Origin of the sequence: Shewanella frigidimarina, from assembly GCF_003797125.1 — a bacterium.
Classification (GTDB): Bacteria; Pseudomonadota; Gammaproteobacteria; order Enterobacterales; family Shewanellaceae; genus Shewanella; species Shewanella frigidimarina.
This window is the reverse complement of the sequence record NZ_RKKE01000001.1, coordinates 807,398-1,038,083: the sequence shown is the minus strand read 5'-3', so window position 1 is coordinate 1,038,083 and position 230,686 is coordinate 807,398. Positions and strand designations below refer to the sequence as shown.

Sequence of the window (230,686 nt, the reverse complement as noted above, 5' to 3'; positions counted from 1 at the left end):
TTCTATACTAGGGAAGTTAGGATAATAATTCAGCTGTCTGCCAGCCGTATTCTTATGCTCCAAATTTCACTGTGGCAGTTTTGAGATATAAAATGTTTATTCGATTAAAGCTGAGTATTCATCAAGTGACTTATGACCTCTCGCCGTCAAAAAGCTCAACAACGCTTCGGGGCTACGGTTCAGTAAGCGTTCAATTGGAAATTCCACTGTTTCAATGACCTCAATGGCTTTTTCAAACTCTCCTAAGCTAAAAGCAACGTGTGAGTCAGAACCCATAACGAGCAATCCATCTGCTGCTTTTACTGCATTGGCGATTTCAATACAGTTACATGTACTGCCTTTTCTGGACGTCAAAAAAGAGGAGTTATTTATCTCTAGCGCCACGTTATGTTTGGCAGCGGCACAGGCGACGCGCTTAATATCGATTGGATAAGCAGGGTTGCCTGGGTGAGTAATAATGTCGACATTACCACTTTCAATACAGTTAATAAGTGCTGTAGTGTGAGCCTCTTTAGTCGATGGTGGGAAAACGGGTTCATGAAAACCTGCCAACACAATATCGAGTTCTTTTAAATAATCACCAAAAAAATCAATCTCGCCATGTTCATTTTTGATATTCGCTTCAATGCCGCGCAGCACGCCGACACCGTCAACAATTCTAGGTAACACTCTCATATTTACAAAGTGCCAAAAATGGGGCGCATCAGCCATATCTGGGCCATGATCGGTAATGGCGAATAACTTAATACCTTTGGCTTTCGCAACACAAAGGTAATCATGGAAGGTACTATAAGCGTGAGTTGACGCTATAGTATGCGCGTGAATATCAACAAGGAATTTCATGGCAAGTCTCGTTCTCTGAATCAAAAACAGTAGGCATCAAGTCTACTCCGTTACTAGAGTGTTCTCTATGATCTCTCCAACTAAAATAGTAAAGCTCTTCACTAAGTGACACGTTATTTTAATGTTTAGCTGACAAGTATAACGATGCTTTAACGGTTTTTTATTGTTCAGAGGCGATGACTTTTTAGCATAGTATTTATGGTTAGTATTTATGGCTAGTGTTTTGGTTGTTATTGAATGATGTGTTAAACGTAACGCTATCTACACATCAAAAAACTAACAAGATGCAGGCCATTTTAAGTAAATTAATTTCGAGTGATTGAGGATATAATGAGAGCGGAACTAAGATCGAAAATTATTGAAGTGTGTGACAAAAAAATCGCGGCTAAAGGTGATAACGTCGGTTTGTCATTTTATGCATTTTTTGCCAACAAAAATGATAATCCTCAATTATTGATGGAAGCAGCGACATGGTGGATTCAAACACATCAATTGGATCATTTTGTGAAGGCTCACAAAATTAAACAAATGATTCAAAATGGCTTGTAACAGCCGGATGAAATTATTCGCAACAGAGCAATTTTGACCAATATTCAATAAGTAACCGATACATAGGTTAAACGATTCCTAGCGATATAAAATAGTCCATTTGGTCGATGGAGTGATGGTATAATTCATTTTTGAACGATCAATCAAAGTTGTGCTAATAGTTTTGACCGTTTTAATGTTATATTTTCACTCTTGAGTGATGTTAACGATACTAAATGTCGTGTTTAATACCGATATTTTTAGCATATATTTTTTGAAAAAAGCCGGAGGAATGAGTGGGAATAATTGGTCGATTGTTAGTTATTGGTGCCACTTTATTATTTTTTAGCGGCTGTGCTAGCACCTCAACACCGGGTGATCCATTCGAAGCGGTTAATCGAAAAAGCTGGGATTTTAATTACCAGGTTATGGACAAATATGCTTTAAAACCAGCAGCAGAAGGCTATGAAACCATCCCTCAGCCGATCCGACAAGGTGTGACAAATCTGCTATCCAACCTAAGTGAACCTCTTTACGCAGTAAATAACCTCTTACAATGGAAAGTTACCGACAGCGGTAGCAGTGTTTTACGTTTTGTGGTCAACACGACAATCGGCCTTGTGGGGCTTTTTGATCCAGCTACCGATATGGGATTAATGAAAAAAGAAGAAACATTTGCGCAAACCTTTGGTGTTTGGGGTATTGGCAACGGACCTTTTATTATGTGGCCTGTTTATGGTGCCAGTACTGCACGTAATACCGTCGGTGATTTTGTTGATGTGTTTGTTTATCCCTTATCTATTCTGTCGTTTGAACAAAGGGCCGGAAAGTTTGTGCTGGAAGGTTTAGACAGTCGGATTGAATTTAAGCAATATGAACCCATATTAGACGGATCGTTAGATCCTTATGGCTATGTTAAAGATGTCTATTTGCAGCGAGATGCTCACTTGGTTAATGACGGTAAAGTCGATGAGACTGAATCTGACGAATTTGATCTAGAGTTTGATGATGAACTATTAGATGATGAGCTATTAAATGACGCACCTGCAGACGACAAATTAGACCACAACACTGATTTGGAGATAACGGACTAGCCAATGTCAAACATCAAAACGTTTTCATCTTGTACGAGTGAATTAAAAAATATTCGCGAATTTGTGGTAGATGCATGCCGCGATTTTCCTTTTAGCGAAGGTAAAGTCAATGAAATCGTATTAGCCGTTGATGAGGCTTGCGCCAATGTTATTCGTCATGGTTATCACATGTCGAAAAAGGGCTGTATAGAAATAGTGGTCAGCAGTGATGATGAGCATGCGCTATTTGTGATTAAAGATGTGTGTTCGCAGATTACTGACAAGCAATTAACACCGGCAGAAAACAATTTATGTAAACCAGGTGGGTTAGGCCTTTGTCTTATTCATTATGTGGCTGAAAAAGTAAGACTTATCCCACATAAAGGCAAAGGTAACTGGCTAGAACTGACGGTTAAATTTGAGTGATATTAAATGAATATTGAAATTGAGACACATAACAATTACCAAGTAGTTAAGCTTTATGGCGAGGTCGATCTGAGCAACTCTCGCAGTATCAAACTCGACATCATAAAATTAATTAAGAGTAAAAATAATATCATTGTCGACTTCACCCACCTGCAATATATCGATAGTTCAGGCATGGCTTCACTGGTTGAAGCCTTCAATGAAGCCAGAGAAAATGACACTGAATTTCATATCGTTGGTGCCAACGGTTCACCGCTTCAAGTACTGCAACTAACCCGTTTAAACACGGTGTTTAACTTAGCTGATTCAGTAAGTGCTGTGAGTAACAATGGTTAAGCCTATTATTACAGTAGAGCATTTGTTTGCCCAATATGGCGACACTCATGTACTCAAAGACGTCAATTTAGAGGTCAACCCCGGCGAAATTTTGGTTGTGATGGGCGGTTCTGGTTCTGGCAAAAGTACCTTGCTTAACCATATGCTTGGGCTTAAAACCCCTACATCAGGCACTATCATGATTGATGGTGTGAATATTTTTACGGCCAAAAATAAGCAATTACGTAACTTACGCAAAAAAATGGGCGTGGCTTTTCAAGGTGGCGCACTACTGAGTTCACTGACGGTGGCAGACAATGTCAGGCTACCTTTAGAACACAACACTTCGTTGGATACCCAAACCATTGATATTATGGTGCGGATGAAGCTTGAATTAATGAACATGGCAGGTACAGGCCATCTTATGCCTTCGGAATTATCAGGTGGTATGCTCAAACGAGCTGGACTGGCTAGGGCCGTTATTATGGACCCTAAATTACTGTTTTTTGATGAACCTTCAGCAGGGCTTGATCCCACTACCGCCGTTGAACTTGATGAGCTTATTCTCACCTTAAGAGATGCCATGAACATGACCATAGTGGTGGTGACTCATGAGCTTGAAAGTGTATTTAAAATTGCCGATCGCGTGGTGGTATTGTTTGCTGGTGAAGTGGTAGCTAATGGCACCGTAGATGAGATTAGAAACTCGCCAGATGAACGGATTCAAAACATGATCAACCGTCAACCTAATACACAAAGAGACGATGGTGAGGTTTATTTAAATCGTTTATTAAATAAGGATAAAAACTAATGAATGCCTTATTTAATTCAGTCAGTAATTTGGGCGCTGCAACGCGTAAAAATATTGATAGTATCGGTTTAGCTACATTGTTTTTACTGCGTATCGTCAGCAGCTTATTCACTGGGCTGGTGTCATTTAAGCAAGTGATTAAGCAGATATACTTTATTGGTAATCGGTCTTTAATTGTCATTATTGTTGCCGCACTTTTTACCGGTATGGTCGTAGCACTGCAGTTTTACGATACCTTAGTGCGCTTCGGTTCAGTGGATTTATTGGGTTCGGCAGTAGCCTTGAGCCTGATTAAAGAATTGGGCCCGGTAATGACGGCATTAATGGTGATTGCACGAGTTGGCTCTGCCACCTGTTCAGAAATTGGTATTATGCGTAACGAGCAACAATTTGATGCGCTTGATTGCATGGCGATTAACAGTTACCGCTATGTGATGTTGCCAAGGCTATTAGCGGCGTTGTTTTGTGTGCCTATGCTAACGGCCGTGTTTGACTTGGTGGGCATTGGCGGTGGTTATATCGTTGGAGTACACATTCAAGGTGAAAGTCCTGGTGCGTATATTCAAGGTGTAATGGATACGATTAGCTTTAAAGATGTGCTGGTTGGTCAAATAAAGTCACTGGTATTTGGTTTGTTTATTATGTGGATACCTTTGTATTACGGCTTTTATTTACACCTAAATCAAAAAAACATGGGCGCTGAAGGCGTCAGCAATGGCACCACTCAGGCGGTGGTAATGAGTGCAATTATTATGTTGTTTAGTGACTATATCGTTAGCTCGTTAGCGCTATAACTAGAGGTATCAATGAAAAACAATTACGTCAATTTTCTCGTCGGCCTGTTTGTGTTATTCGGGATTGGGGCCTTGGTATTTATGTCAATTACCATTGGTGGAGCATCGGTTTCTAATAGTGGTAACTACACCTTAGTCGCCAAATTTGAAAATTCTTCAGGTTTAAAAGAAGGTGCTTTTGTCGAAATGTCCGGTGTACGCGTCGGATTAATTCAATCGATTAATTACGACCCTCAAGCGTATGAATCAGTGGTTAAAATATCATTAGATAATGAGATTACTGTGCCTGATGATTCGATAGCCTCCATTCGTACATCTGGTATTATAGGCGACAGATTTGTTAAAATATCTACCGGTGGCTCAGAAGTAAACATGGCAGATGGTGAAGAGTTTATAGAAACAGAATCATCAATCAGCATAGAAGAGTTAATAAGCAAATATATGTTTAGTCAGGATAAATAATGAAATCAATAATTTTTTTAATCATGATGTTAGTGATGCCGTCTGTAGCTTTTGCGGTACAAGAACCGACAGAACGCGTTAAATTAGGTGTGACAGATATCATTAGTATCGCATCAGATAGTACCTTGTCAGTTGAACAGAAAAAGCAATCACTCAGTGATGTGATTGAAAAGCATGTTGACATACAAGCCTCTGCACAACGGGTGTTAGGTAAGTATTGGAGACAGGCAAGTGATACCGAAAAACGCCAATTTATGGTGTTATTAAAAGGCGTATTAGTTGATACCTATATTGTGCTACTAGAACAATATGATAATCAAACGGTTGATTACACCAATGAAACCATTAAGAAAAAGGTTTATGCATCGGTAGATACCGAAATTCATACCAAAGAAAATATTATTCCGGTTTCGTATCAGCTTTATCAGCGTAATAATGAGTGGAAAATTTACGATTTTGTTGCTGAAGGTTTATCGATGATCCGTACATTTAGTAACGACTATAAAAGTACTTTGAAAAAAAGCGGTGTCTCTGGTTTGAATGAAGCCCTTGCTGCTAAATTAGCCCAAACGTAAGGTTTTCCCTTGAACATAGACAGAGCGCTAGCTAACAGCATTATTGATGAAACATTATGGTTTAAAACCAATTTGGCGGTCACATTAAGTGAGTTCCATTATTACTTAATTAAAAAAAACGGCCAAGTTAGTTGTAATTTTTCATCCTTGTGCGATGAGCATTACAGTAGGCTCTATCAACAATTTCAAGCATTGTCGTTTCAACACAGTATTGCAGAAATTTTGCCATTAAATGACGATGGTAAAGTGTGTTGGGCATTGCCATTTTGTAAAGAATCGAGCTTATTTGACTGTATCATTCTGCTCGATTTACCTGAAGGAACTGAATCTCAGCATGTTAGCTCGTTGTATTTTAAGCTTTTGTATCAGTTAAAAAGTTTTCAGTTTTCCGAAGCCTCATCGCAACTTAATGCTGCCCAAGTGTGGATCCGCGACGAGATAGAGGAAATTTCACGCTTACAACAGTTGATGTTGCCAGACAAAAATATCGAACTCAGTTCTGTCAAAATGGCTTATACCTATAAAGCGATGAAAGGTGCTGGCGGCGATTATTTAGACATTGTCGATCTTGGCAAAACTCGCCCTGAAGCCCAAGGCGATATCGGAATGATTATTGCCGACGTATCGGGCCATGGCCCTGCTGCTGCTGTAGAAACGGCAATGATAGATGCTATCTTACGCACCTTTGAACCGAAAGATTTAAGCAGTAGTTCTTCTGAAGTACTTAATTATATCAATCAGCATTTCTTCACTAAAAAGCCACGCGGCAGTTTTTTAACCGCCACAGTATTACGTTATAATTTCAACGAAAAAGAACTGATTTATGCTAATGCAGGTCATCCTCATGCTTATTTGAAAAAAGCCAACAGGCTGGTTGCCCTAGATCAAGGCGGCATTCCTATTGGGGTGCTGCGTGAGCAAAATTGGGATACTTACCGAGTCAGTGTTGATGTGGGTGATATCTTGTTTGTGTATACCGATGTGGTCATTGAAACGCAAAATGCTCACAAAGAATTATTTGGTTTCGATCGCTTAGAAAAAGCCATCAGCGCAGCACCCGACGAACCCGAGGCGATGCTAGAATATCTTGAGCAGAAAATGAAAAAGTTTTGTGGTTTTTCTGAATTTCAGGATGATTTGACCATGTGCGCAATCCAGTTTATTTAAGCTGAACTCGGGATAAGGGATGAACTTAGCTATTTAAAATCAGCATGTTAACCAAGCTCACTTTCAAGCTTGTCATTTGTTATGCTAACAAGGCGAATTGACGCGTCAATAGCTAGCCTATTGTAAGTCGATTCAACACAGTTAGCAGGACAAAGGGTTGTTTGAAAGGCGTTTATTATCCCGAGCTCAGGTTATTTAAGCTCATTCACTCGACATTGTTAACGAATGCAATCGCCAGCTGAATAACGGGTGGGATGATGATATTCCGTTCTAATTCACATTATATTTAAATTTGTAGATTAAAACTCTACAGTTTAAAAAAAGCCCTGACTTTATGGTCAGGGCTTTTGTTTGTTGGCCTATTAAGCGGTTAATGCTTCAGCTGGACCAAAGAATTCATAATGAATTTGGCTTGCTGGTACGCCTAAGCTGGTGGCAATGGCCAATGCTGCTTTCATAAAACCAGTAGGGCCAAGCAGATAGAATTCTACATCGCGGTCTGCTGGTAACTGCTCTGCAATCAATGATGCGTCAATGAATCCAGTGGCATGAGGCTGGCAATGTTGTTCTGGCTGGCTGTAAACATACAAAGGCTTGATGTGGTCATATGTTGAGGCAAGTTGATCTACATGGTGTTTAAACGCATGGACATCACTATTAATGGCCGCATGAATAAAGCGAATATCGCGTCCTGAACCTGCTTCAGTATTGAGCATACTAATCGCAGGAGTAATCCCCACACCGCCAGTGAGTAAAATTAACGGTTTGGTGTTTTTGCGTAAGGTGAAATCGCCACTAGGGGCACGTAGTTTCACTTTATCACCTAGCTGAATGTTGTTATGTAAGTGATTTGATACCACACCATTAGGTTCACGCTTTACACTAATTCTTAAATAATCTTTGCCTGTAGAGTCAGATAAGCTGTAATTACGGCGCATTGATACACCGTCAATATCATCAAATACCAAGGTCAAAAATTGGCCTGCTTCAAAGTTTGGCAACCCTTGGTTATCAAATGGCTGAAAGTAGAATGAGGTAATTACTGAGCTTTCATCCACACGATTCACCAAAATAAACTCACGTTCGCCACGCCAGCCACCTTGTTGTTGCTCTTTAGCTGTATAAATTGATTCTTCCGCCGCAATCAATATGTTGGCTAATTGGCCGTAAGCTTTGGTCCAAGCGTCAATCACTTCGTCTGTTGCAGCATCACCGAGTACGGCTTTAATGGCTTGTATTAAACAACTGCCAACAGCGTCATATTGTTCAGGTAAAATGCCCAATGCAACATGCTTTTGAACGATTTTACTGACGGCTTCGCTTAGGTTACCGAGCGCATCAATATTGGCACCATAAGCAATCACAGCGTTAGCAAGTGCTTTAGGTTGAGTACCTTTACCTTGGTTAGTTTGATTGAAATAAGGCAATACTTCAGGATGCTGTGCAAACAGTAATGGATAGAAATGGCTGGTAATGTCATTGGCGTACAGTTGTAACGCGGGAACAGTGGCCTTAATAATTTGAACAGTTGCAGTGTCTAACATTCGTGATTCCTCTTAGGGAGTAAAATAGCGATAAGCTTCAATCAATTACCTTGTATATGCAGACATTACACATAACGTGCCAACATTTATCCAGCTGATTTTAAGCATAAAAATTATATAAAGGTTAAATTGACCTAGATCAATAAATGTGTTAAATTAACCTAAATTAGGTTTATTTGACTTGTTATGAATATTGTTCCCTTTATCGACATTGTAGAAGACTTAAATCGTGACCTGATAAAATCGGAGCGTTACTTACGGCTGATTTTAGCGATTCAGCGCGCTATCCCATGCGACGTAGTGGCCTTGTTGAAACTTAAACATGATCATTTAGTGCCAGTAGCCGTTGTAGGGCTAAAGCAGCAAGCCCTCGCCAGACAGTTTTCGATTAACCACCATCCACGCTTACAGCAAATTTTAGCTAACCCACATATTACCCGCTTTGATGCCGACTCAACGCTGCCCGATCCCTACGACGGTTTAGTCGATGATGGCAGTGAACAATTGCACGTGCATGACTGTATGGGCAGTACTATTTATATCGATGGTAAAGCGTGGGGCGTTTTAACCTTAGACGCCATGAAAGCCGGTAGCTTTGATTCGCTTAACCCAACCGAAACCCGTGCTTATATTGCAGCTGTGGCCGCTGCGATTAGTACCAGTGAACATATTGAAGCGTTAGAAGCTCAAGTGGAACGTAATCATCAAGTGGCGCAGTGCATGTTAGCGACTGCTGGCCCGTCGAGTATTATTGGTAACAGTGTCGCAATTACGGATTTATTGTCAGAGATAAATACCGTTGCTGCCAGTGATCTATCAGTATTAATCACTGGCGAAACTGGTGTGGGTAAAGAGCTGGTTGCCAAAAGTATTCATCAGCAATCACGTCGCAGTGAGCAACCGCTAGTGCAAATTAACTGTGCTGCATTGCCAGAAAGCATTGTTGAAAGTGAACTCTTTGGCCATGTAAAAGGCGCGTATTCTGGTGCGGTAAGTGATCGTCGTGGCCGCTTTGAATTAGCCGATGGTGGGACGTTATTTTTAGACGAAGTGGGTGAGTTGCCGCTTGCCGTGCAAGCTAAGTTGTTGCGCGCGCTGCAAAATGGTGAAATTCAACGTGTCGGCAGCGATAACATCATCGTAGTGGATGTCAGAATTGTTGCCGCAACTAACCGTAATTTACAGTTAGAAGTCAAAGAAGGTCGCTTTAGGGCTGACTTATATCATCGCTTGAGTGTGTATCCTTTACCTGTGCCACCATTACGCGAGCGTGGTAAAGACGTTATTTTACTGGCAGGCTATTTTTTAGAAAAAAGCCAACATCAGCTTGGCGTCGCGAAACTAAGATTGCAACAAACAGCGATTGATCAGTTAACCCAATACCATTGGCCAGGCAATGTGCGCGAGTTAGAACACTTACTCAGCCGTGCTGCGTTAAGGGCTATTAGCGAGCAAGGGCGTCATGCCAGCATTATTAGCATTAGCCGTGTTCATCTCGGTTCCGAGTTTGTTGTGAACCATTCTGTCGCACCAGCAATAGCCGAGGTTGATATTATCAACGATAGTAATGCCGCAGCCGCATTATCGCAGGTGTTAACCCTTGGACTACGCGATTCTACCGATGAGTACCAACGACAAATAATACAGACGGTATTAGTGACAGAACGAGGTAATTTAGCCGCTGTCGCCAGACGTTTACAGCTGGATAGAAGCAACTTAATTCGCACAATGCGTCGTTTAGGACTTGATCCAAATGCGGCATATTAATCGTAAGGTATAAACCTAAAATAGGTTGTGTGAATAGCCTGTGAGCGAAAATATATTATCGATGAACAGAAATTTATTCCGACAAAAACAGGTCAATATAAGTTGGGTTAATTAGGGTCTTCTAAAGGATGGATGTTATGCAAAAACGTAATATAGGCAATATCGCATTGATCGTTGCCATCGTCTCTGTCGCGATTGCGGCTTTGATGGTGCTTGGCTCGTCATTGGGATTGTGGGACCCAATTGTCGGCTTTATGGCCAGCCGTAATTACAATAACCTGTTAGGTTATTTAGTGGTGGTGGTTGCGGTGCTCGCATTAGGTACCAGCTTTACTATTAAGCAAGACAGCAACGCTAAAGGCAAAGGTATATTAACCTCTACAATAGCACTATTACTGGGCTTAGCTATATTGTCGCCAAGCATTATGGCGTTGGTTATCAAACCAGTGAAATATCCACCTATTCACGATATTACTACCAACACTCAATCACCACCGCAGTTTGAGTTTTTAACTGACAGCCGCATTGGCGCTAAAAATAGTTTGGTTTATGGCGGAGAAGAGATTGCCGCACAACAACGACAAGCTTTTCCCAATATTCAGCCTATAGCGTCAGACTTATCGGTAGAAGCGGCTTATCAAAAAGCATTAAATGTCGCTAAAACCATGGGCTGGACCATTGTAGCTCAAGACCCAAAATCACTGCGCTTTGAAAGTACGGCAACAACGCCTTTTTTCAATTTTGCAGATGATGTCGTTATCGTTGTTTCTTCGCTAGAGCAGGGCAGTCGTATTGATTTACGCAGCGTCTCGCGGATTGGCATTGGTGATGCGGGAGTGAATGCAAAGCGTATTCAAGAATTTAGTCAGCGGTTCTTTGAGTCTTGAATAAATTAAGTGGTAGGTTTTAACCAATAAAAAGGAGCATAAAATGCTCCTTTTTTGTTTACCTCTAAATGAAGCTGTGCCCAAAACGCATTCCAGTGATGGACATCTAGCGCCACAATCTAGCTCAACAATCTAGGTGCGCCATGATGTGGCCCTGTTGTCATTATTACTTCGGGGTTTATTACTCAGCTGCTCATTATTTAGGCGTTACGCAGGTAAAGTTAGTAGCCTCTTCCATGTCGCCTGTGCCGCTATAGGTTGCCACTTTTGGGAAAGGGCATAACGGTCTGGAGCGAGTTTTGGACCAGTTAGCAGGCAACTCAGTATTTTCAGAACGAACAGCAGCATTTATACTCTCAGGTGCTTGGCCTTTTTCAACCCATTTAACAAGCGAGTCAAGCATGTCAAAGCGGTCTGTAGCGAGTCCGTTACCGCAATGGTTCATACCAGGGACTAAATATAAGCGAGCAAACTCGTCGGCTTGATTTTCATTAACGTCCTGTAACCCTTTGTACCAATTAACCGTATCGTTAGGCGAAAATACCGCGTCAGAAGTCCCATGAACGACCATCATTTTTGCACCACGATCTCGTAATATCGTCAGATCTGTTGGGTTTGGTGGCGTCATGAACGCCATGCCAGACTCGGTGTAAGTGTCATCAATGGCATAAATACGCTCAACATCGGTATCCATATCGAGACTCATCACATATTCATATGAGCCGAGCTCCGATGAATCGTAAGGGGTGGGGGCGGTTGAAAATATAAATGCCACAGCGCCAGGATCTCTCATCATTGCCATGAAAAATTCCCAGTTATAATAGTCGTTGGTTCCCATGCCAGCGTCATAGGGGAAGTCTGAATAAATGGCTGCATCTGTATTGCTATTTCGTGGCCCAGACATAATGTTGGTCATGACCGTTTTTTGCGCGGCAGTTAAACATGTGCCATCTCGGTCTGCAGGGCAAGTTGGTACATCTCGCGCTAAATCAAATGCATCTTGGCAACCGTAAGTATCTTGTACCATTCCGTCGCTTGCACCATCTAATGCGTCACATTGTTGTGCAACTTTACTTGAAACGAGTGCAAATTCTGCTTGGGTGAAGCTACTTTGTAAAGAGGTAAGTACATTTTCGGCATCAACATTCACTAGGCTTGAATATTGCTGAATGCCATAAAGTTGCGAAACAGCAGGTTGGGGAGGTTGAACCCTGGGTTACCCACTAAGAAGCCATCGTATAAATCGGCATAGCGTGTCGCGGCAACCATGGTGTGGCGTCCACCGTTTGAACAGCCACCAAAGTAGGAGCGGTCAGGCTGTTTACCATAGGCTGTTTCAATCAGAGATTTAGCCATTGGCGTGAGTTCTGCGACCGCATTGTAGCCATAATCTAAGCGTGCCTGAGGATCCATCCCGAATAAGGGCGCAGGTGATGCGTGCCCAGTGTCGGAACTAATGACTGCAAAGCCTTTTTTTAGGGCGCCAGAATCTTTGCTTGCAGATTTAAGGAAGCGACCCACCGCTTTTTGCACTGAACCATCTAAGCCGCCATTGGCTTGAAAATAAAAACGGCCATTCCAATCAGACGGTAAACGCATTTCAAAACCAATAGCATAGTCGGCATCGCCACCCATACCTATACCAGTTCTTTCGTTCATTAACCCTTTGATTAAACAATGTGACGGAGATGGGTAGATTTCGCCTGCGGCATATTCCACGTCACCCGCAGGGATAAGTTCTGCACTAGTGATTGTAGTATCGGCATAATTAAACTCAGTTGTTAGTGTGGCACAGCTAATAATACTCGCAGGTGTTGCGGCCTCAAGCAGTGGAACCGTTTTAGTGGATGAGTCCTATTGCAGCCGTAAAGAGCAATACACAAAGGTGCCAAAGCTAAGGGAATCCATAGATTTTCCGTTTTCATATTAATCCTTATTGCCATATCTATTGGTAGTATGTCAAACGTATAACATATGCTTTATTAGGTAAATACTGATAAGAAATTAATGACGAAGAGGTCTCAGTTTCGAAATTGTTGGGAAATGGATCGCAGTTGGTGTGACAAAACAGAAAATTACGCGGTTTGTGGTGAGGATAAATAGGCTGTTAGTAATGTGATAAGGTCATTTGGCTGGCTTAGCTGTTGTGTACATGGGTTGAGTAATCATGCTGCAAATCTTGGTGGAATTTTGTTTGACTATGGCTGTAAAAACAGGCTCGTGAATAGACATGAACCTGCGTATAATCAAGACTGTATGGTATAAAAAAAGCTATTTTTCAGTGTATCTATATTCTTTTTCTACAGCATCTAGCATTAGGGTAAATTCCTGTAGGTGTTTGCGCATCTCTGCTTCAGCTTGTGATCCGTTCTGCGCGATAACCGCAGCAATTATTGCGTCATGAAGCCCTGCTGGATGGACTTTTTCATGGCTAGGTTCAAATTTTGCTGTAGCTTTACTTATGACTTGTAACAGAGATTTGACGATAGCAGCTAAAAAACGATTCCCTGACATGTCAGCTAAAATATAATGCACTTTTTGACGTAAATAAACGGTATCAGGGTAGTCTAATATGTGTTCTTCATTGCGTGATGCTTCACGCAATTTTTCTGCCATTTCTGGTGTGCAGTTTTGCGCTGCTAATTTCGCGACCATAGGCTCAATTTGTAATCGTGCCTCGCAGACTTCGGCGAATGACATTTTTTCCATGGTGAACAATTCCTGACACACATTAGTCAGTCGCTCAAATGTCATCAGTTTTACGAAAGCACCACCCATCGCACCTTGTTTAATTTCTACAAGGCCACTCGCTTCAAGTCCTTTAATTGCTTCTCGCACAACGGTGCGACTTATTTGAAACAATTCAATGAGTTCTCGTTCAGACGGCAGTTTATCACCAGCTAAATACTTGCCTTCAAAAATAGCATTTCTTAACTGGTTTCCAATTTCATCGGAAGCTTTGATTTGTTTGACGGGGGTAAAGTTAACCAAGTTCATTGTCCTACGTTTGTTCTTGCCTATATTCTATCATGCTCATACATATGCTTAATAGTTTTACTGATGAAATATCCATGTTTCTACGCCCCTATTTATGCGTTACGACGACTTATAAGTGTGTGACTTAACTCCAATTATTCGCTTTTCTGTTGATATTCATCCTGGATTTACGTCACCGTCGATGCGATTTGTAATTTTTTTGTTAGAAAGTCACAAAATTCATTTTTTTGAGATCTACTCCATAGATGCAATAACTACCCCTTTATGAGTAATATCATATGTCATACATTTAACGTATCGAATTTGGGGTTAATATTTAACCATTATCATATTAAGACTTTTCCCCACTTTCTGAGCGAGCCCTACTTTTGATGCAAGTAGAACACAGTAGCTCTATACGGTTATGAGCGGGTCCAATATCGCAGTAAATGATGTTGTATCCATTGTGACGGTGGGGGCAAAAGGAGTATGACAATGAGTAATAATGATTCAAACAAGCCGGAAGCAATCGGTCAATACACCGCGAATGTCCTGCAAAATGGTATTTCACGACGTAGCTTTTTAACTCGTGCTGCAGTGGGTACTGGCGCAGTTGCATTTACCGGCCTAAGTGGCGGAATGGCTTCTGCTGCAACAGATGAAGCCTGCCAAAACGCAGCTAAAAGTTCAGATGGCGGCGCAACGTTAGAGTTTATGCCTAAGCCGAAACCGATTTCTGACAGACTGATCGCATCGACACAAACGTTCGATGTGGTTGTGGTTGGTGCTGGTGCTTCTGGTGTTCCTGCTGCGTTATCTGCGGCAGAAAACGGCGCTAAAGTTGCAGTATTGCAAAAACAAGCGATTGTCGTGTCTCAAGGTAACACGGGTTCTGGTATTGATTTGGCCAACAGCGACAAGGCTGCCGTAGAAGCAATGGTAAACCGTCTTATGGGTGACAGCGCTCACCGTTGCCACCCAGAACTTGTAAGAGAATGGGCGTATAACTCTGGTGAGGCGGTTTCTTGGGTGATTGATCGTGCTAAAAAAGGTGGCGCGCAAATCGTAGACCAAGGCACAAAAGTGCAACATGGTATTCATGGTGTCACTGAACATAAACTCAACTTTGTTACCTCATTTTGTGGCCCTAAGCCATATACCACCGGTGACGGCATGCGTGATTTGGCTAAAGTGGCTGAAAAAGCGGGTGTTAAATTCTTCTTCAATATGCCTGCACAGCAACTTATCCAAGATGTATCAGGCAAAGTTATCGGTGTTATTGCCAAAGACCGTGATGGTAAGTATCACAAATACCTAGCCAAAAAAGGTGTGATTTTATCGTCTGGTGATTACCAGAATAACGAAGCGATGTGTAATTTTTTCATTCCTGATTTAAAGCATTTCGAACGCAAGCAAATGGATCGTACTGGCGATGGTTTCTCTATGGCGTACTGGGCGGGTGGCGTAATTGAACCTATTGGCCATACCAAAATGTTGCACGATTTTGATGCAGGTCCTGCTTCAATGTGTGATATGCCATTCCTTGCTGTTAACCGTAAAGGTAATCGTTTTGTCAATGAAACGGTAGAAATGTCATTGATGAATAACTACCTACGTGATGCAGAAAATGCGGGTAATTACTCTCAGGTCTTCGATTCAAATTACATGACTCAAGCTAAAGACTGGCCTGGAAAACTCTACTCACCTGAAGAAATGAAAATCTATATGCCTGAAGATCCAGCGCCTAAGATCGGCGTGTATGCATCTCAGACAAATACCTACTCAGCCAATACTTTGGAAGAGCTTGCAGTAAAACTTGAATGTGACCCTAAAACCTTCGTTGCCAATATTAAGCGTTATAACGAGCTTTGCAAAACAGGTAAAGATGACGATTTTGGTAAGCCTTCAGCAAAAATGCTTCCCATTGTTAAAGCTCCTTTCTATGGCATTCATCGCCGCATGCGTATCTCAACCCTTTGTTCAGGAATGCTAGTCGATAAAAATCATCAAGCACTTGATGCTGATGGCAAAAAAATTGGCGGTTTATTCGTTATCGGTAACTTAGGTGGCGGCTTCTATGGTGGCGTTGATTACCCACTGACTGTATTCGGATTGTCACTAGGGCGTTGTTATACGTTTGGCTATTTAGCCGGTAAGTACGTGGCCAAGCTATAGGGCGTAAAGACAGTTAAATGGATGCCTGATGTTTGGCACCTTCCCCAATGAATAATGGAATAACACAATGAAGAAATTAACACTGCGCAACACCTTGCTTTGTCTTGCATTGAGCTTTTTCGCAAGTACTGCAATGGCTGACAATACTACCTTATTGGATCAAACTCATGCGGCTAAAGGACTTAAATGTGCTAGCTGCCATGGTAAAGCTGAAACGCGTGAGCCTGTGACTATGTCTAAGTGCGTGACATGCCACAACACTAAAAAGCTAGCAGCTAAAACCAAGGATGTTAAGCCAACAAACCCACATGAAAATCGCCATTTTGGCACCGAAACCGACTGCGTTAAATGTCACAATGTACACCAAAAGTCAGAAAACTACTGTGGTAGCTGCCACCTTCGCTTTGACTTTGTTGTGCCATAAGTCGGCTATTTGGCACCTTAATATCTCGACCACAAGAAAAGTTAACAATAATTAGGATGAGAAAAATGATGATGAAAACAAAACTACTGCCTTTGGTTGTTGCATGTCTCGCTGCAAGTCCGGCTTTTGCGGCTGACCCAATGGGCAATTTATTTAATGATGGTACTGTAAATGGTCAATTTCAATTATTTGACTTCCAACGTAATTTTGATGGAGATAGCACAGACAGACGCGATACCTCATTCGGTGGACTTTTTTACCTGCGCTCTGGTGAGGCTAACGGCATAAGCTTTGGCAGTTCATTTGCTTCAGCTAACCCAATTTGGGATGCAAACGATGATGGTCTGTACGGACTTGTTGGCGGAGGAACACCAGGCTCTGTGGTAGAACGTACATCAGTTAACCGTTTACAAGAATACTTTGTTAGCGGCAATTGGTATGACACCAAAATAGTCGTTGGTGCTCAAGAGTTACGCACTCCTATGATGAACCCGTTCCCATTAAGATCAATCCCGTTCACTTACCGTGGTGCCAGTATTAAAAATACCTCAATTGAGAACTTGGGCGTATCAGCACTGTATATCACTGACTACATGGGTTGGACTAACGAAGAGTTTGCTAGTGTGGCTGATGGTATCCGAGGTGAATTTGCACGTAAGGGCGTTTTCATCGATGTTGAAGACAACCCTATTTACGCTTTAGGTTTAGATTACAATCTACCGTTAGAGTCGGTAAAAGCTAAAACTAGCTTGTGGTACTACTCAATGGAAGATGTGTACAACCAGTATCATGTTAAATTAGATATGAGCGGTGAAATGGGTGCCGCCAACTGGTATTTCATTCCGTCTTATTTAAAACAAGAATCTACAGGTCTGCTAGACCAAAGCGCTGCACAATTCGACACTTACCAAGCAGGCTTCCATTTAGGGATGAAATGGAACGGATTTGATGCCACATTTAAGTATGTGACCACTGGCGATGGCGACGTAGTGGCTCCATTTGGCGATGAAAAAGTGATCATTCAACAAGTGGTTCAGTCATCACGTGCTAACGAAGACGGCTACGGTGCTCAACTCGCTTATAATTTTTCACCCGACTCAGCACTAAGCGGCGTTAGCACATATCTTAACTGGGCTAGCTATGAAATTGATGGCGACTCAAGCAAAGACATCGACGAAACCGACTTTTCAGTGGTGTACGACCTGGCTAAATATGTCGACGGCCTGAGTGTACGCGCGCGTCACGCCATAGTTAACTACTCAACTGGCGACGACTTAACTGACACTCGTTTTTACGTCTATTATAAATTTGCTTTGTAATAGTGCTAAAGCACATATACCGGCTCTGAAATAGAGTGACGGTTTTGATTAAGCCAGTTGGAATATCCAACTGGCTTTTTTATGTTAGTTAGCTTGCAGTATGTGTGGTTTAGTTAGTCAGCATAAAATGAAAAACGCTTGTTCCCTATGTGTCGGAATCAAATGTTTGGTTAGGATTTGGCTAGTTTTGTGGATTAATTATCTATATTGGCAGCTTATCATTTAACTGCAGTAAGTCCCAAAGATTGCCATACAGATCTTCAAAAACCGCCACTGTGCCGTAGTCTTGTTCTTGAGGCGGACGCACAAACTTAATCCCGTCGAGTTGCATGCGGTTATAGTCGCGCCAAAAATCGTCGGTATTCAAAAAAAGAAAAACCCGTCCGCCGGCTTGGTTACCAATAAAATCATGCTGTTCTGGTTTAGATGCCCTTGCTAGCAGCAACGACACTCCGTTTGACCCCGGAGGCGACACCACAACCCAGCGTTTGTCTTGTTCTGCTTGATAGGTGTCTTCAATCAAATCAAACTTCAATTTATTGACATAAAAATCGATGGCTTCATCGTAATCATTCACCACTAGCGCGATGTGAACTATAGACTGTTTCATTATTATCCTTTGATAGCTTTGTAAATTAGCCAGTGAATGAGCGTTGTAAATCAACTAGTGAGTTAATGCAAGATTATCTGTGCCGTCGATTATGCATTAATTAACCAGAACTCGGGATAACAAACGCCTCGAAAACTGCCTTTTGCCTTGCTAACTGTGTTATTTTTTACATGAGAAGACTTGCAATAGACCAGCTATTGACGTGTTAATTCGCCTTGTTAGTAAAACAAATGACAAGTTTGAGAGCGGTTAATGGCTAAGCTTAATATCTTTATCATTCTATTCTCATCTCTACCTCTAGTTGAGGTTAATTCGATAGGTATGGAGATATAGACGTATAAAAAAAGCCACAGCAATGAACTGTGGCTTACTGATACTAGCGAGTCAGTGAATTCTAAATCGATTAGTTCTTTTTAGAATATTTTGCAGCTTCTTCACCCGCTAAGCGACCGAAGGTGATGATGTCTGAAATAGCATTACCACCTAAGCGGTTAGCACCATGAACACCGCCAGTAACCTCACCAGCACCATACAAGCCAGGGATAACCTGCTTCTTAGCATTCATTACTTCAGCTTTAGTGTCGATCATCACGCCACCCATAGTGTGGTGAACACCAGGTGTAACTTCAATTGCATAGTAGTTACCTTCGTTAAGTGCGCGCGGTAGGTTTGGACGCTCAAAATCAGTGTCTTTACCGCTACTCACTAAGCTGTTGTAACGCGCGACAGTTTCAGTCAGTGCTTTGCCGTCAATACCTTCCATTTTACCTAATTTAACTAGGCTATCTGCGGTTGGTGCAACACCTAAACCAATATACTTATCAATTTTTGACAGTGACTTACGCACAGAATCATCAAAAATCAAATAAGCTGATTTACCGGTTTGCGCTAAGATAGCGGCAGATGCTTTATCACGAGTAGTAATTTCGTTAACGAAACGCTTACCTTCACGGTTAACCAAAATCGCACCATTACCACGTACCGCTTCAGTGACCATTACGCCACCTTTAACAGATAGTGTTGGATGAGCTTGGATATACTGCATGTCTTTCAATGCGCCACCCGCATTTTCAGCTACATCCAGTCCATCACCTACTGCACCAGGTTGGTTAGTAGAGATAAAGCCTTTTAGTGAAGGATCAAGCTTTGCGACACGCTCGTTATTTTTAGCGAAACCACCCGTTGCTAAGATTACCGCATCGGCTTTCACCCAGTAGTAACCTTTGTACATCCCCTTAACCAGAATACCTTTAACAGTGCCTTTATCATCTTTAAGCACTTCAATGCCGCGAGTGTTCATGCGTAAGTCGATATTGCGTTTCACTGCATTATCATAAAGTACTTGAACAACATGAGCACCAACACCAGCACCACCGGTTGGACGATGCGCACGATTAACAGATGCGCCACCCATCATGCCAACATCAGTTAAATCGGCACCCATAGCGGTCATCCAATCAACAGAGTCTTTAGAGTGTGAGCTTAATACTTTAACTAATGCAGGGTCATTTATGTTTTGGCCACCTTTCATGGTGTCTTCGAACATTAACTCTGGGCTGTCAGTAATTTTTTTGGCTTTTTGTTGATCAGTCCAAGCAGCGTTCATGCCACCCGCAGCTAACTTAGCATTACCGCCAATAACAGGCTCTTTTTCAATAAGAATGACTTTAGCACCACTGTCTGTTGCAGATATTGCTGCTGAGAAACCTGCGCCGCCAGAACCGACAACCACTACGTCAACAGTATCGTGAGGTGCGCTAGCAAGAGCAGCCTGACGTTCTGATTTATCTTTGGCCAGTTCAGCAATAGTAGGTTCGTCACGTTGCCATTTTTTAGCATAAGGCATGTTGAAATCGAAGCTATGGCAAGAGTCACAATACACCATCGATTTTTCGTGTGCGCTGTGGCATGAGGTACAAGCTACTTCGCCTGGGAAGTGGGAAGCATGCGCATTATAGTGTTCATGTTTTGTCGTTTCAGCGACTTCCTCTAGTGTGCCATGGCAAGATACACATTGGGTATTTTCATAGGTTAAGCTGTCATTTGACAGTTCACCGTCTGGTGTATGGCAACTATCACACTCTTGGTTTTGTACATGGAAATCAGCTAAGTTATCAGCGGCAACAGCATTGCCCATTAGGCCTGCTGTGCCCATTAATGTAGCAATACAGACTGCAAGATTCATCTTTTTCATTTTTGCTCCCCCTTCTATACGTAATGACGGTTTATTCATTAACTATAGAAGCCTCTTATTGTTTTAGTTAGGCTGAAGTGAAACTGACTTCACTTCACTTTAAAAATACGGTCCAAATTAGCATCGAGTTGATCAGCTATTATTTTCGCTCAATGTAATCTTTGCCTAAGGGGGCGCAATCAACAACCAGATAACCAGAATAGAGGGTAGAAATGACAACTCAATCACAAGCCTAAAAATGCGCTATGCAAACATGCATAGTTATAAAGAGGTATATGCAATTTTGCATAGTGTATGTGGAGATAGATCACATCGAGTTAACATCATAAGAAAACGTACATAATGATTTGCTAATTCGGGTAATGCTGCACAGTTTCAAGTGGAAAAAATGGGTAATATCGCGGCATGAAAACTCTATTGTTATTACTTATCATCATCACTATGCCGGTGCTCGCGCAAGACAGCATTGTCTTTGGCGTACACTCAAAAACAGCGCCATTAGAATGGCGGAATAACGGCGTTGATCAAGGCTTTAATATCGAGTTGATGGATAGAATTGGCCAGCTGACCAATAAGCGCATTATTGTACGTCGAAAGAGTTTTCAGCAATTGGTAAAAGATGTTCATGATCCTGACAGCGATATCGATGTGATTACTGTGGTTAGCCCGGTGAACATGGATCGCAAGTTAGCTCAATCTGATCCTATATATGCAACCCATGCTAAAGCTTATACCTTGCAGGGTAAGGCGTTAATAAACAATTGGGCAGATCTTGTTGGTAAGCGGGTTGCTATTAAAAATGGTGCCTTTGTTGATGTGTTTTTATCTGACCATCTGCAAAATTTCGACCGCGTGGATGTTGATTTGTATGAAACCGGTTTTCAATTACTGATAAAAAACCAAGTCGACGTGGTTATTGCCGAGAGCTTTGTTGCGCGGCGCTTACTTCCGCTATATCCATCGGTGCGAAGTTCCAGTGATGCGTTAATTTACGGGGCATTTAATTTTGTCGCTAATGAGACAAAAACCGAACTGATGTACCAAATTAACGAGGCGCTTAGGCAGTTAAAATTATCAGGCGAATACGACAAACTGGTTAATAAATGGTTTGGTACCGGGCGTGAAAAAGTTGATTTAACTTCTTCCGAAAAGCGCATGTTTGCCCTCGCAATTTTAGTAGCGATTATGTCTGCTATTGGGATGATTTTCACCGGGTTTATAAGCGCTAGTTTACGCCGCCATACTAAAGCGCTCGATGCCGAATTAATTCAACGAAAGCGGATTGAAGTTGAAATATCTGAGTTGTCACAACAGTTCCAATCCGTTCTTGATGGGCTTCCTAATGGCGTGACCATAGTAAACCAGGAACTCCAGCATTTATGGAGTAACGATAACAATATTCACCTGTTAGATTCAGATGAATTTTACTATGTCGACAACAATGTTTTTAAGCTTAAAGCCGCAGTATTGGAGGTGTTGTCGACTCAAAAGTCGTTTACTGCCGATATGCGGTATCAGCAGCAATTTTGGCAATTACAAATTCATCCCATTGCCAACAATCAGGTGGTGATTCTACTTGAAGAATCAACCGAGCAGCATCGATTACGCCAAGCTAATGAAGAAGCCAGTCGTTTAGCTTCATTGGGAGAGTTGTCTGCGGGAATTGCCCATGAAATCAATAATCCAACCGGCCTTATTGTACATGCAGTATCACTATTTACCGCAGCCATGAAAGACTTAACGCCTGCCGCTAAGCACTATCAGAAACAAAATCCTTTCTGGCTTATTGCAGGGCTAAACCCAGACATTGCTATTGAAGAGTTACAGTATAGTTGTGGCTCTATAGAAGAGGGTGCTAAACGTATCAGTCGAATTGTTAATGACCTAAAGCGTTACGCCATGCCGCATATTGCCGACCAATATACCCGAGTGAGCTTAAATGATGTGGTTCAAGTGGCCCAGCGTCTCACCGCGAATCAAACAAAATCTCACCAGATCAGCACCATGTTATGTGATCCTAGCCCTTGCATTACAGGCGATGCTCAACAGTTACATCAGGTGTTAATTAACCTCATTCAAAATGCGTGTAATGCTTGCTCAACCCAGCCAGGGATAATAGTGATAGACACACATGTTGCAAACAACATGGCCATACTCAGTATCAAAGACAATGGCTGCGGGATGGACAGTGCCACATTAAAGCGTATTACCGAACCCTTTTTCACCACGAGGCGCAACGAAGGTGGTAGCGGCTTAGGGTTATCGGTGTGCAGTAAAATAATTAAAGAACATCAAGGCGAAATGCAGATTCAGTCTACCTTAGGCAAAGGCACGCAAATTCGACTTATTTTTGCATTAGCACAACAGGATTAGCCCATGAAACTAGCCAGAAATATTCTGTTAATCGACGACGAAGCTGCATGGTTACGAACACTCGCGATAACCCTGAACCGCCTAGTTCCCGAAGCTGAAATTGACACTTGTGTCGACAGTCGCCAGGTGAGTAGTCGCTTACAGGTTGGCGACTATGCGCTAGTGTTAGTCGATCTCACTATGCCATTTCACTCTGGTGAAGAATTATTAGCGATGATCCGCAGCGATTTCCCTAACACTCGAGTCATTATAGTGACTGGGGTAAATGAGGTTGATACTGCAGTTCGTTGTATTAAGAATGGTGCTTATGACTACTTTATTAAAACAGACAATGTCGATGAACTTGCACGAACAGTTCGCCGTGCACTTGAAGTGGTCGGACTTGAAAGAAACTACCTTTATATCAAAGAGAAATTTTTAAGCCGAACCTTAGATAACCCGCAAGCATTCAATAACATGTTAACTTGCGAGCCACAGCTATTAGATCAGTTTCGTTATCTTGAAGCCGTATCATGTAGCCCTGAGCCCTTGTTAATTTATGGCGCTAGCGGAACTGGTAAAAGCGAGTTCGCTAAATCTTGCCATGCACTTTATAGCCCAAATGAACCCTTCGTTAGCATTAATCTTGCTGGTATTAGTTGTGAGTCATTTGAGCAAAAAATGTGTGGTCAACTGTATCATCACAATAATGGCGAGCTAGAAGCAGTTGCAGGTTTATTGCATCAAGTGGGCAGTGGGGTACTCTATCTGAATGAAATTGGCACGCTACCATTGGATGCCCAAGTTAAGTTATTAGCGCTGTTAGAAAGCAAACAATATTACCCTTTAGGTAGCGACACTGCCTATCCGGTAAAATGTAAGTTTGTGGTATCAACTCAAGATGATTTACTCAAACTTCATCAAGCAGGTAAGTTTAGGAGCGATCTACTCTACCGTTTACGGGCACATAAAATTAAATTACCGCCATTAGCTGAAAGGCAGTTAGATATTGCTATGTTGATCAATCATTTCATCGCCCTAGCCGCAGCAGAAATGAATTTACCAGCGCCGATTCAACCTGCAGATTTAGCCTCTAGACTAGCCAGTTATGATTTCCCCGGTAATCTACACGAGCTCAAAGGCATGGTATTTGATGCCGTTAGTCGCAGTGATGGCATAGCGCTTAACACCTCTGCTTTTATGGAAGCCATTAATGAACACAAATCATTAACGGCAGTACCGCAAGACCGAATTATCTTTCCTAAACAACTGCCCACCATTGCCCAAATGAACCAAGCGTTAATGGACGAAGCCATGAGCCGTACAGCTAACAACCAAACAGCGGCAGCGCAAATATTGGGAATTAGCCAAAGTGCATTAAGCAGGCGGTTGAAGGGACATTAGAGCTGAATATTATGTAGTTTAGTTAACATATAGCGGCGACTGAGTGCAGGTCTTGTTAATGTGTTTCTAGCAGTGACTTTTGTGTAACGCTGCATTAGACGTTTCGAATCTCTAAGCACTGAATACTAGCTTCTAGTTACTGGCTTCCTGCTATTGATTATTGATTTCAATCATATTTTTGGGTTTAAATTTTAACATGTTATTCGATTTGCATCCTTGCGCATCTTCTCGACCTAAAGGACATGGAGAAAGTTCATTAAATAATGCCGTATTAATACTAAACATTCCTTTTTCTTTGGTTAGCATGCCTTGTTTTTTGAGGCTCCCCAGCATTAAGTCTAACTTTATGACGCTAATATGAAGTATGTCAGCAATTTCTTCTCGCGTTAGTTTGATATCAATAGTAAGCCACATTGATGAAAACTCAGTTTTAAAAGCGACCAAAATATCGAATAAAAACTTAATGAGTTTATCCTCTGGTGAAGATGTTAGTAAGAAAATTGCCAGTGCAGTTTGCCTTTCTGTAAAATAGTTTGCTTTAAACATAAAGTGAGTAAAAAGTTCGATATCTTTTTTTATTAAATTTTTTATAAACGACTTGTCGATAATAGTTATCTGGCTATCTCTTGCCACTTTAATACTTTTGCAGCAAGTACAATTATTATCTAATAGTAAATGATAATCAGTTAATCTATTGGGGATGATTACATTAACAAACTTAGGTTTGGTAAAGTTGTTAGTTCTTTTTATATAAAATAATAGTCCAGAATTTAAGTAGATGAAGTTATTAAGTAAAATACTTTTAGGTATTAGTTCACCTTTTTTTAAGGTTTTTAATACACCATTTTTTTTTATGAAATCCATTATTTCGGATGTGGCTGCGTCAGGAAAGAAAATAGTAGATTTCGCTTTCATTTCAGAGTTTAAAGACATAACTAGAGCCATATCAACACTCCTTAGTGTTAATTTTTATTACATAAATCACCAACCGAATATTCCACAGTATAAAGCCAAATAGTAATTAAATAATTTCAATTCCATACATATTTATATTGTGCGGTATTCGTCACGCATTTTTTCAAGTTGTGATGGATAGTTAATAACTTTAATTGATGTTGTTTTCTGTTAAGTCAATCACATGTTATTTACGATTGTTTATACCCATATATAGGTATTTGCAAAGATGGTTTGATTAAATGAGCTCAAGTGATTTGTAGATGTTAACAGAGTTTTAAATAGAGTCTCCTACTAGTTAGTCTTGTTTGGCATAGAAACGATAGCGCTACATAAGTTTATGATTTTATTTTATAAAATGGATATAGACACTTGTTTCAATAAAGTAATTATTTTACGGGCAATGAAATGAAAGTAAAAAATTCAGATTTAAGGAGGTATTCAACAATGAGAACTCTCTATCAACTAGCCATACTCATTGGTTGCGGATTATTAGTAATACAAAGTGCTCATGCATTACCGTGGGACGATTTAACCACAGATCAATTAGACACCACACTGCAACAAAAATTTACTGACGGGAATTATTCTCCTAAAGGGGCCGATTCTTGCCTTATGTGTCATAACAAAAATGAACAGGTGATGGACTTATTTAAGGGGACGCACGGCAAAGTTATTTCAGAGGCTTCTCCAATGGCAGGTTTGCAATGTGAAGCATGCCATGGTCCACAAGGTAATCATAATCGCGGCGGTAAAGAGCCCATGATTGCTTTTGGTGCAAAAAGTAAGTTGCCGGTAAGTTCTCAAAACAGTGTTTGTGAAGGGTGTCATAACGATGCACAGCAGATGAGCTGGCACAACAGTACCCATAATCTTGAAGAAGTTGCCTGTGTAGATTGTCACAAGATCCATGCAGCCAAAGATCCTGTTATGGATAAGCTCACAGTTAATGACACTTGTGTTAGCTGTCATACCAGCCAAAAAGGCGACATGAATAAGCGCTCTTCACACCCGTTAAAGTGGAACAGCATGACATGTGTTGATTGCCACTCAGCTCATGGTTCTATGAGTGAAAATGCGTTAGTTAAACCCACAGTTAATGACACTTGTTATAGCTGTCATGCCGAGAAACGTGGGCCTTTCTTATGGGAGCATGCGCCAGTAACAGAGAATTGCGTTACTTGTCATAACCCTCATGGCAGTGTCAATGAATCTCTCGTTAAGCAACGTGCTCCTCAATTGTGTCAGCAATGTCATGCCAATGATGGACACGCTAGTCGAGTAGTCGCGGAGTCAGGTATTGATGCTTTTGGCGGCGGTAAAAGTTGCTTGAATTGCCACAGCCAAATACATGGTTCAAATCATCCCTCAGGCAGCTTGCTGCAACGCTAATGGAGAGCAAGATTATGTCATTTAGAATCAATCTTATTACTGTATCGATATTGGTGGCGGTATCTGGACACAGTTTTGCAGCGAATTTTGGTGTTAGTAATGCTAATACCAGTAATGTAAAGACCAGAAATTATGAATGTAACCGTTGTAGTGATAATGCAGGTTATAGCGGTAATCTCGATGTGGCTCTTGGCTATAACGACATTGATGATATGCATGCTGGCAACACATTAGGCACTTCAGAAGATGGTGCTATTGGTTCGTTAAGCAGTGATATTTTGTTCCAAAATAAATCTGGCTATCAAGCCAAAATAACGGCACATCAATTGGGTTTTGACAATAGCTTTGCTAGTTTGCAAATCGGTGATTCAGGCTTATATGAGGTGGTATTAGATTACGCTGCAATTAAAACGATTAAAGCTGGTGATGTAAATAGCCAGTTGTGGCATAACGATGGAATGCTGACTCCAAGTACTGATGTTAATACGTTTAACTTAGCGCTAGAAAGAGAGAAATTAGGCGTCGGAGTGGTATTTAACCAGGACGTTTACAATAGCTTTATCAGTTACAGCCAAGAAGAGAAAACCGGTCACAGCTCAAGCAGTATCGTTGCGCCTAGCCCTATCAATATTGGCTTACCGATAAATGCGACGACTTCGCAATGGGATGCAGGGATAGGTCTTAATGGCGATAACTGGATGAGCGAATTGAGTTACTCAGGAAGCATTTACAATAATAAAATAAGCGACTTAAGTTTGCCTTATTTAAACGATGTTTATGCTGCTTCACCAGACAGCCAAGCGCATCAAATATCTCTTTCTGGCAATTACCGCTTTGACCAGACTGTGATGAGTGGACGTGTCGCAACGGGTCGCATGATCCAAGATGAAAACTTAATTCAAATGAGTGGTAATCCACTGCAAAGCTGGGACGGTCAGGTTAATACTACTGATGGCCGTTTTGCAGTGACATCAATGATGAATCATCGACTTCGCTTAGGTGGCAACATCGATTATAACAAGCGAGATAATCAGAGTTCGACCGCAGAGTTTGCTCAATATAACTTCAATAGTTTAACGGGTGCATTTAAACAAAATACACCTTTAGATTACGAACGTAAAAATTATGGCATAAATGCGAGTTATCGAATTGCCAGTGGTTATCGTTTGCAGGCAGGTTATGACAGTAAAGAAATAACTCGCAATTATAGTGAACGTGAAACAACTCAAGACGACACCTTATGGGCGAAATTAAATATCCGTAAGTTTGAAATGTTTAATATTAATGTAAAGTCTGAGTATGCTAGTAGAGATGGATCTAAATATGAATCAGATATATTAACAGCCTCAGAAGAAAACGCTGTGTTAAGAAAGTATTATTTGGCTGACCGAATTCGTAATGCCTATGAATTAAAATTAACTCATACACCTAATGATTGGATGAATGTCGATATTACTTCTCGATATGCCAAGGATGAATATAAAGATACGGATGTCGGTTTATTAGATTCAGAAGATTATGGTTATGACATAAACATAAGTATCCATATAAATGACCATGTTGATACTTATGGGTTTATTGGGCAGCAATGGATTAATTCATCGCAAGCCGGTAGTCAAGTCAGCAATTCATATTGGTACTCAGATATAGAAGATGAGTTTATTAATATTGGTGCTGGGATTAATTATAGTGGCTTAATGCAAGATAAATTAATAATAGGTATGGATTATCTATTTGCTAATTCAACTAGTAATACCAATGTGAGTGTTGATGATAGTCGTCCATATGGTGACTATTACAGTTATAACCACAGTGCCAGTGTCTATGCTGATTATGCATTAAACCCACAAATGGCACTAAAACTCAGTTATCAATACGAGCGTTATTACGATACCGATGCTGCATCTATTGGGATTGTAAGTATACCCGGACTAATAACACTTCAAGATATAAACCATGACTATAACGCACACCAAGTGATGTTGTCATTTAGCTACAAATTGCATTAAACGTATCGTAAATACTACGCGAGGATATAGAAATGGAACGTAGAAATTTCTTAAAAATGAGTGCAGCACTTGGCGCTGCAGCAACTATCACTGGGTGTGAAGATAGTGCGAAAGAAATCAATGTAGTGCCACCAGAAGTACCAGAAAGTTCGCTTGAACAGCTTAACTGGTCTGCGTGCTTAGTAAACTGTGGTTCAAATTGCCCTATTAAAGTATTCAGTAAAGACGGTGTTATCACCCGAATTGAAACTGACCATGAGACGACTGATGAATATGGTGTAAACCATCAAGCTCGAGCCTGTCCTCGTGGACGCTCACTTCGTCAAAGAACCTATGCAACAGACCGACTACGTTCTCCAATGAAACGTGTTGGTAAAAGAGGTGAAGCAAAATTTGTCCCTATCAGTTGGGAACAAGCCTATTCAGAAATAGGCACAAAATTACAAGCCATTAAAGATAACTACGGGCCTGAATCAATTTACATGCATTACGGTACAGGCGCTTATTATGGCTTCTCATCGAATACTGCTACTTGGGGTCGATTATTGAATTTAAATGGCGGTTTTCTAGACCACCATTGGGATTATTCATGGGCTGGAGTGTATCCAGCGTGTATGGCTACTTATGGCGATCAATGGGATAGCATTGGTGGTAGTTCGTTAAGCGAAATAGTTAACTCTGATTTATTTGTTGGTTTTGGATTTAATCCAAATGAGATACGCATGAGTGGTAGTGGCGAAGGCTATGACTTTGTTAAATCTTTAGAAAGTAATAAAAAGAACATCAAAGTTTGGATGGTTGAACCCAGATACACAGATTCAATGCGTGGTAATGAAGATGAGTGGCTTGCTATTCGCCCTGGCACTGATGCAGCGTTAATTGAAGCGGTTATTTATCAGATGATAAGTAGTGGTTGGGTTGATCAACATGCCAAACCGTTTTTAGATAAATATGCAGTAGGTTATGACGAAGCATCGTTAGTGAACACTAAGGCGTCTGTTACGCTAAATGCCGATCCGTTCATTGCTTCACACGCTGAATATATCGACCCAGCACAAAACTACCATGACTATATTATGGGCCAGGGTATATTTGTATCAGAAGGAGCGAAAACACCAGCTTGGGCTGCCGTAGTCTGCGGCGTTCCAGCAAATAAAATTGAACAACTAGCTACCGCTATTATGGCCGCTGAAGCGCCCTATATTTCTGCTGGTGCAGGTATTAGCCGTCATGCAAACGGCGACCAAGCTACTCGAGCCGTGTATACCCTAGCCATTATGACCGGAAAAATAGGCCGTGCGGGTGTAAATAGCGGTGCCATGCCGTCAAGTTATAGTTTTGGTGTTTCGGGAATGCCTACTGGGAGCAACCCTGTAGACGTGACTATCCCTGTTTTCACATGGTCAGATGCCGTTGTGCGTGGTGAAGAGTTTAGTGGAACAACAGACGGTGTTCGTTTTGCTTCTAGTGGCAGTCAAGAACGAGTCGATAATAATCCTGCAACATTAGGCACAAACATTAAGGCAATTATCAACTGTGCTGGTAATGCTTTAGTGAATCAACATTCAGACAGTAACGGCACAGCCCAAATCCTCGAAGATGACAGCATGTGTGAACTGATTATTGTGAGTGATTGCTGGATGACGCCTTCAGCTAAATTTGCTGATTACTTATTGCCAGATAGCACTTGGCTAGAGTCGGTGGATTATGCCAATGATTCATATGCATCGGGTCAAATGGCCTATGCAACATTTATGAGCACCTCATTGAAGCCGTTAGGTGAATCACAATCTATGTATGAGATTTGTGCTGGTATTGCTAACGCGATGGGCAATGGCGCTGAATACACTGAAGGGCTAACGGGTCAACAATGGTGTGAAAAGCTTTATCAACAAACCAAGGCGATGAATGCCGATGTTGATATGCCAGATACCTATGAAGAAGCTCAGAAAGTCGGGGTTTTCCGTAAATATATGTCTTCATCAGTGGTTGCATTTGAGTCTTATATTCAAGATCCAGTTGCGAATCCTAGACCGACAATTTCTGGGAAATTTGAGATTTTCTCATTATCACTTGCACGCAAAGCGGCCACTTGGTCTTTGCCTACAGGAGACCAAATTACTCCATTACCTCAATATGTGGTGACTTGGGACGGCTATCAAGATCAAGACACTATTGATGCAGGCTATCCATTACAGTTATGTGGTTATCACACTAAAGGTCGAACTCATTCAAGTTACCATAATGTCCCATGGTTACGGGAAGCCGTAGAAGATGCGGTATGGATGAACCCGAAAGATGCATCAGCTCGAGGATTATCTGATGGCGATACGGTTTATGTTTATAACGGTAGAGGAACAATAGAACTGCCTGTAAAACTGACTCCTAGAGTGACTCCTGGTGTGTGCTCTTTAGGACAAGGTGCTTGGTATAAACCAGATGCGAGTGGAAAAGTGGGGCCATCTGGTCATATTGTGGATATTGGAGGCTGTATTAATACACTGACAAAATATCATCCTTCCCCTGTATCAAAGGGAAATCCGCAGCACACCAATCGTGTTCAGGTAGTTAAGGCTTGAGGGGTAAATTAAAATGACACAAGAAACTCAATTAGGATTTTATTTCGATAGCAGCAAATGCACCGGCTGTAAAACTTGCCATATTGCCTGTAAAGACCGAATGGTTGGCAAAACGCGTAGCAAGGATGATGTTGCTAATCAAGGCGTATCGGCAATGCCTGGTATGTTATGGCGCCGTGTTTATGAATACGGTGGTGGTTCATGGGATCAAAATGGCGATGAAAGTTACGAGCAAAATGTATTTGCTTACTACGCATCTGTAGGTTGTAACCATTGTAACGAACCTGTGTGTGTAAAAGCCTGCCCGACTGGTGCTATGCATAAAAGAAAGGAAGACGGGCTGGTACTGGTTCAAGAGTCGTTATGTATTGGCTGTGAAAGCTGTTCAAGAGCTTGCCCATACGATGCGCCGCAGATTGATATTGAACGCAAAGTCATGACCAAATGTGATGGTTGTTTCGATAGATTAGCAGAAGGTAAAAAACCGATTTGTGTTGAGTCATGCCCTTTACGAGCACTGGACTTCGATACTATGGAAAACCTACGAGCTAAATACGGTAACGGCGATGGCCACTTTGCGCCATTACCTTCTGAATCGATTACCTCACCTAACTTAATTGTTAAGGCATCAAAGAAGGCCCAACCTGTTGGTGCAAGCACGGGTCGGATCCTAAACGTTCGAGAAGTATAATTAGTCAATACAGGGTGTAATAAGCTTATTACACCCTTTCATCCTACTTAAATTTATAAGTAAATGTGAACGATATGAATATTGAAAATACTCAAGATTTACAAGCAGTTGCTAATGTATTGCATTCTGTACTGACTATTTATCCAGAGTCGGATGTAATCAATACCTTTAAACATCAAGAGATTGTCGAGAACTGGCCTCAGCTATTATCAACCGATACCAACCATAAAGGATTAACGCACCTAAAAACTTATCTTGCTCAATGGGAAGGTGAGGAGGAAGAGTTAATTAAGCTTAAGCTCGACTATGGCATGCTATTTTACGGCCCAGGTACACCTTTAGCTGCACCTTGGGGGTCTGCTTATACCAGTTCTTCACAGTTACTTAATGACTTTAGCACCGTTACGTTAAAACAGTTTTATGCTGCTAACGACATTAATATCGGCATGAGAACCAATGAACCTCTGGATCATATTGGGTTAATTTTTGCTGTGCTGTCATTCTTGTTGAACAAAGCGATGGAAGAACCTCAAAATCCGTACTTTCAAAAAGCGATAGATGAGTTACTGGAGCAACATTTGCTACCTTGGGCTTACCGATGTTTAGATCTAGCCTATTCCCATGCTGAAACAGATTATTACAAAGCGTTCTCTATTTTGGCCAAAGAATACCTTTTGTATCTTGAAAAAACATTCGAACTTAAACCAAAACGAATAGCTATTTATCGATAGGTTAATATATATGGCATTTCTTCAAGCAATAGTACAGCAGTGGCATAAGGCCGATCTGGGTTATAGCTTATTATTAAGTTTTCAGCGCTCAGAGGAAATCATGCAGTTGTTTAATGGTGCCACTGATATAAAGACGGTGGCTAACTTAATTGCTGCGTTAGTGTATATTGAGGGTGAACCTCAATGGTTAACAAAAGAAAGCCAAGATACAGAAAGCCCACTAAAAAATGAGCTGGTTTTTAAATGCTTAATTATCAGTTGCCAACTTTTATTTATAAAATTATCTCAAACAATCAATTTAAACCAAGCGGAAAGACTCATTCTGACCTTGTCTAATGTATGGGTAAGCCAAAAACGTGATGATAAAAGTAGTGGTGATTTGGTTGATCTAATTAAAAAAATTTATAGTCAGGTGTATTCAATAGATCTAGAAAGTAGAAATATAATTAAAAATATGAAATAGAAAGCAAACAAATAGCACCGTTATTTATATTGGTTGCTATGACAATGAAGATACATCTTTCAATTGCCTGTTTGGTTTTATTTATCTACTTTACAGGTTATACCCAAGTTCTATCCCCCCATCTTAACCTCTCCTTAACCCGTACATGGGTATGCTTGTTCCATTATTGTGTAATACACAAGTTGGGAGAAGCAGTTGATGATGGTAAAACCGGCGCGACGACACGCAATGTTGGCACTGATTATAGTGAGCTTGTTGGGCTGCAGTACTGTCGAGAATGTCAATTACGCTGACCGAGCCAGTCAAGCTGAGGCGGATACTAGCCAACGTTTAATTGAGCAGTTGCTGCTGGCCTCAAAGACACAAGATGTGCCGACACAATCGATAGCGCGTTTAACTGACTTGGTTAATGTGCCTGAGTTGCAGAGCTTTATATTTGCTGCTCTGCAGAATAACCCTAGTTTGCAACAAAGCGTAGTGGCATTGAAAATGGCCTATGCCCAACACGGTATTACTTCTGCTAGCCGTTTGCCGTCAGTAGAGGCCAGCTTTAGCGGCACTTCAACCGAAGACAGCGATGACAGTTATACCACTGATATTACCGTGAGTTGGGAGCTGGATTTATGGCAAAAAATTGCTGACAGCAGCAACGCTGCATTAAAAGACATTGCCAGCACGCAAGCCAGTCTTCAAAGCGCGCAAGACTTAGTCGCCGCCAACGTGATGCGCAGTTGGTTAGACATTAGCCTTAAACAACAACTTGTGGCGATTGAAACCCAGCGTTTAACGGTATTAGACAACAATAAAGCACTTATTTTAGCGCGTTATCGTGTTGGCTTAGGCAGTTTAGAAAATCTCGATAATGCCAATACTAGTGTCGCCAGTACACAAGCTACCTTAGCCGATTATCAACAACAGCTTGCCCAAAGCAAGCGTGATTTGACCTTGCTTACAGGGCAATGGACCGGCAACGATTTAGCGGTAAACATTGCTGCTGCATTTCCTGCAGTGTTGAATCCTATTAGTTCACTGGGGCAACAAAATCTAAGTCAACGTCCTGATATTAAAACTGCATTTTACAATATTGAAGCCGAAGCATTACGTACCGATGCCGCCTATAAGGCTATGTTGCCGTCGATCAGTTTATCAGCCAGTTTAACCGACATGGCGCAGTCGCCAACAGATGCATTACTCACCGGACCGTTATGGAGTGTGCTGGGGCAATTATCTGCGCCCTTGTTCCAAGGTGGCAAATTATCATCACAAGCTGAGTTAGCGAAGTTAACTACTGAGCAGCGTTATTGGGTATACCAAGAAACCTTATTAAATGCGGTCAACGAGGTCGAAAATAGCGTTGGCCAAGAGTATTCCCTCGCCAAACAACAACAGCACTTAACCGACGCGCAGCTTAGTGTTCAGCGCAGCTTTGTCAGTTATGAGCAAAAGTACCGCCAAGGCTTAGTCGATATTTTTGATTTACTGACCGTGCAACAGCAAACCTTTGATGTTGAAGCGCAACTTGTTACTACCATTTACAACCGTCTCATAAACCGAATTGATTTAGGCTTAGCGCTAGGTCTAGGAGTCTCGCATGAAGCTTAACCGTGTAAACGTCATCGTCACTGTATTGTCACTGGGCAGTATTGCCGTTGCGTTAGGCTATACCGCGTCGCAGTTAGCGCCGCCAGCGAATAAAAAAGCGCCTGCTGCTGAACTGTCTGTCAAACCTGTCACGACTAGCGCGGCGGTATCACTATTGCCGCAAGTGGGCGTTGTTGTGGTTAATGGCCAAGAATATCAAGCAGAAGTAGTTGGATTTGGTGAAGCAAGGCCGCGTTATGAGCTAACACTTAGCGCCGAAGTCAGTGGCAAAATCAGACAGGTTAATCGTCAATTTGAGTCAGGACAGGTGATCAAAAAAGGGGCTTTGTTAGGCAAAATTAACGACACCAGTTATCAACAAGCGTTAACCCAAGCACAAACCGATGTTGCTCAAGCGGAACTCGATTTATTAGAAGAACAACGCCAAGGTGAGCAAGCTAAAGCAGAATGGCTTCGTTCAGGTTTGTCTGGCGAGCCAGCTTCTCCACTAGTATTAAGAACTCCGCAACTGGCTCAAGCCACCGCAGCATTAGAAAATGCCAAACAAGCGCTTAAAAAAGCGCAACAAGATCTAAGTTATACCAACATTACCGCACCGTTTGATGCGCTGGTGGTGAGCCGCGATATTCAGCCTGGCAGTTACGTGCAAACAGGCAGCCAACTTGGCACTTTATACAGCGTAGCCGAAGTTGAAATTAGCGTACCGCTGTCTGAACTGCAATGGCAAAACCTACCTGAGTTTGATAATGCACAGCTGGTTAAAGCGCCGTGGGATGTGACTTTGTTCAGCGCCGATGGTCTTCATCAATGGCAAGGTTACATTGAACGTGTCGAGCAACATTTAACTCAAACTAGCCGCCAACGTTCATTAATTGTGGTGGTCGACAACCCACTGGCACAAACAACGGATCTGTATCCTGGCACCTTTGTTAAAGCACATATTAACGGTAAATCATTAAGCAATTTATGGCAGTTACCTTCATCTGCTATTTCACAACAAGGTGATATTTGGTTTATCAATGATAGCAGTCAATTGGCTAAATCAGCTGCCAATATCGCCTTTGAAAAAGACGGTTTTGTGTATGTATTGCCTATTGTTAGTGAGCAAAGAGGTCGACCGAGCTTAATCCAAATTGTTAAGCGCCCTTTAAGCAGCTTTAAAGTGGGCACTAAGGTGCTTGCTAAGTTAGAGGTTTAAGCCATGTCGGGATCTCAATCTACACACTCAGGGGCGATAGCCTGGTTTGCTAGAAATTCAGTAGCGGCTAACTTGCTGTTAATTGCCATGATAATCGTGGGTCTTTTCTCCTTAGGCAGCTTACGCAAAGAGGCATTTCCGAGTTTAGAACCCGACAGGGTGACAGTGTCGGTGACTTACGACAGTGGCGACCCAGTGCTGGCTGAAGAAGGCATAGCAATTAAAATTGAAGATGCATTAGAAACCGTGCCGGGCATAAAACGGATAACGTCAACATCCAACGCCAATGGCAGTAGTGTGATAATTGAGAAAACCAGCGCTTATGATTTAGACACTTTACTCACTGATATTAAAACCAATGTCGATGCGATTTATAACTTTCCTAGTGAAGCTGAAAAACCCGTTATTGATAAAATGCGCATGCAAGATCATGCCTTGTGGATTGAGATATACGGCGATGCCGACCGCGCGACGTTGCAGGCATTAGCCGAACAACTTAAATCGGATTTATTAAGTCAGTCAGCCATTCACGATCTCGAGATTAAAGCCAAAGCCGAACCGATGATTTCTATAGAAATTGATGAAGCTAAGTTGCAAGCCTATGGACTGACGTTTGCCTCAGTGGCCAGTGCTGTGAATGCCGAATCGTCAGCATCCATTTCGACTAGCTTATATAACGACGACAAAACCGTACGGCTAAAAGTATCACAGCAAGCTTACCAATTAGACGATTTTATGGCGATTCCGGTGATCACCAACAGTCAAGGTTCGCTGATAACCTTAGGTGATATTGCGACTATTAAAGACGGTTTTGCCGACAATACCTTTGTGTTGTCGCGTTATAACCAAGCTAACTCAAGCGCGATTGAAATTGTGATGGACGAAAATGGCGATATTGTTGATATTGTCGAGCAAGCTAAGCAAGTCGTCGAAAAATGGCGCCGTTCTAATGTATTACCCGACAACGTCAGTATTGCTACTTGGCATGACAAAAGCACGCTGATTATCGAACGCTTAAGCTTATTGGTTAAAAATGCTTTGAGTGGTATCGCTTTGGTATTCATTATTTTAGCGTTATTTTTAAATTTGCGAGTGGCGTTTTGGGTTGCTGCAGGGTTACCGTTTGTGTTCTTCGGCACCTTGTTTTTTATGAGCAATACTTTTGCTGGCTTAAGCCTAAATGAAATGACCACTTTTGGATTTATTATGGCGCTGGGGATTGTCGTCGATGACGCAGTGGTGGTGGGCGAGAGTGTTTATAGCACTCGGCAAAAATACGGCGACAACATCGACAACACTATCAAAGGTACTTTAAAAGTGGCAACCCCAACGATATTTGGTGTGTTAACCACAGTAGTCGCTTTTGTTGCCTTAGCTAATGTTGAAGGTAATTTAGGGCAGATTTATGCCCAGTTTGGTACTGTCGTCGCCATTTGTTTGATGTTGTCGTTGGTTGAATCTAAATTTATTCTACCGTCGCATTTAGCGCATATTAATACTCAAAAAAGTGCTAAAAAGTCATGGTTTAATCATATCCAACATGCTGCCGATAGTGGTTTGCAGTGGTTTAGTCGAGTGATTTATCAGCCACTTATTGAGTTTGCATTACGGTTTCGTTATGCGGTGGTATTGCTGTTTATCGCACTGTTTATTGTGGTTGCAGGTATGCCAATAACGGGCAGCGTGCGAGTGGCATTTTTTCCTGATATTGCTGGCGACACTGTAGTTGCCGACTTTTCGATGCAAAATGACGCCAGTTTTGGCCAGACCTATAAAAATTTAATGACCTTAGAAACTGCTGCAAAACAAGTCGATGCTCAGCTGGTGGCCGAACAGCAGCATAATAAGGACAGCTATTTAACCAGTTTGCATGTTATGGCAAGCAGCAGTGACTCGGGCCAAGTTCAGGTTGAGTTAGCGACAGACAGTCCTTATAGCCTCAAAGAATTTAGCCAAAAATGGCTTGAGCTTGTTGGCCAAATGGAGGGCATAAAAAAGCTGAAAATATTATCGAAACAAGAAATGCTCGATAATTTTAAAGTGGAAATTAAAGCCAGCGATACCGATTCCGTCTTTGCTGCCGGCCAAGCGATAAAAGCGCAGCTAGAAACCATGGATGGCGTCAGTGGTATCGATAACAATTTAGACATAGGCGAGCCGCAATATCGTTTTGAATTAACTCAGCAAGGTCGTGCCCTAGGATTTGATACCGAAACCTTATCGAGCCAGATATTGCAGTCATTTGGCGGTGGTGTAGTACAGCGTTTTCAACGTGGCAAAGATGAGGTAAAAGTACGAGTACGTTACCCTGATGAAGATCGTCAAACCATCGAAGATATTAAGCTTGCCAATGTTCGAACTAGCGACGGTACTATTGTGCCATTAAGCCACGTGGCGCAGATTTTTAATGATTACCAACCGTCGAACATTACCCGTATCGACAGTCAACGGGCGGTATACATCAGTGCTGTGCTAGATAAAGATAAAATTGCCTCAAACGAGCTTGTTAGTCAGCTAAAGCAGACGTTAGTGCCGCAGTTAGCAGTGCAATACCCCGGTGTGAGTTTCAATTTTGCCGGTGAAGCTGAGCAACAAGCTGAAACCACAAGTTCGATAGGGTCGATGTTTGTGCTGGCGTTAATTGCCATTTATGCCTTGCTAGCCATCCCGTTAAAATCATACATACAACCGGTGATTATCATGACCGCGATTCCGTTTGGTATTGTTGGCGCCATTTTAGGCCATTGGTGGAATGACTTAACCATTAGTATTTTATCGTTAAATGGTATTTTGGCTTTAAGTGGCGTGGTGGTAAACGACAGTCTATTGCTCGTATCGCGCTATAACGAGTTGATTAAAGAAGAGGGTTTGTCGGTACACGATGCTATTGTTGAGTCATGTACCAGCCGGCTTCGTGCGGTATTGCTCACCTCAGTGACGACCTTTGCTGGTTTAGCTCCTTTGTTAGGCGAAACCTCATCGCAAGCACAGTTTTTAATACCTGCTGCGGCAGCGCTGGGTTATGGTATTTTATTTGCTACCGTCATCACCTTGATTTTGACGCCATCTTTGTTGCTCATTCAATGTGAGTCGAAAGCATTTATCAATCACGTTATTGCTAAACTGCGCCCAAATCACCATACGACAAGCTCAGTGGCGTCGTAAACCGAGGAGTATATTCGATGTTCACCGACAAGTTGCAGTTGTTATTGGTTGAAGACGATCTTGATTTAGCTACGGCGGTGATCGAGTACCTAGAGCTAGAAGGTATTCTTTGTGACCATTCTGCGAATGGCAGTGCAGGACTGAATCTGATTTTACTCAATCGCTATGATGCAGTGATATTGGATTTGAACTTACCTAAAATGAACGGTTTGCAAGTGTGTGAATCTTTGCGGCTGCAAGGCCTCGATGTACCAGTACTCATGCTTACCGCGCGCGACACGCTTAACGATAAGCTCGACGGCTTTGCCAAAGGTGCTGATGATTACCTCATTAAGCCGTTTGCAATGGAAGAGCTCATTGTCCGCATTCGAGTATTATCCCGTCGCCGAAGTGGTCAAGCTATGCGCCTAACCGTGGCCGATTTAATCCTCGATTTGCAGCAGAAACAGGCGTTTCGTAATGGGGTAGGCTTAAAGCTATCGCCGACAGCGTTTAAAATTTTAGACGTGTTAATACGAGCGAGCCCTAACCCTGTGTCGCGTGAAAAACTGATGCAAAGTGTGTGGGGAGATGACCAACCAGACAGTAATAGTTTAAAAGTACACATGTTTAATTTACGTAAACACCTTGATGGCAACCAGGAACTCAAGTTGCTGCATACCGTTAGTGGTCATGGCTTTGCCATTAAAGATAACCAGTAGGATAGCCATTACATGAAATTAACCCCGAGCCTGCGAATTTTTGTACTACTGGTCATGTTGTTTACTGGTATTAGTACTATTTTAATTTTATCGATGCTCAGTGTGCACTATTTTATTTCTGGTATGGACCAAATCTTACAATCTACCATGTACGCTCAAGCACAAGATCAACAGGTTATCGATGGTCAGCCGAAAACATCACATTTTTTTACGGTGGCTTCACGTTGGCAAGACCTACCCGAAGAGATCCAACAAAATATTAAGTCTGAGCCTAGAGAGTTTAACGTGTTGTATAAAAACATTATTGGCGGCTCGCCCATTACGCCCCCTGTAAAAGGCTTTTTTGTTATAAAAGTGCTTAAAGGTAACGAGGTGCGATATGTCTCCAGTACCTTTGACAGTCAAGCTGGCACTATGTCTCCTCCTAAAGGCATTCCCTTTTTTGTGGTGATATTAGCGACTGCAATTTTAGGTATTGTGATGTTTACTATCGTGTTGATGTTAATGATGCGAAAAGTGGCGCGGCCAATGAAGCGTTTAAGAACTTGGGCGAAAGGATTAAATAGCCAACAATTAGCTCAGCCAATACCCGACTTTCATTTTAGCGAATTAAATACCCTAGCCGATATTGTTAAAACCAGTTTAGGTACTGTGCAGGAAAGCTTAGATCGCGAGCAGCAATTCTTAGGCTATGCCAGCCATGAATTACGCACCCCAATAGCGGTGATCCGTACCAATACTGAATTACTGCAAAAGCTGATAAGCAAAGGCGGTAGCGCTGAAAAACAAGCTCAAGTCGTTCACCGCATCGAACGTGCTGGGCTCACCATGACCGATCTCACCGAAACCTTATTGTGGTTAACACGACGTGAAGGTAAAAGTTTGCCGTTAAAAGAGGTTAATTTAGGTCAGCTTATTCGCCAGCTAGTGCAAGATTTAACGTATTTAATCCACGGCAAAAATATTGAAATCAGTATTGAAACCGATGACTCTGCTCACCAACTCCCTGACACGCTATGCCGAATAATTATAAACAATCTTATCCGCAACGCTTTACAGCATACGGTTGAAGGTAGTGTGACTATTCGCCAGTCAGCCACATCGGTAAGCATCGCTAATCAGTGTAAGTCTTATGCTAATAGCTTTGAAGAGTTAGGCTTTGGCTTAGGGCTTGAGTTAACGACCAGACTTATTTCGCAATACGACTGGGATTATCAAAATATAGATACTAATCGCGGCCGCAAAGTGTCTATCGATTTTAGCCGTTAACGTTTAAGCCGTTTGGCCTTTGATTAGCGACTAAGATTAGGCAGCCAACTGTTGTGTGCATTCTTAATAAACACCACCGAAGCCACCGAAATAATCGGTGGCTTTTTTGCGCGAGTCATCAGAGCCAGTGGATCTTATTACCTCTATTTAGATAAATTTTATATTATAATGTGATGATAATTATATTATCATCAGGTGTTAACTTAATTCGATTGTACTGTAAGGTAATCGGCCTATAATGAGGGGTATCTTGACGCCGTACTAGGTTATGGGATCGCCGCAATGAAATACCGCACACATTTATTTTCTCTTCGTATCGGGCATGCACTCCGAGAGTCTTTAAAAGACGCTCCCTACAATGCCAATGCATTCACTAAAGATCTATTAGCTGGCTTAACCGTTGGCATTATTGCTATTCCATTAGCCATGGCGCTTGCGATTGCCATTGGGGTCGCGCCGCAATACGGGTTATATACTGCCATTATTGGTGGGTTTATTATTCCGCTCACCGGTGGCTCGCGTTACAGTGTGTCTGGCCCTACCGCCGCTTTTGTGGTGATCCTCTATCCCATAGTGCATCAATATGGTCTGTCAGGTTTATTGCTGGCCAGCATGTTATCCGGACTAATGTTGATTATCATGGCGTTGTTTCGCTTAGGGCGTTATATCCAATATATTCCCGAATCAGTCACGTTAGGGTTTACGGGTGGTATTGCCGTGGTGATTGCAGTGCTGCAAGTTAAGGACTTTTTTGGTCTAACTATTACCGAGATGCCAGAAAGTTTTGTCGGTAAAGTAGCTACCTTAGTTCAAGAAATTCCTAGTTTTTCGGGGCCGACATTACTGGTGGGATTAAGCACATTAGTGGTGTTTATTTTGTGGCCAAAACTCAAGTTGGCTGTGCCAGCGCATCTGCCTGCTGTGGTGGCCGCAAGTATTGTGGCGTTGATGTTGAACCTCCAAGGTTTCGATGTGGCCACGATTGGATCTACGTTCAGTTTCACCCTAGCCGATGGCTCAATCGGTGCAGGTATTCCCTCTATGTTGCCCGATTTTGAATGGCCTTGGCTTCGCGCGCAAACGGGTGAAGTGCCATTGGTACTCACTTGGCAATTAGCCAGTGACCTATTGTCTGCCGCCTTTGCTATCGCCATGTTAGGTGCCATTGAATCGTTACTGTGCGCAGTGGTGCTAGACGGCATGTCAGGTAAAAAGCACAGCGCCAATAGCGAGTTACTTGGTCAAGGTATCGGTAATATTATCGCGCCATTTTTTGGCGGTATTACCGCGACTGCTGCCATCGCTCGTTCGGCGGCTAACTATAAGTCGGGGGCGGTAAGCCCAATCGCGGCCATGATCCATGCGCTGGTGGTGTTAGTGTCTTTATTATCGCTCAGCACTGTTTTAGCTTATATCCCCATGGCGGGCATGTCGGCGCTGCTTATTATGGTGGCTTGGAACATGAGTGAAGCGCCTAAGATTGTCCATCTTGTTAAAAAAGCCCCTGCCAGTGAAATACTGGTGTTGATGGTGTGCTTGTTACTGACCATATTTTTTGACATGGTGATTGCGATTAGTGCTGGGATCATTTTGGCGTCGTTATTATTCATGAAACAAGTGGCCGACATGACCAAGGTGCAAGACATTAGCGAGCAGAAAAAGCACATTCATGTTGAGTTACCGCCACGCTGGAAAGTGTTTAAAATTAATGGGCCATTGTTTTTTGCTGCTGCCGACAGTGTGTTTGGTGAGTTGGCGCATTTGAGTGGCGACCAGGATGGGGTGGTGTTGTATTTTGACGGGGTGTCTATTTTAGACTCTGGTGGCGTTTCGGCGCTGTATAAGTTTATTGATAAATGTAAGCGTGATAATACTCGAGTCTTGTTGGCCGATTTTCAATTTCAGCCACTTAAAACCTTAGCCAAAGCAGGGTTTAAGCCAGATGGTGTGCAATGTGTGACATATTCTACGCTGGCAGATGCACTTGATGATGTGGTGGCTGGAGCTTAAACACACCATAAAAGGCTGACAAACCAGTATGGTGTTTTCGATAAACTCGCTACGATAACGCTTTGTGAGTTATAGGGCTGGTTTAGCAACTTCGATATAGTGCCAAATGTCTGCAATGTGCAGCCTTGTTGATGCCAATTCCGTATGGCATCACTACAGCAAGCGAGATTAATTAAAGATAGGCAGGAATTTTTGCAGGTTTTTATGACGGGCCTCGTCAGATGTCAGAGCAGGTAATATTTTGTACTTACTCATAATCTGTTGATATTCGCCATTGGCTTTTAGCATCTCGATGCCATTAGTAAAGGTCACCGCGTAAGCTTTATTGTGTGGATTAAAGCCAACATACAAAGGCACCGGTTTGCCTATAGTGCCAGCATAGCGAAGTTGTTGAGTTAAGTTTAATTGACTTGCGGTGTACTCAATGACATTTTTGTTGTCGATGATGACCGAATGACGTCCTTTTACTAGCCGAATAATATTCATAGCCAATGGATCTCTGCCAGAGGCAAAGTACGTATTAGGATGTGCACCAAACCAAGCGTCGAGCTCAACACCATAGTGGTAACCAGTGACTATCGCAGCCTGTTGAGTGTTATTGAGATCGGTAATCTGCTCAAATGTTTCATTACTATCAACAAGAGTATAAAAGTCGTTGCTGTTATAGCCGACAATCACATCAGCATTAATCAATTTATTTTCGACAATGGCGCTAGACGTCAATGCCAGTACAGCGTCGATGTTATTTCTTTGCAGTTCAATCAGTGCGCGTTTATAAGGAAAAATCTGAAATTCAACCGGTTGACCCTGGATCTCAAAAGCGCGACGTGTGAGTTCTACAACGTAGCCGGTTTGGTTGTCGCAGATATAAGGGCACCAAATATCAGAGGCGATACGGATAGGTGCAGCATGGGCGTGAATACTGAAAATAGACAGTAAAACGAACAGGTACTTTAACAAGTATTTTGCTCCATGTTTTGAACGGGCGGGTATAGTAATGGTTTAAAGTGTATAGGCAATCATTTTTGATTAAAAAAGATACTACTTTATGTTTTGCTAACAAACCTGCTGAATTTGTGAACAGGTGATCGGCGCCTGTAACAGATTATTAATCCAAGTTACTTTTTGGTAACAATTAACCAAGGTGATATTTTTATGGCGACAGTAAATAGACAATTTACCCATGTAGTGGTTGAACAGCCTGGCGAACCCAGTGTGATGACCATGACTCAATCAACGCTTGCGATGCCAACAGAAGGCCAAGTGACGATTAAGGTGTATGCTGCTGGAGTCAATGGCCCAGACATTAAACAGAGAGTTGGTGCTTATCCACCGCCAGCAGATGCCAGCCCGATTATTGGGTTAGAAGTCGCCGGTGAAATTGTTGCCGTGGCAGACGATGTTACTCAGTGGCAAGTTGGCGATAAAGTGTGTGCCTTAGTGCCTGGTGGCGGCTATGCCGAGTTAGTGAATACTTACGCAGCACATTGTTTACCTATTCCTACTGGTTACAGTTTTGTGCAAGCTGCCGCGTTGCCAGAAACCTTTTTTACCGTGTGGGGTAACTTGTTTATTCGCGGTGGACTTAACGCGGGTGAAACAGTGCTTATTCATGGGGGCTCTGGTGGCATCGGTACAACTGCGATCCAAATGGCGAGTCGTTTAGGTGCAACGGTATTTGCAACCTCTGGCAGTGCAGAGAAATGCCAATACTGTCTTGATCAAGGCGCTAGCGTAGCGATTAACTATAACGAGCAGCATTTTGTTGAGCCGATCTTAGAAGCGACAAATGGATTAGGCGTTAACGTGATTATGGATATTGCTGGTGGCGACTTCATTAACGAAAATCTTAAAGCTATCGCAACCGACGGACGTATGGTGTCGGTTGCCATGCAACGTGGTCCACAAGCAAACGTGGATATTTTCCGCATTATGGCTAAACGAGTCATTTGGACTGGGTCAACGTTACGACCACAAAGCGTGGCGAATAAAGCCCTGATTGCTCAAGGTTTGGCTGAGTTCGTATGGCCGCTATTAAATAGTGGCAAAATGAGTATTCCAATCGATAGTGTGTTCCCATTCTCGCAAGTGGTACAGGCACATGAACTAATGGAGTCGGGTACACACAAAGGTAAGATAGTGTTGGATCTGCAAGCCGATCCTCGTTAAGTGTATTAATCCCTTACCAATACACTTATTTATAATGTGGTTTTAATCAGCGATAAATTTTGATAAAAAACTTGAAGCTTGATGTTTTTAAGCTAAAGTCGTGATCACAAAGTGATTGGTCATAAGGTGGCTAATCACTTGGTGAGGCGTTTATTTTGTGAGAAAAATGACAGAAAAGTGTTAAAAATTGACTACAACCGACATTTTTATGCGATTACGCGAAAAATTCATCGTTTTAGGCATTGATTCTCAGAAATATTCTGTTTAAATACCCACACAAATACAGAACAGATAATCGTGGCGCAGTATGAAGATATTATCTTCAATAATCCTGCACCATTTTTAGAATATGTGTTGATTAAGGGCGTTAGCATATATGTATAACACTGCAAAAAAACAACTTTGGTTTGGTGAATTAAGAACATCGAAAGGTAACACTATCGTCGTTCATGATAATCAATTGCCAGAAGCGTCACCAGGGCGCATTTTCATGTACAACACTATCCGTAATACGATTGTGGAGTACGTAGAAGACATCGTTAAAGTAAACTTACACGACTTAGATGAACAACAAACAAAAGCTGCTATGGCTGAGTTTGGCGATGCATGGAAAGCGGCGCGTAGTGAGTTTATGGCAAAGCATCAGTTACGAATTGATTTGTCAAAAGTACCCGATACAGCGCCACCGCGTAAGGCTAAACCGGCTCCAGAGCCAGATGAAGCGATTAACGCAGATGATGACATTCCAGAATTTGATGATTCAGATGATGACAATGATAGCTTTGATGATATGGGTGATAGTGTAGACGATTAACCCTGCAGATAACATTGAGTCTCTGGCTCAGAGTGTTGTTGGTTCATCGTATGATTCTGCTTATATCTGCTAAAGATTACTGACCATATAAGGAATAATTCATTATTCCTTATATGGTTTATTCTTTGTCGAAACTGTCGACAATAATCGCACCCATTGATGCGGGCATCGCGATTAAAATAATCCGCTTTAACGCTAAGATTGGATCGGTTATTAATGGCAATTTATTTAACGCCAACAGTACGATACTCACCACCAGTAACGTCAATATATACGCCGCAATTACCCGCAAAAAAAATGCTCGTCTGCGCTTAACAATATTTGCCTGAAACACACTCTGATAAGCAAATAAGGTAATAAATGCCAGCGACAATACCACCACCAATACCAAATTTAATGTTGGCAAACTGGCCGACAATCGCCACGCTTCTTCAGAAAATGCAATCGGCACCGACAGCGCAAAAGCCCCAACGGCAATTTGACCAATATCTTCGGCATTGAAATTGGGTTTAACAGGCTGATTATTCGGCATCAAACTGATATCGAGTTATGTGGTGATATAGCTTACCAGGTGTTATCCATACATCGCCGGGTAAGTCTGGCTGATTAGGCGAGTCGGGTAGCATTTGTGGTTCAATACACACAGCTTGATGATCGCTTAATACTCGCTGCTTTTTACCTATCGTACCTTGCAAAAAGTTTGCTCCATAAACCTGCACCCCAGGCTGATTAGTATAAACCGTCATATTGCGGCCACTATTAGGGCTGGCTAAGCAACCAAAGCGCTGTAAATCCGCACCGGGATTATCTAACACATAACAATGGTCAAAGCCCTTAGTAGCGGCTAATGCTGGGCGTTCGGTTTGTACTGACATTGGTGTGGGTTTTGCCATGTCTACATCGCTACCTGCGGTAGGTTGTATTGAGGTAGGCACACCAACATCATTCATTGTGAGGTACTTTGTGGCATCCACTTGCAGAGTATGTTGCTCATTAGTGTCGCTGCGATTACCGTCTAAATTAAAGTAGCTGTGCTGGGTTAAACTAATAGGACAGGCTTTATCGGTACTAGCTAGCATTTCAATGTACAAGTTATTACCCACTAAACGGTAATCTAGTTGCACAGTACAATTGCCCGGAAATCCCATGTCGCCGTCTGGGCTTGTTAAGGTTAAGCGGACGCCATCACTTAAGGTACCGAGTTGCCACAATTTCCGATTAAAGCCTTCAACGCCACCGTGTAAACAATTGCTCGCTTGGTTAACGCTAAGTTGGTATTCATGGCCATTATATTGGGTTTTACCATTGGCAATACGATTGCTGTAACGTCCTGCTATCGCGCCTAAATGGGCTTGTTGAGCCAGATAATCTTCGACACTGTCGCAACCTAACACGATATTTTTACGTTCACCGTTGCGATCTGGAGTCCATAATGATCGAATAATGCCGCCTAAACTTAATACTTCAAGTGCGATGATGCCATTATCAATTCTAACCCGCTCAATCTCACCACCACGGGGATCTTGCCAAGGTTCCAGCACACTAAAACGTACCATTTATGCCTCTCTAATCTGTAAATTATTAGCCGATGCGTCCTGCACCGCCACTCGCTGAACATAAGTATATTGTTGCTTCGATACCTGTTTGCTTAAAATATTGGTTTTCAACTAGGTTAATCACCTCATCGGTAAGGTCATGATTGACCAATGCCAATACGCAGCCATCGCTCATACGTACGCCGCCCTTTTCACCGATTAAATTCGCAATCATGCTCACTAAGGTGTCAATGTCGGCAGTGATAATGTCAAAGTCATCGCGCATTGATGCTTGAGACTGTGCCATTAACTGACTAAAACGGGCAATATTGTTTTGTTGCAAAGCTCTGGCAGCATTACTAGTACGTTGATTTTCGGTAATGACATGGCGTGCTCGACGAAACTGAACATCACTGAGTGATTCTTTATCTGCCGTGAGTAGGCTCAATGATAAATCACGCAAAGAATCGAGGCCAAGTAACTTGGTTATCTGATTACACTCTTGCTTACGTTGTTCAAATTGTTGGGTAAAACCATGACGGTCTTGCTTTAAGTCGATTACGATTAAGCTAAGTTCTTCTGGTAATAGCACCGATTCGCTTTCTAATTCTAAACAATCAATCAATAAGGCATGATCAGGCTCTGCCATCGCGCTAATGATTTGGTCCATCATGCCGCAATCTAACAGCATAAATTGACTTTCGCCGCGTTGAGCTAATTGGGCAATAGCGATAGGAGATAAGTTTAATTGGCTGGCATAACTGATGGCGGTACCAAAAGCGATTTCCAGTGCTGCCGACGATGATAAACCGGCTCCCAGTGGTACGTCACCCACAATGGCTAAGTCTAAGCCCTTAGCTCGTAAACCCGATTGGTTCATAGCAGCGGTTACACTTTTGAGATAATGGCTCCAGTCATCGCCTGCAGCGACTGGGCCTTCTTCACCAAAGTGCCATTGCTTAATTTCCCCAGGGAAAGCGGTTGTCACCGCGCGAAATAAATTATCATCGCGATGCTTTACCGCTATAACAGTATGAAAGTTAATTGCAGCGGGTAATGCGAGGCCTTCGTTATAGTCGGTATGCTCGCCCATAATGTTAACTCGCCCGGGCGCTTGGTATAAATCATCTGGCTTGGTGCCAAATGTACGAACAAATAATTTAGTGGCGCGTTGAGCAGGGTTTGACATACTTCAAAAAATCCGACAAAGGGTGACATGGAAAGACTGGTTACTTGAGTTATAGCATGTCTTTACCGTGTCTGTAACTGAGATTTTTTTATCCGAAGCAAAATTGAAAATACTCTGTAGTAAACAAAAACGCCTAGAGAGTTATCTAGGCGTTTGCAATTGGTGATTAGTTTTATGATGGCGACTCAGATGTCGTATCGTTTATTGCCGATTGGTTTGGCTGATCACTACTAGCCACAACTGAACCAGGTACCAGTTCTGGTGGTGAATCGAGTAGCTCTTTAATCACATGGTCAACAAAACCGGCGCCTGCAGCTTCATACAAGTTATACACAGTATGAACACCAGACTCTTTTAATGACTCAGCATCTTCAGCGTATTGCACAATCGCGCTGATTTTCCCCTCGTAATTAAGCTTTTGCAATTGTTGCACTGCAAACAAATTACCCGCGTGATGTGGCATTGCCAGTAGGACTAACTCTAAGTGTGGCGCACGTTCAAGCTTGACCCAAAAGTCAGTATCGCTAGCGTCACCTTGTACAACATTACGGCCTTCATTTCGATGAAAATCAACCAGTTCTTGTTTGTGTTCAATCCCTAAAATTTCGCCGGTGTATTTGGCGCGTAATTCATCATATGCCCCAGAACCAATACGGCCCATCCCTAAGATCAAAAAGCGTGGATTACCAATACGGATTTGTCTGTCTTCTGGGTGTAATGGGTGGCGTTCGAGTTTGGTTAATTTTGATTGGAAACGCTGATAAATATTACTGACGTTATTATTAAACGGCGCTGCAAATAAGAAACTTATGCTTAACGCTACCGCAATAATGATCAGCCATTCTGGTGGTAACCAACCCTTGTGTGCCGCTACTGCCGCTACGATTAAACCAAACTCACTGTAGTTACCTAAGTTAAACGAGGCTAATAACGATGTGCGTGAGCGCAATTTAAAGCGGGTTAGCAGATAAACAAACATCAAAATTTTCACTGGAATTAGCGCAACTAAAATCGCCGCTAAACCAATATCGGCCAATGTGGGTAATCCGTTTAACCCAATGGTTAAGAAGAAGGCGACTAAGAATAACTCTTTAAAGAAGTAAATCGACTTGGCTAATTCGGATGATTTAGCATGCCCAGCTAATAAAATACCCACAATCAATGCGCCTAAATCGGGTTTTAAACCGACGGCTTCAAATAACCATGCGCCCACCACTAATGCCATCACAAGGCCAAACAATACCAGCATTTCACCGTGGCCGACGCGATCGAACACTTTATAAATAAGCGGTCTTGCAAGCGGCAGTAATAACAATGCAAACGCCCAAACTGACGGGATGTTACCTTTAGAAATGGTTAAAAAGATCACAGCGAAGATGTCTTGCATAATCAAGATACCAATCGCTACTCGGCCATAAAGTGACTGCATGTCACCGCTGTCTTCAAGCACCTTTACCGCAAATACGGTACTGGAAAAACTTAATGCAAAGGAAATTAGCATTAGTTGATTGAAACTGAACCCGTCGAGCTGCTCAATGCCTAAAAAGCCTAACAGCTTTAGCACTGGCACAAAAAATAGAATCGAACCAATTAAATGTAAGCTTGAACCGGCCCAAACTTCGGCTTTAAACAGGCTCTTAAGATCAAGTTTAAGGCCAATGGAAAATAGCAGTAAGGTGACACCTAGGTCAGCAAGTTGCTGCAAAATAGGTAAGCTAGTGTCTTCAATGCCTAAGGTGAACAATACAAAACCAGCAGCAAGATAACCAATCAGTGGCGGTAAACCCACTCGGCTGACCAGCATTCCGCAAAGTAGGGTGATAATCAGGATAGCGGGTTCCATAAAGCGCCTTGATTGAGGGGTATGAAATCTTATTGTATAAGAAAAAAGTTAACTTTCGATGACTTTAATGCGTTAAATGCAAAAAACAGCATCTTTAGTAACTAAAGATGCTGTTTTGCATAATGTTTATTGGGTGAGGTTTACATAGCGCTTTAGCTAGGGTCTGTTGAACTTTGCTGGTTGAATTTTGTTCGAGTTAAAAACGTTTTAATCGAGGCGAATGGATTGATGCCTAATCATCTAAGCAAAATTCATTCAACAAAGAGTAAAACATTTTTAGCTGAACCTTTCGGGCAGAGTTTGTTGGTCATTTTTACTGCGTTATCAACTTTTTATGTAGAATAACTACACATCAAAGTCTCTGCCTTGTACAAATGGCCAACAATTCGCTGCAAAAATAACCTTGAAAGATCAACAGACCCTAATGAACCCGCTAAATTCCTTTCGCTAATTTACTTTGCTAGCAGGATATCTAAATGAGCGGCAAATTCTTTTGGTCCCATAAAGCCAGTAACTCGTAAATCTTCACGCTGTTTGCCATCGCTATTAAACATTAACAAGGTAGGTAAACCTAACACGCCATAATGTTCTAAAAGGGTGATATCAATATCATCGCTGGCCGTTACGTCAGCTTGCAATAGCACCATTTGGCTCATGCGCGTGGCGACATCTTTATTTTTAAAGGTAATCGCTTCAAACTCTTTACAGGCCACACACCAGTCGGCGTATAAATCTAACATCACCGTTTTACCGCTAATGCTGGCTTTATCCAATTCAACTTCTAAGTCTTCAAGCGACTTAATACGAATAAAATGATTCTCTTTATTTTGGGCTTTTCCTTCAACACCCGCTTGAGTAATATCTGGGGTTTTATGACCAAAACCTGTCATGATTGCTTGGAAACCATACGAAAAGCTTGCCATCAAAGCCAGTAGTAAAAATACCCCACGAGTGCTTTGTTTCCAGTTAAATTCTGACAACCTGTTTTGATGCATTAAGTAAGCGACTAAGCATATTGCCCATAATGACCAGAGTAAATCGGACACTAAACCAGGCCAAATACGGCCAATCATTACTATCGAGACTGAAATTAGTAAGAAACCAAAGATGGTTTTAATAATGTCCATCCACGCTCCTGCGCGTGGTAAGATTTTGCCACCCGAAGTACCAATCACTAATAACGGTAAACCCATACCCATGCTGAGTACATACAGCGCTAAAAAGCCTTGCAGTAAATCACCAGACTGCGCCACGTAAATCAGCACGCCAGATAACGGCGCCGTGGTACAAGGCGAAGCGACTAAACCTGAAATCACCCCCATCATAAACACACCAATAAGGTTGCCACCTTTTTGGTTGTTCGACATCGAGTTCATTTTTTCTTGCCACTTCGATGGCAGTTTTAAATCGTACATGCCAAACATTGATAAGCTCAGCAGCACAAACATCACCGCTAAGAAAATCAAAATGGCTGGGTGTTGCAAGGCTGCTTGAAACTTAAGTCCGGCAGAGGCAACCACTAATCCTAATAAAGAGTAGGTAATCGCCATGCCTTGTACGTAGGCCATTGATAGAGTGAAGGCTTTAGCGGTAGATAACTTCTTACCTTGGCCAACAATAATGCCCGACAAAATAGGGTACATCGGAAACACACATGGTGTTAATGCTAAGCCAATACCTAAACCAAAGAAAATCACCAAGGTCCATAATAGGCTATCGTTTTGGAGCATTTGGTTTAACGTGTCTTGCTGAGTAATGGGTGCTGCAGGAGCATCGGTTGCCGTTGTCGATGCTTGCGCGTCATCAGGTGCACCAATCACTTTTTTACTGCTTAATGTGCCGTCATTTGCTTCAATCGCTGTTAACGTTACATCGTGTTTGGTGGGCGGGTAACACAAAGTACCTTCTGCACAACCCATAAAGGTGACATGAAATACCGCATCGGCTTGGGCTTCTTTAAATGCGATAGGGATTTCAACAAACGAGTAAAACACCTCTTGGTCGCCAAAGTATTCGTCGTGATGGTTTTTACCATGAGGTAATTCAATATCGCCAATCACTGCACCGTCGACCGAAAACTGCAGCTTGTCGCGATATAAATAATAGCCTTCAGCAATGACAAAATTGATTTTGAGTTGATTACCTTGTTGTTGGTAGTCAAACACAAAAGCATCGTTAACCTTCATTAACTCAGGTTCGCTGCTTAAAAAGCTGAATTTATTACTCAACACATTAGCACTGTGTGCTGTTGGCGCGAGTAAAATTGATGACATCATTAACAATGATGTAAGGCATATGGCAACGAGTTTTTTCATGATGGTGAGTTGTCTTTTATCCATTGTAAATAAGGGCCAAAACCACCGATAATCGGAGTGGCAATGAATTCTGGTACTTCATAAGGATGCATTGTGATCACCAGTTGTTCAATTGCAGGGTAATCAGTTGTCATGCATTTTATCTGCATCGGCACTTCGTGTGACTGACAAATGTTATTGTCCCACTGATAAATTGACTCAACGGCTTGGCCTATTTGTACGCACGCCGCCAACTTTGCCTCTACCAATGCCGTCGCAATGCGACAAGCAATGTCAGCGTCTGGGCAAGTGGTAAAAACAAGTAGCTGTTCAGGTTTATACATAAGTTGTCTTAAAGTTTACTTAAGTTAATGCTGTTATCATGCGCAAGGTCATCACAGTACGCTTTTTTAAACGCATTTTCATTAAACTGAGGTGATATTCGTGACGCGTCTTGAAAAGAGACCCGCTCACCCCCATTTAAGTTTCATCGGCAACGGTTATTTTACAGGTCGCCACTCTGTTATCTTATAAGTCGTCACTCTATCAAAAAGCGATCCTTAGAGGCCAATATGTTTTTTATTTTATTGTTAATATTTGTTTTAATACCGGTTATTGAGCTCAATGTACTCATTGAAGTAGCCAGCTCAATCGGTTCATGGACCACAGTCGCGCTAGTGTTATTTACCGCGGTTGTAGGTGTGTCATTAGTACGCAGCCAAGGCTTAAGTACTTTAATGAGCGTGCAACAAAAATTAGCCCGAGGCGAAGCACCAGGGCAAGAAATTGTTGAAGGTATGATGTTGGCTGCCGCTGGGGTGTTATTGCTTATTCCTGGTTTTGTTACCGACTTTATTGGCTTAATTTTATTAACCCCATTTACCCGCGCTCCTATTGCGGCATTTTTATATAAACGCATGCAACTTCGTGTTGTGGCTAATGGTGGTATTCCCCCTGGTTTTGGCGGCGGACAAAGTCCTTTTGGTCAATCAGGCCCATTTGCAGGGCAAAAGCCATTTGATCAACAGGGCAACACTTTCGACGGTGATTTTGAACATAAAAATGATCACCCACGTAGCCATCAAATTGAGGTTGTTGATCTTGATAAAGACATTAACAATGATCGTGATGATGACATTAAAGATAAGCGCCATGACGACAATCGTGACGATATTATAGATGTAGAGCCCATTAAGCCTAAAGATGACGACAAGCCGTCTTAATACGCACCACTTATGACACACCATCTTAATACACATTATGGTAATACCAGCTTATTTAACAAGACCAAGTTTGATTTGTGATTTGCTGTGATGTGTAGAGCTGGTTTTATTGAGCGCCGCATTTAGCGCGTGATAAAAAACAAGGTAAAACAGCCGACTAGTGCAGATGCATTGCTCGGCTGTTTTTGTTTATGCTTCTGTCTTGGAATCGGCTTGCAGCTGGAGTTGCTTATCTTGCTGAGCACCAAACCAAAATGCACTGGCGACACTTAATCCCCAGTTGGCTATAAATATCCAAGTGAGTGCTGGCATGGTTGAGTTACTGGCGTCGAGGGCTACGTTAGATACCGCGGCATAAATGGAGGTTAAATCGTTACTGATATTACCCGCTAAAATTTGCTCCGCAATCACTTGTGCACGGCTAATAATTTGATCCATTATCACCAAAATACAGACCACACTGACACTGATAAACCCCCAGCCGAGTAGCTTTTTACCCAGCCAGATCTGGCCACTGCCAGGGCAAACAATGCCAGAAAGCATGGCGGCGTAAATGGATTTTTTCATGTTAAACCAAGATTGTTTACCAGTAATATAGTGTTATTAATCCACCGACACAGTTTAAAAAGCAAGTGTGGCTGCCATTATTAACACAGTTTAATATTCGCCAAGGCGAGAGGCTGATTTATTGGTATCGTCTTGTTCGCCGTCTGTAGCTATTGAATTATCTGAACAAGGCACTGTGTGCTTAATCTCTTTTGGTTCGCTAATTTGAGTAGCCAGGTAATAGCAAGCTATCCCCATCAATGTATTCGCAATGGGTAACGCCAATAAAATCCCTTTCACCCCGCCAACGTACGAGCCTAGGGCCGCCAGCGGTAGCATTAATAACATTAAGCGGCATAAGTTAATCACCAGTGAACTCAACGGCCTATGGTAAGCATTTAAGCTAGTGGCAACCATAATAACAATGGCAAGTGGCCCATAAGAGGCAGGCAACACCATAATATAAAAACTCAGCCACTCAATAACCAGTGGGTCGTGAGTAAACAATCTTGCGATAGGTTCGGCATAAAAATACAGCGGAATAAACAAGATTGTTTGAAATACAAAAGCAAATCGCAACGACATCAATAAGGCTTTTTTGGCGCGATCAGGTTGGCTGGCACCTAGGTTTTGAGCAATAAACGGCATTAAACTCGACGACAGCGCCATCACCACAATCAACAATACCGACTCAAGCCTAATTCCGGCACCAAAGGCAGCCACACCAGCATGATCAATTCGTGCCAACATCGCCATTATAATGCCGTTGGCAATAGGATTAATTACATTCATTAATGCTGCAGGGCGAGCAATATGGGATAAGACTTTCCAATGTAAAATTAATCGACCTACATCAAACTCAGTAAACTGAACCAGTTTACGTTTTACAATAATTAAGTGGCCCGCTAATGACATTGCCACTAACCAGGATAGTGTGGTCGCAATCGCTGCGCCTTGAATTTCTAAACGCGGAAAAGGGCCAATGCCGAAGATAAGTAACGGGTCGAGGATCAAGTTTACTATCGCGGCTAACATCATAATTTTAGCCGGTGAGTGGGTGTCACCCGTGGCGCGTAATGCTTGATTACCCACCATTAACAACACCAATGCCGGAGCGCCTAAATACCAGTACCACATGTAGTCGTTAATTAATGGCAAACTGGCACTGTTGGCCCCTAGTAAACTGAAAATAGGTTCAATAAACACACAGCCGAGTATCGACAAACCCCAAATAATAAGCAGTGTCATGCACAAGGCATCAAATAAAAACACTCTGGATTCGGGCGCATGGCCAGACCCTATCAAGCGGCCAAGATTGGTAGACACACCCGCGCCAATACCAATGCCGATGCTCGTAATCACTAAGGTTACCGGAAACGTAAAGCTCACTGCTGCCAGTGCATCTGTACCCAACTGGCTAATAAAAAAAATGTCCACCAGACTGCCACCTAGAATGGTCATAATCCCAATCAGGTTAGGCAAAGTCATGTTAAGCAGTACACGACCAATAGGTGCGCTGAGCAACCCGTGTCTGTCTTTCATCTATTCTCAAACGTTTGGTGTTTCAAAGGAGCCGAATTCTATCAGGATTAGCATTGCTTTAATAAAACAGACGTAAAAAAAGTGCAATTTTTTTTAAAATTCCCCTTGGATCTGTGACCAGTCACCCCCATATCACATGCATCAAGGGGGAAACCCTTATTTGTTAGTCAATAGCCTCGCTTTTTGGGCATCAAATCATTAGGAGAGTTCATAGATGAATATTCGTCCATTACATGACCGCGTTATCGTTAAACGCTTAGAAGTTGAATCTAAATCTGCAGGCGGTATCGTGCTTACAGGCAGCGCAGCAGAAAAATCAACTCGCGGTAAAATCCTTGCAGTAGGCAACGGTCGTATTTCAGAAAATGGCACAGTTACACCACTTGACGTTAAAGTGGGCGACGTGGTGATCTTCAATGAAGGTTACGGCGTGAAGAAAGAAAAAATTGACGGTGAAGAAGTGTTAATCCTGTCAGAAGCTGACCTGATGGCAGTAGTAGGCTAAGCCTCACGCATCAATCGACTTTCCAATTAATCATTAAATTTAAAGGAACATCAAAAAATGGCAGCAAAAGAAGTCTTATTTGGTAACGACGCACGCGTAAAAATGCTTGCAGGCGTTAACATCCTAGCCAACGCAGTTAAAGTAACCTTAGGCCCTAAAGGTCGTAACGTTGTTTTAGATAAAAGCTTTGGTTCGCCAATGATCACCAAAGATGGTGTGTCAGTTGCTAAAGAAATCGAACTAACAGACAAGTTCGAAAACATGGGCGCACAAATGGTTAAAGAAGTTGCTTCTAAAGCCAATGATGCTGCCGGTGACGGTACCACTACTGCAACAGTATTAGCACAAGCTATTGTTGTTGAAGGCCTAAAAGCAGTTGCAGCGGGTATGAACCCAATGGACCTTAAGCGCGGTATCGACAAAGCGGTTATCGCAGCCGTTGCTGAACTTAAACTACTTTCTCAAGAATGTTCAGACACTAAAGCGATTGCTCAAGTAGGTACAATTTCTGCTAACTCTGACGAGTCAATCGGTGACATCATTGCAACCGCAATGGAAAAAGTTGGTAAAGAAGGCGTTATCACCGTTGAAGAAGGCCAAGCGCTTGAAAACGAATTAGACGTTGTTGAAGGTATGCAGTTTGACCGTGGTTACTTATCACCATACTTCATCAACAAGCCAGAAACTGGCAGCATTGAATTAGACAGCCCATTCATTTTATTAGTAGACAAAAAAGTTTCTAATATCCGTGAATTGTTGCCAATCCTTGAAGGTCTAGCTAAAACAGGTAAGCCATTGCTTATCGTTGCAGAAGACGTTGAAGGCGAAGCTTTAGCTACACTCGTTGTGAACAACATGCGTGGCATCGTTAAAGTTGCTGCTGTTAAAGCTCCTGGTTTTGGCGACCGTCGTAAAGCAATGCTTCAAGACGTTGCTATCCTAACTGGCGGTACTGTTATCGCTGAAGAAATCGGTCTAGAACTTGAAAAAGCCACTCTAGAAGATTTAGGTACAGCTAAGCGCGTAATCATCACTAAAGATAACACTACAATCATCGATGGTAGTGGCGACCAAGTGCAAATTTCTGCACGTGTTTCGCAAATCAAACAACAAGTTGAAGATTCAACTTCAGACTACGACAAAGAAAAGCTTCAAGAGCGTATGGCTAAGTTAGCTGGCGGTGTTGCAGTAATCAAAGTTGGCGCAGCAACAGAAGTTGAAATGAAAGAGAAAAAAGCTCGCGTAGAAGATGCATTGCATGCAACTCGCGCAGCGGTTGAAGAAGGTGTGGTCGCCGGTGGTGGTGTTGCCCTTGTTCGCGTAGCAAGCAAAATTAAAGATGTTGAAGTATTGAACGAAGACCAAAAGCACGGTGTAGTAATCGCACTACGTGCTATGGAAGCGCCTTTACGTCAAATCGCAACTAACGCAGGTCAAGAAGCATCAGTTGTCGCTAACACTGTTAAAAACGGCGAAGATAACTTCGGTTACAACGCTGGTAACGACACTTACGGTGACATGTTAGAAATGGGTATCCTAGACCCAACTAAAGTGACTCGTAGTGCACTTCAGTTTGCAGCGTCTATTGCTGGTCTTATGATCACAACAGAAGCGATGATTGCTGAAGTACCACAAGATTCTGCGCCAGATATGGGCGGAATGGGTGGTATGGGCGGAATGGGCGGCATGATGTAAACGTATTGCCCAAATACTAGCACTTCCTAGAAAAGCCCGTAAGCTCATAGTTTGCGGGCTTTTTTGTTGACTTAACTTCCTATAAGTCCCCATAATATCCCACTAGTTCTTAGAATTATTAGGTGTTAATGAGGGGTATCGTGATTTTCTTTAACCCTATTTGTAGGAATTAAAAACCCTATACCCCTCATGTTATACCCCTCCTTAGGAGTTGTTGATGCCCTTAACAGCACAAGAAGTTAAAAATACATCTTGCCCTGACGGTCAATCTCAGGTTAAGAGGTCTGATGGTAATAACTTATTTTTATTGATTAAAAATAATGGGTCAAAGCTCTGGCGGCTTAGATTTAGGCATGCTGGTAAGTACCAAGAGATGGCTTTAGGAAAGTACCCCTCTATATCCCTAAGTGAAGCTCGAAGGTTGGCAGAAGAAGCAAGAGCTTCCTTAATTCATGGTATTAACCCCATGGACGAGCGCAGAGAAAGAAAGCGCGCCAAAACAACCTCCAAAGATAAGCTGTTTTCAACTATTGCTATGAAGTGGTGGGAGCAGCAAAGAGATTCTTGGTCTGAAGATCATGCATCTAGAATTAAGCGTTGGCTGCTGGTGGACTCTGAATCTATCAGTGGTCTTCATATTGAGGAGATAGATGCAGGCCATATCACCGAATTAATGCTTGCTATCGAAGCCGCAGGAACATCTAAGAAAGCCCCTAACATTTTGGCAGTCATAAACCGAGTATTTGGCTATGCACTGGCACATCGGCTCACACGGAATAACCCTGCTCAAGGTTTATCTCTGAGGGATATATTAAAGCCTTTACCGCCTGTTAAGCATAGAGCAGCAATTGTTAAGCCTAACGAGCTTGCCGAATTGATGAAAGACATTGATACAAATCAATCTGGCAAATACTGCGTTATTGAAGCCTTAAAGTTGATCCCACGGATTTTTTTAAGACCAACTGAAATCAGACACCTTAAATGGGAATACATCGATTTTGATGATTGTTTGATTAGGATCCCCGCCGAAGAGATGAAGCGAAGTCGAGAACATTTAGTCCCTATGTCTAAGCAAGTGGTTAGCCATTTGAAAGAGATTAAGGCTGTAACTGGTTACTCAAAACTGGTATTTCCAAATCAACGGGATAGCAGTAAACCTATGAGTAAAAATATCTTAACTAATCGTCTTCGAGAGCTGGGCTACCCAGCAGATGTTATGTCGGCTCATGGGTTTAGAAGCACTGCATCAACAATTTTGCATGAAAAAGGTTGGAACCATGAAGTGATTGAAGTGCAGCTTGCTCATTTGACAGGAACTGCTACATCAAGGGCTTATAACCGTTCGCTTTATTTGGCCGAAAGAACAAAGCTAATGCAGGAATGGGCGGATTATTTAGATGAATTAGTAAGTAAAGAATCACAGGAATTAAGCTAAATATGAGCAAATTGTTCAAATTAAAGAAGTGGCTAACACTGGAAGAGACAACTACTCATATTTCTAATCTACTTGATGAGCCTATTTCACGATCAGATTTATATAAGCTGGCACTGGACGGCTATTTAAAGTTGTCAGTTATGTTTGTTAATGGTGCAAAAGCTAAAAGGGTTGGCCTAGTTAAGACTGAAGACGTGGAATATAAACAGGTTGTACCTAATATCCCTGATTTTCCTAATGGGAAAGGCTTTCATGTCCCACAAAATGCTGAAAAGCCAATATCAAAAGATTATTGGATTCAAAAAGTTGAACCGAAATTAATATGTATTGGTGGGGTATGGGATTTAGCCATGATAGGTGCAGAGGTAGCGGAAATAACCAACAAATATCATCAAGAAATTTCTAGTCACACAGTCACAATACCATGCTCCACAGGCCATTACCTTCAGAAAGGTGATGAAATATATCAATTACAGGTTAGACAAGAAGTTGTGGCTGAAAGTGATGAAGATAATGCTCCTACAGTACCTTATGAGCACAACGACAATGAGGCATTGAGTCTTCAAAAAATGAGGTTGAGGCTGGAGCAGGGACCTCGCAGGCTTCCACAGTATATGGTAGCAAGTCAATTAGCTGATTATGACTATATACTAGTGATAAGAACATCTGAGATCAGTCGGTTTATTCAATCGCTGAAAGAGACTTCACAAGACGATAAGGCAATAAGCACTAATGAAAAAAACTCACTACTAGTTTTAATCGCTGCGTTATGTAAGGAAGCTAATGTCGACTGGAGTCAAAGAGGGATTTCCACATCATTAGTAGCTATGACCGATCTGATTGGTGCTTCATTAACAGATGACACAGTACGTAAAATATTGAAGCAAGTTCCACCAGCTATTGAGTCTCGAAGTAAATAACCTCTCTTAACGAAAAACCGAATTCGGAATCCTAAAACCGAATTCGGTTTTTCGTCAGATCAAATCCAATAACCTCTAAAGCGAATTAATTAACGTTTAGAGGTTCTTATCGTGTCAAACAAAATAATCCGCTTACCTGAAGTTAAAGACAAAACAGGCTTATCTACCAGTACCATCTATCTACATATGACTAAAGGTATCTTTCCCAAGGCTATCTCTTTAGGTGAGCGTGCAGTTGGTTGGCTTGAGGCTGACATCGAGCAATGGCTTGATGATCGTATTGCAGCATCTAAGGTGGCTAACAATGAGTAGTCGCAATAACACTAATCGAATCAAAATCCATCGCAGTTATACAGCTATGGATGTTAGTGAAACTTTAGGTGTTCATCCTAAAACTGTTCGTAATTGGATTCGTGCTGGCTTGCCAGTTATCGATGAAGCCCGACCTTTACTAATTCAAGGTGCTGACTTGAAGCTGTATTTACAGCAGAAGCGCAAAACATATCTGCATCGATGTGAGCTTAATGAGATGTTTTGCTTTAAATGCAAAAGACCAAAAGAGCCAAGCATCGATTCAGTTGAATTTATAGCAAAGCCTGGAGGCATGGCACAAATGACAGGCCGTTGTTATGAGTGTGGTCAGTGGGCAAATAAGTATGTTTCTTGGCGTGACGTTAACCAAATTTGGACGGAACTAGGGGGGAAATTACCGATAGCTGAAAAGCACTTAATCCTAAGAGGTCAAAAGCCCTTAAATTATCCTTTAGCTAAGGTTTTTAATGATGAAAAAAAATAGTGCGAAAAATACCCGAATTATATATGAGTATGCAAAGTATTTGAGGGAAGCAAAGCAGTTAGATGATTCAACGATTGATGGTGTACTGAGATCGATAAATCGGTTTGACGAGTCTACAAATTACCAAGACTTTAAGAAGTTTCGGGCTAAGAATGCTATCGCTTTTAAGAAACATCTTCTTTCTAAAAAGTCAGTCGCTACAGGTGATAAATTGAGCAAGGCGACAGTGCTTACGACCATGCGACACTTGAAAAGCTTCTTCCAATTTCTAGTAACGCAAAAAGGCTATCGAGCAAAAATTAACTATAGCGATATCGAGTACTTCAATCTCTCAGAAAAAGATACGCGTATTGCCAATACCAAGCGTAAAAGAAACGTAGCTTCGGTCGAGCAAGTAATGAAGACGTTGGAAGCTATGCCTTGTTCAACAATGATTGAAATGCGTGATAGGGCATTACTTGCATTTGTTTTATTAACTGGTGCAAGAGATGGTGCGGTTGCTTCGGTTAAGATTAAGCATGTTGATCTTGTTGAACAGAGTTTTTATCAGGATGCTAGGGATGTAAACACGAAATTTAGTAAAACTTTCACCACCTATTTTTTCCCAGTGGGTGAATTGCCATCAAAGGTGTTAAATGAATGGGTTGAATATCTGACTAGGGAGTTGGGATATCGCAAAAATGATCCTTTATTTCCTAAAACAAAGCTGGCACACAACAAAAATCAGCAATTTGAAGCTGTTGGTTTACTCAAAGAGCATTGGAGTAATGCAACCCCAATTCGTAAGCTTTTCAAACAAGCCTTTGAAGCTGTAGGTTTGCCTTATTTTAATCCTCACAGTTTCCGTAATACGTTGGTAAGACTTGGTGAGAATCTGTGTCGTACACCTGAAGAGTTTAAAGCATGGAGCCAAAACTTAGGGCACGAAAGTGTATTAACCAGCTTTTATAGCTACGGTGATGTACCTGACTACAAACAAGCCGAGCTGTTGCGCAAGTTATCGAAGCCTGCTGAAAAGACTTCGCCAGATATGGAAGCATTGATCCAACAAACAATGATGAAAATGCTGAATAAGTAAATCTCATTACCTTTTAAACTGGTATCAATAAACATTCGTATATTGATACCAGCTTTTTCTATCTATTATCGGTATCATAAAATTAGGGTGTAGCTTTAATGGTACTTTAATTATATGATACCCCTATATTTGATACCTTCCACAAAAGTGAGTGACCAATGCGTATCTTTTCCTATTGTCGCGTTTCAACAACTGAGCAAACAACCGAGAATCAAATTATTGCTATTAGGCAGAAAGGGTATGAGGTGAATCATGCCCGTACCATCAGTGAAACAATCTCTGGATCTGTTGAAGCTATGAAGCGCGAAAAGTTCAAGATGCTCATCAATCACCAGATGGAAAGTGGTGATATGCTGGTGGTCTTAAAACTAGACCGTTTAGGCCGAGACAACATTGACGTACAAAACACAATTAACCTGCTTACAGATAAAGGTATCAAGGTTGCATGCCTTGATCTCCCCGTAGCAGACCTATCAAGTGCTGAGGGTAAGCTTATGCTGCAAATGTTCTCAGCCTTTGCTGAATTCGAGCGTAACCGGATTAGAGAGCGAACAAAAGAAGGACTAGAGCGAGCTAAGGCTCAAGGCAAAAGGCTTGGTAGACCAGAAGCCCACGCTACAACTCATTCAGTTCAAGCAAAGAAAGCTGAGGGGTTATCTCAATTTAAAGCTGCAGAAGCATTAGGTTTGGGGATTGCTACCGTAAAAAGGCACTGGAATAAGTAATATCTAAATATCTCTATAAAGCAGGGGCAGGATTATCAGATAAACCTATTGGATCAATACCTATAGGCGATAAGCGTATATATAATTGCGATGTTTCTAAATAGTTAGCGGTCACATGAGTATAAAAAAGATAAAATTTATGATTACCTATCATCACGATCTTTTAGGAGATAAATAAGCTTCAATTGAGGGTAGTCCATCAGCAGGGCTACCGCATGAGTGCTCAATTTTTAACCTTACCGCTAAATCCAGCCTTTAATACTGCCTCAAGCATTAATGGATTCATCATGCATCGCTTTTGTTTTCCAACAATGCTTATCTTCGTCGGCTCAGCTCGTAGCATATTCAAACTCATATGACGCAGACATGACAGATTTTCCGCCCTGTGAGCGTTGTATATTTGACATGCATCCTCACTCATACTGACATCAAGCACCCAGTGCATTGATTCTATGCCCCAATGTTCTCGAACGGCTATCGCAGCTTGTTCAGCACTTAGTTCCTTAGAACTGATGTAATAACGGTACTCAAGCTCGATTGGTTTTCCTTTTTCAAGGCGGCAGCTTTCAACCATAATGATATTTTCTAACCCTTTCCACTTTGAAAAGTCACCGATTAAGTTTGTACTGTCAATAACATAGCACTGGCGACACTCTGTACGCCCATGGCCCTGTTCAATTGTGGATTTGTCTGTATTGTTGGCTCGCTTGAAAGAGAAGGCTTTGACTATCGCTTCGCGCAGCTTTCCCTGGTTACTTTTAACAGCAAGCAGATAGTCACCGCCTTGGTCCACAATGGTTTTGGCTATCTTTGTTTGACAAGCCATCGCATCGATAGTCACTAAAGCCCCCTTGATATCTAGCATCTTTATCAATTCAGGAATGGCAGTTATCTCATTGCTTTTTTGTTCTGTTTTAAGTTGGCCAAGCACTAATTTGTTTGATGAAGCATAGGCACTAATCATGTGTATGGTACTGGCTCTGTCTTCACGATTGTATGACCCTCGAAGCGTTTTTCCATCGATAGCAATCACCTGGCCTTCCGTAAGCGTGTGTATCGATGACATCCAGTTGATAAAACACTGGTGGAATTGTTCTGGTTCTATAGTTGATATGATACGAGCTATAGTGTCATCAGCAAGAATGCCACTCACAAATAGGTTATTGGTTTTAAAGCAATTATGATGTCAAAGTATGTATTCTCGAATATCAAACCAGCCTTTAGCTCCTGCGATAACAGCACATAGAGAACCAAACAAAACCTCAAAAAGGCAATAGGTCACTTTAGCCCCTTGGCGTTGGTCAGTTATGGTTTGAAAAGTCTCTTTGAAGCGGTCAATATGCATGATGTGCTCCCGAAAAAAGGGAGTATAAGATTATAGCGAGATGTTAACGTCAAATAGTGTGTTAAATTGATTGAAAAACGTTCACTATCTCGCCCTGGGATCAGCCCCCCCCCCGGAAAAGAATAGGTGATACGAATTTATCGATAATGTCAGCATTACTGTCATGTATTTGTTGAATGAATTAAATAATTCCTTTAAAATCAATGTTTATTTTTGTTTGAATGATTTTTCTGATGTAATTGGCAATGATAATGTAATTAAAACTAAATAGCTAAAAATTAGATTGGAAATAGAATGATTAAAATTAAAAAAAACAAAATTAAAAGATTAACTTCCATTGGGCAATTACAAAGCCGAATATTTTTATTGTTGTTATTGTCTTTCTCATTTGCGGTATTCGGTTATAGGGTTTTCATCGAAATACCCCAACTTAAAAGTGCACTAAAGTTAAGTGTTAGCCAACAACTTGCCTCTTTAGCTCTAGCTGGGAATCGTGAAATTGAAAGAATAAATACAATTAATTATGATTATGCTATCTGGGATGATACTTATGCGTTCTCAAAAGATTTTAATGCTGATTTTATAGAAAATAACCTTAATGTTGAAGTGTTCTCAAATTTGAAAATAGATGGATTTATTTTAATCGACGATAACAATACAGTTTTATTTAAATCAGGGTTTAATTCTAAAACAAAGAGTGAAATTGATTTTTTTCTCCCAGATAATAAAGGCATAAAAAACTATCTTAATCTATCACCTTCTGCAATAGAACGATATGACACGCCTAGCTATACTGGCTTGATTGTGACTAATTTTGGTCCAACTTTATTTAGCTCAGTAAAAATAAAAAAAAGCAATAAGACTGGTGATGGCAATATATATTTAATAATATTGAAAATATTCGATCAAGATTTGGTTGATGAAATGGCAAGTTTTACTTTTACGAATATAAATTATGCTCCTTTTAATGGTGGAAGCACGTTATATTCAGGAAGTGATTGGCTAGACGTAAAGCCAGAACCAAAAATATCAAGTGAAACGGAATTGTATTTACACGATGTTTGGAATAATCCAATCGGAAAATTAACAATGCAACACCCTAATAGCGTAAACCCATCATGGTTGGATTGGAAAAGTTTGTTATTTATATTATTATTAATGGGGATGCTGTATATAATTTTTTCAATTTTTAGCTTAAAAATTACTAAACCAATAAATATTCTTGCAAATAAAATTAGAGAAACCTCAAATAATAACCACAAAAATATTAGTTGTACATTAAGTAAAATCGAAAACAAGAACGATATAACAGAAATATATACTGTTTACAGGTATTTCAATGAATTAATTGATAGGGTAAATGCACAAAATAAAACCTTGAATGAAAATACTCTATTAGATCCGTTAACTAATATAGCAAATAGAAGAGCATTGTTATTATATATTGAGAAACAAATACCTTTCTTCACTAGGTTTAATATCGATTTTATGGTAATTATGATAGATGTAGATTATTTTAAGTTCTATAACGATTTTTATGGTCATCAGGCTGGTGACGGGGCTCTAATTAAAGTCTCGACACATTTAGAAAGTTTTTTTAAAAGACAGACAGATATTTGTGTTCGATATGGAGGTGAAGAGTTTTTGATAGTAAGCGCCATAAATGAAAATGAAAGTTGTAACTTTATTGTTTCTGAATTAATTGAATCATTTAAAATGTTAAATATAGAACATAGTAAGTCTCATGTAAAACCATTTATAACAATAAGTGCGGGTGCGTGTTTATTTAAAAATGAAAAAAATTATAATGTGCCATTAAATATTGATAGTATAATATCAAAAGCTGACACCGCTTTATACCAAGCAAAAAAATATGGAAGAAATCAGGTCGTGTTCGTTGATTATGATGAAAATAATAAAAATTATTTAATGTGACAACTTACGGTTAACTTAATGTTAAATTATATTTTTTATGTTTAAAATCTTATACATTGATCGTTTTTTAAAATGAAGTCTCATGGCAGGGGCTGATTACTAGGGCGAGATCGTGAACGTTTTTCATTTAAATTAACAAGCTATTTGACTCGCTAATGCCGTTGTGATTTTACAATCTGTTTAAAAGAGTATTGCATGAATCTTTCTGATTTGGCTGAACACTTTAATCGCACGTCTCATTATGATGGATAATTAATATTGACGGTCCATTGTTATTATTGCGATAAAAAGTTTTCTATCTTGATGACTTTAATTACAATATTAATGTGTCGACCTTCGTTCGATTAAATAGCGCTAACCTATTGACGCTTTTCAAAAAATTGACGCTTGCAAACGTAATCATACTCGATAGAATGAGCGAAAAATTAAGATAGTAGCTGGTTTTTACGACAACGTTATTCCTCTAATTTAAAAGAAGATTCACCATGAAAATAGTTAATAAACTTGTCGCACTCTCCCTCTCCAGTTTACTTGTCGCCTGTGGTGGTGACGACAGCACAACGGCGCCGAAAATGGGAGTATTCAGCTTAGGCGTCTCAGATAACCCAAGTGACGCTAAAGATGTGACGATCGCTTTTAAACAAGTGGTATTGAAAAATGATGCTGGCAGCATTTCATTTGACGTGTCTGACAATGGCGCATTAAAGCAAGTCAACTTACTTGAATTTCAAGGCACCGCAGTTGAAACCTTAGTGAGTGACCAGAGTATCCCTGTCGGCGAATACCAAATGTGTATTTACATGCAAAGAAGTGAAACGCCAAATGCCGATAGCTCTTATGTGAAAACCCTGGATGATAATCTCCATGGTCTGACAACCAACAGCAATGGCTCATGTGGCGGTGTGGGTGCGGATGATACCGATACAGGGCGTTTATTTTTTAATAAAACCTTCACTATCGCTGCCGGTATAAACAGCTTTGTGGCCGAATTTGATCTAAACAGTGGCTTACAAGACCCTCACGGAAATAAAGACTACTGGACCCTAAAGCCAACGTCTGTGCAGTTATATAACAATGCTGAAGTCGGCGCGATTAAAGGCAATATCCCCGCAGACCTGACAACACAATGTCAAACTGCCGCCGGTGGCAGTATCTTTAGCCAGGCAGTCTATTTATATTCCGATGCAACCGCGCTCGACAATATGAGCGATTTCAGAAGTGAGGCCGTTGTAGCCCCAATAACTGCACCGATTGCAGCCGCTAGAGTCAATGACATTGTCGACCAAAACAATCAAGTTATTGGTCAAGGTTATGAATTTGGTTTTGTCGTTGCGGGTAGCTACAGCGTGGGTTACACCTGTGTCGCTCAACATGATGATCCTGATGTCAATAATACTCCAGATGATATTAACCAGCCTTTCTTCATTTATGCAGACAAACAAGCTGTGATAGTGACCAATGGCACTGTCGCCAATGGCGATTTTGCTGACATACTTAACCCATAGATTGAAGAAAGCATTATCACTCATTAAAGCTTTCTCATAGCAAGGTGTCTATAAGAGACGCCTTGCTTAATTAATCACTTACAATGATAGAAAACTTGTTATACCCGTTCGATGGCAGCTAGTTAACATAAAACTGATGGCTCTACACCTACATAATTTGGTACTTAGGTTGGGTGATTAGCTGAAGAATGTAAAATATTCATATCGCCTATTTCTATTATTTATTGATATGAAAATATTAACAAGTCAATTTCATGACCCATAACACATAGTGATATTATTTTGTTACAGCCAATTAAAAATAACTTCCGTATCTACTTTGCTATTACGCTATATGTAATATGGGTAGTCATTTTTTCTGCAGTCAATTATTTCAAAGAAAAACAACACCTGTATTCTGAGCTGGATCAACAGCTAGAAAATGCAGCGCTGACGATACCTTCGATTCTTCCCAAGGATTTGCATCGTAAGGATATGAGCAAAAAAGATCTGTCTGAGCAACAAGATCTTGCTATTACCTTAGCGTTATCAGAATATACTCAGCGCACTGATATTGTTTATCTCTATACTCTTATCTTACGAAATAATAAAATTTTCTACACCTCTTCAAGCGCCTCTGATGCTGAGCTAGAATCCAATACGTTTGCGTTTAATTATTTTGAATATTATGACGATGCCGCATCAGATATTCCGGCTATGTTTGAACAACGTCAGAGTCAAATCCATGAAAGTAGTGATAAATGGGGCGATTTTCGTAGTATCCTCATACCTGTTAATGCCGATGATGGTAGCGTATATATTGTTGGTGCTGACATTTCAATTAGCCATATCGACACACTATTAAATGAGGCCTTATATTCCAATTTAATCATCTCGGCTTTATTTTTATTATTTGCCTGCCCCTTAATTATTACTCTTAGCTTAGAGCCTCGTCGGCAAGTTAGGCTTCTGGCAAAAAAAATAGCACGACAAACATCTAAGTTACTCAAAAGTGAAGCAAAGCTAGCATCAATTTTTGAATATTCCCCAATTGGTATTATGCATTACGATATTAAGGGTGTGATAAAAAAAACCAATAAACGTTTTGAAGAAATCCTCCTGACAGAAAGGGATACGCTGATTGGTTTTAACATGCTTGAGCGGCTTGAAAATCCTGAATTACTGAACATGGTGACACAGTCATTGCAAGGTAAAGTGAGTGTTTTTGAAGGCCCTTATACATCAATATCCGGCCAACGGTTTATGTATTTACACGCAAATTTCGCCCCACTTTATTCCAATACTGGAGAGTTAGAAGGCGGTATTGGTGTCTTTAATGACATCACAGAAAAGCAGCAAAGTACTGAGGACTTGAAAAAACTATCTATGGTGGTTGAGTACAGTCCTGAGAGTATATTCATAACAAATGTAAGCGGTATTATTGAACATGTGAACCCTAAGTTTACCGACATAACAGGTTATACCGCAGCCGAAGTTATCGGTAAGAAAGCTAATGTTTTTCGATCAAGTTATACGCCTGATAGTGTTTATCAAAAACTCTGGGCAACGATATTATCAGGTCAACAATGGAGCGGTGAATTACAAAATAGTAAAAAAAATGGTGAACTGTTTTGGGCCCAAGTCTGCGTTGTACCCGTCACCAATGATGGTGCTATAACCCATTTTATTGGCATTCAAGTAGATGTAACTACAGCAAGACTGGCTTCTCAAAAAATAGCCTATCAGGCAACTCACGATATGCTGACAGGATTAATTAATCGCTATGAATTTGAAAACCTACTTGCTCAATGCATATTATCTTCACAACAAGATAAGACTACTCATACATTAATATTTTTAGACTTGGATCAGTTCAAAATCATCAATGATACCTGCGGCCACATGGCCGGAGATGAAATGCTGTGTCAATTAGGTCTGTTGTTAAGTAAACATATTAAACCAAAAGACATATTAGCCCGTTTAGGCGGTGATGAGTTTGCCATTTTAATGATGCAATGCAGTCTCGAACAAGCCCAGAGCACAGCGCACAATATACTAGAATTAATTGCGAATTATCAGTTTTTGTGGGAAAAGAATATATTTAGCATCAGTGCTAGTATCGGTGTTGCTGAAATTAACAGTCAAACAAAAAATACCAAAGAAATATTAATTTGTGTTGATTCAGCTTGTTATGCCGCTAAAGACTTAGGCCGTAACCGTATCCATCTCTATCAACTTGACGATGAATTATTAGCCAAGCGCGATGGTGAATTCCGTTGGGTTCATGAACTCAAATATGCGTTGAATGAAAATAGATTTGAACTCTATGCCCAACCGATAGTGTCACTTTTAGATCCAACGCAAAAGCGCATTTATGAGATATTACTCCGATTGCGCACACGAAGCGGTGATATTGCTCCCCCCGGCGCATTTTTGCCTGTAGCAGAACGCTATAACTTGTCAGAAGCGATAGACCGTTGGGTAGTTGACCATACATTAATTTGGATGGAACTACATTTTCAACATTTAGGTGATATTGATCATTTAGCGATCAACTTGTCAGGCGCATCGTTAGGGAGTAGTGCGCTACTCAGCCATATTATGCAGCAGATCACATTGCATCATTTACCACCCAGTATGATCAAGTTTGAAATAACAGAAACGGCTGCGATTAGTAATTTACGGGATGCAACCTTATTTATCAAAACATTGTGTGAGTTTGGTTGTCAATTTGCGCTGGATGATTTTGGCAGTGGTTTGTCCTCATTCGCATATTTGAAAAACTTACCCGTGACTACGTTGAAGATTGATGGGATGTTTGTTAAAGATATTTTGGACGATCCTATCGATGAAGCTATGGTTAAATCAATCAATGATATTGGTCATGTTATGGGTATGAAAACAATTGCTGAATTTGTTGAGAATGATGCTATTAGACAGCGACTAAAGGATATGGGAGTTGATTTCGCCCAAGGTTATGAGATCGGCAGACCGGTTCCCATCGACGATATTCTGTAACGTTAAAGAACTGTGTATCCATTAACCATTCAAACAGCATTAGACACCATATAGTCTAAACGCTTCGATGGCGTTGCAGCTTGTTTTTTTACTTGGATAGTTAGTCACTTCATCGATCAACTCACGCAGTTTTTTTAACTTGTCACTATTCTAAATAAGAGGGTATGCCTGTTTAACCTCTCCACCAAGCAGGTTATGGATTTTATTCACCATAAAATATCTTCCTATCTGGAAGATTCACGAAGTAGCTAAAACATTTTCAATAACAATATTATAGATTAAGTTTCCCATAAACGTCATCTAGGTAATGTCTTGGCGATAGAGGTGAGTACAAGAGCTGATTGCGGATTATGAGGTTTGTAGTGGCGAAGTGAGTATGGCCATTTACTTAGACGTTTTCAATACAAAACCTTATCTGGATAGATATAAACAGAACTAGCGTTCTAAATCGTTTATGTCCATTTTCAATTTAGCGTGGCCGTTATACAGAAAACAGCGAACTTAATATCGACAACAACCGTGCAGAGCGGACTGTGAAACCGTTTGTGATAGGGCGCAAAAACTGGCTGTTTAACCACAACCACCGTGGCGCAGAGGCGAGTGCCATTTTGTACAGTATCATAGAAACGGCCAAAGCGAATGAACTCACCCCGTTCGATTACATCGAACACTGCTTAGAGCAATTATCAAACCCTAATTGTGACCTCAACAGCCTCTTACCCTGGCAGGTTAAACTAGGCAAGGCGTAGTTTGCCGGACGCTTACAGTGAAGGTTTTAAATCGTTAGATGAAGCGCGTAAATGGGTCAATGAATTTGTTTATTGGTACAACAACGAGCATCGCCATAGCAGGATTAAGTTTGTGACACCAAACCAGAGACATGATGGTCTTGATGTTGGAATACTGGCGAAGCGAAAAGCGTTGTATCAGACAAAAAGAAATGAACATCCAGAGCGATGGTCAAAAGAAGAGCCAAACTGGCAGCCAACAGGCGATGCGTAGTTAGATCCAGAGCAACATAAAGAAGCTGCTTAACAATTTAGGCGACAACTGTCTTGAAAAACGCCGCTTGCACAACATCATCTAGAATGAAAAAATCATATACCTTAGTAAGATTAATCTGTTTATTGAATTAAAAATTCAACTTTGTTTGCAACTCCATCCCATTTTTCTGCATCAAGGAGTGGTGACTTTTGTTCTGAAATAACAGGCCATTTTTGGCTTAATTCTTCATTTATTTTTATAAAATGTTTTTGTTTATCAGGTAAACTTTCGCGGCTGTATATCGCGCCCACCGGACATTCAGGTTCACACAGTGCACAATCTATACAGGTATCTGGGTTTATGACCAAAAAGTTTTCACCTTCATGAAAACAATCAACAGGGCACACTGAAACACAATCAGTATGCTTACACTTTATACAGTTATCCGTTACATAAAATGCCATATTACTTCCCCTTATTTATCGTTAATTACTTTTCAACAAAAGAACGTTCAATAACATAATCAGCAACATCACCTGTGTGCGTTGAAGCCCTAAAACCTAAATCGTCTAGAAGTTTGCACGTGTCTTTGAGCATACTAGGACTGCCACAAATCATGGCACGATCAGTTTCTGGGGTTAATAGCGCTAAACCTATGTCTTTACAGAGCTTACCGTTAGTGATCAGATCTGTTAATCGACCTTGGTTTTTAAATGGCTCTCGTGTAACGGTTGGATAATAAATAAGTTTTTCTTTCACCATGTCGCCAATATATTCATCGTCAGTCAGCTCTTTAAGAAGGTAGTCGTGGTAAGCCAGTTCACTAACATAACGTACACCATGAACGAGAATTATTTTGTCAAAGCGTTCATAGGTTTCAAAATCTCTAACGATGCTCATAAAGGGGGCTAACCCTGTTCCTGTAGCAAATAAGTATAAATTTTTCGCAGGGGTTAAGTCATGTATAACCAATGTGCCTACTGGTTTCATACTGACCATCACCGTATCGTTTTTTTGTAGATGTTGTAGCCTAGAGGTTAATGGACCGTCTGGCACTTTTATGCTTAAGAACTCTAAGTGTTCAGCATAATTAGCACTCGCTATGCTGTATGCTCGCATTAAAGGTTTACCTTCAACTTCTAATCCGAGCATGACAAAGTGGCCATTATGAAACTTTAAACTTTCAGGTCTGGTGGTTTTAAAACTAAACAACGTGTCATTCCAGTGCTTTACTTCAAGTACTTTTTGGTAATAAAAAGCCATCTTAATTCCCTATATTAAACTTCTGATAATTTTTCTAATTTGGCAGGAACATATTTATGCCAAGGGGTACCAGCAAAAAAATCTTTTCGGTCTGATGATGTCAATTCATTTGGTGCTATACCTATTTGAACCGTTTCACCTTGTGCATTGGTGTAAATAAGCCCCAAGCCATTGGGTAAGCTAATAAATCCTGGCCGTTGCTGCTCAGTAACGAATGCGTGGGTTTGTCCTGAGCCGGTTTGAGTACTTATTTTTACTTGGTCACCGGATTCAATTTTTAACTTATCTGCATCTTCTGGGTGAATATATAAACTAGGTGATTTATTATTTTTATCCCAAGATGCATCTCGAATGATTGTATTTGCCGTTTCACCTCGTCGTTGTCCAGCGGTCAAAATGAAGGGGAACTCTTTTGGGCAAGCCAGTAAACTAGTGTCTAAATTACAAGTTTGTGGGAACAGTTCTGGTAGATATAGTTGAATTTTTTTATCAGTTCTAGTCATACGATTCCAAGTATCGCTATAGTCAGTTCCTGAATCTGAAAATATAAAGCCTGATGGACTATTTAATAAGGTATCAAACATTTTTTCACCGGCTTCCCATAGCGGGCCTGTAAATCCTGCATTGGCAGCATACTTTCGGTTTTTACGAACAAATTGATGACATAAAGCCCAAAAAGGGGCAGCAGATGCAGCGTTTCCTTGGTCAAGAGTGTGACCCAAAGAACGGTACAATAAAGAAGGTAATACTTTCATCAGCTCTGGTTTAAATTTAAGTAATGCAGTGAAAGTAAGAGCAAAGCTTCGTCGACCTAGTTTTGCAGCTCCACGTAAAATAGCTGTATGAGCAGGTTTTAACGCCCCTAATTCCTCAAGTAATAAAGTATGAATTTCAGCTTCAATTTTGGTGCCTGCCAGCTTATCAACAATTGGATGGCGTAATTGGAAAGTATTCCTAGGAAAATCTATTTGAAAAAAGACACATTCATGTTTTTCATAGGCGCTTGATGCAGGTAAAATATAATCCGCAATGCTGGCTGTTTCTGTCATTGCAACATCAATCACTACAGTGAACTCCAACGCTTTCATTGCTTCGCGCATTCGCCCGCTATCGGCATAGGAATGAACAGGATTGGAGCTTTCAATAATTGCTGCTCTAAATCGATTGGGATGGTCGGTTAATATTTCATCGGGAATTTCATTACACGGCAATAAACCAATAATGACTTTTGAGCCAAGCACTGGGCTTACTTTGTAATTAGTATTTTTTTGGGTGCCCTTTACTGAGACGTCACCCTTGCTTGCATCAGATACTGATAATAAAGAAACACCAATATTGGCAGCTCCTTTTTTTGCAAAGTTTCCAGTAATAACAAATAAAATGCGTTGGAGGTAGCTGACCAATGTTGAATTAATATTTTGCTGCGTACCCAGGTCTTCAAATATTGAGACTGATTTCGCCTTAGCTAATCGACGAGTTGCCAGAGTCACTAAATCAACATCTAATTGAGCTATTTTACAATACTCAGCAATGTTTAAATGGGCAAAGTGAGAACGAATTTGACCAAACCCTTCAGTATGATTTGATATGAATGTTGTATCTTCCAGCTCTTCTTGGATTACAATCGCAATCATTGCTGATAACGCCCAAGCATCTGTTCCAGGTTGAAGTTGAAGGTGATAATCAGCGATTTTAGCGGTATCGGTAACACAGGGGTCTAAAACGATCATGGCCCGTTCAGGGTCTCTTGATATTTCTTTTAATACCGTGCGAGCTTGTGGAAAACCATGTGTGTGCCAAGGATTTTTACCTAAAAACACACTGACCTCAGCATTTTCAAAATCGCCATGAGGGCCGCCACCAAACATTTTACCACTCACCCAGAACTCGCCCGTTTTTTCTTGCGCTAAAGCATTTGTACGGTAGCGCACACCTAAAGCCTTTTGCAGGCCATCGCTGTAAAGGCCACCAAGATGATTACCTTGGCCACCACCGCCAATGAAAAGAATTTTATCTCCACCATGGTTTTGTTTGACCTTATTTAAACCTGACGCGACCTCTTTGATTGCTGTTTCCCATGAGACAGCTTCATAGCTACCGTCACTTTTACGTCGCATAGGAGAATTAATTCTATCTTGCCCCATTTGATAATGATTTAGACGGGCAGCTTTATTACAGAGGTAACCTTGCGATGATGGGTTATCTTTATCACCTTTAATTTTTAAAAGCTCTCTGCCTGTTTCACCGCCAGTTTGAATGTCTAGACCACAATTAACACTGCATAGAATGCAAGATGATTTTTTTAACAGTGCTTTTTGTTTCTCTTGTGACATTTTTGCCTCCGGTTATCTACAAAATTAATATGACAATTACACGATTTTTGAAACTACATCTGATACTCAATCCAAAAAGATGGATCTAAAAAGAGAAAGAACAGTACAAAAAGGTCAGTTGAGTTCTATATTGGAACCTTGATTATAATAGGGTTGCAAAATGGAACTTGTCAAGTATAATTTGGGATAGCATTTCATGGTTTTCAAAGGTTTTATTTATGCGATGGGATCAAGTTAATACTCAAACCTGCTCTATAGCCCGTTCCTTATCTATATTCGGCGATTCATGGACATTATTAATTGTCCGACAAATATTCATGAGAATTCGCCGGTTTTCTGATATACAGCAATCTCTTGGTATTACTAAACACAGGCTATCTGATAGATTAAATAGGTTGGTAGAAGAAGAAATAATTTATAAGCATTTGTATGATGAAAAATACAATAGATTTGAGTATAAGCTCACCGAACGAGGGCTTGAGCTTTATCCAGTGCTACTCAGTATTACTGCTTGGGGAGATAAATGGACTGCCGATGCCGATGGAGCACCAGTCGAATACGTCCATAAAAACTGTGGTGAACATGCTAAGCCCATATTATCTTGTAGCCATTGCCATGAACAAATAGATGCGACTAATACCACAATGCGTGTAGGCCCTGGTTTACAAAAAAAATTGAATCGTGGCGAAGTAAAAGAAACAGATATCAATTTATACAGTAGAGCTTTTCAAGATTTTAATAAATAAAGCTAAAATATTATAGCGTCAATACTTGGTTTGTACTGGGTTAGCAAAATTGTCCACTGATTTGTAGTTGATTTTACATTTGGGATAGAAAAATTTATCGAAAAGTTCAATGATGTACAAAAAATAGTAACCCGAAAATGTCCAAATACTAACTACAATCGTGATGACCAAGCAACAAAAAGGAGGGCATCATGGTCATGTTAAACCGTGGGCAACGAAGTGGCGTCAAAAAGGCTTTTTGGCTTGAAGAAATTTAGCGTATTCACTCCAAACTAGAGATTGAGAACAGCTTGATGACGTTAGTACTGCTAAATTTGGCTATTTATAGCGAGCGACTTACTACCTCTGAGAGTATGCGATGTATCTTCAAAGACCTGATATTTAATCGAGTTAAGCATATACAGCAGAAGACTGGCATTGAAGTTCAGTTTAGAAATAGCGACAAGAACTCAACAAAGTCAGATGAAATGCATCTTGCTTTCATCGTTAAGCGCAAGCTATTTCCTTTTCCCCAGCCCTAGATTGAAGCAACAGCCGATTAACTACTCGTTCTATAGATACATTGCTAGGAAACGGGCATTCAATCTTGGACTAGGTCCAACCTGTATGAAACCCACTCTATCATGCAAATCAAATCGACTTTTGTCTATGCTAAAACAAAGAATACTCGAGCAGTGCAGCTTTTGTTAGGCCATAGAAAGGTAGACAATACGATCAGATATCTTGGTGTTGAGTTAGAGAATGCTCTATTACTTCCAGAAAGTACAGATTGCTAATATTAAATGACACTAGAACCTACGGCTACTTTTTCAGCTACAAGTCAGCGGGATTATTGCTGGCTACCCTTTGCACCAAAGTTTGTTAGAACTAAAGCTCTATTTAAGTGTGCTTACCTTTGTTTTCCATAAAAAATTTATCTTATTTTGCTATTTTACAGAGACTAAAATGAGTTACTACTCATTTAATAACGTATTTAGATACCAATATCCTTTAACTGAGATATTAATTTTAGGCACTCTTCCTCAGTTCTAATATTCGTGAAACTTAGAATTAAACTTGGATGAATAGGTCTAGAAGACCATTGCGATAAGGCTTGGGAGAATAATCCTGCTTTCATCATTTTCTCGGCTATTGCCATATCATCGCTTTTCGGATCGTTCAGTTTTACAATCATGTGCATACCACCGGATTGTGGTTCAATTGAAACCCTATCGCCTAAAATTTGATTAAACAATCTGGCTGCTAATTCTCGACGTTCCCGATAGAGTTTTCTCATCCGTTGAATATGTCGAGCAAGGTGACCTTCTTGCATAAAGGCAAGCACGGAACTTTGTATCAAGCCAGAAACATTACCCGCATATAACTCTGAACATTGCTCAAAATTACTGACTTGCTTTTGTGGTACCACGATATAAGCCATTCTTAGACTTGGAAATAGTACTTTACTGAATGTTCCAGAGTAGATGACTCTGTCTTGAGTATCCAAGCTTTTTAATGCAGGTAATGGAAGCCCTGTATGGCGATATTCACCATCATAATCATCTTCTACTATCCAACTCTGATTAGTTTCAGCCCATTCTAAAAGCATTTGCCGACGATTGAGCGATAAAGACACACAGGTTGGACTTTGATGAGCTGGAGTAACAATTACTGCTGCTATTTTATCGTTGTTTGGAATGTTTATTCCGTCTTCATCAACAGGAACAGGGATAACGTTAAAATGGTTATTTTCAAGTATACGACGTGTTAGTGGGTAACCTGGATCTTCAACACCAATATATGATTCTGGCTGCAAAAGCACCTTGCTAATCCATTTTAGCGAATTAACATATCCAGAAGTAATAAACACTTGAGTCGGCTGGCATTGAACGCCACGAGACAGTTGTAAATATTGAGCAATAGCAACTCTTAATTCTGGTATACCGTAAACAGATGGATAAACGAGATTGTCTATATGTGTATTCCTGGCACATCTTGCAGTCATTCTTGACCAAGTTTGTTTAGGGAATGCGTCTAAAGCGGGAATACCTAATTGAAAAGGCATAATATCAGATACTTGAATTTCAGACATGAAACCCGGTTGACGGGAGGTGGCAATAGCCTTTTTAACGGTAGATGGATCTTGAATATCTTGACTGACTAAAGTTCCTGCTTGGCCTTTTGATTCAATGTATCCCTCAGCTTTAAGTAACGCATAACCTTCTTCAACAGTACCTCGCGCAACCCCCATTTCTTTTGCCAGTGTTCTGGCTGAAGGAATACGGTCCCCAGGCTTTAGTATGCCTTGTAAAATAGCAGAGTGAATTCGTTGGTATACTTGTTTGTAAGCGAATTTTCTATTCGGTCGTTTTTCCATTTCAAATATGGCCCATAAAAAAAGTTAATTTATGGCTCTTATAGTAGGCCATAACTATTTGTATCATGCTTAGCTTATAAAGTGATACCTATTCTTGACGTTATTAGAGAGGTTATATGAACGTGATGCTAGTTAATTGCAGTCCAAAGCAACATCAATCCTGCACGTATTCATTAGCGCAGACCATGATTGAGCAGTTGTCGGCGATAGGTTCTGTTGAACTTAATGAAATTGACGTAACTACACTTGTTCATGTCGATGTGGACTATGCTATTGCACTATGTTCGCAGGAAAAACAGCATGTTCAAGCGGTAGGCAGCTTAGCAACTTCAAATCAGCTAATTACTTCACTTGAACAAGCCGATGTAGTGATTATAGCTTCTCCTATGCATAACTATTCATTACCCTCTGGATTAAAGTGTTGGGTAGACCATGTGGTTAGAGCTGGGCGCACATTTGAAATAACTTCAACAGGTAAGCGTGGTTTATTAAGTGATAAACCGGTTTATATCTTCATTTCTGCTGGCGGCGTGTTTTCTGGCGAAGGTGCTTATCAGACAGATTTCTTCACTCCTTATATGACAGAAGTATTGGCGATGATTGGCTTAATGAACGTGATTTTTTTTACGATTGAAGGAACAGCAGCAACCCCAGTTATTGTACAGAAACAGGTTAAATATGTGCATGAGCAAGTGCGAGAACACGTAATGAGCACGTTTTCAGTGAACTAATAAACATTGTTAAAAACCGTTAAGATTATTATTTTTTAGTGCATGTTAACTCACACCTTTAAAGTAATGATTAACTTTTAGATAGAGAAAGAAAGATAGGAAAATTGTTATGGCGACACGTTTTAGTCAATTCATAAAAGCACCAATGATCACATTTTTATGTCTATTTGCATTTAGCCAACATTTGCAAGCTGAGGAGGATTATTCTGCGGAGGGAGAGCGAAGAGCTAAGTCTGCGGGAGAATCACTAGTGGGGTCACCCGCACCGCAAATGAACATTGTCACCATTGATGGTAACAACATCGATCTTGCTCAGGTATACGGCAAAAAGCCAGTTTATATAAAGTTTTGGGCAACTTGGTGTGTACCATGCCGCGAACAAATGCCGAGCTTTGAAGACATCTATAAGAAGTATGGCGACAAAGTACAAGTGATCGCTGTTAATACCGGAATTAGTGATAATTTAAGATCGGTAAATGCTTTTCGTCAAAAAATGGGGTTAACAATGCCAATCACAATCGATGATGGCAAGCTTGCTCGCGCATTTAATTTACGTGTTACCCCTCAGCATTTGTTGATTGATAAAAAGGGTCAGTTTGCATATTTTGGCCACAAAGATGATAAAGAGTTTCACCAGGCTCTGGATAAAGTGGTTGCTGAAAAAACGACTGATAAACCGATAAACAATCCGATGCTTATCGTTAAAGATTCAGGTTACAAGATGGGGGATTCTGTAGCTGATTTATCGTTCTCCACGATTGACAACAAGTCTGTCAACTTCAACTTCAATACCCCAAAAAGTAAAGCCGTGGGGGTGGTATTTTTTGGTCCTTGGTGTGAATGGTATTTAGAGCAAACAGAACCTAAAACATCAAAAGCTTGTACACAAGTACGTGAGCTATTAGAGCAAAAATCTAAGGCAAGAGACATTGAGTGGGTGACTATATCAACCAACCTATGGTCATCGGTTGCAGAACTTCAAGATTACCGTAAGAGCTATCAAACTACGCTACCGATAGTGTTTGATGAAAAAGGCGAACTGTTTAAACTATTTGGGGTGAATCAAGTACCAACGATTATCCTGATTGATGAAATGGGTAAAGTCAGCCTTAAATCATCGATTCAAGATGAAGATTTTAATCAGTCACTTCGCACTATTTCAAGCGTTAACTAAGTATATTTTAACTTTTTGAAGTCGCTGCAATGACTCTATAGCTCTCATAATAATAGAGAGCTAATTGTGACGATGTTAAAAGTGGTGTGATTCAGTTTCTCATTTAAAAAACAGAGATAAGACAGAATGCGTAGTATGAAAATTTTTGTTGTATTAATGGTTTGGTTGACGGGTTTGGTTTGCTCACTTCAACTCATGGCAAATGAACAAAATAACAGGCAGAGCCTTATTTCCGTTTCTATAATGACCAGTTCGGAGCAACCCGCTGCGGGGGGCACTCAGGATATTGCGTTAAAAATGACGCCAAAAGAGGGCTGGCATGGCTATTGGACTAATCCTGGTGATGCTGGATTTTCCAACACGTTAAATTGGACCTTACCGGAAGGAGTAACAATCGGTGAGTTCGAATATCCTGCGCCAAGCCAGTTAGTCACCAGTGATATTATGAATTATATCTATCACGGCGAATATGCCTTGCTTGCACCGTTAACCATAGATCAGAATATTGTTAACGGTACTCAGCTACCCATAAAGCTCAATATTAGCTACTTGGTATGCAATCCCCAAACTTGTCTACCTGAGCAGCAAATCGTTACCACTATGATTGTTGTCGGTGATGGAAATCGCTCCCGTGAACATCAAAACCAATTTAACCAATGGCGACAAAAGATCCCTAAACCGCTGGATGTCAAAGGTGCGTTTTCAATTGAAAATAGCAAGCTAACGCTTTCCCTTCCATTGCCAAGTTCTATTGATACGGCGGATGCTCATATTTATCCGCTTATTAATAACACCATCATAAACAATGCTTCGCAAGTATTAGTTCATCTTGATGATGTGTTAACCATGCAAACTCAGGTAGGTGACGAAGCAGGTAAGTTATTTAAAGGTGTCTTAGTGTTATCTAATGGTACGGCGTTGAGTTTTGATGCTCATCAAACCGATCATGTTGCGTTTATCCCTGATGCTAATGTAACTGATGCCCACTCAGAAAGTAAAAATAGCAGCACTACAAATCAAAGCACCTGGTTGATTGGTTTAACTGCATTCTTTGGAGCTATTTTAGGAGGCTTATTACTTAATATAATGCCTTGTGTTTTTCCGATTTTAAGCTTGAAAATTTTAAGTCTTTCTCATCAAAGTTCAGAGAAACAAGCAAAAATTGGTTCAGTCGCTTATACCTTAGGTGCAGTATTGGTATGCGTAATACTTGGAGGCATAATTTTAGGTTTACGCGCACTTGGACATCAAGTCGGGTGGGCGTTTCAGTTACAAAGTCCAGGGGTAATAGCTGTACTAATTGTCTTGATGAGTGCCATAGGTTTTAACTTGGCAGGCTTGTTTGAAATAGGCACATTAACTTCGGGTTCTAGCTTGCAAGACAAAAAAGGACCTGTCGGCGATTTCTGGACTGGCGTGCTTGCTGCATTTATTGCAACACCTTGCACCGGACCGTTTATGGCTACAGCGTTAGGAGCAGCATTAGTGCTACCAATTGGAATCGCGTTTGTGATTTTTGCAGGCTTAGGTTTCGGTATGGCGTTGCCGTTCTTAATAGTGGGTTTTATTCCTGCGTTGCGCACTCGTTTACCTAAACCTGGTAGTTGGATGGCCACCGCCAGACGAATTCTATCTGTACCAATGTTTATCACGGTACTCGGTTTAGTGTGGGTTTTAATGCGTCAATCAAACAATGATTATGTTTTGTCGGTACTTGCTGCGACGATGTTATCGACATTTGGCTTATGGGTAACTGGTATTTGGCAGTATTCGCAGCGCAAAGGAAAATGGTGGCCAAGTATATTGCTTACCTTAGTGCCACTGTATGCCGTTATCTATTTGATGCCAAGTACACCATCTACAACCCCACAGCATGAAATTAGTTCAAATGTTATCTCTTTCGAGCAAGATAAATTAACTGAACTACGATCTAAACAGGATGTGTTTTTATATTTCACAGCTGACTGGTGTTTAACGTGTAAAGTGAATGAAAAAACATCGATTGATCGTGATGAGGTAAAAGCGGCATTTACACAACACAATGTAGTGACGATGGTTGGCGACTGGACCAATGGTAATACTCTAATTACCCAGTTTTTATCACAACATGGGCGCTCTGGTGTACCTTTGTATTTATGGTATAAAAAAGGTGTTGATAAACCACAAATTCTCCCACAAATATTGTCCCCATCAATATTAATGGAACAAGTAACAAATTAACGGTTAATAAATCGTTAACTTTAATCATTATCGTTCATGAGTGATGTTTAAATATTCTAACGTGGTGGCTAATATCTTTTGTCCACAACGTTAGATGTGAGGATGTAGTTGATTAGCTATTTTGACCAGGACCTTGAGGTTATTCGTAAATCAAAACTTGCGGTCATTGGAAAATTTGGCTAATTCATTTGTAACTAAATTAGTATTTTAACTGACTTATTACTGTCCAATTACGTGTTACGTTTAGATTTTGATAATTGATGTAATGGCACATGTTTCAACTATATAACTTAAATGATGGTACATTTCCTTTAACATCATGTGGAGAGAAATCAGTTAAAAGCTTTATTTCAGATGATAACTTACATAGTTAGGGGCTAGAAATTGATTAACTCGGACGTTTGATTCGTATTTAAACTGACTATATAGTTAATACCAGATTTGATTAAATCTATTAAAGAAATCACTATGGGTCAGGGGAATAAACCATGTATAGGAGAAGATTAAACTCTGTTTTTCAACAAGAAAAATAACAAAATCATTAATACTCTAAAGTTGAGGCGGAACTTGACCTCTTTTGGTTTTAGTCACTTTATATGTAAGGCTTCCGCTCAACCCTTATCATGATGGAGCAGAGTATCTGCTCATATTTCGATTTAATGATAATCATCATTATCGTTAACATGGCTTACTATCTTTTTTGGTCGTGGAGGCTCCCAAGTGAATGGGAGCCTGACTCATTTAGCTAGCCGCCATGGTGTCCGTGATGACCACCATTGCCGTTACCGCACTCATGTACTGTCTGCTGGCCTCCCTGTGTTCCTGCTTCTATAGTGATTGAACCAGAATCTTTAAACATAACAAATTGGCCACTAGTCATATCATCGTTGACAGGGTCATCTAAATGACCTAAGCAGCTGTAGCCGACCCGATAGTTTCCCGCTGGCAAATAACCCATGGCAAAGTGCCAGTTGCCGTCAATATCCTGCATCATAGGACTTACCGCAGTCGGTAGAGTTACCCCCTCAGGAGGATTGTTTCTCATATCCGTCATTTGATCAATATTAGTTACCTCTTCAGGATACAGATAGGCCATGTGACTAAATTGTCCCCCGATCGGAGTCCGGTCGGAATAAGTTGTCTCGCAATCGGCAATCCATTGAGGATCTACTTCACCCAGCAAGTGGCCCATATAGCGATTATCAATGGACCACATCGCTTGATGACCTAAATGGTATTCTCCTTGTTGATATGAAAGGCCACGATACAAGTCAATTTCCATGGTGATAGAAATATGCTGGCCAGCTACTATTTCAAAATCTGAAACTGGAAGTTGTCCATCGGCTACATACAAACCGTGTCGACCCTGGCCATCTTCAACATAGCAGCCGTCATTGCCATCGCCCTGTTGGATGGTGACATAGGCATCATGGTACTGACCTAGGGGTAAGTCGATATTATCGACTACAAGATGGCTGTCCATCCCCTGAAAATCGAGTAGATTAAACGTCATATCCTGTAAATCATGTCTATGGATTACGCCCTCAGCATCAGTCATGACCAGTTCCCCCATGACCATACCAACATGAGAAACTCCAACCATAGGTGAATCAGAAATAGCTAAAGAGAATTGCCCCTGAGGTAATACTTGTTCTGCTACCGTCACAGTACTATTTGAATCACTCCCGCATGCGCTAAGTAAAAAAATCGAGGATAACAACATTGTTCTACAAATCGTCATAAAGCCGTCCTGAGTATATGAAATTAATCTAATAATACCCACTAAGAGGTGGTTCTGGTGGTTTGTTGGATATAAATGTGACTCAGAACAATGTATAAAATTAAGCCAGTGCTGTTAATGAATGAAAAACGTAATATTTTCATTCAACTACACTGTATTCAAAGACATGGGATTAGGGGATAACGTCTAACAAGTTATATTCAAAGCGAGTTAATGGTAGCAACGACCCGTTCCAAATCTAATCTGCATAATCTTGCTTTTTCTAATCAATTTTCATGATGCAATGGTACGATAATAATGGTTAGCAATTCAGGTGAATTACTCAATCAAATATACTGCGGGTATAATCAGGGGTATCTGAATTACGACTTTGTATTAAGTTTCATAAAATCAACAGTTTGATTTTAAATAGGCAGCATGATGTAATCTAGCTTGTCTAAATCGGTGATAACTGCGTTGCTTCACCACTCGTTTATGAAAAACTAAACGTCGTGGTAAAGCGCCTTGTTCTAACCCGATTTATCCTGCGCTATATACATTGTCGTTCTCAAGTCTAAAAGCTTAGTGCTGAATTTCTTGTAAAAGAATAAAGAAAGCCCCGATACTTAACAGTATCGGGGCTTTTGGTTATTGGTTATTAGGCAACGGTTCAAGATCTAAAACAAAGATTTCTACACGTCCTTGTTGAGTTGCTAGGTTATTTTCCTTGAGCATTACTCGTAACTCTTTGGCACATATAGGCTTAGTTTTACCTTTACCGGGAGTCTTTAATTTTTTATTCGATGGCTGATCTTGACCAAACCAAAGTACTAAATAAATGCCACGACCTTCAGCTCGCCAATCTTGTGTATAAAGTCTATCTAGCTGTGTATCTGCTGCATGCCATAGATCTTTATGCCACTGTCCTTTAACTTCAATAGGGAGTCTTAGTTGATCGACTGAACAAGTTATATCAACTTCTTTGTCATTTGATACGTGTTGCTCTGGAGTATATTCAATACCTCTCACTCCTTGGCGAAGTAATCCAATTAATGCGCTACTACAGCGTTCTTCTTTGTGAGCATGTTTTTTATCATCATAGAAAACACAACGGCTATCTACATCGTCACTTTTAATTCTTGCTTGAACGATTTCCAACTCTTCAATAATTAACGCTTGGAGATCTGCCATTGATTTAGGAAGAGTATTGCAAGTGATTGCCTTGATTGCAGCTAATGGTGGTGGCGTATAGTTAGCCTCAACAACAAGGCGATGCTGTTCGGCAGCTATAACTTTTATCCACGATGTGTAGCTATCTTCTGGTGCTTCTCGTAATCGTCTTATCACTCTAACTGCTTCTATATCTGTAGATTTTCCTATACGTTCAATAAAGGAGTTTATGAATTGACTGGCATCCCAAGCATTATTAGAGCCGTACATTTCTTCATTTTGGAGCTCTGCAGTAGGCCATAGAGCCCTAAATTTTTGTACTATCCATTCACATTGGGCAAAACTAAGATCTAAAGGTGAACTGTGTCTATAGTGACCTTGTATTAATTTGCGTAACAGCCAAATAAGCTTCAAGTCGATCTGGTTGCCTAACTTTTCAGTGATATTTTCAAAATCAGCAATAAAACAGACCGCATCCCAAATGGGGCGATGAGTTCTGTTTTTAAGTTCTAGATATTCATCAAGTAAACTTCTTAATTCATCAAACTTATATGAGTAAACAAGCCTCTGAATTAACTCATTTTCTGAATTTTCATGAAGAGTCTTAAACCGTTGTAGCCATTCAAGCGCTAATTGATTACAGGCATTTTTTTTATTGTCATCACGCATAAGCTCATAAAAGCCTGAAATACTTTCTTTATTAGCTTCAAGTTGTGGTTCATAAAAACGTCTTGTGGCAGCTTCCCAAAGTCCACGCGTATCTATTTCTTGTTCAACGAACTTTGTTAAGCCAAGTTCATTGATTCCAGCGAGTTGTTCGATATGAGAATGATGACGTAATGAAAATAATACCGATAATATTACATCATCGGGTAGATCTTTAAGTTCCAGCCGTTTTCTTACGCGTTCTGCAACAGCTACGATAATGATGTATTCAGCATTATATTGTTTCCTATCTTCTCTAATTTTAATTATTTCATGGGATGAAGGAAAGAAAGGTTTTTTAGTTAAGTATGCTTCAAAGCCCTCAAAAGCGGCTTCACTTAATTCATCACCAAGCCATTCTGCAATGCGTTCATGTGCAGGAAGTTTTTGTCCAATATCACGAAATAGCTTTAAATATGCTTTAGCAGGTTCGACTATTTCTTGATAGTTGCCAGCTTGCATTTGACTAATCTGAGGTTGATACTGCTGTCGATGAATTTCATGCTTTTTGGCTATTTCCTCTTTATATTTGGTGCTGCGTTCTTCTTGTTCAATTTGCCACAATGGGACCAGTGGCGTAGCTAGGCTCGTTAACCATTCAATAGCGGCTTGTTTATTCTGAGCAAACTTTTGCGCTGTTTGTCTTAATTTACTTCCCTCTTCACCATCATGGTAACAGAGCTGTATCAAATCTCTCCAACGCTGTTCAGTTTCATCATGCTGATCCAAAGTATTTAGAAGTAAAATTAAATCTTGCTCTGTAGTAACCAAAGTGGGGAATGAATCTGTAAGTTTATAAGCTCGTTCTCTAATAGATTTTGTTGACGGAGAGTCAAGTAACACCCATTTTTGAATTGCTAGTTTTAGTTTTTTATTCTCTGATATAACTATATTGAGTTCTTTTAGGTTATCTCGATTGTACGCATGTGAACTATGTAATGGACTCAACCAAGTCCAAATTCTTTCAACTTTAACTTCTGTATTTTTTAGTTTTCTCAAGATTAGATGATGGGTAAAGTCAGTAAGTTCATGATCTCCTGAACGCTCGTGCCACTTACCTATACTTGTGAGTGTATTAGCAAGTAAATCTAAAATGTTGCCAATACGGTCTACAGGTAAACTCCTCTGAATTGAATATAGGATTCCAAAAGCGTGCTCTTTACTACCAGCATAAGCAATTACGGTATCTACGATAAGTTTGTCTTCAACATTATTGAAATCAAGGTACTCAATTGCCTCAATTACTATACGTAATGAGTCTGCATCATTATATTTGTATAGTGAATTTAATATAGTTGGCATATTAGTTTGGGCTTTGCTATCAATTAAAACTTCTAATGCCGTACTTCTAATAGCAAAAGTATCTTTTCTATCTAGTGTTATCTTTTCTAAATCTTCAGCTAATTGAAGGCTGATTTCAGTGCTTAGGAATGCTTCAAGTAACAGCTTACGCAACGCAAATGGAGTTTTTTGGGAGATGACTAACTGCTTTAATTCATCAAAAAGCTCATCATGGATTAATCCTCGAACAGAATATCTTTTCCAATCTCGAAAATGAGAATTTTCATCCGCTAACTTTTGTAAAGCGGTCAAAAGAATACGTGCTTGATTCACAGTAAGTACGTCAGCATCACCGTATTCAATAAATCCCATTGGGTCATTTTCGATAATAATAGGCTTTAGTGTATGGTCTTGAGCTAACCAAGCATGAATACCTCTCAAACTGGCTGGTACTAAACCATCACAATAAAAAAGCGACAGAAACCGTCTTTTGTTAGTGCCTGAGTTTGAATGTTGAGCTAACCATTTCGCTCCAAGGTATTCACCTATGCTGCGATGTAGATAGCTAAATCTATCCACTCCACAACTTTTAAACAACCGCGTTGCAATAACATCATTGAGAGTTTCTGCATTGGGTAGTGTGCGTATATCTGTAAACGATAATTCGCCTTCTTCAACATTGGCAGCAGCCTTACGAGTTAAAGTCTCGTTACCAGTCAAAATTAAACTAGCAAAGGCCGCTCCTGAAGCGTTTATCGTTGTTTCTTTATCAAGCTGAGTTTGAGCTTTAATGTCATTATGCTCACACCAGAGTACATCAATAGCTCGCTCAAATAGTTCACTTTTACTATTGGGTAAATCACCTTTTTTAGCTACTTTAGAAATTAACCCAAGTGTTTGAGGATTTCCCAGTAATTGATTTAAACCACGAGAATTAAAATGTTGAATGACGGCCTTGGATTGTATATCCCCTAATGATAGAGATAAAAAGTTCTGGATGTCGTTATCACTAAAAGGCATTAAGTGAAGCTCTATTGGCTTCTTTGAGTAGTCTTCAGTAATAGATGCTACACCTGTAGCACTTTGCCAGTCTTCGATTCGACATGACAAGATAAAAGCTGGATAGTCTAGCTCTTGAAGTTTCTGAAGCACGGAGTCTACTGCTGCACCAGCTTTTTGAGAGCTAACTTCATCTAAGGCATCTATGACAAGAACACGAGCATTACCAAGGATAGTGCATGGTTTATTACGGCGAATGAGCTGCCTGGCGGTGCAAAATTGATACTCAGCATGCTCACTAAGTCGTTCAAGCAAAACAGACTTTCCCATCCCAGCATCACCTAAAATAATCAAAGGTTCTGTAAGATTTCTTAACTCAGTTTCTTTGAGCTCTTTAGGTCCATCTTTATGTTTAAACCAAAGGGTTCTTTCTACACTATTTTCGATCATATTTGTGCCAGTTCCTATGGTAAATGGGATCTCTAAGGCTCTGAGTTAACTTTCTACCATCTAAATTATCTGCTTTTCAAACCCGCAATCCACACAATTCAAGGTGTAGGTTTCTTTGCGCTTAGTGACTTTGGTATTTTTACTCTGGCATTGTGGGCATGGTAATTTCATCGATGTATTTTTGCTGCATTGGTTGCAGTTGATGTAATAACCGAACTTGCCATACATGGGTGTGTATTGTGCTGATTCGCCACAATGTTTACAGCTTAGTATCGGGTGTTGGTCTGGCGTTAATGCGACAACCGCTACTGATGCAAGTATTGCGGCAGTAGATTGAGCTAGATGATGAGTGGCCGCAGATGCTGGCTCTAACGTTAGTTCAAGTTCTGGCTTAAGCTTTGGTGCATATGGTCTTGGTTGGGTTTGCTTTAGTCCCACCGGAGCATTATTAGCTTGCTGAGTATTTGAGTCGATATGTTGGCTAATAAGAAATTGGCCGATTGAATCGAGTTCCCGTTGGCTAAAGTCTGGTCGAGTGTCGGTGACGCTGACCAAGCGGATCAGTTTGTGTTTAAGATTCATGATATTTTTGAGTTCGTCGACCAAAAATTCAGTTTTATACAGTTTGTCCGAAATCTCTTTGGGCATGGGTTTTCTGTCGATCACAGCATTACTGGATACCGCACATAAATAGTGCCAACAACGTCCATTGAAGCCTTGCTGCTTTATACCCAGTAACTTACTTAATATGTCATTCCTATGATGCATGAGCATTTCTTTCAATAAGGCTTGTTGCAGCTCAACTTGCTTGATGGGCGAAGACATACCTGACCATTGACTGTTATAGTTGCGTGTCCACTCGCCTTGGTTGTTCACTTTAACGTGACCTTTTATGCTTTTTGATTCAATGAGCACGAAGCCATAGGTGTATACGATCAAGTGATCAATTTGAGCCGTTTCATCATTAAAGCTGAATTTGAAGTCGTTGATAACCAGTACTTCAGGGTTGTCTTTAAATGCGCGGCGTAAGAAGAAGGCTACATCCTGTTCTTGTTTTTGACCGGCAATCGTTTGCGGCGTTTTGGTCATTTGTAGTGTTTTAGTTTTAAGAATCATTTACCAACAGCATCCATTCATAACTTGATAATAATCAAGCTCATAATATCTATGATGCTGATGAAAAAGCCAGTGTTAATTTTAAAAGTATGGCGTAATCGATTCGATAGTGTAACAACCTACACTTATAACTCATTTGGCAACTTAGATAATTAAAAAGTGTACTTAACTACACTGTTGTTGATCTTGACAGGGGAAATTACAGTAAAGTGTAACAAAGTACACTTTGGACTAACGTGATGACACCTGCACTCAATCAACAATCCTTGGGTTTACTCATTAAAGAAACCAGAAACAATGCGGCATTGACTCAAGATGTGGCGGCGATGCTGTGTGGCGTGACCAAAAAGACCTTAATCCGTGTTGAGAAAGGCAATGATGTTTATATTTCGACAGTGTTCAAAATTCTTAATGGTCTGGGGATTAGTATTGATGCAGCGCAGAATCATAACGCTGATCCTAAAGTGTGGTACTAATCGATAGTAAATAAAAAGCCCTGATGCTGTTATGTATCAGGGCTTTTTATTTGGAGATGGATGGTTACTTCCTAGTAATTTTATCCAAATATCCCATGGCGAAGGCCGATAATACAAAGGTGATGTGGATGAGCAAATACCACATGATTTTGTCGTTCGCGATATTTTCGGCATTCATAAAGACTTTAAGTAGGTGAATAGACGAAATCGCGACTATAGACGCTGCTACTTTATTTTTTAGCGAGCCTGCGTCCATCTTGCCAAGCCAGTTGAGTTTCTCGCTGTTTTCGCCCACATCAAGCTGTGATACGAAGTTTTCGTAACCTGAAAACATCACCATGATGAGTAGGCCACCGACTAAAGTGATGTCGATTAACGATAGGGTGATTAGCACCAAATCAACTTCTTTTATCGAGAAAATATTGGGGATAATATGAAAGATCTCTTGAAAGAACTTTATGCCTAAGGCGAATAAGATTAGGCTTAATCCCAAATAAATCGGCGCCATGATCCAGCGCGATGCATACATCAATCTTTCAAACACTTTTTCCATTAAAAATTAATCCTTCAGATAAAATACGTAGAAATAACTCAAGTCACTCATTCTAAAACAATAACAAAATGAACGTTAATTGCGCCGACATGCAGTGGCACACGTGATGATGTGTTGCCTGTACACTTTGCATAATGCACAGTGTATTGCATTATGTTCTTAGTGGTCGATATTTAGTGAGGGCAGAGTAAACGTTATTGCCGTCTAAATCATCTATTGTCTATTCATCCCAGACGTTTTTAATCTAAGCCTCAGGTTTATTGATTATACTGTTTTGCTTGGGTATGTATTTCAACACTTAAAAGAGAGATCTATCATTATGGATAAACCTACCAACGCGCCTCGTAAAATGCCTTGGGTTGCGATAAGTGTCATAGCATCCATAGTATTGCTGTTTGGGCTATTGCTAATGCTGATGCCCAAGGGGTTTACGTCTAATCTTGAACAAATTGGTACGGGCAAACCTGCGGTAGTATTTGTCTATGATCCTAACCTTGTTTCAAGTATTACCCAGACTGAGCAGATGAATGAAGCTCGGTCTCATCTTGGTGATAACGTGTACTTTCTGCTTGCTAGAACAGCAACGCCTGAGGGCGATGCGTTTATCGCCAAGCATAACGCACGAGTAACTGAACTATTCCTCTTTGATTCAGCTGGAAGCCTAACTGAAAGACAGCTTGCGGTAATAGATGCGAATGAGCTGATGCGATGGGTACGTTAGTCATTTTAGCGCGATCGCCATCTGTGATTAGCGAGAGAGTAAGTGAGGGAGTCAGTTGAGAGAGTAAGTGGGTCTGCTTTAACGTTTCATCTGACTTAACGCGGCAATAACTGCGTTGCTTCAACACTATTTTAAAAAGCCCCGATACTTAACAGTATCGGGGCTTTTTAATATCTGAATGGGTAAATAGTATACAACGCTACACTTTATGGCTGGTTTACGGTTTGGCATTACAAAAAGTGTATGTAAGTACACTTTTTATGGGATGTGTAGGATAAATGATATTCCAAACTGTTTAGTACAACATCCTGATTAATTGATGATTAAAAAAAATGCTTTGTGACTTAACGGTATAGGGGGTATTTCTAGCATTTTTGCGAGAGAAGACTCGCTAGATTTTAGTCGTTAGCTATTTATCATGTCTCATTGCTTATTTCTCACTCCTTATTCCTCCATTGTGCAATTTGATATATGATGCGCCACCCTAAATTTGCCTATGTCGCTGATCCCTTTTTATGTCTACCAATGCCCTCTATACCGATTTATCCGGTTATTACGATTTAATGTGCTGTGACATTAATTACCAGCAGCAAAGCAATAGCATCGTGCGCTTGCATCAGTTTTTGGGTAACAGTGGTAAACAGCATTTAGATTTAGCCTGTGGAACGGGGCCTCATGTAAGGCATTTTATCGATTTAGGGTTTCAAAGCAGTGGTCTCGATATCAATCAACCCATGCTCGATATAGCTATGCGTCGTTGTCCTGAAGCGCAGTTTAGTTTGCAAAATATGACTGAGTTTTATGTAGAAGAAAAACTCGATCTTATTACCTGCTTTTTGTACTCCATTCACTACTCACAAGGTATCGAGGCACTTAAAGCCTGTATTGCCAGTGTGCATAAGGCATTAAATACCGGCGGCTTGTTTTGTTTTAACACCGTTGATAAACATAAAATCAATAACAAGGCGTTAGTGAGACACAGTGCCGAATTTGAAGATAGTCAGTTTGTGTTTGAATCGGGTTGGCATTACAGCGGTGAAGGTGAGATGCAATCGCTCAATCTAAGCATTGGCAAAACCCAGTTTGATGCGACGCAGTTATGGCAAGATTCGCATGCGATGGTCGCCACTAGCTTTACTGAACTTGAAGCATTGTTAAGCCCGTATTTCGATATTCAAATATTTGAACACGATTACGACAAAATCATCCCTTGGGATTTAGCATCTGGCAATGCCTTATTTGTGTGTACGAAACGAGAGATTTAGTGGTTAAGTTTTTAGCTGCTATTCACTAAGGTTTTTAAGCGATAATGCTTATAAGCCGGAATGAAACGTTGATCTTTAGATTATAAATAAGTGGTTCGGACGAATACTTTTAAACATGAACCATTAAATTGCGAAAGTCGAATTGGAGTGAGTGGATTCAATTTAGTCGCATGCCTGTGGAGCTTCACCAGCTTTCAAATACCGATTTTTATAGACTAGAATTTATAAAAATAAGTATTTGAATGTGGTCAGCCATCATCATTAACAATGGCTGTTGATGGGGTTTTACTGTGCGGTATCAGTAAATTCAGCTTGAACCTTGTCTAATTCTTGCTGATTTTTAAGCTCAACTTGTTGCTGTTTTTTAATGCTGACTTCTTCTACTAGTGCCGCTTGTCTTTCTTTAAGGCTGTGTTTCTCATCTTTGGTCAGAAACTTAAACGCTTTTTCATTGGCAAGTGCATACGCAACGACATCTTCGCCTTTTACTCTGCGTTCATCCACTCGTTTTGAAAAACGATCGTTATCTCGAGCTTTACGCTCTTCGGCATTTAACTTACTCATTGGTGTATCCTCATTAGTTAATCACGGTAGGGGTCACTACGCTCAGTCAAACAAATGAGAATTGCACATTCATAAAGCTGATCGGCGCATTTTAGCATAAGTTGGCTTGTTAGCCTGTAATACATGGCGTCTGAGTAAACTTTATCATCTGTTGGTGGTTTCTAGAGTCGGTTCTGCTGTCAGTTACCTATAACGATCATTCATTAAAGCTGTTTAATCCCATTGCTATGTTATGAGTGGCTTGTTTGGCGCGCGCGCTGAGTTTTGTGATTGAAATAAAGCCATGCATGCAATCATCAAAATGCTGGTGTTGGGTGTTGATGCCTGCCGCTTTTAGGCGCTGCGCATATGCAATGCCATCATCCCTTAATGGATCGTAACCTAGGGTTAAGATGTAACTTTTTGGTGATTCGCTGATGTCTTTTGCTTGTAGTGGACTCACTAATGGCAGAGTAACTTCGTCGAGAGAGTGTAAATATTTTAACCTGAAATAATCCATTAAATCGCGGGTGAGTATTAACTGTTTATTGAAACGGCGATAAGACTCGGTTAAGCCTTGTAAATCTACCATTGGGTAGATTAAAAACTGAAATGCGGGTGTTACTTTTGCCTGTACTGGTAGTGATGTTTGCAGTGAATGTAAACCGATGATACACGCTAAATACCCTCCAGCGCTGTCACCACCTACGCCTATGTGTTGTGGATTAATATTAAGTTGTTGATGGTTGGTGTTGATATAGTTCCACGCTTCGATGGCATCACAAATCGGGATGGGGAATTTATGTTCTGGGGCCAATCGATAACCGACTGAGATAATGTTCATGTTGCCATGTTTAGCCAGATAGCGGCAAAAGTGATCGTGAGTGTTAATACTGCCAATAACGCCGCCGCCACCGTGAAAGTACACTAAGGTTTTTTGAGGTTTGGTGGCGCTGGGATGGTAGATGCGAAGCTTTATTCTGTTGGCGATGGTATGGCTGCTATCGCTGGCGCTATGTTCGTTCAAAGGAATAGTGCCCAAAAGAGGAGTGCCAGTACTCACCGGGACCGTTAAATTAATCACCTTATCCATTTCAATTTTAGTCAGCCCCAGTACTCGGTCCATCGCTAGAAATACATATCTGAATAATGTGACTGGCAACTTGTATAGCGGCGCTAATGATAACCACTTGGCAACCATTAATTGTTTCGCTTCAAGCTTGGGCGCTTGTAGACGTTTGCCTTGTAGCGGCTCGCCTTGCAGTGGTTCGTTTAGTGATGGCTTGTCAGTTGATGATTTGTCTTGTGACAATGGTGTTGGCTTATTCACGTTATCCATTTCTATGGCCTTTTATTATTGTTAACTGATTAGAACCGGATGTTTTATCGACTTAGCCACTTCATCGCTAGGCGATTGATAAATGCCGGTGATACGTTACTTAATCTATGCAATAGGCCATAAAAAACACTGACTGTTCTATGGGTTTTAGGCTGTTTCACTTGTTTATCAATCACAGCGACTACGTGTTCAGCAGTGATATTCACGCCGAGTCGTTGCATGACTTTGGCGCTGTTTTTCTGTGCCTTAAGCATATTGGTTGCCACAAAGGGCGGCATGACATCGCATACACTGATGCCGTATTTTTTCCACTCAAGTTCCAGCGCCTCGGTCAGTGCTTTTACGGCAAACTTACTGGCCGAATAGCTGGCTAATTCTGGTACACCATAATCGCTACTGGCTGATGACATGTTGATAATAGTACTTGTGCCGGAATTTTTTAAATATGGCCATGCAGCATGACACAGATTCATGACCCCGATGACATTGACACTTAATGTGCGCTGATGATGTTCGATAGGGATGTCTTCAAAGGGGCCTATTTCCAATATGCCGGCATTATTAACTAATATAGCCAAGCAGTTATTATGTTCCGAACAAAATTTAGCCATGGCGTGTTGTACTTGTGAGAAATCACTGACATCTAGCTGAAACAACCGTACTCGAGTTCTGTCCCATATTTCGGTGGCTTGTGTTAATTGCGCCAAATTGATGTCGGCCATACCGACCCAATAGCCCTTTTTGTGAAAGTGTTTTGCCGTCGCTAAGCCAATGCCAGAAGCTGCGCCGGTAATAAATATAGTGTTTTTATTCATCATAAACCTGGTTGTTTCTAGTATGAGTCAATCAGCACGAGTGAATCAATACGGGTGGATATGTAAGGGTGAAAAGGTGGATAAGCCAACTAAAATGATCGGGTATTAAGGTGTTCCATCTGCGGCTGTTTCATTTCATCAACCCATCGCTGCCAAGTGTAGGGCCATAAAATTGGGTCGCCATCGGCATCTAAATACCAACTTTGGCATCCTCCAACCCAGCTAGTGCCCTTTAACCCTTCCTTTACGTAGGCATTAAAGTCGTCAATGGCTTGTTGCTTGGCTTCAAACTCATCAAATTCATGCTCACGCCATTTATCGATCAGTTTAATAACGTAGTCAGTTTGAACCTCGCTCATGGCGATAACGGAGAAGTTACCAATAGGTGTGTTGGGGCCGAGCATTAAAAAAAAGTTAGGATAGTCGCTGAGTAACATTGAACGATAGGCTTTGATTTTATTAGCCCAGGCTTTATCAATGTGCAAATTGTTACGCCCAATGAGATTCATGGGGCGCATAAAATTAAATGCATTAAAACCTGTCGATAACACCAATACGTCTAGCTCATGGTGTTTACCGTCTTTAGTGATAATGCCTGTTTCAGTTATGCGCTCAATGCCTTCTGTTATTAACTCAGCATTGGGTTTTTGAATGCCTTTATAAAAGGTGGTGTTGATAATGACCCGTTTGCAGCCCACTTGATAATGAGGTCGTAGCTTTTCGCGTAAGGTTTTGTCTTTAATGCTTAATCGTAAGTTGGCTTTACACAAAAAATTTAACGCATGCTTTTGGATAAAGTGCCCCGTGACTGCTTTGGTAAAAAAATGTTCTAGAAAAAACTTGCCCATATTGCGATGAATTTTGGTGATGATGGGAAAGCGAGCCATTAACTTTCGGCTGGTTTTTGAAAAAGTAAAATCGGGCAGATGCATTAGCCATTGTGGTGTGCGCTGAAAAACTGAAACCTTAGCACCGGTTTTAATCAATTCGGGTATGGCCTGTGCGGCCGTTGACCCAGTACCGATAACTCCAACACGGGTAGAGGCGGATATGTCGACATTGTGATTCCATTGGGCGGTATGAAATACAGAGCCTTTAAAATCGGCTAATCCAGGAATGTCTGGAAATTGTGGATGATGCAAAATGCCGGTGGCGCACACAATAAAATCAGCGACGTAGGTTTGCTGTTGGCTGGTTTTTACCGTCCATTTGCCATTGGCATATTGTGCATCGGTAACGGCTTCGTTAAAGCGAATGTCTCGTTTAACATCATATTTATCTGCTACGTGCTCAAAGTATTGTTTAATCTCTGGTCCATGGGCAAAAAAGCGGCTCCAATTTGGATTAGGTTCAAATGAATAGGTATACATGTGAGCGGGTACATCGCAGGCAGCTCCAGGGTAGGTATTTTCTCGCCACGTTCCGCCCACGCAGTCTTTTTTCTCCAGTACTAGAATATCGGTGATACCAGCTTGGCGCAGTTTAATGTCCATTAAGATGCCCGTCATACCTGCACCAATGATCACCACAGTAGGATTTCGTTTAACTTGGGTCATGACGCCCTCTATTATTATGGTTATTTGTCAACGAGCTTGGTTGTTTTGATTAGCTTTTGTTGTTAGCCATCTCTATTTTTACTTGTTACGTTGAGCATTAATTTCTCAATAGCGGATCATTCAACAGTTGTTAATAAATTGTATTATCTATCCAGCATAGGAAACTATTGTTCATTGATCTACGCGCTAAAGGGACGTATATTTGTGATTTTAAGACATGGCAGCCTTAAGTTATGACATTTCGCAGCATTACCAGTGTGCAAATAATTGTGTTCTATGGCATTGAGCAGGGAATTGAGCAAGAGCGGTTGCTGCAAGGGTCTGGTTTGGTGGGCGCCCAATTAACCGATCACGAGCAATTGGTTGAAGAAAAACAAGAATTACAGGTGTTAAATAACCTCATGCTCAATACTTCATGCCCATTCAAGGTTGGAATGGAGTTAGGTTGCCGTTATCACCTGACCAGTTATGGCATCATGGGTTATGCTCTATTGGCGAGCAGTACTGCGAGAAAGGCGATTGAATTAGGCTTACGTTATCTAGATTTAACCTATGTTTTTTCACAGATAACATTAACTGAGCTTAAAGATGATTTATCTCTAAGGTTCTCATGCGACATTCCTGGTGAGTTAGGTGAACTGGTGTTAGTTAGAGACATGTTGGGCGCTGCGATGATCCAACGAGAAGTATTTGAAAGTAACGACTTACCGATAAAATTGCAGTTTACGTCGCCTCAGCCCGCAGGCTTGTCACTCGAAGATATAAAGCAAAAACTGGGTGCTGAGATCCAATTCAATGCTAGTTATAACGGTTTTACTGGATTAGCACCGCTATTAGATCTGCCATTATTAAAAGCCAATGAAGCCACCGTCAGATTATGTGAGGCGCAATGCAACCAGCTACTGCAACAAAAGCAAAACTGGAAACCTGTTGCTAAGTTGGTAAAAGACACCTTAGTACACTTAGGCTTAACAGCATCAATGGAAGATATCGCCCAGCATTTAGCTCGAACGACTCGCACTTTGCATCGTCAACTAACACTAGAACAAACCAGTTGGCGCCAGGTGCGTGACGATGTGCGTTTTGGCATAGCCGAAGCGTTATTATTAACGCCGATGCAACTTGATGAAATAGCCGAACGCCTTGGTTTTAGTGATGGGGCCAATTTTAGCCATAGCTTTAAGCGCTGCAAAAATATAACCCCAAGCCAGTATCGAAAGCAGGCGAAAAAATAGCGATAGCCGCCTGTGCTAAATAGATAAAGGCTAGCTGGAACCTTATGCCTGAAGCCTAGAATCTAAAGACTCATACCTAAGGTCTAGGATTTAGCACTCTAGTGCCCAAGCAAGCGGTTAGCCAGAACCAGCTTTCTATGATTCATTCCTTAATGTTTAATTACAGAACTGCCTTTCACATGGAACTCCGTCCCCATCACCATCCATTTCAGTTCCTGGACAGTTACGGATATAAAAGGTTGCTTCTGCACATGAGCGCATTTGGCTGCAGTGTGTTTTACCAGCTTCGCATCTGAACTGAGGTTGTTGATTGATTAGGCTTGGTTTTGACACGGCTGGTGTCCACTCCATCTGTTCAACATCTGCATTGGTCAGCACTGGCGTTGCGGTCATTTTTTGATATTGTTTATAACCGAAAATACCAACCCCAAGCAGAATAATAAGTATGATCAAACGGCCAAGCACGGGACTTGAGCGGTAGTTTTCGTCATGATGAGATTGACTGTTTCGATGATGTTGACCAGTGTGAGAAGCAGGACGAATAGTATTAGACACAACTGCGACGCCTTCAATACTGGCTTTTACGGCTTTGACTTTGCCATCGGGTTGGTTCTCGCGATGAAATAGTATCTCATCGCCAACAATAGGCTTTCTGGCCATGTGCTTTAGGGTTGAGATGTGAATAAAGACATCTTGATTATCACCGGTTTCTGGCTTGATAAAACCAAAGCCTTTTTCGGTGTTCCAACGAACTAACGTGCCTCTTTCCATGGCGATACCATTCCTTGATAGTCATTAAGTTAATAAAAATCATGATGTAGAATCATGCTTTTAAATCAGCAACATAATACCTATAACTACAGTGTTTTAGCCAGTAATTTGATTGAGTTTTTAGATAGAGTCATAAAATATATCCGCCACGCTTACCTGCTAAGGTAAAAACTGAATGGATATCGACTTGGGCACATTATCAACTGACTGCAACAAAAGCGTGGTGTTATTTAAGATTAAGTTTAACGTGTATATAGGCAGGATTATTTTGATGAATTAACCAAAGGTGAAAACAGAGGGGGCCACAGATGAATGATGAACAATACCAAAAAGGGCTTGAGGTACGTCGCCAGGTGATGGGGGACGCTTATGTCGATAAAGCGCTTAGTAATGTCACTGATTTTACTCAACCATTGCAAGCGTTAGTCACTGCAAATTGTTGGGGAGAAGTGTGGGTGCGAGATGCTATTTCTAAGCAAACGCGCAGCCTAATCACTATTGCAACATTGGCAGCATTAAAGGCGCCAACTGAATTAAAGGGCCATGTTCGAGGGGCATTACGTAATGGATGTTCTATTGAAGAAATTCAGGAAGTATTGCTGCATTCAACCGTTTATTGCGGCATGCCGGCTGGTATCGAGGCTTTTCGGGCAGCGAAAGAAGTCATTGAGGAATGGCAGCTAGATAATAGCTAGCTGAATGACATGTTTATACTTTGGGTAAAAATATGCTGCAACGGTTACATTTGGTTGTAAATGCAGTCAATTTTTATCTGAATTTGGCAACAAGCAATCCATTTGCTGTTTGCTTGCGTACAACTGGATAGGTTATTTATCAACAAGGATTACAGATGCGTTTTTTAATGATTATTGCTGTTGTACTGCTGAGTGCTTGTAGCACCAGTTATCCAAACCAGGCTATTACAGGGCAAGATTTTCCGTCGGTGACAGGACAAACACTTGAAAAAGAGTCGATGGCTTTACCTGATGATTTACAAGGTAAAATGTCGCTGTTGTTGATTGGTTACAAGCAAGATTCACAGTTTGATATTGATCGCTGGTTGATTGGCCTAGACATGACCCAAACTCAAGTGGCGGTATATGAAGTGCCGACCATACAGGGCTTGTTTCCTAGAATGTTCAGTCCTCTGATTAATAATGGCATGCGTGCAGGCATACCTAAGCCATTATGGAAAGGCGTGGTCACCATCTATAAAGATGGCGACCAAGTACAAGCCTTTACCGGTAATGAAAATCCCAATAATACTCGAGTCGTGTTACTCAATGAGCAAGGTAAAGTCATTTACTTTTATGACCAAGGCTTCTCTGTCGATGCACTCAATCAGTTAAGAGCTCTGCTTTAGTTACTCGTTTTAGTTACTCACTCGATGGCTCGCTTAATCGCTTGCTATCGCACGGAGCTTTTTTTGGCGTATTAGCTGAATTAATGTTGGCGCGATAGAGGCTAAAATCATTCCGCTCATCAATAAATATTGATGTGGAGTGTATGATTCCCCCATTAATACTAGGCCACAGACGATGCCCGCTATTGGGTTAGCAATGCCGCCAAAAGTAAAGTCGACCACCGACATACGTTGCAGTAACCACACATACATACTGTAACCGAGTACGGTATTGAGCAAGATTATCCAGCTTATACCAAAGCCATTAGTCAGACTAAATTGGCTGACCACATCGATATATTGCTGTGGCGAAAAGAGTGCCTGAATACCCGCAAAAACGAATAACAATGTGCCGCCGATAATCAATTGCCAGGTGAGTATCGTCCACCAATGAATGCGCGACCCTAACGCTTTGGTCATCGTGCTGCCGATAATAATGCAGCTGATTGCGGCAAACATTGCGGCCAATCCTATGGGGTTTAAGCTAATGGATCTTGGGTCAAACAGCATCCAAGCTAAGCCAATTAACACCGCGCCAGATAGTGCTTGTAGCAAGTTAGGACGTTTTTTACTGACTACCCAATGAAATAACATTGCGAATACCGGCACTGAAATCATCCCGATGCCAGAAATAGCCGATGGCAGTGTCAGTGCCATGATAAAAATCAAACTGAAAAACACCGCAATATTAATGGCACCGAGTTTAATTAAAATAGACCAGTCGGTTTTTTGCGGTAGGCTCGGTTTAATCGCCAGTAGAATCAGTCCTGCAGGCAGCGCACGAAGGGCACCGAGTAATAATGGTGGCCAGTCTGGCAAAGTAAGTTGGGTCATCGCATAAGTGGTACCCCAAAAGAATGCAGGGATCATAGCCAGTAAAATATTCATAAACTACCTTTGTGTTAAATATCTTTACGTAAAGATAAGTGCCAATTCTGGACTGATAAGTTATCTTTGTAAAGTACCTTTTTATGAAGTATCTTTACGTTAAGTTTTTAAGCTGTGTTATGAGTGCCAAATGATAAGGTTGAGGTATGGAGGATATTGATAGAGTTGTAGCGCAATGGGACGAACAAAAGCCGCATTTAGATACTGAGCCAATGGCGATTCTTGGGCGTTTTTTGCGTTTGCAAAAACACATAGAGGCTGAAATATCAGCTTGTCATAAGCAGTTTGACCTGACTATGGGTGAATTTGATGTACTGGCGACATTAAGACGTAATGGTAAACCTTACACCTTAACCCCTTCGAAATTATTATCGTCGATGATGTTAACGTCTGGCGCGATGACAAATCGTTTAGACAAGCTTGAATCTAAAGACTTAATTGCACGGGTACACAGCACTGAAGACAGGCGCAGCGTATCGGTAGCTTTGACTAACAAAGGCCTTGCCATTATAGATGGAGCGATTGAGGAGCACGTACGCATTCAACACAAACTGGTGGCAAGTCTTTCAGATTCTGAACTGCCCGAGCTCAACCAATTGTTCAAAACCTGGTTAGCTGGTTTTGAAGGCGATCAATAGCGGCAGAGATCTGATAAAATCAAAAACGGCCAGCGTCTTAAGATGCTGGCCGTTTTTTGTGCATTTTGTAAAAATGCCAAAATAAGTTTTATAGCTATTGTTTGTATTACTTAGTCATGGCGACTATTAGCCATACCTGCATCATTAATCAACCATATTCTACAGCATTATGCTCCACAGCAGCCACAAACGGTTTGAGGTAATTGCATACCTGTGCTGGCACTTTGGTTTGTCCATTGACCATTCCATTTCAGTTTTGAGGATGAATTAGTACAAGTCTTAGGGCATTCAGCTTTAGCTTGTGCCTGACTATTAATCGTAGTGGCTGCCTGTACGTCTAGGCACTGATTAGAACCGATAGCAATATCATCAAATATATGGCTTAAACTGTTAGATGTTGTATTGCTACCATTGTTTTCTGTACCAGTATAGTTATGACAACCAAAGCAATTAGATATAAATTTAGCATTAAGATCGACAGATTGATATTCAGTTTCTGCCACAGTATTGGCTAAGCGTAACGAACCTCGTTGATTGCCAATTTCTGAGTCTTTGCTAATGTTGCTCACCCATAAAGCGCCCACATTGAAGTAGTTCGATAATACTTTAAAATTACCCGTTAAAAAGGGCTGAACATTGGCATTTAGTGTACTAATACTTTGGGTGTTTTCATCGTAATTACGATCTCCTTCGGCTGAACCATAAGCATACTCGCGACAGATTGCTGAAGCTGAACCTGTGATCGACTGACTTGGTGCAGGATTGTTGAATCGACACTGAACTATTCCTAAAGCGTCTTGATTTTTTAAGTCAGTTGTACAAGCTTTACTAGCAAAAGACCAAGCGGTACTTGTTTCTGCAGAGCTACAATCTGGTGCGTTTACCTTATGTTCAAAGGTGGCCCAAACAAACTCAGGGTGATTTGGTGTGGCAACCGCAAGGTGAAAGCCGATCATGCCTAACTTAGTGGTACTAGTATTTTTTAGTTCTGGGGTAATGTTGGCATCCATAGTAATGAATTTGCTCGGATCATCGTTGGCACCTAATACTTTCCATGCGGTTTTTAGTTCTGTTGTTCCGCCTGGAAAATTTTGTTGCTGCTGAATTTTTTTAACATCACACATATTTTTACTGAATCGAACATCATAGTACACAACATTGCTATTTTGGTCGTAAATAGTGGCTCCGCCTCCAGCTTGGCCGATACGTTCAGGAATAGTAAAAGTAGTGCCATTTTCTTGGGGTTTTGTTGAACGAATAAAAAATACATGTGAGTCATGTTTATCATCGCAAGAGTTGGCTGGATTGCCATCAGTATTAACCTCTAGCTCGTTAAACTGAGTAGAGTCCTGAAAGTTAAGTACCTGAAGATTAGTTTTCGAGGAAGCCATTAGGTATGCAAAAGATTGCCAAGAGAACTGATAAAAATCACAAAATGAACTGTCCCCAGGTCCATTACTCTGCTTCACTTCAGTGGGTAAACTGGGTTGGGAAAACCAACTAGAGTCAGCACTACAATTAAATGAATTAGTAGCTGATACTGCTTTGTTGGTAGTTGTTTCACTTGATTCTGCTCGGACACTATTTACTCCCGATACGCACAACAGCGCAGCGCTCAAGAGGGTGCCTATATTCCTTTGATAATATTTCATATTCTATTCCTTTATGTAAATAGTTCACATTGACCTTAAGGTAAATTTAACCTGTAAGCCTTTGCTGTCCACACGCATGAGTTGTCAATATAGTCAGAATGACTTACAAATAATCTTCTGATAATATTCTTGTTTAAAATTAAATAATTACTATTTGAATTTAAGTAAAGGATGTGGTTTTAACGGAGACGTGAGCTATTTGATATCAAGATATATGAGGCTGATTGTCTCATGCGGATGTTTAACGTGTGTTTACATTATTGATAAATTAGATTGTATTTGCTCGAGATTAACATCACCAATAAAACAAAAAACGGCCAGCATCTTAGATACTGGCCGTTTTTTGTTAGTGCATTTTTAATAGCTTAGTGCTTATGGTTGTAGCTGGGCTTTTGCCGCTTCAACTTTTGAAAAATCTAAGCCAAGTTCTACCACAGCTTCTTTGATCAAGGCTGGGTTTTGCATCACCATGCCCATCAACTGTTGTAGCTTTTCTGCAGGAATACCTAATTGACCAATAGTTGCCATTGCTGCGAATGGGTTTTCAGTTAACGTCTGGAACAACTCATTAATTTGTGCGTCACTGATATTGTGTTCTTTGAAGATGGCAAGAATCGGGTTCATTGCTATACCTTGTAATGTTAATTGACTAAGTTGTGATTTTATCACGTTTTCATAATACTGGTGCAAGCCTCATTATCTATTCATGATAACTGTCGATATGATTGATGTATTGTTTACGGCCTCAGAGTCGCCGCTACTATTAACGTCAGTCTAGTGATTCAGTCTTGTAGCTCCGCTTCATGACTCTATCTTAATTGCTCTGTCTTATTACTCTACAAAATATCAACTACTTGAAATAACTACATGAATAAAAATCTGCAATAATTCATAGGCTTATTCATGCCTGCTTGGTGTTGTGTTGAGGGATTATAGTGATAGTTCATCATGCCTATATTAACGGCGATGCATTATTGATTGAGTTTACAATATTGGCGTTTATACTAAGCCCAGTATGGCATGGTGCTGTATGTTTCGTTTAACTACACGGATGTTTTATATGGATATTGTTACCCTTTGTGTTGCCGTTGTTATTTCTCAACCGTTAATTGTGTATTTGGCATTTTATAAAGATACCGGTCTGACAACGAAAAAAAACGAGTTTTATCAATCCTTTTTAGTTATTCCTCCCAGCTTTGCTTTCTTCTATCTAGACCAATACTGGTATGCGTTAAGCTTACTGGCTGCAATCACGTTATTCGGTTTGCTATTGGCCAAAATGGTTAACCATAAGGCAAGCCATCCTATTGTTCGCGATGATCTCATCTCATTCGCTATTGCGTGGTTGATAATATTTGGCATAGGTCATTTTATTGCAGGTTTATTTACAGGCTCAAGTCAAGACACCGCTGTAACATCAGAGGTTACGGCGGTAACAATACAACAAGGAATGTACTCCGCATTATCAATTTCACTGCTTTATTTAGCGATTATGCTGGTGGTATTTTGTGTTCGATTTTTAGAGAAAAAATATATAACCAAAGAAAAGTTTAGCGACTTTTTGCTACTCATTTGTAGTGTTATCGGTGGCGCGCTTCCCGTCATGGGTGACTATTTTATGTTGAGTATGATGCTAAACTTTTTTATTTTGTTTTATATTAGTGGAATAATTATTCGCTTAGATGGGACCGGTCCTTCTAGTGGCGCCGTTGGTTTTATTTTTGCCTATTTATTTATGATGGGTGCAGGAGTTTGTCTATTGGTTAAAGGTGGAGCTTGGTTGTTTGGTTAACCTTTACTGAGTATAAAGCTCATTATTCTGCTATCGATGTAGTAATAGTATTTTAATACGCTTAATGACAAAAAAGAGATATAGAAAAGCGAGATCACACCGTGATAAATGTTGGAATTTGCACTGCGTTTTTAATATTCTTTTTATGGTCCAGCATGCTTTTAACAAGGGCTTGGCATTACTGATTTGTACTCGTCATGCTATACAACTTACAACTTACAACTATTGACGAGATTTTAGCTGAGCTTGACACAATGCTAGCAAAGCACAATTGAAGTACATGTGGCATTGAGTGTTTTAAAAAATAAAAAATCATCTCAAATTGAGATGATTTTTTGTTCGGACTATTTAAGCTATAGCCTCATTAATAACGTTTGTTTCTAGCTAATTAAAACGTGACATTTTTTTCTGCACTACAAGTGGCAGTAGCAGATTCGCATACTTGATAAGTGTATGTTCCACCGCCTTTTGCTGAAATACTATCTGTATAGCTACCGTCATTTGCCGTAGTGGTTACTTTGCTGTTGTTGCGGAAAATGTCTACATTGGCTGAACTTGCACCGCCAAAGGTTAAATCAACTTTGTTAACGCCTTTCGATTTATAACCATTAAGTGACAATGTAATATCGCCGCCCGTTGGTGGCGGAGTTACCCCACCGCCTGCACAGCCATTACTTGATAAATAAGCATCTGCAGCAGCAGCTTGCACAATACCATAACCAAAGTAGTCATCTTTACCTGATGCTCCGGCGTCTAACGCTGTGGCTTTAAGTGCTGCACGGATTTCACTGCCCGTACATTCGTTATGTTGTGACCATACTAAGGCTGCAATTCCCGACACCGCAGGAGTAGCCATAGAAGTACCACTCATAAAGCCAAAGTCTGATGTACCAATATCAATATTTGCAGTTGCCGCATTAACTAAGGTTGATCTATCTTCAAATGCTGCCCCAACGGCAGGAATACTTGTCGCATTAGTATCACCTAATGTACCGTACAGCATGCCTGGTTCATTATTAATAATAATGGCACCGACACCACCAGATGCTTCACAGTTAGCGACTTTATCGTAAAATGAAATTACACCACGGTCGATCACACAAATATTACCGTTAGCACCTGAGTTGGTTGACTCAGCTGTTCCCATGTAAAATGTGTTACCCACTACTGAACCTGCGTTTTCCATTGCCGATGAGGAAAGAGCGAATCCGTCTGCTGATAAATTTGACGCAGTAGCTTGCCCTGCTGGATAGGTTGAAAGGGTATCTACACCGCCGGCAGAAACTTCAACACAAATGGTTTCATCAGTTGTTACTTTACGACCTTTACCCGATGTACATGTCGGGAACTGAGAGAAATCTGCAATAACGTTATTGCTATCATTGGCACCAATCATCATCACTGATGAATAACCTGCAGGATATGAACGCACATTATTGCCATCGTTACCTGCAGCTGCAATGACGAGCCCGCCAGCATCGCTGAAGCTTTGGAATGCATTTGATTCTGTTGAGTTTGAACCGCCGCCACCTAAACTCATGCTAATAATATTGGCGCCCGCTTGTGAACAAAGATTTGCAGCTTGAGCTAAATCAGATGAGTAACCCCACCCGTCGGCGTTAAATACTTTGATGATGTGCATATCAACACCAGGAGCCATGCCAATAACGCCAAAACCGTTATCTGCAGCGCCAATAGTTCCGGCTACATGTGTACCGTGTGGGCCACCATTCTCGTCCCAGTTGCCTGTACCACTATCGTTGTTACCGGTAATATTATTCCACACAAAATCAGCATTACTGCGATCGAGACCTGAGTCGATTACACATACTTTGATGCCCGCATTAGGGTTGAATGTGACCTGATCGGCTTGCGATTGATAAACTGCATAAGGTGTTATTTGGGTTGTCATTGGATTACCAATGTCGTCGGAAAAGCCCATTAAATGACGTCGTTGATCTTCTTCAATTAATTTAACGTGTGGGTTATTGAGTAATCCTTTAACTTGATCTAAATCTTTGCCGGTAAACGTCGCGGCGATAAAACCTTCTCCATCAACATTAATTTGTGCACCTAATTTTTTGGCAAGAGCTTTTACAATCCCTTTTTTTTGTGGGTCAACTTGAATGACATAACGGTCGTCGCTTGCTTGTACATGTGCCGTTGCTGTAAGACCAAGAGCTAATAGTGACATTGAAATAGTCGATAGTTTCATAGAATAAGTATTCCTATTTGTTATTATTTTGTGGTGGTTAACTCTGCTTTATAGACATCAACGTGGCTTAGTCTTCAGCAGTTAAATTATTTCTACATTTATTTTGTAACATAAAATGCATTTGATTAACAAATTATTAACGTTGTGTATTTTGGTTTTAACCACAAAACAGTTTTTTATTTGCTGTTTAGTCGAGTAGGGCATTACCATGATGCACAATAAGAGAATAACAAAGGGCATATCATGCGAGCTTTATCAATCAATGAGTCACCACCGCGCAGTCGGAAAACTGGTGCCTCTGGAGCCAAACTGTTACTGATTATTGCAGCAACGATGCTTGTTACAGCAGGGTTGACATTTTTTATTATCCGCACTTATATCTTTCCGTCACCGCTTACCCCAGTCAGCTTAAACGCTAAAGAAGAGCAACAATTGGATCAAAAATTGACTCAGTTAGGTTGGCAAGTTGAACCTCGCTCAGCGGTTACAGCATCAAGTGGTGATTCCCGTACTACTGATAATGTTAGTGCAGATAGTGATGAGTTAACCCCTGAAGCGTATCGTGATTTTGACGCTGATCGGCAAGTGACATTTAGTGAGAAAGAAGTGAATTCGATGATTGGTCGTAATCCTGATTTTGCTCAGCGTGTCGCAATTGATTTTTCTAATAACTTAGCCAGTGCCAAAATGCTTATCCCGATCCCAGACGACTTTCCGATTATGGCTGGGGAGATTTTACGCGTGAATACTGGGCTTGATATTCATCTTGATGCTAATCGTCGTCCAGTTGTTGCGCTAGTTGGCGTGAGCTTAATGGGCGTGCCTATTCCGAATGCGTGGCTAGGAAACATGAAAAACGTTAACTTGGTCGGTGAGTTTGGCGATCGTGGCTTTTGGAATGCTTTTGCTGATGGTGTTGATGATATTCAAATTCGTGATGGTGAGTTGTCGATCAAACTGCGCAAGTAAATATTGTAAGTCGTTGGTGTTTTTAAAAGTGGGCGTTGATATCAAGCCCACAACTTAGTATTTATTTATGACTGAACTGTTCTGGGCTTGCTCATTCGAAGTGTGGCTCATTCGAAATACGGTTCACTATATGCGCGACTATTGTCGATGATACTCTTTTCAATCCGACGATTGCTAAGTGCGATAAAGTACCTTCACCACATGCCAGCCAAATTTGGTTTTGACGAGGTGCGGCGTAATGAGCTCGCCGTTGAAACAGACTTTATCGAATGGTGGCACCATTTGACCTTTTTTAAATTCACCCAAATTGCCGCCGCTTTTGGCCGAAGGACAGCTAGAATGTTTTTTGGCTAAAACATCAAATTTAGCACCGTTATTAAGCTGCTTAATGATGTCTTCAGCCTGAGTTTGGTGTTTAACTAAAATATGTAATGCTGCTGCGGTTTTGGCCATGTTGGTGCCTGTATTTATTTGTTTGAATGGGTAGAGCAATGTTTAGCGCGACATTATACCTGCTTAGTCGACCAAATTGGCATGATAATCTAGCAATAATTTGCTCTGTTATGGGGCATGGCCTGTTACTGTTTGCTCTCCTTATCGATTGAACATCTACATGGATCCTATAAAGTAGATGCATGCTAGTAAAATGCCGCAAGCAAATAACAAAAAAGGAAATTTTTAATGCTTAAGCGAATCATACCCTTATGTATAGCGAGTGCGATGACAATGGCTACACCAGTTAATGCAGAAGAAGACAAATATATTTGGTTAGAAGATGTTGAAGGCGCTAAGCCGCTGGCGTGGGTTAAGCAGCAAAATGCTGTGTCTGCAACACACATTAAGGCTTACTCAGGTTTTGATAACTTAGTCTCAAACAGCCTAGAGATTTTAAACGATAAAGCCCGTATTCCTTATGCCACTCGTATTGGCGATTATTTGTATAATTTTTGGAAAGACGAAATCCACGAGCGTGGTATTTATCGTCGTACCACACTGGCGGAATATGCTAAGGCTGAACCCAACTGGGAAACCGTGCTTGATATCGATGCCCTTGGCAAAGCAGAGGGGGTTAATTGGGTATTTAAGGGCATTGAATGCCAATATCCACAGAACGAGCGCTGCTTTGTGTCGTTGTCTCGTGGGGGCGCAGATGCCGCTGAGGTGCGAGAATTTAATTTAACCGCAAAAGCGTTTGTCGACAGCACTCAAAAGCCGTTTGTGTTGGCTGAAGCTAAGTCAAGGTTAAGCTGGATTGATAAAGATACCGTGTTTGTCGGAACTGATTTTGGTGATGCGCAAAGCATGACGGATTCAGGCTATCCAAGTGTGGTTAAATTATGGAAACGCGGCACACCGTTGTCTGCAGCCAAATTAGTGTTTAGAGGTGATAAAGCCTCAGTTGCCGTGTCGGGTTATGTGATGTTTGATGATAAAACACCGCTGAATATTGTCACAGAAAGTTTAACCTTCTACACCGCTAAACATTATGTTTATCAAGATAGTAAGTTAGTGTCGCTGCCTATTCCTAAAGATGCCGATTTAAAAGGTTACTTTAAAGGTCAGCTATATATAGAGTTAAAAAGCGATTTAGTCACCCCCAAAGGTACTTTCAAACAAGGTGCCATTGTTTACACACCCGTTGATAAACTCATTGCGCAAAAACCTGAGTTTAGTGAACTGGTATCGCCAACGAAGCATGCTTCTATTTCACAAGTCGCATTTAGCCAGAATGCCATTTTTGTCACTTGGCTAGATGATGTAAAAAGCAAACTTGTACGATACATGCAAAACGATAAAGGTGAGTGGCAAAGCAAACCTGTGCCATTTGAAGCCAATGGCACCTTAAGTGTGTTTGATGTTGAACGTGATAGTGATGATTTTTTTGTTAATTACACCAGCTTTTTAGAACCAGCCAGTTTATATCGCTTAAATGGTGCCAGCTTAAAAGCCGATAAAATTAAAGCAATGCCGCAACAATTTAGCGCCGATAAGTTTGTCACGAAACAGTACTTTGTTAAGTCAAAAGACGGCACAAAAGTGCCTTATTTTGTGGTGATGGCTAAAGACATTAAACTCGATAGTAGTAACCCTACATTACTTTATGGTTATGGCGGTTTTGAAGTATCGCGCTTACCAGCCTATTCGGCCACTATTGGTAAAAATTGGTTAGAGCAGGGCGGTGTTTATGTACTTGCTAACATTCGCGGTGGTGGAGAATACGGCCCAGCCTGGCATCAAGCAGCGTTAAAGCAACATCGTCATAAAGCGTATGAAGACTTTGAAGCCATTGCCGAAGACTTAATTGCTCGTAAAATTACGTCAAGCAAGCATCTTGGTATTCAAGGTGGTAGTAACGGTGGTTTGTTAATGGGCGCAGCATTTACTCGTCGTCCTGAACTGTATAACGCCGTAGTGTGCCAGGTGCCATTGTTGGACATGAAGCGCTACAACAAGTTATTAGCCGGTGCCAGTTGGATGGGAGAATACGGTAATCCTGATATCGAAGAGGAGTGGGCATACATTAAAACCTATTCGCCATATCACAATTTAAAACAAGGGGTTAAATACCCTAAAGTGTTCTTTACTACGTCAACACGTGATGACCGTGTACACCCAGCGCATGCGCGTAAAATGGTGGCGAAAATGGAAGACATGGGCATAGATGTGTTGTATTACGAAAACATTGAAGGTGGCCATGCTGGCGCGGCAGACAATACTCAGGCCGCCGAGTTAAGTTCAATGGTTTACGCATACTTAATGCAACAGCTTCGTTAAATTTATCAGTAGCCAGTGTTGAATAAAAAAGGGTTTCAGCGCTGTTGAAACCCTTTTTTTGTTTTCAATATTCACAGCTGTACAGCGTTAAACTGTTTATTTAAGCCCAGTTTTGTATATTCAAGCCGTGCTGCGAAAATGATAAAAAGAGCCGCAGTGTAGTACTGCGGCAAATAGCCTGAAGCTAATGAGCACAAGTGGTCTTCTCTCGCCATTAGCCGGGGGGAGGCTGAATGATGATTAATTGCTTGGGTCAATCAACTCAATTTCATTACTGGCAAGCGCGCCCTTAATTTGAACCGCAACCTTAAAGACCATTTCAGCATTTGCCGATGCTTTACTTTGTAAGTCGAGATCGCTCACATTAAAAGTATATTTACCCGCAGTATCTGTCGCTTCTAATGTGCCTGTACAGCTGTCGGTGGCTGTACTATCGCATTGATAGTTTTGAGTGACATGCCAACGTTTCCAAGCTTTAGGCTTTATGGAAGGTGAGGCCGGGTCAGGAAAACCAAAATACACAATATCGTAATTGGCTACGTTCGTTAGCGCTTCACCTTCACTATTAGCAACAGTGAATGATAGTGCGCCAGTGATGGAGTCAAATGTGTCGAGTTTAACCACCACAGTGCTGGCATCATCAATACTCACGCCATCAACAACAGGCGGTACAACGACTACTGGTGGCACAACAACAGGGGGAATAACAACCACTGGTGGCTCAGTGACAACTTCGTCATCATTGTCGCTATTACAGCCAAAGATTAACAATGAACTCGCTAATATGGCGCTAAGATATTTAACCTTCATGATGCGCTCCTTAATTGTAATGCCCTGTGTGACAAGTGGTACATTCCATATCCGTTTTCACGCTAGCTGCAGAGCCCATCGTTTCGGTAACGCCATGACAAGACTGACATGCTTGCGCTTCAGCAGACGGTTTTGCTTCTGCTAATACTGAAATATCTTCACCGGCATTGGCACGATTGAGTAAATCAACAATATAAAAAGCCATGCTGGCAGAGAGGCGTTTGCAACGTTCACCTTTTAACGCAAAAGGCTTTCCAGATGCCGCAGACCAATTACTAATAGATGAATGGCACAGTGGGCTGTTAGCAATAGAGGTTTTACCTACTTCGAGTGATTTAGCATCTGTAGAGCCAATGCCCGCAATGAACTCAGCAGATGATAAAGGTAAATCGTTAGTTTCGTAGTAGCGGAACGATGCACCAATAATGGCGCTGTTTTGACCATTAATATCGTCAAGAATATTAATCAACATACCGGCAGCATTAAGGTTGCCACACAACGTTCCTTGGCCAACCACGCCAGCCCAACCATAGCCTGCTAATGCAGTAGGGATAGTGGCAAACTTACTGGCGTCAACGCTGCCAGATGCCGCTAGCATAGTCACAATGGCGTGAAACACTTGGTGCATACAACCGCCACCTGTTTCATAGGCAAGCTTTGCTGTTAACATCGCATCAAGTGGCGCATATTTAAGTTTTTCACCTAGTTCTAAACGGTAGTTTCCATCTGCGTCTGTGGCAGCAAATGCAGACGTGCCTAATAATGTTGCCCCAGCTGCTGCAGTGCTTAAACCAATAATCTGTGTCAATGCTTGACGTCTGTTTATGCTCATAATAATCACCCTTTACTCATCGTTATTTTATTATTCCCAATCTCTAGTGTTGGGGGTTTTTGAGTTGTTAGTAAAAAACGGGCTAACAACTTGATGTGGTAACAATAAGCAATAGAGCAATTAAAGATGTGATTCAAAGCAGATAAAGATAGCGGATTGGAATGTGGATTTTTAGTGATTATGGCATCGTTTTTTTGCGGACAATTTGTCCTCAATTTATGATTTTTCGTGATGTAAGTCTCATTATTTTCCATATTTCATACATCTTCTCAGCCATTTAGTCTGTTTTTAAATCATGAAATGACGTGATATCGCTCACAAATTGATTAGTTGGCACATTTAAAGGCTTACTTTTTATAAGGAATAAAGTGCTTAAGCATCAGGATCACAGAATTAATAAGATTTTATGCATACACTTCAGTGTGTCGAAGTTAGGTCAATTATTGAGGCGGTCTACATGCAATTGGGACATTGCAGATTCAATATCGACAACGGGGAGTTGATTAACCAGGAAACTGGGGTGGTGTGGCATCTTCCCAGAGCCGAGTTACATGTGCTGACATTATTGGTCGAGTATCAAGGGAAAGTCGTTGCTAAACCATTATTAGAGTCAGGTCATGAAGACGATTCACATTTGAGTTCAGCTTCAGTCGCTAGGGCTATTTTTACCTTACGCTCTTTTCTTGGACCACAATATGAAACGCTTATCGAAACAGTAAAAGGCCAAGGTTATTTGCTAAGGCATCATCGTGCCCGTAAAGAAACCGACAATAAATTGGGCCGCGTATTCATTCGACCTTTACAAGCTTTGCTGGTGGTCATTGCCCTTATTAGCGTGTCGCTAGTAAGTTTATGGTGGTTTAATCAAGTCGGCCATGCTGTCAGCCCAACCATGCCGTTGAGCATAGAAACTGCAACCTTAGATTCAGGTCAGCAAGTCGATGTGATTTTGTATTCCCCCTCAAACACTAATAATGAGTTGCTGATTGATCAAGGGCAACAGCTCACACAAAGTTTATTAGATTGTACTGAAACGGTATGGAATAGAGCTTTTTTATCTTTATCGCATGACAAGCAAGTATTGAATATTACTCTAAGAGGTGATTATTTTGGCCAATCTATTATTCGTAATTTAAAAATTAGCGACTTACGCCAACCTAAACGGTTTATCAATCCAGAATGGCTTGAACAAGTGAATATTTGCGACTCGTTACCTGTTCGACTTGCCTCATCTCATAGAACTCAGGGGCGTTAGTACAATGGCAAGAAAAGGATTATGGGCCATCAATATTGTCATTCTGCTGTGTTTGCTGGCCAGTATTGGCGCCATTTACTCGCTAACATCTAAGGCTCCAAGCTTTATGTTGAGCTGCAGTTCTGAACTGTTTAATCATGAAGTTGGTACAGTAGACAGCGATCATTACTTATTGGTCGATTTAGTCTCTAAAGATGGTTTAGCCCAAATTAACTATCGCTATTATGACTTAGAGGGCAATTCTGCTGGCACATTAGCGATGACGGGCAAAGTAAATAAAATTGATGCTCAAAGGCAAATGTACGATATTTCAGTGACCACTAAACAAGAGTATTTGGGCGGAAGCAGTTTCGAGACCCCAGCACATTATGAATATTTGTCGTATGTGAGCGGAATAAATTTAAACAAGAATGGCATGCACTCATTAAGCATCCAGGTGTTGGAACGCGATGAAACTAAAGATTATGCAGTGGTATTATTTCAGCCGAGTAATACCGTATGTGGCTGTCGTTTGGTGCATTAATTTATGCAAACAAAAAGGTCGATGCAATACATCGACCTGTTAAGTATTTAACCCTAGCTCTGATTATTTATGCTTTAACCGAGTGTAAGGTCACTTTTTCTGCTTCAGCTGTTTGGGGCTGAACCTGAGTGTTAGACTGAGTTAACTCTCCAACAGGTAAAATAGTTCGGCCGTATTCAGCATTAAGCACTTGGGCCATGGCAAAGTAAATGGCGCTTGCTCCGCAAAAAATACCTTCAAAACCTGCAATCGTGCCAAGCAACGCATTATCGGTAAAGTCACGAGCGGCCAATAAGAAAAACAAGATAGTTAATGAACCAAATACTACTTGTTTTGCTCGTGGATAACGTAACGATCCTACAAACATAAAGGCAGTAAAGGTGCCCCATAGCGTTAGATACCACCCCATAAAGTGTGCAGGACTGGCGGCTATGCCCATATTTGGCATTAAGATAATACCCACTAAGGTTAACCAAAATAAGCCGTATGAAGTAAACGCGGTGGTGCCGAAGGTGTCGCCACGCATAAAGCACATCATACCGACAATAACTTGGCCAATGCCACCGTAGAAAATCCCCATTGCGAGGATCATCGAATCAATTGGAAAATAGCCAGCATTATGGATATTGAGCAGGATGGTTGTCATGCCAAAGCCCATTAATCCTAATGGTGCCGGATTCGCTAATTTTGTAGACATTGTGTTCCTCTAATGGAAAAGTTCAACGGCGAATGTAATGCCGCCAAAAGTGAATCTGTGCCCTTATGGGCAAGGCGCGCATTTTAGAGAAAGCGTCTATGGGTAGCAATAAGCAATAATGGGCATGTAGCGTTAATGGCAAAATAAATATTTATCTTTAAAAACAATGACTTAACTGGTTGTTTTTATGGGGCAGTTTAAGGGTGACTGGGATGATTATAATAAGTTGTTTAAATTCAATTAGATAATGACATTGCATCGGAATGGTGTGACATAGTTCAAGTTGTTGCTATTGGTGTGATAAGTCTCAAAAACAGCATCGTTATACCATTCACTTGGGTTATTAAGCCGTAGCTGATAAACGTAATTTTGTGATGCAAGCGATACAAATTCACTAAGTTTGTTGTGGCCTGCAAAAATAACATTTGCTGCAAAATTTATCTCTATGGTCAATAAATGCCGACTAGCACCGACAATTTTCTGCTGCTACTTTGCGTATTATACCAAGCGTATTTACCCGTTCGATTACTTCACCTATCGAGATGTTTGGTCGCAGATGACAACTCATTTGTTTGATTTGTGTGCTAGACCACAGACGCGCTTTCGTGTGATAGCTAGTCTGTAGCTAGGCTTTAACTAAAACCACATTAAATATACCAGCATGTTTGTGGTTTATTGGCATCGGAGGTTATATGCAACATAGGTTTATCACTACAGTATTAGGGACTTTAAAGCCTAATCTACTGCAATCACTTGCCCAAGTTAGCCGTGAAATAGGTGCAAGTTGGGAAACCAGTAAAGTCATTAAACTCGACGGGCAATTTGTGGCCATGATGAGGGTGATGATAGATGCCGATAAGGAAGCGGCATTAAAACAAGCATTAGAGCAACAGTTTTCACAATTAACGTTCGTCTATGCAGAATATGAGCATGATTCTGTTCGTCTATCGCAAGAATGTAAACTCACTCTAGATTGCAATGATCGCTCAGGTTTAACCCATGATATGAATCAAATTTTAGCCGATCTTGAGGTAAGCGTAGACCACCAGGAATGTTACCGTGTGCAAGTCACCAGTTTAGGTAAAACGGTGTACAGCGCTAAGCTGACATTAAGATTACCGGAGAATGTAACTATTGCATTGTTAATTTCACAGCTAGAGACATTAAGCGATAATATTCGAATCGAAGTTAACTAACCTGTCCCTCATTTGGGCAATCGCTCATCGTTTTCCTGGAGTGGCTTCGATTCAGAAGTAGTGAACTATCTTGAGCTGAGTTCGCTAAAGACTACTTTGTTTCTGCCACTGCTTTTGGCTTGATATAACGCGCTGTCGGCGAGATCGATTGCTTGTTCTATTGGTATGTCTTGGTTACTGAGTTCAACGACCCCAAAACTGGCGGTCACGCTAATTTGCTGACCGCAATAAACAATAGGTGTTTGGTTAATCATGCCCCTTAATCGCTCAGCGACATTGATAGCCTCCTGATAATTGCTGCGCTCGATTAATATAACAAACTCTTCACCGCCCATGCGGCCGATTAAGTCGTCTTTTTTTATATGTTGTTTGATTAACTGGGTAATGCTGATTAATACTTGATCGCCGCCAGCATGGCCGAACTGATCGTTAATTGCTTTAAACTTATCTATATCCCAATAAATGAGGCACGCATGTTGCGGCTGTTTTTGTAACTCAAGTAATTTTTGTTTTGCGTGGCTATAAAATCCCCGACGATTAAAGCAATCAGTCAGCGGATCTGTCATCGCCAGCAACTTCATTTCTTCGGCCAAATCAGAAGCCAGCATATAAATCACAAATACTGACATCCCAACATAAGCCGCAGGTAGGGCGGTAAAGTTAACAATGGCGTAGAGCTTTATAAGTTCTACATCCATCTCTTTACCTTGGGATAGTGCGATACTCGCTGCAACCAATATGCACATTGCAAATATGAAATGCATTAACGACGCACCAATTTCGGCAGGGCGTGATTTGGTGCGGTGCTTAATAATCACCACGCTGGTGATCATCAATAACAACACATCAACGTATAAATACAACGACATTCTTAAGCCTAGGTGGGGGCTAATATACGTAAAGTAATAGGTTAGCATCATCCCAAATACGCCTATGCCTAGCAGTGTTGCGGGATGGATTTTAGTGTTAGTGCGTAAGCAATGCCCCCATGTCCCGAGCACCACCGACAGCATGGAAACACTGCAACCTATCATCCAATACAGTTCGTGAGAAAGAAATAAGCTTTTAAACAGACTATTAGCCCACAGCACTGTTGAGGCTAAAAAAGATAATGAAAACATTAACGCATATTTTTGTTTTCCCATGGTTTTCCATGTCATGAAAAAGATTATCGACAGCAGAATGCTAGAAAAAAACAAGGTGATTAAAATATACGTAAACGGACTTTCCATATGGTGACTTCCTAGCTTATGGCTTTGTTTATACAAATCCAAAACGAAGCTATGTTTACTCGAACTAGACAGCGGATTGCAGTGCTTGCTGATAATAAATAACCGATGGATGGGGCAACAAATACTACAGTGTTTATCAACTGTAGACGGCAATAGCAGCCTTAGCCAATTGAGATAAGATAATAACTTTTGGATGGTTAATTAATCAGCAATAATGAGGTTAGGCTGTGGCGAGTTGTTTTATCGCTTGTTCGGTTAGCGTTTCGGTATATGAGTTGATTTTGAAATGCTCAACACTCCAACCTTTAATAAAACGTTGAAAATCAGCCCAAGCCACACAATATAAAGGTCGCCATTTTTGTTGTACCTCAAGTGGATCGATTAACGGATGACACTCAGCTAGGCCTTGGGTTAGCGCGGCAAAATAATGATTAAGATAACCATTAATTAACGCTTCTGGTTCGTGATAGCTCAATACACTGCTTAACAACATTATTACGTCTTTCATGCCGCAACCTTGGCCGATATATTGAAAATCGACTGCTGCAGCATGGTCATTCTGGCTAAAACAAAAGTTAGCTAATTTGGCATCGCCATGTACCAAGGTTTGAAATGGACATTGTTTCAAGGCATCGTCGATGAGATGGGCTGCCGACTTAAGCGGGCTGTCGGGCAAAGCGGCTAACTCGTCTGGTCGCGTATCTAGATGCCAATATGTGCCAATAGGCCAAAGTCCTTTAGGCTCTACGTGCATGTATTTAGCATGAAAATGCCCTAACCACGTTAAGCACGCGAGTACGGTGGTAGATGTGGCGGTTTTTCTGACTTGGGTAAACCCCAGGGTATGCAAGTCCTGTAATACTAATAGGGTTTCATTGGCTTGTTGGTCTACATACAAACAACGCGGAAGAGGACTGAATTGCTGCTGTGTATGATTATTTGCATAGTGTTGGTACCAATTCACTTCCACTTGATACGACTGTAATTTACGCTGATGCGACAGTGGAGTATTCCAACCTCGAGGATGCGACTCCGGTTGAGGCAAACAGATATATTTCACAATCACCGATGAGTACTGTTTGCCTGTTACATAAGCGCGAAATAATTGGCCATAACCACCCCAAAGCGGTTGAATTACCTCTATATGAGTGACTCTATCTGCCGAAATAGCCTGACTAATTGTTTGTAAAATACGGTTTGGAATTTTCAAAGCTATCTCGTTAAAGCTATTTCTGGCTGATGTGAAGCAAGTTGCTCATTATCCATCGTTTAGCATCCATCATTTATTCAACTTATAAAGTCGGGCGATGTAAATCAAAACGTAACTCGTCAGAAATACCATAATAAGCCGATGGACCGCCAGCACGTAATACGGGTTCAGCTAATGCTGTTTGATAAATCCCTTCTGCGTTCAACAAGTGCTTTTCAATATGCACAGCCACTACTTCACCAAGTACTAGCCAAGTATCAATTTTGTCACCATTAGCTGCGGTTAACTGAATGCATTGCGACAGTTTGCATTCGAAGCTGACCGGGCTTTGCGCAATGCGATCGGCTTTAACAATGTTGCCTGCTATTGGCGTTAGTCCGGCAAATTCAAATTCATCAGTACCACGGGGTAATGCGGCAGAGGTTTGGTTCATTTGCGCGGCTAAACTGCGGGTAGTTAAGTTCCATACAAACTCGCCAGTTTCAACAATGTTGGCGACGCTGTCTTTCCAACCAGTACTGGCAAAACCGATAATTGGCGGATCGTAATTAAAGCAGTTAAAGAAACTATAAGGCGCTAGATTTCGCTGGCCTTGGGTATTGCGAGAGGCAATCCAGCCAATGGGGCGTGGGCCAATAATGGCATTGAGTGGGTTATGTGGCAGGCCATGACCTTTACTAGGTTCATAAAAATAGCGATTATCAGCACTCATATTTTACCTTCTTTATATTGTTGAGCTTGTTATAGCGACATCAAATATTACCACATCAATTATGGTATCAGCGCCGTCCACAGTAAGCGTAAACCTACCACTATCATTAAGCTTAGAATGATTTTTTTAAACTGTTTTTCATCAAACTTATCTTGAATGCGCAGTCCGACTTTTACCCCAACCCAGGCAATTGGCGCCAATAGTGCGGAGACTAATAAATTACTAAGGTTAATTTGTCCTAGCATGCTGTAGGGAATTAACTTTACTGCATTCACAACCGCAAAAAATACCACAGCAGTGCCTAAGTATTCTGTTTTGGGCAAACGCAGTGGGATTAAATAAGCATTTAATGGCGGCCCACCGGCATGAGCAACAAAACTGGTAAAGCCAGCAATCGTGCCGCAAATTCGGCCGATAAAAGAGGATGGTTTCCGTTGTGACCATTCACCTAAGGTCAGGCCATAAACACCAAACCCTAACGAAATAACCCCTAATAAGCCGCGTAAATACTGCTCATTCAGTTGATCAAATAGCAGATAAGCCACCACAATACCAACAATGGCCGCAGGTAACAAAATCCACAGTTGGGTCGTATTTTGTTTTCCCCACCAAGAGCGCACACTTAAAAAGTCCATGTAAACCAATAGCGGTAACATGACTGCCGCAGCGGCAGCAGGGCTAATGGCCAAGGCAAGTAAAGGCACGGTTAATCCGCCCGCACCGCCAGCAAAGCCTGATTTTGACATCCCGGTAATTAATACCGCTGGAATAGCCACTAACCAAAACAATGGATCTGTTAACACTGACGTTCCTCGCGATGTTAATCAGTTAAAATGGATAGGCTAATAACAGATGGTTAATAGTCTATTCATGAAAATGAATAAGTTAACTGAACATGTCGTTTGGTTGAAGTTAAACGAGAGGGAATCATAGCACCCTCACCCGTTAATTAGGCAAGAAATTAGCTGGAGGTTAAGTGCTTATGACTAGATTAAGAATTAGCAGATCGCAATAAGAAGGGAGAACGTTGTTCATCTGGATGACATGATAGTTTTTGCGTTAACGCATCAAAGTCAAGCGGTTTATCAAATAAATAGCCCTGTAAATAATGAATACCTAAAGCGGTGAGAGTGTTGGCTTGTTGCTGGTTTTCAACTCCTTCAGCAACAATACGGTAGCCAAGGCCATGAGACATCACCATTACCGCTTTAACAATATCAATGCCTTTAAGGTGAAGATTATTGATAAAAGAACGGTCAATTTTAACGGTATTAACATGTAAATCTTGGATCACAGATAATGACGAGTAGCCAGTGCCAAAGTCATCGATGGAAATCATAAAGCCTATTGACTGCAATGCTTTAACCATTTCAATTAGTTTAAATTTATCTTGCGAAAATACCGACTCAGTGATTTCTAAATGCACTTTACTTGGATTTACATGGTACTGGTTAATGATTTGCTCAGCTTTACTGACAAAATCAACATCTTCAAATTGAATCACCGACACATTAATGCATATTGCTAATTGCGGCTTTAACAAATGTAATGCTGACAGATGGCGCACCGACTCTTCAAGTACCCAGTAGCCTATTTGTTTAATGGCGCCATTTTTTTCTGCTAACGGAATAAACACATCCGGTGGAATATTATTTCCTTCAAATTCCCATCGGAGTAACGCTTCAACAGAGGCTATATCACCAGTAGTGGAGTCAATGATGGGTTGAAACACCAAACGTAATTGTTGCTCGGCAATAGCTTGGGCAATCCCTTTACTTAAATGCATTTCATGCTTTATCTTCTGCTCTAGCTCACCACTGAACATCACATAGTCATCAGTACCGCCACTTTTGCGGCTATACATGGATAGATCGGCCAAGCTGATTAAATCTGATATTGATTGGCCGTGTTCAGGATACATTGCAATACCAATAGAACAGTCCATATGAATCACATGCTGCGTAGTGATAATAGCCTGATTAATATACTTTTTAAGTGCGATAGCCAAATCTTCAAAACGATAAAGAGGGCTTTGGTGGGCCATAATAATAAATTCATCACCACCCCAACGACAGATTATTTCATCGTGCTGGCAAGCTTGTTTAATTCGCTTTACCACTCCGGTTAGTACTTCATCACCAACCCGATGACCAAAATTGTCATTTACCTGTTTAAAACCATCTAAATCAAGGAAGAAAATAGCATATTGACTGTCGGTTTCTATTTGCGATAACTGTAGCTTGGCGGCGGCTAGAAATGAGCGTCGATTGAGTAATTGAGTCAGTGAGTCGTGTTGGCTTAATTCGATAATTTTTTCGGTTCTTTGTTGAACCTTGTGTTCCATGGTTTTTAATAACTGATTATGTTCATTGCGTAACATAATAGAATTTTTAGTAAAATTAGCGGCAGCATTGGCAACCGATAACATAACAGCGGCATAGGCTAAGCCTAAACAGCCTAATAATAGATGGGCAGGATTATCACCAAGTATCATTTGCAGCGAGAAGGGAGCTAATAACATTAGAGTATAAATTTGCGATAATAACTTGTTGCCAGATAATACCGTAGCGGCACCGCCAGCCATTGCTGACACAATGACTAGAGAAGAAAATAACTCATCAATACTCGATTTGTTATAAAAATAAACACAATAAAAGGCCCAAAGAAACGCAGTTAATAATACACCTGCACCAAAACGATATAAGTCATTTTGGCAACTGAATAGGCCTTTATTAGCACGCCGAAACCACAAAGCCGTATCGATAATACGAAAACCAACAACCGCAGATAAACATAACCACCAGATGAATTTATAATGAACTGTCGAATGTTCCGCAAACCCAAAAGCTAGTCCAGCCGAAGCGACAATAGTAATGGCAATGCCCGGAATCGCATTTTGGTATAACAACTTTAGGTGGTCGTTTAAAACATGTGGATCATTAACCTGTGTTTGCATTAATAGCTTTACCGTCATTACGAGGGAATACCAATAAGTATACGTCCAATGCTTAAAAATACTACTTTCGTGATGATTTAAAGGAACGAAAAGTGCTAGCTAATTTAAGTATCTATTTATCATTAACTTAAGCGTAACAACGTTATTTTTTATGGCTCACCTTCCATAGAAACAGACTAGCCAATATGGGGGTGATGTGTGATTCTGTTATCTAAGCTCATTATTTAACGGATAATATGGTCATGATCCAACTGTGCGAGTGGCAACAGCAGGGGCAATTTTTGTCTATTAACGATCAGCAGATCTTTACTCGTCAAGCGGGTGATAGAAAGGCGCCAGCGTTATTGTTAATTCATGGTTACCCTAGCGCAAGTTGGGATTGGGAAGGTATGTGGCATGAGTTAACTCAACACTATTTTGTGGTAACTCTTGATATGTTGGGCTTTGGATTTTCAGACAAGCCCAAAAATGTTGATTATTTAATCAGTCAGCAAGCCGATATTTATGAAGCTGTTTTACAGCAGTTTGGCGTTAGCCATTATCATATTTTAGCCCATGACTATGGTGATACGGTCGCGCAAGAGTTGTTAGCAAGACAACTTGATGGCAACAGTACATTGAGCATTAACAGTGTGTGTTTTCTAAATGGTGGTTTGTTTCCCGAAACCCACAAACCTTTGCTCATTCAAACCTTGCTACTGTCTCCATTAGGGCCTCTGGTGTCTAAGTTAATTAACAAACAAAAGTTTGCAGCTAATTTACAACGTATATTTGGGCCATCTACACCGCCTACGCCACAGGTTATCGACGCTTTATGGCAACTGCTTAACCACAATAATGGCTTAGCGGTAATGCATAAATTGATTAACTATATCACCCAGCGTAAACAACACCGCGAACGTTGGGTTGGGGCGATTATCAACAGTACAATACCGATCAAGTTGATCGCAGGGGCTAAAGATCCGATCTCGGGCCAACACATGATCGATCATTATCGTAAATTGATTCCTCATGCAGATGTAACCGAACTGCCTACGTTGGGGCATTACCCACAAGTCGAAGACGCGAATGCCATTATCGCTGCCTACTTACAGTTTAGATTAAGTCGTACTAAGCAAATAACTTAGCAATAAGAGTTGGCATTATGAGACAGCAATAAGAGCTAGCTTACGTACAAATAACACGGCCTCAGGTCACTGCATTAGTCTGCAGTATCGTTTGTGTTTACGTCGTATCGAAGCGCTGAAAATACTCAACTTACGTTTTAGATTGTTCTCAACAATTATGGCATCACTGCTTTATGTGCGCGATTTTGTTTGAGTATTGTCGAATCAAAATTGTTCCGAATTATCCATAATAGTAGGCTTACATCTCAAAAAGCATCCGGAATTATTATTCGCTCATATCCTCCTGCAAAATAACATGATATTTTACAATCAAATGGAGTTTAACCCGTTAGGTTTATGGAGAAACAATGCAGGCTTTTTTAGTCGCTCAAGCAAATATACCCTTTTCAATTGCGCTCGCTATTGTGGTCATATTGGGGATGTTTGAAATCATCGCCTTGATTGCAGGCTTAAGTGTATTTAGTGCACTTGATAATTGGTTTTCACTCGATGTAGATACAGATGTAGATACCACGGTATCTGTTACCGGTATGACCGGTATATTGGGTTGGCTGTGTCTTAACCGCTTACCGTTACTTATCTGGTTCGTATTAGCGTTAAGTAGTTTTGCGATAGCAGGCTATGTGATTAACTTTGGCTATTCACAACTTTTTGGCAGCTTTTTACCCCAATTAATCACCGTACCGGTTGCGTTAGTCATAATGTTTTTTTCAAGCCACTTTATTGGTAATGGTATTGCCAATATTCTCCCTAAAAACGAAACCTCAGCAATATCAATTGATGCGCTTGGCGGTTGTGTTGGCAAGATCACCCAAGGTCGTGCAATAAAAGGCATGCCGACAGAAGCGATGGTTCGGGACACATTTGGGCAGAAACACTACGTGTTAGTTGAACCAGAACACGACGATGTCGAATTTTTACCTGGCGTCGATGTTGTACTCATCGCTCATCAAGGCAAAGTCTGGACAGCAACCAGATTCAGTAAACCAAAAGCATCTTATTGAGATATACCCTAAAAATAAAAATGTCATTCCAATGACACTTTTTGATAAACACAGTTGTATTTAAAAGGAAATTAAATGGAAACGTTAACAAACTTTGATTCAGGAAGCGGCTTTGTCCTCCTCATTGCTGGCATAGCAGTATTAGGATTGATTATTATTGGACTTATTTTTGCCAAACTGTACAAACGAGCCAGCAAAGAAATGGCTTTTGTTCGTACCGGGTTCGGCGGTGAGAAAATCATTAAAGATGGTGGCGCAATTGTGCTGCCAGTGCTGCACGAAACGATTTCGGTCAACATGAATACCTTGCGTATTGAAGTTGAAAAAAATCAAAAAGATGCCCTGATCACCAAAGACAGAATGCGCGTGGATGTAAAAGCCGACTTCTATTTACGTGTTGCGCCAAATGCCGAAGGGATTTCAATGGCAGCGCAAACGTTAGGTACTCGCACTAATCGTGTTGAAGAACTTAAAAAATTAATGGAATCAAAATTTGTCGACGTATTACGTACCGTTGCAGCTGAAATGACCATGACCGAAATGCACGAGCAGCGCGCAGACTTTGTCCAGCGAGTGCAGAACAATGTCGCCAATGACCTTGAGAAAAACGGCCTAGAATTAGAATCTGTGTCGCTCACGGGTTTTGATCAAACTGACTTGCAATTTTTTAATGAAAATAACGCATTTGATGCCGAAGGTCGTGCTCGTCTAGCAAAAATCATTGAAGAAAAACGTAAAGAAACCAACGATATTCAACAAGAAAACCGTATCAAAATTGAACAGCGTAATCTTGAAGCGGAAAAAGAATCGTTAGAAATCGAAAAGTCGGAAGAAGAAGCTCGCCTTGCTCAGCAGCAGTCACTCGAATTTAAACGTGCCGATCAAAAAGCTGAAATCATTAAACAAAAAGAAAACAAAGCCCGCGAAGAACGTGAAGCAGAAATTGCCAAAGAGCGCGCAATTGAAACGGCTGAAATTGAAAAAACCAAAGACATCGAAACCCGTGAAATTGAAAAGTATAAGTCTATTGAACAGTCACGCATTCAGCAACAACGCGATATTGAAGTATCTGAACAAGACAAACGCATTGCGGTAGCCGCTAAGTCGGAAGAAGAGTCAGCCGCTCGCGCTCGCGCTGCAGAAGCTGAAAAAACCAAGGTAGAAAAAGAAGAAGCGGTTATTACTGCGCGCCAAACTGCAGAAGCTAATCGTCGTAAAGACATTGAGGTGATTGACGCCCGTAAAGAAGCTGAGCGCGAGGCCGTGGGCGTTACAGTTCGAGCTGAATCAGAAAAAGTTGCCGCGGAAGATAGAGCTAGCGCCATTTTAATTGAAGCGCGTGCCAGTGCAGACGCTAAAATGCTAAAAGCCTCAGCCGATGAGAAAATCTATGCAGTCGAAGCTGCGGGTAAGCGGGCACAGTACGAAGCTGAAAACGTACTGAGCAACGAACAAATTGCACTGCAAAGATCATTAGCCATATTAAAAGCCTTACCAGATATTATTGCTCAAGCCGTTAAACCGCTTGAAAAAATTGAAGGTATTAAGATTTTACAAGGCTATGGTACGGGCAATCAAATGAGTAACGGAGAGGGTAACCAATCCCAGGGTGGTATTGCAGAGCAAGTAACCACTGCTGCATTAAACTATCGTGCTAATGCCCCTGTGGTTGATGCCATGCTACGAGAGTTAGGCTTAGTTAATTCAGAGTCTGGTAACTTAAATGACTTACTGACAGGCAATAATGCACTGACATCTGAAGCGATTAATGTCATTCAATCGGCCAACACGAACTTTAGTGTGGATGAAGTTACCCCTGGCGTTAATCCAGCGCAATAAATGCTAAGTTGCTAAAGAGGTATCTTTCCTCTTTAAAATACAAAAAGTGCCTTTTGGCACTTTTTGTATTTATCGGCATCACTCTATAACAGAGTCATGCCGACTATGTTCAATCTCAGTCGCTTAGCGAGAGTATGAAACACTTTTTTACGCTAAAGAGTGAGTTACAACAGCTGGCCCTGTAACAGGTTTATGTTGTTCTACCTTATTAAATTATGGTCTTAATCGTAGAGAGACTTAATATTCTTTAAGGTTTATTGTTAGTTTATTATGAGCTTGGTTGTAAAGTGTTCAGTGGCCAAAAGACAGACTTTAAGCAATAGTACGTAGAATTTATCTGTTAGTTATTATTGTATTATGGTCGTTACCAGTTACCAGTTACCAGTTACCCGTTATCTATTAGCAGTTAATGCTAGGTATAAGCTAAATACACTTGTGTAATCACTCAGTCCCTCAAATAAGCCTAAAAAGGTAATGTGAACCATGACAACAGCAATAGATTATTATTTTACTAGCCTTTCACCTTATGCCTATTTAGGCCATAACACCTTTACCTCGTTGGCTGAACAGCACAAAGCCGCTATCAACTATAAGCCGATTAAACTGCCAAAATTGTTTGCAGTATTAGGTGTGTTACCGGTAAAACAACGCCTGCAAGCTCGACAAGACTATCGTTTAATTGAGTTAGCTCGTTGGTCAACAAAGCGCAAGTTAACCCTTAATCTGCAGCCCGCTTTCTTCCCTGCAGACCCAGGCTTGGCCGACAGATGTACTATTGTGTTACAGCAAGCTGGACAAGCTGTCAGTGAGTTTGTTGCCAATGTACTGGCAGCATGTTGGGCAAAAGATCAAAACATTGCAGACGAAGCGGTTATCCGACAAATATTAACCTCACTTAATCTAGATGCCGACGGTGTTGTGCAGCAAGCATTGTCAGCCGAAATAGAAGCAATATACGAATCTAATACCGTAGATGCTATTGAAAAAGGTGTGTTGGGTGTGCCGACCTATGTGTATCAAAATGAGCCATTTTGGGGACAAGATAGACTCGATTTACTTAACGATAAGCTGGCTGGATAACGTTATTTAGGTGAGGTCTAAAATAAGGTTGCAGTGGTTATTTACTGTAACCTTTACCGATGCCAATAATAATGAACGTTCAAAAGTAAAAACCAATAATCAATTGCTGTTTACACGTATTAATTTGGTTTTTGGAGTCAATAACGTTACTTATAAATAGTCATCAGTTGGCAGCCATTATGGTTGAATGTTTTTACATCAACGTTTAATCACAATCCATTATTTCAACTTTGTAATACCTATTAGAACCGCAATAATACCACCGGCCATTCCAGCCCAGGCTTCAATTGGCGTATCACCGCTTATCGCGCGGGTAACTTGAGAGCTCGCTGCATCATAAATATTGTAGCCCCACAACGCTAAAAAAATACCCGCAATAACAAGTACAATCCCAATAATTTTACTATTCATGCTAACTCCAGACTTTGATGAGGTGGCAGTGATGCCACCGTTGATGACGTTCGTAGATAACCCGAAACTAACCAAACTCATGAGGGCTCTTTATACAAGCTCCCAGACCAATCTCTGGGGGGGGGCGCTTCCATCTGTTTCATTTTAGCAAAATGAAACAGACACAAGCTAACCTGTTATTACGTTGATCGATCTTTTTATAGTCACTATAGTTTGACGTTATTTCTAATCTGTTCTATTCGCTCGCGGTTAACCCCAAAGTCAGACTCTCCGATACGTGAAGCAGATCTAACATGGATGGTAATGTTATCAGATGTTGTTGACGGGAAATAAAACTCAACATCATCGACAAAACGCATTATCTGCGAGGTAAATTCTACTCGGATATAATCATCCTCAACCACGACGATATTCGCTCGTTCAGCAGCCTTTAGTACGTGCAACAGTTTTGCCTGTGCCTGCTGGCGTGTGCCGACGAACTCAATCGGTTGTATAGCATGTTCTTCATCTGCAACTGATTGTTGGCTATTGACGCAATTTGGCGATTCAGGACATGGCATTAACTGGCCATCATTAATGCCTAAAGTAGGCACCGTGCCAGAACAACCCATTAACAGCATCATGCTGAGTGTAATAATTGAAACTTGCTTGTACATTATTAATATCCTTTTATTTATTTTCTCGGTGACCGTAACTTAATACTCGGGTTATTTGCCATTTGTCATCTACTTTACGCCAAACCATGACAAAGTCAGCTTTACCTTCACATTGGTTGGTTTTATTTTGACAAAAGATATGCACCCCTTCGGTAATCGCACCAAAATCTTTAATCGAGTGGACGTTAAAAGAGCCCTCAACCAGCTTTCGGGTGTAATGGCCACAGGCATTGTTTTTAGTATTCGCAATCATGCTGTCACGGTCCCACGTTACCCCACCATTATCATGATAAAACTCAACATCCGCTGCAAAAAAGCTTGCGTGCTTATCTAGTTCTTGCGGACTTTGACAATGATTAAATGAGTCAAACACCGCAGTATCAAGCGCTTTCATCGTGTCAGCTAACATCACGTCATCAGCCAATGCAGGCATTGAGACCAAGGCCAATAAAACCAAGCAAATTTGTTTCATCGTTTCAATTCCTAATGGGTTAGTGACAAGGTCAGTGGTTCAGTTACAAAGCGTGTTGTAAATAGGCGGTCAAATACGGTTAATACAGAAACTTTATGAGGGCTAAAGTATAACTACAGAATATAAACGTAAAGTCATCGTTCTGAAAACTCAATATTCAAAGGGGTAGGGATTTGAGCCCTCGCCCTCATTCTAAGACGCCTGTATACGCGGGTTGTACGAGTATTGATGAGTAAATTATTACACCAAACTGTTGTTTTTTTTAATGAACTTTCGCGCACTAGCTTTACTGGATTACATTTAACTCTTTCAGCTTATTTAGGAATGGAGGAAATTTAGAATTAACAACAGCACCAGAATTACTTACTCCAAAAGTAGATACCGAATAGGTGTCAATTTGGATTAATTTCATTTTGACGTCACGGCCTTTTGCTACTTTGACAAATTCGTTTATTGGCATAACTAGACGACGAGTAGACCAGCTACCATATTTTGTGAGAACACTTGCTTCTGTTATATTTTCAATTATCTCACCGTCCACATTAAAAGCCACACCTTGAACATTAGTAATTCCATTTGTTCCGACCTCTAAGAAAACTACATCTGGAAATTTTTGATTCCATTCAAAACCCATAGTATGCCAACCCTCAGTTAAGCTTGAAGAGGAGCTTACTGGAGCCTGTGAAACTATGAGAGCACCATCAAATGAGTCTTTATGTGTATTCAAAGATGGTGTCATAGCATCGTTCATACTAGTACAACCGGTTATTGTGATAAATACGGTAACTATTATTAGTTTTAAATCTACTTTAAACATTATGTGATCCTTAAATTTTAGATACCCCGATTAGAGTAGCTAGATTACTACGGCAATGGATGAAAGTTGTTAAGCACTTGCTAGATAGCTACAAGCCCGCATTTCTTTAGAACAGATACCAAAACCATTTGCTTGGTAAACATTAAAAACAGCTTTGATAAATACTATCGGAAGTTGTATTTCGTCTTGAATTTCATAACCATTCAGCCATTGCCCTACTTCACAGTTCTCAACTCGCTCTAATAGTAAATCCATTTTTTTAGTGTCTTCAAAACGGGTAAATAAATACAAAATAAAACAAGGATCTATCACTTCAATCTCAACAGGATATGATGACCCCAATTCATTATATTTCTTAATTAAGCCTTTGGTGTCGAGTATAGCGAAGGCTCTAGAGTATTTTGTGTAAATCTCATCTCTGAAATTTAATGTGAATGAATCATTATTAACTAAAGCAAAATAAATCACTTGAGATAACGCTGGAAGGTCTTTGTGTAGAACGCTGATAGGGTCTTCTAAAGCATCAAGTCTTTGTTTAATTTTGATTGCATCAAGCTCATTACTTATTTGAATAAAAGAGGCTGCCACTGGGAAGTTGACACCAGCAACTCTCATGATTTTTAAAAATGATTCCATATACACTCCATTGTGATTGATACTATGACCTCCAGCTATAGGCTCAACAGTTCTTGCAGCCTAGAGCTGGTTAACCGATAGTTTTTTCCATCTAAAATATCTTGTTACCCTTTGATAGTAAGGTGAAGAGTCTTACTATCAAAGCAAAATTTGTACATAAGCCTTGCGAATTCGATTTGCAATAAATTAGGTCAACCATGTATACCTCAGCGTATACATTTCCGCGTGCAGAGACATGCCGCCTGTAGACATAAATGACCACACTAATTCGTCATTGAATGAGTAACCACATGCTGAATACACTTTACAACTCATATGTAAGTATCGATCTTATAAATAGGAACCCGTGGGTTCAAAGTCCTATCTTTCACCTAAACGAAAAAAGGCTCATCATTTCTGATGAGCCTTTTTTCTTGAATCTTGAGGAGGGATAGCTTGCTTGTAATAAAGAGGAACCCGTGGGTTCAAAGTCCTATCTTTCACCCAATAAAAAGGCCCGCTATAAATAGCGGGCCTTTTTGTTTTTAATGTGGCGGAGGGATAGTGATCTTTTATAAATAGGAACCCGTGGGTTCAAATGTTACAAATACAAAAAAGCCTCATCATTTCTGATGAGGCTTTCTCGTTAAATGTGGCGGAGGGATAGGGATTTGAACCCTAGAACGGGATAAACCGTTGCCGGTTTTCAAGACCGGTGCATTCGACCACTCTGCCATCCCTCCGAACGCGGTGAATAATAAGGGTATTCTAAAAAATGTAAAGCCTTGATGTGCTCAATGGCACAACAAATGTGCAAAATGACCTTAAAAGGGTCGTGTTTGGACAATATTTACACTTTTAACGCGATTAATTTATTATTAGCTCTGTTGACGATAGTGAGTTTGCCTCTCTCGATAGCTTGTTGCTAACGAGAGACAGTAACATCAGTAACGATTAGTGAACTAAACCACGACGCTTTAATAGGGCGTCGGTTGATGGCTTTTTACCAGCAAAGTCGATATAGCTTTGCATTAGATCTCGGCTGTTACCTTTTGACAATACTGCGTCACGGTATTTTTGGCCGTTCTCTAACGTTAATCCACCGTGAGCCATCATGTAAGCAAACGAGTCTGCTGCAAAGACTTCGGTCCATAGGTATGCGTAATAACCAGCTGAATAACCGCCGCCGAAGCTGTGGCTAAAATAGGTGGTTTTGTAGCGTGGCGCAATTGGGCCGTAGTCTAGGCCGTGTTTGGCTAGTGCTTGTTTTTCAAAAACTGCTACATCGGTAATTTCGGTGCCTGCTGGAATTGAATGCCATTCCATATCAAGTAGCGCAGCAGCTAAGTATTCTACCGTGCCAAAACCTTGGTTAAAGGTATGTGCTTTTAATACTTTGCCTAATAACTCTGCTGGAATCGGCTCATCAGTTTGGTAGTGTTTCGCGTAGTTGGCTAGCACTTGTGGATCAACACTCCAGTCTTCGTTAGCTTGTGATGGAAACTCAACAAAGTCACGTGCAGTTAGGGTACCGGCTAGGCTTGGGTAGTTAACTTGTGAATATAAACCGTGAATGGCATGGCCAAACTCGTGGAATAACGTGCTCACTTCGTCAAAAGTTAGCAGTGTTGGTTGACCTTCAGCAGGTTTTGGCACGTTAAGTGCGTTGTATACCACTGGTTTTGTATTTTTTAAGAATGACTGGCTAACGAACTCATCCATCCATGCGCCACCACGCTTACCAGGGCGTGCGTACATATCGAGATAGAACAAACCAATTGAGCTGCCGTCTTTGTTAAAGATTTCATAGCCTGTGACGTCTTTGTGCCACACAGGAAGGTCGTTACGTGGTTTAACTGTAATGCCGTACAGTTTTTCCATTGCGAAAAACAATCCGTCGTTAAGCACTGTGTTCATTTCAAAGTATGGCTTAACTTGGTTGTCGTCTAGGTCATATTTGGCTTTACGTACTTTTTCTGCGTAGTAAGCCCAGTCCCATGGTTCTAAAGTAAAGTCTTTACCGTCTTTAACGATTTCGGCTTGAATGTCTGCCGCTTCTACTTTGGCTTTAACCAGTGCTTTTGGCGCTAAGTCGTCAAGAATGCCATAAACCGCTTCTGGGTTTTTGGCCATTTGGTCGCCTAGCGAGTATGCCGCCCATGTTGGGTAGCCTAATAGTTTGGCTTTTTGTGCACGCAGTTGAGCAATTTTGATGTTTAACGGCGCGTTGGTGTCCATGGCGCGATATGCTGAGGTTTCCCATAGCTGTTTACGTACATCGCGGTTTTTAAGGCTAGAAAGCAATGGTTGAGTGGTGGTGTTCACTAAAGTGATCATGTAACCCGTTTTACCAGCAGCTTTAGCGGCAGCAGCTAATGATGCAATGTCGTTGTCTGATAAGCCATCAAGCAGGGCTTTATCTTCAATTATGATCACATCGTCATTAAATGACTTTAATACGTTTTGTGAGAAGCTGGTTTCAAATTTGGCTAGCTCACCGTTTAACTCACGCATTGTTGTTTTGTCAGCGATTGATAATTCAGCACCGGCACGGACAAAGCGGTCGTAATACACTTCAACTAAACGTAAGTCTTCGCCTGTTAATGTGGCTTTGTTTTTATAAATTGCTTGGATGCGCGCAAACAGTTTTTCATCAAGATAGATGTTGTCTTGGTGTGCTGTGAGTTTAGGCACAATTTGCTCTTCAACACTGATGAAGTTGTCGTCTGAAATAAGCCCTGAAAGGTTGAAAAATACCCGTTGAGTGCGGTCTAAAATCGCGCCGGTTTTTTCAAGTGCGACAATGGTATTGTCAAACGTGGCAGCTTCAGTGTTGTTAGTAATGGCAGCGATTTCTGCTTTGTGCTCTTGCATGCCTTGTTCAAACGCAGGTAAGTAGTCGCCCGCATTAAACTTGTCGAACTGTGGTGCCATGTATTGTAAAGGGCTTGGTGTTAACAGTACGTTGTCGGCAGTAGCAGGCGCTTTGGTCATTGTTGTTGATGCATCTGTTGTGGTTTTGGCTGCCATGGCGGTGTCTGCTGATTGCTCTGAACACGCGCTGAGCATCAGTGCAGCACTAACTGCAGTCGTGATAAGTGTTTTACGCATTGAAATATCCTTGGGTCTTGGCCCTTTTAGGTGTTTTTATGCCTATTCAAAATGTGTTGTGCGGCTGAATAGTGACAATAAAAACATAAAGTAATAACCCCAGTACAATACCAAGCCTGCGCCTTGCAGCAAAGGTTAATGGTATTAACTAAGATTAATTATTGTAACTAAAGTTACTAATAGTGATATTTGTTAGATTTTGCGGCATTCCGGCTGTAATTGTAGTGGTAATTTGTGGATATTCGCGTAGCTTAATAGCAATAGATAGCACGACGAGGGTGATAGATGAAAGCGGGTAAACACGATACAAAACTGCTCAAGCTCGCGATGGAGATTGGCATGGGATACGCGCAAAAGCGTGGTTTTGAAGATTTTGGCAAAGGCATTTCGCCAAAAGATAAAGTGGAATGTATTTATCGATTATTAGTGCAAGACAATTTAATCCAACCATTAGCCGAAGATAAAGATGATGGTCCAAATCGTAAACATAAATTGATATTGTGGATTAGTAAGCAACTGCCTAAAGAACATGAATTATTGAACTAAGGTTACCAACCTACACACTAAATTAAGCCCAAATGAAACGATATTTCATTTGGGCTTTTTGTCTTTAGCACCTGTCTGTACAGGCGCTAATATCGATTTTACTAACGTGATTCAATTTCAATAATTTTTAAGCTGATTAACTGCTTTTGCCATTGCTGCTTATTAACACCTTCTACCCAAATTGTATCACTTTGGCGATGCTGACCTTTACGCAGGTAAGTTTCTGGCATACGGAATATAGCTTCCCAGGCTTCAAGCTTTTCTGTTTTGAGCAATGCACCGTTGTCATTGTAAAAACTCACTTCAACTTCAACAACCGTGACATGTTCGTTACTGGTGCTGTCAAAATCGAACACTAAGCCGAGCTTATCGCCTTTCCATTTTGTGTCTGCAAGGGTGATTTTAATGCCGTCTTTAGCCGTACTGCCTAATAATTCTGGTTGTGCTAACGCCGCTGCAGTTAAGCGTGTGGTTGCTACTTGAGTATTAACTGCAGGCGCAGTAGGCATGGCAACCGATTGTGCTGCAACAGGTGTTGTTACTGCAGCTACCGACGCTGCAGGTGCAATTGCAGGCGGTGTTACTCCGTTTGCTTGCTCTGTGATGTCTGCTTTAGCAGCTTGCACTGGTTGGGTTACTGTTTCGGTGATGATGTATTCCCAAGTGAAGTCGTCTTTTAGACGAACATTGGCACCATTTTCTAAGGTGATAACAGCAACATTGGCGGCCATTGCTGCTGGAGCGAGTAATAAAAATAGGGCTGATGCGATCGCATTAAGTTTGGTTTTCATCTATTCATCCTGATTGAAAGTCTTTAACTCTTTTGCTCATTCTACGTACTTTTATAGTAGAAATGGAAATAAAGTGTGGTTCGATATTCATATTTCACAGCCGCATGTTGTAGCGCAATATTTTATGCTTATGTCGCTATTGATAAGTTATGTGTGAATTCATTTTACAATGTTAATTTTAGGTTATAAATCATACTAATTTAAACGCTGTTTGTTGATGTTGATCAAATTTAACTACCCCTTTGTAGGTGACACTAGTCGTGTTTCAAATACATTGAGGACATGTGATGAAAACTTATTATTCAGTATTAATGTTATCTTCAGTTTTATTGCTGAGCGCTTGTGGCAGTGATAGCACAACCGATGAAGTTAACCCTTTAGGACAATTCTCTTTAGGGGTGTCTGATGCCCCTATGGCCGGCGTGTCGCAGTTAGGGCTAGTAATGAATGAACTTGTTATGACGGATGCAGCGGGGGAAATACACCGTTATAGCTTACAGCATAGGGAGTTTAATTTACTCGATTATCAGGGCATGAATAGGCATCTTGCTATTGATAATATCGATCTACCTGTTGGCCAATATCATAATGTCCACGTGACAATTGATCAGGGTGATGGCAATCAAGGTTGTTACGTTGAAGATGGTCAAGGCCGTCATAGTTTGCAAGTGGAAAATGGTTATTTACCAATAGAAGATGTTGAGATTATAGCTAATCAGCACCGTGTAATGACATTGGAAATTAATTTGTACCAAGGTCTGCTAATGGAGCAAGAGCAATACCAATTGCGTCATCGTGCAATGTGGTCAGTTGATAATAGTCAAATGGGCCATTTAATTGGCGAAGTCGATCCGCAATGGGTTGCCAGTTGTGAAATGGACTACGCAGATCTCACTCCAGTTGGCGGGGAATTTTATCATTTAGCTTATTTATACCCAGACAGTGTCACTTCTATTGATCAAATGGCCGATATGGGGACAACACCTCCAACAGGGCTAACGGCTCCGTTATCGGTGAGTCGATTGTTACAAACTACTGATGGGGATTGGTATTTTGCAATGGGATATTTACCCGAAGGAAACTACCGAGTGGGTTATAGTTGTTTAGGTCATTTAGATGATCCAATTCTTGATGACATTAGCGCAGGCCCATTTGTAATGTATAAAGATGCAGACACTATAACGATTGAATCAGGCCCTCTTGGTGGACAACAAACTGTACATGAGTGCGGCAACGGCAATGGTGGGCATCATGAAGGGCATGGTGGCCACGGAGGCTAGTGCTGAGGTTAATAGATCTTTCTATCGTTTTATTAATGCTTTATTTGTTCCGGCAAAAGACTTTTTTAACTATTTAATTTGGTCAATTAACTAAATCAGTAAGACATACAGTTAATGATGTCTTACTGACTCTAGCTACGTTATTTTCCCCATATTCATATTCATATTCATTATGTCGCTATAGATATTGATTTTAGCGCGCCATACCCTCCGTTTTCATTCAATAAATACCAATCAATATTAGCGATTGCTGAAGGTGATGTGGCTCATAAAATCTAACATTGCTACCAAAAACGGGTTTTGATTTACAGTGTAAAGAGTAAACTCGCCTCTAACGTGTAAAATTTATACATGAATAATATTTAAGGAGTAGAGTTATGTTTTGTGTGCAATGTGAGCAAACCATTAGAACACCAGAAGGCAATGGCTGTAGTTACTCGCAAGGTATGTGCGGCAAGTTAGCGTCGACGTCTGATATTCAAGATTTATTAATCTATATGCTGCAAGGCGTGTCGGCTTATGCAGTGAAAGCGCGTGAGTTTGGCATTGTAGACAACGACATTGACACTTTTGTGCCGAAAGCCTTTTTTGCCACGTTAACTAACGTAAACTTCGATGATGAACGCTTAATTGATTATGCCTACCAGGCACAGACGTATCGCGACCAATTAAAAGCGGCTTACATTGCTGCTTGTAAAGGCCAAGGTGTCGAGCCAGAAATGGTGAGCGGCCAAGGTGAGTTATTACTTGCTACCTCAAAACCTGAGATTTTAGCCCAGGCGCCAATTGCACTGCTTAACGGCGGAGACGTAAATGAAGACATTTTAGGCTTACGTTTATTATGCCTATATGGCTTAAAAGGCGCAGCGGCTTATATGGAGCATGCTCGCGTATTAGATCAAACTGATGTCGATGTGGCTGCTGAGTTCCATAAAATCATGGCATTCTTAGGCGAAGACTCTGTTGATGCTGACAAGTTATTTGCTACTGCAATGGAAATTGGCCAATTAAACTACCGCATTATGGCGATGTTAGATTTAGGCGAAACCACCTCTTTTGGCCATCCTGAGCCAACACAAGTGAATACCAAATCTGTTAAAGGTAAAGCGATTTTAGTGTCTGGTCACGACATGAAAGATCTAGAGCTTATTCTTGAGCAAACCGCAGGCAAGGGCATTAATGTTTTTACTCACGGCGAAATGTTACCAGCACTTGCTTACCCAGCATTTAAAAAATACTCGCATTTAGTCGGCAACTACGGCGGCGCTTGGCAGAATCAGCAAAAAGAATTTGCCACTTTCCCAGGTGCAGTAGTGATGACCTCAAACTGTATTATCGACCCTACAGTTGGTGAGTACTCTGACCGTATTTATACCCGCAGTATCGTAGGTTGGCCTGGTGTAACTCACGTTGAAGGTGATGATTTCAGCGAAGTGATTAACAAAGCCCTTGAACTTGAAGGTTTTGCTTATGATGAAATTCCACACATGATCACCATCGGTTTTGCCCGTAACGCCTTAATGGCAGCAGCACCAACCGTAGTTGAAAACGTTAAAAATGGTTCTATTAAGCACTTCTTCTTAATTGGTGGTTGTGATGGCGACAAGTTAGAACGTAATTACTTTACCGATTTAGCTAAATCAGTGCCTGACGATTCAATTATTTTGACCCTAGGTTGCGGTAAGTACAAGTTCAATAAATTAGACTTTGGTGACATCAATGGTGTGCCACGTTTACTTGATGTGGGCCAATGTAACGATGCCTATTCTGCTATTCAGTTAGCGTTAGCGTTAAAAGATATTTTTGAGTGTGACCTTAATGATTTACCGCTGAGCCTAGTGTTGTCGTGGTTTGAGCAAAAAGCGATTGTGGTGCTATTAACCTTGTTATCGCTTGGCGTGAAAAACATCCGTACAGGACCTACTGCGCCAGCGTTTTTATCTGAAAATCTAATGAATATTTTAGAGCAACAGTTTGGTTTACGTGGCACTACCGATGTTGAGTCAGACTTAAAAGCCATGATGAACGTGGCGTAATTAGCCCTAAAAATCGTGCATTTATGTTACCCGTATTTGCACGATAACGATTAAAGCCGATATGAGATTTTCATATCGCGCTCTGTGTTTTTTACTGCGTTAAAGGTGTCAAAATGAGTAGTACTCCCTCAATTGGTTTTTCATTTTCACAAGCGCTTTCTGCCCAAGCGGCAAAAAAAGTGGCTCCTGTTATCGAGGCCCCCGTTATCGAGACTCCGCCTACGGTGCAACCACCTGCGTTGACAGGCTCGAAAGCACTTTTGGCTGCTGAGAACTGGCAACGAGGTGAGGTGCAACTGCGCTGTGTTGAAAAATGGAATGAAACCCATGATGTGGTGAGTTTTCGATTTCAAGGGATTGAACCGGTTAAGTTTAATTTTAAACCGGGACAGTTTATTACCTTTAAACTCGACATTAATGGCGACAAGGTTTACCGCAGTTACACTATTTCATCGTCACCTTCACGACCATTTTCGTTAGTGGTTACGGTTAAAAAAATCGTTGGTGGTTTGGTGTCTAATTACTTAACTGAGTCGCTCAATGTTGGCGATGAAGTGACGGTTACTGGCCCTGATGGAATATTTAACTTGATCGACATTGAAGCCGATAAGTACTTATTGTTAAGTGCCGGTTGTGGTGTCACACCTATGCATTCTATGTCGCGCTGGCTTTGCGATACCACTACCGACAGTGATATTGCCTTTGTACACAGTGCCAAAACGGTTCATGACATTATGTTTGCGGATTCGATGGCATCAATGGCATCACGAAGCCCGAGTTTTAATCTTAATTATGTACTTGAGTCAGACAGTAATAAGCAAGATTTAACCGATAAACATACTTCTACAGGTTGCGAAGGTGGCCGCTTAAGTTTAGAAACCTTAGTCAAATTAGTACCAGATTATCAACAGCGTACGGTATTTGTGTGTGGACCAGAACCCTACATGGCTGCAGTAAAATTAATGCTTGAAGCTGCCGAATTTGATATGAGTCAGTTTAATCAAGAAAGCTTTGGCGCAAGTAGCGCTCTGGGTTTAAAAGCGGCGCTAGACAGTAATCCATCAACAGAACGGTTTATGCTGAGTATTGGTGATAAGCAGGTGCAGTTAACTGGCGATCAAAGCCTACTTGATGGCATAGAGTCTGCAAAATTACCGATGATTGCGGCTTGCCGAACGGGTGTATGTGGTGCATGTAAATGTCAGGTTGTTTCAGGCACTACTGTATCGTCTAGCAAAATGGCATTAACCGCTGAAGAAATCGCTGCAGGATTTGTATTGGCGTGCTCGACTAAAATGACTTCGAATGTGCAGTTAAAAATGTGATACGGCTTACCGTAGTAAATACAAGCCGACTTTGTATCGGTCGGCTTATACGGTACTCGTTGAGTGCGGAACTATTGCTACACTATTGCGACACATGCAGTAGATTAAAATAGAGGTGTCATTGAGGGAATTAAGTATTGCTGGGCAAAATCATTGGCATCTACAGGTTTCCCCAAATGATAACCCTGCCATATGTTGGCACCTTGCTTAGCCACAAAATCGGCTTGGAATTGATTTTCAACCCCTTCTGCTACCAACGATAATTGTAAATTATTTGCCATGGCGATAATGGTGTTAACTAACTGTCGGCTTTGTTCTGAAGTTTCAAGATTACGTATAAAACTGCGATCAATTTTAACCGAATTAAACGGGTAGTTTTGCAAATAACTGAGTGATGAATAGCCGGTACCAAAATCATCTAAAGACAACCGGATCCCATGATGGTGTAACTTATTTAATATTTCTTGGGCATGTGTAGCATCGTGTATAAACGCATTCTCTGTTAGTTCTATTTCAAGTAAGTTGCCAGGTATTTTATATAACTCCAGCAGTTGCACAATCTTATCTATCAAGTAACTATCTTTGAGCTGTACAGGAGAAATATTAATCGCTAGGTAAAAGTCTCGGTTATATAATTCGCGCCAGTAAGCTAATTGTTTCAACGCATTTCTCAACACAAAATAACCGATTTCAATGATCAGTCCAGATTGTTCAGCATTTTCAATAAAGTCGACCGGTGACACTTGACCTAAAGTTGGGTTATACCACCTGATAAGTACTTCGGCACCAATAACATTTTGGCTTTGGGTGTCGACAAAAGGTTGGTAATTTAACGACAGCTCATCGCGGTTAAGCGCACCTCTTAATAATGACTCCATTTGTATACGATTAGAGAGTTCGGATTCCATTTTGGGGTTAAAGAACTTATAGCCATTGTTATTACTTATTTCACAGTGTGAAAGTGCTGCGCTGGATTTTCTGGAGAGCTCCATAAAACAACTACCATCGTTAGGATAAAATGATACGCCTATTGCGGTGGTAATGGATGCTGGGAAGTCATCAACATGGATAACTTGAGCAAAATGTTGACATAAACGACTGCAAAAAGCCGCCATCTTATCGGCATATAGCTGTTTCTTGGTGGAGATAACGATGCAGAATGTGGTTTCACTGACAGTAGCAAGGTAGGCGTTATTAGTAATAAAGCGCTGTAGCTTCTGAGCCACTAAATTACGCACTTTTTCACTCATGTCATAACCTAAACCGTCTTGAATGACTTTTAAGTTTGTTATGCTGAAATGGACTACCGAAATACTGGTAAATTCATTTTTGGTCGTCAGTTGATTAAACATCGTTTCGAGCTGGTTGAATTTGGGTAATCCGGTGACAGTGTCGAAACGTTGCTGAATATCGAGTAGTTTTTCTGCCGCTATTCGTGAGTCGATTTCTTGCATTAAATCATTGTTAAGCTTTTCTAATTCAAAAGTGCGCTGTGCAATACGGGTTTCTAATTGTAAATTAGCTTGTGCCAGCTTTTCCTTTTGATCGAGTATTTCTAAATTACTTTCAACATTTTTACGAAAGCACTCCAACAGCATAACAAGATCGGCTGAGTAACCTTTTGCTTTTTTGTCGAGTACACAAATGGTGCCAAAGGCCTCGCCGTTAGGCCAATTGAGCGGTAAGCCGTAATACGAAATCATACCAACAGCAAGATCAGGGTTTTGGTGCCAACGAGTATCGTTTAATGCATTTTCAACATGTAATTCAGTTTGTTGCTCAATGACTGATTCACAATATAAGCCATGACCCAGCTTGTCCTTCATCCCAGGAGAATATGGGCTGTCGGTGTTATTGTTGGCAACAAATACTTCCATTTCATCTGCATGCAGTTTCATGATTAATGATGCCGGCACTTTAGCGACCTTAGCGATGAGGTCTACTGTAGTTTGCCAAGACATTAGCATTTCTGGTGGTATCGAAATCGTGTTGTTTTTCAACAGCGGGATTACCTCTTCTTTATAGTATTGCGACTCAATAAATAAACCTTAGTTCGATAGATTTAACGATTATAAATACGCTTAATGGTCTATCGTTCTGTAAATTCGATTGTTATGGCTGATAATAGAAGTTTTAAAAACTAAGCCTATAAAAATAAACGAATTTTACTTATACGATGCAAGGCATGTTATGGGGTCTGTAGAGGCTATGGAATGAAGGGGAAATACGGGCTGTGTAATTTCGAAAGCATCCGTGTCTTTGCTGCGTAACGGTTCTGGCTATGCTAAGCGCAGTGGAGGCTCTTCATCCATGAATCTCTTACATTTCTTACATACCATCATAAATATGTCATATAACGGTGTTGAGCATAAATGTTGTCTGAAGACTTAAATTCATGCAGTTGTTATTCATAAACTACTTAAATAATCTAGGTTATGCAAACATTAGTTAAACCGATATTGGGTGAAAAACATTCATTTTGTGATGCAGTTCACGTAAGAGGTTGAGCGTAAACAAACGGCTATGTTGTTTTTATTCTTGATGGCATGCAGATATTTTTTGCATTTTATATGTGATTTTTAACTTTACATGGCCTTAGCAGATACACAAGTAAGCCCTTAGAGTGCTTATTTTTGGACTTTATAATGCATCACCCTGGGCGACAGCTTAACTGACGCTCTAACTCTATTGCGTCTTATAGAATTATGTAGAGTTATAAATGTTGCCCGTAATCGCATCATGTTGTTCTAGTTTAAGTGAGTGTGTCAATATCAGGCTGTTTCAGGGATCGCTTAGTCAACTATCAAAATGGCTGCAGGCTTTTTGTATTAGCTTATTTGACTACAGCAATGCCGAATGTGCAGTTGCAAATATAATTTTCTTCATATCTATTTCAATGCGACATTCTATTCGCAAGTAATGTTCTGTTTATTTTTTTGACATGTCTAACTAATCTAATAATATTATCTATTAATAGTTTTAAGTTGTTTTTTGGTTTCTAATGATGTATTGATGCGGAAGTTTTATATGCATAGATTTGAAATGGTAGACTTTTATTGTATGGTAAAATATACTGAGATTAATATGCATATTTGTAATAGTAGTTCTTTGTAAAGTTTGTAGATTAAGTTTTAATTTTATTATTAATTAAAGATGTTTGAATGATGCGTTTCTAGCTTGTTTATAATTTTAGCATTATGCTATGTGAATCTACCCCCCACCTTGTTTTATTACTAGTTGTTAAATGGATATTGATATTTAACAATAAAGTTATTTTCAATGAATGATGATTAAGATTATCAAAGGTAACTACTCACTGTCGCTCTAAACATTATAATTGATGTTTTAAGTTCGTATTTTTAATTTATACATTTAGTTGTTTTACTTCTGTGGTGTATTTAATTATCATATTGCTTTAGTGCGTTGATGTAAAATAATGTACATGTGTATAATAATATTCATTTAGGAATGGAGCGTTTTTTTAATTTACTATTTCTATAGAAATAGATGAATATAACAAGGAGTTTTAATTATATGGAAATCCATTTCTACCCTGGTCAACATTTGTTAATAATTAACCGAGGAAATATCAAATTTGCGCAATTTGAAGCGATGGGAGGGCCAGCTAAAGTGGGTAATGATCCCGTTATGGCTGAAGAGCCAACTTGGCCTGGAGTTTATGTCATTGATAAAGCAGAGGCATACCGTACACCGACTTGGCCAACGTCTAAATTAGCTTGGGGAACAAAGCTTCGAGATATGCCTTCAAAACAGGATATTTGGTATGCTTTACCAAGCGGAAAGTGGGGAAGTCTAAATCAACTGTATAACTCACCTGTCCGAAGTGCCATTATGGAAATGCATAAAGAGTTATATGGTAAAGCTATAGTGCCCGAAGCGTGGGTATTTAATGATTTTGGGCCAATTGCTATTCGCTGGTTTAAAGACCTTAATGGCAATAAATTGCTTGATAGTATAGAGAGTCTTTCTGGTCAAATGTTTCATACTACACCAGATAACGAAGCGGAGACTACATTAGGGTCTCCTGTGCGTCTGACGCTTTCACATGGTTGTATTCATTTAAAACCTAACGATAGAAATCGTTTATTTGCAATTGGTGCATTTAAACGAGGAACTTCATTTACGGTGCATAAATATCATGAACGTTATAAAGCGAATTAAATTAAGCCGGCTTGTAGGCATATTATTCTTGTGTGCCTTTTATAGCATTAGTGGTTGTTTCGCAGCCGCTTCTATATTTTTGTTGCCAAATGGCGAACGTATTTCGACAGAACTTGACAGCATCGATATCGTTTTCAGTTCGAATAATGGTTGGCTACTTGGTGGTTATAAGGTTGAAAAAAATGGCAATAATCTTGCTTTTGTAAGTTTTATTCCAAGTAACGGCGATCCTGCTGCATATTGGCCTTTGGATGAAGGCTATGCTTCTCAGTTCTTTAAGCATAAGAATGAATTCTATGTGATGAGTTCTGCTGGAAAGGTAATGGAAATTAATGCTTCTGGGCTTTCTGCTACAGACTTTGTCGTTAAGCCTAAGTCTATATTGATTATGGATGAACCTGATTTAATTGCATGCAATCCAAGAGGTTGGGCTAAGTTAAGTGCTATGAATATCGGCAGCTGTTATAGGTTGGACGGTGCTTGGGATATTAAATTATCTTGGACTGACATCGGTTTCCCCCCCCAAATATGTAATGGTGACTTAAACGTATTGGTAACAACCAACAAGAATCGACAGCTAGAGATTTTTGTTATTGATTCAGAGACAGGGGAATTACTTTCAACTAGAAAAATTGATAAGCCTGAGAAAAATCAGTCAATATGTGAGTTATAGAGCCTTTATCCACTAGAGGCTTCTTTAAATTGTTAACGTTTAAGGAGTCTTAGTTCGGCATTGGTTTTTATTTCAAGTTAAACTGTATGAGTCTTTAATAAAATCTCATAACGATTAATGGTGAATTCGCCATCTTGGTATTGAGAGTGATATGTCATGCCTAGTTTAGTGGCCACATTGATTGAGCCGCTATTGGCATCGACAACAGTGGCATAAACGATGCCTAAATCCATGTGTTGTTTGGCATATTCGATACAAGCTAGGTTGGCTTCTGTCGCTAAACCAATGCCCCAGTAATCCGGGTGTAAGCGATAGCCAATATCGACGGCATTAATACGAGTTTCATTTTTAAAACCGCAAAACCCAATAACAGTATTGGTCTCTTTAAGTACCACAGCCCAACGGCCAAAACCGTATTGCTGATATTCAGCTAACCAAATATTGGTAATGATGTTTTCTGCGTCGGTTAGTGTTGTGCACATTCCTGCGTCACCGGTATGGAGGCTGACTTGTTCTGGAGCATTAAAATGCAATACTGCAGGTGCATCTTCAAGGGTAAATTCTCTTATAATTAACCTTGGTGTTTCAGTAATGACTGTCATTGGTTTCCCTTATTATTATTTCTCTGACCACAATGACTTAATCACTATGCCACAATTAACCTTATCCCTTAACTTGCGGTTACCTAAAACCCATTACAAAGTGGCTTAAGCTTATGGTAGGTTAACATACTCAAATCCCGACAATTAAGAATAATAATATGACCTGCTTACGTGTTGCGTACCCCTTATTGGCGTTAGTGTTTTCAACTTCGTCGTTGTCTGTTACTGCTAGTGCGAGCGATCTTGATCTCTCTGTAAGTAAAGCGTTACCAAAGCTTGAGCAACTATATCTACATCTTCATCAACACCCTGAATTGTCATATCAAGAAAAAGCTACTAGCCAACGTATGGCGCAAGAACTAAAGCAATTAGGCTTTGAGGTTACGTCTAATTTTGGTGGTTATGGTGTGGTTGGTATTGTCAAAAACGGTAATGGACCCGTGGTGATGATCCGTGCAGATATTGATGGCTTGCCCATTATTGAGCAAACGGGAAAAGAGTACGCATCGACCGTGACAACCCTTAATGCGGACAACAGTACCGTTGGTATTATGCATGGTTGCGGCCACGATATTCACATGACCAGTTTAATTGGTACTGCACAGCAACTGATGCTTCACAAAGCCGACTGGCAAGGTACTTTGATGATGGTGGCTCAACCAGCAGAAGAAGTCGGTGGCGGCGCCAAAGCCATGCTTAAACAGGGTTTGTTTAGCCAGTTTCCAACACCAGACAGCATTATTGGTTTGCATGTTAGTGCGTCAATTCCTGCAGGAAAAGTAGGCACGGTAAGTGGTTATGCCCTGGCGAATGTTGATTCGGTTGATATTACCATTAAGGGCAAAGGTGGCCATGGCGCCTATCCGCACGTCACTATCGATCCTGTGGTACTTGCAGCGCGCACAGTACTTGCACTGCAAACCATTGTTAGCCGCGAGGTCTCGCCGTTAGAGCCTAATGTGGTTACTGTTGGGTCTATTCATGGCGGCTCAAAGCACAATATTATTTCAGATGAAGTGAAGCTTCAGCTCACCTTACGCTCGTATAACCCTAAGGTTCGTGAGCAGCAAATAGCGGCGATTAAACGTATTACTACCGGTATTGCGATTAGTGCCGGCTTGCCAGATGACCTTATGCCTGTGGTGTATGTACATGATGATGAAACCATTCCGTCAACCTATAACGATCCTACGTTAGCCGCTAAGGTTAAAGCCAGTATTGAAGCCGAGTTAGGCAGTGACAATGTGCTGGTGGCACCGCCGGTAATGGCTGGCGAAGATTTTGGTTTATATGGGCTCACACCACAGAAACGCCCGATTACTTTATTCTGGCTGGGCGGGGTAGAACCTAGCCAGTATCAAGCGAGTGTTGAGTCTGGCAATACCTTACCGTCTTTGCATTCTAGTCAGTTCGCGCCAGATTACCCGTTAACTATTCGCACTGGGGTTAGGGCGATGACACGCACCGCGATGGATTTATTTAATCAACCAGCGCAATAAACTTGAACGTTTACATTCAAGTCAGTTTGCACCCGGTTATCTATGCCGTTAACCATTCGCACTGGGGTTAGGGCGATGACACGCACAGCGATGGATTTATTTAATCAACCAGCGCAATAAACTTGAACGTTTACATTCAAGTCAGTTTGCACCCGGTTATCTATGCCGTTAACCATTCGCACTGGGGTTATGGCTATGACAAAATCCGCGATGGATTTATTTAATCAACCAGCAAAAATAAACGAACAGTATTAAAGGACAGGATTTCATTCAACGATAAGTGCAATAGCCGCCTTCGGTTCTATATAATATAATGGCGGCTATTCTCATTTTTGGAACATGGCCGTATATGATTATCTTTAGCACCAACCTTGGCGATTTTACCGTAGAGCTTGAAATGGAACGTGCGCCGGTTTCTTCAAAAAACTTTTTAAAATACTGCCAAGATGGTTTTTATGAAGGCACTATTTTTCATCGCGTTATTAAAGGTTTTATGGTGCAGGGTGGTGGCTTAACCGCCAAAATGAAAGAAAAGCCAACCCGTGACCCGATTGCCAATGAAGCCAATAAAGGTTTGAACAACGTGTTAGGTACTTTGGCGATGGCACGTACAGATGCGCCGCATTCAGCTACTGGGCAATTTTTTATTAATGTCGCCGACAATGATTTTCTAGACCACGCTGCAATGACTAATGCGGGTTGGGGTTATGCAGTGTTTGCAAAAGTGACTGCCGGTATGGATGTTATTCAGCAAATGGAGCGAGTTAAAACAACGACGATGGCAGGCCATGAAGATGTACCGCGTGAGCCGATTATTGTTGAGAAAGTGACCATTGTTGACGAGAAACCCGTCGCTTAAGTGCGCTGCACTATGTAAACACTCGCTATTAATCATTAGCGAGTAAGTAATAGCTATTAAGCACTAGCGATTAACTATTAGCTATTAGCACCAGCTTAAAACAACGCAATAAAAAAGGTTCGACATCACTGTCGAACCTTTTTTGATCGGTTTGTTAAACCACAGTACTTACATTAAAGAGTGAAACGAATACCAATGGCAACGCCGTCATCTTCAGACACTTCCATTCTGGCTTGCTGTGCTTTGTCTGCACTGGTGAAATCGCTGTAATCACGGCGAGCTTCAACATATAAAACAGTATCTGGGTCAAATACATAATGTAAACCTACTACGAAAAACTGACGTTTGAATACGTCATCTGGATCGGTATTGTAGTTAGGTTGGATCACGTAGTTAGAGCCAGCATCAAGAATATTGTACGAAATAAAAGTACGAATATTGTTATCGAACTTATATGAGAACAATGATTCAACACCCACAGCGTCGTTAATTAAACGACCGATATTGTCGGTGTCATGATTTTCGTTTTTGTTTACGTTGGCAGCAGCATAAAAACCATTTTGCTCAAAGTTGCCCCAAGTGATACCCATGCCGTAAATAAGATCAACAGCAGTGGATGTTCCACCGTTACCAAAGGTCACATCAAACTCACCACGGTTAACACCGGCAGTTAGCACTAGCTTATCAGTTGCTTGGTAAGTGACAGCACCACCATAGGTATAGTTATACTCAACTTGTTGTGCCGACGTTGAACTTGTTGCCCATAACTCTTCACAGGCATCTTGAGTAATATTTTCTACATCACAAGTATAGAAAGCACTGTTTTTAAGTTGAGCTTGCACGGCAAAACTTACGTCGCCAAAGCTGTTACGGTACTGAACGGTTTTGTCACCACGACCGACACCGTTTACCGCGCCGTCATCTTTGTTATAAGTGTAAACACCCGCAGTGTTTCCGTCCCATACAAAGCCATAGTTTGTGCTGTATACCACGTCATACCAAGCACCCCACTGCTTGCCAATTGTGATGCTACCGTATTTGTCATGCGATAAACCGGCATAACCAAGACGGTTATAGAAAAACTCTTCTTGAATTGATTCAAAGCGGTTGTTGTAAACAATGTCTGTGCTACCGACCGGATTTACACCCCACTCAAGCAAGGCGTAAGCTTTCCAGTCATTTTGGAGTTGACGACTAAAACCAAAATTAATGCGTGAAGCACCGTTAACAACTTCTGTTTCACCTTGGGTATTGATCACGCGCGCATCAATAAAGCCGCCAATTTTAACCGCATTGACATCATCTTTATAAACTTCGATTGCCGACGCTGCAGGTGCGATAAGAATTGTTGAAATCAATGCTGCAATTAATGTTCTGTTCATTTTAATCTCTTGTCTTGTTGTTTGAGTAAGCACAGCTTAGTCCGTTAATATATCTTTCCATTGAGGCGACGGAGAATATCAAACCTATGAGTGACTCTCAAAGTGAAATATGCTCAAAAAAGGCGATATATCTCATATAATTCATTGTTCAATGACTTAGTAAAATCGAGTGTTAGTAATGGGTTGCGTTATGGTTAATAAATGTAAGTAAATGTTGCGAGGTGGTTGTTTATGCACTTAATATGGTTTTTTATCTATTTGTTGAGGCGAGTGTTTTTTAAGCGTTTATTTGATGTAGATCGCGACTTTATTTCACCAATGGCATACGCTTAATTTAGCAATGTTATCGATTTTATCGGGGGCGACATTATGGACATGACTTTACAGTTTCACGGCGCAACTCAAGAGGTCACTGGATCTTGCCATTTACTCACCGTCAAAGGGCAGCAAGTGCTACTTGATTGTGGATTAATTCAAGGGAGTAAAGCTGACGCGTTACGTAATCACGATCCATTTCCATTCGATGCAACACAAATCCATGCCGTGGTATTAAGCCATGCACACATTGATCATTCCGGCCGTCTGCCTTATTTGATTAACCAGGGGTTTACTGGACCTATTTATACTCAAAAAGCCACTGCAGAGTTATGTGATGTCATGTTGCGTGATGCGGCCATGCTGCAAGAAAGAGATACCGACAGGCAAAATAAAAAACGTGCAAAACATGATTTAGAACTGCTAGAACCGCTATTTACCGAGAAAGATGTTGATCAAGTGATGGCGCAGTTTGTGATGGTAGATTATGGTCAACGCGTACAGGTTGCCGATGCGGTAGAGGTTTGTTTATCAGATGCAGGACATATTTTAGGTTCTGCTGTGGTTGAGTTGTGGTTAGGCAATAAACCTGAACAGAAAAAACTGGTTTTTAGTGGTGATTTAGGTCGTGCAGGCATGCCGGTTTTGGATGATCCAACGTTTATTGAACAAGCTGATTTAGTGCTAATGGAAAGTACTTACGGTGATAGATTGCACCGCAGTTGGGAAGATACATTGGTTGAACTGAAATCAATTTTTAAACGAACAACTCGTGAAAGTAGAGGCAATATTTTGATCCCGGCATTTTCTGTTGGCCGATCTCAAGAGCTGCTTTATCTGTTCCATCTATATGCCAAAGAGTGGGACTTATCGCGTTGGCGTATTTGTTTAGACAGTCCAATGGCGATTAAAGCAACTGAGGTATATGTTAATAATTATCCGTTGATGGACGATGACTTTAAGCGTTTTACCCGCATGTCACCAGGCAACCATCCGTTGTTATCTAGTGCTGAATTTGTGTGTAGCACCGAAGAGTCGATAGAGCTGAACGATATTCATGAAGGGTTAATCATTATTGCAGGTAGTGGTATGTGTAATGGTGGCCGAATTCGTAATCATTTTGTGCATAATCTATGGCGTAAAGAAGCCGATATTATTATTTGTGGTTTTCAGGCAATGGGAACGCCAGGGCGAATACTAGTCGACGGCGCTGAAGAGCTGACGATTCATGGCCAAAGTATTAAAGTGGCTGCCAGTATCCATACTGTCGGTGGGTTATCAGCCCATGCCGACCAAGCCGAGTTATTGTCTTGGTATCGCCATTTTGAGCATTCTCCCGCAGTGATATTGGTACATGGTGAACTAGAAGCACAGCAAGTATTGATTGAAGCGCTTAATCAAGACTGTGACAATAAACCGAAAAATAGTGCGATTGCCCAACGAGGAGATTGCCTAGACTTAAACGCGTTACCTGAGTTTGTGTGGCTGAATACGGCGAGTGGATCTAATGAGCCATCAGAAACTTAATTTGAGTGAATGTGTTATGAGCTGAACGATTGCTTAGCCTGCGGGCTAAGCATCAATTTCGTGTTGCAGCTTTTCAATATCATCTAATATGCGCATAAATTTTTGCCCAAATTCGGTCACTTGGTATTCTACTCTCGGTGGAATTTCAGGGTAATTAATTTTATTCAAAATGCCAAATTCGATGTTTTTTTTCAAACATTGATTGAGCACTTTGGTGCTGAGCCCTTCAACTGATTTTACCATTTCACCAGGACGGTTAATGTTATTGGCTAATAACTGATACACAGTTAATGACCATTTACAGCCGTAAATGGTTTCGACCATACGGGCACTTTTCTCTGGGGCAGACTTCCGCAGAAATAATTTTTCTTTTGTATTCATTAATATGTACCTAAAAGTACCTATATGACTTAATTGTACTTACTATTCAATCAGATAGTTTGCCAATAAGCTTAACACACTTACTCTTTTATTAGGTGTGTTCAAATGACGAATTCAACTCAAACAACAGCGCTGATTATTGGCGGTACAAGTGGTATCGGTTTTGAAACGGCCAAACAACTCGTGCTTCAAGGTGTTGATACCATTATTGTTGGCAATAAAGCCGACAAACTCAATGCTGCTGTGGCGCAACTGTCTCCACTTGGAAATGTCAGTGGGTTTCAAGCCAATTTATACGATCCGCAAGATCTCAGCCGTTTGATCAATATGATCGACACCATCGATCATAAAATTGATCATTTAGTTAATGCTGCAGGTTATTTTAATCCTAAGCCGTTTTTAGATCACCAAGTGAGCGATTACGATATCTACATGGAGCTTAACAAAGCCATTTTTGTGATTTCACAGGCAGTAGCCAGAAACATGATTAAACATCATGGTGGTAGCATAGTGAACATTGGTTCTATGTGGGCTAAACAAGCGATTAAAGCCACACCATCAAGCGCATATTCTATGGCTAAAGCGGGTTTACATGCATTAACTCAACACATGGCAATGGAGCTGGCGGAGCATCACATTCGCGTTAATGCAGTATCACCAGCCGTTGTGAGTACGCCAATTTATCAAGCCTTTATTGAACCGCAAGATATGGCCGCTGTGCTTGATAGTTTTAATTCATTCCATCCAATTGGTCGAGTAGGTAGTCCGGCCGATGTAGCAAACAGCATAGTATTTTTGTTATCAGAGCAAGCCGCTTGGGTTACGGGCGCGATATGGGATGTAGATGGCGGCGTGATGGCTGGTCGTAACTAATATTCCGCTTACAATCGTGCATTGCCTATTTGAATGATGAATTAATGGGGAGCGATCTTGGTCGCTCCTGATTATCAACTCACTTGCCCCCAATAGCATTAGATTAAATCACACTTAATAAGCGTTAATATTTCATTCTATAAATAGCTGTGACGCGTTAAGCTATAGATAAATAAGTGATGTGAGCGGCGTGATGAAGTTAGTTACAATTAATAAAAGCCAGTATCGTTCGGTTAACAATCAAGTACAGATAGGTTTAGTGGCAACATTGGCTATTTTGTCTGTGATATTTGGTCAGTTGATGATCTATTTTTTTGGCGTTAAGCCATTACCCGGTGCAGAGGCTACTGGCAATTTTCATCTTAATTTTACTGGGGTGATTTTGGCGCTAATGGTATGCAGCCTATTAATACGTAACCTGCGTACCAAACAGAAATTTTATGAAGTCTATTATGTGTGGCAACTGAAGCAGCTGCAGAACAAAATTTACCGCAAGCTGAAATCAGTTCAACAAGCTGCCAAAGACAATAACCGTGATGCATTAGTGATACTCAGTTTTTATTATCAAAGCTTGGCACTAGTGTATGAGTTAGATAACAACACGTTAACTATTTCAAACGTCAATAATGAGTTAAATAAACTACAGCAATGTATCGATGCCGCCGGTGTTTCTGTTGATGCTGATGAGTTTACTCCCGAGATGCTACAAGCCTTTTAGATCATCATCTGTTGAAAACCTTTCTTACTAGCTCGACAGCTTGGTTTTCAGTGGATGCCATCAATTCTTACCTTAAATAAGGAGCCATGATGTCAATATTGGCAGATATTCCTTTTTCATTACTCGAACTCGCGCCGATGCGCGAAGACGCCAGCGTCGCTGAAACATTACACGGTAGCCTACGTTATGCTCAACATGCCGAAAATGTTGGTATTAATCGTTTTTGGTTGGCTGAACATCACAATATGCCAGGCATTATTTGTTCGGCAACCTCGATATTAATTGGCTATATAGCAGGTGGGACTCAGCGTATTCGTGTTGGTGCTGGCGGGATCATGTTACCTAACCACGCCCCCTTAGTGGTTGCAGAGCAGTTTGGCACCTTGGCCAGTTTGTATCCCAACCGTATCGATTTAGGCTTAGGCCGCGCACCCGGTAGCGACCAAGTGACGAGCAGTGCATTGAATCGTGATGATAGCCGAGCTGAACACTTCCCAGAAGAAGTGAGCGAACTACAGTCATTATTAGGTCCGCGATCGCAGCGTCAACAAGCTGCATCCGCCCAAGTGAGAGCGATTCCGGGCGAAGACACTAATGTGCCAATTTGGTTATTAGGCTCCAGTTTGTTTAGCGCTCAGTTGGCTGCTAAACGTGGATTGCCGTATGTATTTGCAGGCCACTTTGCACCGCGTTTTTTATATGATGCAGTTGAGCTTTATCGACGTGAATTTATTCCTTCAGCAGTATTGAGCAAGCCTTATGTTATGTTGGGATTACCTTTGGTCGCCGCCCCAACAGATGCTGAAGCAGAATACCTTAGTACTAGCTCGAAACAACGTATTTTGGCGTTAATTCGTGGCAATGAAATGTGGCTTAAACCGCCTGTCGATAGTATGGATGGGTTGTGGAGCGAGCAAGAGAAAAGCTACGTTGATAACTTTTTAAGTTTGTCGGTGTGTGGCGGACCTGCAACAATTAAACATCGACTTGAAGTGATTGTTCAACAGCTAGGTGTTGATGAGCTTATGTTTACCAATGACTTATATGACAGTGAACATCGTTTACGCGCCCTGGATATTTTAATGAGCGTGAAACAATAAGTTTCCATAATAACGGTAACGATAACATCCACAAATATGATTAAGCGTTCACAACTAGTGAGCGTTTTTTTGTGTCATAACAAACCTGTGTTCATTGATATTCATAAAGTGGGCACGGGTGCTCTCTAACATGGGTAGTGGCTATTTGGGTTGCCTTGTAATGTTGAATTAATTGATTCATATTAAGTTAATCAATGACTACACGGAATGTTGCCAATGCCTATGCTGAGCGTTAATCGTTTATGCCACCCGAACCTTGTCTTATTACTATGCACTGTTTTACTTAGTGCTTGCTCTGCCAATTCAGAAAATAGCCAAAACGCTTACCATTTACCGCAGTTTAATCAAGCTCTGATTCATTCCACTTCTGCCGAAAATGTGCCTAAGATTGCCAGTCTGACTTATCTCTCCGAAATACAGCGACAAGAATTAGCTGGGTTTACCGCCAGAGATAACATTAAAGCACTGCCCAATCGCTTAAAAGTGTCTGAGTTTATTAACCATAAAATGACTAATTTCAATTATGAAGGGAAAAATTATACCAGTACTGAGTCATGGAGTAATCAGTCTGGCAATTGTATGGCATTGGCATTGCTGACCTATTCAGTCGCAAAAGAATTGAATGTATATCCGGTATTTCAAGTGGTTCATGCCGCGCCAATATTGACCAATATCACCTCCGATATTCTTGTCACATCAGACCATGTACGCACATTTTTGTATGATGAAAAACCGAGTGGGCATTTTCTTAGTGGCGGTATTGCTACTGTGATTGATTATTTTCCAGATCGTTTTGATCGCACCGGTGAAATCGTCTCAGAATCTAAATTTTTAGCGATGTTTTATCGTAATTTAGCGGCCGATGCCATGCTAGAAAAGCAGTATGAATTTGCTTTTATCTTACTTGAGCAAGGGCTAAAGCTAGCGCCAGACTATGATGCTTTGATTAATATGATGGCCATTACTCATCGCCGTTTAGGTGACGAACAGACAGCCGAAAAACTCTACCTATATGCCCTTGATATTAAGCCGAATTCCTTGGCAGTATTAAGTAATTACCGCTTATTACTGGAATTACAAAGCAGAACTGCTGAAGCAAAAAAGATCGACCAATACTTGTTGTCGCTTGAGTCGAGTAACCCATACAGCTACTACAGTTTGGGTATTGAGGCATTGGAATTCAAAGACTATAAAACCACCGTCATCTTCTTAGAAAAGTTTATCGATAACGCGCCTTATTTCCATCCGGCTTATTTTGCGCTAGCCAGAGCTCAATTGGGTCTAGGTAATACAAAAAAGGCTCATAAAATATTAAAAAAAGCGATTGAACTAACTGATATGCCAGACAGTAAAAAGCACTATTTAGCCAAATTAGATATGTTAAAAAAAGTGTCTGATTAAGTGTTGATGGTTCATTAAACCGTCCTTGTTCACCACGATGATGACCTTTGACATCAACATAGAAAAACCAAGACAGATGTCTTGGTTTTTTGTTTGTAAGTCAGTAAAACTGGTTTACAAAAAGCTTAAATCGCTTGACCGTTTACGGTTAATTTTACATCGATGTTGCCACGTACTGCGTTTGAATATGGGCAAACTTGGTGCGCTGTTTTCACTAACTGTTCAGCTTCTGCTTGGTCTAAATCAAGTTCAACTGCTAGCGCTACTGTTAATGCAAAACCACCATTTTCATTGGCACCTATACCGACAGTTGCTGTAGTTGGAGCAGCCTTGATAGCGACTTTACTTTGGCTGGCTACATGCAGAATCGCGTTAGAAAAACATGCGGCATAACCTGCAGCAAATAACTGTTCTGGATTAGTAAATTCACCGCTGCCACCCATTTCTTTTGGGTAACTTAACTGTAAATCAACTTTTTTGTCGTCGGTAGAAACTTGACCATTACGGCCTGCTAATGCTGTTGCTGAAGTGGTATATAGTGCTTTCATAGTAAACCTCATGTAAAAGTAAATTAATTTAAGTTGCGCGCAATCTAATTGTGTTCACTATAGCTAAGCCAAAAATAATTTGCAACTACATTGTGTGCAATTTAATTTTTATTGTAGTCTTGTTCTCTAAAAATCACTATCTAAAAATCACTATCTAAAAATCACTATTCAATGGCTGTAAACCTTAGCAGTACTTCAGTATCAATTTGATTAGCTTGTCATTCTTCTGTCACCTTTTTGTCATCATTAGCTCCCACAATAGCCACTCATTAGACCTCTTAGGCAGTGCTAAGCATCGCCACATAATAAGCGCACAATAAAAAATAAGGATAGGCAATGAAACGGTTTGTAACTCGTCGTGACTTTCTAGCTATGTCAGCTAAAGGTGCTGGTGCAGTAGTAGTGTCTTATGGACTCATGGGTTGTAGCAGTGATGATGACGATGTTGTGTCAGGTCAATTTTTACAAGGTATTGCCAGTGGCGATCCTGCTGCAGACGCGGTGATTTTATGGACTCGCGTTACGCCTGATGTTGAAGGTGACATTACTGTGTCTTGGGAAGTCGCCATTGACAGCAACTTTAGTCAAGTAGTCACTAACGGCCAAACGATAACGAATCAAAACCGAGATTATACCGTTAAAGTTGACGCAGTTGGACTTGAAGCGGGCCAACAGTATTTCTATCGTTTTAAAGCGGGTGAAACGGTATCTGAAATGGGGCAAACACGCACATTACCTCAAGGTAGCGTGGCGTCTGTTAAGTTGGCGGTAATGTCATGCGCTAACTTTCCTGCTGGATATTTTAATGTGTATGAAATGGCTGCACAGCAAAATGATTTGGATGCTGTAGTGCACTTAGGCGATTATTTATATGAGTATGCTCGTGGTGAATATGCCAGTGAACATGCTGTCGAGCTTGGGCGCGAAGTGTTGCCAGCCGGTGAATTATTTTTATTAGACGACTACCGCACCCGTTACAGCCAATATCGTAGTGATGCGAGTTTACAAAAGCTACATGCCAAAGTACCGTTTATTACCGTGTGGGATGACCATGAAGTGGCCAACGATACCTGGAAAGACGGTGCCGAAAACCATAACGATGGTGAAGGTGATTTTGATCAACGCAAACAAGCCGCACTACAAGCGTATTTTGAATGGCTGCCAATTCGTCCATGGAGTGAAGGTAATCATGAAGAAATTTACAGAAGTTTTAATTACGGTAACTTGGTTGATTTGCACATGCTCGATACTCGGGTATTGGCTCGCGATAAACAATTAGAATATAGCCAATATATTGATGCGACCACAGGTGCATTTAACAGCGCCACATTTTTAACTGATGTAACCGATACTAACCGCACCCTATTAGGCCAGACTCAACTATTGTGGTTACAACAAACCTTATTGCAGTCTACGGCTAAGTGGCAAGTATTAGGTCAACAGGTGTTAATGGGCAAAATGTTAATGCCAGCGGCCATTGCGACTCAGCAAATGAGTATTCCGCAGTTTGCTGAGCTTGCCGGATTAGCGCAGCTAGCGGGCCGTGCTCAAGCGGGCGACCCGACGTTAACCGCAGAAGAGTTAGCTTACTTACAAGCGAATCAAGCCAAGCTGACGCCAGAGGTGATTGCATTACTACAGCTGCCCGCAATTCCATACAACTTAGATGCGTGGGATGGTTACGCCTACGAGCGCGAAGTGATTTTAGCGACAGCAAAGTCGTTACAACATAACTTGGTGGTTATTGCCGGTGATACCCATAATGCATGGGCCAACGATTTAACCGATAGTGGTGGCGATATTGTCGGAATAGAATTTGCCACAAGCTCGGTGTCATCCCCAGGGCTTGAGTATTACTTAGGCTTGTCTGATGCTGAAATGCCGGCAACTGAAGCAGCAATAGTCGGTTTGATCGCCGATCTTAAATACGCCAATTTAAAGGATCGCGGCTACTTATTACTGACATTTACTGAAAATGAAGTCCGCAGTGATTGGCAATACGTTGATACTATTTTAGATAAGACATTTGTTCAGTTAGATGCTCGTGGTTACAGTGCTACCAGTACCGCTGGCAGCCCTAAAGTCACGCCAGTGTCGTAATCAGCTGATGTGAATTAGTCGATACAATTCAGCCACCGTAAAGGTGGCTGAATGATTGATATAAGCGGCATAACGCTTAATTAAACATATAACTAATCTACCGTTAATCTATTGTTAGCACGACAATTTTTAACGGATGATTGTCATCAAATGCGGGAAAGTCTGGGTGGCAATCTAACCACTGAGTCGTAGTGACTTTACGGCCTTGCTTTTCGACGCAACGGACTAGGCTGTCGTACCATGCTTGGCGATCAACTTTAGCGACATTATTACAACAGACAATTTTACCGCCGACTTTTGTGGTTAATACTGCTGGTTTAAATAAACCTTGGTAATCATTGACTAAGTCGACAATACCAAAGGCGCTTTTAGCAAACCGTGGCGGGTCTAAAAACACTAGGTCGAACTGAGTAACACGCAGTTTAGGGTATTTAGGCAGTTTTTGATTACGACGACCACCAATAGGCAAACCCGCTAATTGACGCAGTGCCGGAAACGCATCACTTTGCACAAATTCACACACATCAGTGACATTGTTTAGCTCTGCGTTTTTTTGACCTGCAGCTAATGCAAATGATGAAAAGTCGACATTCATGACTTTACGAGCACCGCCCATCGCTGCAGCAGTACCAATACCACAAGTGTATGAAAACAAGTTTAGAACACTCTTACCTTGGCTGTTAGCGCGCACATATTCACGCCCAATACGCATGTCTAAAAATAGCAGCGGATCTTGACCTTCATGGCGTAACTTGGAGGTAAAAGCGATGCCATTTTCATGGATAACTTGCTCTGACTGCGAGTAGTCTTGGGCTTCATTTTCGGCATGATTGACCACACGAGAATGGCTGCCAGAGCGATCGTTATAAACGATATGATAGTCCGCGTGCGCAGTCAGTAGGCTTGATATGTCTTCAAGTTGCTGAGCCGATAAGGTTTGGTGAAATGTTTGAATCAGCCATGCATCGCCGTAACGGTCAATGTTAAGGCCATTTTCACCTTCAACGGTACCGTGAAAAACCCGATAACAATCAGTATTATCTTTGGCAGCTTGCTCAAAAAAAGTGGCACGCTTGGCTAAAGCATCGGCTAAAACAGCTTGAATGGACATGAGGGCTCATTAAATGGTGTGGCTATTGGCGCGGATTATAGCAAACATTCTAACTTAGTGAAGTTGCAGTACAGACTATTAAGCGTCGCAATTAATCTGGTAGATGCACCTTAAATGTTTTGTCTGCAATGATTTTGCCATTTAACGCTAGCGTCATGCGCCAGTTCCCGACTTTATTGCTAATTGGTGCCCAAATACAATCGCCCAGATAAAAGCGCCAATCGTTTTCTTTAATAAACACTTTACCATCAAATGGCGGGCGAATATGACCATCGTCATCCGGAATATCAGGATGATAAATACAGTAGGTTAATTGCTGGTTTTTGGCTTTTTTTATGCGGGTGATGAAACCAAATTCGGTGTCGATAATCGCAGGCACATGAACTGTTGCCGCTAAAAATCGCGGTAATTCATCACTATCGCTATTCCATTGGCTAAAGAGTCCGCTATAAATAACGCTTACATCGGCTTTTAACTTACTCAAGGGCTATCCCTTTATAGAATGATATTTAGTGTTTATCGCTCAAGTGCTTAATCGCCGCTTGCAGAGCAAAATCATAACCTTGTGCGCCTAAGCCACAAATCACTCCTAGGGCTTTATCCGAAAAGTACGAATGGTGCCTAAAAGGTTCGCGGGCATGTACGTTAGATAAATGTACTTCAATAAACGGAATTGCTACCCCAAGTATGGCATCACGCAAAGCAACACTGGTGTGCGTAAAGGCTGCTGGATTGATAATAATAAATTGAGCGTCGGTAGCATGAATTGCATCAATCAATTGATACTCGGCATTGGACTGAATATGTTCAAGCGTAACGCCAGCCTGAGTCGCATTGCGAGTTAATTCATCCACAATAGTGGTGAGTGTTTGGTGACCATAATGTCCGGGTTCGCGACGGCCTAATAGATTGAGATTAGGACCGTTGATCAATAAAACTTTTGCTGTTTGGCTCATGATGGTTCCTATAAAAATCGCAAGGTAAGTCGGCTTAATATGCAGCACAAAAGAGGGTTCAACAAGCATTCTTACCGAAGACGGTTATCAGGTAAACCAAAAAATGCTCAACTAGAGTAAGACCTTAGCCATTGAGTGATGGCGGATTCACTTTTTTGCTAATAATTTGCTAATAATTTGCTAGTGATTTGCCAAGAATTCGCTAGTGATTTTTCCATAATACGCTAGAAGTCAGATTTATTTTGGCGCATTGCTTTAGTGGCACCGCGTTGTTTTTTGGTTTCAATGCGTCGCTTTTGGCTGCCTTTTGTCGCCTTGGTTGGTATACGGGCTTTTTGTACTATGCCGACGCTTCTTACCAGTTCAATAAATTGTTCCAGTGCGGTTTGGCGGTTAAAATCTTGGCTGCGTGATTGTTGGCATTTTATAATTACTTTGCCACTTTTGGTAATACGGTGATCGGCTTTTTCAAGCAGCTTTTGTTGGTAGAACTCGGGTAAAGAAGATGAGGCAATATCAAAGCTGAGTTGCGCTGCGGTTGATACTTTATTGATGTGCTGGCCACCCGCACCACTTGAACGGACAAACTGCCATTCAATTTCGTTATCTTGCAATATGACGCGTTGAGTTATTTGTATCATTCGGTTGTAGTGTTCCCCTTAATTAACGGTCATAAACCTGTAACGCTGCTTACTGTATTTAACGCGGCATGTTTATGTGCTGTAGTTACATTCTACCGCAATCTGGGAAACTTTTCAGGGTTGTCTGCTGTGACATGTATGGCAAGAAGTGGTTTAGCCTTAGCATGGGTATTGAACTAAAAAGCCTGACAGGCCTCAGAGTTATTACATATTTAATGAAATAACTAGAATAGTTTTGTTATCATGAGCGCCATTGTCGCTTTACACGATAACATCACCGTATAAAGTCTGTTCTATGGCCTAGTTAGAGGGCCGGAGTTGCCGTTATGTTATGCCAAATCCCCGATATCACTAAAGGTGTCATCAGCTTATTTGTCAGTGGCCGTTTATCGGCACAAGATTACCGTACCCGTTTACAGCCCGCCATTAAGAGTTATCGTAAAGACTGGAATCAAGTGTGTCTTTATATTGAAGCTGATGTGTTGTTAGAAGGCTGGGAGTTTGGCTCATTAACCGGTAGCGGAGAAGTTCAGTTACCTGCGTTTGATGCGTTAGTGTTTGTGGGCGGCCCAGATTGGGTGGGTAATTCTGTTAGGCTGATGGGACCCTTTATGCAGGGCGAAGTTGCATGGTTTCCATTAGAGCGTAAACAAGAAGCCATTACTTGGATTGCCAAACGATCTCTGTGCTAAGGGGCCTGTAAATTATTTGCTGGCACCTTTTTACTCTGTTATCGCTTATTTGTTTCGAACATTGGTACATCATAAGTTCTAAGCTGTAGCTAATTATCACAAACTACTGCAGAATTCATCTCGAAAGGTCATCAGACCCTAGATTTTATTATTTTAGAAAAGGATAGCTTATGTCATTGTCAAAGTTGTTTGCCGTATCAAGTGCATTATTGTTAACTCTTAGCTTAACGGCATGTGCTCCAGAAGTGGGTAGTGAAGCTTGGTGTAAGCAAATGAAAGAAAAAGAAAGTGGTGATTGGACTGCCAATGAAGCAGCTGATTACGCTAAGCACTGCGTATTTAAATAATATCGTTTAGGAGTGGGTGGTTGAGTCATACCGTTTTGCCTTTTATGGCTAACATAGCCAAATTATTGATTGCTTTAGTACTACTGCAATTTGTGGGTGCCAATTTAGGTGCGCATCAATTACATGTGGGTAACAGCAACGAAGAGCAAAATAACCATCCACATCTTCAGTTTACTACCGAAGTGATAAGCCTCGCCGAGTGTGTCGATTGTGCTTGTGCACTTGACGGTTCATTGCTGCATTCGGTAAATGATGATCATCAGCATGCTGACAATGTTACCGATGTTGAGCAAGTTGATGTCTGTTTAGATTGTCAGTGTCATGGTGGTCATGTGGCACTTGCTAAGCTTAACGATAATGTAGTTAGTGAACATTTTCATGACCTTTTTGCCGATACTAAACTGAACTATTTACCTCCTGAGTCTTTCCCTACTTATCGTCCTCCCATCGTTTAATTCCTTTAAAACACGTTTTTACTGTTTAGCTTCACCTCTATATTTGCCGTTATTGCGCTAATGAATGCTTTTTTGCATTCCATCATGGCGTGATATCTCGCTTGAATGACGGTGGCTAAGCCTATTTCCGTTGATATTTATTGTCGACGGTCTAGATTGTTTTTAGGATTAACCATGAAAACCAAATCAGTCCAAGTACTACCTTTATTGGCAGCATTAAATGCCAACGCTATGTTGAGTCATTTTGTGAGTCATTCTCAGTTAAATGTTGCGCCAAGCACTCAGCCCATCTCTCCGCCAAGCATTCGAAAATCTTACCGCACTAACTCCAGCGTTTCGCGAGCATTATTGTTCAGTGTAGCGCTATTGCTATCATTATTTGCACTGACTAGTTCGGCTGTGCAAGCCAGCAGTGAATCAACAGAGGCCGCTCATCAAGAGTCGTTGTTAACCTTAAGTGCTGAGCAGCGCCAACTGGCGGGAGTGGAAGTGGTTGAGTTAAGTGCGACAGCGTTTAATTTACAGGCCGTTGCCACCGCTCAGCTGGTTGTAGATAAAGACAAAACTATTACCATAGCGCCGCAATTAGATATGCAGGTGCTTAAGCGCCATGTGGTGCCAGGACAACAGGTGCAAAAAGGCCAACCATTATTGACTATCGGCGGGGCAGATATTGCTGCGGCGCAAGCTGATTACGTTAATGCAGCAACGGAGTGGGATCGTATAAAGCGCATGAGCAAAGGAACGATTAGTGCCAGTCAGCGGATGCAAACCGAGGTCAATGCAGAGCTTAAACGTGCCATTTTACAGTCGGTAATGATGTCCAAACAACAGATAGCTGAGCTAGCAACATCGCCTAGTTCAATTGGTCAGTTTCAGTTATTGGCTCCCATAAATGGTCGGGTTCAGCAAGATATTGCCACATTAGGACAAGTGCTAACCGCGGGCACACCTTTGATGCAACTGACTGATGAATCGTATTTGTGGGTAGAGGCAGAACTGACGCCATTACAAGCAGATCAAGTCAACATGAGCACCGATGTTTTGGTGCGAGTGGGAAGCCGTACTCGAGAGGGTGTCATTATTGGGCGTTCGCATGAAATTAACTCGCAAACCCGCACTGAGCAAGTATTAGTGCGTATGGCAAACCCAGGCCATGACTTACATGCTGGCGAGTTTGCCGAATTATACCTTGCAGCAAATCAAGGGGCTGAGCCGCTTGGATTTATTGTGCCAGATGCGGCGTTAACACGCGGTGGTGATGGTGATTGGCAGGTGTTCATAGAGCAAGACGGTGGATTTAATGCCGTAGAGGTTTCTGTGGTGGAGCGTCAACGCGGACTGAGTTTTATTCGTGGTTTAGTACCACAAACTCGCGTTGTTGTATCTGGTGCTTTTTTCTTAGCATCTGAGCAAGCCAAATCTGGCTTTGATATCCATAACCACTAAGCGCTAAGGCATCATAATGTTATATAAATTAATTGAGATTGCCGTTGAAAAGCGGTTATTGGTGTTACTTGGATTACTGGCCACTGTGGTGGCATCGGTATTCATGTTACCGAAGTTAAATCTAGATGCGTTTCCGGATGTCACCAATGTGCAGGTGACCATTAATACTGAAGCGGAAGGTTTGGCGGCAGAAGAGGTCGAGAAGCTGATTAGCTATCCTGTCGAATCGGCAATGTATGCATTACCGGCGGTGACCGAGGTGCGTTCATTATCACGTACTGGCTTATCGCTAGTGACCGTGGTGTTTGCCGAAGGTACTGATATTTATTTTGCACGTCAGCAAGTGTTTGAACAACTGCAAGCTGCAAAAGAGTCGATTCCTGCCGGTGTCGGCACCCCTGAAATTGGCCCGAATACTTCAGGTTTAGGGCAAATTTATCAATACATTTTACGGGCCGAGCCCGAAACCAATATCAGCGCATCTGAGCTGCGGAGCTTAAATGACTATTTAGTGAAGCTGATTTTAATGCCTGTGAGTGGGGTGACTGAAGTGCTGTCATTTGGCGGCGAGGTGTTGCAATACCAAGTGCAAGTTGATCCTAATAAACTGCGCAGTTATGGCTTGTCGATGACCCAAGTTAGCCAAGCATTGGAAAGTAATAACCGTAATGCTGGTGGTTGGTTTATGGACCAAGGCCAGGAGCAATTAGTGGTTCGTGGTTATGGTTTGTTGCCCGCTGGCGCCGCAGGTTTACAGGCCATTGCCGACATTCCGTTAACCGAAATCAATGGCACGCCAATACGAGTAGCCGACATTGCTAATGTGGCTTTTGGTAGCGAAATAAGAGTCGGTGCAGTGACCATGTCGCGCAGGCAGGCAGCGGCTAATGGCTCGTCGTCCGATGTACAAGCGCTAGGTGAAGTGGTTGCAGGCGTTGTGCTTAAACGCATGGGCGCCAATACCAAAGCCACTATTGATGACATTAATTCACGTATTAGTTTAATTGAACAATCCTTGCCAAAAGGAGTGTCATTTGAGGTGTTTTACGACCAGGCGGATTTAGTCGATAAAGCTGTCACTACTGTGGTTGAAGCGCTATTGATGGCCTTTGGGTTTATCGTGATTATTTTGGCGTTGTTTCTGGTCAATATACGGGCGACATTGTTGGTATTACTGTCGATCCCAGTGTCGATCGGGATCGCGTTATTGATCATGTCTTATTACGGCATGTCAGCTAACTTAATGTCTTTAGGTGGTCTTGCTGTCGCGATCGGTATGCTAGTTGATGGTTCAGTGGTGATGGTCGAAAACATCTTTAAACATGTTAGTGGTGAAACTGGCACCAACCAATCTACTGAAGCTCATGTTGATAGTAAATTAGAATCTGAAACCCAAAGCATGGCGATTAGGATCATGCTGGCGGCAAAAGAAGTGTGCAGTCCTATCTTCTTTGCAACAGCGATTATCATCGTAGTATTTATGCCGTTATTTGCTCTTGAAGGTGTAGAGGGTAAATTATTTCAACCCATGGCAGTGAGCATTATTCTTGCGATGATGGCGGCATTAGTAGTGGCGTTATTTGCGGTGCCTGCATTGGCGGTATTTCTATTTAAACGCGGTATTGTAGTGCGTCAAAGCAAAGTGTTGGCCCCCATTGACGCAGTCTATCGACGAGTACTGACACTGGTGCTATCAAACCCTAAATCGGTGATGTTAGCGGCAGTTGTTTTGTTTGCTGCAAGCATGCTGTTATTGCCAAAGTTGGGCACTGAATTTGTGCCTGAATTAGAAGAGGGCACCATCAACTTACGAGTGACACTGGCGCCGACAGCCAGTTTGGCTACTTCGGTTAACGTTGCGCCTAAAATTGAAGCCATGCTGCTGGAGTTTCCTGAGGTGGAATATGCGTTAAGTCGAATCGGGGCTCCCGAACTTGGCGGCGACCCAGAACCTGTGAGTAATATTGAAATATATATTGGTCTTAAGCCGATAGAGCAATGGACATCGGCAAGTTCGCGCTTTGAGCTACAGCGTTTGATGGAGCAACGGCTAGCGATATTCCCAGGATTATTGTTAACCTTCTCACAACCGATTGCTACTCGAGTCGATGAGTTGTTATCGGGCGTTAAAGCGCAGTTAGCGATTAAGATATTTGGTCCAGATTTGAGCATCTTGTCGGAAAAAGGTCAGGTGTTAACCGATTTAGTCGCTGCCATTCCTGGGGCGGTTGATGTGTCGCTAGAACAAGTCAGCGGTGAAGCTCAGTTAGTGGTTCGACCTAAACGTGAAGTCCTTGCTCGCTATGGTATTAGCGTCGATGAAGTCATGAGTTTAGTCACTCAAGGTATTGGTGGTGCCAGTGCTGGCCAAGTGATTGATGGTAATGCCCGTTACGACATTAACCTGCGATTAGCGGCGCAATATCGTAATGCGCCAGATGCGATTGAAGACTTGCTACTCAGTGGTGCTAATGGCGCGATTGTACGCTTGGGCGATCTCGCTGATGTGGTGATTGAAATGGCGCCGCCGAATATTCGTCGTGATGATGTACAGCGCCGAGTGGTGGTGCAAGCCAACGTATCGGGGCGTGACATGGGCTCGGTGGTCAACGATATTTATGCCATTGTGCCGCAAGCGGAGTTACCTGCGGGCTATACGGTTGTGGTGGGCGGCCAATATGAAAACCAGCAACGGGCGCAACAAAAGCTAATGTTGGTGGTGCCCATTTCTATCGCACTTATTGGTTTATTGTTGTATTTCTCATTTGGGTCACTCAAACAAGTGGCATTGATTATGGCTAACGTACCATTGGCATTAATCGGCGGCGTAGTGGCTTTATATGCCACTGGCACCTATTTGTCGGTGCCCAGTTCAATCGGCTTTATCACCTTATTTGGTGTTGCTGTATTAAATGGTGTAGTGCTGGTGGACTCGATTAACCAACGCAGACAATCATCAGATGAAAGCCTGTACGACAGTGTTTACCAAGGCACGGTAGGGCGGTTACGTCCGGTGTTAATGACGGCACTAACCTCTGCATTGGGGCTGATCCCTATCTTGTTATCATCTGGTGTGGGCAGTGAAATTCAACAACCATTAGCGGTGGTGATCATCGGTGGCTTGTTTAGCTCAACTGCTTTGACTTTACTGGTGTTGCCGACGGTTTATCAGTGGTTGTATCGAGATAAGTTATTATCGAAATAAAGCCAATTAGCTAAATAACATTTCAATTTTAAGCCTAATTATCTGATTAGGCTTTTTCATTTTCATTCGTAAATCGCTCGAAAATAATACTTGCTTATTTAAGATTACAGTTGTAATTTAAATAGACAGATTACATCTGTAATCCATTTATAATCTAATAAGTTCTAACAACAAATGAGCGGTATCGCATGAAAGAAATCAGCAATAGTGAATTAGTCGTGTTGCAGCAGCTTTGGCAGCAGTCGCCATTGACCTCGAGTGAAGTGGTTGATGCATTAGAACAAAGCCATGACATGCATGAAAAAACGGTTAAAACCTTGCTTAATCGTTTAGTCAAAAAACAAGCCGTCAGTTTTGAAAAACAAGGTCGGGTTTACCATTACTCACCATTAATTGCTGAGCAGGACTATACCGTTAAAGAATCGCTTTCTTTTGTGGACCGCATGTTTGCTGGCAAGTTAACCCCATTGGTTGCCGGTTTTGCGCAAAAGAACAAGCTGTCGGCAGAAGATGTCGCCGAACTGCAAACCTTACTTGATGATTGGCAAAAGGAACAAAAGTGATGATTAATTGGTTTATGGAACAAACCATCTCATTGAGCGTGGTGTGTTTAGTATTACTGGTATTGCACCGGTTTATATTGTCTAGATTTGGGGCGCACTATACCTATTTTATGTGGATATCCGTGCCACTATTAATCATTGCAGATTTACTGCAAATGATATTGCCTCACCGCGTTAACTGGTTTGGTAGCAATAACGCAGCCTCAATCATCCAGCAGTATTATGTGTTTGCTAGCGATACCGCTGCGTTGTCGGCAGGCTTACTTGACCTGTTATACCTGCCTTATCTCTACGGTATCGTTATCACGTTATTAGTCGCTAATATCGTGATGGAATACGGCTACCTGCAACGGTTAATCCAGCGTGGACGTCAGCTAGATATTCCTTCTGTAAAGCTTAACGTATTAGTCCATCCAGATATTGAATCACCTATGCTCGCAGGGTTTATTACCCCCAGTATTCTGGTGCCAACAAGCTTTACATTACTCGATGAAAGCCAGCAGCAAGCCATTATTCAGCATGAGATTTATCACTATCAACGTGGTGATTTATGGGCAAATGCCCTGGCTTATGGATTAACCGTATTGTTTTGGTTCAATCCGTTGATGTGGCTGAGCTATCGCCGATTTAGACAAGATCAAGAATTGTCATGCGATGCGCAGGTCACTGCCAGCATGAAAGCCCTAGCTAAAATTGCCTATAGCAGAACACTATTGGCCTATTCACAACATGCACCTTTGAGCATGTTACACACCCATTATGGGGATAAAACCATCTTAAAAGAGAGGATCTTACAGATGAAAAAGCAACATGGAAAAAGCACCTTAGCGTTGATTGGAATGACATTAGCTATTGGTGTTGGTGCCTTTATGTTTAATCAACAGGTATTTGCAGGCAATAATCTCAGCGTTGAAAATAAAACCGACTCTATGGCAATGCCTGTTATAAGAATTGAGCCTAGCTATCCAATTGATGCTGCTAAAGAAGGGCTTAATGGTTATGTTCAAATGTCATTTGATATCAGTCCAAATGGCAGTGTGAACAATGTTAGAGTGACCAAGTCGTCGCCGAAACAAGTGTTTGATGCATCGGCTGTTGAGGCACTTGAACAATGGAAGTATCAACCCTCTGCAATTGGGTTTAAAGACCTACAAGTACAGTTAGACTATGTGATCCATCAGCCTGATAAATCAATTGAGAGAATTACGGTAAAATAACTAATAACAAAGATACTGAAAATGATTCAATGCCTCATTGCTATGAGGCATTGAATCATTTTTATAGATCTGGCTTTTTGGGCTGCAGTTTTAGCCCTAGTTTATTGGCGAGCGGCTCGATAGCGGCGCCTTGGACAATGACCGAAATCAGTACAATGAAAAACACCATGTGGATCATTTCACGGGACCCCTCTACTCCTGCTGCAGCGGGAATAAGCGCAAATACAATTGGGGTTGCACCTTTTAATCCGATCATAGAAACAAACAAACGTTTGCGCCAATTAGCTTGTTTAAATGGTAAGTAACACAGCTGCACAGCCAATGGGCGCGCGACGACAATAAGCAATATAGCCGGTAGCAATGATGCAATGAACACCGGCATTAATTGCTGCGGGAATATCTGTAAGCCTAAAATGATGAACATTAATGACTGCGCTAACCACGATATGCCATTAAAGAAATGCTTACTGACTTCAGCGCCCTTCTTTAAATAGTTGCCGATGATCACCCCTGCAATATAAACCGCAATAAGCTCGTTCCCCCCTAAGATTTCTGTGCTTGATACTGTGATGGCAAAGCTGGCTAAAATAAAAACGGGGATAAGTCCAAATTCAGGCAGTTTAATGCGATTAAGTGCCCAAACGGCCATTTTACCCATTATTAACCCCACTACCGCCCCAACACCAATTTGCTGGCCGAGACTCGATAACACTGAAAGTGCAGTAGGTGCGCCGTTGGCACTATTGATAATAAAGTCGGTTAACATCACCACCATTAACAAGGCCACAGGGTCGTTGGTAGCCGATTCGAATTCTAAAATGGTGCCCGTACCGTGTTTTAATTTAAGTTTTTTTGACTCTAAAATAGAGAATACGGCCGCTGCATCGGTAGACGACACTACCGCGGCAAACAACATGCAAGTAATGAGGTTAAAGTCGAGTAATGCATTCAAGATAAAGCCAAAAATAATGGTAGTGAATATCACCCCTGCAGTGGATAACATTCCGCCTTCTTTCCAAGAAAACTTAATGTGTTTCATCGGAGTATTGAGCCCTCCGACAAAGACTATGGTGTTTAATGCTAAGGTGCCAATCACTGAAGTCAGCTGTAGATCATCGTATACAAAACCAAACTCACCATTACCAAATGCTAAGCCGACACCCATAAAGATCAGTAACGATGGTAAACCTAAAGTTTTGGATGGATGATGAAGTAAAATGCCAATGGCGATAAGTATGGAGATCCCTAAAATAATAATATCTGGTGGCATATGGGCACTCCTTGTGTGATGAAGATTGTATCAAATGGCTATTTTAGCATTAAAATCGTCTAAACTTATTTCATGAGCATTTATTAATATTTTTTTATATCTTCAGAGTCGGTTTGATTAATGTCATTGCCGTGTGTTTATTAGACTATAAAAGGGTAGTAAATAGCCACCAGCCTTAGCCTTTTTTGTTGAGGCATCTTGCTTAATCATCTTGTTGATAGTGGATGCGACATTTTTAGTTAACATATTTACCTCATTAGTGAGGTGTTAATATTAGCGTAAGCAGTATCTCTTGGAGTTAACATGGCCATATTCATTAGCTTGTGGGGTGTAATAATATTCAGTTTTGGCCTGTTCATGATGTTGGCTCCAGCGCATTTTGCAGATCAAATTGTTCGTTTTAGCCATCAACGCTATTTCCATTACATTGAAATTATATCTCGGTTAGTTCTCGGGAGTGTCTTACTACTCGATGCGCATAACACTTCATCGCCATTAGTGTTCGAAGTGATAGGTAATTTATTGTTTATTATTGCAATTATTCTTGTTTTTATGACCGAAAAATATCACAAAAAGTTTGCTTTATGGTCTGCCTCATATTGTGTCAAAGCATTCAGACCCGCAGGGTTGTGCGCCATTATTTTTGGTTTGTGGACCGTTTATGTTAGCTATTATTAAGTTGATTAGACCTAAAACATTATATTTTCGCTTTTTTTGTTAAAAATTTATGCCATTCAAATATCCTCCTAAGCTGCATAGCCATTGGATTTGCACATTTCTGTAATGTTAATGAAATGTGACTGTCATGTTTGCGCAGTCTTTTTGTCATTTTTGCAGGTTAGCTTGTCATCCAGCCAACTAACTCACACGCTTAAATCCGTCTTCGGAGATGACAATGGAACTGAAAAACATTTTTAAACTTACTGCACTTTCTACAGCCCTTGCTGCAACATTAGGGCTCGCTGGTTGTGGTGGTGATATTAATATCAATGCGGGTAGCGATACTGTTACACCGACTACGCCAACAACTCCAACCACACCCACTCAGACAGAACAACAAAAATCATACAGTGGCTTTGCAACTAAAAGCACCACCATGACAGCCGTTGATGGTAAAGAAGTTTGGGTATTAAAGGGAACGCTTGCACCTTCTACAGCAGCATCAACAATTACCACTGGTGGCCAAGATGGCGACAAAATCGTATTAGGTAATGACGTTGTATGGCAGCTTGATGGTGCAGTGATTGCCGGTGGCGACAATGCCAATGCGGTTGAGTTATCGATATTACCTGGCACCAAAATCTTAGGTGGCAGCGATTCTTATTTAGTGGTTAGCCGCGGTTCAAAAATCATGGCTGATGGTACGGCAACAGCGCCAATCGTATTTACGTCTGTTGAAACGGCTTTAGGCCAAGAAGGTAAAGCGGGTCAGTGGGGTGGTTTAGTGTTATTGGGTAATGCGCCAGTAAACACCTGCCCAGATTTAACTAATTGTTCAGCGTCTTTTGAAGTGGGTAACCACAGCTACGGTGGTAATGATACCGAAGACAATTCAGGTTCAATCAAGTATGTACGCGTTGAGTTTGGTGGTTTCAAAATCAATGACACCCAAGAAATGAACGGTATTAGTTTTGCCGGTGTGGGTGCGGGTACTGAAATTGACCACGTACAAGTTCACATGAATAACGATGATGGTTTTGAATTCTGGGGCGGTAATGTTTCAGTAACAAATATCGTACTGACAGAAAACTTTGATGACTCGTTAGATTGGACAAACGGTTGGCAAGGTAGCGCGCAGCACGTTTATATTCGTCAAGCTGACAACGCATCTAACCGTGGTATTGAAGCTGACAGTAACAGTGACGCAAGTGCTGTACCTATGTCAAAACCAGTGTTAGCCAACTTTACTATTCAGGTTGCTAATGGCACCAACAGTGGTGGTGACGATGCGGAAGGTATTTTATTCCGTAAAGGCACTGGCGTGAATACCTATAACATTCTTGTTAAAGGTGACGTTGATTCTGGCGAATGTTTAGAGGTTAACGACGACAATACCGTTAACAACGCCAACACGGCAGAATTGACGATGCAAAACAGCTTAATTGACTGTGTTGAACCGTTCAAAAATGCCAAGGCAGATGCTGCAGAAGGCCGTACTTTAGCGCTAGATGTTGAAGCTTGGTACAAAGGGCAAGCGGATAACCTAGTTGCCGCAGCAGATTTAACCGATTACATGCCTAATTCATCATCTGTTGCATTAACGGCTGGCAAAGCAGATTTGGCTAACCTTGATGCGCGTTTGGTTAATGCTAACTACATTGGTGCATTTGATGGCACTAACGATTGGACGGAAGGCTGGACCACAGCCATTCATGACGATGCAACGCCAACACCCACAGCATTACCAGTATTAACCTCTTGTCCAGTAGGCACAACAGCTTCAGCTGCGACAGCAGGTTTATACAAAGATGCATCGGTAACGTTAATTTGTACTCTTGAAGGCAATGTTTTAAGCAACACGACTCTTCTCGCTGGCCAAAACGTAATGTACAAAATTGATGGCGGTGCAGTAGTAGTAGGTGGAGATAACACCACGCCTGCAACATTGGCTATTCAAGCGGGCACTAAGTTATTCGCGACATCTAACAGCTTTATCGCGGTGAGTCGTGGCTCAAAAATTATGGCTCAAGGTAGTGCAACTCACCCAATTGAAATGACCTCTGAAGAGGATGTGATTGCGGGTGCAAGTGGCGAACGTGGTCAATGGGGTGGATTGGTTATTCTAGGTAATGGTTTAACTAATACATGTCCTGATCATAATGCTTGTTCAGCGTCGTTTGAAGTCGGTGACTTCCCGTACGGTGGTAACAACAACGCTGATAACAGCGGTCAAATCAGCTACGTAGTGATTAAGTATGCTGGCTTTAAAGTGAATGATACTCAAGAAATGAACGGTATCTCATTTGCGGCAGTGGGCAGCGGAACTCAAGTAGACCATATTCAAATTCACGCTAACGGCGACGACGGTGTTGAGTTTTGGGGTGGTGCAGTTAACTTGAAATATGTGTACTTAACTGAAAACTTCGATGACAGCTTAGATTGGACTAACGGTTGGACAGGTAAAGCACAGTTTGTGTATATCACTCACGAAGACGGTAATGCTAACCGTGGTATCGAAGGTGATAGCCATAAAGGTGCTACTGATACCCCAGTGTCGGCGCCAAAATTAGCTAACTTCACTATTTTACCGGGTACAGATATTGCTAACGCAAGTGGCGATAAAGGTGAAGGTATCTTGTTACGTGTTGCTACAGCCGGTGAGTTATACAACGTGCTAGTACAAGGTCGTAAAGGCACTACTGCTGAAACTGAGTCTGGCGAATGTTTAGAGTTAGATGGCTCTTACGCTGGTTTAGTCGACAACGTAAACAGCAAAACGCTAACCATGTCTCATTCAATTATCGACTGTAACGAGCCATTTAAGTACAGCTCTGATAATGCCGCAACAGCAGACGCTGTGAATGTTGAAACCTGGTTCATGGGCCAAGAAGGTAACTCAACAGCTGCAGTGACTATCACTGACGGTATGCCAGCAGCAACAGATACAACGCTACTTGGCAAAGGTAAAGACTTAAGCACTGATGATAGCTTCTTCGAATCAACCAACTTTATTGGTGCATTCGATGGCCAGAATGACTGGCGTCAAGGTTGGGCTTACTTTCCACAGTAATCACCTCGATAACCTTAATCTGTGACCTATTAATAGCCGCCCGCAAGGGCGGTTATCTCTGAACCGCATACAGGATAGTTAAGTATGAAAACCAAGCCGAGTTTTACCGTTAATAAGTTAAGTCTTGCCATTATCTCTGTGATTTCTGCGGCGACACTATTAACAGCTACCCCCGTATACTCGCAAGAACCAGCGCCTGTTCGTGATCCTGGTGAAGTGATTCCAATTGAACCGATAGAAGTGATTTCAGTTACTGGGCGTTTACGTAGCTCTGCATCGGAAGCAACTGAAGAACGTCGTGAACAAATTGCTGTAGCCGATATTATGGGCTCAGAACAAATTTCAAGAACCGGTGACGGTGATGCCGCCGCAGCGCTTCGTCGTGTGACAGGTTTAACCTTAAAAGATGGCAAATTCATTTATGTTCGTGGTTTAGGTGAGCGTTATTCAAGTACCTCACTGAATGGCGCGACAGTGCCATCGCCAGACCCAACCCGTAACGTAGTACCTTTAGATATGTTTCCTGCATCGATCATTGAATCATTATCGGTGCAAAAGTCTGCCTCAGCTAATTCACCTGCCGCATTTGGTGGCGGGCATGTTGATATTCGCACTAAATCAATTCCGGCCGACTTCTTCTTTAAAGCGTCAGTGGGCGGTCGTTATAACACCAATGACTCAAATGACAGCTACACCTACAACGGTGGTGGCGATGATTGGACCGGCCAAGACGATGGCACTCGCAGCATGCCAAGCAACATTAATAACACCATTAATCAATATGGTGGAATTAGCCCAATTGATATCGTGAGCAACTCTAATGGCGCTATAAATTACCCAGCAGCACAAAAAGTTAACCGCGAACTAGCACTAGACATGTACCGCGATATGACGGTACACAGCCAAAGTACAGACCCTGCAATGCGCGGTGATATCGCCATTGGTGATCGTTGGGACATTACCGACGATATTATCTTTGGTGCATTGTCAGCCGTGTCTTACAAGAAGCAAGCTGAAAACTACACTAAACGTGAAGTTGAGCTTGATGGTGATAGCAGCCAAGTACAAGTTGAAAACCAGAAAGACATCGTCGGTACCGACTCAATAGTCCAAGTGTCTGGCATGCTTAACTTAGGCTTAGAGATTGGCTACAACCATAAAATCGAAACCTTCACTACTTACCTGCAAGACACTTCAGATGATGTGTCTATGGGGATTGAAGAAACCATCGATACTTTGGGTGAGCCAAATGCACTGCAAGTTTACGCCATTGATTACGAAGAACGTTCGCTTATCAGTAACCAAATTAAAGGTCATCATTTTATTGAATATTTGAATGACGCTGAATTTAATTGGAAGTTCTCCGATGCGCGCTCAGAGCGTTATGCACCAAATGAAGTGTCGTATACCTACAACGTGATTTTAGACGATAGCAACCAGTTATTATCACGTAACCTCAATACTCAAGATGCACCCAAGTATGTCTACAGTCGCCTAGAAGATGACAGCCAAAACTATGCTTGGGACTTTATGTATCCAATTAATCTAGACGGCGCCGTGGTTAAACTGACTACCGGCTATGAATACTTTGAGCGTACTCGCGAAAGCTATGCAACTCGCTTAGGGTTTGATGTCGATTTAAGTCCAACCGACCCTAATGGCGCTATTTTAGCGGGTGATTTTGATGAGATTTTCTCTGATAAAAACATTACCGACAATACCTTAGGGCTAGAGCTAAAAGACGCATCAACTGACACCGAAGACTACATTGCCGCCGAGAAAAACGACGCTGCATTTGTGAGCATGGACATCGACTTTGATGATGTTTGGCGGTTATATGCTGGTATTCGTTATGAAGATTTTCGTCGCGTCACTTTGCCTATCGACCCCAATGGTGAAATATCAGATGAAGGTGGTCGTTATCAGTTATCTGACTACGTGATAGCAGAAGACGGTTGGTTCCCATCGTTGTCATTAACCTGGAAACAAACCGATACTACTCAATGGCGTTTTGGAGCGAGTAAAACTATCGTTCGTCCAGATCTTCGTGAGGTATCACCGGTTCGATTCCAAGATCCGGTTACTGGTTTTGACTTCTTCGGTAACCCAGAGTTAAAGAGTTCAGACATTCTTAACTTAGATTTACGTTGGGAATATTATTCTGATTCGGGTAATAATTTCAGCATGGGCGCATTCTATAAAGATGTAGATGCACCAATTGAGCCGATTCAACGTATTTCAGAAGCAGGGCGTCAGCTCAAGTTTTATAACGCGCAGTCGGGCTATGTGTACGGCCTTGAAACTGAGTTCTTACAAGAGCTTGAATTTTTGGGTAGCGATGGCAGCATTTGGGAAGACTTCTTTGTTGCAGGTAACTTAACCCTTGGCGACTCAGAAATCGATATCGCTGCTAACGGCGAAATTGACCCAACCAATAAAACGCGCCGCATGACCGGACATTCACAATGGGTGGCTAACTTACAGTTAAGTTACGACTCGTCAGACAGTTATCACAGTGCCACATTAGTGTATAACGTGTTTGGTGAACGTATTGCTTATGGTGGCCGTGGTGGTTTAGACGATGTATTTGAAAAACCATTCCATAGCCTTGATTTTACCTATAGTTTCTTCCCGACAGATAGCGTTACGGTAAAAGTAAAAGCGAAAAATATCTTAGGTGAAACTACTGAATACGAACAGCAAGATCTTCAAGTGTATGCCAAAGACCCTGGCACAGAGTTCACTTTGCAGTTCAGCTATGAGTATTAATAGGTTTAATCGTTACGTTTAATCATTACGTGTAATAGTGCGTTCAAGAGTCACGTATAAAAGAGTACTTGTTTTTAGCGATTTTTATTCATCATTTCAATCGCTAAAAATGTGCATGGCCACTTTCTTCGGAACAAAGAAAGTGGCCTTTTTTTGTTTAATAACAAGATAACGCTACACAAACTCAGCTTATCTAACGGATAAATAAATTAACCTCAGTTTAAACATTGGCACTTTTCTATTTCAAATTGGGTAGAATACTGGCTTGCTCGTTACTGATACCTCAATGGACCCGTGTTAATGCCCAAAATACTGCCCCTGTTCACCCCGTTAAAGCTGTGTATATATGTGATGTTGGCGTTATCGACTAGTGCATGTGCTATGCCGATAGGCATGACCCAAGCGGGTAGCATTACTGCTCCGACTATTGACGAAGCCAGTGGTTTAGCAGTTTCGAGGCTCAACGACAATATACTTTGGGTACATAACGACAGTGGTGACACCGCAAGGATTTTTGCCATTGATACCCAAGGTCATCAGTTGGCGACAGTTAACATTACAGGCGTTAAGAATAACGATTGGGAAGACATCGCCTCGTTCGTTTACCAAGGTGAATCGTATTTATTGATCGCCGATGTGGGTGATAACCAAGCGAAACGATCGCAATATCAGTTACATCTGATCAAAGAGCCAGATTTAAGCCAGCTTAATGGACAACAAACACTGTCGGCTAAACCCGTTTGGAGCATGACATTTACCTACCCAGATGGCGCACACGATTGCGAATCCGTAGCCGTTGATGTGGCTAAACAAAAAATACTGTTACTGAGCAAACGCGATAAATTACCAATATTATTCGAGCTGCCATTAATTGCTCCAGCTTTAGGACACAGTGCTTCAAACAATTCATCGGTTAAAATGGTTAACAAACAAGCCAAAAAGCTGGGCGAAATCGCGCCATTACCAACCGCCATGCTCGATTACGCCAGTATCTATACCTGGATTGGTTTTGCCGGAAAACCTACAGCCATGGATATATCAGCTGATGGTTTATCGGCGGTGGTATTAACCTACACTCACGCGTTCTATTTTACTCAAACTGAGCCAGGTGATTGGTTAACGTTGTTTTCTACGCCGCCACAAGAGATTTCTCTACCAGCGATAAAGCAAGCTGAAGCCGTGGGTTTTAGCCCAGACGGTAACAGCATTTTTATCACTTCAGAGATGATTCCTGCACCCTTGTATAAAATGGATTTGAAGGGTTTTCATACTCAGTAGGTGATGTGTGCTCGCACTGCGATTAAATCGCCGTAGATTGAATAAATATTAATCCCTAAGGTTCAACAATCCTTGGGCCGATAGCTCTTTTCTAACAATGTCAGCCCCTGCACTTAAGGCATGTAACTTACCTCTTGCTACATGATGAGGTAAGGGCGCCATGCCACAATTGGTGCATGGATAAAGCTTATCGGCATCTACGTACTGAAGTGCTTTTCGGAGGGTATTGGCGACTTCCTCTGGTGTCTCAATCGTATTGCTTGCTACATCTATGGCACCAACCATCACTTTTTTACCTCGAATGAGTTCAAGCAGCTCAATTGGCACATGAGAGTTGTGGCATTCTAGTGAGATAATATCGATATTAGACTGTTGCAGTTTAGGGAACGCTTTTTCATATTGTCGCCACTCTGAGCCCAGTGTTTTTTTCCAATCTGTATTGGCTTTGATGCCATAGCCATAACATATATGCACAGCCGTTTCGCATTTTAGTCCTTCAATGGCTCTTTCTAAACAAGCAATGCCCCAATCATTTACCTCATCAAAAAAAACATTAAATGCTGGCTCATCAAATTGAATAATATCAACACCTGCGGCTTCTAATTCTTTGGCTTCCTGGTTAAGAATTTTAGCAAATTCCCACGCTAGCTTTTCACGACTTTTATAATGGTCATCAAAAAGCGTATCAATCATTGTCATGGGACCAGGCAAAGCCCATTTAATGGGTTGCGTGGTTTGCTGACGTAAAAACTTGGCATCTTCAACAAAAACTGATTTTTGGCGACTAACAGGGCCGACAACCGTTGGTACACTGGCATCATAGCGATCACGAATTTTAACGGTTTTACGCTTATTAAAATCAACACCGTTAAGATGTTCAATAAACGTAGTCACAAAATGTTGGCGTGTTTGCTCACCATCACTAACAATATCAATGCCTGCGTGTTGTTGATCTTGTAATGACAAACGTAAAGCGTCTTGTTTGCCCTCAATTAATTCCTCACCTTGTAGTTTCCAAGCTGACCAAAGTGTTTCGGGTTCAGCAAGCCAAGAGGGCTTAGGTAAACTGCCTGCAGTTGAAGTGGGTAGTATTCTTTTGTTAATCAATGTTTTCATAATAAGTCATGCCGTATGTTGGGTGTAATAATTAAACGCAGCGATTAAACGTAATTGGCAGACCATTGCTCAAGCACCGTTTGATAGGGTTTGATGAAATGCTTCTCAGCAAACTTTCCCTGCTCATTAGCCAACTGGCTACGTTCTTCTCGATCATAAACAATTTGCGTTAATGAATGATCTAGGTTCTTCAAATTGGGTTGATAGGACTTTCCAGCAGCGGCATTCGCATTATAAATCTCTGGTCGGTAGATTTTTTGAAAGGTTCCCATAGTGCTGATGGTGCTTATAAGCTCAAGATTAGTGTAATCATTAAGTAGATCACCAAAGAAATGGAAAGCCAACGGCGCAACACTATTTGGCGGCATAAAATAACGTACCTGTAGCCCCATTTTTTTGAAATACTGCTCAGTCAATGATGACTCATTTGGCTGGTATTCAACCCCCAGTACAGGATGTTGATTTTCAGTTCGATGATAGGTCTTGTTATCTGAAACACTAAGGCAGATAACAGGCGTTTTCTTAAAATTTTGTTTGTAAGCATTTGAATTGACAAAATACTTAAACAGCTTGCCATGCAGCTCACCAAAGTTATCTGGAATGCTAAATTCGGGCTGGTCTTTATTATGAGCCTGCAGTAATACGCTAAAATCATAATCCCGCACATAAGAGGAAAAATTATTTCCTACAATACCTTCAATGCGTTGGTTAGTTTGATGATCAACAATATTCGTTTTCAATATTTCAATCGATGGGAAGGTTTTACCACTGCCTTCAATATCCATATCAACAGAAATGATTTCAAGTTCGACGGAGTAACGATCGCCTTTAGGATTATCCCAATTCGCTAAGGCATTAAAACTGTTATCAATCATCTTTAACGCGTTGCGCAAGTTTGCTTGGCGATAACTTCCTCTGGCCAAATTAGCAAAGTTGGTGGTGATACGTGTACTGTCTGATGGATGATAATCTTCATCGAGGCGAATGCTCTTAATCGTAAATGTGAAATCTTTATTCATGATGATCTGGTATCCAATTTTGTGATTTAAAAGCCTGAATTTACATTTTGCTGTTTATAGATATGTTCTATTAGTGCTGATTTTCTCAACAAGTCGCTGTTACAGCGTTGTCTGCTTTGTGCCTGATGGCTTAATTAGGGATCCGCTGTAATATTGTTTGGCGCTAAAAGCATGAGTAATTTATACGTGGGTTGGGACATGAAGAAAAACGGTTTTATTTCACCTGCAGCATGAGCAATATTCATGATTATAAATAAGCGTTAGTACCTAGAGATTATTTGCGGCGTCGGACGACAATCTTGAATAATATGAGTCTTGAATCACAAGGTCATCTAACCTAGTTGGCTAGTGCTTGTTGTCTAGTGCTTGTTGTCTAGTGCTTGTTGTCTAGTACTTGTTGAAGAGAGCGGAGGTATTATTTGTACTAAAGCCTGCGGCAGGTAATTAGTTAGGATGAAAGTGCAGGATTTTATCCTGCACTTTCATTCGGCACTGGCCAAAGGGAGCGCAGTATTTACATTACTGTTGTTTGGTTTGATATTGCTGTTTTGCATCTTCTATCAGTTGTTGCCATTGAGGATATTCAGCAAAGCTTTGTTGTAAGTCGCCCCAAGGTGTTAGTGCTTCAGCCATTGACGGCGCATTGTTGTGGCGGGCTTGATATAAGTAATAAAAGGCTGAGGCACGATAATTAGCAGCGCAATGCACTAGCACTGGTGCGTCGCCATTTTGCTCCATCAGGCTAAAGAATTGCTGTAGATTTTCTTGTGTAGGCTGCTGCCAGTCCACGCTAACATTGTGATAATTCATACCGAGTTGAGTGACGATTTGCTGCTCATTGATTAAGGCGTTTGGATTATCATTAGGAATGAGGTTAATCACGGTTTTAATACCCGCCTGAGCGAGCTGTGCAAATTGCGGCTCTGTGGGTAAACCCGCGGTAATCACTCGCTGGTTATTAAATTTAATCGCTTTTATGTCGCCAAGCTTGCTGGTATCAATGTTTGCTATGCTGCTTGCGCTGAACACTCCCGCACTAAAAAAAAAACAACACATTAATATGCTGGTGGACAGTAGGTTATAACGTTGCAATATATTCATGTGATCCCTTGGGTTAATTTAATACGTGGTTGGTATTGTTAAGCTCAAGTTAACCATACCATTGTTAAGTTTTCATATAAAAATTACAGGTCTAAAGTGACACCTTGCAAAGGCCAAATCCACAGTTGTTCCGGTAATGTTGTTGAGCTGGAATTTAGCGCTAAGCCGTCATCCTCGAGTGCTTTTATCGGGGATCCAGCTCTATTTTTTGTATTTATGGCCTGCGGCCACTAAGGTCGTGGCGCTTCGCCCACACCAGACTTTTCAAACTTCGTTTGAAGTAAGATCGCAAGGTTCCACCCTGCACGGGCCAAAAGGGGATCAACAGCAATCCCCTCTTGGATCACCCTTGCCGTTCCGGCAGCATTTTCGCTATTTAACCAAACAACAGCAGCGAAAAGGTCGCGACGGAAATTGGTCCAGCTTTGGACTTCATTGGTAATCGGCTTCGATCAATCTTGTAATAAAGAGTGAAAATTCTAACGCTTCCGATGGTACATATGATGTGAATGGATTCACGAATGTCGTGATGGCAGGACGCCAAGGAACGACCTGTACCGCGAAAGCTAGCCTAACGTCCCGTCAGGTTCACGTATTCTTTTATAAAGAGTCTTCAACGTCCTCAATTTAGAGTTGAATCTGCACCGTTAGGGTTGGGTTGTTTTATCATGTTCGGTTTTATTTAGACTTAAGGGTGATTGATTCAATATAGTTAAACTGGTAACTTACTGGAATTATTAATAATTTTTTTAGCAATTTTTAGAGTGGTTGTTGGGACATATTTATAGATGTTTTCGCAATCCACGCAAATACGCTGTTATGTATACAGGGAGTTACGGTGAAAAGTGTACAAAATTATTATCTATTTGGTTTTATATTGCTCGCCGCAATATTAAATGCGTTCATAGAGAGCGAGAGTATTGGTATAAAACTGCTGTGTTTAATTCTTTTATTCACAACCTTTGTGTTTGCATCTTTATTTCATAGTTTAAGAGTTAAGATGACTAAAGCAGAAGAAAAAAATACAGAGAAATTCAAACATAATAAAACCATTAAATAGTGGACATAACAGTTGTTTCCGTTCCGCTTCATTTCACATTTTAGTTAACTATTACTTTGCCGTTTATGGCGGCGTCGATAGAACCATAGAACGTAATAAATATGTCTAATTTTTTCATTGCTGAAACTTTTGAACCGCCTAAGAATTTTGATAATGAATATTTTCATTTCAGAGTTCTTGAAGATGAAGTTGCAAAATTAGATTTTGAAGCCGTAATTTCTAGTCAAAAGAGGCTTTATGGGATTTTTGGCTCAGATTCTGAATGGCCTCAAAGTGATATGAAACTTGAGGAAAACATCACTAGTCTAAAAGTCCATAAACATGAATTTGAGTCACGACAAGCATTTGCTTATTCAGTATTTAATCAATCAAAAAACAAATGTCTTGGTTCCGTTTACATCGACCCAAGTCCTTCTCCTAACTATCAATGTGTCGTTTATTTATGGGTGCGTGATGATAGTATTGAGCTAGATAACGAACTTTATCGAACAGTCTGTAAATGGCTTTCTAAGGAATGGTCTTTCTCTAAAATAGCATTTCCTGGAAGGTGTATTTTATGGAAAGATTGGGATACAGAGTTAAGCGTTGTACAACAAGTGAATTAAACAATGTTGATATGAACACCTAGGATTTTTAACTTTGCTCACCACTTTCCATTTAGTGCTCAGTTTGTTGATGATCTCCTTCCAACTCATACATTTGAATAGTGCTGAAAGCTATCGCAATCAGAACAAAAAGCAGTTATGTTGATAATCATTAAAATAGGTGGCGTAGTTTCATATCAAAGGTAATCCATGTCGGTAGCATCAATTGAAGCAAGCGAACATTATGTTTGGGGTGGCAATTGCGACGGCTGGCACCTTGTAATGTCGGAGAATCTGAGTGTGATTCAAGAACGTGTTCCAAGTGGCTCCTCTGAAGTTCGTCATCTTCACAACAAGACTGAGCAATTTTTTTACGTTCTCGTTGGCACCGCAAGTCTGGAAGTTGCAGGCATTACCCACGTTCTAAGGGCTAGCGAAGGTTTTCATGTTTCAGCTGGTGTGCCTCATACTTTGAGCAATCAGCATGAACAGGCGCTTGATTTCTTAGTTGTCTCAACTCCTCCTAGTCATGGTGACCGTGAAAATGCATAACAAGGCCTACCAATCCGCCTCCGTAAACTGGTTTCTTTTTTGCAATAAAACACAAAAAAGTTAGCCAGTTCACTCCGATAGTTGCTGGTGGCGTTATGGCGTCTTCATACTTTAAGGTTATGTGAATCTAAATGGAAAAAAGAATATTTTACTCTTGGCAGTCTGATTTACCTAACAACTCGAATAGAGGGTTTATAAATACAGCTTTAGAAAAAGCGATAAAGGATATACATGCTGATGAAAGTTTTTCTCTGATTCCATTTTTAGATAGAGATACTGTTGGAATTACTGGTTCCCCTGATATATCTACTTCTATCTTTGACAAAATTAAGACTAGCGATATTTTTGTTTGTGACATCTCTATTATTAACTCTCATACAGGTGATTCTGCTAGGCCTACTCCAAATCCTAATGTTCTGATAGAGTTAGGTTATGCAATTGGTATGTTAGATTGGAATCGAATCATATTGATAATGAATGACAGTTTTGGAGACGTTAGTCTATTACCTTTTGATCTTAGAGGTCGGAGGGTTTTAGTTTATTCAATGCTACCAAGTAACGATGAAAAGGCACCTGAACGTAAAAAAATTGCGTCTATTTTAAAAACTAGTATAAAAGACATCTTACTTAATTCTCCAGTCGAGCGCTCCGAGAAGTTAGAACAGTATTTACCAGTTAAAGATATTGTTGCTGAACAAGCAGGCATCGAATTTAATGCTCTAAAATCGGTGACATATGTTCAAGAGAAAAACTCAGGTCTAATAACTTATACAAAAAAATATATTCAAATGAAAAGGCTTGATTTAGCCGTTCTGTTTGCTCGAGATGTAACTTTCATCAAAGAAAAAAATTCTTTACTTATCCACATAGCTAAATCAACACTAGTGATGGGGGATTTCTCAACAGCGCAAAAAGCTATAGAGTCAATAACTTATATCGAACAAAAAAATCAATTAGGTTTACAGTTACTACAACAAATGAAGTCATAATAATTGCATTAATAATGGATTGACGTGGTTTAATTGATACGACTAACCCAGTTAAGACATAATTGATTTAACTGGAGATTCAAATGAAAACACGTAAATCCTATTCAAAAGAATTCAAGCTTGATGCCATTACACTGGTAAGAGAGCAATATTCAAATTATGGGTGGCATGGTTTTGTTGGTTATAGTTTTAGCAAACAATGCTAAAAGCCACGTCTACACATTGAGTGTTAGGCGGGTGCTATCTACTTCACATATATAAAAGGAATTTTCTGTGTATTCTAATATTAAAATAAATTTCACTAACTATTTTCTCATTAGGTTCGTCATTTGCATTGCTTTCGTAACATTGTACGGTTGTGGCGGTGGCAATTCTGAAGTGGAAGGCGAAAGTGTAGTACCTCCCATTGTATCTGTGCCTATTGATGAAACATTCGATCTGACTGGTTCATGGTTATCAAATTGTGGCGAAAGGAAAAATTTGGCATATTATACAAATGAATTAGTCATAACTAGTGTCAATTTAGAAATAATTCAACATAAATATGATACCTCTGATTGTGCAGGAATCCCTGTAGAATCTATTTCACAAACAATTAATCCATACAGCTATCCCGAATCGAATCGTGATACAAATGATAAATTTATTGTTGTCGAAGTTTTTCAAGAGCCTCTATGGGAAATGACTGTAAACGTAGAAATTTATAATAACCTTTTGTATTTATCAAATAACTTATCAATTACCTATGAAGGCTATGCTTTCGAGTCAAATCATACAAATGAAATTAACTATGTTAATTATTTAACAAAGAAAGAATAATTTTTTGTACAAGAAGTCATTAAAGCAGGACAATAAATAGTTGTTTTTTTGATCATTCACTACTTCTTTTAATCGCTTATAAAAGTGGTAAAAGTGAATTTAAAGGTGAATTTAGTGGGGCAGGGTAAAGGCGTTAACCATGCCACCCATTATTAAATTCCCATTATTAAATTTCTGGAGAGAGCTGTATTTTGAGTACTTTTCTAGGCATTTGTTTACTGATACTGCCATTGATTTTTTTTGGCATTTATTCAAATCATGAATTCGATTTATCGCTTTCGGATAACTTAAAAAAATGGAAATGGGGTAAGTATTTTGCCGTTATTCTTGTACTTGTATACGTAGTCTATTTGCTAATGTATGGGCACAGTGTAGTGGCATAGTTATTTGGGCCACCTAAATAGAGGTGATATTATTACCTCGTACATGACTTTAGGTGAACACATGAGATCGATAACCAGAAAAACATTTAGTGCTGAATTCAAACTTGAAGCAGCCCAATTAGTCCTCGATAAAAACCATAGCATCATCGAAGCAGCAAAGGCGATGAACGTGGGTAAATCAACCATGGATAAATGGGTGAGACAGTTAAAACTAGAACGCCAGGGTGGCACGCCAAAAGCCTCTCCCATTACCCCTGAGCAAATTGAAATCCGTGAACTGAAGAAACAGGTAGCCCGTCTTGAGGAGCATAATCTTATTCTAAAAAAGGCTACCGCTCTCTTGATGTCAGACTCGATGAACAATTTACGCTGATCAGCGCACTCAAGCAGAGCCACTCTATTCTCACAATTTGTAATGCATTCAAAGTGCATCGAAGTAGCTATAAATATTGGCTAAAAAGAAAAGAACATATCGATGCTGATTTTACAATTTTATGCAGTGAAGTGAAGGCCGCGCATCGTATTAGTAATGGCTCTGCCGGTGCTCGAACGATAGCGCAATTAGTGACTAACAAAGGGATTAATCTCAGTCGTTATCGAGCCCGTAATCTAATGAGAAAGCTTGGATTATTAAGTTGTCAGCAGCCTAAGCATTCTTATAGGAAAGCTGCACAAGAGCATGTAGCGATCCCAAACACGCTTAATCGACAGTTTGCAGTAACTCAACCAGATCAAGTGTGGTGTGGTGATGTGACGTATGTTTGGGTCGGTAATCGTTGGGCATATTTAGCCGTTGTTTTAGACTTATTTTCCCGCAAACCTGTTGGGTGGACTTTGTCATTATCGCCTGACAGCGAGCTGACCTCTAAAGCCTTGAAAATGGCATTTGAGTTAAGGGGGAAACCTGAGAATGTGATATATCACAGCGACCAAGGTTCACATTACACAAGCTTGAAATTCAGACAGTTATTATGGCGTCTTCAGATTGAGCAAAGCATGAGTCGTCGCGGGAATTGTTGGGATAATGCACCAATGGAGCGTTTCTTTAGAAGTTTGAAATCTGAATGGGTACCCGCAAGTGGCTATGGGAATTTTACAGAAGCAGACAAAGCGATCACAAATTACATCACTGGATATTACAGTGAAACTAGACCCCATCAATATAATGGTGGGTTAACGCCAAATGAGTCAGAACGTTTATATTGGAATGACTCTAAAACCGTGGCCAATATTACTTGACCACTACACAGTTACGTTGTAATGGGTGTCGATGAAACAAGCACGTATTTAGAAGATTGGGTGCTGTATTATCTTGTGCCAGGTTTATGCTTAGCGGCAGTAATATACTCCAAACCGGTAGGTTACTTTTTTGGTGATAATAGCTCAGAGTTTGGCTCATCGATTAAAGAAGATGTTGCTTTTATGCTTGGCCTTCTGTGGTTGTTATTTTTTACTTGGCAAATATTCTTAGAAAGCTTGTAAACGACACGAATTAATCATGGCATCTATTGTTAAATTTTTACCTAGCCTTTTAAAGCCAGCTAGTAAAGTGAAGCTAGACTGTTCACCCTTTACTATGATGAAGTGCCACGCAGGCCATAAATGCAAAGAGTAAACACTTGGATTCCGGCTCAACCGCATTGCCGGAACGACGGTGAAAAAGTAAGGTTAATCTACCTGCATCCAATCGACTTGAACGCCTGCTTGCTCAAACATATCTTCGCTGACTTTAATCTTATCTCCCCAGCGTGACAGGAAATCTTCGTTGGGTTGCGGGCTATGCACGGCACGTAATCCTGTTTGGATAATCTTGGCGGCGCAGTTTGGGCAGGGGAAGTGGGTTACCCAAATCTCACAGCTACTGAGATCTCGTTTGGCATGCAGAATGGCGTTTTCTTCGGCATGAAGCGTTTTTAGCAGTTTCATTTCACGGTTATCGGTTTCAGCGCTATCTGATATTCCGTGAGGATAACCATTAAAACCTAAAGAAACGATGCGATTGTTTTCAGTGATCACCGCGCCAACTCGGGTGGAGGGATCTTTACTCCAAGATGCTACGAGCTCGGCCATTTGTAAAAAGCGTGTCGCCCATTTTGTCATCATCTTATTGCCGTTCCTATGCTTTATGTATCACTGTATTTGGGTGCTATTCTCTATGCAGAACAGTGATAAATCAACCTTCAATATTCTAACCATGGACCCACTTACTCTTTCTTATATTAAGTAGGGCCATGATGCGCCTGTATAGCAGAATTTGACTGCCAATTATTTAAGCTGCATTTAGTTATTCCAATGAGATAGCCCTAGTTACTCTTTAATACCTACTCTTCATTACTAAGAATAAAGTTGCTAATCGCTTTTGATATTAGGTCTTTTTTCATTGATGTGCGGGAAACGGGTTCGTTGAACCAGAAGCTCATTGGTTGGTCGAAGCCGATACCGTGCATGTAGTTGTAGAGCGCTTTACGTAATCCTTCGCCGAGCATGTCGTGATCGGTGCCGGTTGGGTCGGTAAAGTCGACATCGTTTTCAGCAAATAAAATTTCAGGGCGTTCAGCAAGGGTGATACCAAATTGCTCTGGATTCATGCCTATCGGGCTGTGAATGGTGGCGACAAAACGATGCCAATAGGCTGACTGGAAACATCCTTGTTCCATCATCTGACGCACCATTTCTAGCGAGTCTATGGTTTCTTGTTCGGTTTGTGTTGGGAAGCCATACATCAAGTAAGCGTGAACCAATATTCCGGCATCACTGAATGCTTTAGTGACGTGGGCGACGCGCTCAACACTCACGCCTTTTTTCATCAGTTTAAGTAGTCGATCTGACGCCACTTCAAGTCCGCCGCTGACAGCGATACAACCTGAGTCTGCCAGTAATTGGCAACGCGCTGGGCTAAAAGTACGTTCAAAACGAATATTGCCCCACCAGCTGATCACTACGCCGCGTTCTATGAGGCGTTTTGCAAAGGCAAACAATGTTTTTGGCGGTAAGGCTTCATCGACAAAATGGAAACCTGTTTGTCCGGTTTCTTCAACAAGCTCTACGATACGGTCAACCAAGGCATCGGCGCCAGCGGTATCGTAGCGGTCGATATAGTCCAAACTGACGTCGCAGAAGCTGCATTTACGCCAGTAACAGCCGTGGGCGATGGTCAGTTTGTTCCAGCGTCCGTCACTCCAAATGCGGTGCATTGGGTTGAGCATTTCACATAAAGACAGGTAGTCGCCCAATGGCAGACCGTCGTAAATGGGGGCGCCGACCTCAGATTGTGGAATATCGTGCAGCTGATCATTTTGATTTAAGTGGACATAAGGTTGGCCATTTTCATCTTCTGCAAGGAAGTAAGTACGCACTAAATCGTCTATTTCACGTTTGCCTTCAAAGTATTCCAGCAAAGTGATAAGCGGGCGTTCGCCGTCATCCAGACAGATAAAGTCGACAAATTCAAATACGCGCGGATCTTTTAGTGCGCGCAGTTCAGTATTAACAAACCCGCCACCCATGACGATAGGAATGTCTGGATTAATGGCTTTACAGGTTTGGGCAATACGTAAAGCGCCTAGCATATTACCGGGAAACGGCACGGTTAATGCGACGACACTTGGTTGGGTGTCTTCCAGATACATCTCGACCAATTGCTCCAAAATTTCAGAGCTAAAACTCGGTTCACCCATTAAGGTGTCGTAGAGGTTGTCAAAGCTTGGGTTGGCCGCCGCTAGCTTTTCGCCATAACGGCTGACTTCAAAGTAGGGATCAACACCTTGGGTAATAACGTTCGACAGATCATTAATAAACAGGGTGGCCAGATATTTGGCTTTATCTTGTACGCCTAAATTACCAAAGGCTGCTTGCAACACGTCGCCAGATACCGCTTCCATCTCAGCAATTGCATCAAACGCTGGGCCTTCGGGTAAAAAACGTCGGGTATTAATGCGCATTGCAAGGCTGGGGTCTTTGCCCTGTAAAAAGCGAATGGCAGGCTCAACAGTCAGGTGATAACGCTCAAATTCAGCCAGAAAGTTAAAAATGACATCTGGCAGTTCGTCGTCTTCAAAGTGTTCGAAGTTTTCTTCTACGTGCTGACGAATAATGTCCAGCGCAGGTGCTGTCATCATCTCAAGAAAAAGCTCAATCGCAGGATCTCGCTGAACCGCCTCATAGCCTCGTGAGCGTAAAAAACCGGTTAAATACGCTGTTGCTGGATACGGTGTATTCAGCTGGGTCATCGGTGGAGTCATTAGAAGAACGGTCATAGCCTGCCTTGATCGTAAAAGCGGATAAAAATGAGGTCGCATTCTAACAGTAAAAATAGTTCAAATCCTGTTAATTCCGGCTTTCATCTGGCTTGCTAGTAGGCATCATGTTTTCGCCACATGATGACGATTGGAAGAGAAAAGTATTTTTTGAATGATATTAAAGGCTAAAGACTAAAGGCTAATGGCTTATCAATGATCAATATTTTGATCTTTTAAACATGAAGGGCAGTTCGAGTTGTTATTGCTCTTAACAAAGAGCAATAACAACGGGCAACTGATGGCGGTTAATTGGTAAGAATAGGCTTTAAATAGCCAGAACCAAGTTGACGCATTTGTTTTTCACCCCAAGCGACTCTTTGGCGCAGGTATGGGGTTAAATTGTTAGGGTTTCGGTTACGCGGACTCGGCAACAACACTGCTAGGCGCGCCGCTTCGTTGTTGGATAAATAACGGGCCGATTTATTAAAATAATGTTGGCTAGCTGCTTCTACACCGTAAATGCCTTTACCAAATTCGGCGACGTTTAAGTACACCTCTAAGATACGTTTTTTGCCCCAAATGGCTTCAAGGCTCACGGCCAACATGGCTTCTAACCCTTTGCGAACAAAGTTTCTACCCGGCCAAAGTAATAGGTTTTTTGCGGTTTGTTGGGTGATGGTACTGGCACCACGCAGGCCTTCGCCACCGTCGTACTGGTTAAGGGCTTTAGTGATGGAGTTGATATCGACTCCGAAGTGTTCGGGAAACAACTGATCTTCTGCGGCTACCACTGCTAATGGCATGTGCGCAGGCAGCTCATCAATACTTACCCAGTGCTGACTAACCGGATAATCGCTTTGCAGCATAAATGACGTCGTCGGTGGCGGTACAAATCTTAGTACCAATAGTAATAGCGCCAGTAGTAGCAAAAAGCGCCACATGACAAACCATGTCCAACCGAAAAAACCTCGTTTACGATCTGTCATTCACTGCCTCATGTTATGTTTAACTAGCCTGTGTGAGGCTTTGTCATTTTCGACGTGCAGAGTATAGGATAATGGGCATTAAGGCCAAAGGCTAATCAACCTCGTGCATGATTTATATCTTAAGTGACGTTGCGCAGAGTCATTAAGTCCTAATGTCCTAATACCCTAAAGCACTAATCAACTCGGTTGGGCTGTTAACAAGATTGTTTGTATGTCTGCCAAACTGGTTTGCCATTGATGATAATCAAGCCTAATAGGGTAGGCGTTGTTATCGACCATAAGCACTAATGAGGGGAATCCTTGAATGGGAAGTTGGCGAGCAAAATTGATTTCTTTGAGCAATTTATCTTCTGTTTCATCAGCGTTTAATTGCTCTGTGAACAAGTCTGCAGGGATCCCTAATTGAGTCGCAATCGATACTAAAGTATCAACATCAGATGGGTTGTGTGCATTAAGATAATAAGCCTGTTGGATAGCGTTGATCATCTGTTGCTCAAGCCTATATTGGCGAGCAATTATGCTGGCTCTGCATGCTGGATACGTTGAACGCCTTGGTTGGCAGAGCTGCCAAAAGTCGTGATTAAATTCTGTACCTAATTGTTGGTTAATCTTATGCCAGGTTTGTTGTAGCATTTGCTGCATGGGGTGTGGCATTGGTTCTGCTGAGTCGGGCGCTAAACCACCGACTAGATAGTGTAGACTCAATTGCTGGCCAAACTGCTGTTGTAGTTGAACTTGCAGAGCATCCCATGTGGGGCGGTATCCCCAACACCAACTGCACATTGGATCGTGAACATAATAAAGGGTTGTGTTTGCCATTGTGGACCTCATCGTTAGCCGTTAACTCACTATCGTTTATTTGCTTGTCTATATACCGTTACCGCAGTTAGGGTCATGTTTTATATTATTCAATCGGTCGATAAAACAGTAGAAACTAAGGTTGTCATAATAATTCGATAATTCAGTCATATTCATTGCGTAAGCTGTTACAGATGATGAAATTTTTAGTAAACCATTACAACTGACATTACAGCATTACAACATGGAGCAATAAGATGACAAGGAAAAAAAGTGTAACACTGGGTATCATTTCGGTTTTAACCAGCATGTTATGGATTTCGGGGTGTAACAGTAACGATAATAATGACACCACTGCAGAAGTGGATAAAAGTGTTAGCGCCCAAGTGGGCCCGAGGCCGCTATTTTTAGTCGGTCAAATGCAAGACAGTGAGTTAAAAGATCAATTAGCGCAATGTGCTTCAAATTCATTTTACCGTACAGACTTTTCTATTGGCCACCGCGGTGCGTCAATGCAGTTTCCTGAACATACCAAAGAAGCCTATCAAGCAGCCATCAATTCGGGCGCTGGTATTGTGGAATGTGACGTGACGTTTACCGCAGATAAAGAGTTAGTTTGCCGTCACTCGCAGTGTGATTTAGCCACTACCACCAATATTCTGGCTATCCCAGCCCTAGCTAATAAATGTTCAGTGCCATTTTCACCAGCGGATGCCGTCAATGGCGTGAGTGCAACGGCAACCTGTTGTACCAGTGATATCAGCTTAGCTGAATTTAAAACCTTAAAAGGCAAAATGGACGGCTTTAACCCTAATGCCACAACAGTTGAAGAGTTTATAGATGGCACGCCAAATTGGCGTACCGACTTATATGCAGGTAATGGCACGTTAATGACTCACGCTGAAAGTATTGCCTTGTTCAAAGCTGCTGGAGTAAAGATGACTCCCGAGCTTAAGTCGGCCAGTGTCAGCATGCCGTATGATGGTTTTACTCAACAAGACTACGCCCAGAAAATGTTAGATGAATATGCCGCAGCAGGCGTTGATGCATCGCAAGTGTTTCCACAATCGTTTAATTTAGACGATGTAAAATATTGGATAGCCAATGCGCCTGAATTTGCCGATCAAGCGGTATACCTTGACGATCGTTATGATCTGAGTGGTTTTGATCCACAGAACAGTGCCACATGGTCACCGAGTATGGACACTCTAGCAGCAGACGGGGTCAAGATTATTGCGCCGCCATTATGGATGCTGGTTACCGTGGGAGACAATAACGCGATAGTGCCATCTGAATATGCCAAAGCAGCAAGTGCCGCTGGGTTGAAGATTATTGCTTGGTCATTAGAGCGTTCAGGGCCACTGAGTCAAGGCGGCGGTGGTTGGTATTATCAGAGTATTGCTGACGTGATTGATAACGAAGGTGATACTTTTGAGCTGTTAGATGTACTGGCAAAAGATGTCGGAGTAATGGGTGTGTTTTCTGACTGGCCTGCCACAGTGACATATTATGCTAACTGTATGAATATGTAAGATTAACTGTATTTCAGCCTTTCATTTAATGAGGGCGAACAGAATAGACTAAAAAGGTGCCGACATTGTTGGCACCTTTTTATTTCAATTAACTATACTCGTTGATGGCAGAGTATTTATTGCTTACAGCTCAGACTGCCCTAGAGCAAGTTGGTGATGAAAAATGCTAATGTTGCTATTGGTTTAATATCGAAGTAACTGAAATCACGGAATAAAGGCGATTTATAATGATGTTATTAGCCTTTAGTCTATATAGATTGCACTGGATGTCAGTGGTAGTGTAACTACACAATAATACTCATAACAATATAAAAAATAAGGATATTGCAGGATGAAATTAACCAAACGTTTTTGCATGATTGGCGCGGCTGCAGCGCTATCTATTAGTACGGCTGTTATGGCCGCGCCGACATTTATCAATATTCTCACCGGTGGCACCAGTGGCGTTTACTATCCTATCGGTGTGGCTTTATCTCAACTTTACAGCAATGGCATTGAGGGATCTAAAACCTCTGTTCAAGCGACTAAAGCGTCGGTTGAAAACCTCAATTTACTACAAGCTGGACGTGGTGAATTAGCGCTTGCTCTAGGTGATTCGGTATCGGCAGCGTGGGAAGGTGATCAGGAAGCCGGTTTTAAAGCGCCGCTTAAAAAATTACGCGTTATTGCGGCAACCTATTCTAACTATATTCAAATTGTCGCCAATAAAGATGCTGGTATTAATAGCCTTGCAGATTTAAAAGGTAAACGTATTTCTGTTGGGGCGCCAAAATCAGGTACTGAACTTAACGCGCGTGCCATATTTGCAGCAGCAGGACTCAGTTACGACGATATGGGTAAAGTTGAGTTTTTACCTTATGCCGAATCTGTTGAGCTGATTAAAAACCGCCAATTGGATGCGACTTTACAATCGTCAGGTTTAGGTATGGCAGCCATTCGTGATTTAGCCGCAACAATGGATATCAACTTTGTGGCTATCCCTGCAGATGTTGTCGCTAAAATTAATAATCCTGCTTATCAAGTTGGGGTGATTACGGCTAATACTTATGAAGGCCAAACAGAAGATGTGAGTACTGTTGCGATACAAAACTTATTGGTAAGTCACAGCAAGGTGTCTGATGAGATTGCTTATCAAATGACTAAGCTGATGTTTGAAAACCTAGACCGTTTAGGTACTGCTCACTCAGCTGCGAAGGCGATCAGTTTAGCCACAGCGGCAAAAGATCTGCCTATCCCACTACACCCAGGTGCAGAACGCTATTACAAAGAAGTGAATGCGCTATAAGTAATAGTATTAAGTTAACAGCGCTTGTTTGGTAAACCCAGCAAGCGCTTGTTTATTTCTGTCTTTCAACCATATTTGCTAACTTCCGTTTTAGATCAAGAGTGACTGATTGAGTCAACGTCATTGTTAATTGACTCATTTTTCTGAGCTGAGGTTATTAGTTGTAGTAAGTGTCGAGGCATACCATGAGCGATCCAACCCAAATTAACGAACCAGAGCAAGGCTTAAGTGCCGATACTCGCAACTGGCCAAAAGCCTTGTTTGCAGTAGCATTGATTTTTTCTATTTTCCAAATTACCACCGCGGCATTTCATCCAGTTTCGACACAAGTATTGCGCGCCGTACACGTGGGCTTTTTATTATTAGTGGTGTTTATTAGCTACCCAGGTATAGGCAAGAGTCAGCCATGGCAACCTTTGGCATGGATACTCGGTTTAGCGGGTATGGCTACCGCGGTTTATCAATGGGTGTTCGAAGCAGACTTAATTCAACGTTCTGGTGATTTAACCCAAAATGACATGATTATTGGTGTGGTGTTAGTCGCTTTAGTGTTTGAAGCCGCAAGACGAGTGATGGGAATAGCCCTGCCGATTATTTGCGGTATTTTTTTGGCCTATGGTTTATTTGGTGAGTATTTACCCGGTGAGTTGATGCATCGAGGTTATGGTTTCGACCAAATAGTTAACCAGTTGGCCTTTGGTACCGAAGGCTTATATGGCACGCCAACTTATGTATCAGCGACCTATATTTTCTTGTTTATTCTGTTTGGTGCCTTTTTAGAGCAAGCAGGCATGATCCGCTTATTTACCGACTTTGCTATGGGCTTATTTGGTCATAAAGTGGGTGGGCCTGCAAAAGTGTCGGTGGTGTCTTCAGCACTCATGGGCACCATTACCGGTTCGGGAGTTGCCAATGTGGTCACCACTGGCCAGTTTACGATTCCGTTAATGAAGCGCTTTGGTTATCGGTCTGCTTTTGCGGGTGGGGTAGAAGCCACATCCAGTATGGGCAGCCAAATTATGCCGCCGATTATGGGAGCCGTAGCCTTTATTATGGCTGAAACCATTAATGTGCAATTTATTGAAATTGCTAAAGCAGCGATGATCCCCGCAGTATTGTATTTTTGTTCGGTGTTCTGGATGGTGCATTTAGAAGCTAAACGCGCCAATTTATCTGGTTTACCCAAAGACCAATGTCCAGATCCGTGGGCAGCAATTAAGCTGCGTTGGTACTTATTAATCCCACTATTTATTTTGATTGGTTTACTGTTTTCAGGTCGTACACCGCTGTTTTCCGGCATGGTTGGCTTAGCACTCACTGCGATTGTTATTTTAGGTTCGGCCATTATTCTCAATCTATCATCAGCTGCTATGCGATTTGCTTTTTGGATAGCGCTAGGGGTGTTATGTGCAGGTTTTTTCCAATTAGGTATAGGGGTGATGTTTGGCGTTATCGCTATGCTGGTGGTGATTTGTTGGTTTGTTAAAGGTGGCAAAGAAACCCTAACATTATGTATGCATGCGTTAGTTGAAGGTGCGCGACATGCAGTACCTGTAGGTATTGCTTGTGCGCTAGTGGGCGTGATTATTGGTGTTGTGTCACTAACCGGTATTGCTTCAACGTTTGCCGGCTATATTCTGGCTGTCGGCCAAGATAACTTATTCTTGTCTTTAGTGCTGACGATGGTGACGTGTTTGGTATTAGGTATGGGGATCCCGACAATTCCTAATTACATTATTACCAGCTCAATTGCCGCGCCAGCGTTACTGGATTTAGGCGTACCGTTAATTGTGTCGCACATGTTTGTGTTTTATTTTGGCATTATGGCAGACCTTACACCACCCGTTGCCCTGGCGTGTTTCGCCGCGGCGCCAATCGCCAAAGAGAAAGGCTTAAAAATCAGTTTATGGGCCATTCGCATTGCCATTGCTGGGTTTATTATTCCGTTTATGGCGGTGTACGACCCTGCGTTAATGCTCCAAAGTGGTGGTGTGCTAGAAACGGTTTATGTGGTCCTTAAAGCGACGGTTGCTATAGGTATTTGGGGCGTGATATTTACCGGCTACTTATTACAAAACCTTTATTGGTGGGAACGTGTTTTAGGCTTTATTGCTGGTGGCAGTTTAATTATGGCGACACCGCTAAGTGATGAGTTAGGCTTTGGTTTGGCACTGGTGTTTATTTTGCACCACGTATGGCGTGCACGTAAGCTAAAACGTTTAGCGCAGGGCGAATAATGCTAGGGCTATGTTTGGGTTTAGCAGGCACAATATGGGCTCAAGTGCCTGCTGAACAGATGACATTGTCTTGGACTCACACTATTGAGAAAATTCGTTGGGCCGAAGATTATCGATTAACTAATGAAGGTTTTATTTTAGAACAAGCAAGGGTAAAAGGCAGTGGCGCAGGAATGGAGATCCCTGCCGATGCAGTGTTAAAAGATGGCAGTTGGCACTACAAACCGCATTTGCCTATTTTGCCAATGCTAAAGTTGGGCCGCACTCCAGAAGCAGGCGATTATCAGTTATGTGTGTCATCGACTCAGGCTGGGCAACAATGCCATTCTATGAGTTATTGGGTGAGTGAGCCTACCACTGAGCAGCCCTCCATTGAGCTATGGGGCTGTGATATACCAAGTTAGTTAATCGACATAATAGATAGGCCTTGAAGCATAAAAAAAGCTGAATCAATTGATTCAGCTTTTTCTTTTTTAAGTTGCTTGCAGAGTATTACTTTGCAAATGCATCTTGCAGTGCAGGTACAACTTGTTTCTTACGGCTTAATACGCCGTCTAACCACACGCGGCCATCAACGGTAGGTTTACCGTAAGCGCGCTCAGTTAAGTCTGCTGAATCAGAAACAACTAACATTTCTGAACCTTCTTTCATGATATCGGTTAGCAGCAATAATACGCTGTGACGATTGCCTTCAACTTTCAATTTAGCAATATCAGCTTCTAAGTCAGCTTTGATATCGTCAAATACAGACAAATCGATAACTTCTAATTGGCCAATACCCACTAGGTTACCGTTCATGTTGAAGTCTTTAAAGTCACGCATAACAAGGTCACGTGCTGGTGTGCCTTCAACTGCTGATTTCACTTTAAACATATCCATGCCGAGTTCTTTAAAGTCTTCTATACCGGCGATTTTAGCTAACGCTTCAACGCAACGGATATCGGCAGTGGTACAGGTTGGCGATTTGAAAATAACGGTGTCACTTAAAATGGCGCACATCATGATACCAGCGATGTTTGCTGGAATTTCTACTTGGTAGAAATCGTACATCATTTTGATGACGGTGTTGCTGCAACCAACTGGACGGATCCAACATTCTAGCGGAGTAGAAGTGGTTAGGTCGCCTAATTTGTGATGGTCGACAATACCGACGATAGTCGCTTGAGCGATATCATCTGGTGCTTGAGTAATTTCTGAATGGTCAACAATATAGACTTCTTCACCAGCGTAACTGGTTTTGTATTCTGGTGCTTCAAACCCAAATTTTTCTAAAATAAATGCGGTTTCTGGTGATAACTCGCCTAAACGGGCTGCAATTGCCGGTTCATCGATTTGGTTTTTTAAATATGCTAATGCTATAGCACCACAAATTGAATCTGAATCAGGGATCTTGTGACCCACTACATACATTGCCATTGAAAGACTCTCCTATAAAGTTGCCCTGATTTTAACAAGGATTGATCTTCATCGCATTAAAAAATACCACTTCAACGGTTCAACTTACCATATGAGTGTTATCCATGATGATATGCGAGTTTAATTGACAAAAAAAGGCCCCGAGCGGAGAGTCTCGGGGCTTTTTATATTTTACTCAGGGTAGGTGTATATTTGTCTTTAGCTTGGGATAACAACGTTATTGAAGTCTCTTTTCAGTATTCTATTGAGACTATCTCAAGTGCTCTGTCGAGGTGCTTCTTGTACTGGAATTAACTTTAGCAGACTTCTCTCAAATAGCGATTTTTTGCTAATAATTCAGCAGTAGGACTGAGTATTCATCATTTGTTAAGGCCATATCGTTATACCCGTACTTTTATCACCACTTTGCGAACTTTTTGTGGTGTTGGGCTGGTGCCTGGCATATGGATGTCGCCAGGGAAAAATAGTGCAAACATGCCCGCTTTTAGCGGAATAAACGCCGCATCATCTTTGTTAGATTCATAGTCGTATTCTGCATAGTCATGCTTGTCAAAATAAGGCTTAGAAGGTGTTTGATTGGCTAACGGTAAATAGCCAAATTCTTCTTCCCCGCTAACCACATACTGCACATCAATATACTGTTGATGAACTTCAAAGGGTTCGATTTCTTTAGGCTTAGTTTCATAGTCATTAACGATAACGAAAATATCTTTGCCTTCAAGCGGATAATTGCCCACTTCAAGCTGGCTAAAGTCTGTGTCCGCGAGATGGGCTAATGCTTTGGCTAATCTCGGGCTAAGTTGAGTGTATAGGTGACGATTTGCTAAAGTATCAACAATCATAAAAATTCCGTAAGATATGAACCACAAAAATATGCTAGCGTATTAGCGCTAAAGCATACAGTTTTACAAAGATAACAGCATTACAAATATAAGAAGGATTGTACATTGCCTGCATTACGTTTACTTGCTGGACCAACTGCTTACGAACAACTAGAAGCGAATGGCTTAGATCAATCATTGTTTACTCAGCTCTTTGCTGCATCAGGCGGACCTAAGTGGTTGGCGATAGCAGGCTTAGATAAATATTTATTTAGTGAGTTTTTTCAGGATCGCGAAGATCCCCTTTATACCATGGGCGCGTCGTCGGGTGCGTGGCGTTTAGCTTGTATGGCGCAACAAGACCCATTGGCGGCCTATGAACGTTTAGAGCATTTTTATATTCATCAGAACTACGAAAAAAAGCCGACTCGTGAACAAGTCAGTGCCCAAGTATTACAAATTGTTGATGGCATTTTAGGTGAGCAGCAAGGTGCTGATATTATTGCTAATCCGTTAATTCGTCATCATATGGTGGCTTGTCGTGCCCGTCATTTAAATCGCATTCATGCCAAATTTGGCTTAATGATGGGACTGTCGATGGCTGCAGTAAGTAATGTGGTCAATCGTAAAAGCTTAGGTTGGCACTTTGAACGGGTTATTTTAAGCCATAAAGACGCCGCATCACCTTTTAGACGTTTGAAAGATTTGCCCACCAAACATGTCGAGTTAACTCAAGACAATATCCGCCATGGATTGCTAGCGACAGGATCGATCCCGCTATTGCTTGATCCGGTAAAAGATCTGCAAGGCTCGCCTAAAGGTCATTATTACGATGGTGGCATAACCGATTATCATTTTGATATGCCATTGCCTGCCGCTACAGGCTTGAGTTTGTATCCACACTTTTACCCGTACATGAGCCCAGGCTGGTTTGATAAATCCTTATTGTGGCGTAAAGCGAAAGCGAATTATCACAATGGTTTAATTTTAGCGCCGAGTAAGCAATTTATTGCAAGCTTACCGTTTAGTAAAATTCCTGACCGTGAAGACTTTAAAAATTTAGATACTAAAAGTCGGATTACCTATTGGCAGCAAAGCGTGCAGCAAAGCCAGGAATTAGCTGACGAGTTTGCTGAAATTGTTGCTTCTGGCACTATTATGGATCGTATTGAGCGTTTATAAGATCCAATAAGTTGAATGTTTTTTGTACTTTTTTTGAAAGATAGTCGTATTAAACAAGGTCTATTGGAGTAGGGCGTAGCGAAAACGGGTGGTTATGTCGGTAGTAAGCATTATATTAGGCTACTTAAGTTGTTGAATAATTAACCACTGCTACACTTGTTTCATTGATTTGACTTTGGTTCAGTAACTTCACCTATGGTGTAGGAGGCTGTTATGCAAACAAAAGAAGTAGCATTACTGATTCAAGATGCTGTGCTATTACCCGGTGGACGACTTGAAATTAGAGTCGTGTCACCGAGTGATTTAGCCATGGTTGCCGATGTACTAAAAGGCCACTATGGTTTAGCATTTGCGCCATTGAAAGTGAATAGCGAACTGCCTTGTTATATTGCAGCAACCCAATGCAATATTATTGATTTCAACCAGTTAGATGATGATTCTTTAAGCATCGTTGTTGAGGGAACACAGCGTCTTAAAATTTTATCTGCCGCGCAAAAACGAGATGGTTGTTGGATTGCTCGTGCGCTCCCTTGCGCTAATTGGTGCCATGAGCCCATTGCGGGTGAGTTTGAAATTATCAGCGCCGCACTTGAACAATTTTATCAAGTGAATCCAGATTTACTGGAATTGTATTCACAAACTCATTTAGAAGATGCCGCTTGGGTGAGTCAGCGTTGGTTAGAGGTTTTACCTATGTATAATCGTGATAAGTTGATTTTAGTTGAACAACCTAATTGCCATAAAACTATGGATTTTGTGCTGCAATTACTAAAATCTCACGTGGATGTATAAGCGCAATATTGTGTTATCGGTATCGAGATAATCAAGATACATTTTCGGCCTAGCCTGATAAGATACCTTCTCGTTTGAACCTTACCTTCATCTTTATATAGACAAGTTGTTTATGCCTAATTCATCAAACTACACTGCGGATCGTCCTCAATGCTCTTCCCAAACACCAAACGCTGCCATTGCCGCTCAACCTTCGTATATTGTGTTGCCGCGTGCTAATGAATTAGCTGGTAAGCAATACCACACAGTACTTGAATTTTTGATCGATCATTTTAAGCAAATCGATCCCAGTGTGTGGCAACAGCGTATCAATGATGGCAAAGTACATTGGCAAAATAGTGAGCTAATTACCGCAGAGAGTGCCTATCAAGCCACTGCGAAAGTGTATTATTACCGCGAAGTGCTGGCCGAAACGAAAGTGCCTTTTGCTGAGCAGGTGTTGTATCAAGATAACGACACTATTATTGTTTATAAACCGCATTTTTTACCTGTTACCCCAGGCGGAAATTACGTCAATGAATGTTTAGTGCATCGATTACGTATCGCGACTCAAATTGATACGGTCGCACCAGCACACAGGCTAGATAAAGATACGGCTGGGGTGATGTTAATGACGCTCAATCCGCAAACACGCCATGCATATCATCAGCTGTTTTTAGATGACAAGATCACTAAAGATTATCAAGCAATCGCTAAATTAACGCCTACGTTGCTGAGTGAATTAGCCGATAATACTTGTACGCTTCCTATTCATTGGACTGTTAAAAATCGTATTGTGGCGGCAAATCCAAGCTTTACCATGCAGGTGGTTGAAGGCGAGGCGAATAGCCATTCTGAAATCAGTTTAGTGGCGGTAAAAAATGGTTTTGGCTTATTTGAGTTAAGTCCTATTACCGGTAAAACTCATCAATTACGTGTACATATGCAAAGTTTAGGCATGCCGATTTTACACGACCGCTTTTATCCAGTACTACAACCTAAAGGGCTAGACAACTTTGATAAGCCGTTGCAGTTGTTGGCTAAACGGTTGCGCTTTACCGATCCCATCAGTGCTATTGAACAAGATTTTCAGTGCCAAGGTTTGGATTTTTAGTTCGTTATTTAGCGAATAAAAAAACCGCCATCGTAAAGTCGATAGCGGTTTTTTTGTATCAGCTTATTGCTGTTGCAGTGAGCTTATCTGAGTATTAGTCAGCTTTTGTGTGTTTAATACCTTTACGATTTTTCATTGGGTCGCCATCATAACCAAGGGCTTTCCAGTCTAAACGCTCGCCTTTGTTGTGGCAGTCATTACACTGTAGTGCCTTGTCTTTTGGTGACACCATGTGGTTGATGCGCCACCACATTTCGGTTTCAACAAAGCCATGCTGACCACTGTATTTGAGTCCTTTCTCTATCATGGTTGGGTTAGCTTCCATGCCTAATTTGGCTGCTAAGTCCCAATCAAATTTATCCCAGTAGCCACCTTCACCGTACGTTTTAGGGGTTATTAGAATATTGAGTTTAGTATCATAGATTTGCTTTCCCGTGTGCACTTTAAATGGGTAGATTTTAGCTTTAGGGTCGCGAATATCACCTAATGGATAAGCTAATTTAACCGTTTTAGTTGGGTCCATTTTATCGCCAGCCATATACGCATCAGCGCGGCCATTAAACCAGGCATATTGTGGTTTAACGTCTTTTTGCCAAATAAAGCTGCCTTTCTTTTTCATAAAGGTGTGCTTGCCGTATTGGTCTGTTGTTTCAGGAAGATCTTGTCCTGCCTGTGACCAATCCCAGCGCATTTTGGTGGGTTCATTTTTAGCAAATGATGGTATGTGACAAGTCTGACACGCTACAGTTACTGTGTGTGTATTGAGCTTTTTATTTTTATGAGGCGCAGCATCATGGCAGTTTACACAACCAATTTTGTTTTCCCCACCAGGTGATACGCCCATCGAGTTACCGGTAATTTGATGATTTTCAGTAACGTGACAAGTTTGACACTGGAAGTCATTTCCATCGGTGTCCATGTGGACATCGGTCGCTTTGTCTGGATAAGACATTGATGAGTCTAAATCGCCGTGTTTAACCGCATCACCGCCGCCACCGTAAAAGTGGCAACTGCCGCAATTGTCACGCACGGGTGCACCTACATTTTGGGCAACATTGGCTAAATTGACTCTTGCTAAGGCCTCGCCTGCGCCCGCAGGATCTTTAATGTAAGTTCCCGTGGTGTCGTGACAAACTAAGCAATCGACTTTGGTCATGTCTTTAAAGTCGAATGTTGAATCTTTCCATCCATAACCGGCATGACAACTGGTACAACGCGGTTCGTTACCCGATATTGATACACAAAAGTTGTTAATGCTGTTCTTTTTACCGCGCATCACAGTGCGGTCTGGTAGTTTTTGCTCTAACTCCCAAGTCCAATGTGAAGATTTCATAAACTCTTCAGCATGTTCTTTATGGCAGGTTAAGCATTGTGTCGTCACTTCAGGGCCATTAGCAAAAGGCCCTTTCAGCGCCTCTTTGTGGTTAAAGGCAGCCTGTGCGCTACTGCTTAATAACAGTAATACAGCCAGTGCTGATAATAATTTCATGGTGTTTGTCCTTACCCCTGAGATTGTGCTCAGGGGGGCCAAGTTAGAAGGTTAAGTTAGCGTTAGAAGTTAACGGTCAGTGAGGCATTGATGTCATAGGCGGTGTCAACAACTGGCAACATTGAGTACGCGCTACCGGCAATCACATCGTCAACCTTCATCGGTGCACCTACTGGTGAGCCACTTCCGGTATATTCATAGTCGTAATACAAACCAGCTAACTTGATAAACATTTTTGGATTAATATCAAAGATATAATAGGCTTCAGCAACATGGCCGCGAGTGGCTAACTTACTGCCGATCGGGTCGTCTTGTGCTTGGGTGAAGGGACTCCAGTATTTAGAACCGTAGTTATATTCCAAACCGAATTTGCCGTATGGTGCAGGAATTTGCATACCTACATAAATGCCGTAACCATCTTTGGTGTCGCTATCAACAGTTTCTTTTGGCACCATAATGATTTCAGTACCAGTGCTGTTCAACTCTGCTTCAAATACTGCATCGCTTAACATGCCACCGAACAAACCTGCATTACCGTTAGGTTCAGCACGAGTCCATCCTAATGAGGCAAACATTTTCAGATCGTCATCGGTTTCATAGGCATAACCTAAACCACCTAAGTACATATCACCAATGACACCGCTTGGTTGTACACGGGTGACGAAGTTAAAGTTGTCAAACTTTTGCATGTCTTGATACATGGTTGGGGCAAAGATACCCGCCAGTTGAGTAGGGAATGCCATGGTGCCCGTAAAGCCATCATTGACATCTTTAGCACCGAATAAAGTGAACTGTAAGAAATGGTTACCGTCATTAATCACGTCGATATTAAACCCGCCGAGGTGGGTATCTTTAGTGATGATGTCACCAAACAATTCGCCATTGCCGTACTGTGATTCAAAGCCTTGGCCATAGCAAAAACGTACTGTTTGGCCTTCAATACCAGTAATATCACCCAAGTTGTAACCTAAGGTAAGACCATCGAAGTTAAAATTAACTAAGTGACCTGATGGCGTGCCGCCTCTGAGTTCATTTTCACGATAATGATTTGGTGGACCGTACGTTGAAGGACGACGTCCAATAGAAAGGTAAGTGCCACTGCCGTTAATGTCTTTCCAATTAAAATAGGCGCGCTCTACTTTTAACTCATCACCACTGGTGCTACCGCTACTGGTGCCGTCCATGGTGAAAGAGTTCCATGAGTCGAATACTTTAACCCCAGCAGAGTCTCCCCAACTCTTAAACATGGTTAAACGTCCTGCAAAGCTGACGTTATCCCACACTTTCGCATCAATATTTAGGCGTAAGCGCGTGGTATAAAATATATCGTTATCAATGTCTTGTTGGGTTTTCTGGCCTAACAGCATTGGCATAACACCTTGTAGCATACCGCTTTGAAACGCGCTGGCTAAATCAGGGTTTGCCATCATCATTTGGCCTAACGGTGAGGTAGCGCTATTTGGATCGCCAAACGCTCCTGACATGGCTTTAGCGCCAAAGTCAGAAAAGTTAACGTTCATGGCTGGGTTCCAAGTGACGTTTTGATAATGTAATGAATGTGCTTTAGTTCTAAAATCACCCGTAATGGCTATTCTGTCTAAAGCTGTGTGACGCTCGGTTTTATCAACTCGTGAATTTAAATAATCAAGATCTTCATTAATCGTAGCCAGTTGTTGTTTAAGATCGGCAATCTTTTGTGCATCTGTATCTGCTGCTAGGCTTGCGCCGCTCATAAAGAGCGCGTTAGCCACTAATATTGAGATGAGAGTTCTCATGGTCTTTCTCCCCTTTATTTGCCAAATAACATGGTCAATTTGGCAAATTTTTTGTGTCAGAATCCCTGAGGCTAAGCCTCACAGTTTTTTCGTTTGGTTTATTGGCTGATGTTTCGTTTAGAACGAAAAGATACTCAGCATTGATGATTTAGCCGCAGGTAGCTGGTTGGTCTGAATCGGCGGCGTGGTCATATAAGAACTGTTGAATGTCTTTCAGGTCTTTTTCTGATAAGGCTTCAAAAACGGCAGGTTTAGCTTTGTGCTTATCACGGGTGAAAAAACGATCCCATTGGCTCATGGTTTTGGTCATTGGGGTGAGTTCAAGGCCTTCACTGTTAGCGCTGTGGCAGGCTTTACATTCTTTTTTGTATAGGTGCTTACCTTTTTTAGGATTACCACCATCTGCGGCCATCACTTGGGTGCCAAGTGATAATGCCATAGCAACTGCGATACCAACTTTAATGTATGTGTTCATCATTTTGTCCTCTGTCGGGCTTATTAGGGTCGTGCTTAACAACATTTAATTATTTCTTTGCTGTAAACAATGTTACCTAAAAGTGGGTAGTGTTAATTTGAAGTAGATCATATCCATGAGAAAAATCTAATTGAAAAAAAGTTAATTGAAAGAAATCTAATGAACTAGTGTGATATGGATCTATTGCATATAGATAATGAGTTTGTTAGGGGAGATGAAACGGTTTTTTTTGATACTTATTGATGGCGTTTTTTAGGTGAGAAATAGACTGCTTGATAAATAGAAGGGGAAGATTTTAATCATTGTTAGAAAACAAGCCCATTGATGGCTCGTTTTGTTTACAGGTGCAGAATAGTTGATTAGCTCATTAACGTCTTGGTCGACATAATAACTAACACGGTTGCACTAATACTACATAACACTAATGTGGCTATACGGGTTTTATCTTTATCAACGCGACCAATTAACTTACCCGAGACAAGATAACCAGCAACGACTGAAGGTAATAATAGCAGTGATAGCCATAAATGCTTCACTTCAACTAAGCCGACGATGGCTAAAATGGCTAGCGCTATTAATGAGCTAAACACGAAGAAGGCTGATAAAGCGGCTCTAAATTGACTTGGGTCTTGGCCTGCAAGCAAAATGGCCATTGGCGGACCGCCGATGGCAGCGATATTGCCAAATATGCCCGAAAATACCCCTGCGATAAATAAACTGAGACGATTAATGGGGGCGCTAAAGCGAAAAATGCTAAGAATAACAGCAATAAACACAATAGCTGCAATCACTAAGCCTAATATTGCTTGTGGGGCAAACAGCAATAATCCAGCGCCTAAAAACCCCCCTGGAATTCGCCCGAGTAAGGCATATTGCAAACCATTAAATTGTAAGTGACCACGCTCTCTAAACAAGGTCATTGCAGAAATGGCAAAGCCCATAACAATTATCGGAACTGGAACTAATTGAGGATTAACAATATACAGCAGCGGGCTTGCAACAACGGCTAACCCAAAGCCAATTAAGCTTTGAGTTAGCGCGCCAAAAAACACGATAATTGATGCCAGTATCAAGGTCGTTGGATCGATAAATGACATCATAAGTTCTCTTTAAAACATCACTGCTTCTTTATAGGGCAGTTTAAAAGTTTGTGAGGTAATCACTAATCAGTGAATTATTCGAGTTCTTCCCACTCGATACCCATATCATCCATTAACTTTTTCGCTTCACTTGGAATGCTATCAGGCTGATCTTTTGAAAGATCACCGTCATAAGGTAATGGTTGACCTGTGTACGCATGCAAAAATGCTTCGCATAGCAGTTCACTGTTAGTTGCATGGCGCAGATTATTTATCTGGCGACGCGTCCGCTCATCTGTCAGTACTTTTAATACTTTTAAAGGGATAGAAACCGTAATTTTTTTTACTTGTTCATTCTTTTTGCCGTGCTCGGCATATGGGCTGATATATTCGCCATTCCACTCAGTCATTAACTTACCCTTAACGATAAATACGCTGCAGATTTTAAACCGTTACAATCTCTAGTCAAATTATTGCTACTATTTAATCCCGATTGCAAATAGATTTCTTGATGTTTAGACGTCTAAACGTCTATTTTGGTTGACGGATGGGGATCTCTTAGGTAAATTTGGACGTCTAGACATCTCTTTGTGTGTTTGTGAAATTTTAGGAGTCAACCATGACTAAGCATCAAAGCGCCACATTGGCCGTTCGCCAAGGTATTGAAACAGACACACAACATGGTGCTATCGTGCCACCGATTTATTTATCGACCAATTATTCATTCGATGGCCACAATAATCCACGCGAGTTTGATTACAGTCGTTCGGGTAACCCTACTCGATGTATTCTAGGCGACGCACTCGCCAAACTTGAACAAGGTGCAACCGGTGTAGTGACATGTACCGGCATGGCCGCGATTACATTGGTGACTAGCTTACTTGGTCCTGATGATTTATTGGTTGTGCCGCACGATTGTTATGGTGGCAGTTACCGCTTATTCACTAACTTGGCCAAAAAAGGCCAATTTAAGTTATTGGTCGTTGATCAAACTGACGCACAAGCGCTGAGCAAAGCAATAGCTCAAAAACCGAAAATGGTGTGGTTAGAAACGCCATCGAATCCTTTATTGCGCGTGGTCGACATTGCTGCCATTAGCCAAGCTTGCCATGACGTTGGCGCGTTAGTAACAGTCGATAACACCTTTTTATCGCCGATATTACAGCAGCCATTGTTATTGGGTGCAGACATTGTTATTCACTCAACCACCAAATACATCAATGGTCATAGCGATGTGGTCGGTGGAGCTGTAGTCGCTAAAGATCCTGAAGTGGGTGAGTTGTTACATTGGTGGTCAAATACTCTTGGGCTTACGGGTTCAGCATTTGACAGTTATTTAACCTTGCGAGGCTTACGTACTTTAGCGGTACGAATTCGTGAGCATCAACGTAACGCACAAAAGATTGTTGAGTTACTCAACGCCAGTGATGTAGTGGCAAAGGTGTATTATCCGGGTTTAAAAGACCATCCAGGTCACGAAATTGCGGCAAAACAACAACAAGGCTTTGGTGCTATGTTAAGTTTTGAGTTAATCGGCGGCGAAGCGGAAGTGGTGGCATTTTTAAAGGCGCTGTCGTTGTTTAGTGTTGCCGAAAGTTTAGGCGGGGTGGAAAGTTTAGTCGCCGTTCCGGCCACTATGACCCATAGAGCAATGGACCCACAAGCAAGGCAAGAGGCTGGTATTAAAGAGACTTTATTGAGACTATCTGTCGGTATTGAAGATGCAGATGACCTCTTGACCGATATTCAAGCAGGCCTAGCAGCTGTTGCCGCGATAAAATCAGCTTAATTCGAGTTTAAGTTAGCTGTGGTTTCGACCAAATTGGGTAAAATAGTAAAACATGCACTTGCAACACTATTGGTTTCAAAATAGAAGTCTAGCAGTCGCAACAAAAGTCGTAGTTGTTTAAGGAGTCAGTAATGACGCGAAGTCATTTACATAAGTTTGGTGGTTCAAGTTTAGCGGATGCAGATTGCTATCGCCGTGTTGCACATATTCTACTTACGCATGGTCAGAGTGATGATTTAGTTGTGGTATCCGCCGCCGGAAAAACGACTAACTTCTTATACAAATTATTGAGCCTGCGTGACAGTGGTCAGTTGTGGCAAGAAGAGCTGCAAATTCTGATCAGCTACCAGCAAACGTTAATTGAACAATTATTGTCAAACGAGCAAGCGCGTGATTTACGCGAACGTTTGTCTACCGACAAATCTCAGTTAGTCAGCTTATTATCTTTAGAGCAACGTAACGATTACCAATTAAACCAAGTGGTGAGTTTTGGTGAACGTTGGTCGGCGCGCTTAATGGCCGCTTTGTTACGAGAAATGGGCGTAGCTGCGACTCATGTCGATGCGTGCTCTATTTTGGTTGCCGATGAAGGCGCCGTACCCAATATTTTAGTCGCTGAGTCTCGTGACAAGGTACAAGCCTTATTAGCCTTGCACCCGCAAGAGCGTTTAGTTATCACCGGTTTTATATGCGCAAATCGCCACGGCGATACCTTATTACTGGGTCGCAATGGTTCTGATTTTAGTGCCACTTTGATTGCCAGCTTAGCTGACATTGATCGTGTAACCATTTGGACCGATGTTGAAGGGGTGTTTAATGCCGACCCTAACAAAATTAATGATGCGAAATTACTCAAGAGTATGTCATTAGCTGAAGCTGACCGCTTAGCGCGCCTGGGCTCTCCTGTATTGCATTCTCGGACCTTACAGCCACTGTTTAATACTGAAGTGAGTTTAGCGGTACGCTCAAGTTATGCTTCACACACTGACTTTACTTTAATCGCGCCACTGAGTTCATCAGCGAGTGCGCCTGTGGTCACTAACTTAAATGAAGTGGTGTTGTTTAGTTTTAAAATGAACGCAGATATTGAACCGTTACTGGCCATTTTGGATAAAGCAGGTATCACGCCGTTAGCTTATTGGTCGCTAGCACAACATAAGTTTGAGTTGGCGTTAACGCTTGAAAGCCAGAAACAAGTGCAAGCTTTGCTCACTCAATACAGCAGCGAATTTTTGATTGAAGAGTTGAGTGCCCAAACTGACTTAGGCCTAGTGGCATTAGTCAGTGCTGATGCTCATCACTTTAGACGCAGTTTTGCCCGACTACTCAGTCGTGATGCCAAACCTATTTATCAAGATGCATTAAGTTTGGTCACCTTAGTACCGCAAGCTCAAGTGAGTTTATTGACCCAAAAAGTACATCGTCGTTGTGCTGGGCCAAGAATGCGTATTGGAGTGTTATTGCTGGGAGTGGGTAACATTGGTGAGGCGTGGATTGATTTGTTTAAACGCGCCAGTCCAGTATTAGATCACGAACTTGAAGCCTCTGTTGAGCTCGTTGGTTTAGTCGGTTCTAAAAAAGCATTAATTTCTAACGACGGAATTAACCTTGAACAATGGCAGCAAGATTATCAACAGCAAGGTATTGAATGGGATTATGATCAACTGTTTGATCAATTAGCGCAGTTATCATGCGATGAAATTGTCGCCTTAGATATTAGTGCTAGTGCCGCCTTAACCTTGCAATATCCAGAGCTATTTGCTCGTGGTATTCATGTGGTAAGTGCCAATAAATTAGCCGGTTCAGGGCCGTTGCCATTTTATCGCGAATTAAAGCAGCAGCTGAGTAATCGCCGCTTATTTTGGCGTTATAACGCCAGCTGTGGCGCAGGTTTGCCTATTCAACATGCGTTAAATGACTTACGTAATAGTGGTGACACTATTGAAGCCGTGGGTGGGATTTTTTCGGGCACGTTATGTTGGTTATTCGAAAATTATGATGGCAGCAAGCCGTTCTCAGAATTAGTACTTCATGCTCGCAGTTTAGGCATTACTGAACCGGATCCTCGTGATGACTTATCTGGCCGCGATATGCAACGTAAGTTGTTAATCTTGGCTCGTGAGATTGGCTTAGCGGTAGAGCTAGAAGATATTAGTCTCAACTCGCTAGTGCCTCAAGCCTTAGCTGAGTTATCACTTGAAGACTTTTTAGCGCGCATTAGTGAGCTTGATGACGATTTGTTGCAGCAGTATGTCGCTGCAGCTGAACAGAACAAGGTGCTACGTTATGTGGCTTCGCTGGATAAAGTCGAAGGTAAGTTACAGGCTGAAGTGGGTTTGCAGTGGGTTGATAATAATCATCCTTATGCGAATTTAACCCCAGGGGATAATGTGTTTGTTATTCGTAGTGCGTTTTATCAAGGTAATCCATTGATTATTCGCGGCCCAGGGGCTGGGCGAGAGGTGACAGCAGCAGCGGTGCAGTCGGATTTAGTGCATATTTGCAAAGACCTGTTACAAGAGTAGTTTTGTTAAAAAAGACCATTATTAATGGTCTTTTTTATGCCATTTCGGGAATGTTTGTGAGCTGGAATTCAGCTCTATTCTTTATTTGCCGTAAACCGCTCAACGCATAAATACTAAAATGTTAGATGACTAGTGTTCATCTCTTGAAATGGAGTTCGAAAATAAGTATGAAAATCAAAGTTTTTACTAAAGTGTTAAAGCCTAAACTAAACTTTTGGATGAAACCGATAGAACAACCTGATTGTGGTTTACAAGACGAAATTAATTTATGGTTATCCACACAAACATCTATAGAAATTACAGAGATTAAACAAACTCAAAGCGGTGGATCATTTATGCCAGCGATGTTAAATATTACGATTTGGTATCAGTAATATAACGAGATTGCTTTTTGTAAGCTTAAAGATCTAATCGACATCAATTAAAAAATAGATAATAAATAAGGATTGGTTCAGCTTGTCGCTGCAGTCAATTACTCGCAGGTAACGAATACTCTTAAGGCGATACAATCTAAGTCGCCTGTGTTTAGGCTTCTTCAACCGCGTCATCTTTTAATGATTCTGTGGTTTTATCAGTTAACGTTATTAATAGACCAGTGAGTAGGCTCATGCTGTAACCGAGTACGGCGCCGATAATAAGTGGTGGAATGATAGCGGCTAGATCAGCATTTAAGGCAAAAGTGATGCAACAACCGATAAAGGTGCCGGGAATAAAGGCGAAGTTTTTATTACTGGCTTGTAAGCACATAAATGCGGTGACAATGCCTGTTAATGCATAGCTGATCATTGGCGAACCTAGAACACCGCTGCCTGCAATAATTAACCAGCCCCAGAATACACCGGAAAGATTGGTCATCATCGCCATCATCATGCCTTTAGCACCTGTTTCTGTTTGAGCGAAAAAGGTACTGCAGCCGAGAAAGCCTACCCATGTCACGAGATGAAATACATCAGCAAGACCAGCCCAAACAGCTGCCAATAAACCAGCAGAAATTGCAATTTGCCAACGATGCGCCATAGTCGTCTCTCGATAGATGAAATTTAGAACGGTGAATTTTAAATTTAGCACAATAAACAGAAATTATGTATTTAGGTTTTATAAAAGTCGATCTAGTTCGCAAATAAAAGCAACTGCTAATAAAACCAAACATTATGCAACTTGTTAAGTGGGGGGAGGGGTCATTACGTTTACTGCATATCACCTCACGTATTTGCACTCATTCCTCATCATCATGTTTATCGCCCACGTGCTGACACTTTTGATCAAAACAATTTGAACATCATCAAATGATATTGTCTGTAGGCTAATGAACAAAAAGCTGATTTAAGCTGTTTTCTATAACCTACTATTTAGGCCTAGCGTCAATGTGATTACTACAAATTGCTTATTGATGGTTTTTTAGCTTGACTTAAGATGTAGTTAAACTAGTATGTGGACATATAGACGTCCAAACGGCTAAATGATTTAAGTTGAATTAATCATTTTAGTTGATTGGTATAGACTCCTAAGTGTTACAGAAGTTGAAGGAATACATTATGGCTTTTCATCATGCACAACATGCCCAGTCGTTAAATCAGAGCTTGTCTGAGCTGAATGATATTAATGTGTCTTTTGAGTTTTTTCCGCCATCAACGCCAGCAATGGAAGAGATTTTGTGGAATTCTATTCGTCGTTTAGAACCATTGAACCCTAAATTTGTATCAGTCACATACGGTGCCAATTCTGGTGTACGTGACCGTACTCATAGCGTGATTGAACGTATCCAGAAAGAAACCAATCTACTCGCTGCGCCGCATTTAACCTTAGTTGATGCTAGTGATGAAGAATTAGTTGAACTGGCAAAGCATTATTGGAATTCTGGTATTAGAGACATCGTTGCATTACGCGGTGATTTACCTGACGGTAGCCCAAAACCAACTCGCTTTGCCAATGATTTAGTGCGTTTACTGCGCTCTGTGGCCGACTTTGATATTTCGGTAGCGGCGTATCCTGAAGTGCATCCAGATGCGCGTAATGCGCAGGCCGATTTAATTAACTTAAAGAAAAAGATTGATGCGGGTGCTAATCGCGCCATTACTCAGTTTTTCTTTGATGTTGAATCTTACTTACGTTTTCGCGACCGCTGCGTTACAGCTGGTATCGATGTTGAGATTATCCCAGGGATTTTACCTGTGACTAACTTTAAACAGACTAAGCGTTTTGCTGATATGACCAATGTTGCTATTCCACATTGGTTACATCGCCAATTTGAAGGTTTAGATGACGACCCTGCAACACGTCAGTTAGTGGGTGCCAACGTTGCTATTGATATGGTGAAAGTATTGTCTCGTGAAGGTGTTAAAGATTTCCATTTTTATACCCTTAATCGTGCAGAATTAACGTATGCCATTTGCCATACATTAGGCGTGCGTCCGAAGTAGCACAATGTAAAGTTTACGCAAACAAAAATCCCGTTAATGGTTTCATTAACGGGATTTTTGTTTAAATATTCGACGTTTGCCGTATTCTTTTTTAAATATATTTAGCCTATGGTGGTATGACAATAACCAATCACGAATGACTAAAGAGGTGTGATGATGAAAACATCCTTGTACAAGTTCGCTGCATTGGCTGGCATAACGATGTTAACTGTTATGACAGCAGAAGCTGCAGAAACAACTCCCCCACAACTGCCGGTTCCAGCCGCGGCTCAGCTGTGTACTTCTTGCCACGGTGCACAAGGTCAAGGTATCGATATTATTGGCCCTCGTTTAGCAGGCTTATCTGCCGATTACATCAGCAATCAACTTGCGTTATTTCATGCCGGTAAACGTCAAAACCCAACCATGTTGGCAATGGCTGCTACGGTGCAAGGTGAAAATATTGCTGTGGTGGCGCAATATTTTAGTCAGCAACCTGTTGCAGACATTCAGCTCCAATTTCGTGGTGACAAGGTTGGTATTAGCGATCCTTTCGAAACATTAGCCTTTCAAGGTGATTGGTCACGTACCATTCCAGCGTGTGTGAGTTGCCATGGTCCGTCTGCCGTGGGGGGCGGGCAGTTTCCTCGTTTAGCGGGGCAACAAGCCAGTTACCTTAAAACTCAATTGTTAGCCTGGCAAGAGGGCTCTCGCACAGGCGATGCTGATAACATGATGGGCAATATTGCGCTGAAATTAACGGCTGCCGAAATCGATGGGTTATCTCAGTTTTTTGCCAATATAAAATAAGGACATGGCTATGAAATTATTATCGCTATTGACCATTGGCGCTCTGTTTAGCTTGCCTTTACAGGCCGATGAATTAATGACCGAAGTTCCGGCGAAGCCTACTGCGGTAAAATCGTCTGAGTCTTCGACGACACTACCCGATCGCCAAGCTGCATTACCTGCGCTGGAGAAAAAAGCTGATGCTGTTTATCTTCAACCCGCACCATTAACTGCTATTCCTGAGGGGGATTTTGGTGACAAGGTTCGTTTAGGTTATCAATTGTTTGTTAACACCCAACAACTGCGAGATAAGTATGTTGGCAATGAGCTCAACTGTGTTAACTGCCATATGAATTCAGGACGACAAGCCAATGCATCGCCTTTATGGGCGGCATACTTTGCTTATCCTGCTTATCGCAAGAAAAACGATAAAGTAAACTCTTTTCAAGAGCGCATACAAGGTTGTTTTACCTATTCGATGAACGGTAAAGCTCCGGCGGCAAACTCTCCTGAGCTAGTAGCAATATCGGCCTATTCTTACTGGTTAGGCATGAGCGGATTAATGGACCAATACAAGGTTGCTGGCCCAGTGCCTGAATTGTCTGATGTGGAGTTGGTTAAAGGTGGTAAACGGGATGATTTCCCAATGCCAGCAGCTATTGCTAAACATTTGGATATAGCAGCGTTAAGCCAGCTTCCTGGGCGCGGCTATCCGAAAACATCTCAACCTGAACTGGCCTATTCTCCAGAACGCGGCCAGGTAGTTTATCAAACACATTGCCAAGTGTGTCATGGTGAAGATGGTCAAGGACAAGTGATTGCTGGTGTTACTGCATTGCCACCATTATGGGGAGCTCAAAGCTATAATTGGGGCGCTGGCATGCATAGGGTCAATACTGCAGCTGACTTTATTTATGAAAATATGCCTTTAGGCAAAAGCGTGCAATTAACGGTTCAGCAAGCTTGGGATGTAGCGGCTTACCTTAATTCGTTTGATCGCCCACAAGATCCTCGTTTTAACGGTGATGTGAGTAAGACTCAAGCCACCTATCATAAGCACCAAGGATATTATGGCCAATCCGTTGCTGGTAAGCCTGTTTTGGGAACGGCCTCATATCCGGTTTTTCCGCTTAAAAATAATATAAAGTAATCATATTGGCTCTGTATTAACCATCAATCATTGTCAGTTATACCCATTAAGTTAACGCTTAGTGGGTATTTTTATCGATTGTTAATACGTTTTCAGAAATGTAATGCGCATAGCGTTTATTGAGCATGATGATAAATGTCAGTATATTCATTTATCATCATCACCATATAGGCAGGGCAATGACATTATTTACTTCAGCAGCACAATCGTGCCCACTTTGCCAGCAAGCTAATGGTTGTGCGATGGAGCAAGGGTTAGCCATCGATGCATGCTGGTGTGCTGAGCAAGCGTTAAACATGCCATTGATCATTGCACAATACAAAGCGGCATCTACTTTGGTTGATTTGCCGAATGGCCAATGTGTTTGTCAGTCATGTATGACTAAATTGGCGCAACAATTCAATAGCGATCCCGTCGAAACTTATTCACCAGAACCAAAATCAGAATTAAAATCATAACCATAACCATAACCATAATTACCATTCATTAGGGACGTTTCTATGCAAACGAAAGTGATTAATTTCAATGACAAGTTCTCTTTGTTCAATCAGCATTGGTCTCCTCGTGTGATTGCGGAAATGAATGACTATCAATTTAAATTGGTTAAGGTCGAGGGTGAGTTTGTTTGGCATGAACATGCCGATACTGACGAAGTATTTATTGTGATGGAGGGAACGTTGCAGATTGCTTTTCGCGATCAGAACATCACACTTCAGGCTGGGGAAATGTATGTTATTCCTAAAGGTGTTGAGCATAAGCCCATGGCGAAAGGAGAATGCAAAATCATGATTATCGAACCTCGAGGTGTCGTCAATACGGGCGAAATCGATAGCGATCGAACGGCGTTAAATGACCAGTGGATATAATGTAGGCAAAGGTTTGTCATTTATTAAAGGCCTCTGCTCATGCTAGTGCATTTCTAGCGCTAGCCGTTGGTGCAAAGTCAGTTGTGTGTTTAATGAGAAACTACTGTTAACTAGATGTTAATTTTTATTGTTAGCCTGCTGTTAGTCGGTATACTGAGGAGATTGCGTTTTGGCCATTAAGCCAAAAAGTCTGTCATATAACGCTATGTATACTTGAGGATAATAATAATGCTTAGAAAAATTCTCGTTGTTGTCGCGACTATTATTGCGATCCCTTTTGTTGTCGCCCTATTTGTTCAAAAAGACTATTCAGTCACTCGCACTATCACCATAGATAAACCGATTTCCGAGGTTTTTAATTACGTTAAACATCTAAAAAACCAGGATAATTTCAGTAAGTGGGCGCAAATGGATCCCGATATGGTCAAAACCTACCGCGGTACTGATGCGGCAGTAGGCTTTGTGTCTGCCTGGGCCAGTGAAAACCCTGATGTAGGTGTTGGCGAGCAAGAAATTATTGCCATAGATGAAGGTAAACGTATCGATTTTGAATTACGGTTTATCTCACCCTTTGAAGCGACCGAGCCTGCCTATATGAGCACTGCATCCGTTAATGCTAATCAAACTAAAGTTGATTGGGGGTTTAGTGGTCACTTTGCTTATCCAACTAACTTAATGTTTTTGTTTATCGATTTTGAAACCATGATAGGTGCTGATTTACAGCAAGGTCTAGAGTCATTGAAAGTGGTACTCGAAAAATAATTTGTATGCGCATGAGCTAATGACTCATCTTGAAGATGATTCATTAGGTCATGCGGTGGGTTGCCATGGTTAACTTAATCGGGGTAATCTAAAAAATGCAATCGTTGCAGTGGAGTTGGGCCACTGTAACCATAATAAAAATAACCAAATATCTAATAATTATAATATTCGACATAAGTCATTACTCATTATGAGGTTTTTTACATGGAAGCAGTCACGCAATTTGTCAGTATGATTAACAGTATAGTATGGGGCGTTCCCATGCTTATTTTGATTTTAGGGGTCGGGTTGTTTTTGTCGATAGGCTTAAAATTCATGCCTATTTTAAAGCTGAATCGAGGTTTTAAATTATTATGGTCGGGTCGTCAGGTTACTGATGAAAGTGAAAAAGGTGATGTTAGTCCATTTAATGCCCTCATGACTTCATTATCGGCCACCATTGGTACGGGTAACATTGCTGGTGTGGCTACGGCGATTTTTATTGGTGGGCCAGGGGCATTATTTTGGATGTGGTGTACGGCGCTCGTGGGTATGGCGACTAAGTTTTCGGAAGCCGTTCTGGCGGTAAAATATCGTGAGACAGATGCTAACGGTAACCATGTTGGCGGCCCGATGTATTACATCAAGAATGGTTTAGGCAGCAAATGGGCCTGGTTAGGTACTGCATTTGCTCTGTTTGGCTCGATTGCCGGTTTTGGTATTGGTAATACCGTACAAGCTAACTCAGTTGCTGATGCGATGAGCAGTAACTTTGGTGTACCTAGTTGGGTTACAGGTGTGGTGTTAATGGTGCTGGTGGGTGCGGTACTCATGGGCGGTATTAAACGTATTGCTGAAGTGGCTGGTAAGTTAGTGCCATTGATGACGGTATTTTATATTACCGCTGGTTTAGCGGTATTAGTTGTATATGCAGACGAAGTGCCTGCTGCTTTTATGTTGATTATTGAAAGTGCCTTTAACCCAGTAGCGGCCCAAGGTGGTTTTGCGGGGGCGGCGGTATGGGCTGCGATTCGTTTTGGTGTGGCACGTGGGGTATTTTCAAATGAAGCCGGGTTAGGAAGTGCGCCAATTGCCCATGCGGCGGCGCAAACGAATAACCCAGTGAAGCAAGGTTTAGTGGCCATGTTAGGTACGTTCATTGACACGCTCATTGTATGTTCAATAACGGGCTTGGCGATTGTGGTTTCTGGTGCATGGACATCTGGCGAAAACGGCGCAGCATTAACCTCTCTAGCATTTTCACATGCACTGCCCATGGGTAACTATATCGTGGCCATCGCTTTGGCTGTGTTTGCCTTTACCACTATTTTAGGGTGGAGTTTCTACAGCGAAAAATGTGTTCAATACTTATTAGGCGACAAAGCAGTTAAGCCATTTCGTCTAATCTGGACCTTAGTTGTGCCTTTAGGTGCAGTGAGTTCGCTAGAATTTATTTGGTTATTAGCCGACACATTGAACGCGATGATGGCGATTCCAAACTTAATTGCGTTAGTGCTATTAAGCCCTGTGGTATTTGGCTTAACTCGCGAATACTTTCTCAAGCAAAGAGCGCTTAACGCAAAACAAAAAGCCAATTAATATTGTCGTAAATAGTTGGCTAAGTGTTATTTTAGGTTAACTTTAGCCAAATGATTATTAAGCATGTTTATCAGTACATTGATGAACATGCTTTTTTAAAAGGATTTTTTATGAAGTACGTTGTTTTTACTGTCTCTGTTGCCGCCATCTTGAGTATGGTGTTTGTGTCGGGTTGCTCTAACCTGTCACTGCGAACCAATGCGGGTACAATTGCGCTAGGTAACGCCACAATAGCAGGGGTTGATACCTACACCTCAGCAGAAATGTCTAGGTTCAAAGCGCAGTTTCTTGGCGATGTGACCACTTCATATTGTGAAAATTCATCAGATCCTGAAAAGTTAGATGATCTTCCAAGTTTGTCTTCAATGACTAAGTCACTCAAATTACAAGTGACCCAACGAGGCGGTAATGCCATTGTGTTGAAGCAATGCGGCAAAGTTAATTACTCGTCTTGTGCTGTTTATTTAGAGTGTAACGGCGAGGCATATGTCATCGACCGTGGCTTATAACTAGATCCATTTTTCTAGCGCCTATTGGAGTCATACAATAGGCGTTAATCTAATCGTTTGCTAAATCGCATCGCTGCAATCCATAATCCAATGACTGTAAAACCCACCAGCCACAATACATCGTTTATTAACTCGCCTAACGTTGCCCCTTTTAACACAATCGCTCGGATCACCCGCATAAAATGGGTTCCTGGCAGTGCTTCGGCAATCCATTTTGCTGCTGTCGGCATGGCTTCTAATGGGGTGATAAATCCAGAGAGTAATATGGTTGGCAATAATACAAAAATGGTCATTTGCATGGCTTGTAGCTGTGTTTTTGCAATAGTAGATATGATTAACCCTAATGTCAGGCTAGCGGTAATAAACAGTAACGTGCCCAACAATAAATGACTGATAGCGCCATTGATGGGCACTGCAAAAATAATATTGCCTAAGCCTAAAATAATGGTCATTTGCACTAAGCCGATGACGATGTATGGCAATATTTTTCCAATCATCAGTTCTATTGGCTTTATTGGGGTGGTGATCAATAATTCAAGGTTGCCGCGTTCACGCTCACGAACGATAGCTGATGAAGTAAACAGCACCATGGTCATGGTCAGAATGACGGCGATTAAACCTGGAACAATATTCACCGCGGATCGCTGCTCCGGATTATAAAATAAGCTAACTTCAAACCGAGATTGGTTGCTGGTTTGCTCCGGTACAATATCGTTGAGCGATAGGTTGCGCAGTTGCTTTATCGCGCCTGCAATCATGGTGTCTGAACCATCGACTATCCATTGGCCAATCGGTTCATTGCGTGCGATTTTTTCATTCAAAGTAGGCGGTAAAATTAATGCCGCTTTAATGTCACCACGGCGAATAGCAGCCTGTGCTTGCTCTGCTGTCGTGAGATAGGATGTGACTTCCACTACCTGGGTGACTTTTACCGCTTCGACTATCCAGCGTCCTACAGCTGAATCACTTTGATCAACAATTGCTACCGGTATTGCCCGCACATCAGTATTGATGGCATAGCCGAATAACAACAGCTGGATCAGCGGGATCATTATCACCATGGCAAAGGTAATTCGGTCGCGCATAAGCTGCTTAATTTCTTTAGCGGTAATGGCGTGAATACGCATGTAGCTATGGCGAATACTGTTCAGCATGTTGTTAGCCCTTATGTTGCTTCATGGGAGGCTGGAACACGCTGGCCAGTATGACTGACAAACACGTCTTCAAGATTAGCGCTAACCAAGTGAATATCTTGCAGGTTAACGGGGTGATTATGCTGTTGGCACTGATGCAGTAACCAAGAGATAGGATCTGCCACTTGTTTGCTGACCAATACCCGTAATCTATGGCCTAACTGCGCCGCAGAGGTCACTTCAATGTGGCTAATTAATGCTTGTTTTAACGGCCTTAAATCAGTGGTGTTGATTTCAACCACATGGGCATTGATGTTATCCATTAATGCTTTTGGCGTGTCATCCGCTCTGATCCTGCCTTTTTCCATAATGGCAATTTTATGGCAGCGTTCGGCCTCATCCATATAATGGGTAGTCACTAAAATACTGGTGCCTTGTTCTGATAAATCGAACAGTTGCTCCCAGAAGTCACGCCTGTTTTGTGGATCAACGGCTGAGGTGGGTTCATCTAAAAACAGTAATTTTGGTTGATTTAAACATGCGCAGGCGAGGGCCAATCGTTGTCTTTGTCCACCGCTAAGGGTACCGGCCAGTTGATGCTGATATTGGCTTAGTTTGTAAGTGCTTTGCAGTTGATCAATGCGTTTTTTGCAGGTGCTATTGTCGATACCATAGATTCGGCCAATAAATTGCAAGTTCTCTGTAACGGTTAAGTCATCGTAGAGGGAAAATTTTTGGGTCATATAACCAATATTATGGCGTAATGCTTCAGCTTGCTTCGGGATGGCTAACCCCATGACATTAATGGTGCCTTCAGTGGGGGTGAGTAAACCGGTTAACATTCTAATAGTGGTTGATTTACCACAGCCATTAGGGCCTAAAAAACCATAAATGTTGCCTTTAGGCACCAATAAGTCTAATTGCTCTACCGCAGTAAAGTCGCCAAATTTTTTGGTTAGCCCATGAGCTTGAATTACCCATTGTGGGTCTACGGATGAGGTCATTTTTGTGTCGGTAATATAACTTGGGCTGGTATGCCCGTAGGTAGTTCGCTGGCCGAACTGTCTAAACTCACTTCGGCTAGAAAGGCTAATCGTGACCGATCTGCTTGATTCAGTGCGTAGTAGGGGGTAAATGCCGGTTCAGTACTTATCCAACGCAGTGTGCCGTTAAATGTGCTGTCGATACCGTCTACACTGACCGACAACGTTTGGCCTATATGAAGTTTGGCTGCATAGGGTTCAGGTATATACACTCTGGCGTAGGGTGCTGAATCAGCTTGAATAACCGCAACTATTGCACTCAGTTGGACGCGCTCGCCTACGTTGTAAGGCAAGTTATCTAGCTTGCCGTTGCGAGTTGCACGAATGCTTAAGTCGCTGTAAACCTGTTGCTCGTAACGTAGGTTGGCATTGGCTGCATCGAGTGTGGCTTGCGCTTGAAAAATATCTTCTTGGCGAACGCCTTTGATCAATATTGTAAGCCGATCGTTGGCGGCATCATATTCTGCATTGGCTTGATCGCGAAGCGCTAAAGCACGATCGCGCTCTGCTTCACTGACTAGATTTTTTGATAATAAACTCGCGCTGCGTTGATAAGATTTTTGCGCTTCAATTTTGGTTGCGTTGGCACTTTTTAACGCCGAATTGGCACTGGCGATATCTTCTGGGCGTTCACCATTGGTGAGTTTTAATAAGTAGGCTTGGGCTTTGACCACTTCCGCTTGCATTACTGCTAAGCGCGCGGCTTGTTTGTGGGTATCAAATTGGACTAATAAGTCACCGGCGTTGACTTGCATGCCTTTTTTTATGGGTTGTGATGTAATGATTTCTGCAGCGGTTGAACGAAGGATTACTCGGTCGCGCTCTAAAGTGCCTAATGCTTGTGACGGTGTGGCTGGCGTACAGCCACTGATCAATATCAAGCTGGAGAATAACGTTGAAAATAAAATGTGTTTCATAGCAAGTCTCAACCATAGCCGTTGTTACACTATAGCAAACTCGCTAGGTAACAAGGCATTAGCATTACACTTGTTTTGTAGACTAAGTGTGACTTATGCCACACTTAGCCTATTCGTTTACTAACCTATGACTGTCGCTTATTCGAAGTTGTTATCAAACTCTGAATCTTCAAATAAGTCGACTGCAGAAGTAGGGACAACATTTTTGAATTGGCGTGCAAAATGACGTTGCACCCCTTTTAAGTCGATATTGCCGATACCGGACGCAAAGCCAAACCAGGCATAAAGGCCGCTGATGTCTTCAAACATCGGTGGTAAATATTTAGGTCGGGCAATAATGCCTTCCTGGTAAGCTTGATACAGAACCGGAATGTCTTCGATGGCTAATTTACCTAAAAACAGCATAGGGATTAACTCTGGTAAACCCGTGCTAATGGCGCTACGGATAAAGTTAATGTTTTCAACATAACCGCGTACGTAGGAGATATCTTTAGTGAAAAAGCTGCCACCGCCGACCATACCACCACGAAATACCCGTTGAGTGACACGATAACTGTCTTTTGAACTCAGGTTTAGGTTTCTAAAGTAGCGATAGACCTCAATAAAGTCGGCACCTTGTTCAGCCATGTCGACAGCAGATACACGATCGCTAATTCGGCGTGCACGGCCCGGATTTGAGCTTAAGGTCAGCATTTCCATCAACACTGCTAAGCCTTCTTGCGACGCTGTCACTCGTGGTGAACCGACACTGAGCCAAGTCGCATGTGGTTGCGCACGACCATTAAGCGTGGTGCCCACATGAACCCAGCCTTCGTGTACTTCATACACATTCAAATCAGATTCGCTGAACATGGCACGGGTATTGAGTTTTACGGTGTCACCACCTACAGCAGCGTCAGACACAATACCATCGCTCAATTTAACGTGAATTTCATCGTTGTGAAAATATTTTACTAAACGCTCACTGAGAACATTGACCGCTTCTGGTGCGGTGATAATTTTTGGATGACGGTTACTCATGTGGCGCGCAGCAGGTAACGAAAATATATGGCTTAAACGATCGCCCAGTTGGCGTACCGTATGACGATCGCCATGTAATTTGTGGCTGGCACTGCCATACAATTCTTGACTGAGTTTACCAAACATTGGCTTGCCACGATTGTGTAGCATGTCTATCACGATCCGATATTGATCAATGTTAGCTAGTAAAATTTTACCTAACTTATCGCGTTTACCTAAACCTCGCTCAACGGCATTTTTTAACCCTTGTAGGTCGGTTTGGGTCTGATCTGCGTTAAATGATAAAGGAATCGATTGATAAAAATCATTGCTGATATTGGGTAACTCTTTGCTTTGTTTAGCTAAAAAGCCATCTTCAACTTGTCTTGGCCATTTTATCGAGTCTAAAATTTTAATCGGTGCTTGGATACGAATTAATTCATCAGAAAAACGACGAATATCTTGTTGATAACGCAATAAAGAGTCAGACATTGTCTTTTCCTAATCTTGAAAATATTGTAAGCAGTATTAGCACTTATATTAGCAGATGTTGATTGCAAAACGGCAATGAAAAAACACCTCAAATGTAGCACTGTTTTGGTGCGATAAATCAGTTTATATCGCAATTCCTTCCAGACACTTTATTTAAGTCTCTAAAAATAATAGCTTATTTACTTGGCATTAAAACTGCTTTAGCTAAAGTAATCGAGATTAAAAGGAAAACCTATGGCAGCGATGAGCTATTTAAGTGTGATCGAGCGTTACCATGAATATGAACATCTGGTACACGAATTATTAGAATCTATTTTGATCGGTGTGGGAGATATTAATTTATTCGAACAACCCATTTCGGCTAAAATTTTTGAAGACATGGCGATTAGTTATCCTTTTGTGGAACTCATTTATTTACTTGATGAGCAAGGGATGCAGATTTGTCCTAATATCAGCGTCATTAATCAGCAAGTTAAGCTAATGGCTTGCGGTCATCATGTTGACCGAAGCCAGCGACCTTATTTTACTCAATTGACTGCTATCGACACCGTTCATATTACTCGACCCTATTTATCAAACTCTGGTGGTGGGTTGTGCTTGTCGGCATCGCAAATGATTAAATCGGCCTCTGGGCAAGTGGTTATTGTGGTTATTGATGTCAACCTAACACGATTGATCGAGTTTATGATGGGCGACAGTGCTCGGCGTAAAATGTCTCCGTTTTTTAAAAGTATTTATACTGCGATTGTATTGTGTCTGTTTGTGTTGGTGAGCGTACTCATGTGGACCGTGATCCGCGATATTTATGCCTTGTTTAGCCAAATATCTGCGACCCATGATCCGCTACAGCCCTTTGGTATTATCATTTTTCTTACATTGGCATTAGCTATTTTTGATTTGGGTAAAACCATTTTGGAAGAAGAAGTGCTGATGCATAAAGATATCTTCCGTCACAGCTCGACTCGTAGAACGATTACGCGGTTTATTTCGACCATTTTGATTGCGATTTCAATTGAAGCTTTGCTGACGATGTTTAAAGCATCGCTGGGAGAAAAACAATATATTGAGCCTGCCATTTTGATGATGTTAGCGGTCGTGGGGCTATTGGTTGGGTTAGGGATATATGTGTATCTAGGTGCCAAAGCTGAGCTGCTACTCACACAAGCACAAGTTGGTAAGCACACTAGGCGTGTACAAACTAAAAATGAATAGGCAATTAATTAGCGCTTAGTAGTGCCTAAGTTCGCTCGCTTAAAATAGACAGGGATAAACGACATTGGCGTTTATCCCTATTTTTTAGAAAAAGTCGTCGTCACCAATCGCTTTACGTAATTGAGCTTGTTCGAGGAAATCTTCTAATCTGCGTTTTACTTGGCGTTTATGTTGTAATGTTTCGGCGGATTTAACGTTTCTAGGCGTTGTCATCGCGTCCATTTCTGTGTCATCAGGCACTCTTTCACTAAGATTAGCCATAACAAAACCCTCATGTTGAATAAAAGCGTGGTATTAATTCAATGAGCATTTTCTAACTAAAAAAACCTAAATAGGGAAGTAAAATATTTTTCCTCAGTTGGACAGCTATTTTTACCTTTCTCTTTGAGCTTAGCATTAATTGTTTTTCTTGCTAGTAAAACCAACTAGCTGGTGCGTAGAGTGTGCTTGTGATCAAATATTCTGGATGTGCTGAGCGTAGATAATGCTCCGCTTTCAAGCAGGTAAAAAAACGCCACCTTCAATTAGGTGGCGTCGATAACACGAATACAGCAAAGCGCATGTGCGATAGGGTTACTCGTTATAGGCTAAAGCCATATGAGTAACCTAAAACAACTTTAGCATCATTGTCTGGCAAGTCTGTGTCAGAGGCCATAAATGAGACTGTTCCTAGGTCTGTTTCAGCGCTTAAAGTCACGTTGTAGTCTGCATAGGTGTCGCCAAATAAATCTTCAACAACATCGCCTTGTGAATAACCGTAGTGGAATGCAATGCTGAGCTTTTCTGTTAACGGGAAACTGGCATTGGCTTGAATATAGTTCCAATCTGTTTCGTCACTTGCACCAGACACATCAGAGTCAGCGTTGATCACTTGAGAATAACCAACATCTAACCATTTCCATCCAAGCACCAAGGCCACTTCACCAAAATCAATACTGCCACCAGCATCTGGGTAAGCATAATAAAGGTAGCTGATGTCGTAAGTTAGGTCTTCAGTAAAGTTACCGCCATAACCACCATAAAGGTCTAGTTCGTAACTGGTTTCATCACCAAAATCGACATTTGATACCCAAGTACCGGCATAAAATCCAGACTCATGAGCATAGTCAATGCCACCTTGAACGGCTGCTTCATTATTGGTTTGTGTGGTGCCACGCCATAAGTAGTTCGATGTTGCGCCAATATTGCCAGTGACTTCAGCAAGGGCTGAGCCGCTTAGTAATAAGCCTGTTGATAACGCAATTGCTTGATATAGTGATTTTTTCATCTTCATCCCTTAAAGTTTTATTATCACTGAGGCATTTATGTAGCATTAAATGAGCTCAATGTTGGTTTGTCTGAAGATTAATTAGCGAATCGCATGCCAATATTTTTTTACATTTTAAATTAGTAAGTTATGTAGTTCTGGATCATTTTGTTGCATCTTTGTTGCTGCTAAATGATGCAGGAGCGCACTTTTAATGTGCAACAATACATCGGCGTTAGATATTCGCTTATATTGAGTAGATTAGCGTTTTGCTGTGGGATAGTAGGTGGTCTGAGGTGGTCTATATTATTAATTTAACTCGGGTATCTGGATAACAGAATAAGCAAAGCTGAAAAATAACCAATAAAAAACCTCCACAGAGGAGGTTTCTATCAAAAAAAGACTGAGCGTATAATTAATTAACGCTATCTTTTAGTGTTTTACCAGCTTTAAACTTAGGCACAGTAGCTGCAGCAATTTGAATTTCTTTGCCAGTTTGCGGGTTACGGCCTGTACGTGCGGCACGTTGAGTGGTTTCAAAAGAACCAAAACCAACAATAGAAATTTTATCACCATTTTTCATGGCCTCAGTTACCGCTTCTTCGAAAGATTTTAGTGCGCGGCCAGCTTCAGCTTTAGTTAGTTCCGCATTTTCAGCGATTTTTGCAATTAATTCACTTTTGTTCATATTGATATTCTCTGCTTTCCATAGAAGTGTTTTTTAAAACATGAATAACATGCCACAAGCCATGCTGGTTTAAAAGCACTTTATCCCATAAATTCAGTATCTGTAGTGGTTTTACAGCAAAATCAGTACAAATAATGTCTTTTTTCGCTCTGTGGTTATTCTTCTAGCAGTTGGTAAAGAATTTTCTTTACTAACTGTGGTTCGAAAGGTTTATCACATAAGGCGTTAACCCCTGCACTAAATACATTACTTAGGTGGGTATCATTGGCTTCTGACGACACCATTAGAATCGGGATATGTGATTGTTGACTGTGGTTACGGATATATTGCGTTAATGCTAATCCATCTACCGAAGGCATGTTGTAGTCGGTTATCACTAAGTCATACATGTTTTCTTTCATCAGATTGATAGCCTGCTCACCATCAACCGCTTCAGTAATCAGTTGCATCCCTAAGTTACCAATAGTGCGTTTAATCACATTACGCGCCATTCGGCTATCATCAACCACTAACACCCTGATGTTATGCACGTCAAAGTGGCTTAAATCCAGCTCGTCGTGGCTGAGTAAATCAATGGTTGAATTAAGTGCCGTGGCTAAATGCTCTGCATTAAATGGCTTAGGCAAAATGGCGACAACACCTGATTGCCTAAAGATTTCGAGTTGTTCACGGCGACACTCACTGGAAACCAGCATAAATTGAATATCATTTAATGCGGGGGTACTTTTGATGTACTGCAGTAGCTCTGTGGCTTCACCATCGACAAAATGCAGCGCACTGGCGATTAAGTCAGGTTTATGGCGTTGAATAATTGTTTTGGCTTCAGCGATCGTTGCGGCAGTTTGAATGCTACTCACTCCTTCTTGCTGAAGACGTGTAATGATAATTTTACGTTGAGTCTCTGAAGGCTCAAGTAATAGGATGGATAATTCACTTGGGGATAGACTAGTCATAATTCACGTTCCACAGATATATTTATTATTATTTTGTTGTTTTAATGTTGCGCGCATGAGCGAATTATACACTAAAAATGGCCTGAGGATGGCAGTCAGGCCTGAGTAATAGCATTTTATGCTTACTTTTTAACGAGATAGTCTCTAGTCACGTTAGACAGTCCAACCCACCATTGAAATACCACCACGCTCAACAGTAACAACCACAGTGGGATCAATGGAATGTTATAACCTTGAAACACCAGTTTTACGTCATCAGGGGTGATTTGATAAGCAATCACTGCTGTTGTAGTCATCGCTGCAAGTCCGAGAGTTTGTAAGCATACATAACTGATCAACAGTACTTTTGTCCATGCCGCACGTTTGATTAAGCCAATAAAAACCGGTATCACTCCCAGTGTTAATAAATCATATGCTTGATAAGTTGTCGCGCGCCAAATAGCAATAAGAGTGAGTACAACATACAGTGAGATAAGAAGCATGACTCTAATTGGCATTCGGGGGGCTGCATTTTGGTTCATATTGATCATCTAGCTGGAAAATTTGAGGTAGAATATCTCACAAAATAGAGTGATGGATACATTTTGATGACAGAAACACATTTTTGGGCGCTAGTAACACGAGATCAACCGGAGCAGTCTTCTGCTGATCTTGAATTGCGTTTACGCGAACAATTGCAAGTCTTGGATGATGAAGCGCTAAAGACATTTGATAAAATGTTAGGCCAACAATTACGCCGTAGTTATTTATGGTCAGTTTGGGGCGCGGCATACATCATTACCGGTTGCGACTCTGACTATGCCTTTGCCGAGTTTAGATGTTTTTTACTGTCGTTAGGTCAGCAATGGTATGACAAGGTTATTGCCAATCCTGATTGCTTGGGTGAGTTAGCACAATGGCCGTTAGTGGATGATTATGCTTACCCGTTTGTAGAAGAGTACGATTTAATTGCAGGTAAAATTTACGAAGACCGTAATGGGGATGAGTTGCCGTTTGTGCCATCTGGGCTGAACGCACCAGTGGGTAAAAAATTCAGTACCAAGCCAAAAATAATGCGTCAAACCTATCCTTTATTGAGCGCACGGTTTCCTTTTTAGTGGGATGAAACTGTTAAGCGTTGGTTCAGCTTAACAGGTCTATAGTTATTACATATGATGCTGGCTAGATGGCTAACATTCAATTTAATGACGATTATCCGCATTGCAATATGACAACAACAGTTTAGATAAACGTTAAACATGACGTGCTGAATTGATTGTTTAACCTACCGTTTGAGGCGGTTGTGTTGTAAGCGTCTTAAGCCCTTTGGAGGTCTATTATGAACGTAAAATATTTACTGCTTGCACCGGTATTGGTATGCCAAGTTGCCATGGCCGAAGATGCGTCAGAACCGAACCCGGTTACCGAAGTGGGGCTGGTTAAAATTGAGTGGCAAAATCCAAAAGATTTTCGTGATATCAAAACTTCAAATGAACTTCAGTCGCGCTTTGAAAACCGTTTATTTGAAACCTTAACCAAAAACATCAATAAACAAGCTGAAAAAATCCTTAAGCCAGGGCAGACGTTGCAAATGCAAGTGACTAACCTTGATTTAGCAGGAGACATGCGACCAACATTTGGGGCTACGCCAGGTGATTTACGTATTGTAAAAGATTTATATCCACCCAGAGCGACGTTTAGTTACAGCATAAATGAAGGTGACAAAGTCATTATTGCTGGAGATGAAAAAATTATCGACATGAGTTTTATGAACAATACGCGTAATTTCAATAACAGACCGTTTCAATATGAAACCAACTTATTTGATGATTGGTTACAAAAAACGGTAGCTCCCAAATTATAAGCTAAGCAATGTCGATTGTTTTTCATGCAGGTAAAATCCATTTGAAGCAATTTTTGCCTGCTTTTTGGCCTGGGCGCTTAACGTTGATATTTGATATTCTGTTGCTTGCTGGGTCACCAATGGCGGTAAAACCCCAATGGATAATGAAACCAAAGGGTATTGGAATTGCAGCCCCTGTCTGTCTTGGGCTTGCATTGTTTGCGCCAGCCAGTGATCGCCATTATAAAAACTCATTTTCTGTT

201 protein-coding genes, 1 tRNA gene and 4 pseudogenes (1 of these 206 only partly in view) are annotated in these 230,686 nt (G+C 41.4%); 119 read left to right on the top strand and 87 right to left on the bottom strand.

Annotated elements, in window-relative coordinates:
• Positions 1–96: 96 nt before the first annotated feature.
• On the bottom strand, positions 97–843 hold the full coding sequence (locus tag EGC86_RS04615) for a phosphatase (protein ID WP_123776770.1): 747 nt from the start codon (positions 841–843) through the stop codon (positions 97–99).
• A 330-nt stretch (positions 844–1,173) separates the two neighbouring features.
• On the opposite strand from EGC86_RS04615, the gene EGC86_RS04610 reads away from it, so the two are divergent.
• The 9 genes from EGC86_RS04610 (at position 1,174) to EGC86_RS04570 (ending at position 6,994) form a co-directional block, all read left to right on the top strand.
• Positions 1,174–1,392 (top strand): DUF6500 family protein, encoded by a 219-nt coding sequence (locus EGC86_RS04610; protein ID WP_011639123.1) that lies wholly within the window; start codon positions 1,174–1,176, stop codon positions 1,390–1,392.
• Positions 1,393–1,667: 275 nt separating this feature from the next.
• The gene (locus EGC86_RS04605; RefSeq protein WP_123776769.1) at positions 1,668–2,465 is read left to right on the top strand and encodes an MlaA family lipoprotein; all 798 of its coding nucleotides are present in this window, start codon (positions 1,668–1,670) and stop codon (positions 2,463–2,465) included.
• Positions 2,466–2,468: 3 nt separating this feature from the next.
• Positions 2,469–2,870 carry an ATP-binding protein gene (locus EGC86_RS04600; RefSeq protein WP_011639121.1) on the top strand — a complete coding sequence of 134 codons (402 nt, stop codon included), beginning with the start codon at positions 2,469–2,471 and terminating at the stop codon, positions 2,868–2,870.
• Positions 2,871–2,876: 6 nt separating this feature from the next.
• Positions 2,877–3,206 carry an STAS domain-containing protein gene (locus EGC86_RS04595; protein WP_011639120.1) on the top strand — a complete coding sequence of 110 codons (330 nt, stop codon included), beginning with the start codon at positions 2,877–2,879 and terminating at the stop codon, positions 3,204–3,206.
• A complete protein-coding gene (locus tag EGC86_RS04590; protein WP_123776768.1) occupies positions 3,199–3,996 on the top strand; it encodes an ABC transporter ATP-binding protein in 798 nt (265 codons plus the stop codon). The genes EGC86_RS04595 and EGC86_RS04590 overlap by 8 nt, the downstream gene beginning before the upstream one ends.
• The gene (locus tag EGC86_RS04585) at positions 3,996–4,790 is read left to right on the top strand and encodes an MlaE family ABC transporter permease (RefSeq protein ID WP_011639118.1); all 795 of its coding nucleotides are present in this window, start codon (positions 3,996–3,998) and stop codon (positions 4,788–4,790) included. The genes EGC86_RS04590 and EGC86_RS04585 overlap by 1 nt, the downstream gene beginning before the upstream one ends.
• Positions 4,791–4,802: 12 nt before the next feature.
• Entirely contained in the window at positions 4,803–5,252 is a 450-nt protein-coding gene (gene mlaD / locus EGC86_RS04580) for an outer membrane lipid asymmetry maintenance protein MlaD (protein WP_102036554.1), read from the top strand.
• On the top strand, positions 5,252–5,827 hold the full coding sequence (locus EGC86_RS04575; RefSeq protein ID WP_011639116.1) for an MlaC/ttg2D family ABC transporter substrate-binding protein: 576 nt from the start codon (positions 5,252–5,254) through the stop codon (positions 5,825–5,827). The genes mlaD and EGC86_RS04575 overlap by 1 nt, the downstream gene beginning before the upstream one ends.
• Before the next feature lie 9 nt (positions 5,828–5,836).
• Positions 5,837–6,994 (top strand): PP2C family protein-serine/threonine phosphatase, encoded by a 1,158-nt coding sequence (locus tag EGC86_RS04570; protein WP_123776767.1) that lies wholly within the window; start codon positions 5,837–5,839, stop codon positions 6,992–6,994.
• A gap of 362 nt (positions 6,995–7,356) precedes the next feature.
• Here the strand turns inward: EGC86_RS04570 and hmpA are convergent, their stop codons facing one another.
• Positions 7,357–8,538 carry an NO-inducible flavohemoprotein gene (gene hmpA, locus EGC86_RS04565; protein ID WP_123776766.1) on the bottom strand — a complete coding sequence of 394 codons (1,182 nt, stop codon included), beginning with the start codon at positions 8,536–8,538 and terminating at the stop codon, positions 7,357–7,359.
• 186 nt (positions 8,539–8,724) lie between these two features.
• Between hmpA and norR the strand changes: the two genes are divergently transcribed.
• Both norR and EGC86_RS04555 read left to right on the top strand, forming a co-directional pair.
• Complete coding sequence (gene norR, locus EGC86_RS04560; protein ID WP_123776765.1) at positions 8,725–10,305, top strand: nitric oxide reductase transcriptional regulator NorR; 1,581 nt, start codon at positions 8,725–8,727, stop codon at positions 10,303–10,305.
• Positions 10,306–10,442: 137 nt separating this feature from the next.
• The gene (locus EGC86_RS04555; RefSeq protein WP_245423096.1) at positions 10,443–11,192 is read left to right on the top strand and encodes a DUF1499 domain-containing protein; all 750 of its coding nucleotides are present in this window, start codon (positions 10,443–10,445) and stop codon (positions 11,190–11,192) included.
• Between the two features lie 196 nt (positions 11,193–11,388).
• On the opposite strand, the gene EGC86_RS04550 is transcribed toward EGC86_RS04555, so the two are convergent.
• From EGC86_RS04550 to EGC86_RS04545, 3 genes are all read right to left on the bottom strand, one after another.
• On the bottom strand, positions 11,389–12,342 hold the full coding sequence (locus EGC86_RS04550; RefSeq protein WP_281047810.1) for a tannase/feruloyl esterase family alpha/beta hydrolase: 954 nt from the start codon (positions 12,340–12,342) through the stop codon (positions 11,389–11,391).
• Complete coding sequence (locus EGC86_RS21135; protein WP_281047809.1) at positions 12,342–12,851, bottom strand: tannase/feruloyl esterase family alpha/beta hydrolase; 510 nt, start codon at positions 12,849–12,851, stop codon at positions 12,342–12,344. The genes EGC86_RS04550 and EGC86_RS21135 overlap by 1 nt, the downstream gene beginning before the upstream one ends.
• A gap of 612 nt (positions 12,852–13,463) precedes the next feature.
• Positions 13,464–14,189, bottom strand: coding sequence for a FadR/GntR family transcriptional regulator (locus tag EGC86_RS04545; RefSeq protein WP_123776763.1), 726 nt, complete (start codon positions 14,187–14,189; stop codon positions 13,464–13,466).
• A 474-nt stretch (positions 14,190–14,663) separates the two neighbouring features.
• Here EGC86_RS04545 and EGC86_RS04540 point away from each other — a divergent pair, with 474 nt between their 5' ends.
• From EGC86_RS04540 to EGC86_RS04530, 3 genes are all read left to right on the top strand, one after another.
• On the top strand, positions 14,664–16,343 hold the full coding sequence (locus EGC86_RS04540) for an FAD-dependent oxidoreductase (RefSeq protein WP_123776762.1): 1,680 nt from the start codon (positions 14,664–14,666) through the stop codon (positions 16,341–16,343).
• Positions 16,344–16,410: 67 nt separating this feature from the next.
• Positions 16,411–16,767: a cytochrome c3 family protein gene (locus tag EGC86_RS04535; RefSeq protein WP_011639108.1), complete on the top strand. Its 357-nt coding sequence runs from the start codon at positions 16,411–16,413 to the stop codon at positions 16,765–16,767.
• A 65-nt stretch (positions 16,768–16,832) separates the two neighbouring features.
• A complete protein-coding gene (locus EGC86_RS04530; protein ID WP_123776761.1) occupies positions 16,833–18,086 on the top strand; it encodes an OprD family outer membrane porin in 1,254 nt (417 codons plus the stop codon).
• A 202-nt stretch (positions 18,087–18,288) separates the two neighbouring features.
• Here the strand turns inward: EGC86_RS04530 and EGC86_RS04525 are convergent, their stop codons facing one another.
• Both EGC86_RS04525 and EGC86_RS04520 read right to left on the bottom strand, forming a co-directional pair.
• The gene (locus EGC86_RS04525; RefSeq protein ID WP_123776760.1) at positions 18,289–18,696 is read right to left on the bottom strand and encodes a VOC family protein; all 408 of its coding nucleotides are present in this window, start codon (positions 18,694–18,696) and stop codon (positions 18,289–18,291) included.
• A gap of 403 nt (positions 18,697–19,099) precedes the next feature.
• Complete coding sequence (locus tag EGC86_RS04520) at positions 19,100–20,890, bottom strand: flavocytochrome c (protein WP_123776759.1); 1,791 nt, start codon at positions 20,888–20,890, stop codon at positions 19,100–19,102.
• Between the two features lie 405 nt (positions 20,891–21,295).
• Between EGC86_RS04520 and EGC86_RS04515 the strand changes: the two genes are divergently transcribed.
• Both EGC86_RS04515 and EGC86_RS04510 read left to right on the top strand, forming a co-directional pair.
• On the top strand, positions 21,296–23,263 hold the full coding sequence (locus tag EGC86_RS04515; RefSeq protein WP_123776758.1) for an ATP-binding protein: 1,968 nt from the start codon (positions 21,296–21,298) through the stop codon (positions 23,261–23,263).
• 3 nt (positions 23,264–23,266) lie between these two features.
• Positions 23,267–24,646, top strand: coding sequence for a sigma-54-dependent transcriptional regulator (locus tag EGC86_RS04510; RefSeq protein ID WP_123776757.1), 1,380 nt, complete (start codon positions 23,267–23,269; stop codon positions 24,644–24,646).
• Between the two features lie 150 nt (positions 24,647–24,796).
• On the opposite strand, the gene EGC86_RS04505 is transcribed toward EGC86_RS04510, so the two are convergent.
• Positions 24,797–25,591: a Crp/Fnr family transcriptional regulator gene (locus tag EGC86_RS04505; RefSeq protein ID WP_123776756.1), complete on the bottom strand. Its 795-nt coding sequence runs from the start codon at positions 25,589–25,591 to the stop codon at positions 24,797–24,799.
• A 456-nt stretch (positions 25,592–26,047) separates the two neighbouring features.
• On the opposite strand from EGC86_RS04505, the gene EGC86_RS04500 reads away from it, so the two are divergent.
• The 12 genes from EGC86_RS04500 to dauA all read left to right on the top strand — a co-directional run bounded on the left by EGC86_RS04500 (position 26,048) and on the right by dauA (position 43,410).
• Positions 26,048–26,992, top strand: coding sequence for a DmsE family decaheme c-type cytochrome (locus tag EGC86_RS04500; RefSeq protein ID WP_123776755.1), 945 nt, complete (start codon positions 26,048–26,050; stop codon positions 26,990–26,992).
• A 14-nt stretch (positions 26,993–27,006) separates the two neighbouring features.
• On the top strand, positions 27,007–29,001 hold the full coding sequence (locus EGC86_RS04495) for an MtrB/PioB family decaheme-associated outer membrane protein (protein WP_123776754.1): 1,995 nt from the start codon (positions 27,007–27,009) through the stop codon (positions 28,999–29,001).
• 32 nt (positions 29,002–29,033) lie between these two features.
• Positions 29,034–31,580 carry a DMSO/selenate family reductase complex A subunit gene (locus tag EGC86_RS04490; protein ID WP_123776753.1) on the top strand — a complete coding sequence of 849 codons (2,547 nt, stop codon included), beginning with the start codon at positions 29,034–29,036 and terminating at the stop codon, positions 31,578–31,580.
• Positions 31,581–31,593: 13 nt separating this feature from the next.
• A complete protein-coding gene (locus tag EGC86_RS04485) occupies positions 31,594–32,271 on the top strand; it encodes a DMSO/selenate family reductase complex B subunit (protein ID WP_123776752.1) in 678 nt (225 codons plus the stop codon).
• Between the two features lie 74 nt (positions 32,272–32,345).
• Complete coding sequence (locus EGC86_RS04480) at positions 32,346–33,002, top strand: TorD/DmsD family molecular chaperone (RefSeq protein WP_245423095.1); 657 nt, start codon at positions 32,346–32,348, stop codon at positions 33,000–33,002.
• Between the two features lie 10 nt (positions 33,003–33,012).
• Entirely contained in the window at positions 33,013–33,465 is a 453-nt protein-coding gene (locus EGC86_RS04475) for a hypothetical protein (RefSeq protein WP_123776750.1), read from the top strand.
• A 198-nt stretch (positions 33,466–33,663) separates the two neighbouring features.
• Positions 33,664–35,067, top strand: coding sequence for a TolC family protein (locus tag EGC86_RS04470; RefSeq protein WP_123776749.1), 1,404 nt, complete (start codon positions 33,664–33,666; stop codon positions 35,065–35,067).
• Positions 35,057–36,265 carry an efflux RND transporter periplasmic adaptor subunit gene (locus EGC86_RS04465; protein ID WP_123776748.1) on the top strand — a complete coding sequence of 403 codons (1,209 nt, stop codon included), beginning with the start codon at positions 35,057–35,059 and terminating at the stop codon, positions 36,263–36,265. Before EGC86_RS04470 ends, EGC86_RS04465 begins: the two co-directional genes overlap by 11 nt.
• 3 nt (positions 36,266–36,268) lie before the next feature.
• The gene (locus tag EGC86_RS04460) at positions 36,269–39,430 is read left to right on the top strand and encodes an efflux RND transporter permease subunit (protein ID WP_123776747.1); all 3,162 of its coding nucleotides are present in this window, start codon (positions 36,269–36,271) and stop codon (positions 39,428–39,430) included.
• Positions 39,431–39,447: 17 nt separating this feature from the next.
• Positions 39,448–40,131, top strand: coding sequence for a response regulator transcription factor (locus EGC86_RS04455; protein WP_123776746.1), 684 nt, complete (start codon positions 39,448–39,450; stop codon positions 40,129–40,131).
• Positions 40,132–40,143: 12 nt separating this feature from the next.
• On the top strand, positions 40,144–41,400 hold the full coding sequence (locus EGC86_RS04450) for a sensor histidine kinase (protein WP_123776745.1): 1,257 nt from the start codon (positions 40,144–40,146) through the stop codon (positions 41,398–41,400).
• Between the two features lie 282 nt (positions 41,401–41,682).
• On the top strand, positions 41,683–43,410 hold the full coding sequence (dauA, locus tag EGC86_RS04445) for a C4-dicarboxylic acid transporter DauA (protein ID WP_123776744.1): 1,728 nt from the start codon (positions 41,683–41,685) through the stop codon (positions 43,408–43,410).
• 168 nt (positions 43,411–43,578) lie between these two features.
• Here the strand turns inward: dauA and EGC86_RS04440 are convergent, their stop codons facing one another.
• Positions 43,579–44,370, bottom strand: a complete 792-nt coding sequence (locus tag EGC86_RS04440; protein WP_165872334.1) for a substrate-binding periplasmic protein — start codon at positions 44,368–44,370, stop codon at positions 43,579–43,581.
• A gap of 195 nt (positions 44,371–44,565) precedes the next feature.
• On the opposite strand from EGC86_RS04440, the gene EGC86_RS04435 reads away from it, so the two are divergent.
• Together EGC86_RS04435 and EGC86_RS04430 are read left to right on the top strand one after the other, a co-directional pair.
• Positions 44,566–45,579, top strand: a complete 1,014-nt coding sequence (locus EGC86_RS04435; RefSeq protein ID WP_011639087.1) for an NAD(P)H-quinone oxidoreductase — start codon at positions 44,566–44,568, stop codon at positions 45,577–45,579.
• 376 nt (positions 45,580–45,955) lie between these two features.
• Positions 45,956–46,393 (top strand): hypothetical protein, encoded by a 438-nt coding sequence (locus tag EGC86_RS04430; RefSeq protein ID WP_011639086.1) that lies wholly within the window; start codon positions 45,956–45,958, stop codon positions 46,391–46,393.
• A gap of 118 nt (positions 46,394–46,511) precedes the next feature.
• Here EGC86_RS04430 and EGC86_RS04425 read toward each other — a convergent pair whose 3' ends face one another.
• From EGC86_RS04425 to EGC86_RS04410, 4 genes are all read right to left on the bottom strand, one after another.
• Positions 46,512–46,925: a DUF2391 family protein gene (locus tag EGC86_RS04425; protein WP_011639085.1), complete on the bottom strand. Its 414-nt coding sequence runs from the start codon at positions 46,923–46,925 to the stop codon at positions 46,512–46,514.
• The gene (locus EGC86_RS04420; RefSeq protein ID WP_123776742.1) at positions 46,915–47,949 is read right to left on the bottom strand and encodes an aldose epimerase family protein; all 1,035 of its coding nucleotides are present in this window, start codon (positions 47,947–47,949) and stop codon (positions 46,915–46,917) included. The genes EGC86_RS04425 and EGC86_RS04420 overlap by 11 nt, the downstream gene beginning before the upstream one ends.
• A 25-nt stretch (positions 47,950–47,974) precedes the next feature.
• Positions 47,975–49,117: a galactokinase gene (galK, locus tag EGC86_RS04415; RefSeq protein ID WP_011639083.1), complete on the bottom strand. Its 1,143-nt coding sequence runs from the start codon at positions 49,115–49,117 to the stop codon at positions 47,975–47,977.
• 172 nt (positions 49,118–49,289) lie between these two features.
• Positions 49,290–50,960, bottom strand: coding sequence for a cation:proton antiporter family protein (locus tag EGC86_RS04410; protein WP_011639082.1), 1,671 nt, complete (start codon positions 50,958–50,960; stop codon positions 49,290–49,292).
• A 228-nt stretch (positions 50,961–51,188) separates the two neighbouring features.
• On the opposite strand from EGC86_RS04410, the pseudogene EGC86_RS21205 reads away from it, so the two are divergent.
• Positions 51,189–51,440 (top strand): annotated as a pseudogene (locus EGC86_RS21205) (hypothetical protein).
• Here the strand turns inward: EGC86_RS21205 and EGC86_RS04405 are convergent.
• Positions 51,413–53,275: a protein-disulfide reductase DsbD gene (locus tag EGC86_RS04405; RefSeq protein WP_123776846.1), complete on the bottom strand. Its 1,863-nt coding sequence runs from the start codon at positions 53,273–53,275 to the stop codon at positions 51,413–51,415. The pseudogene EGC86_RS21205 and the gene EGC86_RS04405 sit on opposite strands and share 28 nt — an antisense overlap.
• Positions 53,272–53,598, bottom strand: coding sequence for a divalent-cation tolerance protein CutA (cutA, locus tag EGC86_RS04400; RefSeq protein WP_123776741.1), 327 nt, complete (start codon positions 53,596–53,598; stop codon positions 53,272–53,274). Before cutA ends, EGC86_RS04405 begins: the two co-directional genes overlap by 4 nt.
• A 228-nt stretch (positions 53,599–53,826) precedes the next feature.
• Here cutA and EGC86_RS04395 point away from each other — a divergent pair, with 228 nt between their 5' ends.
• Positions 53,827–54,477: an FxsA family protein gene (locus tag EGC86_RS04395; protein ID WP_123776740.1), complete on the top strand. Its 651-nt coding sequence runs from the start codon at positions 53,827–53,829 to the stop codon at positions 54,475–54,477.
• A gap of 189 nt (positions 54,478–54,666) precedes the next feature.
• On the opposite strand, the gene EGC86_RS04390 is transcribed toward EGC86_RS04395, so the two are convergent.
• Together EGC86_RS04390 and EGC86_RS04385 are read right to left on the bottom strand one after the other, a co-directional pair.
• Complete coding sequence (locus EGC86_RS04390; protein ID WP_123776739.1) at positions 54,667–55,044, bottom strand: hypothetical protein; 378 nt, start codon at positions 55,042–55,044, stop codon at positions 54,667–54,669.
• A gap of 90 nt (positions 55,045–55,134) precedes the next feature.
• Complete coding sequence (locus EGC86_RS04385; protein WP_011639077.1) at positions 55,135–56,565, bottom strand: MATE family efflux transporter; 1,431 nt, start codon at positions 56,563–56,565, stop codon at positions 55,135–55,137.
• Positions 56,566–56,779: 214 nt separating this feature from the next.
• On the opposite strand from EGC86_RS04385, the gene EGC86_RS04380 reads away from it, so the two are divergent.
• The 8 genes from EGC86_RS04380 (at position 56,780) to EGC86_RS04345 (ending at position 63,719) form a co-directional block, all read left to right on the top strand.
• The gene (locus EGC86_RS04380; RefSeq protein WP_011639076.1) at positions 56,780–57,070 is read left to right on the top strand and encodes a co-chaperone GroES; all 291 of its coding nucleotides are present in this window, start codon (positions 56,780–56,782) and stop codon (positions 57,068–57,070) included.
• A 57-nt stretch (positions 57,071–57,127) separates the two neighbouring features.
• Positions 57,128–58,765, top strand: a complete 1,638-nt coding sequence (gene groL / locus EGC86_RS04375; protein ID WP_123776738.1) for a chaperonin GroEL — start codon at positions 57,128–57,130, stop codon at positions 58,763–58,765.
• Positions 58,766–58,982: 217 nt separating this feature from the next.
• Positions 58,983–60,200 carry a tyrosine-type recombinase/integrase gene (locus EGC86_RS04370; RefSeq protein WP_123776737.1) on the top strand — a complete coding sequence of 406 codons (1,218 nt, stop codon included), beginning with the start codon at positions 58,983–58,985 and terminating at the stop codon, positions 60,198–60,200.
• Between the two features lie 2 nt (positions 60,201–60,202).
• Complete coding sequence (locus tag EGC86_RS04365) at positions 60,203–61,120, top strand: hypothetical protein (protein WP_123776736.1); 918 nt, start codon at positions 60,203–60,205, stop codon at positions 61,118–61,120.
• A 111-nt stretch (positions 61,121–61,231) separates the two neighbouring features.
• Positions 61,232–61,432 (top strand): helix-turn-helix transcriptional regulator, encoded by a 201-nt coding sequence (locus EGC86_RS04360; RefSeq protein ID WP_123776735.1) that lies wholly within the window; start codon positions 61,232–61,234, stop codon positions 61,430–61,432.
• Positions 61,425–61,916, top strand: a complete 492-nt coding sequence (locus EGC86_RS04355; RefSeq protein ID WP_123776734.1) for a helix-turn-helix domain-containing protein — start codon at positions 61,425–61,427, stop codon at positions 61,914–61,916. Before EGC86_RS04360 ends, EGC86_RS04355 begins: the two co-directional genes overlap by 8 nt.
• The gene (locus tag EGC86_RS04350) at positions 61,900–62,994 is read left to right on the top strand and encodes a tyrosine-type recombinase/integrase (RefSeq protein ID WP_207893030.1); all 1,095 of its coding nucleotides are present in this window, start codon (positions 61,900–61,902) and stop codon (positions 62,992–62,994) included. The genes EGC86_RS04355 and EGC86_RS04350 overlap by 17 nt, the downstream gene beginning before the upstream one ends.
• A 158-nt stretch (positions 62,995–63,152) precedes the next feature.
• Positions 63,153–63,719 (top strand): recombinase family protein, encoded by a 567-nt coding sequence (locus EGC86_RS04345; protein ID WP_123776733.1) that lies wholly within the window; start codon positions 63,153–63,155, stop codon positions 63,717–63,719.
• Positions 63,720–63,942: 223 nt separating this feature from the next.
• On the opposite strand, the pseudogene EGC86_RS04340 reads toward EGC86_RS04345, so the two are convergent.
• A pseudogene (locus EGC86_RS04340) lies at positions 63,943–65,064 on the bottom strand (ISAs1 family transposase).
• Between the two features lie 294 nt (positions 65,065–65,358).
• Here EGC86_RS04340 and EGC86_RS04335 point away from each other — a divergent pair.
• The 5 genes and pseudogenes from EGC86_RS04335 to EGC86_RS04310 form a co-directional block, all read left to right on the top strand.
• Entirely contained in the window at positions 65,359–66,999 is a 1,641-nt protein-coding gene (locus EGC86_RS04335; RefSeq protein WP_123776732.1) for a diguanylate cyclase, read from the top strand.
• A 485-nt stretch (positions 67,000–67,484) separates the two neighbouring features.
• Positions 67,485–68,504 (top strand): DUF4382 domain-containing protein, encoded by a 1,020-nt coding sequence (locus tag EGC86_RS04330; protein WP_123776731.1) that lies wholly within the window; start codon positions 67,485–67,487, stop codon positions 68,502–68,504.
• 282 nt (positions 68,505–68,786) lie between these two features.
• Positions 68,787–71,501, top strand: coding sequence for an EAL domain-containing protein (locus tag EGC86_RS04325; protein WP_245423094.1), 2,715 nt, complete (start codon positions 68,787–68,789; stop codon positions 71,499–71,501).
• 479 nt (positions 71,502–71,980) lie between these two features.
• Positions 71,981–72,250: pseudogene (locus EGC86_RS04315) on the top strand (IS66 family transposase); the annotation flags it as partial.
• Positions 72,251–72,266: 16 nt separating this feature from the next.
• Positions 72,267–72,503 (top strand): annotated as a pseudogene (locus EGC86_RS04310) (integrase core domain-containing protein); the annotation flags it as partial.
• A gap of 122 nt (positions 72,504–72,625) precedes the next feature.
• Here EGC86_RS04310 and fdxA read toward each other — a convergent pair.
• From fdxA to EGC86_RS04295, 3 genes are read right to left on the bottom strand one after another with little or no spacing between them, the layout of a single operon-like run.
• Positions 72,626–72,949: a ferredoxin FdxA gene (fdxA, locus tag EGC86_RS04305; protein WP_123776730.1), complete on the bottom strand. Its 324-nt coding sequence runs from the start codon at positions 72,947–72,949 to the stop codon at positions 72,626–72,628.
• 25 nt (positions 72,950–72,974) lie between these two features.
• Complete coding sequence (locus tag EGC86_RS04300; RefSeq protein ID WP_123776729.1) at positions 72,975–73,748, bottom strand: ferredoxin--NADP reductase; 774 nt, start codon at positions 73,746–73,748, stop codon at positions 72,975–72,977.
• Between the two features lie 14 nt (positions 73,749–73,762).
• Entirely contained in the window at positions 73,763–76,081 is a 2,319-nt protein-coding gene (locus EGC86_RS04295; protein ID WP_123776728.1) for a molybdopterin-dependent oxidoreductase, read from the bottom strand.
• 218 nt (positions 76,082–76,299) lie between these two features.
• On the opposite strand from EGC86_RS04295, the gene EGC86_RS04290 reads away from it, so the two are divergent.
• Positions 76,300–76,827 (top strand): winged helix-turn-helix transcriptional regulator, encoded by a 528-nt coding sequence (locus EGC86_RS04290; protein WP_123776727.1) that lies wholly within the window; start codon positions 76,300–76,302, stop codon positions 76,825–76,827.
• Positions 76,828–77,800: 973 nt separating this feature from the next.
• On the opposite strand, the gene pdxR is transcribed toward EGC86_RS04290, so the two are convergent.
• Positions 77,801–79,183 carry a MocR-like pyridoxine biosynthesis transcription factor PdxR gene (gene pdxR, locus EGC86_RS04280; RefSeq protein ID WP_123776726.1) on the bottom strand — a complete coding sequence of 461 codons (1,383 nt, stop codon included), beginning with the start codon at positions 79,181–79,183 and terminating at the stop codon, positions 77,801–77,803.
• A 116-nt stretch (positions 79,184–79,299) separates the two neighbouring features.
• On the opposite strand from pdxR, the gene EGC86_RS04275 reads away from it, so the two are divergent.
• The 3 genes from EGC86_RS04275 (at position 79,300) to EGC86_RS04265 (ending at position 83,308) form a co-directional block, all read left to right on the top strand.
• Positions 79,300–79,914, top strand: coding sequence for an FMN-dependent NADH-azoreductase (locus EGC86_RS04275; protein ID WP_123776725.1), 615 nt, complete (start codon positions 79,300–79,302; stop codon positions 79,912–79,914).
• Positions 79,915–80,023: 109 nt separating this feature from the next.
• Entirely contained in the window at positions 80,024–81,088 is a 1,065-nt protein-coding gene (locus EGC86_RS04270) for a TlpA disulfide reductase family protein (protein ID WP_123776724.1), read from the top strand.
• A gap of 135 nt (positions 81,089–81,223) precedes the next feature.
• Positions 81,224–83,308 (top strand): protein-disulfide reductase DsbD family protein, encoded by a 2,085-nt coding sequence (locus tag EGC86_RS04265; RefSeq protein WP_123776723.1) that lies wholly within the window; start codon positions 81,224–81,226, stop codon positions 83,306–83,308.
• A gap of 745 nt (positions 83,309–84,053) precedes the next feature.
• Here the strand turns inward: EGC86_RS04265 and EGC86_RS04260 are convergent.
• The 3 genes from EGC86_RS04260 to EGC86_RS04250 form a co-directional block, all read right to left on the bottom strand.
• On the bottom strand, positions 84,054–85,049 hold the full coding sequence (locus EGC86_RS04260) for a DUF4382 domain-containing protein (RefSeq protein ID WP_123776722.1): 996 nt from the start codon (positions 85,047–85,049) through the stop codon (positions 84,054–84,056).
• A 627-nt stretch (positions 85,050–85,676) separates the two neighbouring features.
• Complete coding sequence (locus tag EGC86_RS04255) at positions 85,677–89,633, bottom strand: NACHT domain-containing protein (protein ID WP_123776721.1); 3,957 nt, start codon at positions 89,631–89,633, stop codon at positions 85,677–85,679.
• A 60-nt stretch (positions 89,634–89,693) separates the two neighbouring features.
• Positions 89,694–90,749: a nuclease-related domain-containing protein gene (locus EGC86_RS04250; protein ID WP_123776720.1), complete on the bottom strand. Its 1,056-nt coding sequence runs from the start codon at positions 90,747–90,749 to the stop codon at positions 89,694–89,696.
• Between the two features lie 239 nt (positions 90,750–90,988).
• On the opposite strand from EGC86_RS04250, the gene EGC86_RS04245 reads away from it, so the two are divergent.
• Complete coding sequence (locus EGC86_RS04245; RefSeq protein ID WP_011639071.1) at positions 90,989–91,225, top strand: helix-turn-helix domain-containing protein; 237 nt, start codon at positions 90,989–90,991, stop codon at positions 91,223–91,225.
• Positions 91,226–91,289: 64 nt separating this feature from the next.
• Here EGC86_RS04245 and EGC86_RS04240 read toward each other — a convergent pair whose 3' ends face one another.
• Positions 91,290–91,778: a TIGR00645 family protein gene (locus tag EGC86_RS04240; RefSeq protein WP_011639070.1), complete on the bottom strand. Its 489-nt coding sequence runs from the start codon at positions 91,776–91,778 to the stop codon at positions 91,290–91,292.
• Between the two features lie 319 nt (positions 91,779–92,097).
• Here EGC86_RS04240 and EGC86_RS04235 point away from each other — a divergent pair, with 319 nt between their 5' ends.
• Together EGC86_RS04235 and EGC86_RS04230 are read left to right on the top strand one after the other, a co-directional pair.
• A complete protein-coding gene (locus EGC86_RS04235; RefSeq protein WP_041413238.1) occupies positions 92,098–92,499 on the top strand; it encodes a hypothetical protein in 402 nt (133 codons plus the stop codon).
• 515 nt (positions 92,500–93,014) lie between these two features.
• Positions 93,015–93,764 (top strand): class I SAM-dependent DNA methyltransferase, encoded by a 750-nt coding sequence (locus EGC86_RS04230; protein ID WP_011639068.1) that lies wholly within the window; start codon positions 93,015–93,017, stop codon positions 93,762–93,764.
• Positions 93,765–94,049: 285 nt separating this feature from the next.
• Here EGC86_RS04230 and EGC86_RS04225 read toward each other — a convergent pair whose 3' ends face one another.
• The 4 genes from EGC86_RS04225 to EGC86_RS04210 all read right to left on the bottom strand — a co-directional run bounded on the left by EGC86_RS04225 (position 94,050) and on the right by EGC86_RS04210 (position 98,017).
• Complete coding sequence (locus tag EGC86_RS04225) at positions 94,050–94,328, bottom strand: hypothetical protein (RefSeq protein ID WP_011639067.1); 279 nt, start codon at positions 94,326–94,328, stop codon at positions 94,050–94,052.
• A 196-nt stretch (positions 94,329–94,524) separates the two neighbouring features.
• Positions 94,525–95,646: an alpha/beta hydrolase gene (locus EGC86_RS04220; protein ID WP_123776719.1), complete on the bottom strand. Its 1,122-nt coding sequence runs from the start codon at positions 95,644–95,646 to the stop codon at positions 94,525–94,527.
• 44 nt (positions 95,647–95,690) lie between these two features.
• Positions 95,691–96,461: an SDR family oxidoreductase gene (locus EGC86_RS04215; RefSeq protein WP_123776718.1), complete on the bottom strand. Its 771-nt coding sequence runs from the start codon at positions 96,459–96,461 to the stop codon at positions 95,691–95,693.
• An 89-nt stretch (positions 96,462–96,550) separates the two neighbouring features.
• Positions 96,551–98,017, bottom strand: coding sequence for a flavin-containing monooxygenase (locus EGC86_RS04210; protein ID WP_123776717.1), 1,467 nt, complete (start codon positions 98,015–98,017; stop codon positions 96,551–96,553).
• A 233-nt stretch (positions 98,018–98,250) separates the two neighbouring features.
• Between EGC86_RS04210 and EGC86_RS04205 the strand changes: the two genes are divergently transcribed.
• A complete protein-coding gene (locus tag EGC86_RS04205) occupies positions 98,251–99,252 on the top strand; it encodes an AraC family transcriptional regulator (RefSeq protein WP_123776716.1) in 1,002 nt (333 codons plus the stop codon).
• 156 nt (positions 99,253–99,408) lie between these two features.
• Here EGC86_RS04205 and EGC86_RS04200 read toward each other — a convergent pair whose 3' ends face one another.
• Positions 99,409–100,023 (bottom strand): excalibur calcium-binding domain-containing protein, encoded by a 615-nt coding sequence (locus EGC86_RS04200; protein WP_123776715.1) that lies wholly within the window; start codon positions 100,021–100,023, stop codon positions 99,409–99,411.
• 308 nt (positions 100,024–100,331) lie between these two features.
• On the opposite strand from EGC86_RS04200, the gene EGC86_RS04195 reads away from it, so the two are divergent.
• Positions 100,332–100,718: a carboxymuconolactone decarboxylase family protein gene (locus tag EGC86_RS04195; protein ID WP_123776714.1), complete on the top strand. Its 387-nt coding sequence runs from the start codon at positions 100,332–100,334 to the stop codon at positions 100,716–100,718.
• Between the two features lie 155 nt (positions 100,719–100,873).
• Positions 100,874–101,386: a hypothetical protein gene (locus EGC86_RS04190; RefSeq protein ID WP_123776713.1), complete on the top strand. Its 513-nt coding sequence runs from the start codon at positions 100,874–100,876 to the stop codon at positions 101,384–101,386.
• 33 nt (positions 101,387–101,419) lie between these two features.
• Here the strand turns inward: EGC86_RS04190 and EGC86_RS04185 are convergent, their stop codons facing one another.
• Positions 101,420–102,313, bottom strand: coding sequence for a DMT family transporter (locus tag EGC86_RS04185; RefSeq protein ID WP_123776712.1), 894 nt, complete (start codon positions 102,311–102,313; stop codon positions 101,420–101,422).
• A 146-nt stretch (positions 102,314–102,459) separates the two neighbouring features.
• Here EGC86_RS04185 and EGC86_RS04180 point away from each other — a divergent pair, with 146 nt between their 5' ends.
• Positions 102,460–102,951: a MarR family winged helix-turn-helix transcriptional regulator gene (locus EGC86_RS04180; protein WP_123776711.1), complete on the top strand. Its 492-nt coding sequence runs from the start codon at positions 102,460–102,462 to the stop codon at positions 102,949–102,951.
• 167 nt (positions 102,952–103,118) lie between these two features.
• On the opposite strand, the gene EGC86_RS04175 is transcribed toward EGC86_RS04180, so the two are convergent.
• Positions 103,119–104,603 (bottom strand): mannan-binding lectin, encoded by a 1,485-nt coding sequence (locus EGC86_RS04175; RefSeq protein ID WP_123776710.1) that lies wholly within the window; start codon positions 104,601–104,603, stop codon positions 103,119–103,121.
• Between the two features lie 372 nt (positions 104,604–104,975).
• Positions 104,976–105,227: a DUF2999 family protein gene (locus tag EGC86_RS04170; RefSeq protein WP_123776709.1), complete on the bottom strand. Its 252-nt coding sequence runs from the start codon at positions 105,225–105,227 to the stop codon at positions 104,976–104,978.
• Between the two features lie 436 nt (positions 105,228–105,663).
• Between EGC86_RS04170 and EGC86_RS04165 the strand changes: the two genes are divergently transcribed.
• Positions 105,664–106,395 carry a hypothetical protein gene (locus EGC86_RS04165; RefSeq protein ID WP_123776708.1) on the top strand — a complete coding sequence of 244 codons (732 nt, stop codon included), beginning with the start codon at positions 105,664–105,666 and terminating at the stop codon, positions 106,393–106,395.
• Between the two features lie 388 nt (positions 106,396–106,783).
• Here the strand turns inward: EGC86_RS04165 and EGC86_RS04160 are convergent, their stop codons facing one another.
• On the bottom strand, positions 106,784–108,610 hold the full coding sequence (locus EGC86_RS04160; protein ID WP_123776707.1) for a S8 family serine peptidase: 1,827 nt from the start codon (positions 108,608–108,610) through the stop codon (positions 106,784–106,786).
• Positions 108,611–108,853: 243 nt separating this feature from the next.
• On the opposite strand from EGC86_RS04160, the gene EGC86_RS04155 reads away from it, so the two are divergent.
• On the top strand, positions 108,854–109,579 hold the full coding sequence (locus EGC86_RS04155) for an arginine N-succinyltransferase (RefSeq protein ID WP_123776706.1): 726 nt from the start codon (positions 108,854–108,856) through the stop codon (positions 109,577–109,579).
• A 174-nt stretch (positions 109,580–109,753) separates the two neighbouring features.
• Here the strand turns inward: EGC86_RS04155 and EGC86_RS04150 are convergent, their stop codons facing one another.
• On the bottom strand, positions 109,754–110,032 hold the full coding sequence (locus EGC86_RS04150; protein ID WP_011639051.1) for a peptidylprolyl isomerase: 279 nt from the start codon (positions 110,030–110,032) through the stop codon (positions 109,754–109,756).
• 228 nt (positions 110,033–110,260) lie between these two features.
• Between EGC86_RS04150 and EGC86_RS04145 the strand changes: the two genes are divergently transcribed.
• Positions 110,261–112,354, top strand: a complete 2,094-nt coding sequence (locus EGC86_RS04145) for a prolyl oligopeptidase family serine peptidase (RefSeq protein WP_123776705.1) — start codon at positions 110,261–110,263, stop codon at positions 112,352–112,354.
• 240 nt (positions 112,355–112,594) lie between these two features.
• Here EGC86_RS04145 and EGC86_RS04140 read toward each other — a convergent pair whose 3' ends face one another.
• Positions 112,595–113,164 carry a hypothetical protein gene (locus EGC86_RS04140; protein WP_059747841.1) on the bottom strand — a complete coding sequence of 190 codons (570 nt, stop codon included), beginning with the start codon at positions 113,162–113,164 and terminating at the stop codon, positions 112,595–112,597.
• A 10-nt stretch (positions 113,165–113,174) separates the two neighbouring features.
• Positions 113,175–113,996 (bottom strand): cytochrome c3 family protein, encoded by an 822-nt coding sequence (locus EGC86_RS04135; protein WP_123776704.1) that lies wholly within the window; start codon positions 113,994–113,996, stop codon positions 113,175–113,177.
• A gap of 457 nt (positions 113,997–114,453) precedes the next feature.
• Here EGC86_RS04135 and EGC86_RS04130 point away from each other — a divergent pair, with 457 nt between their 5' ends.
• Together EGC86_RS04130 and EGC86_RS04125 are read left to right on the top strand one after the other, a co-directional pair.
• Positions 114,454–115,251, top strand: a complete 798-nt coding sequence (locus tag EGC86_RS04130) for a winged helix-turn-helix domain-containing protein (protein WP_123776703.1) — start codon at positions 114,454–114,456, stop codon at positions 115,249–115,251.
• Between the two features lie 4 nt (positions 115,252–115,255).
• The gene (locus tag EGC86_RS04125; RefSeq protein ID WP_011639046.1) at positions 115,256–115,774 is read left to right on the top strand and encodes a hypothetical protein; all 519 of its coding nucleotides are present in this window, start codon (positions 115,256–115,258) and stop codon (positions 115,772–115,774) included.
• Positions 115,775–115,841: 67 nt separating this feature from the next.
• On the opposite strand, the gene EGC86_RS04120 is transcribed toward EGC86_RS04125, so the two are convergent.
• Complete coding sequence (locus tag EGC86_RS04120) at positions 115,842–116,471, bottom strand: acetate uptake transporter (protein ID WP_011639045.1); 630 nt, start codon at positions 116,469–116,471, stop codon at positions 115,842–115,844.
• Positions 116,472–117,163: 692 nt separating this feature from the next.
• Between EGC86_RS04120 and EGC86_RS04115 the strand changes: the two genes are divergently transcribed.
• Positions 117,164–117,667, top strand: coding sequence for a glycine cleavage system transcriptional repressor (locus EGC86_RS04115; protein WP_011639044.1), 504 nt, complete (start codon positions 117,164–117,166; stop codon positions 117,665–117,667).
• 65 nt (positions 117,668–117,732) lie between these two features.
• Here the strand turns inward: EGC86_RS04115 and EGC86_RS04110 are convergent, their stop codons facing one another.
• The 5 genes from EGC86_RS04110 to EGC86_RS04090 form a co-directional block, all read right to left on the bottom strand.
• Positions 117,733–118,899 carry a GGDEF domain-containing protein gene (locus EGC86_RS04110; protein ID WP_123776702.1) on the bottom strand — a complete coding sequence of 389 codons (1,167 nt, stop codon included), beginning with the start codon at positions 118,897–118,899 and terminating at the stop codon, positions 117,733–117,735.
• 220 nt (positions 118,900–119,119) lie between these two features.
• Positions 119,120–120,109 (bottom strand): phosphotransferase, encoded by a 990-nt coding sequence (locus EGC86_RS04105; protein ID WP_123776701.1) that lies wholly within the window; start codon positions 120,107–120,109, stop codon positions 119,120–119,122.
• Between the two features lie 82 nt (positions 120,110–120,191).
• Positions 120,192–120,821, bottom strand: coding sequence for a flavin reductase family protein (locus tag EGC86_RS04100; RefSeq protein ID WP_123776700.1), 630 nt, complete (start codon positions 120,819–120,821; stop codon positions 120,192–120,194).
• A 59-nt stretch (positions 120,822–120,880) separates the two neighbouring features.
• On the bottom strand, positions 120,881–121,624 hold the full coding sequence (locus EGC86_RS04095) for a sulfite exporter TauE/SafE family protein (RefSeq protein ID WP_123776699.1): 744 nt from the start codon (positions 121,622–121,624) through the stop codon (positions 120,881–120,883).
• A 188-nt stretch (positions 121,625–121,812) separates the two neighbouring features.
• Complete coding sequence (locus EGC86_RS04090) at positions 121,813–123,795, bottom strand: putative bifunctional diguanylate cyclase/phosphodiesterase (protein WP_123776698.1); 1,983 nt, start codon at positions 123,793–123,795, stop codon at positions 121,813–121,815.
• Between the two features lie 224 nt (positions 123,796–124,019).
• On the opposite strand from EGC86_RS04090, the gene EGC86_RS04085 reads away from it, so the two are divergent.
• The 4 genes from EGC86_RS04085 to EGC86_RS04070 all read left to right on the top strand — a co-directional run bounded on the left by EGC86_RS04085 (position 124,020) and on the right by EGC86_RS04070 (position 128,827).
• Positions 124,020–124,904, top strand: coding sequence for an alpha/beta fold hydrolase (locus EGC86_RS04085; RefSeq protein ID WP_165872333.1), 885 nt, complete (start codon positions 124,020–124,022; stop codon positions 124,902–124,904).
• 347 nt (positions 124,905–125,251) lie between these two features.
• Positions 125,252–125,908, top strand: coding sequence for an OB-fold-containig protein (locus tag EGC86_RS04080; protein ID WP_123776696.1), 657 nt, complete (start codon positions 125,252–125,254; stop codon positions 125,906–125,908).
• A gap of 75 nt (positions 125,909–125,983) precedes the next feature.
• A complete protein-coding gene (locus EGC86_RS04075; protein ID WP_059745769.1) occupies positions 125,984–127,747 on the top strand; it encodes a flotillin family protein in 1,764 nt (587 codons plus the stop codon).
• 483 nt (positions 127,748–128,230) lie between these two features.
• Positions 128,231–128,827, top strand: a complete 597-nt coding sequence (locus EGC86_RS04070) for a 2-hydroxychromene-2-carboxylate isomerase (protein ID WP_123776695.1) — start codon at positions 128,231–128,233, stop codon at positions 128,825–128,827.
• A 219-nt stretch (positions 128,828–129,046) separates the two neighbouring features.
• On the opposite strand, the gene EGC86_RS04065 is transcribed toward EGC86_RS04070, so the two are convergent.
• The 7 genes from EGC86_RS04065 to EGC86_RS04035 form a co-directional block, all read right to left on the bottom strand.
• Positions 129,047–129,238, bottom strand: a complete 192-nt coding sequence (locus EGC86_RS04065) for a DUF3185 family protein (protein WP_011639035.1) — start codon at positions 129,236–129,238, stop codon at positions 129,047–129,049.
• 206 nt (positions 129,239–129,444) lie between these two features.
• Complete coding sequence (locus tag EGC86_RS04060; protein ID WP_059745767.1) at positions 129,445–129,894, bottom strand: DUF1499 domain-containing protein; 450 nt, start codon at positions 129,892–129,894, stop codon at positions 129,445–129,447.
• Positions 129,895–129,907: 13 nt separating this feature from the next.
• Positions 129,908–130,366 (bottom strand): nuclear transport factor 2 family protein, encoded by a 459-nt coding sequence (locus EGC86_RS04055; protein ID WP_123776694.1) that lies wholly within the window; start codon positions 130,364–130,366, stop codon positions 129,908–129,910.
• 286 nt (positions 130,367–130,652) lie between these two features.
• Positions 130,653–131,183 carry a hypothetical protein gene (locus tag EGC86_RS04050; protein ID WP_123776693.1) on the bottom strand — a complete coding sequence of 177 codons (531 nt, stop codon included), beginning with the start codon at positions 131,181–131,183 and terminating at the stop codon, positions 130,653–130,655.
• Between the two features lie 69 nt (positions 131,184–131,252).
• Positions 131,253–131,819: a hypothetical protein gene (locus EGC86_RS04045; RefSeq protein ID WP_123776692.1), complete on the bottom strand. Its 567-nt coding sequence runs from the start codon at positions 131,817–131,819 to the stop codon at positions 131,253–131,255.
• Between the two features lie 632 nt (positions 131,820–132,451).
• Positions 132,452–132,541 (bottom strand) — tRNA-Ser (locus EGC86_RS04040).
• 211 nt (positions 132,542–132,752) lie between these two features.
• Entirely contained in the window at positions 132,753–134,909 is a 2,157-nt protein-coding gene (locus EGC86_RS04035) for a M3 family metallopeptidase (RefSeq protein ID WP_123776691.1), read from the bottom strand.
• A 285-nt stretch (positions 134,910–135,194) separates the two neighbouring features.
• Between EGC86_RS04035 and EGC86_RS04030 the strand changes: the two genes are divergently transcribed.
• Complete coding sequence (locus EGC86_RS04030; RefSeq protein WP_011639029.1) at positions 135,195–135,455, top strand: DUF5062 family protein; 261 nt, start codon at positions 135,195–135,197, stop codon at positions 135,453–135,455.
• 101 nt (positions 135,456–135,556) lie between these two features.
• Here the strand turns inward: EGC86_RS04030 and EGC86_RS04025 are convergent, their stop codons facing one another.
• A complete protein-coding gene (locus EGC86_RS04025; RefSeq protein WP_123776690.1) occupies positions 135,557–136,246 on the bottom strand; it encodes a DUF3157 family protein in 690 nt (229 codons plus the stop codon).
• A gap of 287 nt (positions 136,247–136,533) precedes the next feature.
• On the opposite strand from EGC86_RS04025, the gene EGC86_RS04020 reads away from it, so the two are divergent.
• From EGC86_RS04020 to EGC86_RS04010, 3 genes are all read left to right on the top strand, one after another.
• A complete protein-coding gene (locus EGC86_RS04020; RefSeq protein ID WP_123776689.1) occupies positions 136,534–137,526 on the top strand; it encodes a DUF4382 domain-containing protein in 993 nt (330 codons plus the stop codon).
• Between the two features lie 377 nt (positions 137,527–137,903).
• On the top strand, positions 137,904–139,562 hold the full coding sequence (hcp, locus tag EGC86_RS04015; protein WP_123776688.1) for a hydroxylamine reductase: 1,659 nt from the start codon (positions 137,904–137,906) through the stop codon (positions 139,560–139,562).
• A 113-nt stretch (positions 139,563–139,675) separates the two neighbouring features.
• Positions 139,676–140,887 carry an FAD-binding oxidoreductase gene (locus tag EGC86_RS04010; protein ID WP_123776687.1) on the top strand — a complete coding sequence of 404 codons (1,212 nt, stop codon included), beginning with the start codon at positions 139,676–139,678 and terminating at the stop codon, positions 140,885–140,887.
• A gap of 104 nt (positions 140,888–140,991) precedes the next feature.
• On the opposite strand, the gene EGC86_RS04005 is transcribed toward EGC86_RS04010, so the two are convergent.
• Positions 140,992–142,848 carry a sensor domain-containing phosphodiesterase gene (locus tag EGC86_RS04005; protein WP_165872332.1) on the bottom strand — a complete coding sequence of 619 codons (1,857 nt, stop codon included), beginning with the start codon at positions 142,846–142,848 and terminating at the stop codon, positions 140,992–140,994.
• 1,573 nt (positions 142,849–144,421) lie between these two features.
• Between EGC86_RS04005 and EGC86_RS04000 the strand changes: the two genes are divergently transcribed.
• Both EGC86_RS04000 and EGC86_RS03995 read left to right on the top strand, forming a co-directional pair.
• The gene (locus EGC86_RS04000) at positions 144,422–145,069 is read left to right on the top strand and encodes a L,D-transpeptidase family protein (RefSeq protein ID WP_165872331.1); all 648 of its coding nucleotides are present in this window, start codon (positions 144,422–144,424) and stop codon (positions 145,067–145,069) included.
• Positions 145,047–145,742: a hypothetical protein gene (locus EGC86_RS03995; RefSeq protein WP_123776684.1), complete on the top strand. Its 696-nt coding sequence runs from the start codon at positions 145,047–145,049 to the stop codon at positions 145,740–145,742. Before EGC86_RS04000 ends, EGC86_RS03995 begins: the two co-directional genes overlap by 23 nt.
• 77 nt (positions 145,743–145,819) lie before the next feature.
• On the opposite strand, the gene EGC86_RS03990 is transcribed toward EGC86_RS03995, so the two are convergent.
• Positions 145,820–146,344, bottom strand: coding sequence for a GNAT family N-acetyltransferase (locus EGC86_RS03990; RefSeq protein ID WP_123776683.1), 525 nt, complete (start codon positions 146,342–146,344; stop codon positions 145,820–145,822).
• A gap of 158 nt (positions 146,345–146,502) precedes the next feature.
• On the opposite strand from EGC86_RS03990, the gene EGC86_RS03985 reads away from it, so the two are divergent.
• Together EGC86_RS03985 and EGC86_RS03980 are read left to right on the top strand one after the other, a co-directional pair.
• Positions 146,503–147,843 carry a M20 metallopeptidase family protein gene (locus tag EGC86_RS03985; RefSeq protein ID WP_207893029.1) on the top strand — a complete coding sequence of 447 codons (1,341 nt, stop codon included), beginning with the start codon at positions 146,503–146,505 and terminating at the stop codon, positions 147,841–147,843.
• A 349-nt stretch (positions 147,844–148,192) separates the two neighbouring features.
• Entirely contained in the window at positions 148,193–148,702 is a 510-nt protein-coding gene (locus EGC86_RS03980; RefSeq protein ID WP_041413233.1) for a peptidylprolyl isomerase, read from the top strand.
• Between the two features lie 173 nt (positions 148,703–148,875).
• Here EGC86_RS03980 and EGC86_RS03975 read toward each other — a convergent pair whose 3' ends face one another.
• Entirely contained in the window at positions 148,876–150,084 is a 1,209-nt protein-coding gene (locus tag EGC86_RS03975; protein ID WP_123776682.1) for a porin, read from the bottom strand.
• Between the two features lie 369 nt (positions 150,085–150,453).
• Between EGC86_RS03975 and EGC86_RS03970 the strand changes: the two genes are divergently transcribed.
• The gene (locus EGC86_RS03970; RefSeq protein WP_123776681.1) at positions 150,454–151,926 is read left to right on the top strand and encodes an MBL fold metallo-hydrolase RNA specificity domain-containing protein; all 1,473 of its coding nucleotides are present in this window, start codon (positions 150,454–150,456) and stop codon (positions 151,924–151,926) included.
• A gap of 45 nt (positions 151,927–151,971) precedes the next feature.
• Here the strand turns inward: EGC86_RS03970 and EGC86_RS03965 are convergent, their stop codons facing one another.
• Entirely contained in the window at positions 151,972–152,307 is a 336-nt protein-coding gene (locus EGC86_RS03965; RefSeq protein ID WP_011639018.1) for a winged helix-turn-helix transcriptional regulator, read from the bottom strand.
• Between the two features lie 105 nt (positions 152,308–152,412).
• Here EGC86_RS03965 and EGC86_RS03960 point away from each other — a divergent pair, with 105 nt between their 5' ends.
• The 4 genes from EGC86_RS03960 (at position 152,413) to EGC86_RS03945 (ending at position 156,399) form a co-directional block, all read left to right on the top strand.
• Positions 152,413–153,180 carry an SDR family NAD(P)-dependent oxidoreductase gene (locus EGC86_RS03960; protein WP_123776680.1) on the top strand — a complete coding sequence of 256 codons (768 nt, stop codon included), beginning with the start codon at positions 152,413–152,415 and terminating at the stop codon, positions 153,178–153,180.
• 193 nt (positions 153,181–153,373) lie between these two features.
• Positions 153,374–153,898 (top strand): DUF3087 domain-containing protein, encoded by a 525-nt coding sequence (locus EGC86_RS03955; RefSeq protein WP_102037855.1) that lies wholly within the window; start codon positions 153,374–153,376, stop codon positions 153,896–153,898.
• 89 nt (positions 153,899–153,987) lie between these two features.
• Positions 153,988–154,998 carry an LLM class flavin-dependent oxidoreductase gene (locus EGC86_RS03950; protein WP_123776679.1) on the top strand — a complete coding sequence of 337 codons (1,011 nt, stop codon included), beginning with the start codon at positions 153,988–153,990 and terminating at the stop codon, positions 154,996–154,998.
• 216 nt (positions 154,999–155,214) lie between these two features.
• Entirely contained in the window at positions 155,215–156,399 is a 1,185-nt protein-coding gene (locus tag EGC86_RS03945; RefSeq protein WP_165872330.1) for a tetratricopeptide repeat protein, read from the top strand.
• 125 nt (positions 156,400–156,524) lie between these two features.
• Here the strand turns inward: EGC86_RS03945 and ohr are convergent, their stop codons facing one another.
• Positions 156,525–156,947: an organic hydroperoxide reductase Ohr gene (gene ohr / locus EGC86_RS03940; RefSeq protein ID WP_102035778.1), complete on the bottom strand. Its 423-nt coding sequence runs from the start codon at positions 156,945–156,947 to the stop codon at positions 156,525–156,527.
• A gap of 336 nt (positions 156,948–157,283) precedes the next feature.
• Between ohr and EGC86_RS03935 the strand changes: the two genes are divergently transcribed.
• Complete coding sequence (locus EGC86_RS03935) at positions 157,284–159,047, top strand: alkaline phosphatase D family protein (protein WP_123776677.1); 1,764 nt, start codon at positions 157,284–157,286, stop codon at positions 159,045–159,047.
• A 103-nt stretch (positions 159,048–159,150) separates the two neighbouring features.
• Here EGC86_RS03935 and EGC86_RS03930 read toward each other — a convergent pair whose 3' ends face one another.
• From EGC86_RS03930 to arfB, 4 genes are all read right to left on the bottom strand, one after another.
• The gene (locus EGC86_RS03930; protein WP_123776676.1) at positions 159,151–160,158 is read right to left on the bottom strand and encodes a class I SAM-dependent rRNA methyltransferase; all 1,008 of its coding nucleotides are present in this window, start codon (positions 160,156–160,158) and stop codon (positions 159,151–159,153) included.
• 91 nt (positions 160,159–160,249) lie between these two features.
• Positions 160,250–160,642 (bottom strand): DUF3859 domain-containing protein, encoded by a 393-nt coding sequence (locus EGC86_RS03925; protein WP_123776675.1) that lies wholly within the window; start codon positions 160,640–160,642, stop codon positions 160,250–160,252.
• A gap of 25 nt (positions 160,643–160,667) precedes the next feature.
• On the bottom strand, positions 160,668–161,114 hold the full coding sequence (aroQ, locus tag EGC86_RS03920; protein WP_011639010.1) for a type II 3-dehydroquinate dehydratase: 447 nt from the start codon (positions 161,112–161,114) through the stop codon (positions 160,668–160,670).
• A gap of 224 nt (positions 161,115–161,338) precedes the next feature.
• Complete coding sequence (gene arfB, locus EGC86_RS03915; protein WP_123776674.1) at positions 161,339–161,755, bottom strand: alternative ribosome rescue aminoacyl-tRNA hydrolase ArfB; 417 nt, start codon at positions 161,753–161,755, stop codon at positions 161,339–161,341.
• A 326-nt stretch (positions 161,756–162,081) separates the two neighbouring features.
• On the opposite strand from arfB, the gene EGC86_RS03910 reads away from it, so the two are divergent.
• From EGC86_RS03910 to EGC86_RS03880, 7 genes are all read left to right on the top strand, one after another.
• Entirely contained in the window at positions 162,082–162,447 is a 366-nt protein-coding gene (locus EGC86_RS03910; RefSeq protein WP_011639008.1) for a SpoIIAA family protein, read from the top strand.
• A 170-nt stretch (positions 162,448–162,617) separates the two neighbouring features.
• Positions 162,618–162,794 (top strand): DUF3012 domain-containing protein, encoded by a 177-nt coding sequence (locus EGC86_RS03905; RefSeq protein WP_011639007.1) that lies wholly within the window; start codon positions 162,618–162,620, stop codon positions 162,792–162,794.
• Between the two features lie 44 nt (positions 162,795–162,838).
• Positions 162,839–163,249 (top strand): hypothetical protein, encoded by a 411-nt coding sequence (locus EGC86_RS03900; protein WP_123776841.1) that lies wholly within the window; start codon positions 162,839–162,841, stop codon positions 163,247–163,249.
• 174 nt (positions 163,250–163,423) lie between these two features.
• Entirely contained in the window at positions 163,424–164,698 is a 1,275-nt protein-coding gene (locus EGC86_RS03895) for an efflux RND transporter periplasmic adaptor subunit (protein ID WP_245423093.1), read from the top strand.
• 16 nt (positions 164,699–164,714) lie between these two features.
• A complete protein-coding gene (locus EGC86_RS03890) occupies positions 164,715–167,903 on the top strand; it encodes an efflux RND transporter permease subunit (RefSeq protein ID WP_123776673.1) in 3,189 nt (1,062 codons plus the stop codon).
• A 188-nt stretch (positions 167,904–168,091) separates the two neighbouring features.
• Positions 168,092–168,466 (top strand): BlaI/MecI/CopY family transcriptional regulator, encoded by a 375-nt coding sequence (locus EGC86_RS03885; protein WP_101085084.1) that lies wholly within the window; start codon positions 168,092–168,094, stop codon positions 168,464–168,466.
• Entirely contained in the window at positions 168,466–169,683 is a 1,218-nt protein-coding gene (locus EGC86_RS03880; RefSeq protein ID WP_123776672.1) for a M56 family metallopeptidase, read from the top strand. Before EGC86_RS03885 ends, EGC86_RS03880 begins: the two co-directional genes overlap by 1 nt.
• A 61-nt stretch (positions 169,684–169,744) precedes the next feature.
• Here the strand turns inward: EGC86_RS03880 and EGC86_RS03875 are convergent, their stop codons facing one another.
• Positions 169,745–170,953 (bottom strand): potassium/proton antiporter, encoded by a 1,209-nt coding sequence (locus tag EGC86_RS03875; protein WP_123776671.1) that lies wholly within the window; start codon positions 170,951–170,953, stop codon positions 169,745–169,747.
• A 303-nt stretch (positions 170,954–171,256) separates the two neighbouring features.
• Between EGC86_RS03875 and EGC86_RS03870 the strand changes: the two genes are divergently transcribed.
• The 4 genes from EGC86_RS03870 (at position 171,257) to EGC86_RS03855 (ending at position 178,730) form a co-directional block, all read left to right on the top strand.
• Positions 171,257–171,631, top strand: a complete 375-nt coding sequence (locus EGC86_RS03870; protein ID WP_123776670.1) for a hypothetical protein — start codon at positions 171,257–171,259, stop codon at positions 171,629–171,631.
• Positions 171,632–171,848: 217 nt separating this feature from the next.
• Complete coding sequence (locus EGC86_RS03865; protein ID WP_123776669.1) at positions 171,849–174,683, top strand: hypothetical protein; 2,835 nt, start codon at positions 171,849–171,851, stop codon at positions 174,681–174,683.
• Positions 174,684–174,767: 84 nt separating this feature from the next.
• Positions 174,768–177,452, top strand: coding sequence for a TonB-dependent receptor domain-containing protein (locus EGC86_RS03860; protein WP_123776668.1), 2,685 nt, complete (start codon positions 174,768–174,770; stop codon positions 177,450–177,452).
• 300 nt (positions 177,453–177,752) lie between these two features.
• Entirely contained in the window at positions 177,753–178,730 is a 978-nt protein-coding gene (locus EGC86_RS03855; RefSeq protein WP_123776667.1) for a hypothetical protein, read from the top strand.
• A 48-nt stretch (positions 178,731–178,778) separates the two neighbouring features.
• On the opposite strand, the gene EGC86_RS03850 is transcribed toward EGC86_RS03855, so the two are convergent.
• From EGC86_RS03850 to EGC86_RS03840, 3 genes are all read right to left on the bottom strand, one after another.
• Positions 178,779–179,846 carry a methionine synthase gene (locus tag EGC86_RS03850; RefSeq protein WP_123776666.1) on the bottom strand — a complete coding sequence of 356 codons (1,068 nt, stop codon included), beginning with the start codon at positions 179,844–179,846 and terminating at the stop codon, positions 178,779–178,781.
• Between the two features lie 44 nt (positions 179,847–179,890).
• Positions 179,891–180,865 (bottom strand): DUF1852 domain-containing protein, encoded by a 975-nt coding sequence (locus tag EGC86_RS03845; protein ID WP_123776665.1) that lies wholly within the window; start codon positions 180,863–180,865, stop codon positions 179,891–179,893.
• A 519-nt stretch (positions 180,866–181,384) separates the two neighbouring features.
• Complete coding sequence (locus EGC86_RS03840; RefSeq protein ID WP_123776664.1) at positions 181,385–181,966, bottom strand: protein tyrosine phosphatase family protein; 582 nt, start codon at positions 181,964–181,966, stop codon at positions 181,385–181,387.
• A 1,161-nt stretch (positions 181,967–183,127) separates the two neighbouring features.
• On the opposite strand from EGC86_RS03840, the gene EGC86_RS03830 reads away from it, so the two are divergent.
• The 7 genes from EGC86_RS03830 to EGC86_RS03805 all read left to right on the top strand — a co-directional run bounded on the left by EGC86_RS03830 (position 183,128) and on the right by EGC86_RS03805 (position 187,835).
• Positions 183,128–183,631: a hypothetical protein gene (locus tag EGC86_RS03830; protein WP_123776662.1), complete on the top strand. Its 504-nt coding sequence runs from the start codon at positions 183,128–183,130 to the stop codon at positions 183,629–183,631.
• Between the two features lie 189 nt (positions 183,632–183,820).
• Positions 183,821–184,162, top strand: a complete 342-nt coding sequence (locus EGC86_RS03825) for a cupin domain-containing protein (protein WP_123776661.1) — start codon at positions 183,821–183,823, stop codon at positions 184,160–184,162.
• Between the two features lie 131 nt (positions 184,163–184,293).
• Positions 184,294–185,151, top strand: a complete 858-nt coding sequence (locus tag EGC86_RS03820; protein ID WP_123776660.1) for a hypothetical protein — start codon at positions 184,294–184,296, stop codon at positions 185,149–185,151.
• An 83-nt stretch (positions 185,152–185,234) separates the two neighbouring features.
• Complete coding sequence (locus tag EGC86_RS21130; RefSeq protein ID WP_281047808.1) at positions 185,235–185,357, top strand: hypothetical protein; 123 nt, start codon at positions 185,235–185,237, stop codon at positions 185,355–185,357.
• 67 nt (positions 185,358–185,424) lie between these two features.
• On the top strand, positions 185,425–185,970 hold the full coding sequence (locus EGC86_RS03815) for a hypothetical protein (protein WP_123776659.1): 546 nt from the start codon (positions 185,425–185,427) through the stop codon (positions 185,968–185,970).
• A 444-nt stretch (positions 185,971–186,414) separates the two neighbouring features.
• Positions 186,415–187,592, top strand: a protein-coding gene (locus EGC86_RS03810) for an IS3-like element ISShfr6 family transposase (protein ID WP_123776658.1) whose coding sequence is annotated in 2 segments (ribosomal slippage) — positions 186,415–186,673 and positions 186,673–187,592 — 1,179 coding nt in all. Because the reading frame shifts where the segments join, the coding sequence is not laid out codon by codon here.
• Positions 187,593–187,613: 21 nt separating this feature from the next.
• Positions 187,614–187,835 (top strand): hypothetical protein, encoded by a 222-nt coding sequence (locus tag EGC86_RS03805; protein ID WP_041413230.1) that lies wholly within the window; start codon positions 187,614–187,616, stop codon positions 187,833–187,835.
• Positions 187,836–188,021: 186 nt separating this feature from the next.
• Here the strand turns inward: EGC86_RS03805 and EGC86_RS03800 are convergent, their stop codons facing one another.
• From EGC86_RS03800 to EGC86_RS03785, 4 genes are all read right to left on the bottom strand, one after another.
• A complete protein-coding gene (locus tag EGC86_RS03800) occupies positions 188,022–188,456 on the bottom strand; it encodes a dCMP deaminase family protein (protein ID WP_123776657.1) in 435 nt (144 codons plus the stop codon).
• A 218-nt stretch (positions 188,457–188,674) separates the two neighbouring features.
• Positions 188,675–190,609 carry a B12-binding domain-containing radical SAM protein gene (locus tag EGC86_RS03795; RefSeq protein ID WP_123776656.1) on the bottom strand — a complete coding sequence of 645 codons (1,935 nt, stop codon included), beginning with the start codon at positions 190,607–190,609 and terminating at the stop codon, positions 188,675–188,677.
• Between the two features lie 287 nt (positions 190,610–190,896).
• Entirely contained in the window at positions 190,897–191,577 is a 681-nt protein-coding gene (gene mtgA, locus EGC86_RS03790; RefSeq protein ID WP_123776655.1) for a monofunctional biosynthetic peptidoglycan transglycosylase, read from the bottom strand.
• A 177-nt stretch (positions 191,578–191,754) separates the two neighbouring features.
• Positions 191,755–192,396, bottom strand: a complete 642-nt coding sequence (locus EGC86_RS03785; protein WP_123776654.1) for a DsbA family protein — start codon at positions 192,394–192,396, stop codon at positions 191,755–191,757.
• A 236-nt stretch (positions 192,397–192,632) separates the two neighbouring features.
• Here EGC86_RS03785 and EGC86_RS03780 point away from each other — a divergent pair, with 236 nt between their 5' ends.
• The 4 genes from EGC86_RS03780 (at position 192,633) to EGC86_RS03765 (ending at position 197,833) form a co-directional block, all read left to right on the top strand.
• Complete coding sequence (locus EGC86_RS03780; protein ID WP_123776653.1) at positions 192,633–193,907, top strand: glycerophosphodiester phosphodiesterase family protein; 1,275 nt, start codon at positions 192,633–192,635, stop codon at positions 193,905–193,907.
• Between the two features lie 331 nt (positions 193,908–194,238).
• A complete protein-coding gene (locus tag EGC86_RS03775; RefSeq protein WP_011638983.1) occupies positions 194,239–195,192 on the top strand; it encodes a TAXI family TRAP transporter solute-binding subunit in 954 nt (317 codons plus the stop codon).
• A gap of 203 nt (positions 195,193–195,395) precedes the next feature.
• Complete coding sequence (locus EGC86_RS03770; protein WP_123776839.1) at positions 195,396–197,429, top strand: TRAP transporter permease; 2,034 nt, start codon at positions 195,396–195,398, stop codon at positions 197,427–197,429.
• A complete protein-coding gene (locus EGC86_RS03765) occupies positions 197,429–197,833 on the top strand; it encodes a DUF1850 domain-containing protein (protein ID WP_123776652.1) in 405 nt (134 codons plus the stop codon). The genes EGC86_RS03770 and EGC86_RS03765 overlap by 1 nt, the downstream gene beginning before the upstream one ends.
• A gap of 88 nt (positions 197,834–197,921) precedes the next feature.
• Here EGC86_RS03765 and EGC86_RS03760 read toward each other — a convergent pair whose 3' ends face one another.
• Positions 197,922–198,845, bottom strand: coding sequence for a manganese-dependent inorganic pyrophosphatase (locus tag EGC86_RS03760; protein ID WP_059745724.1), 924 nt, complete (start codon positions 198,843–198,845; stop codon positions 197,922–197,924).
• 380 nt (positions 198,846–199,225) lie between these two features.
• Entirely contained in the window at positions 199,226–199,687 is a 462-nt protein-coding gene (locus EGC86_RS03755) for a NanQ anomerase/TabA/YiaL family protein (protein ID WP_102036963.1), read from the bottom strand.
• Positions 199,688–199,792: 105 nt separating this feature from the next.
• On the opposite strand from EGC86_RS03755, the gene EGC86_RS03750 reads away from it, so the two are divergent.
• From EGC86_RS03750 to EGC86_RS03740, 3 genes are all read left to right on the top strand, one after another.
• Positions 199,793–200,848, top strand: coding sequence for an alpha/beta hydrolase (locus EGC86_RS03750; protein ID WP_123776651.1), 1,056 nt, complete (start codon positions 199,793–199,795; stop codon positions 200,846–200,848).
• A 213-nt stretch (positions 200,849–201,061) separates the two neighbouring features.
• Positions 201,062–201,640: an LON peptidase substrate-binding domain-containing protein gene (locus EGC86_RS03745; RefSeq protein WP_123776650.1), complete on the top strand. Its 579-nt coding sequence runs from the start codon at positions 201,062–201,064 to the stop codon at positions 201,638–201,640.
• A 112-nt stretch (positions 201,641–201,752) separates the two neighbouring features.
• A complete protein-coding gene (locus EGC86_RS03740; protein WP_123776649.1) occupies positions 201,753–202,733 on the top strand; it encodes a pseudouridine synthase in 981 nt (326 codons plus the stop codon).
• A 94-nt stretch (positions 202,734–202,827) separates the two neighbouring features.
• On the opposite strand, the gene EGC86_RS03735 is transcribed toward EGC86_RS03740, so the two are convergent.
• The 5 genes from EGC86_RS03735 to metJ all read right to left on the bottom strand — a co-directional run bounded on the left by EGC86_RS03735 (position 202,828) and on the right by metJ (position 207,961).
• Positions 202,828–204,222 carry a tetrathionate reductase family octaheme c-type cytochrome gene (locus tag EGC86_RS03735; RefSeq protein ID WP_123776648.1) on the bottom strand — a complete coding sequence of 465 codons (1,395 nt, stop codon included), beginning with the start codon at positions 204,220–204,222 and terminating at the stop codon, positions 202,828–202,830.
• Between the two features lie 62 nt (positions 204,223–204,284).
• Complete coding sequence (locus tag EGC86_RS03730) at positions 204,285–205,997, bottom strand: DUF3373 domain-containing protein (protein WP_123776647.1); 1,713 nt, start codon at positions 205,995–205,997, stop codon at positions 204,285–204,287.
• Positions 205,998–206,145: 148 nt separating this feature from the next.
• Positions 206,146–206,475, bottom strand: coding sequence for a c-type cytochrome (locus EGC86_RS03725; RefSeq protein WP_011638972.1), 330 nt, complete (start codon positions 206,473–206,475; stop codon positions 206,146–206,148).
• A gap of 356 nt (positions 206,476–206,831) precedes the next feature.
• Positions 206,832–207,572: a sulfite exporter TauE/SafE family protein gene (locus EGC86_RS03720; protein ID WP_123776646.1), complete on the bottom strand. Its 741-nt coding sequence runs from the start codon at positions 207,570–207,572 to the stop codon at positions 206,832–206,834.
• 74 nt (positions 207,573–207,646) lie between these two features.
• Positions 207,647–207,961, bottom strand: coding sequence for a met regulon transcriptional regulator MetJ (gene metJ, locus EGC86_RS03715; RefSeq protein ID WP_011638970.1), 315 nt, complete (start codon positions 207,959–207,961; stop codon positions 207,647–207,649).
• Positions 207,962–208,170: 209 nt separating this feature from the next.
• Between metJ and metB the strand changes: the two genes are divergently transcribed.
• The 3 genes from metB to EGC86_RS03700 all read left to right on the top strand — a co-directional run bounded on the left by metB (position 208,171) and on the right by EGC86_RS03700 (position 212,239).
• Positions 208,171–209,340 (top strand): cystathionine gamma-synthase, encoded by a 1,170-nt coding sequence (gene metB, locus EGC86_RS03710; RefSeq protein ID WP_011638969.1) that lies wholly within the window; start codon positions 208,171–208,173, stop codon positions 209,338–209,340.
• 131 nt (positions 209,341–209,471) lie between these two features.
• Positions 209,472–211,865, top strand: coding sequence for a bifunctional aspartate kinase/homoserine dehydrogenase II (locus tag EGC86_RS03705; RefSeq protein ID WP_123776645.1), 2,394 nt, complete (start codon positions 209,472–209,474; stop codon positions 211,863–211,865).
• 167 nt (positions 211,866–212,032) lie between these two features.
• Positions 212,033–212,239: a hypothetical protein gene (locus EGC86_RS03700; RefSeq protein ID WP_245423092.1), complete on the top strand. Its 207-nt coding sequence runs from the start codon at positions 212,033–212,035 to the stop codon at positions 212,237–212,239.
• A 151-nt stretch (positions 212,240–212,390) separates the two neighbouring features.
• Here EGC86_RS03700 and EGC86_RS03695 read toward each other — a convergent pair whose 3' ends face one another.
• Positions 212,391–212,882 carry a DUF1097 domain-containing protein gene (locus tag EGC86_RS03695; RefSeq protein ID WP_011638966.1) on the bottom strand — a complete coding sequence of 164 codons (492 nt, stop codon included), beginning with the start codon at positions 212,880–212,882 and terminating at the stop codon, positions 212,391–212,393.
• 518 nt (positions 212,883–213,400) lie between these two features.
• Between EGC86_RS03695 and metF the strand changes: the two genes are divergently transcribed.
• The 8 genes from metF (at position 213,401) to EGC86_RS03655 (ending at position 219,918) form a co-directional block, all read left to right on the top strand.
• On the top strand, positions 213,401–214,285 hold the full coding sequence (gene metF / locus EGC86_RS03690) for a methylenetetrahydrofolate reductase (RefSeq protein ID WP_123776643.1): 885 nt from the start codon (positions 213,401–213,403) through the stop codon (positions 214,283–214,285).
• A gap of 201 nt (positions 214,286–214,486) precedes the next feature.
• On the top strand, positions 214,487–215,074 hold the full coding sequence (locus EGC86_RS03685) for a c-type cytochrome (RefSeq protein ID WP_425376020.1): 588 nt from the start codon (positions 214,487–214,489) through the stop codon (positions 215,072–215,074).
• Between the two features lie 10 nt (positions 215,075–215,084).
• Entirely contained in the window at positions 215,085–216,203 is a 1,119-nt protein-coding gene (locus tag EGC86_RS03680; RefSeq protein ID WP_011638963.1) for a c-type cytochrome, read from the top strand.
• 179 nt (positions 216,204–216,382) lie between these two features.
• Positions 216,383–216,661: a cysteine-rich CWC family protein gene (locus EGC86_RS03675; protein ID WP_165872329.1), complete on the top strand. Its 279-nt coding sequence runs from the start codon at positions 216,383–216,385 to the stop codon at positions 216,659–216,661.
• Between the two features lie 42 nt (positions 216,662–216,703).
• Positions 216,704–217,069: a cupin domain-containing protein gene (locus tag EGC86_RS03670; RefSeq protein ID WP_123776641.1), complete on the top strand. Its 366-nt coding sequence runs from the start codon at positions 216,704–216,706 to the stop codon at positions 217,067–217,069.
• 228 nt (positions 217,070–217,297) lie between these two features.
• Complete coding sequence (locus tag EGC86_RS03665; RefSeq protein WP_123776640.1) at positions 217,298–217,831, top strand: SRPBCC family protein; 534 nt, start codon at positions 217,298–217,300, stop codon at positions 217,829–217,831.
• A gap of 204 nt (positions 217,832–218,035) precedes the next feature.
• Positions 218,036–219,409: an alanine/glycine:cation symporter family protein gene (locus EGC86_RS03660; RefSeq protein ID WP_011638959.1), complete on the top strand. Its 1,374-nt coding sequence runs from the start codon at positions 218,036–218,038 to the stop codon at positions 219,407–219,409.
• A gap of 110 nt (positions 219,410–219,519) precedes the next feature.
• The gene (locus EGC86_RS03655) at positions 219,520–219,918 is read left to right on the top strand and encodes a hypothetical protein (RefSeq protein ID WP_011638958.1); all 399 of its coding nucleotides are present in this window, start codon (positions 219,520–219,522) and stop codon (positions 219,916–219,918) included.
• Between the two features lie 44 nt (positions 219,919–219,962).
• Here the strand turns inward: EGC86_RS03655 and EGC86_RS03650 are convergent, their stop codons facing one another.
• From EGC86_RS03650 to EGC86_RS03635, 4 genes are all read right to left on the bottom strand, one after another.
• The gene (locus EGC86_RS03650; protein WP_123776639.1) at positions 219,963–221,072 is read right to left on the bottom strand and encodes an ABC transporter permease; all 1,110 of its coding nucleotides are present in this window, start codon (positions 221,070–221,072) and stop codon (positions 219,963–219,965) included.
• 11 nt (positions 221,073–221,083) lie between these two features.
• On the bottom strand, positions 221,084–222,055 hold the full coding sequence (locus EGC86_RS03645; protein ID WP_123776638.1) for an ABC transporter ATP-binding protein: 972 nt from the start codon (positions 222,053–222,055) through the stop codon (positions 221,084–221,086).
• Positions 222,052–223,011, bottom strand: coding sequence for an HlyD family secretion protein (locus tag EGC86_RS03640; protein WP_123776637.1), 960 nt, complete (start codon positions 223,009–223,011; stop codon positions 222,052–222,054). The genes EGC86_RS03645 and EGC86_RS03640 overlap by 4 nt, the downstream gene beginning before the upstream one ends.
• A 138-nt stretch (positions 223,012–223,149) precedes the next feature.
• Positions 223,150–224,502, bottom strand: coding sequence for a flavohemoglobin expression-modulating QEGLA motif protein (locus EGC86_RS03635; protein ID WP_123776636.1), 1,353 nt, complete (start codon positions 224,500–224,502; stop codon positions 223,150–223,152).
• Between the two features lie 234 nt (positions 224,503–224,736).
• Between EGC86_RS03635 and EGC86_RS03630 the strand changes: the two genes are divergently transcribed.
• Complete coding sequence (locus EGC86_RS03630) at positions 224,737–225,714, top strand: PDC sensor domain-containing protein (protein WP_011638953.1); 978 nt, start codon at positions 224,737–224,739, stop codon at positions 225,712–225,714.
• A gap of 84 nt (positions 225,715–225,798) precedes the next feature.
• Here EGC86_RS03630 and EGC86_RS20850 read toward each other — a convergent pair whose 3' ends face one another.
• The 5 genes from EGC86_RS20850 to EGC86_RS03610 all read right to left on the bottom strand — a co-directional run bounded on the left by EGC86_RS20850 (position 225,799) and on the right by EGC86_RS03610 (position 229,122).
• Positions 225,799–225,975 carry a PA3496 family putative envelope integrity protein gene (locus EGC86_RS20850; protein ID WP_011638952.1) on the bottom strand — a complete coding sequence of 59 codons (177 nt, stop codon included), beginning with the start codon at positions 225,973–225,975 and terminating at the stop codon, positions 225,799–225,801.
• Between the two features lie 319 nt (positions 225,976–226,294).
• On the bottom strand, positions 226,295–226,981 hold the full coding sequence (locus EGC86_RS03625; RefSeq protein WP_011638951.1) for a TorF family putative porin: 687 nt from the start codon (positions 226,979–226,981) through the stop codon (positions 226,295–226,297).
• A 394-nt stretch (positions 226,982–227,375) separates the two neighbouring features.
• The gene (locus EGC86_RS03620) at positions 227,376–227,648 is read right to left on the bottom strand and encodes an HU family DNA-binding protein (RefSeq protein WP_011638950.1); all 273 of its coding nucleotides are present in this window, start codon (positions 227,646–227,648) and stop codon (positions 227,376–227,378) included.
• A 155-nt stretch (positions 227,649–227,803) separates the two neighbouring features.
• Positions 227,804–228,601: a response regulator gene (locus EGC86_RS03615; RefSeq protein ID WP_011638949.1), complete on the bottom strand. Its 798-nt coding sequence runs from the start codon at positions 228,599–228,601 to the stop codon at positions 227,804–227,806.
• A 122-nt stretch (positions 228,602–228,723) separates the two neighbouring features.
• A complete protein-coding gene (locus EGC86_RS03610) occupies positions 228,724–229,122 on the bottom strand; it encodes a hypothetical protein (protein ID WP_245423091.1) in 399 nt (132 codons plus the stop codon).
• Between the two features lie 66 nt (positions 229,123–229,188).
• Between EGC86_RS03610 and EGC86_RS03605 the strand changes: the two genes are divergently transcribed.
• The gene (locus EGC86_RS03605; protein WP_123776634.1) at positions 229,189–229,698 is read left to right on the top strand and encodes a DUF4240 domain-containing protein; all 510 of its coding nucleotides are present in this window, start codon (positions 229,189–229,191) and stop codon (positions 229,696–229,698) included.
• Between the two features lie 221 nt (positions 229,699–229,919).
• A complete protein-coding gene (locus EGC86_RS03600; protein WP_123776633.1) occupies positions 229,920–230,444 on the top strand; it encodes a DUF3016 domain-containing protein in 525 nt (174 codons plus the stop codon).
• Here EGC86_RS03600 and EGC86_RS03595 read toward each other — a convergent pair.
• Positions 230,439–230,686 carry the 3' portion of a GGDEF domain-containing protein gene (locus tag EGC86_RS03595; RefSeq protein WP_123776632.1) on the bottom strand. 1,498 nt of this gene lie beyond the right edge of the window, so 248 of the gene's 1,746 nt are visible here — the last part of the coding sequence; its start codon lies beyond the right edge, outside the window; the stop codon is at positions 230,439–230,441. The two genes, EGC86_RS03600 and EGC86_RS03595, sit on opposite strands and share 6 nt — an antisense overlap.

Excerpts from the sequence above, each read along its gene's own strand:
- EGC86_RS04615 (WP_123776770.1), bottom strand. The coding sequence starts at position 843 with ATGAAATTCCTTGTTGATATTCACGCGCATACTATAGCGTCAACTCAC.
- EGC86_RS04610 (WP_011639123.1), top strand. The coding sequence starts at position 1,174 with ATGAGAGCGGAACTAAGATCGAAAATTATTGAAGTGTGTGACAAAAAA.
- EGC86_RS04600 (WP_011639121.1), top strand. The coding sequence starts at position 2,469 with ATGTCAAACATCAAAACGTTTTCATCTTGTACGAGTGAATTAAAAAAT.
- EGC86_RS04595 (WP_011639120.1), top strand. The coding sequence starts at position 2,877 with ATGAATATTGAAATTGAGACACATAACAATTACCAAGTAGTTAAGCTT.
- EGC86_RS04590 (WP_123776768.1), top strand. The coding sequence starts at position 3,199 with ATGGTTAAGCCTATTATTACAGTAGAGCATTTGTTTGCCCAATATGGC.
- EGC86_RS04585 (WP_011639118.1), top strand. The coding sequence starts at position 3,996 with ATGAATGCCTTATTTAATTCAGTCAGTAATTTGGGCGCTGCAACGCGT.
- mlaD (WP_102036554.1), top strand. The coding sequence starts at position 4,803 with ATGAAAAACAATTACGTCAATTTTCTCGTCGGCCTGTTTGTGTTATTC.
- EGC86_RS04575 (WP_011639116.1), top strand. The coding sequence starts at position 5,252 with ATGAAATCAATAATTTTTTTAATCATGATGTTAGTGATGCCGTCTGTA.
- hmpA (WP_123776766.1), bottom strand. The coding sequence starts at position 8,538 with ATGTTAGACACTGCAACTGTTCAAATTATTAAGGCCACTGTTCCCGCG.
- norR (WP_123776765.1), top strand. The coding sequence starts at position 8,725 with ATGAATATTGTTCCCTTTATCGACATTGTAGAAGACTTAAATCGTGAC.
- EGC86_RS04555 (WP_245423096.1), top strand. The coding sequence starts at position 10,443 with ATGCAAAAACGTAATATAGGCAATATCGCATTGATCGTTGCCATCGTC.
- EGC86_RS21135 (WP_281047809.1), bottom strand. The coding sequence starts at position 12,851 with ATGAACGAAAGAACTGGTATAGGTATGGGTGGCGATGCCGACTATGCT.
- EGC86_RS04545 (WP_123776763.1), bottom strand. The coding sequence starts at position 14,189 with ATGAACTTGGTTAACTTTACCCCCGTCAAACAAATCAAAGCTTCCGAT.
- EGC86_RS04540 (WP_123776762.1), top strand. The coding sequence starts at position 14,664 with ATGAGTAATAATGATTCAAACAAGCCGGAAGCAATCGGTCAATACACC.
- EGC86_RS04535 (WP_011639108.1), top strand. The coding sequence starts at position 16,411 with ATGAAGAAATTAACACTGCGCAACACCTTGCTTTGTCTTGCATTGAGC.
- EGC86_RS04530 (WP_123776761.1), top strand. The coding sequence starts at position 16,833 with ATGATGATGAAAACAAAACTACTGCCTTTGGTTGTTGCATGTCTCGCT.
- EGC86_RS04525 (WP_123776760.1), bottom strand. The coding sequence starts at position 18,696 with ATGAAACAGTCTATAGTTCACATCGCGCTAGTGGTGAATGATTACGAT.
- EGC86_RS04520 (WP_123776759.1), bottom strand. The coding sequence starts at position 20,890 with ATGAAAAAGATGAATCTTGCAGTCTGTATTGCTACATTAATGGGCACA.
- EGC86_RS04515 (WP_123776758.1), top strand. The coding sequence starts at position 21,296 with ATGAAAACTCTATTGTTATTACTTATCATCATCACTATGCCGGTGCTC.
- EGC86_RS04510 (WP_123776757.1), top strand. The coding sequence starts at position 23,267 with ATGAAACTAGCCAGAAATATTCTGTTAATCGACGACGAAGCTGCATGG.
- EGC86_RS04505 (WP_123776756.1), bottom strand. The coding sequence starts at position 25,591 with ATGGCTCTAGTTATGTCTTTAAACTCTGAAATGAAAGCGAAATCTACT.
- EGC86_RS04500 (WP_123776755.1), top strand. The coding sequence starts at position 26,048 with ATGAGAACTCTCTATCAACTAGCCATACTCATTGGTTGCGGATTATTA.
- EGC86_RS04495 (WP_123776754.1), top strand. The coding sequence starts at position 27,007 with ATGTCATTTAGAATCAATCTTATTACTGTATCGATATTGGTGGCGGTA.
- EGC86_RS04490 (WP_123776753.1), top strand. The coding sequence starts at position 29,034 with ATGGAACGTAGAAATTTCTTAAAAATGAGTGCAGCACTTGGCGCTGCA.
- EGC86_RS04485 (WP_123776752.1), top strand. The coding sequence starts at position 31,594 with ATGACACAAGAAACTCAATTAGGATTTTATTTCGATAGCAGCAAATGC.
- EGC86_RS04480 (WP_245423095.1), top strand. The coding sequence starts at position 32,346 with ATGAATATTGAAAATACTCAAGATTTACAAGCAGTTGCTAATGTATTG.
- EGC86_RS04475 (WP_123776750.1), top strand. The coding sequence starts at position 33,013 with ATGGCATTTCTTCAAGCAATAGTACAGCAGTGGCATAAGGCCGATCTG.
- EGC86_RS04470 (WP_123776749.1), top strand. The coding sequence starts at position 33,664 with ATGATGGTAAAACCGGCGCGACGACACGCAATGTTGGCACTGATTATA.
- EGC86_RS04465 (WP_123776748.1), top strand. The coding sequence starts at position 35,057 with ATGAAGCTTAACCGTGTAAACGTCATCGTCACTGTATTGTCACTGGGC.
- EGC86_RS04460 (WP_123776747.1), top strand. The coding sequence starts at position 36,269 with ATGTCGGGATCTCAATCTACACACTCAGGGGCGATAGCCTGGTTTGCT.
- EGC86_RS04455 (WP_123776746.1), top strand. The coding sequence starts at position 39,448 with ATGTTCACCGACAAGTTGCAGTTGTTATTGGTTGAAGACGATCTTGAT.
- EGC86_RS04450 (WP_123776745.1), top strand. The coding sequence starts at position 40,144 with ATGAAATTAACCCCGAGCCTGCGAATTTTTGTACTACTGGTCATGTTG.
- dauA (WP_123776744.1), top strand. The coding sequence starts at position 41,683 with ATGAAATACCGCACACATTTATTTTCTCTTCGTATCGGGCATGCACTC.
- EGC86_RS04435 (WP_011639087.1), top strand. The coding sequence starts at position 44,566 with ATGGCGACAGTAAATAGACAATTTACCCATGTAGTGGTTGAACAGCCT.
- EGC86_RS04430 (WP_011639086.1), top strand. The coding sequence starts at position 45,956 with ATGTATAACACTGCAAAAAAACAACTTTGGTTTGGTGAATTAAGAACA.
- EGC86_RS04425 (WP_011639085.1), bottom strand. The coding sequence starts at position 46,925 with ATGCCGAATAATCAGCCTGTTAAACCCAATTTCAATGCCGAAGATATT.
- EGC86_RS04420 (WP_123776742.1), bottom strand. The coding sequence starts at position 47,949 with ATGGTACGTTTTAGTGTGCTGGAACCTTGGCAAGATCCCCGTGGTGGT.
- galK (WP_011639083.1), bottom strand. The coding sequence starts at position 49,117 with ATGTCAAACCCTGCTCAACGCGCCACTAAATTATTTGTTCGTACATTT.
- EGC86_RS04410 (WP_011639082.1), bottom strand. The coding sequence starts at position 50,960 with ATGGAACCCGCTATCCTGATTATCACCCTACTTTGCGGAATGCTGGTC.
- EGC86_RS04405 (WP_123776846.1), bottom strand. The coding sequence starts at position 53,275 with ATGAAAAAACTCGTTGCCATATGCCTTACATCATTGTTAATGATGTCA.
- cutA (WP_123776741.1), bottom strand. The coding sequence starts at position 53,598 with ATGTATAAACCTGAACAGCTACTTGTTTTTACCACTTGCCCAGACGCT.
- EGC86_RS04395 (WP_123776740.1), top strand. The coding sequence starts at position 53,827 with ATGTTTTTTATTTTATTGTTAATATTTGTTTTAATACCGGTTATTGAG.
- EGC86_RS04390 (WP_123776739.1), bottom strand. The coding sequence starts at position 55,044 with ATGAAAAAATCCATTTACGCCGCCATGCTTTCTGGCATTGTTTGCCCT.
- EGC86_RS04385 (WP_011639077.1), bottom strand. The coding sequence starts at position 56,565 with ATGAAAGACAGACACGGGTTGCTCAGCGCACCTATTGGTCGTGTACTG.
- EGC86_RS04380 (WP_011639076.1), top strand. The coding sequence starts at position 56,780 with ATGAATATTCGTCCATTACATGACCGCGTTATCGTTAAACGCTTAGAA.
- groL (WP_123776738.1), top strand. The coding sequence starts at position 57,128 with ATGGCAGCAAAAGAAGTCTTATTTGGTAACGACGCACGCGTAAAAATG.
- EGC86_RS04370 (WP_123776737.1), top strand. The coding sequence starts at position 58,983 with ATGCCCTTAACAGCACAAGAAGTTAAAAATACATCTTGCCCTGACGGT.
- EGC86_RS04365 (WP_123776736.1), top strand. The coding sequence starts at position 60,203 with ATGAGCAAATTGTTCAAATTAAAGAAGTGGCTAACACTGGAAGAGACA.
- EGC86_RS04355 (WP_123776734.1), top strand. The coding sequence starts at position 61,425 with ATGAGTAGTCGCAATAACACTAATCGAATCAAAATCCATCGCAGTTAT.
- EGC86_RS04350 (WP_207893030.1), top strand. The coding sequence starts at position 61,900 with ATGATGAAAAAAAATAGTGCGAAAAATACCCGAATTATATATGAGTAT.
- EGC86_RS04345 (WP_123776733.1), top strand. The coding sequence starts at position 63,153 with ATGCGTATCTTTTCCTATTGTCGCGTTTCAACAACTGAGCAAACAACC.
- EGC86_RS04335 (WP_123776732.1), top strand. The coding sequence starts at position 65,359 with ATGATTAAAATTAAAAAAAACAAAATTAAAAGATTAACTTCCATTGGG.
- EGC86_RS04330 (WP_123776731.1), top strand. The coding sequence starts at position 67,485 with ATGAAAATAGTTAATAAACTTGTCGCACTCTCCCTCTCCAGTTTACTT.
- fdxA (WP_123776730.1), bottom strand. The coding sequence starts at position 72,949 with ATGGCATTTTATGTAACGGATAACTGTATAAAGTGTAAGCATACTGAT.
- EGC86_RS04300 (WP_123776729.1), bottom strand. The coding sequence starts at position 73,748 with ATGGCTTTTTATTACCAAAAAGTACTTGAAGTAAAGCACTGGAATGAC.
- EGC86_RS04295 (WP_123776728.1), bottom strand. The coding sequence starts at position 76,081 with ATGTCACAAGAGAAACAAAAAGCACTGTTAAAAAAATCATCTTGCATT.
- EGC86_RS04290 (WP_123776727.1), top strand. The coding sequence starts at position 76,300 with ATGCGATGGGATCAAGTTAATACTCAAACCTGCTCTATAGCCCGTTCC.
- pdxR (WP_123776726.1), bottom strand. The coding sequence starts at position 79,183 with ATGGAAAAACGACCGAATAGAAAATTCGCTTACAAACAAGTATACCAA.
- EGC86_RS04275 (WP_123776725.1), top strand. The coding sequence starts at position 79,300 with ATGAACGTGATGCTAGTTAATTGCAGTCCAAAGCAACATCAATCCTGC.
- EGC86_RS04270 (WP_123776724.1), top strand. The coding sequence starts at position 80,024 with ATGGCGACACGTTTTAGTCAATTCATAAAAGCACCAATGATCACATTT.
- EGC86_RS04265 (WP_123776723.1), top strand. The coding sequence starts at position 81,224 with ATGAAAATTTTTGTTGTATTAATGGTTTGGTTGACGGGTTTGGTTTGC.
- EGC86_RS04260 (WP_123776722.1), bottom strand. The coding sequence starts at position 85,049 with ATGACGATTTGTAGAACAATGTTGTTATCCTCGATTTTTTTACTTAGC.
- EGC86_RS04255 (WP_123776721.1), bottom strand. The coding sequence starts at position 89,633 with ATGATCGAAAATAGTGTAGAAAGAACCCTTTGGTTTAAACATAAAGAT.
- EGC86_RS04250 (WP_123776720.1), bottom strand. The coding sequence starts at position 90,749 with ATGATTCTTAAAACTAAAACACTACAAATGACCAAAACGCCGCAAACG.
- EGC86_RS04245 (WP_011639071.1), top strand. The coding sequence starts at position 90,989 with ATGACACCTGCACTCAATCAACAATCCTTGGGTTTACTCATTAAAGAA.
- EGC86_RS04240 (WP_011639070.1), bottom strand. The coding sequence starts at position 91,778 with ATGGAAAAAGTGTTTGAAAGATTGATGTATGCATCGCGCTGGATCATG.
- EGC86_RS04235 (WP_041413238.1), top strand. The coding sequence starts at position 92,098 with ATGGATAAACCTACCAACGCGCCTCGTAAAATGCCTTGGGTTGCGATA.
- EGC86_RS04230 (WP_011639068.1), top strand. The coding sequence starts at position 93,015 with ATGTCTACCAATGCCCTCTATACCGATTTATCCGGTTATTACGATTTA.
- EGC86_RS04225 (WP_011639067.1), bottom strand. The coding sequence starts at position 94,328 with ATGAGTAAGTTAAATGCCGAAGAGCGTAAAGCTCGAGATAACGATCGT.
- EGC86_RS04220 (WP_123776719.1), bottom strand. The coding sequence starts at position 95,646 with ATGGATAACGTGAATAAGCCAACACCATTGTCACAAGACAAATCATCA.
- EGC86_RS04215 (WP_123776718.1), bottom strand. The coding sequence starts at position 96,461 with ATGAATAAAAACACTATATTTATTACCGGCGCAGCTTCTGGCATTGGC.
- EGC86_RS04210 (WP_123776717.1), bottom strand. The coding sequence starts at position 98,017 with ATGACCCAAGTTAAACGAAATCCTACTGTGGTGATCATTGGTGCAGGT.
- EGC86_RS04205 (WP_123776716.1), top strand. The coding sequence starts at position 98,251 with ATGACATTTCGCAGCATTACCAGTGTGCAAATAATTGTGTTCTATGGC.
- EGC86_RS04200 (WP_123776715.1), bottom strand. The coding sequence starts at position 100,023 with ATGGAAAGAGGCACGTTAGTTCGTTGGAACACCGAAAAAGGCTTTGGT.
- EGC86_RS04195 (WP_123776714.1), top strand. The coding sequence starts at position 100,332 with ATGAATGATGAACAATACCAAAAAGGGCTTGAGGTACGTCGCCAGGTG.
- EGC86_RS04190 (WP_123776713.1), top strand. The coding sequence starts at position 100,874 with ATGCGTTTTTTAATGATTATTGCTGTTGTACTGCTGAGTGCTTGTAGC.
- EGC86_RS04185 (WP_123776712.1), bottom strand. The coding sequence starts at position 102,313 with ATGAATATTTTACTGGCTATGATCCCTGCATTCTTTTGGGGTACCACT.
- EGC86_RS04180 (WP_123776711.1), top strand. The coding sequence starts at position 102,460 with ATGGAGGATATTGATAGAGTTGTAGCGCAATGGGACGAACAAAAGCCG.
- EGC86_RS04175 (WP_123776710.1), bottom strand. The coding sequence starts at position 104,603 with ATGAAATATTATCAAAGGAATATAGGCACCCTCTTGAGCGCTGCGCTG.
- EGC86_RS04170 (WP_123776709.1), bottom strand. The coding sequence starts at position 105,227 with ATGAACCCGATTCTTGCCATCTTCAAAGAACACAATATCAGTGACGCA.
- EGC86_RS04165 (WP_123776708.1), top strand. The coding sequence starts at position 105,664 with ATGGATATTGTTACCCTTTGTGTTGCCGTTGTTATTTCTCAACCGTTA.
- EGC86_RS04160 (WP_123776707.1), bottom strand. The coding sequence starts at position 108,610 with ATGAAACTATCGACTATTTCAATGTCACTATTAGCTCTTGGTCTTACA.
- EGC86_RS04155 (WP_123776706.1), top strand. The coding sequence starts at position 108,854 with ATGCGAGCTTTATCAATCAATGAGTCACCACCGCGCAGTCGGAAAACT.
- EGC86_RS04150 (WP_011639051.1), bottom strand. The coding sequence starts at position 110,032 with ATGGCCAAAACCGCAGCAGCATTACATATTTTAGTTAAACACCAAACT.
- EGC86_RS04145 (WP_123776705.1), top strand. The coding sequence starts at position 110,261 with ATGCTTAAGCGAATCATACCCTTATGTATAGCGAGTGCGATGACAATG.
- EGC86_RS04140 (WP_059747841.1), bottom strand. The coding sequence starts at position 113,164 with ATGAAGGTTAAATATCTTAGCGCCATATTAGCGAGTTCATTGTTAATC.
- EGC86_RS04135 (WP_123776704.1), bottom strand. The coding sequence starts at position 113,996 with ATGAGCATAAACAGACGTCAAGCATTGACACAGATTATTGGTTTAAGC.
- EGC86_RS04130 (WP_123776703.1), top strand. The coding sequence starts at position 114,454 with ATGCAATTGGGACATTGCAGATTCAATATCGACAACGGGGAGTTGATT.
- EGC86_RS04125 (WP_011639046.1), top strand. The coding sequence starts at position 115,256 with ATGGCAAGAAAAGGATTATGGGCCATCAATATTGTCATTCTGCTGTGT.
- EGC86_RS04120 (WP_011639045.1), bottom strand. The coding sequence starts at position 116,471 with ATGTCTACAAAATTAGCGAATCCGGCACCATTAGGATTAATGGGCTTT.
- EGC86_RS04115 (WP_011639044.1), top strand. The coding sequence starts at position 117,164 with ATGCAACATAGGTTTATCACTACAGTATTAGGGACTTTAAAGCCTAAT.
- EGC86_RS04110 (WP_123776702.1), bottom strand. The coding sequence starts at position 118,899 with ATGGAAAGTCCGTTTACGTATATTTTAATCACCTTGTTTTTTTCTAGC.
- EGC86_RS04100 (WP_123776700.1), bottom strand. The coding sequence starts at position 120,821 with ATGAGTGCTGATAATCGCTATTTTTATGAACCTAGTAAAGGTCATGGC.
- EGC86_RS04090 (WP_123776698.1), bottom strand. The coding sequence starts at position 123,795 with ATGACGGTAAAGCTATTAATGCAAACACAGGTTAATGATCCACATGTT.
- EGC86_RS04085 (WP_165872333.1), top strand. The coding sequence starts at position 124,020 with ATGATCCAACTGTGCGAGTGGCAACAGCAGGGGCAATTTTTGTCTATT.
- EGC86_RS04080 (WP_123776696.1), top strand. The coding sequence starts at position 125,252 with ATGCAGGCTTTTTTAGTCGCTCAAGCAAATATACCCTTTTCAATTGCG.
- EGC86_RS04075 (WP_059745769.1), top strand. The coding sequence starts at position 125,984 with ATGGAAACGTTAACAAACTTTGATTCAGGAAGCGGCTTTGTCCTCCTC.
- EGC86_RS04070 (WP_123776695.1), top strand. The coding sequence starts at position 128,231 with ATGACAACAGCAATAGATTATTATTTTACTAGCCTTTCACCTTATGCC.
- EGC86_RS04065 (WP_011639035.1), bottom strand. The coding sequence starts at position 129,238 with ATGAATAGTAAAATTATTGGGATTGTACTTGTTATTGCGGGTATTTTT.
- EGC86_RS04060 (WP_059745767.1), bottom strand. The coding sequence starts at position 129,894 with ATGTACAAGCAAGTTTCAATTATTACACTCAGCATGATGCTGTTAATG.
- EGC86_RS04055 (WP_123776694.1), bottom strand. The coding sequence starts at position 130,366 with ATGAAACAAATTTGCTTGGTTTTATTGGCCTTGGTCTCAATGCCTGCA.
- EGC86_RS04050 (WP_123776693.1), bottom strand. The coding sequence starts at position 131,183 with ATGTTTAAAGTAGATTTAAAACTAATAATAGTTACCGTATTTATCACA.
- EGC86_RS04045 (WP_123776692.1), bottom strand. The coding sequence starts at position 131,819 with ATGGAATCATTTTTAAAAATCATGAGAGTTGCTGGTGTCAACTTCCCA.
- EGC86_RS04035 (WP_123776691.1), bottom strand. The coding sequence starts at position 134,909 with ATGCGTAAAACACTTATCACGACTGCAGTTAGTGCTGCACTGATGCTC.
- EGC86_RS04030 (WP_011639029.1), top strand. The coding sequence starts at position 135,195 with ATGAAAGCGGGTAAACACGATACAAAACTGCTCAAGCTCGCGATGGAG.
- EGC86_RS04025 (WP_123776690.1), bottom strand. The coding sequence starts at position 136,246 with ATGAAAACCAAACTTAATGCGATCGCATCAGCCCTATTTTTATTACTC.
- EGC86_RS04020 (WP_123776689.1), top strand. The coding sequence starts at position 136,534 with ATGAAAACTTATTATTCAGTATTAATGTTATCTTCAGTTTTATTGCTG.
- hcp (WP_123776688.1), top strand. The coding sequence starts at position 137,904 with ATGTTTTGTGTGCAATGTGAGCAAACCATTAGAACACCAGAAGGCAAT.
- EGC86_RS04010 (WP_123776687.1), top strand. The coding sequence starts at position 139,676 with ATGAGTAGTACTCCCTCAATTGGTTTTTCATTTTCACAAGCGCTTTCT.
- EGC86_RS04005 (WP_165872332.1), bottom strand. The coding sequence starts at position 142,848 with ATGTCTTGGCAAACTACAGTAGACCTCATCGCTAAGGTCGCTAAAGTG.
- EGC86_RS04000 (WP_165872331.1), top strand. The coding sequence starts at position 144,422 with ATGGAAATCCATTTCTACCCTGGTCAACATTTGTTAATAATTAACCGA.
- EGC86_RS03995 (WP_123776684.1), top strand. The coding sequence starts at position 145,047 with ATGAACGTTATAAAGCGAATTAAATTAAGCCGGCTTGTAGGCATATTA.
- EGC86_RS03990 (WP_123776683.1), bottom strand. The coding sequence starts at position 146,344 with ATGACAGTCATTACTGAAACACCAAGGTTAATTATAAGAGAATTTACC.
- EGC86_RS03985 (WP_207893029.1), top strand. The coding sequence starts at position 146,503 with ATGACCTGCTTACGTGTTGCGTACCCCTTATTGGCGTTAGTGTTTTCA.
- EGC86_RS03980 (WP_041413233.1), top strand. The coding sequence starts at position 148,193 with ATGATTATCTTTAGCACCAACCTTGGCGATTTTACCGTAGAGCTTGAA.
- EGC86_RS03975 (WP_123776682.1), bottom strand. The coding sequence starts at position 150,084 with ATGAACAGAACATTAATTGCAGCATTGATTTCAACAATTCTTATCGCA.
- EGC86_RS03970 (WP_123776681.1), top strand. The coding sequence starts at position 150,454 with ATGGACATGACTTTACAGTTTCACGGCGCAACTCAAGAGGTCACTGGA.
- EGC86_RS03965 (WP_011639018.1), bottom strand. The coding sequence starts at position 152,307 with ATGAATACAAAAGAAAAATTATTTCTGCGGAAGTCTGCCCCAGAGAAA.
- EGC86_RS03960 (WP_123776680.1), top strand. The coding sequence starts at position 152,413 with ATGACGAATTCAACTCAAACAACAGCGCTGATTATTGGCGGTACAAGT.
- EGC86_RS03955 (WP_102037855.1), top strand. The coding sequence starts at position 153,374 with ATGAAGTTAGTTACAATTAATAAAAGCCAGTATCGTTCGGTTAACAAT.
- EGC86_RS03950 (WP_123776679.1), top strand. The coding sequence starts at position 153,988 with ATGTCAATATTGGCAGATATTCCTTTTTCATTACTCGAACTCGCGCCG.
- EGC86_RS03945 (WP_165872330.1), top strand. The coding sequence starts at position 155,215 with ATGCCTATGCTGAGCGTTAATCGTTTATGCCACCCGAACCTTGTCTTA.
- ohr (WP_102035778.1), bottom strand. The coding sequence starts at position 156,947 with ATGAAAGCACTATATACCACTTCAGCAACAGCATTAGCAGGCCGTAAT.
- EGC86_RS03935 (WP_123776677.1), top strand. The coding sequence starts at position 157,284 with ATGAAACGGTTTGTAACTCGTCGTGACTTTCTAGCTATGTCAGCTAAA.
- EGC86_RS03930 (WP_123776676.1), bottom strand. The coding sequence starts at position 160,158 with ATGTCCATTCAAGCTGTTTTAGCCGATGCTTTAGCCAAGCGTGCCACT.
- aroQ (WP_011639010.1), bottom strand. The coding sequence starts at position 161,114 with ATGAGCCAAACAGCAAAAGTTTTATTGATCAACGGTCCTAATCTCAAT.
- arfB (WP_123776674.1), bottom strand. The coding sequence starts at position 161,755 with ATGATACAAATAACTCAACGCGTCATATTGCAAGATAACGAAATTGAA.
- EGC86_RS03910 (WP_011639008.1), top strand. The coding sequence starts at position 162,082 with ATGTTATGCCAAATCCCCGATATCACTAAAGGTGTCATCAGCTTATTT.
- EGC86_RS03905 (WP_011639007.1), top strand. The coding sequence starts at position 162,618 with ATGTCATTGTCAAAGTTGTTTGCCGTATCAAGTGCATTATTGTTAACT.
- EGC86_RS03900 (WP_123776841.1), top strand. The coding sequence starts at position 162,839 with ATGGCTAACATAGCCAAATTATTGATTGCTTTAGTACTACTGCAATTT.
- EGC86_RS03895 (WP_245423093.1), top strand. The coding sequence starts at position 163,424 with ATGAAAACCAAATCAGTCCAAGTACTACCTTTATTGGCAGCATTAAAT.
- EGC86_RS03890 (WP_123776673.1), top strand. The coding sequence starts at position 164,715 with ATGTTATATAAATTAATTGAGATTGCCGTTGAAAAGCGGTTATTGGTG.
- EGC86_RS03885 (WP_101085084.1), top strand. The coding sequence starts at position 168,092 with ATGAAAGAAATCAGCAATAGTGAATTAGTCGTGTTGCAGCAGCTTTGG.
- EGC86_RS03880 (WP_123776672.1), top strand. The coding sequence starts at position 168,466 with ATGATTAATTGGTTTATGGAACAAACCATCTCATTGAGCGTGGTGTGT.
- EGC86_RS03875 (WP_123776671.1), bottom strand. The coding sequence starts at position 170,953 with ATGCCACCAGATATTATTATTTTAGGGATCTCCATACTTATCGCCATT.
- EGC86_RS03870 (WP_123776670.1), top strand. The coding sequence starts at position 171,257 with ATGGCCATATTCATTAGCTTGTGGGGTGTAATAATATTCAGTTTTGGC.
- EGC86_RS03865 (WP_123776669.1), top strand. The coding sequence starts at position 171,849 with ATGGAACTGAAAAACATTTTTAAACTTACTGCACTTTCTACAGCCCTT.
- EGC86_RS03860 (WP_123776668.1), top strand. The coding sequence starts at position 174,768 with ATGAAAACCAAGCCGAGTTTTACCGTTAATAAGTTAAGTCTTGCCATT.
- EGC86_RS03855 (WP_123776667.1), top strand. The coding sequence starts at position 177,753 with ATGCCCAAAATACTGCCCCTGTTCACCCCGTTAAAGCTGTGTATATAT.
- EGC86_RS03850 (WP_123776666.1), bottom strand. The coding sequence starts at position 179,846 with ATGAAAACATTGATTAACAAAAGAATACTACCCACTTCAACTGCAGGC.
- EGC86_RS03845 (WP_123776665.1), bottom strand. The coding sequence starts at position 180,865 with ATGAATAAAGATTTCACATTTACGATTAAGAGCATTCGCCTCGATGAA.
- EGC86_RS03840 (WP_123776664.1), bottom strand. The coding sequence starts at position 181,966 with ATGAATATATTGCAACGTTATAACCTACTGTCCACCAGCATATTAATG.
- EGC86_RS03830 (WP_123776662.1), top strand. The coding sequence starts at position 183,128 with ATGTCTAATTTTTTCATTGCTGAAACTTTTGAACCGCCTAAGAATTTT.
- EGC86_RS03825 (WP_123776661.1), top strand. The coding sequence starts at position 183,821 with ATGTCGGTAGCATCAATTGAAGCAAGCGAACATTATGTTTGGGGTGGC.
- EGC86_RS03820 (WP_123776660.1), top strand. The coding sequence starts at position 184,294 with ATGGAAAAAAGAATATTTTACTCTTGGCAGTCTGATTTACCTAACAAC.
- EGC86_RS21130 (WP_281047808.1), top strand. The coding sequence starts at position 185,235 with ATGAAAACACGTAAATCCTATTCAAAAGAATTCAAGCTTGATGCCATT.
- EGC86_RS03805 (WP_041413230.1), top strand. The coding sequence starts at position 187,614 with ATGGGTGTCGATGAAACAAGCACGTATTTAGAAGATTGGGTGCTGTAT.
- EGC86_RS03800 (WP_123776657.1), bottom strand. The coding sequence starts at position 188,456 with ATGATGACAAAATGGGCGACACGCTTTTTACAAATGGCCGAGCTCGTA.
- EGC86_RS03795 (WP_123776656.1), bottom strand. The coding sequence starts at position 190,609 with ATGACCGTTCTTCTAATGACTCCACCGATGACCCAGCTGAATACACCG.
- mtgA (WP_123776655.1), bottom strand. The coding sequence starts at position 191,577 with ATGACAGATCGTAAACGAGGTTTTTTCGGTTGGACATGGTTTGTCATG.
- EGC86_RS03785 (WP_123776654.1), bottom strand. The coding sequence starts at position 192,396 with ATGGCAAACACAACCCTTTATTATGTTCACGATCCAATGTGCAGTTGG.
- EGC86_RS03780 (WP_123776653.1), top strand. The coding sequence starts at position 192,633 with ATGACAAGGAAAAAAAGTGTAACACTGGGTATCATTTCGGTTTTAACC.
- EGC86_RS03775 (WP_011638983.1), top strand. The coding sequence starts at position 194,239 with ATGAAATTAACCAAACGTTTTTGCATGATTGGCGCGGCTGCAGCGCTA.
- EGC86_RS03765 (WP_123776652.1), top strand. The coding sequence starts at position 197,429 with ATGCTAGGGCTATGTTTGGGTTTAGCAGGCACAATATGGGCTCAAGTG.
- EGC86_RS03760 (WP_059745724.1), bottom strand. The coding sequence starts at position 198,845 with ATGGCAATGTATGTAGTGGGTCACAAGATCCCTGATTCAGATTCAATT.
- EGC86_RS03755 (WP_102036963.1), bottom strand. The coding sequence starts at position 199,687 with ATGATTGTTGATACTTTAGCAAATCGTCACCTATACACTCAACTTAGC.
- EGC86_RS03745 (WP_123776650.1), top strand. The coding sequence starts at position 201,062 with ATGCAAACAAAAGAAGTAGCATTACTGATTCAAGATGCTGTGCTATTA.
- EGC86_RS03740 (WP_123776649.1), top strand. The coding sequence starts at position 201,753 with ATGCCTAATTCATCAAACTACACTGCGGATCGTCCTCAATGCTCTTCC.
- EGC86_RS03735 (WP_123776648.1), bottom strand. The coding sequence starts at position 204,222 with ATGAAATTATTATCAGCACTGGCTGTATTACTGTTATTAAGCAGTAGC.
- EGC86_RS03730 (WP_123776647.1), bottom strand. The coding sequence starts at position 205,997 with ATGAGAACTCTCATCTCAATATTAGTGGCTAACGCGCTCTTTATGAGC.
- EGC86_RS03725 (WP_011638972.1), bottom strand. The coding sequence starts at position 206,475 with ATGATGAACACATACATTAAAGTTGGTATCGCAGTTGCTATGGCATTA.
- EGC86_RS03720 (WP_123776646.1), bottom strand. The coding sequence starts at position 207,572 with ATGATGTCATTTATCGATCCAACGACCTTGATACTGGCATCAATTATC.
- metJ (WP_011638970.1), bottom strand. The coding sequence starts at position 207,961 with ATGACTGAGTGGAATGGCGAATATATCAGCCCATATGCCGAGCACGGC.
- metB (WP_011638969.1), top strand. The coding sequence starts at position 208,171 with ATGACTAAGCATCAAAGCGCCACATTGGCCGTTCGCCAAGGTATTGAA.
- EGC86_RS03705 (WP_123776645.1), top strand. The coding sequence starts at position 209,472 with ATGACGCGAAGTCATTTACATAAGTTTGGTGGTTCAAGTTTAGCGGAT.
- EGC86_RS03700 (WP_245423092.1), top strand. The coding sequence starts at position 212,033 with ATGAAAATCAAAGTTTTTACTAAAGTGTTAAAGCCTAAACTAAACTTT.
- EGC86_RS03695 (WP_011638966.1), bottom strand. The coding sequence starts at position 212,882 with ATGGCGCATCGTTGGCAAATTGCAATTTCTGCTGGTTTATTGGCAGCT.
- metF (WP_123776643.1), top strand. The coding sequence starts at position 213,401 with ATGGCTTTTCATCATGCACAACATGCCCAGTCGTTAAATCAGAGCTTG.
- EGC86_RS03685 (WP_425376020.1), top strand. The coding sequence starts at position 214,487 with ATGTTAACTGTTATGACAGCAGAAGCTGCAGAAACAACTCCCCCACAA.
- EGC86_RS03680 (WP_011638963.1), top strand. The coding sequence starts at position 215,085 with ATGAAATTATTATCGCTATTGACCATTGGCGCTCTGTTTAGCTTGCCT.
- EGC86_RS03675 (WP_165872329.1), top strand. The coding sequence starts at position 216,383 with ATGACATTATTTACTTCAGCAGCACAATCGTGCCCACTTTGCCAGCAA.
- EGC86_RS03670 (WP_123776641.1), top strand. The coding sequence starts at position 216,704 with ATGCAAACGAAAGTGATTAATTTCAATGACAAGTTCTCTTTGTTCAAT.
- EGC86_RS03665 (WP_123776640.1), top strand. The coding sequence starts at position 217,298 with ATGCTTAGAAAAATTCTCGTTGTTGTCGCGACTATTATTGCGATCCCT.
- EGC86_RS03660 (WP_011638959.1), top strand. The coding sequence starts at position 218,036 with ATGGAAGCAGTCACGCAATTTGTCAGTATGATTAACAGTATAGTATGG.
- EGC86_RS03655 (WP_011638958.1), top strand. The coding sequence starts at position 219,520 with ATGAAGTACGTTGTTTTTACTGTCTCTGTTGCCGCCATCTTGAGTATG.
- EGC86_RS03650 (WP_123776639.1), bottom strand. The coding sequence starts at position 221,072 with ATGCTGAACAGTATTCGCCATAGCTACATGCGTATTCACGCCATTACC.
- EGC86_RS03645 (WP_123776638.1), bottom strand. The coding sequence starts at position 222,055 with ATGACCTCATCCGTAGACCCACAATGGGTAATTCAAGCTCATGGGCTA.
- EGC86_RS03640 (WP_123776637.1), bottom strand. The coding sequence starts at position 223,011 with ATGAAACACATTTTATTTTCAACGTTATTCTCCAGCTTGATATTGATC.
- EGC86_RS03635 (WP_123776636.1), bottom strand. The coding sequence starts at position 224,502 with ATGTCTGACTCTTTATTGCGTTATCAACAAGATATTCGTCGTTTTTCT.
- EGC86_RS03630 (WP_011638953.1), top strand. The coding sequence starts at position 224,737 with ATGGCAGCGATGAGCTATTTAAGTGTGATCGAGCGTTACCATGAATAT.
- EGC86_RS20850 (WP_011638952.1), bottom strand. The coding sequence starts at position 225,975 with ATGGCTAATCTTAGTGAAAGAGTGCCTGATGACACAGAAATGGACGCG.
- EGC86_RS03625 (WP_011638951.1), bottom strand. The coding sequence starts at position 226,981 with ATGAAAAAATCACTATATCAAGCAATTGCGTTATCAACAGGCTTATTA.
- EGC86_RS03620 (WP_011638950.1), bottom strand. The coding sequence starts at position 227,648 with ATGAACAAAAGTGAATTAATTGCAAAAATCGCTGAAAATGCGGAACTA.
- EGC86_RS03615 (WP_011638949.1), bottom strand. The coding sequence starts at position 228,601 with ATGACTAGTCTATCCCCAAGTGAATTATCCATCCTATTACTTGAGCCT.
- EGC86_RS03610 (WP_245423091.1), bottom strand. The coding sequence starts at position 229,122 with ATGAACCAAAATGCAGCCCCCCGAATGCCAATTAGAGTCATGCTTCTT.
- EGC86_RS03605 (WP_123776634.1), top strand. The coding sequence starts at position 229,189 with ATGACAGAAACACATTTTTGGGCGCTAGTAACACGAGATCAACCGGAG.
- EGC86_RS03600 (WP_123776633.1), top strand. The coding sequence starts at position 229,920 with ATGAACGTAAAATATTTACTGCTTGCACCGGTATTGGTATGCCAAGTT.